This is a genomic window from Polynucleobacter sp. MG-Unter2-18 (assembly GCF_018687675.1).
Taxonomy (GTDB): domain Bacteria; phylum Pseudomonadota; class Gammaproteobacteria; order Burkholderiales; family Burkholderiaceae; genus Polynucleobacter.
In genome coordinates, this window is sequence record NZ_CP061302.1 from 1,834,374 (window position 1) to 2,009,228 (window position 174,855).

199 protein-coding genes, 3 tRNA genes, 1 pseudogene and 1 riboswitch (1 of these 204 cut by a window edge) are annotated in these 174,855 nt (G+C 44.9%); of the genes and pseudogenes, 73 read left to right on the forward strand and 130 right to left on the reverse strand.

The features are described 5' to 3' along the window. The 6 genes from lptA to rapZ form a co-directional block, all read left to right on the forward strand. Positions 1–153: the 3' portion of a lipopolysaccharide transport periplasmic protein LptA gene (gene lptA, locus C2759_RS09540; protein WP_215355025.1), read on the forward strand. 399 nt of this gene lie to the left of the window's left edge; the window shows 153 of its 552 coding nt (coding positions 400–552); the start codon falls outside the window, past its left edge; its stop codon occupies positions 151–153. Next, positions 150–917 carry an LPS export ABC transporter ATP-binding protein gene (gene lptB / locus C2759_RS09545; RefSeq protein WP_215355027.1) on the forward strand — a complete coding sequence of 256 codons (768 nt, stop codon included), beginning with the start codon at positions 150–152 and terminating at the stop codon, positions 915–917. Before lptA ends, lptB begins: the two co-directional genes overlap by 4 nt. 191 nt (positions 918–1,108) lie before the next feature. Beyond that, on the forward strand, positions 1,109–1,432 hold the full coding sequence (gene hpf, locus C2759_RS09550; RefSeq protein ID WP_046330878.1) for a ribosome hibernation-promoting factor, HPF/YfiA family: 324 nt from the start codon (positions 1,109–1,111) through the stop codon (positions 1,430–1,432). A gap of 33 nt (positions 1,433–1,465) precedes the next feature. Then, positions 1,466–1,924, forward strand: coding sequence for a PTS sugar transporter subunit IIA (locus C2759_RS09555; protein WP_215355029.1), 459 nt, complete (start codon positions 1,466–1,468; stop codon positions 1,922–1,924). Further along, positions 1,921–2,910 carry an HPr(Ser) kinase/phosphatase gene (gene hprK, locus C2759_RS09560; protein WP_215355031.1) on the forward strand — a complete coding sequence of 330 codons (990 nt, stop codon included), beginning with the start codon at positions 1,921–1,923 and terminating at the stop codon, positions 2,908–2,910. Before C2759_RS09555 ends, hprK begins: the two co-directional genes overlap by 4 nt. Position 2,911: 1 nt before the next feature. After that, positions 2,912–3,802, forward strand: a complete 891-nt coding sequence (rapZ, locus tag C2759_RS09565) for an RNase adapter RapZ (protein ID WP_215355033.1) — start codon at positions 2,912–2,914, stop codon at positions 3,800–3,802. Here the strand turns inward: rapZ and mutY are convergent. Both mutY and mutM read right to left on the reverse strand, forming a co-directional pair. Then, on the reverse strand, positions 3,747–4,904 hold the full coding sequence (mutY, locus tag C2759_RS09570; protein WP_215355035.1) for an A/G-specific adenine glycosylase: 1,158 nt from the start codon (positions 4,902–4,904) through the stop codon (positions 3,747–3,749). The two genes, rapZ and mutY, sit on opposite strands and share 56 nt — an antisense overlap. Next, the gene (gene mutM, locus C2759_RS09575; protein ID WP_215355036.1) at positions 4,889–5,725 is read right to left on the reverse strand and encodes a bifunctional DNA-formamidopyrimidine glycosylase/DNA-(apurinic or apyrimidinic site) lyase; all 837 of its coding nucleotides are present in this window, start codon (positions 5,723–5,725) and stop codon (positions 4,889–4,891) included. The genes mutY and mutM overlap by 16 nt, the downstream gene beginning before the upstream one ends. Before the next feature lie 35 nt (positions 5,726–5,760). On the opposite strand from mutM, the gene C2759_RS09580 reads away from it, so the two are divergent. The 6 genes from C2759_RS09580 (at position 5,761) to pth (ending at position 10,705) form a co-directional block, all read left to right on the forward strand. Then, the gene (locus C2759_RS09580; protein ID WP_215355037.1) at positions 5,761–7,248 is read left to right on the forward strand and encodes a lipoprotein insertase outer membrane protein LolB; all 1,488 of its coding nucleotides are present in this window, start codon (positions 5,761–5,763) and stop codon (positions 7,246–7,248) included. A gap of 10 nt (positions 7,249–7,258) precedes the next feature. Beyond that, positions 7,259–8,131, forward strand: a complete 873-nt coding sequence (gene ispE / locus C2759_RS09585; RefSeq protein WP_215355038.1) for a 4-(cytidine 5'-diphospho)-2-C-methyl-D-erythritol kinase — start codon at positions 7,259–7,261, stop codon at positions 8,129–8,131. Between the two features lie 5 nt (positions 8,132–8,136). Next, positions 8,137–8,213 (forward strand) — tRNA-Gln (locus tag C2759_RS09590). Between the two features lie 73 nt (positions 8,214–8,286). Beyond that, positions 8,287–9,243, forward strand: a complete 957-nt coding sequence (locus C2759_RS09595) for a ribose-phosphate pyrophosphokinase (protein WP_215356757.1) — start codon at positions 8,287–8,289, stop codon at positions 9,241–9,243. A 136-nt stretch (positions 9,244–9,379) separates the two neighbouring features. Continuing rightward, positions 9,380–10,018 carry a 50S ribosomal protein L25/general stress protein Ctc gene (locus tag C2759_RS09600; RefSeq protein WP_215355039.1) on the forward strand — a complete coding sequence of 213 codons (639 nt, stop codon included), beginning with the start codon at positions 9,380–9,382 and terminating at the stop codon, positions 10,016–10,018. Positions 10,019–10,108: 90 nt separating this feature from the next. Further along, positions 10,109–10,705: an aminoacyl-tRNA hydrolase gene (gene pth, locus C2759_RS09605; RefSeq protein WP_215355040.1), complete on the forward strand. Its 597-nt coding sequence runs from the start codon at positions 10,109–10,111 to the stop codon at positions 10,703–10,705. A gap of 14 nt (positions 10,706–10,719) precedes the next feature. On the opposite strand, the gene C2759_RS09610 is transcribed toward pth, so the two are convergent. Genes C2759_RS09610 through C2759_RS09630 form a run of 5 tightly spaced genes read right to left on the reverse strand, consistent with a single transcriptional unit; the run spans position 10,720 to position 14,876 of the window. Then, complete coding sequence (locus C2759_RS09610; protein ID WP_215355041.1) at positions 10,720–10,986, reverse strand: YfhL family 4Fe-4S dicluster ferredoxin; 267 nt, start codon at positions 10,984–10,986, stop codon at positions 10,720–10,722. Positions 10,987–10,994: 8 nt separating this feature from the next. Further along, positions 10,995–11,498 carry a pantetheine-phosphate adenylyltransferase gene (gene coaD / locus C2759_RS09615; protein WP_215355042.1) on the reverse strand — a complete coding sequence of 168 codons (504 nt, stop codon included), beginning with the start codon at positions 11,496–11,498 and terminating at the stop codon, positions 10,995–10,997. Positions 11,499–11,534: 36 nt separating this feature from the next. Further along, positions 11,535–12,164 carry a 16S rRNA (guanine(966)-N(2))-methyltransferase RsmD gene (gene rsmD, locus C2759_RS09620; protein ID WP_215356758.1) on the reverse strand — a complete coding sequence of 210 codons (630 nt, stop codon included), beginning with the start codon at positions 12,162–12,164 and terminating at the stop codon, positions 11,535–11,537. Next, positions 12,161–13,501: a pitrilysin family protein gene (locus C2759_RS09625; RefSeq protein ID WP_215356759.1), complete on the reverse strand. Its 1,341-nt coding sequence runs from the start codon at positions 13,499–13,501 to the stop codon at positions 12,161–12,163. Before C2759_RS09625 ends, rsmD begins: the two co-directional genes overlap by 4 nt. Further along, positions 13,491–14,876 carry a pitrilysin family protein gene (locus C2759_RS09630; RefSeq protein WP_215355043.1) on the reverse strand — a complete coding sequence of 462 codons (1,386 nt, stop codon included), beginning with the start codon at positions 14,874–14,876 and terminating at the stop codon, positions 13,491–13,493. Before C2759_RS09630 ends, C2759_RS09625 begins: the two co-directional genes overlap by 11 nt. Positions 14,877–14,938: 62 nt before the next feature. Between C2759_RS09630 and ftsY the strand changes: the two genes are divergently transcribed. Together ftsY and rpoH are read left to right on the forward strand one after the other, a co-directional pair. Continuing rightward, positions 14,939–15,829, forward strand: a complete 891-nt coding sequence (gene ftsY / locus C2759_RS09635) for a signal recognition particle-docking protein FtsY (RefSeq protein WP_215355044.1) — start codon at positions 14,939–14,941, stop codon at positions 15,827–15,829. Between the two features lie 93 nt (positions 15,830–15,922). Beyond that, entirely contained in the window at positions 15,923–16,864 is a 942-nt protein-coding gene (gene rpoH, locus C2759_RS09640; RefSeq protein ID WP_215355045.1) for an RNA polymerase sigma factor RpoH, read from the forward strand. 21 nt (positions 16,865–16,885) lie between these two features. Here rpoH and C2759_RS09645 read toward each other — a convergent pair whose 3' ends face one another. From C2759_RS09645 to C2759_RS09665, 5 genes are read right to left on the reverse strand one after another with little or no spacing between them, the layout of a single operon-like run. Next, a complete protein-coding gene (locus C2759_RS09645; protein WP_371816906.1) occupies positions 16,886–17,491 on the reverse strand; it encodes an SCO family protein in 606 nt (201 codons plus the stop codon). Positions 17,492–17,498: 7 nt separating this feature from the next. Then, the gene (gene cyoE, locus C2759_RS09650; RefSeq protein ID WP_215355047.1) at positions 17,499–18,392 is read right to left on the reverse strand and encodes a heme o synthase; all 894 of its coding nucleotides are present in this window, start codon (positions 18,390–18,392) and stop codon (positions 17,499–17,501) included. After that, positions 18,389–19,519 carry a heme A synthase gene (locus C2759_RS09655; protein ID WP_215355049.1) on the reverse strand — a complete coding sequence of 377 codons (1,131 nt, stop codon included), beginning with the start codon at positions 19,517–19,519 and terminating at the stop codon, positions 18,389–18,391. The genes cyoE and C2759_RS09655 overlap by 4 nt, the downstream gene beginning before the upstream one ends. Further along, positions 19,516–20,175: a hypothetical protein gene (locus C2759_RS09660; protein ID WP_215355051.1), complete on the reverse strand. Its 660-nt coding sequence runs from the start codon at positions 20,173–20,175 to the stop codon at positions 19,516–19,518. The genes C2759_RS09655 and C2759_RS09660 overlap by 4 nt, the downstream gene beginning before the upstream one ends. Beyond that, positions 20,172–20,954, reverse strand: a complete 783-nt coding sequence (locus C2759_RS09665; RefSeq protein WP_251366961.1) for an SURF1 family protein — start codon at positions 20,952–20,954, stop codon at positions 20,172–20,174. Before C2759_RS09665 ends, C2759_RS09660 begins: the two co-directional genes overlap by 4 nt. A gap of 14 nt (positions 20,955–20,968) precedes the next feature. Here C2759_RS09665 and C2759_RS09670 point away from each other — a divergent pair, with 14 nt between their 5' ends. Beyond that, positions 20,969–21,181, forward strand: coding sequence for a twin transmembrane helix small protein (locus C2759_RS09670; protein WP_215355053.1), 213 nt, complete (start codon positions 20,969–20,971; stop codon positions 21,179–21,181). A gap of 64 nt (positions 21,182–21,245) precedes the next feature. Here C2759_RS09670 and C2759_RS09675 read toward each other — a convergent pair whose 3' ends face one another. From C2759_RS09675 to C2759_RS09705, 7 genes are all read right to left on the reverse strand, one after another. Further along, positions 21,246–22,100: a cytochrome c oxidase subunit 3 gene (locus C2759_RS09675; RefSeq protein ID WP_215355054.1), complete on the reverse strand. Its 855-nt coding sequence runs from the start codon at positions 22,098–22,100 to the stop codon at positions 21,246–21,248. 29 nt (positions 22,101–22,129) lie between these two features. Further along, complete coding sequence (locus C2759_RS09680) at positions 22,130–22,324, reverse strand: DUF2970 domain-containing protein (RefSeq protein WP_371816907.1); 195 nt, start codon at positions 22,322–22,324, stop codon at positions 22,130–22,132. Next, on the reverse strand, positions 22,321–22,914 hold the full coding sequence (locus C2759_RS09685; protein ID WP_215355056.1) for a cytochrome c oxidase assembly protein: 594 nt from the start codon (positions 22,912–22,914) through the stop codon (positions 22,321–22,323). Before C2759_RS09685 ends, C2759_RS09680 begins: the two co-directional genes overlap by 4 nt. Positions 22,915–22,929: 15 nt before the next feature. Continuing rightward, complete coding sequence (locus C2759_RS09690) at positions 22,930–23,061, reverse strand: cytochrome oxidase small assembly protein (protein ID WP_215355058.1); 132 nt, start codon at positions 23,059–23,061, stop codon at positions 22,930–22,932. After that, positions 23,045–24,664 carry a cytochrome c oxidase subunit I gene (gene ctaD / locus C2759_RS09695; RefSeq protein ID WP_215355060.1) on the reverse strand — a complete coding sequence of 540 codons (1,620 nt, stop codon included), beginning with the start codon at positions 24,662–24,664 and terminating at the stop codon, positions 23,045–23,047. Before ctaD ends, C2759_RS09690 begins: the two co-directional genes overlap by 17 nt. 42 nt (positions 24,665–24,706) lie before the next feature. After that, on the reverse strand, positions 24,707–25,864 hold the full coding sequence (gene coxB / locus C2759_RS09700; protein ID WP_215355062.1) for a cytochrome c oxidase subunit II: 1,158 nt from the start codon (positions 25,862–25,864) through the stop codon (positions 24,707–24,709). A 181-nt stretch (positions 25,865–26,045) separates the two neighbouring features. Further along, positions 26,046–26,849: a class I SAM-dependent methyltransferase gene (locus C2759_RS09705; protein WP_251366962.1), complete on the reverse strand. Its 804-nt coding sequence runs from the start codon at positions 26,847–26,849 to the stop codon at positions 26,046–26,048. A 23-nt stretch (positions 26,850–26,872) separates the two neighbouring features. Here C2759_RS09705 and C2759_RS09710 point away from each other — a divergent pair, with 23 nt between their 5' ends. Together C2759_RS09710 and trmL are read left to right on the forward strand one after the other, a co-directional pair. Beyond that, a complete protein-coding gene (locus C2759_RS09710; RefSeq protein WP_215355066.1) occupies positions 26,873–27,625 on the forward strand; it encodes a ComF family protein in 753 nt (250 codons plus the stop codon). A gap of 15 nt (positions 27,626–27,640) precedes the next feature. Beyond that, a complete protein-coding gene (trmL, locus tag C2759_RS09715; RefSeq protein WP_215355067.1) occupies positions 27,641–28,111 on the forward strand; it encodes a tRNA (uridine(34)/cytosine(34)/5-carboxymethylaminomethyluridine(34)-2'-O)-methyltransferase TrmL in 471 nt (156 codons plus the stop codon). Positions 28,112–28,115: 4 nt separating this feature from the next. Here the strand turns inward: trmL and C2759_RS09720 are convergent, their stop codons facing one another. From C2759_RS09720 to C2759_RS09735, 4 genes are read right to left on the reverse strand one after another with little or no spacing between them, the layout of a single operon-like run. Then, positions 28,116–29,138 carry an NAD(P)H-dependent glycerol-3-phosphate dehydrogenase gene (locus C2759_RS09720; RefSeq protein WP_215355069.1) on the reverse strand — a complete coding sequence of 341 codons (1,023 nt, stop codon included), beginning with the start codon at positions 29,136–29,138 and terminating at the stop codon, positions 28,116–28,118. A gap of 24 nt (positions 29,139–29,162) precedes the next feature. After that, positions 29,163–29,684, reverse strand: a complete 522-nt coding sequence (secB, locus tag C2759_RS09725) for a protein-export chaperone SecB (protein ID WP_215355071.1) — start codon at positions 29,682–29,684, stop codon at positions 29,163–29,165. 21 nt (positions 29,685–29,705) lie between these two features. Next, positions 29,706–29,960: a glutaredoxin 3 gene (gene grxC / locus C2759_RS09730; RefSeq protein ID WP_215355073.1), complete on the reverse strand. Its 255-nt coding sequence runs from the start codon at positions 29,958–29,960 to the stop codon at positions 29,706–29,708. 17 nt (positions 29,961–29,977) lie between these two features. Then, a complete protein-coding gene (locus C2759_RS09735; RefSeq protein ID WP_215355075.1) occupies positions 29,978–30,391 on the reverse strand; it encodes a rhodanese-like domain-containing protein in 414 nt (137 codons plus the stop codon). A 22-nt stretch (positions 30,392–30,413) separates the two neighbouring features. Here C2759_RS09735 and gpmA point away from each other — a divergent pair, with 22 nt between their 5' ends. The 3 genes from gpmA to C2759_RS09750 are packed head-to-tail and all read left to right on the forward strand — an operon-like array spanning position 30,414 to position 33,325. Beyond that, entirely contained in the window at positions 30,414–31,103 is a 690-nt protein-coding gene (gene gpmA, locus C2759_RS09740) for a 2,3-diphosphoglycerate-dependent phosphoglycerate mutase (RefSeq protein WP_215355077.1), read from the forward strand. 14 nt (positions 31,104–31,117) lie between these two features. Next, positions 31,118–32,551: a S41 family peptidase gene (locus C2759_RS09745; RefSeq protein WP_215355079.1), complete on the forward strand. Its 1,434-nt coding sequence runs from the start codon at positions 31,118–31,120 to the stop codon at positions 32,549–32,551. A gap of 21 nt (positions 32,552–32,572) precedes the next feature. After that, entirely contained in the window at positions 32,573–33,325 is a 753-nt protein-coding gene (locus tag C2759_RS09750; protein WP_215355081.1) for a molybdopterin-synthase adenylyltransferase MoeB, read from the forward strand. 4 nt (positions 33,326–33,329) lie between these two features. Here the strand turns inward: C2759_RS09750 and ptsP are convergent, their stop codons facing one another. The 8 genes from ptsP to C2759_RS09790 all read right to left on the reverse strand — a co-directional run bounded on the left by ptsP (position 33,330) and on the right by C2759_RS09790 (position 40,906). Then, positions 33,330–35,081, reverse strand: coding sequence for a phosphoenolpyruvate--protein phosphotransferase (gene ptsP / locus C2759_RS09755; RefSeq protein WP_215355082.1), 1,752 nt, complete (start codon positions 35,079–35,081; stop codon positions 33,330–33,332). A gap of 2 nt (positions 35,082–35,083) precedes the next feature. After that, positions 35,084–35,353: an HPr family phosphocarrier protein gene (locus tag C2759_RS09760; protein ID WP_046330913.1), complete on the reverse strand. Its 270-nt coding sequence runs from the start codon at positions 35,351–35,353 to the stop codon at positions 35,084–35,086. Positions 35,354–35,361: 8 nt separating this feature from the next. Next, positions 35,362–35,796: a PTS sugar transporter subunit IIA gene (locus C2759_RS09765; RefSeq protein WP_215355084.1), complete on the reverse strand. Its 435-nt coding sequence runs from the start codon at positions 35,794–35,796 to the stop codon at positions 35,362–35,364. Between the two features lie 2 nt (positions 35,797–35,798). Next, a complete protein-coding gene (gshB, locus tag C2759_RS09770; RefSeq protein ID WP_215355086.1) occupies positions 35,799–36,740 on the reverse strand; it encodes a glutathione synthase in 942 nt (313 codons plus the stop codon). 17 nt (positions 36,741–36,757) lie between these two features. Continuing rightward, positions 36,758–38,056, reverse strand: a complete 1,299-nt coding sequence (gshA, locus tag C2759_RS09775) for a glutamate--cysteine ligase (RefSeq protein ID WP_215355088.1) — start codon at positions 38,054–38,056, stop codon at positions 36,758–36,760. A 106-nt stretch (positions 38,057–38,162) separates the two neighbouring features. Next, positions 38,163–39,626 carry an ammonium transporter gene (locus tag C2759_RS09780; RefSeq protein WP_215355089.1) on the reverse strand — a complete coding sequence of 488 codons (1,464 nt, stop codon included), beginning with the start codon at positions 39,624–39,626 and terminating at the stop codon, positions 38,163–38,165. Between the two features lie 13 nt (positions 39,627–39,639). After that, complete coding sequence (locus C2759_RS09785) at positions 39,640–39,978, reverse strand: P-II family nitrogen regulator (protein ID WP_215355091.1); 339 nt, start codon at positions 39,976–39,978, stop codon at positions 39,640–39,642. Positions 39,979–40,003: 25 nt separating this feature from the next. Beyond that, positions 40,004–40,906, reverse strand: coding sequence for a TorF family putative porin (locus C2759_RS09790; protein WP_215355093.1), 903 nt, complete (start codon positions 40,904–40,906; stop codon positions 40,004–40,006). Between the two features lie 263 nt (positions 40,907–41,169). On the opposite strand from C2759_RS09790, the gene C2759_RS09795 reads away from it, so the two are divergent. Continuing rightward, on the forward strand, positions 41,170–41,424 hold the full coding sequence (locus C2759_RS09795) for an accessory factor UbiK family protein (protein WP_215325890.1): 255 nt from the start codon (positions 41,170–41,172) through the stop codon (positions 41,422–41,424). 25 nt (positions 41,425–41,449) lie between these two features. Here C2759_RS09795 and C2759_RS09800 read toward each other — a convergent pair whose 3' ends face one another. The 7 genes from C2759_RS09800 to C2759_RS09830 are packed head-to-tail and all read right to left on the reverse strand — an operon-like array spanning position 41,450 to position 46,145. Then, complete coding sequence (locus C2759_RS09800; protein WP_215355095.1) at positions 41,450–42,025, reverse strand: hypothetical protein; 576 nt, start codon at positions 42,023–42,025, stop codon at positions 41,450–41,452. Positions 42,026–42,029: 4 nt separating this feature from the next. Continuing rightward, a complete protein-coding gene (gene lipA, locus C2759_RS09805) occupies positions 42,030–43,046 on the reverse strand; it encodes a lipoyl synthase (RefSeq protein WP_251366963.1) in 1,017 nt (338 codons plus the stop codon). After that, the gene (lipB, locus tag C2759_RS09810) at positions 43,043–43,687 is read right to left on the reverse strand and encodes a lipoyl(octanoyl) transferase LipB (protein WP_215355097.1); all 645 of its coding nucleotides are present in this window, start codon (positions 43,685–43,687) and stop codon (positions 43,043–43,045) included. Before lipB ends, lipA begins: the two co-directional genes overlap by 4 nt. A 9-nt stretch (positions 43,688–43,696) precedes the next feature. After that, the gene (locus C2759_RS09815; RefSeq protein WP_046330922.1) at positions 43,697–43,966 is read right to left on the reverse strand and encodes a YbeD family protein; all 270 of its coding nucleotides are present in this window, start codon (positions 43,964–43,966) and stop codon (positions 43,697–43,699) included. 24 nt (positions 43,967–43,990) lie between these two features. Continuing rightward, positions 43,991–44,707, reverse strand: a complete 717-nt coding sequence (locus C2759_RS09820) for an alpha/beta hydrolase (RefSeq protein WP_215355099.1) — start codon at positions 44,705–44,707, stop codon at positions 43,991–43,993. A gap of 23 nt (positions 44,708–44,730) precedes the next feature. Further along, positions 44,731–45,039, reverse strand: a complete 309-nt coding sequence (locus C2759_RS09825) for a ferredoxin (protein WP_215355101.1) — start codon at positions 45,037–45,039, stop codon at positions 44,731–44,733. 11 nt (positions 45,040–45,050) lie between these two features. Continuing rightward, a complete protein-coding gene (locus tag C2759_RS09830; protein WP_215355102.1) occupies positions 45,051–46,145 on the reverse strand; it encodes a VanZ family protein in 1,095 nt (364 codons plus the stop codon). A gap of 46 nt (positions 46,146–46,191) precedes the next feature. Between C2759_RS09830 and C2759_RS09835 the strand changes: the two genes are divergently transcribed. Together C2759_RS09835 and C2759_RS09840 are read left to right on the forward strand one after the other, a co-directional pair. Next, positions 46,192–46,992, forward strand: a complete 801-nt coding sequence (locus tag C2759_RS09835; RefSeq protein WP_215355104.1) for a biotin--[acetyl-CoA-carboxylase] ligase — start codon at positions 46,192–46,194, stop codon at positions 46,990–46,992. After that, the gene (locus tag C2759_RS09840; RefSeq protein ID WP_215355106.1) at positions 46,989–47,810 is read left to right on the forward strand and encodes a type III pantothenate kinase; all 822 of its coding nucleotides are present in this window, start codon (positions 46,989–46,991) and stop codon (positions 47,808–47,810) included. Before C2759_RS09835 ends, C2759_RS09840 begins: the two co-directional genes overlap by 4 nt. A 10-nt stretch (positions 47,811–47,820) precedes the next feature. Here the strand turns inward: C2759_RS09840 and rfaE2 are convergent, their stop codons facing one another. After that, entirely contained in the window at positions 47,821–48,312 is a 492-nt protein-coding gene (gene rfaE2, locus C2759_RS09845) for a D-glycero-beta-D-manno-heptose 1-phosphate adenylyltransferase (RefSeq protein WP_215355108.1), read from the reverse strand. 102 nt (positions 48,313–48,414) lie between these two features. Here rfaE2 and C2759_RS09850 point away from each other — a divergent pair, with 102 nt between their 5' ends. Genes C2759_RS09850 through C2759_RS09870 form a run of 5 tightly spaced genes read left to right on the forward strand, consistent with a single transcriptional unit; the run spans position 48,415 to position 53,214 of the window. Then, positions 48,415–48,975 (forward strand): glutathione peroxidase, encoded by a 561-nt coding sequence (locus tag C2759_RS09850; protein ID WP_371816923.1) that lies wholly within the window; start codon positions 48,415–48,417, stop codon positions 48,973–48,975. Continuing rightward, positions 48,975–50,363 (forward strand): NAD(P)/FAD-dependent oxidoreductase, encoded by a 1,389-nt coding sequence (locus C2759_RS09855; protein ID WP_215355112.1) that lies wholly within the window; start codon positions 48,975–48,977, stop codon positions 50,361–50,363. Before C2759_RS09850 ends, C2759_RS09855 begins: the two co-directional genes overlap by 1 nt. Further along, positions 50,364–51,149 (forward strand): DUF1365 domain-containing protein, encoded by a 786-nt coding sequence (locus C2759_RS09860; RefSeq protein WP_215355114.1) that lies wholly within the window; start codon positions 50,364–50,366, stop codon positions 51,147–51,149. It abuts the gene before it with no gap. Next, positions 51,146–52,441 carry a cyclopropane-fatty-acyl-phospholipid synthase family protein gene (locus C2759_RS09865; RefSeq protein ID WP_215355115.1) on the forward strand — a complete coding sequence of 432 codons (1,296 nt, stop codon included), beginning with the start codon at positions 51,146–51,148 and terminating at the stop codon, positions 52,439–52,441. Before C2759_RS09860 ends, C2759_RS09865 begins: the two co-directional genes overlap by 4 nt. After that, positions 52,438–53,214: an SDR family oxidoreductase gene (locus tag C2759_RS09870; protein ID WP_215355117.1), complete on the forward strand. Its 777-nt coding sequence runs from the start codon at positions 52,438–52,440 to the stop codon at positions 53,212–53,214. Before C2759_RS09865 ends, C2759_RS09870 begins: the two co-directional genes overlap by 4 nt. Positions 53,215–53,223: 9 nt before the next feature. On the opposite strand, the gene C2759_RS09875 is transcribed toward C2759_RS09870, so the two are convergent. From C2759_RS09875 to argS, 3 genes are read right to left on the reverse strand one after another with little or no spacing between them, the layout of a single operon-like run. Next, complete coding sequence (locus C2759_RS09875; RefSeq protein ID WP_215355118.1) at positions 53,224–53,886, reverse strand: thiol:disulfide interchange protein DsbA/DsbL; 663 nt, start codon at positions 53,884–53,886, stop codon at positions 53,224–53,226. Next, positions 53,883–54,491, reverse strand: coding sequence for an SPOR domain-containing protein (locus tag C2759_RS09880; RefSeq protein WP_215355120.1), 609 nt, complete (start codon positions 54,489–54,491; stop codon positions 53,883–53,885). Before C2759_RS09880 ends, C2759_RS09875 begins: the two co-directional genes overlap by 4 nt. A 50-nt stretch (positions 54,492–54,541) precedes the next feature. Further along, positions 54,542–56,269, reverse strand: a complete 1,728-nt coding sequence (gene argS, locus C2759_RS09885; protein ID WP_215355122.1) for an arginine--tRNA ligase — start codon at positions 56,267–56,269, stop codon at positions 54,542–54,544. A gap of 35 nt (positions 56,270–56,304) precedes the next feature. On the opposite strand from argS, the gene C2759_RS09890 reads away from it, so the two are divergent. Next, positions 56,305–56,622 carry a DUF1840 domain-containing protein gene (locus tag C2759_RS09890; protein ID WP_215355124.1) on the forward strand — a complete coding sequence of 106 codons (318 nt, stop codon included), beginning with the start codon at positions 56,305–56,307 and terminating at the stop codon, positions 56,620–56,622. A 30-nt stretch (positions 56,623–56,652) separates the two neighbouring features. Here C2759_RS09890 and metH read toward each other — a convergent pair whose 3' ends face one another. After that, positions 56,653–59,400 (reverse strand): methionine synthase, encoded by a 2,748-nt coding sequence (gene metH / locus C2759_RS09895; RefSeq protein WP_215355126.1) that lies wholly within the window; start codon positions 59,398–59,400, stop codon positions 56,653–56,655. After that, positions 59,397–60,461 (reverse strand): homocysteine S-methyltransferase family protein, encoded by a 1,065-nt coding sequence (locus C2759_RS09900; RefSeq protein ID WP_215355127.1) that lies wholly within the window; start codon positions 60,459–60,461, stop codon positions 59,397–59,399. Before C2759_RS09900 ends, metH begins: the two co-directional genes overlap by 4 nt. A gap of 78 nt (positions 60,462–60,539) precedes the next feature. Here C2759_RS09900 and C2759_RS09905 point away from each other — a divergent pair, with 78 nt between their 5' ends. Next, on the forward strand, positions 60,540–60,989 hold the full coding sequence (locus tag C2759_RS09905; RefSeq protein WP_215355129.1) for a PhaM family polyhydroxyalkanoate granule multifunctional regulatory protein: 450 nt from the start codon (positions 60,540–60,542) through the stop codon (positions 60,987–60,989). Here C2759_RS09905 and C2759_RS09910 read toward each other — a convergent pair. Continuing rightward, entirely contained in the window at positions 60,901–61,986 is a 1,086-nt protein-coding gene (locus tag C2759_RS09910; protein WP_215355130.1) for an MBL fold metallo-hydrolase, read from the reverse strand. The genes C2759_RS09905 and C2759_RS09910 overlap by 89 nt on opposite strands. A 22-nt stretch (positions 61,987–62,008) precedes the next feature. Here C2759_RS09910 and C2759_RS09915 point away from each other — a divergent pair, with 22 nt between their 5' ends. Beyond that, the gene (locus C2759_RS09915; RefSeq protein ID WP_215355132.1) at positions 62,009–62,185 is read left to right on the forward strand and encodes a DUF1289 domain-containing protein; all 177 of its coding nucleotides are present in this window, start codon (positions 62,009–62,011) and stop codon (positions 62,183–62,185) included. Between the two features lie 21 nt (positions 62,186–62,206). Here C2759_RS09915 and C2759_RS09920 read toward each other — a convergent pair whose 3' ends face one another. Beyond that, positions 62,207–63,190 (reverse strand): MDR family oxidoreductase, encoded by a 984-nt coding sequence (locus C2759_RS09920; protein WP_215355134.1) that lies wholly within the window; start codon positions 63,188–63,190, stop codon positions 62,207–62,209. A gap of 87 nt (positions 63,191–63,277) precedes the next feature. Between C2759_RS09920 and C2759_RS09925 the strand changes: the two genes are divergently transcribed. The 3 genes from C2759_RS09925 to C2759_RS09935 are packed head-to-tail and all read left to right on the forward strand — an operon-like array spanning position 63,278 to position 64,757. Next, positions 63,278–63,562 (forward strand): hypothetical protein, encoded by a 285-nt coding sequence (locus C2759_RS09925; protein ID WP_215355135.1) that lies wholly within the window; start codon positions 63,278–63,280, stop codon positions 63,560–63,562. A 21-nt stretch (positions 63,563–63,583) separates the two neighbouring features. After that, positions 63,584–64,072, forward strand: a complete 489-nt coding sequence (locus C2759_RS09930; RefSeq protein ID WP_215355137.1) for a flavin reductase family protein — start codon at positions 63,584–63,586, stop codon at positions 64,070–64,072. Between the two features lie 22 nt (positions 64,073–64,094). Next, positions 64,095–64,757: a glutathione S-transferase family protein gene (locus C2759_RS09935; RefSeq protein WP_215355139.1), complete on the forward strand. Its 663-nt coding sequence runs from the start codon at positions 64,095–64,097 to the stop codon at positions 64,755–64,757. A gap of 87 nt (positions 64,758–64,844) precedes the next feature. On the opposite strand, the gene C2759_RS09940 is transcribed toward C2759_RS09935, so the two are convergent. The 11 genes from C2759_RS09940 to C2759_RS09990 all read right to left on the reverse strand — a co-directional run bounded on the left by C2759_RS09940 (position 64,845) and on the right by C2759_RS09990 (position 78,335). Further along, entirely contained in the window at positions 64,845–67,880 is a 3,036-nt protein-coding gene (locus C2759_RS09940) for an efflux RND transporter permease subunit (protein WP_215355141.1), read from the reverse strand. Between the two features lie 7 nt (positions 67,881–67,887). Continuing rightward, positions 67,888–69,027, reverse strand: coding sequence for an efflux RND transporter periplasmic adaptor subunit (locus C2759_RS09945; RefSeq protein ID WP_215356763.1), 1,140 nt, complete (start codon positions 69,025–69,027; stop codon positions 67,888–67,890). 169 nt (positions 69,028–69,196) lie between these two features. Next, complete coding sequence (locus tag C2759_RS09950; protein ID WP_215355143.1) at positions 69,197–70,732, reverse strand: efflux transporter outer membrane subunit; 1,536 nt, start codon at positions 70,730–70,732, stop codon at positions 69,197–69,199. Between the two features lie 145 nt (positions 70,733–70,877). Next, the gene (locus tag C2759_RS09955; RefSeq protein WP_215356764.1) at positions 70,878–71,741 is read right to left on the reverse strand and encodes a pirin family protein; all 864 of its coding nucleotides are present in this window, start codon (positions 71,739–71,741) and stop codon (positions 70,878–70,880) included. Between the two features lie 30 nt (positions 71,742–71,771). Further along, positions 71,772–72,329, reverse strand: a complete 558-nt coding sequence (locus C2759_RS09960) for a flavodoxin family protein (RefSeq protein WP_215355144.1) — start codon at positions 72,327–72,329, stop codon at positions 71,772–71,774. Further along, positions 72,322–72,753, reverse strand: a complete 432-nt coding sequence (locus tag C2759_RS09965; RefSeq protein ID WP_215355146.1) for a MarR family winged helix-turn-helix transcriptional regulator — start codon at positions 72,751–72,753, stop codon at positions 72,322–72,324. Before C2759_RS09965 ends, C2759_RS09960 begins: the two co-directional genes overlap by 8 nt. A 100-nt stretch (positions 72,754–72,853) precedes the next feature. Further along, complete coding sequence (gene glmS / locus C2759_RS09970; protein ID WP_215355148.1) at positions 72,854–74,686, reverse strand: glutamine--fructose-6-phosphate transaminase (isomerizing); 1,833 nt, start codon at positions 74,684–74,686, stop codon at positions 72,854–72,856. After that, positions 74,686–76,146, reverse strand: a complete 1,461-nt coding sequence (gene glmU, locus C2759_RS09975) for a bifunctional UDP-N-acetylglucosamine diphosphorylase/glucosamine-1-phosphate N-acetyltransferase GlmU (RefSeq protein ID WP_215355150.1) — start codon at positions 76,144–76,146, stop codon at positions 74,686–74,688. The genes glmS and glmU overlap by 1 nt, the downstream gene beginning before the upstream one ends. Continuing rightward, the gene (gene ttcA / locus C2759_RS09980; RefSeq protein WP_215355152.1) at positions 76,143–77,051 is read right to left on the reverse strand and encodes a tRNA 2-thiocytidine(32) synthetase TtcA; all 909 of its coding nucleotides are present in this window, start codon (positions 77,049–77,051) and stop codon (positions 76,143–76,145) included. The genes glmU and ttcA overlap by 4 nt, the downstream gene beginning before the upstream one ends. A 28-nt stretch (positions 77,052–77,079) precedes the next feature. Continuing rightward, positions 77,080–77,475, reverse strand: a complete 396-nt coding sequence (locus C2759_RS09985) for a dihydroneopterin aldolase (protein ID WP_215355154.1) — start codon at positions 77,473–77,475, stop codon at positions 77,080–77,082. 44 nt (positions 77,476–77,519) lie between these two features. Next, positions 77,520–78,335, reverse strand: coding sequence for an SDR family oxidoreductase (locus C2759_RS09990; RefSeq protein WP_215355156.1), 816 nt, complete (start codon positions 78,333–78,335; stop codon positions 77,520–77,522). A gap of 90 nt (positions 78,336–78,425) precedes the next feature. On the opposite strand from C2759_RS09990, the gene C2759_RS09995 reads away from it, so the two are divergent. After that, a complete protein-coding gene (locus C2759_RS09995; RefSeq protein ID WP_251366964.1) occupies positions 78,426–79,553 on the forward strand; it encodes a class I SAM-dependent methyltransferase in 1,128 nt (375 codons plus the stop codon). Here C2759_RS09995 and C2759_RS10000 read toward each other — a convergent pair. The 3 genes from C2759_RS10000 to C2759_RS10010 are packed head-to-tail and all read right to left on the reverse strand — an operon-like array spanning position 79,550 to position 83,590. Continuing rightward, entirely contained in the window at positions 79,550–80,689 is a 1,140-nt protein-coding gene (locus C2759_RS10000) for a polynucleotide adenylyltransferase (RefSeq protein WP_215355160.1), read from the reverse strand. The genes C2759_RS09995 and C2759_RS10000 overlap by 4 nt on opposite strands. A 4-nt stretch (positions 80,690–80,693) precedes the next feature. After that, a complete protein-coding gene (locus C2759_RS10005; protein WP_215355162.1) occupies positions 80,694–81,602 on the reverse strand; it encodes a complex I NDUFA9 subunit family protein in 909 nt (302 codons plus the stop codon). 23 nt (positions 81,603–81,625) lie between these two features. Beyond that, a complete protein-coding gene (locus tag C2759_RS10010; RefSeq protein ID WP_215355164.1) occupies positions 81,626–83,590 on the reverse strand; it encodes a lytic transglycosylase domain-containing protein in 1,965 nt (654 codons plus the stop codon). Between the two features lie 49 nt (positions 83,591–83,639). Here C2759_RS10010 and C2759_RS10015 point away from each other — a divergent pair, with 49 nt between their 5' ends. After that, positions 83,640–84,263 carry a 5-formyltetrahydrofolate cyclo-ligase gene (locus C2759_RS10015; protein ID WP_251366965.1) on the forward strand — a complete coding sequence of 208 codons (624 nt, stop codon included), beginning with the start codon at positions 83,640–83,642 and terminating at the stop codon, positions 84,261–84,263. On the opposite strand, the gene metF is transcribed toward C2759_RS10015, so the two are convergent. From metF to metK, 3 genes are all read right to left on the reverse strand, one after another. After that, a complete protein-coding gene (metF, locus tag C2759_RS10020) occupies positions 84,253–85,083 on the reverse strand; it encodes a methylenetetrahydrofolate reductase [NAD(P)H] (RefSeq protein ID WP_215355168.1) in 831 nt (276 codons plus the stop codon). The genes C2759_RS10015 and metF overlap by 11 nt on opposite strands. 55 nt (positions 85,084–85,138) lie before the next feature. Continuing rightward, the gene (ahcY, locus tag C2759_RS10025) at positions 85,139–86,584 is read right to left on the reverse strand and encodes an adenosylhomocysteinase (protein WP_215355170.1); all 1,446 of its coding nucleotides are present in this window, start codon (positions 86,582–86,584) and stop codon (positions 85,139–85,141) included. A gap of 61 nt (positions 86,585–86,645) precedes the next feature. Then, a riboswitch (S-adenosyl-L-homocysteine riboswitch) is annotated at positions 86,646–86,757 on the reverse strand. 78 nt (positions 86,758–86,835) lie between these two features. Further along, positions 86,836–88,002 (reverse strand): methionine adenosyltransferase, encoded by a 1,167-nt coding sequence (metK, locus tag C2759_RS10030; protein ID WP_046330959.1) that lies wholly within the window; start codon positions 88,000–88,002, stop codon positions 86,836–86,838. 203 nt (positions 88,003–88,205) lie between these two features. Between metK and C2759_RS10035 the strand changes: the two genes are divergently transcribed. The 3 genes from C2759_RS10035 to dapF are packed head-to-tail and all read left to right on the forward strand — an operon-like array spanning position 88,206 to position 90,904. Continuing rightward, entirely contained in the window at positions 88,206–89,066 is an 861-nt protein-coding gene (locus C2759_RS10035) for a lysophospholipid acyltransferase family protein (protein WP_215355172.1), read from the forward strand. 24 nt (positions 89,067–89,090) lie between these two features. Beyond that, positions 89,091–89,990, forward strand: coding sequence for a lipid A biosynthesis acyltransferase (locus tag C2759_RS10040; protein ID WP_215355174.1), 900 nt, complete (start codon positions 89,091–89,093; stop codon positions 89,988–89,990). Positions 89,991–90,049: 59 nt separating this feature from the next. After that, positions 90,050–90,904: a diaminopimelate epimerase gene (dapF, locus tag C2759_RS10045; RefSeq protein WP_215356765.1), complete on the forward strand. Its 855-nt coding sequence runs from the start codon at positions 90,050–90,052 to the stop codon at positions 90,902–90,904. 36 nt (positions 90,905–90,940) lie between these two features. Here dapF and pyrE read toward each other — a convergent pair whose 3' ends face one another. Next, the gene (gene pyrE / locus C2759_RS10050) at positions 90,941–91,609 is read right to left on the reverse strand and encodes an orotate phosphoribosyltransferase (protein ID WP_215355175.1); all 669 of its coding nucleotides are present in this window, start codon (positions 91,607–91,609) and stop codon (positions 90,941–90,943) included. Between the two features lie 8 nt (positions 91,610–91,617). Here pyrE and C2759_RS10055 point away from each other — a divergent pair, with 8 nt between their 5' ends. Continuing rightward, a complete protein-coding gene (locus tag C2759_RS10055) occupies positions 91,618–92,400 on the forward strand; it encodes an exodeoxyribonuclease III (protein ID WP_215355177.1) in 783 nt (260 codons plus the stop codon). On the opposite strand, the gene C2759_RS10060 is transcribed toward C2759_RS10055, so the two are convergent. From C2759_RS10060 to gatC, 12 genes are all read right to left on the reverse strand, one after another. After that, positions 92,393–93,727 (reverse strand): AmpG family muropeptide MFS transporter, encoded by a 1,335-nt coding sequence (locus C2759_RS10060; protein ID WP_305849430.1) that lies wholly within the window; start codon positions 93,725–93,727, stop codon positions 92,393–92,395. The genes C2759_RS10055 and C2759_RS10060 overlap by 8 nt on opposite strands. Further along, complete coding sequence (metW, locus tag C2759_RS10065; protein ID WP_215302215.1) at positions 93,720–94,301, reverse strand: methionine biosynthesis protein MetW; 582 nt, start codon at positions 94,299–94,301, stop codon at positions 93,720–93,722. The genes C2759_RS10060 and metW overlap by 8 nt, the downstream gene beginning before the upstream one ends. Next, entirely contained in the window at positions 94,298–95,437 is a 1,140-nt protein-coding gene (locus C2759_RS10070; protein ID WP_215355180.1) for a homoserine O-acetyltransferase, read from the reverse strand. Before C2759_RS10070 ends, metW begins: the two co-directional genes overlap by 4 nt. Beyond that, positions 95,434–96,090 carry a nucleoid occlusion factor SlmA gene (gene slmA, locus C2759_RS10075; protein WP_215355182.1) on the reverse strand — a complete coding sequence of 219 codons (657 nt, stop codon included), beginning with the start codon at positions 96,088–96,090 and terminating at the stop codon, positions 95,434–95,436. The genes C2759_RS10070 and slmA overlap by 4 nt, the downstream gene beginning before the upstream one ends. A gap of 22 nt (positions 96,091–96,112) precedes the next feature. Next, entirely contained in the window at positions 96,113–97,015 is a 903-nt protein-coding gene (gene argB / locus C2759_RS10080) for an acetylglutamate kinase (RefSeq protein ID WP_046330968.1), read from the reverse strand. Between the two features lie 26 nt (positions 97,016–97,041). Then, entirely contained in the window at positions 97,042–97,419 is a 378-nt protein-coding gene (dksA, locus tag C2759_RS10085) for an RNA polymerase-binding protein DksA (RefSeq protein ID WP_046331310.1), read from the reverse strand. A 225-nt stretch (positions 97,420–97,644) separates the two neighbouring features. After that, positions 97,645–98,706 carry a GTP-binding protein gene (locus C2759_RS10090; RefSeq protein WP_215355184.1) on the reverse strand — a complete coding sequence of 354 codons (1,062 nt, stop codon included), beginning with the start codon at positions 98,704–98,706 and terminating at the stop codon, positions 97,645–97,647. A gap of 66 nt (positions 98,707–98,772) precedes the next feature. Next, on the reverse strand, positions 98,773–99,774 hold the full coding sequence (locus tag C2759_RS10095) for a tyrosine recombinase XerC (RefSeq protein WP_215355185.1): 1,002 nt from the start codon (positions 99,772–99,774) through the stop codon (positions 98,773–98,775). Beyond that, positions 99,755–100,429 carry a DUF484 family protein gene (locus C2759_RS10100; RefSeq protein WP_215355187.1) on the reverse strand — a complete coding sequence of 225 codons (675 nt, stop codon included), beginning with the start codon at positions 100,427–100,429 and terminating at the stop codon, positions 99,755–99,757. The genes C2759_RS10095 and C2759_RS10100 overlap by 20 nt, the downstream gene beginning before the upstream one ends. A 35-nt stretch (positions 100,430–100,464) precedes the next feature. Then, positions 100,465–101,937 carry an Asp-tRNA(Asn)/Glu-tRNA(Gln) amidotransferase subunit GatB gene (gene gatB / locus C2759_RS10105; RefSeq protein ID WP_371816908.1) on the reverse strand — a complete coding sequence of 491 codons (1,473 nt, stop codon included), beginning with the start codon at positions 101,935–101,937 and terminating at the stop codon, positions 100,465–100,467. Then, positions 101,934–103,451: an Asp-tRNA(Asn)/Glu-tRNA(Gln) amidotransferase subunit GatA gene (gatA, locus tag C2759_RS10110; protein WP_215355189.1), complete on the reverse strand. Its 1,518-nt coding sequence runs from the start codon at positions 103,449–103,451 to the stop codon at positions 101,934–101,936. Before gatA ends, gatB begins: the two co-directional genes overlap by 4 nt. Further along, complete coding sequence (gatC, locus tag C2759_RS10115) at positions 103,448–103,741, reverse strand: Asp-tRNA(Asn)/Glu-tRNA(Gln) amidotransferase subunit GatC (protein WP_215355191.1); 294 nt, start codon at positions 103,739–103,741, stop codon at positions 103,448–103,450. The genes gatA and gatC overlap by 4 nt, the downstream gene beginning before the upstream one ends. A 62-nt stretch (positions 103,742–103,803) precedes the next feature. Here gatC and C2759_RS10120 point away from each other — a divergent pair, with 62 nt between their 5' ends. Genes C2759_RS10120 through rodA form a run of 5 tightly spaced genes read left to right on the forward strand, consistent with a single transcriptional unit; the run spans position 103,804 to position 109,371 of the window. Beyond that, positions 103,804–104,847: a rod shape-determining protein gene (locus tag C2759_RS10120; RefSeq protein WP_215355193.1), complete on the forward strand. Its 1,044-nt coding sequence runs from the start codon at positions 103,804–103,806 to the stop codon at positions 104,845–104,847. A gap of 24 nt (positions 104,848–104,871) precedes the next feature. Beyond that, positions 104,872–105,801 (forward strand): rod shape-determining protein MreC, encoded by a 930-nt coding sequence (gene mreC / locus C2759_RS10125; protein ID WP_215355194.1) that lies wholly within the window; start codon positions 104,872–104,874, stop codon positions 105,799–105,801. Next, entirely contained in the window at positions 105,798–106,322 is a 525-nt protein-coding gene (gene mreD / locus C2759_RS10130) for a rod shape-determining protein MreD (protein WP_215355196.1), read from the forward strand. Before mreC ends, mreD begins: the two co-directional genes overlap by 4 nt. 8 nt (positions 106,323–106,330) lie before the next feature. Then, complete coding sequence (mrdA, locus tag C2759_RS10135) at positions 106,331–108,238, forward strand: penicillin-binding protein 2 (protein ID WP_046330977.1); 1,908 nt, start codon at positions 106,331–106,333, stop codon at positions 108,236–108,238. Further along, entirely contained in the window at positions 108,220–109,371 is a 1,152-nt protein-coding gene (rodA, locus tag C2759_RS10140; RefSeq protein WP_215355198.1) for a rod shape-determining protein RodA, read from the forward strand. The genes mrdA and rodA overlap by 19 nt, the downstream gene beginning before the upstream one ends. A 93-nt stretch (positions 109,372–109,464) precedes the next feature. Here the strand turns inward: rodA and C2759_RS10145 are convergent, their stop codons facing one another. Both C2759_RS10145 and C2759_RS10150 read right to left on the reverse strand, forming a co-directional pair. Next, on the reverse strand, positions 109,465–109,767 hold the full coding sequence (locus tag C2759_RS10145) for an HU family DNA-binding protein (protein WP_256442663.1): 303 nt from the start codon (positions 109,765–109,767) through the stop codon (positions 109,465–109,467). A gap of 95 nt (positions 109,768–109,862) precedes the next feature. Further along, on the reverse strand, positions 109,863–110,228 hold the full coding sequence (locus C2759_RS10150) for a hypothetical protein (RefSeq protein ID WP_215355200.1): 366 nt from the start codon (positions 110,226–110,228) through the stop codon (positions 109,863–109,865). Positions 110,229–110,389: 161 nt separating this feature from the next. On the opposite strand from C2759_RS10150, the gene C2759_RS10155 reads away from it, so the two are divergent. Beyond that, positions 110,390–111,292 (forward strand): aspartyl/asparaginyl beta-hydroxylase domain-containing protein, encoded by a 903-nt coding sequence (locus tag C2759_RS10155; RefSeq protein ID WP_215355202.1) that lies wholly within the window; start codon positions 110,390–110,392, stop codon positions 111,290–111,292. Positions 111,293–111,295: 3 nt separating this feature from the next. Here C2759_RS10155 and C2759_RS10160 read toward each other — a convergent pair whose 3' ends face one another. Beyond that, positions 111,296–111,589 (reverse strand): DUF167 domain-containing protein, encoded by a 294-nt coding sequence (locus C2759_RS10160; RefSeq protein ID WP_215355204.1) that lies wholly within the window; start codon positions 111,587–111,589, stop codon positions 111,296–111,298. A 25-nt stretch (positions 111,590–111,614) separates the two neighbouring features. Between C2759_RS10160 and can the strand changes: the two genes are divergently transcribed. From can to C2759_RS10190, 6 genes are read left to right on the forward strand one after another with little or no spacing between them, the layout of a single operon-like run. Beyond that, positions 111,615–112,280, forward strand: coding sequence for a carbonate dehydratase (gene can / locus C2759_RS10165; protein ID WP_215355206.1), 666 nt, complete (start codon positions 111,615–111,617; stop codon positions 112,278–112,280). A gap of 8 nt (positions 112,281–112,288) precedes the next feature. Next, complete coding sequence (locus C2759_RS10170; protein WP_215355208.1) at positions 112,289–113,176, forward strand: lipid A biosynthesis acyltransferase; 888 nt, start codon at positions 112,289–112,291, stop codon at positions 113,174–113,176. A gap of 38 nt (positions 113,177–113,214) precedes the next feature. Then, the gene (locus tag C2759_RS10175) at positions 113,215–113,967 is read left to right on the forward strand and encodes a metallophosphoesterase (RefSeq protein ID WP_215355210.1); all 753 of its coding nucleotides are present in this window, start codon (positions 113,215–113,217) and stop codon (positions 113,965–113,967) included. A gap of 7 nt (positions 113,968–113,974) precedes the next feature. Then, positions 113,975–115,393, forward strand: coding sequence for a protein kinase (locus C2759_RS10180; RefSeq protein WP_215355211.1), 1,419 nt, complete (start codon positions 113,975–113,977; stop codon positions 115,391–115,393). A 33-nt stretch (positions 115,394–115,426) separates the two neighbouring features. Continuing rightward, on the forward strand, positions 115,427–116,164 hold the full coding sequence (locus C2759_RS10185; RefSeq protein ID WP_215355213.1) for a pseudouridine synthase: 738 nt from the start codon (positions 115,427–115,429) through the stop codon (positions 116,162–116,164). A 60-nt stretch (positions 116,165–116,224) separates the two neighbouring features. Then, on the forward strand, positions 116,225–117,844 hold the full coding sequence (locus C2759_RS10190) for a peptide chain release factor 3 (protein WP_371816924.1): 1,620 nt from the start codon (positions 116,225–116,227) through the stop codon (positions 117,842–117,844). A gap of 2 nt (positions 117,845–117,846) precedes the next feature. On the opposite strand, the gene C2759_RS10195 is transcribed toward C2759_RS10190, so the two are convergent. Together C2759_RS10195 and C2759_RS10200 are read right to left on the reverse strand one after the other, a co-directional pair. Continuing rightward, entirely contained in the window at positions 117,847–118,095 is a 249-nt protein-coding gene (locus tag C2759_RS10195; RefSeq protein WP_215355215.1) for a hypothetical protein, read from the reverse strand. Between the two features lie 35 nt (positions 118,096–118,130). Further along, positions 118,131–118,355, reverse strand: a complete 225-nt coding sequence (locus C2759_RS10200; protein WP_371816909.1) for a DUF2798 domain-containing protein — start codon at positions 118,353–118,355, stop codon at positions 118,131–118,133. Positions 118,356–118,484: 129 nt separating this feature from the next. Here C2759_RS10200 and C2759_RS10205 point away from each other — a divergent pair, with 129 nt between their 5' ends. The 4 genes from C2759_RS10205 to C2759_RS10220 are packed head-to-tail and all read left to right on the forward strand — an operon-like array spanning position 118,485 to position 120,309. Further along, a complete protein-coding gene (locus C2759_RS10205; protein WP_215355216.1) occupies positions 118,485–118,691 on the forward strand; it encodes a hypothetical protein in 207 nt (68 codons plus the stop codon). 52 nt (positions 118,692–118,743) lie between these two features. After that, positions 118,744–119,250: an MOSC domain-containing protein gene (locus C2759_RS10210; RefSeq protein ID WP_251366967.1), complete on the forward strand. Its 507-nt coding sequence runs from the start codon at positions 118,744–118,746 to the stop codon at positions 119,248–119,250. Further along, positions 119,247–119,642 (forward strand): GNAT family N-acetyltransferase, encoded by a 396-nt coding sequence (locus C2759_RS10215; RefSeq protein ID WP_215355218.1) that lies wholly within the window; start codon positions 119,247–119,249, stop codon positions 119,640–119,642. The genes C2759_RS10210 and C2759_RS10215 overlap by 4 nt, the downstream gene beginning before the upstream one ends. A 19-nt stretch (positions 119,643–119,661) precedes the next feature. Next, positions 119,662–120,309, forward strand: coding sequence for a histidine phosphatase family protein (locus C2759_RS10220; protein ID WP_215355220.1), 648 nt, complete (start codon positions 119,662–119,664; stop codon positions 120,307–120,309). Positions 120,310–120,354: 45 nt separating this feature from the next. On the opposite strand, the gene C2759_RS10225 is transcribed toward C2759_RS10220, so the two are convergent. The 11 genes from C2759_RS10225 to C2759_RS10275 form a co-directional block, all read right to left on the reverse strand. Continuing rightward, on the reverse strand, positions 120,355–120,594 hold the full coding sequence (locus tag C2759_RS10225) for a hypothetical protein (RefSeq protein WP_215308617.1): 240 nt from the start codon (positions 120,592–120,594) through the stop codon (positions 120,355–120,357). A 73-nt stretch (positions 120,595–120,667) separates the two neighbouring features. Further along, complete coding sequence (locus tag C2759_RS10230) at positions 120,668–121,420, reverse strand: transporter substrate-binding domain-containing protein (RefSeq protein WP_215355222.1); 753 nt, start codon at positions 121,418–121,420, stop codon at positions 120,668–120,670. A 167-nt stretch (positions 121,421–121,587) separates the two neighbouring features. After that, positions 121,588–122,145, reverse strand: coding sequence for a phasin family protein (locus tag C2759_RS10235; RefSeq protein WP_215355225.1), 558 nt, complete (start codon positions 122,143–122,145; stop codon positions 121,588–121,590). A gap of 194 nt (positions 122,146–122,339) precedes the next feature. Further along, a complete protein-coding gene (locus C2759_RS10240) occupies positions 122,340–122,900 on the reverse strand; it encodes a peroxiredoxin (protein WP_215355227.1) in 561 nt (186 codons plus the stop codon). A gap of 30 nt (positions 122,901–122,930) precedes the next feature. Further along, complete coding sequence (locus C2759_RS10245; RefSeq protein WP_215355229.1) at positions 122,931–123,497, reverse strand: SRPBCC family protein; 567 nt, start codon at positions 123,495–123,497, stop codon at positions 122,931–122,933. A 75-nt stretch (positions 123,498–123,572) separates the two neighbouring features. Further along, positions 123,573–124,256: a haloacid dehalogenase type II gene (locus C2759_RS10250; protein WP_215355231.1), complete on the reverse strand. Its 684-nt coding sequence runs from the start codon at positions 124,254–124,256 to the stop codon at positions 123,573–123,575. A 155-nt stretch (positions 124,257–124,411) separates the two neighbouring features. Continuing rightward, positions 124,412–124,807, reverse strand: a complete 396-nt coding sequence (locus C2759_RS10255) for a hypothetical protein (protein ID WP_215355233.1) — start codon at positions 124,805–124,807, stop codon at positions 124,412–124,414. 203 nt (positions 124,808–125,010) lie between these two features. Further along, complete coding sequence (locus C2759_RS10260; protein ID WP_215355235.1) at positions 125,011–125,853, reverse strand: alpha/beta fold hydrolase; 843 nt, start codon at positions 125,851–125,853, stop codon at positions 125,011–125,013. A gap of 146 nt (positions 125,854–125,999) precedes the next feature. After that, on the reverse strand, positions 126,000–127,106 hold the full coding sequence (locus C2759_RS10265) for a patatin-like phospholipase family protein (protein ID WP_215356770.1): 1,107 nt from the start codon (positions 127,104–127,106) through the stop codon (positions 126,000–126,002). Between the two features lie 132 nt (positions 127,107–127,238). Continuing rightward, entirely contained in the window at positions 127,239–127,844 is a 606-nt protein-coding gene (locus C2759_RS10270) for a DUF6803 family protein (protein WP_215355237.1), read from the reverse strand. A gap of 68 nt (positions 127,845–127,912) precedes the next feature. Then, positions 127,913–128,251 (reverse strand): hypothetical protein, encoded by a 339-nt coding sequence (locus tag C2759_RS10275; RefSeq protein WP_215355239.1) that lies wholly within the window; start codon positions 128,249–128,251, stop codon positions 127,913–127,915. Positions 128,252–128,334: 83 nt separating this feature from the next. On the opposite strand from C2759_RS10275, the gene C2759_RS10280 reads away from it, so the two are divergent. Continuing rightward, positions 128,335–128,685, forward strand: a complete 351-nt coding sequence (locus C2759_RS10280; protein WP_215355241.1) for a DUF3147 family protein — start codon at positions 128,335–128,337, stop codon at positions 128,683–128,685. A 229-nt stretch (positions 128,686–128,914) separates the two neighbouring features. Beyond that, positions 128,915–129,391, forward strand: coding sequence for a Dps family protein (locus C2759_RS10285; RefSeq protein ID WP_215355243.1), 477 nt, complete (start codon positions 128,915–128,917; stop codon positions 129,389–129,391). A 562-nt stretch (positions 129,392–129,953) separates the two neighbouring features. Here the strand turns inward: C2759_RS10285 and C2759_RS10290 are convergent. The 4 genes from C2759_RS10290 to C2759_RS10305 form a co-directional block, all read right to left on the reverse strand. Beyond that, positions 129,954–130,448 carry a DM13 domain-containing protein gene (locus C2759_RS10290; RefSeq protein ID WP_215355245.1) on the reverse strand — a complete coding sequence of 165 codons (495 nt, stop codon included), beginning with the start codon at positions 130,446–130,448 and terminating at the stop codon, positions 129,954–129,956. 246 nt (positions 130,449–130,694) lie between these two features. After that, complete coding sequence (locus C2759_RS10295) at positions 130,695–131,219, reverse strand: superoxide dismutase family protein (RefSeq protein ID WP_215355247.1); 525 nt, start codon at positions 131,217–131,219, stop codon at positions 130,695–130,697. A 369-nt stretch (positions 131,220–131,588) separates the two neighbouring features. After that, a complete protein-coding gene (locus C2759_RS10650) occupies positions 131,589–131,768 on the reverse strand; it encodes a DUF5522 domain-containing protein (protein ID WP_215355249.1) in 180 nt (59 codons plus the stop codon). Positions 131,769–131,862: 94 nt separating this feature from the next. Further along, positions 131,863–132,078: a hypothetical protein gene (locus tag C2759_RS10305; protein WP_215355251.1), complete on the reverse strand. Its 216-nt coding sequence runs from the start codon at positions 132,076–132,078 to the stop codon at positions 131,863–131,865. 590 nt (positions 132,079–132,668) lie between these two features. Between C2759_RS10305 and C2759_RS10310 the strand changes: the two genes are divergently transcribed. After that, a tRNA-Cys gene (locus tag C2759_RS10310) sits at positions 132,669–132,743 on the forward strand. 5 nt (positions 132,744–132,748) lie between these two features. On the opposite strand, the gene C2759_RS10315 is transcribed toward C2759_RS10310, so the two are convergent. Continuing rightward, entirely contained in the window at positions 132,749–132,925 is a 177-nt protein-coding gene (locus C2759_RS10315) for a hypothetical protein (protein ID WP_215355253.1), read from the reverse strand. 252 nt (positions 132,926–133,177) lie between these two features. Between C2759_RS10315 and C2759_RS10320 the strand changes: the two genes are divergently transcribed. The 3 genes from C2759_RS10320 (at position 133,178) to C2759_RS10330 (ending at position 134,316) form a co-directional block, all read left to right on the forward strand. Beyond that, positions 133,178–133,339, forward strand: coding sequence for a hypothetical protein (locus C2759_RS10320; protein WP_215307275.1), 162 nt, complete (start codon positions 133,178–133,180; stop codon positions 133,337–133,339). A 123-nt stretch (positions 133,340–133,462) separates the two neighbouring features. Then, positions 133,463–134,032, forward strand: a complete 570-nt coding sequence (locus tag C2759_RS10325; protein ID WP_215355255.1) for a GNAT family N-acetyltransferase — start codon at positions 133,463–133,465, stop codon at positions 134,030–134,032. An 89-nt stretch (positions 134,033–134,121) separates the two neighbouring features. Beyond that, positions 134,122–134,316, forward strand: a complete 195-nt coding sequence (locus C2759_RS10330) for a hypothetical protein (protein WP_215282798.1) — start codon at positions 134,122–134,124, stop codon at positions 134,314–134,316. A gap of 43 nt (positions 134,317–134,359) precedes the next feature. Here the strand turns inward: C2759_RS10330 and C2759_RS10335 are convergent, their stop codons facing one another. From C2759_RS10335 to C2759_RS10355, 5 genes are all read right to left on the reverse strand, one after another. Further along, positions 134,360–134,515, reverse strand: coding sequence for a hypothetical protein (locus C2759_RS10335; protein ID WP_215355257.1), 156 nt, complete (start codon positions 134,513–134,515; stop codon positions 134,360–134,362). A 54-nt stretch (positions 134,516–134,569) separates the two neighbouring features. Continuing rightward, positions 134,570–134,746, reverse strand: a complete 177-nt coding sequence (locus tag C2759_RS10340; protein ID WP_215355259.1) for a hypothetical protein — start codon at positions 134,744–134,746, stop codon at positions 134,570–134,572. Further along, positions 134,743–136,020: a polyhydroxyalkanoate depolymerase gene (gene phaZ / locus C2759_RS10345; protein ID WP_215282801.1), complete on the reverse strand. Its 1,278-nt coding sequence runs from the start codon at positions 136,018–136,020 to the stop codon at positions 134,743–134,745. Before phaZ ends, C2759_RS10340 begins: the two co-directional genes overlap by 4 nt. 179 nt (positions 136,021–136,199) lie before the next feature. Further along, the gene (locus C2759_RS10350) at positions 136,200–136,409 is read right to left on the reverse strand and encodes a hypothetical protein (RefSeq protein ID WP_215355261.1); all 210 of its coding nucleotides are present in this window, start codon (positions 136,407–136,409) and stop codon (positions 136,200–136,202) included. Positions 136,410–136,441: 32 nt separating this feature from the next. After that, a complete protein-coding gene (locus C2759_RS10355; RefSeq protein WP_215345464.1) occupies positions 136,442–136,678 on the reverse strand; it encodes a CDGSH iron-sulfur domain-containing protein in 237 nt (78 codons plus the stop codon). Positions 136,679–136,981: 303 nt separating this feature from the next. Here C2759_RS10355 and C2759_RS10360 point away from each other — a divergent pair, with 303 nt between their 5' ends. Beyond that, positions 136,982–137,155, forward strand: a complete 174-nt coding sequence (locus C2759_RS10360) for a hypothetical protein (protein ID WP_215355262.1) — start codon at positions 136,982–136,984, stop codon at positions 137,153–137,155. Continuing rightward, positions 137,145–137,381: a hypothetical protein gene (locus tag C2759_RS10365; RefSeq protein ID WP_215355264.1), complete on the forward strand. Its 237-nt coding sequence runs from the start codon at positions 137,145–137,147 to the stop codon at positions 137,379–137,381. The genes C2759_RS10360 and C2759_RS10365 overlap by 11 nt, the downstream gene beginning before the upstream one ends. Positions 137,382–138,038: 657 nt before the next feature. On the opposite strand, the gene C2759_RS10370 is transcribed toward C2759_RS10365, so the two are convergent. Beyond that, positions 138,039–138,467: a polymer-forming cytoskeletal protein gene (locus C2759_RS10370; protein WP_215355266.1), complete on the reverse strand. Its 429-nt coding sequence runs from the start codon at positions 138,465–138,467 to the stop codon at positions 138,039–138,041. Positions 138,468–138,578: 111 nt separating this feature from the next. Then, complete coding sequence (locus C2759_RS10655; protein WP_215355268.1) at positions 138,579–138,839, reverse strand: RodZ family helix-turn-helix domain-containing protein; 261 nt, start codon at positions 138,837–138,839, stop codon at positions 138,579–138,581. A 144-nt stretch (positions 138,840–138,983) separates the two neighbouring features. Between C2759_RS10655 and C2759_RS10380 the strand changes: the two genes are divergently transcribed. Beyond that, a complete protein-coding gene (locus C2759_RS10380; RefSeq protein WP_215355270.1) occupies positions 138,984–139,334 on the forward strand; it encodes a polymer-forming cytoskeletal protein in 351 nt (116 codons plus the stop codon). A 214-nt stretch (positions 139,335–139,548) separates the two neighbouring features. Beyond that, on the forward strand, positions 139,549–139,995 hold the full coding sequence (locus C2759_RS10385; protein ID WP_088525549.1) for a hypothetical protein: 447 nt from the start codon (positions 139,549–139,551) through the stop codon (positions 139,993–139,995). A gap of 162 nt (positions 139,996–140,157) precedes the next feature. On the opposite strand, the gene C2759_RS10390 is transcribed toward C2759_RS10385, so the two are convergent. The 6 genes from C2759_RS10390 to C2759_RS10415 form a co-directional block, all read right to left on the reverse strand. Continuing rightward, positions 140,158–140,481 (reverse strand): hypothetical protein, encoded by a 324-nt coding sequence (locus C2759_RS10390; RefSeq protein ID WP_215355271.1) that lies wholly within the window; start codon positions 140,479–140,481, stop codon positions 140,158–140,160. A gap of 185 nt (positions 140,482–140,666) precedes the next feature. Further along, positions 140,667–141,215 carry a DUF4410 domain-containing protein gene (locus tag C2759_RS10395; RefSeq protein WP_215355273.1) on the reverse strand — a complete coding sequence of 183 codons (549 nt, stop codon included), beginning with the start codon at positions 141,213–141,215 and terminating at the stop codon, positions 140,667–140,669. Positions 141,216–141,750: 535 nt separating this feature from the next. Beyond that, positions 141,751–142,731, reverse strand: coding sequence for a hypothetical protein (locus C2759_RS10400; RefSeq protein ID WP_215355275.1), 981 nt, complete (start codon positions 142,729–142,731; stop codon positions 141,751–141,753). A gap of 10 nt (positions 142,732–142,741) precedes the next feature. Continuing rightward, the gene (locus tag C2759_RS10405; protein WP_215355277.1) at positions 142,742–143,908 is read right to left on the reverse strand and encodes a tetratricopeptide repeat protein; all 1,167 of its coding nucleotides are present in this window, start codon (positions 143,906–143,908) and stop codon (positions 142,742–142,744) included. 23 nt (positions 143,909–143,931) lie between these two features. Next, entirely contained in the window at positions 143,932–144,681 is a 750-nt protein-coding gene (locus tag C2759_RS10410) for a hypothetical protein (RefSeq protein ID WP_215355279.1), read from the reverse strand. Further along, positions 144,674–145,753, reverse strand: a complete 1,080-nt coding sequence (locus C2759_RS10415; protein ID WP_215355280.1) for an SPFH domain-containing protein — start codon at positions 145,751–145,753, stop codon at positions 144,674–144,676. The genes C2759_RS10410 and C2759_RS10415 overlap by 8 nt, the downstream gene beginning before the upstream one ends. Before the next feature lie 225 nt (positions 145,754–145,978). Here C2759_RS10415 and C2759_RS10420 point away from each other — a divergent pair, with 225 nt between their 5' ends. Beyond that, complete coding sequence (locus tag C2759_RS10420; RefSeq protein WP_215355283.1) at positions 145,979–146,401, forward strand: DUF2628 domain-containing protein; 423 nt, start codon at positions 145,979–145,981, stop codon at positions 146,399–146,401. Between the two features lie 38 nt (positions 146,402–146,439). Further along, complete coding sequence (locus C2759_RS10425) at positions 146,440–146,757, forward strand: hypothetical protein (RefSeq protein ID WP_215355285.1); 318 nt, start codon at positions 146,440–146,442, stop codon at positions 146,755–146,757. A gap of 341 nt (positions 146,758–147,098) precedes the next feature. Here the strand turns inward: C2759_RS10425 and C2759_RS10430 are convergent, their stop codons facing one another. Further along, complete coding sequence (locus tag C2759_RS10430) at positions 147,099–147,833, reverse strand: serine aminopeptidase domain-containing protein (protein WP_215355286.1); 735 nt, start codon at positions 147,831–147,833, stop codon at positions 147,099–147,101. A 525-nt stretch (positions 147,834–148,358) separates the two neighbouring features. Further along, complete coding sequence (locus tag C2759_RS10435; RefSeq protein ID WP_215355288.1) at positions 148,359–149,861, reverse strand: hypothetical protein; 1,503 nt, start codon at positions 149,859–149,861, stop codon at positions 148,359–148,361. A gap of 144 nt (positions 149,862–150,005) precedes the next feature. Here C2759_RS10435 and C2759_RS10440 point away from each other — a divergent pair, with 144 nt between their 5' ends. Both C2759_RS10440 and C2759_RS10445 read left to right on the forward strand, forming a co-directional pair. Then, positions 150,006–150,650 (forward strand): hypothetical protein, encoded by a 645-nt coding sequence (locus tag C2759_RS10440; protein WP_215355290.1) that lies wholly within the window; start codon positions 150,006–150,008, stop codon positions 150,648–150,650. 2 nt (positions 150,651–150,652) lie between these two features. Then, entirely contained in the window at positions 150,653–151,804 is a 1,152-nt protein-coding gene (locus C2759_RS10445) for a hypothetical protein (protein ID WP_215355292.1), read from the forward strand. Between the two features lie 183 nt (positions 151,805–151,987). Here C2759_RS10445 and C2759_RS10450 read toward each other — a convergent pair whose 3' ends face one another. Continuing rightward, positions 151,988–153,082, reverse strand: a complete 1,095-nt coding sequence (locus C2759_RS10450; protein ID WP_215355294.1) for a hypothetical protein — start codon at positions 153,080–153,082, stop codon at positions 151,988–151,990. A 227-nt stretch (positions 153,083–153,309) separates the two neighbouring features. Between C2759_RS10450 and C2759_RS10455 the strand changes: the two genes are divergently transcribed. Next, the gene (locus C2759_RS10455; RefSeq protein WP_215355296.1) at positions 153,310–153,504 is read left to right on the forward strand and encodes a hypothetical protein; all 195 of its coding nucleotides are present in this window, start codon (positions 153,310–153,312) and stop codon (positions 153,502–153,504) included. Positions 153,505–153,536: 32 nt separating this feature from the next. Here the strand turns inward: C2759_RS10455 and C2759_RS10460 are convergent. The 10 genes from C2759_RS10460 to def all read right to left on the reverse strand — a co-directional run bounded on the left by C2759_RS10460 (position 153,537) and on the right by def (position 164,102). Next, positions 153,537–153,612 (reverse strand) — tRNA-Phe (locus C2759_RS10460). Between the two features lie 161 nt (positions 153,613–153,773). After that, a complete protein-coding gene (locus tag C2759_RS10465; RefSeq protein ID WP_215355298.1) occupies positions 153,774–155,105 on the reverse strand; it encodes an FAD/NAD(P)-binding protein in 1,332 nt (443 codons plus the stop codon). Between the two features lie 89 nt (positions 155,106–155,194). Continuing rightward, entirely contained in the window at positions 155,195–155,380 is a 186-nt protein-coding gene (locus C2759_RS10470) for a hypothetical protein (protein WP_215355300.1), read from the reverse strand. A gap of 9 nt (positions 155,381–155,389) precedes the next feature. Beyond that, positions 155,390–157,594 (reverse strand): OsmC domain/YcaO domain-containing protein, encoded by a 2,205-nt coding sequence (locus C2759_RS10475; RefSeq protein ID WP_215355301.1) that lies wholly within the window; start codon positions 157,592–157,594, stop codon positions 155,390–155,392. A gap of 107 nt (positions 157,595–157,701) precedes the next feature. Further along, a complete protein-coding gene (locus C2759_RS10480) occupies positions 157,702–158,382 on the reverse strand; it encodes a response regulator (protein WP_215355303.1) in 681 nt (226 codons plus the stop codon). A 2-nt stretch (positions 158,383–158,384) separates the two neighbouring features. Continuing rightward, positions 158,385–160,694: an ATP-binding protein gene (locus C2759_RS10485; RefSeq protein ID WP_215355305.1), complete on the reverse strand. Its 2,310-nt coding sequence runs from the start codon at positions 160,692–160,694 to the stop codon at positions 158,385–158,387. Beyond that, the gene (locus C2759_RS10490) at positions 160,691–161,272 is read right to left on the reverse strand and encodes a DUF4390 domain-containing protein (RefSeq protein WP_251366968.1); all 582 of its coding nucleotides are present in this window, start codon (positions 161,270–161,272) and stop codon (positions 160,691–160,693) included. The genes C2759_RS10485 and C2759_RS10490 overlap by 4 nt, the downstream gene beginning before the upstream one ends. Continuing rightward, positions 161,269–162,582: a 16S rRNA (cytosine(967)-C(5))-methyltransferase RsmB gene (gene rsmB / locus C2759_RS10495; protein ID WP_215355307.1), complete on the reverse strand. Its 1,314-nt coding sequence runs from the start codon at positions 162,580–162,582 to the stop codon at positions 161,269–161,271. The genes C2759_RS10490 and rsmB overlap by 4 nt, the downstream gene beginning before the upstream one ends. Position 162,583: 1 nt before the next feature. After that, the gene (fmt, locus tag C2759_RS10500; protein ID WP_215355309.1) at positions 162,584–163,579 is read right to left on the reverse strand and encodes a methionyl-tRNA formyltransferase; all 996 of its coding nucleotides are present in this window, start codon (positions 163,577–163,579) and stop codon (positions 162,584–162,586) included. Between the two features lie 7 nt (positions 163,580–163,586). Continuing rightward, positions 163,587–164,102, reverse strand: coding sequence for a peptide deformylase (gene def / locus C2759_RS10505; protein ID WP_215355311.1), 516 nt, complete (start codon positions 164,100–164,102; stop codon positions 163,587–163,589). A 71-nt stretch (positions 164,103–164,173) separates the two neighbouring features. Here def and dprA point away from each other — a divergent pair, with 71 nt between their 5' ends. Then, positions 164,174–164,872 carry a DNA-processing protein DprA gene (dprA, locus tag C2759_RS10510; protein ID WP_215355313.1) on the forward strand — a complete coding sequence of 233 codons (699 nt, stop codon included), beginning with the start codon at positions 164,174–164,176 and terminating at the stop codon, positions 164,870–164,872. 197 nt (positions 164,873–165,069) lie between these two features. Beyond that, positions 165,070–167,748, forward strand: a complete 2,679-nt coding sequence (locus C2759_RS10515; protein WP_215355315.1) for a DNA topoisomerase III — start codon at positions 165,070–165,072, stop codon at positions 167,746–167,748. A gap of 59 nt (positions 167,749–167,807) precedes the next feature. On the opposite strand, the pseudogene C2759_RS10600 reads toward C2759_RS10515, so the two are convergent. The 7 genes and pseudogenes from C2759_RS10600 to rpmH all read right to left on the reverse strand — a co-directional run. Next, positions 167,808–168,809 (reverse strand): annotated as a pseudogene (locus C2759_RS10600) (FAD-dependent oxidoreductase); the annotation flags it as partial. Positions 168,810–168,855: 46 nt separating this feature from the next. Continuing rightward, positions 168,856–170,703, reverse strand: coding sequence for a phosphoenolpyruvate carboxykinase (GTP) (locus tag C2759_RS10520; RefSeq protein WP_215355317.1), 1,848 nt, complete (start codon positions 170,701–170,703; stop codon positions 168,856–168,858). 90 nt (positions 170,704–170,793) lie between these two features. Continuing rightward, complete coding sequence (gene mnmE / locus C2759_RS10525) at positions 170,794–172,173, reverse strand: tRNA uridine-5-carboxymethylaminomethyl(34) synthesis GTPase MnmE (RefSeq protein ID WP_215356772.1); 1,380 nt, start codon at positions 172,171–172,173, stop codon at positions 170,794–170,796. A 41-nt stretch (positions 172,174–172,214) separates the two neighbouring features. Then, the gene (yidC, locus tag C2759_RS10530) at positions 172,215–173,921 is read right to left on the reverse strand and encodes a membrane protein insertase YidC (protein ID WP_215355319.1); all 1,707 of its coding nucleotides are present in this window, start codon (positions 173,919–173,921) and stop codon (positions 172,215–172,217) included. Between the two features lie 10 nt (positions 173,922–173,931). Beyond that, complete coding sequence (gene yidD, locus C2759_RS10535; RefSeq protein ID WP_215355321.1) at positions 173,932–174,171, reverse strand: membrane protein insertion efficiency factor YidD; 240 nt, start codon at positions 174,169–174,171, stop codon at positions 173,932–173,934. A gap of 1 nt (position 174,172) precedes the next feature. Continuing rightward, entirely contained in the window at positions 174,173–174,421 is a 249-nt protein-coding gene (locus tag C2759_RS10540) for a ribonuclease P protein component (protein WP_251366969.1), read from the reverse strand. 77 nt (positions 174,422–174,498) lie between these two features. Continuing rightward, on the reverse strand, positions 174,499–174,633 hold the full coding sequence (rpmH, locus tag C2759_RS10545; RefSeq protein WP_011903922.1) for a 50S ribosomal protein L34: 135 nt from the start codon (positions 174,631–174,633) through the stop codon (positions 174,499–174,501). Between the last annotated feature and the right edge of the window lie 222 nt (positions 174,634–174,855).

Sequence of the window (174,855 nt, forward strand, 5' to 3'; positions counted from 1 at the left end):
CAAATGCTAGATCAATTACACGGCTGGAAAATTGACTACGATGATGTTCAGCAGCGCTATCAAGTCTCGCCACCTGCTAATGCCAAAGCTGAAGACCTGCCACTAGCCAGAGCCATCCTTTCACCAAGAAGAAAAGCTACACTAGAGAAATGACCACGAATTCCAGTAGCACTCAAAAACCAGCAACCTTAAGCGCTCAGCACCTTCAAAAGCGCTATGGATCTCGCACAGTTGTGAGGGATGTATCGGTAGAGGTGAAATGCGGAGAAGTGGTGGGGCTTCTGGGACCAAATGGTGCTGGCAAAACAACCTCTTTCTACATGATTGTCGGCCTGGTTCCATTGGATGGTGGGAGCATTGTTTTAGATGGCGTCGATATTACGCGCCTACCCATTCACGAACGAGCTCGCATGGGCCTATCGTACCTCCCACAAGAGGCTTCTGTTTTCAGAAAGCTAAATGTGGCTGAAAATATTCAAGCCGTACTAGAGCTGCAAGTACAAGGTGGAAAACCATTAAGTAAGGCCGATATTGCGCATCGATTAGATGAGCTCTTAGGTGAGCTCCAAATCAGCCATCTACGCGATAACCCCGCGCTTTCCCTATCTGGTGGCGAGCGTCGTCGTGTTGAGATTGCTAGAGCGCTAGCCTCCCAACCCAAGTTCATCTTGCTAGATGAGCCATTTGCTGGCGTTGACCCAATTGCGGTTGGAGAAATCCAGCGGATTGTGCGCTTCTTAAGAGACCGCCAAATTGGCGTGCTCATCACTGACCATAACGTTCGAGAAACCTTGGGGATTTGTGATCATGCCTACATCATCAGCGAAGGTAGCGTCCTGGCAGAAGGCAAGCCAGACCAAATTATCGAAAACGATGCTGTCAGACGAGTCTACCTAGGCGAAAACTTCCGCATGTAAATATCAGGGCTTTTTGGGTATTTATTAAATAAACATGATCTACCCTCTTGGTTTTCAGCAAAATCGCTGATACGCTGGAGGTTCATGAAGTTCATTTCCGTATAAACAAGAAAAGCATTACAGGGGCCTGCTGCGCACCCCGAGTAATTATTTGTGCACGTATTTTGTTTTTCTATGAATAGGAGCTGCTGATGAATCTGAAAATTAATAGCCGTCATGTTGAAGTTACTCCAGCCATGCGTTCCCACCTCGAAGCCGGTTTAGAAAAAATTCGTAAGCACTTTGACCACGTTTTAGATGCCACCGCATTTTTGATTGTCGATAACGCCAAAGAAAAAAATCTTCGTCAAGCAGCCGAAATTACTATTCACCTAAAAGGTAAAGAGCTCTTTGCCGAAGCGCATAACGCGGACCTCTATCACGCTATGGATGCAGTAGTAGATAAACTTGAACGTCAAGTTGTAAAGCACAAAGAAAAAATTCAAGATCATCACCACGAAAAACATTTTGAGTAATCTTTAGCATCAGGACACCTATAATCTATTGATATGAATGCCCTGACCGATCTTTTCGCTTTAGACCGTATTGCCTTAAATAATCTTTCCAAGAATAGGGCCGAGGCATTTGCGGCCGTAGGGCAGCTGTTCGCCAAACACGCAGATCTAGAAGCCGAAGCAATTGTTGGCTTCTTAAATGCGCGCGAGGACTTAGGCTCTACTGCACTAGGCGCTGGAGTTGCCATCCCACACGGTCGTGTAAAGGGACTTAAACAGCCGATTGCTGCATTCGTCAAACTACAAGAACCGATCGACTTTTCTGCGCCTGATGGTGAGGCTGTATCTATACTCATTTTTTTGCTTGTCCCTGAAAAAGCAACTCAGCAACATTTAGAAATTTTGTCTTCAATTGCACAGCTCTTATCCGATCAGGGTACCCGCAAGCTACTTGCTTCGGAGGGCAGCCCAGAGAAGGTATGTGAAATCCTACAAACGTGGGGCTCTGCTTGACTACTCAACCTCTACTCCTAGAGGGAGTTACTGCCCAGCAGATCTTTGATGACAATGTCTCTGAGCTCAAGCTATCCTGGATTGGCGGTCTAGAAGGCGCGGACAGACGATTTCCGCCAGAGGCTGTTAAAGCTGCTGCAGCCAGCTCAGACTTAGTTGGCCACTTAAATCTCATTCACCCTAGCCGTATTCAGATTTTTGGTGAGCAGGAGATTAACTATCATGCCCAACTTGAAACACAACAGCGAGAAGAGCAGATCTTCGACTTAATTTCTAAAATGCCGCCTTGCGTTATTGTGGCTGACGGCAAAGCAGCTGATGCCGCCCTCCAACTCTTTTGCCAACGATCCTCTACTCCACTATTTACAACAGCCATCTCAGCAGCTGAGGTGATTGATCACCTGCGTACCTACCTCACTAAGATTGGTGCACCCCAGATTACGATGCACGGTGTATTCATGGACATTCTGGGCTTAGGGGTTTTAATCATGGGTGAGTCTGGTTTAGGAAAAAGTGAATTAGGCTTAGAGCTCATTTCTCGTGGCCACGGTTTAGTAGCTGATGATGCGGTAGACTTTGCTCGACTCGGACCAGACTATATCGAGGGTCGCTGCCCTGTGATTCTGCGCAACCTCTTGGAAGTTCGTGGGCTTGGCTTATTGGATATCCGCACTATCTTTGGTGAAACAGCCGTACGTCGGAAATTAAAATTGCGCCTGATAGTCCAACTGGTGCGCCGCAACGATGGTGAGTTTGAGCGCCTACCTTTAGAAGCCCAGCATATTGATGTATTGGGTGTCGCCATTAGAACTGTCAAAATTCAGGTTGCTGCAGGTCGTAACTTAGCTGTGCTTGTAGAGGCTGCTGTACGCAATACTATCTTGCAACTACGAGGCATCGATACCTTAAAAGAATTTATGGAGCGCCAGCGTTTGCAAATGAACGCTGAAGCAGAATTCTCAAAGTCACAAGGCCGGCTCATTTAATATGCAAATTAATCTGATTACCGGCATCTCTGGCTCAGGTAAATCAGTTGCGCTGAGAGCCTTTGAGGATGCAGGTTATGACTGCGTTGATAACCTTCCAGTCACCCTTCTAGAAAGCCTCATTACTACGCTAGAAGGTGAAAAAAGCGAACGTGTTGCGGTTGCTATTGATGCACGTCGCGGTCAGTCAATTGCAGAGCTCCCTCAGATTTTAGAAAACCTGAGGCGCAACCATCAAGTACGAATTGTTTTTCTCAATGCTGATACCAATACGCTGATCCAGCGCTTCTCCGAAACCCGCAGGCGCCATCCGCTCTCTGGAAAAACTCAACAAACCCAAGCTGCCACCCTCATCGAGGCTATTGATAAAGAGCGTAATCTCTTAGAGCCTCTGCGCAATCATGCCCACAGTATTGATACTAGCAATCTACCCGCTCATGCCTTGCGCTCTTGGATTCAAGATCTTCTGAAAGATAAGCCCCAAGGACTTACCGTTATTTTTGAATCTTTTGGTTTTAAAAAAGGCTTACCTAGTGAAGCGGATCTCGTGTTTGATGTTCGCTGCCTGCCCAATCCACACTACGACAAAGTGTTACGCCCCATGTCTGGAAAAGATCAGCCGGTTCGTGAGTTTTTAGAAAAAATTCCTGAAGTAGTCAGCATGGAAAATGACATTATTCAATTTATTGAAAAATGGTTGCCTCACTACATCGCAGATGGTCGCAGCTATCTTACTGTCGCTATCGGCTGTACTGGCGGACAACATCGCTCGGTTTATCTTGTAAGTCGCATCATTGCGCATTTTCTACCGCAAAAAGATTTGGCCGCACTTCAAATTAATTTCTTAAGTCGTCACCGCGAGTTAGATTCAATCCCTGCAGTAGCAATTTGATCGGTTGAGGCAATCCGTATCGTCCTAGCTGACGCAAAGGAACCCACTTCAAGTCATCGCTAGCGAATTTCACGGCAGAGCCTGAGTCCACATGCCAAATCTGCATCCACAAACGACGATGCGTAAAGACATGTTTAATATCAAGTCCTCGCTTAATTGAGTGACAAGCATTTAAAGCGCTAGAGTTTCTTTCATCTGGCAGCACAAGCTTAAACAATTCTTTCGCAGTCAAATTAACAGCATTGTCTGTAGCTGGGGAGCTTTTTTCTTTAGCTCTCCATATAGATTCGGGCAAAGACCAAAGCCCGCCCCAGATGGATTTTTCAGAGCGTCTTTGTAATAGTACTGAATCGCCATGCCGGAGTAACAACATGTCGCAATTAAATTCGGGCGATTTTGCTTTGATGACTTTGCGAGGTAATACTAAGACCTGATTACTGAGATTAGCTTGGCATTCTTTTTCAAAGGGGCATTTTCTTTCCCCACTTAAACATATAGGTTTACGAGAAGTGCACCAAGTTGCTCCAAAATCCATTAGAGCTTGCGTGTATACCGGCATATCCGGAGCTTTTTTAGGGAGCAGTGTTTTAGCCAATAGCCATAACTCATCGTTCACTGCTTTTTCTTGGATGGCACCCTCTATACCAAATAATCGTGCCAGTATTCGCTTGACGTTCGCATCCAGAATCGGTGCCCGTTCATGAAATGCAAATGCTGCAATAGCGCCCGCAGTCGATCTACCAATACCCTTGAGCTGTTTGAGTAATACTGGGTCTTTGGGAAACTCACCACCAAACTCTTCCATCACTTGCTTGGCACAAGCGTGGAGATTGCGAGCGCGCGTGTAATAGCCTAGCCCCGCCCATTCTGCTAAGACATCATCTAATGGTGCGGCTGCCAATTTCTTAACCGTCGGGAAACGTTTCATAAAGCGGGGGTAGCGCTCTAGAACAGTAGCTACCTGAGTTTGTTGCAGCATGATTTCAGAAACCCATACCGCATAGGGATCTCGAATACTCTGCCATGGAAGGCCTTGGCGTCCGTCCTTGCCATGCCAAGCTATTAGGTTAGTAGCAAAGTGCTTGATCAGCGCTTCTGACATTGGGGGCAAAAGTATGTCGAGCGCTGGCCTTGCACTATTTGTTTAATCGGCGTCTTGCACACCTTGCAAGGCTGATCTTTACGATCATAGACTTTGGTTTGCACCATGAAGTGCCCTGGATCGCCTTCGCTGTTCACAAAGTCTTTTAAAGAGCTACCTCCCGCAGCAATCGCTTTTTTCAAAATCAATCTCACCGCAGTCGCCAGCCTAGAGCATTGTGGACGTGTGAGTTTTCCAGCAGCCTTTGCTGGATGAATACCAGCCTCGAATAAACTTTCAGAACAATAGATATTTCCGACACCCACTACTGCTTGCCCTGCCAGTAAAAATTGCTTCACAGCAACACTACGTTTACGTGAGCACTGATACAGAACCTCAGTACCAAGCTCACCCGCAAACTCTGCTGAAAAAGGCTCGACTCCCAGTTTTTGCAAAAGGGCATTGCCCTCAATCGGCCCCTTAGACTTTGGGTGCCATAAAACAGCGCCAAACTTTCGGGGGTCGTGCAAACGCAAACTCAGCTTGCCAAACTCGAAAGTCACTCGATCGTGTAACTTAAGGGGGTCGCCACTCGGAAGGACTCTCAATGTTCCAGTCATGCCTAGGTGAAGCAATAGGTAACCCGCATCAAACTCCATTAGAAGATACTTGCCGCGGCGTTCTATTCCCAAGACTTTCTGACCAGAAATCAAAGTATTCAAATTACTTGGTACCGGCCAGCGCAAGCGACCATCGATAATTTTGACTGCGCTCACCCTCAGCCCCTCTAAATGGGGTTGGATACCCAATCGGGTAACTTCGACTTCTGGGAGTTCTGGCATAAATGAATTGTAGATTCGCGGATTAGAATGTGCTTATGACCAAATTTTCATTGCAGCCCTCTTTGAGGGTCTTACTGCTTGCTACTGGGCTGGGCTTAAGCCTCCTTTCCAGCAATACCATCGCCAAATCCAGTAGCCTGGATAGTGGTCAAGCTGTATTTGAGGTCCTGGCTTCTGAAATCGCCCTTCAGCGCGGTGAAGCTGGCTTGGCATACACAACCTATTTGGAGCTCGCGCGCCAGCTAGATGACCCTCGCTTAGCGCAAAGGGCTATGGAAATTGCGATTACTGCAGGCGCCCCAGATCTTGCACTCCAAGCAGCTCAAACTTGGGATAGCTTAGCTGGGCCAAAACAAACTAAACCCAAAGAGGTGCTTGTCACCCTCTTAATTCTGAATCAACGCTGGTCAGATGCAGTCAAACCCGCCATCTCACTCTTGAATCAGCAAACACCGGCGCAGCGTGAAAATACTTTGCTACAGATTCAGGCGCTATTAGCTAAAGCAACCAATGAATCAGAAGCATTAAGAGCTTTTTATGAAATTGTTTCAACCTTAAAGCCGGAACCAAAAGATCCGGGACTACTTTACACCTATGCCATGTCTGCTGAAAAATCAGGGCATATCGATGTGATGGAGAAAACTCTGCGCGAAATCTTGCGCAAAAATCCGAATGATGCAAATAGCCTAAATGCACTTGGTTACTCCCTGGCCGATCGTAATCAGAAATTACCAGAAGCATTTAAGCTCATTAGTAAAGCTCATCAACTCTCACCTAAAGATGGTTTTATATTAGATAGCCTTGGCTGGGTAAACTTTCGCATGGGCAAAAATGACCTTGCCTTAGAGCAACTGCAACAAGCATTTAGCATGAAACCTGAAGCGGATATTGCTGCACATATTGGTGAAGTCCTGTGGGTAATGAATCGCCCCGTCGAAGCAGAAGATATGTGGCGCAAAGGGCAGCAATTAGATGCCAATAACCCGACCCTCAAAGAAACTTTGAAGCGCTTGAAACCCGATTGGTCATTAGCAGATACCGCCCTAAAAGGCACATGGGACGGTCGTTTTGCGGTAAAAATTACTGGACTCACCGAAAGTAAAAATCAAGGCGGCTCTGGTGGATTTACATTAACTCAAGACACGTTGATCGATGTATTGGAAATTCGTAATCCAGTTGGTGGATCCATTGCAAAAATTACGATTAAACCTGGTGAAGCAATCTTAGAGCGCGATGGCCAATTAACTACGGCTATCGATGCTGACTCTCTGATTCAAAATACATTAGGACTTCCGCTACCTGCTCGCGGTCTATCAGACTGGTTGCGTGGAAAAACTCGTCCCGGCGGTAATGCCAGTGTTGAGCGAAATGTAAAAGGGCAAGTGAGCAAAATCACACAAGATGGTTGGACCTTAAATTACAACTGGAACAATGCGCAGCGTTTAGAAAAACTCATGATGACTCGTAGCTCTAACATTGGCTCCATAGATATCCGCCTGGTGTTTGATAATCCGAATGAGTGAAGCGTGAATCATGAGTAAGACGCTAGAAATCCACTGTCCAGCAAAGCTCAATTTATTTCTTCATATTGTTGGGCGCCGCGAAGATGGCTATCACCAACTCCAATCAGTTTTCCAGTTGATTGATTGGTGCGACGTCCTTACCTTAAAGCGTATTTCTGAAGATGAGGTTCGTCGTATTGGTCTCATTCCAGGCGTACCCCCAGAACAGGATTTAGTAGTTCGCGCCGCCCAAGTCTTAAAAGATTTTTGCAAGATTAATCAGGGTGTTGAAATCAGCTTAGAAAAAATGATCCCAATGGGTGCTGGCCTAGGCGGCGGATCATCTGATGCTGCATCCACGCTCATTGGCCTCAATACCCTCTGGGACCTCCATCTTGATATTGCGACGCTGTGTCAGCTCGGCCTAAAACTAGGGGCAGATGTGCCATTTTTCATCTTTGGCCAAAATGCATTTGTTGAGGGCATTGGGGAGAAATTACAGGCAATTTCCCTAAAAACTCAAGACTTTGTGGTGATCTTCCCCAATCAGGGAATTGCCACTGCACAGATTTTTCAAGACCCTCAATTGACCCGCGATCATGCTCCGATTACAATAGATGGCTTTCTTGCATCGCCAAGCTCATATCAGTCGAATGATTGTCAGGCAGTAGCGGTGCAGAAATGTCCTGAAGTGAAGCAAGCTTTAGATTGGATTTACAGGGCAGTGCCTAACTCGGCGCCTTGCATGTCCGGCTCTGGAAGTAGCGTTTTTGCCGCCTTAGACCCTAAGACGGACACCGCAAATCTGGAAAATCTTCTGCAAAATCTTCCAAAAGGATGGATAGGTCGAATTGTTCGGGGGCTAAATAAAAATCCCGCTTACAATTTGATTTCTTCAGATTGACCTGTAGGGGAATCGCCAAGCTGGTTAAGGCACTGGATTTTGATTCCAGCATGCGAAGGTTCGAATCCTTCTTCCCCTGCCAAACTCTGTAGATACGACCTAAAGACATCCATTCGACCTCTACCAAAACTCCAAAATCACCTATGTCCGCCCCAATGAACGCTGATTTACTGACTCTTTTCACAGGCAACGCAAATCCGGTTTTGGCCCATGCGGTAGCCAAAGAGCTCAATCTCCAAATGGGAAAAGCATTCGTAGGTCGATTCTCTGATGGGGAAATCCAGGTAGAAATTCAAGAAAACGTTCGCGGTAAGAATGTGGTCGTTATCCAATCGACTTGCGCTCCAACGAACGACAGTTTGATGGAGCTTATGATCATGATTGATGCTCTTAAACGCGCATCAGCAAGCCGCATAACCGCTGTAATCCCTTACTTCGGTTACGCCAGACAAGATCGTCGTCCGCGCTCAGCACGGGTTGCCATCTCCGCTAGAATCGTTGCAAACATGCTTCAATCTGTTGCTGGCATTGAGCGTGTTTTGACTATGGATCTTCATGCCGACCAAATTCAAGGCTTTTTTGATATCCCAGTAGATAACATTTACGCCTCTCCGGTTCTCTTGGCAGATTTAGAGGCTCAGAAAACTAAAAAAGATCTCATCATTGTTTCGCCGGATATTGGCGGCGTGGTTCGCGCCCGTGCAATGGCCAAGCAATTAGGTACAGATTTAGCGATTATTGATAAACGACGTCCTAAGGCTAACGTATCAGAAGTAATGCATTTAATCGGCGAAGTAGAAGGTCGTCACTGCGTCATCATGGATGACATTATTGACACCGGTGGAACTCTCTGCAAAGCTGCAGAGGCACTGAAAGAGCGTGGTGCCAAGGGCGTTACAGCTTACTGTACTCATGCAGTTCTCTCTGGTGGTGCCATCGCCCGTATTGCCGCCTCAGAGCTAGATGAATTGGTTGTTACTGACACCATTCCATTGACCGCTGAAGCCTTGAAAGTGGGCAAAATCCGTCAATTGAGCGTTGCCCCCATCCTGGCTGAAACCCTTTCCCACATCAGCAAGGGTGATTCAGTGATGTCAATGTTCGCCGAATAAGCTAAAAATAGCGTTTACACCCCGGTTTTTGGCGATTTTGAGCCTTTTCTAGGCAAAAAGAACGATTCCCAAGATATAATCAAAGGCTTTTCTGTTTGGTCGCGAACGGAAATTAACCTTAATTTAGGAATTAAATATGAAAGTAGTAGCCTTTGAAAGAAGCGTACAGGGAACGGGTGCGAGCCGCCGTCTGCGCAACTCCGGTAAAACTCCGGGCATCATCTACGGTGGTAAAGACGCCGCAACTGTAATTGAGTTGGATCACAACGCACTGTTCCATGCTCTCCGTAAGGAAGCATTCCACTCTTCCATCCTCGATCTCGAAATCGGCGGCAAAGCACAAAAAGTGTTGTTGCGCGATTACCAGATGCATCCATTTAAGCCTTTGGTTCTGCACATCGACTTCCAACGCGTTTCCGCGACTGAGAAAGTTCATATGCGCGTTCCATTGCATTTCATTAATGCTGACACTTCAGCTGCAGTGAAGTTGCAAGGCGCTGTCATCAGCCACATCTCCACTGAATTGGAAATATCTTGCTTGCCTGCCGACTTGCCTGAGTTCATTGAAGTGGACCTAAGCAAGATTGAAGTTGGTCATGGTATCCATGCTAAAGATATCGCATTACCAAAAGGCGTTACCTTGGTATTGCATATTGAGCAAGAAAACCCAGTACTGGCTAACGCACGTATCCCAGCAGTGAAATCTGCCGATACAGAAGCTGCTCCTGCAGCTGCTGCGGCCCCTGCCGCTGAAGCTCCAAAGGATAAAGCTTAATCATTTAAGCCCTATCTTTGCGACAGAGGAAGCCCGCTTACAAGCGGGTTTTCTTTTTTGCAGAAAAGCTTTTATCCTTAAGCACTCATCATGACTAAATTAATTATTGGCCTAGGCAACCCAGGTGAAGAACATGCTGAAGATCGGCATAATGCTGGCTTCTGGTTTGTGGATGCACTCGCCAAACAATTAAACGTTCGCTTTGAAACTGAAAAACGCTTTCTTGGAAAAGTAGCTAAGGCTAAATGGGAAGATGAAGACCTCTTCTTACTCAAGCCAAACACTTACATGAACCTGAGCGGCCAGGCCGTTGGAGCTTTATGCCGCTTTCATAAAATTACACCTAAAGATGTGTTGGTAGTGCAAGATGAGCTCGACCTCAAGCCCGGCACTGCACGCATCAAGCTTGGTGGCGGCACTGGTGGACACAACGGCTTAAAAGATATCCAAGCTCACTTAGGAACTCCTGATTACTGGCGCTTGCGTCTGGGTATTGGCCACCCACGCGATCTTGCTGCAGAAGGTGCGCGAGTAATGGACGTGGCTGACTTTGTCTTGAGAAGGCCGCTACAAGCAGAACAAAAGCAGATTGATGCAAGCATTGAAAATGGCTTACACATTCTGTCCTTGTTTCTAAAGGGTGATACTCAGGCAGCCATGCTCGAATTGCACTCTAAAACTAATTAAAGAGTATCAACGACTTATTTAACGAGTGCTTTTTTAGCGGCAGTTAAGGCCTGATACTTTGCCATTAACTGGGTTTGATTTTCAGAAAACGCAGGGTTCATCGGTATGCAATCTACCGGACAGACTTGCTGACACTGAGGCGCATCGTAATGGCCTACACATTCTGTGCATTTATTGGGATCGATCTCGTAGATCTCTAAACCCATGTAGATTGCATCGTTTGGGCATTCAGGCTCACACACATCACAATTGATGCATTCGTCTGTAATCATTAATGCCATATTTGCGCCTAAGGGCCCCACTCTTTGCTCTTATTAGCTTGAATCTTTGTGATCAACCACTTTTCTACCGATGGGAATACAAACTTACTCACATCGCCACCCATAGAGGCAATCTCACGCACAAAGGTACCAGAAATAAATTGGTATTGGTCTGATGGCGTCAGGAATAGTGTTTCAACATCGGGTAATAAATAGCGATTCATACCAGCCATTTGGAACTCGTATTCAAAATCAGATACTGCGCGTAAGCCGCGCACAATCACGCGCGCGTTATGTTCGCGAGCAAAATCTTTTAACAGGCCGGTAAATCCAACAATCTTTACATTGGAGTAGTGGCCAAGAACTTCTTTAGCAATCTCAATGCGCTCATCCAGCGTAAAGAAAGGGCGTTTGCTACGACTATCAGCAACACCAACAATGAGCTCACCAAAAATGCTTGAGGCGCGACGCACTAGGTCCTCGTGACCACGAGTAAAGGGATCAAATGTTCCAGGGTATACGGCAACAGTCATAACGCTCCTAAGGCTTTTTCAGCTACAGGCAAGAGTTTAGTCCCTCTTGAAGCGAAATAGACAAGCTTTTACTTGTCCGGCCTCTAAGTATTTCCCACAATGCCAATCAGGCACTAAAGCCTCAAGCTGCTCCCGGGGGCGACCGGAAGGAAACTCTACATAAATTCCCCCGCCAGCACTGTCGTCACAAACACGAGCAGCCTCTATAAGCGCTTGATTTAATAAGCCCTCCTCCTGAAAGGGTGGGTCTATGAAGATCAGATTGCTGGAGCGGTCAGCTTGTTGCTTTAAGAACTCCAAACTATCTCTATGAAGAATCTGCACTTCTCCAGGAGCCGGAGATGACTTTAACAAAGCAAAATTAGCTAGAAGTTTGGCATGGGCCTGTTTATCTTTTTCTAATAAGGTTACTGAATGGGCATGTCGTGATGCGGCCTCAAAACCTAAAGCACCAGTACCAGCAAATAAATCTAAACAACGCAAACCGACTAAATCCTGTCCGAGCCAATTAAATAAAGTCTCACGAACACGATCGGTAGTAGGGCGAAGACCGGGTAAATCCAGTACACCTAGCAAACGACTGCGCCAAACCCCACCAATAATGCGAATTTTCTGCAGAGGTTCAGAGCGTCTGCCTAATGAAGCTGACTTAACCGGCTTATTTATTTCTTCGCCCCTAAGACGACAATTTTCATTCGATCCATAGCTAAGTGTTTTTGGAACGACGCTTTGACCTGCTCAAGGTTAACCGCCTCCACTTGCTTAGTCCAAATCTCCATCGTATCAAGAGGCAAATTATTCCAAGCAATACTAGACACGTTATCTAGTAACTTACGGTTGTTATCAATTCGTAAAGGATAGCCATTGATCAAATTTGCTTTGGCTGCATCGAGCTCCGCTTGCGTTGGGCCATCAGCAATAAATTGGGCAATAGTGGAACTCATTACTTCTAGAGCCAAAGTAGCTTGATCATTCTTCGTTTGTACGCCCGCCTGAAATATTCCTGCATCCTTACCGGGGGCAAAGTAACTAAACACGCTATAGGCAAGGCCACGTTTCTCGCGCACTTCCGACATGAGCCGAGATACAAAACCACCGCCACCCAAAATGTAGTTACCCACCAGCAATGGGAAGAAATCGGGGTTATTACGAGTTACTGCAGTCATTCCCATAGCAATATGCGCTTGCTGTGAGTCAAATGGAATAGCAACTTCGCGCTGACTTAAAGGCTCAACTGGTGAACGCTCAAACTCTGGCAACTTCGCTACAGGAGGTCCAGACTGAGGCACTCTTTGTAATAAGCTCTGAACAATCTCAGCAGCCTCGGCTTTGCTCACATCACCCACAATGCTGACAATCATTCGATCGCCACGGTAAAGCTGTTTATGAAACTGCTGTAGGTCGCTTGCGCTGATATTGGCAATACTTTTCACCGTTGGTGAATTGGCCAGCGGATAATCTCCATAAACTGATTTTCTAAAGCGACGATCCAAGACTGACTCCGGTTTAGTCTCCGACTCTAGCAATGCAGTAGTCATCCTTTGCTTCTCACGCGCTAAGATCTTTGCATCATATGTGGGCGCACTCAACATCGCTGAGGCCAATTGAACAGCCCGATCGCGTAAATCTTTGCGACTCAAAGTCCGAATACGCATGACAGCGCGCTCACCGCCAACAGAAATACCAAGGTTTGCACCAAGGTCTGCAATCTCATCAGCAATCTGCGCCTCATTTAACAGGCCCTTATCAGATTTGGCGCCATAGTTCATGAGCCGCCCAGCCATAGTAGCTAAGCCACTCTTCACCCCTGGGTCATAACGATCGCCTGCATCAATGCTGATCTCAATATCTACCATGGGCAACGCTTTGGTTTGCACTAAATAGGCTTGCGCGCCCTTGAAGGAGTCTAGCTTTTCAATAGGTAATATCGCGTGTGCTGATGTGCTTACTCCAACTATCAGCACAATTGCAAAACTGATTTGCGAGATGAATTTATTTGGCATCACGATTGCCTCCTTGCTTAGCCTCACCCGACTGGCGTGGCTGTGGATCTAGTACTGCTATGGTGAGCCCCTCATCTACTAAATATTTTTTTGCAACGGCTTGAACTTGTGCGGGAGTAATGGTTTGCATCTTCTCCAACATCACATCAATATCTTTCCATGAGAATCCAGCCATCTCTGTACTACCGATTTCCATGGCTTGCCCAAAAATTGAGTCGCGCTTATATATCTGATCAGACAGAATACGTACCTTCACCCGCTTAAGCTCTGATTCTAAAATTCCTTTGTCAACAACTTCTTTCAAGGCTTTACGAATACTGCTCTCCGCCTGCTGCACTGTCTTGCCTTTAGCCATACTGCTGCTAATGAAAAATAGTTCAGGTCCTCTAGAGATCATGTCATAACCGACGCCCACATCATTTACTACTCGCTCTTGCTTTACTAGAGTACGATTCAAGCGTGCGTTGTCATAACCATCTAGTACAGCAGATAAAAGCTCTAGCGCATAAGGCTCATCATCATCCAATCTCCCCACTTCTAGCTTGGGGACTTTCCATGCCATCGCTAGCTGTGCGCTGTCAGCAGGCGCTTTTACTTGCACTCGCTTAGTACCTTTTTGCACGGGTTCAATCTGGGGCTTACGCTCTGGTAACTCTCTTGCGGAAGCAACTCCATAGTATTTTTCTACTGCTCGTAAAATCACTTTAGGATCAACATCACCTGCAATGACGACAGTTGCGTTATTCGGTTTGTACCAACTGCGATACCAATCGCGTGCATCTATTGCTTTCATATTGACTAAATCATTCATCCACCCAACTACCGGGTGACGATAAGGGGAGCTCATATATGCGGTGGCAGTGAGTGATTCATTGAGCAAGCTACTAGGGTTATCTTCCGTACGCAGGCGACGCTCTTCCATGACCACCTGAATTTCTTTCAGAAATTCCGCATCATCAAAATTGAGGTTAGACATACGATCAGCCTCTAACCTCATCACCTCATCTAACTTAGACTTTTCAACTTGCTGAAAGTAAGCCGTGTAATCACGAGAAGTGAAAGCATTTTCTCGACCACCCACTGCTGCAACTAAGCGGGAGAATTCCCCTGACTTTACTTTATGGGTGCCCTTAAACATCATGTGCTCCAACACATGAGCCACTCCAGTCTTGCCATTCACCTCATCCATGGAGCCAGCACGGTACCAAACCATGTGCGCAACTGTAGGTGCGCGATGATCTTCCCGCACGATCAACTTGAGGCCATTGTAGAGTTGAAACTCGTGGGTATTTGCTTGGCCCACTTCTGGTGTTGCCATAGCAATAGAAGAGCCGAGCAATAAATAGAGAGAAAAACTTAATAATGTGGAACGCATCTGCAAGATCACCTATTCCTAGAATTTAATTGATAAGATGCAAGGATTAAATTGTATCGATTATGTTCGGCCTACGTAAAACCCTCGGATCCCTATTCACATCCAATCAGACTGATCAAGCCTGGTTTGATGCCCTAGAAGAATCTCTCATTCTGAGCGATGTGGGTTTGCCCACGACCGAACAACTGATTAGTAAGCTCCGTAAAGCCGCCAAATCGGAAAAGGCCAGTAGCGCGGAGGAACTCAAGCAACTGCTGATCGAAGAAGTGGCGATACTCCTGAAATCTATGGAGCCCAATCCTAATCCCTTGTATGCCCATGAGCAAAAGACCACACCAGAGGTATGGCTAGTAATTGGGGTCAATGGCGCTGGCAAGACCACCACGATCGGTAAACTCTGCAAACTGTTTCAGTCTCAAGGCAAATCCGTCTTACTCGCAGCCGGTGACACTTTCCGAGCCGCAGCACGCAACCAGCTCCTTGAATGGGGTGGTCGCAATCAGGTCGATGTCATCATGCAAGAAAGTGGTGATGCGGCGGCAGTGGCACACGATGCCATTCATGCGGCGATTTCTCGCAAAAGCGATATCCTCATTATTGACACTGCTGGCAGACTGGCCACTCAAGACCATCTGATGGAAGAATTAAAGAAGGTGAAAAGAGTGATCGGTAAGGCCCTTCCTGGGGCACCTCACCAGACTTTACTGGTTCTAGATGGCAATACTGGTCAAAACGGTTTAAACCAAGTCAGGGCCTTTCATGCTGCTTTAGAGCTTTCCGCCTTAATCGTGACTAAATTAGATGGCACTGCTAAGGGCGGGGTAATCTGTGCACTTGCCCACACCCTCAGCGATGGGCCAAAACCAGCGGTTTTAGCCTTAGGTAAAGGCGAGGGAATTGATGATTTAGCACCCTTCACGGCCGCACAGTATTCTTCTGAATTATTCAATTAAATCATACACTTATAGAAGTAAAAAACCATTAGCACTCTCTTGACAAGAGTGCTAAAATAGAAATCTATTAATACCAAAAGTGTACAAAAGAAAATGATTCTAAAGAAAGCATACAAACCGCAATTGCAAGCAAGGCAAACACTGCCAGCAGCGCAGACTGCCGCGGCTTCGCTTGCCTTTCCGATGCTGCCTTCCTTGGGGGTTGGCACACTCGACTCTTATATCTCCTATGTGAATCGAGTACCGATGCTCAGCGCTGCAGAGGAGCTGCACCTTGCGCAAGAATTTCGTCGCACTGAAAATGTCGATGCTGCGAAGACTTTAGTGCTCTCGCACCTTCGTTTAGTAGTTTCCGTTGCTCGTCAGTATTTAGGCTATGGCATTCCCCATGCTGACTTAATTCAAGAAGGCAATATTGGCTTGATGAAGGCGGTTAAACGCTATGACCCTAACCAAGGTGCACGCTTAGTCTCTTACGCCATCCATTGGATTAAGGCAGAGATTCATGAGTACATCCTTAAAAATTGGCGCTTGGTCAAAGTTGCTACAACGAAAGCACAACGTAAGTTGTTCTTTAATCTGCGTAGTAACAAGCCTACTCTAGCCGCCCTAACACCTAATGAAGTTGAGGCTTTAGCGAAAGCACTTGATGTCAAAGGGTCAGACGTAAAAGAAATGGAGATGCGCCTTGCTGGTGGTGATGTTGCCTTAGAGGGTGATGACACCGATGACGAATCAGTCTATGCACCAATTCAGTGGTTAGCTGATAACAGTCAAGAGCCTACCGAAATGATGGCTGCTGCTGCAACTGATGCATTACATGGTCCTCAGCTTGATCAAGCACTGATGGCATTAGACGAGCGTAGTCGAAATATTGTGCAGTCACGTTGGCTGGCTATGGATGCAGATGGCAATGGAACAAAAACATTACATGATCTCGCCAGTGAATATGGTATTTCTGCAGAGCGCGTTCGTCAGATTGAAACTGCTGCGCTCAAAAAGATGCGTAGTCTCTTACAAACCGAAGCTGCCTAAACAGCCTTCCCCTTCAAGCCTTTATTTCAGAAGTTCCTTCAAGTCTTGCGCCAAGGTCTCAGCACCTTGCGCATGCTTGATGTAAAGGCGTAAACGCCCCTCTGGATCAAAGACATAACTTCCCGCCATATGATCCATGGTGTATGAACCAGCACTCGCGCCGGGCACCTTCTGGTAGTAAACCTTAAAATCCTTAGTCACTTTTTCTAAGGCTACTTCATCGGCTGGACGCAAGCCCAAGAAGCGCGAATCAAATGCCGGCACATACTGTTTTAAGATTGCTGCGGTATCTCTTTGTGGGTCCACAGTTACAAACAGCACTTGCACCTTGTCTGCCTGAGGACCCAATAAAGTCATGACCTGCTGCATCTCAGTCAACGTCGTAGGACAAACATCCGGGCACTGCGTATAACCAAAGAACATCAAAACTGCTTTGCCTTTAAAGTCAGCGAGTGTTCTCACCTTTCCGTCAGGATCGAGCAAACTAAAGTCAGTACCAAATGCCTTGCTACCCGTAATATCCACGTTCTTAAAGCTCTGTTGCGGACTACAAGCTAGCAGAGTTAATCCGATCAGCGAGAGTACCAATAGGCGTGGGATACAAAAGTATGATTTTTGTAAATGCATCTTCATCTCAAATGAAATAGTGATCAATTAATAGCGCTGCAAAAAGTAGAGATAAATACGTAATTGAAAAACGAAAAGTTTTCTTTGCTAACGCATCGCTGTAAGAAACAAATAAAGCAATGACATATGCAAGGAAGATCAAACCCAGAATGATTGCTGAGATCAAATAGATCATGCCACTCATGCCATAAATGTATGGCAATAAAGTAGCCGCAATTAAGATCAATGTATATAACAAAATATTGAGTAGCGTAAAGCGCTCTCCGTGCGTCACGGGCAGCATTGGTAAACCACTTTGCACATAATCATCACGACGGTATAAGGCAAGAGCCCAAAAGTGTGGCGGAGTCCAAACAAAAATGATCAACACCAAGAGCCAAGCTTCTGCTGACACAGTGTTGGTAACTGCCGCCCAACCTAAGGCAGGTGGCATAGCACCCGAGAGGCCACCAATGACAATATTCTGTGGTGTAGCAGGCTTTAGCAACCAGGTATAAATTACAGCGTAACCGACAAAAGTAGCCACGGTGAGCCACATGGTTAATGGATTGCAGAAGATCCACAAGATGACCATCCCCAAACCACCGAGAATGATCGAGAAAATAGTAATGTGAAAAGGCGTTACTTCACCAGTTGCAGACGGCCTCCAAGCAGTTCGCTTCATCTTGGCATCGACGGCTTGCTCGATTAAACAATTCATTGCAAAAGCGGCTCCTGCCAACAACCAAATCCCAACAATGCCGCCAATTAGAACTGGATAAGGCACCATACCGGGAGTAGCTAAGAACATGCCAATAATTGCACAAAATACTGCTAACTGCGTGACGCGGGGCTTAGTGAGAACCCAATATTGACGCCAACGTGGCATCGCTACAGGATTAGGGGAAGTTGGACTACTCATAATGATTTAGACATCTTCATGTGAATGGGGGTACTCCAAGAGGACCATTGGACTAAACGAACCAAACAGAATACCAACGCAGCAGAACCTGCGGTGTGCATTAAGGCAGCAAGCAGGGGCCACTGAAAGACCACGTTAGAAATACCAGTCAGAGCCTGCAGAATGAGTAAACCTAGTAATAGCTTTGCAATTCTTGCCATTCCTAATGATTTGGAATTACTCAGACCGAGAGCGCTTAGTCCCAAGGCGCCAAGAACCACTACAGCAACTATGGCAAATACGCGATGTGCCCAATGGATTGTTTGCAAAGCGACAGGGGTAATAGATTCGCCTTGAGCATTCAAGCCTAAGCCGCGCCACAGGGTGAAGCCTTCCTGCCAAGCTGTTTCTGGCCAAAGACGATCCATGCAAGTCGGAAAATCAGGGCAAGCTAATACAGCGTAATTCGTACTCACCCATGCACCTAAAAAGATTTGCGTACTTAAAATTACTGCTGCAAGTAAAAGTAACTTTGCAGAAAGGGGCTTACTCTGTAGGCGAGTAGTTACTGGGGATTGATCTATCCACTCTTGTTGTGCATAAGTCGTTAGACATGCCAACAAAACCAAAGCCAACATCAAATGAATTGTCACAATAATAGGCTGCAATTTCAGTGTGACCGTCCAAGCACCAAATGCCCCTTGAATACATACCAAAATCAGCAAACCAAGACTTCCTAATAGAGGCTTCTTGCCCAGGCTACGGAGCTTGCTCCAAGCAACTGCCACCTGAATCAAAATCAACGCTCCGACTGTCATTGCTAAATAGCGATGAATCATTTCAATCCAAGCTTTGATAACAGTCACAGGACCCGTAGGCATATTAGCTTCAGCTTGCTGAATCTCACTAATGGCGTGCCATGGATTTGATGTGCCATAACAACCAGGCCAATCAGGGCATCCCAGACCAGAGTCCGTTAAGCGAGTAAAAGCACCAAACACAATCAAATCAAAAGTCATGAAAACCAAGACCCAATTGAGCTTTTGGAAAAAGTTATAAGCCGGCCTAGTCCAGAGATAGGCCAGAGGTAGACCTGCAAAAACAATTGCAATTGCAGCTAACTCTGCAAGCAATAGCAAGCTACTCATTGCAATTTTTCACCCTTACGATTGAGGCGCAATAGCTTCTCTAGATCCTTTTTAATACTACCGAATTCTTTAGGCGAATTGGTCACCGGAAAAATCATCATCTTGGCTGGGCTTGGATCAATCAACTGGATCTTCTGACCTGCTCCATCACGATTAAGCCACGCATCAAATTCAGATCTTAATTTAGGATCTACTGGCAAATCTACAATCTGAAATCCCGCTGTCTTTTGATCGTATGCCAGCAACACCTCTGGATCCACTGATTTGCCATCTGTATTGACCCACACTAGTTGAACTCGACTACTTTCACGACCAACAGCAATGCGTAGTTGACGCATTAAAAATAGAGCCTCGAGACAAGTCTCATTTTTAATGGTGCATTCTCCAGCTGGCCTAGCGACTAGTAAAGTCCACTTGCCATTGAAAGGAATATCAAACCAAGCGGGATTCATATCTTGTACTGGCTGAACTAGGGTTCCAAAGTTCGTCTTTCCACCCTCTGGCTTAAAAACGTAATACGCCAAATAAGAGGCGATCACTGGTGCCGCGCAAGCAAGCAACAATAGCAACATCTGAATACGCCCACGTCGAGTTTGCGTGTTAATTACAGATGCATCCGTTTGTGATGCTGGAATCAATAATTCTTTATCACTCACCCTCTATCTCCATTCACAGCAAGCTCTCGCCGATATTTCATGAACCCATTAATGAGCCAAAATAAAAATCCAGTTAATGCCAAAGCAAACCACTGGAATGCATAAGCATAATGGCGATCGACTCCGTTTGTTGGGGAGGGCCAATTTCTTAACAAACCATCCTCTTTCGAAGAGCCAGACTCTCGAACAATGAATGGAAGTTGCCTCCATTCATGGCCTCGGGCCTCAAAAGCCAAATCAAAGTTCTGCTCAATCCGAGGACTTGATTGCGTAGCGTCCTTTTTTCCCAACTCATAAACCCTTCCAGGATGAGGGAAAGCAATTCCCTCAATAGTCACCACTTCACCTATTGTTTTAATTGGAGGTAACTCAATGCGATTTTCGTTATTACGAGGAGCCCAACCCCGATTAACCCAAAGTACAAGCTCTTGGCCATCTAATTTCAAAGGCATCATCACATAAAAACCAGATTGCCCTGCAACGCCAGTACTACCCTCAGGAATAGGGCGAGGACGGTTATCTAGCCAAATAGCCTCATCTTGAATAAAACGTCCACGAGCTGAAATTCGGCGCTCTGTTGCCTGCTCTAGGGTCAAGCTATCGGCATTGGCATTCAGAATCGGCATTTGCAGTCTTGCACTTAAAGATTCACCCAAGCGAATCTTTTGCTCTGCTCGATTTAACTGCCAAATACCAGCGCCGCAGCCAACTACAATCACCAGAAGAGCTGATAATGTAGCGACTATACGACTAGTAATTAAGCTAGAAAAAATATTCACAAGGGTACTTTGAGATGAAATGGATTATTCCAATTGCACTACTAATTATTGTTGGAAGCTTGGGCTCAGCACTCTATTTCATGATGAAAGATAAGGGTCGTAGCTCAAGAATGGTTCAATCGCTTATGTTACGTATTGGACTTTCAATCGTACTCTTCTTGGGAATTCTGATTGCCCACTACTTTGGCTATATCGAAGCTACTGGCGTTCGAGTGGGAACAAACTAAGCTTCCTCCACCACCCATAAAGACTCAAAACAAATCGGGGCTCTACGCCCCGATTTTTACTTCTTTACATCCAGTAAACAGCGATGTACAGGCCAAGCCAAACTACGTCAACGAAGTGCCAATACCAAGCAGCGCCCTCAAAGGCGAAGTGATTTTCAGCAGTAAAGTCGCCGCGTATCATGCGACGCAATACGATCGCCAACATCAAGCCACCAAGGAATACGTGGAAACCATGGAAACCAGTCAACATAAAGAAGGTTGATCCATAGATACCTGACGTTAACTTCAAATTCAGATCAGAGTAAGCATGATAGTACTCATAAACCTGGAAGCCCAAGAAGATAATGCCTAGAAAAACTGTAGCAGCCAAGCCATTAATGGCTTTCTTCATGTGGTTTTCACGAATCGCATGATGAGCGTAAGTCACCGTCACACCAGAAGACAAGAGCAATAAAGTATTAATCGTTGGAATGGGCCATGGACCCATCGTCGTAAATTTCTCTATTAAGCCGGCGGGACCATCATTAGGCCAAACAGCCTGAAAATCTGGCCAGAGTAATTTGCTTTCTACATCACCCATCCAAGGCATCGTAATATTGCGCGCATAGAACAATGCGGCAAAGAATGCGCCAAAGAACATAATCTCCGAGAAGATGAACCAAGCCATGGACCAACGGTAAGAAATATCTACGTTGATACCATTCTTACCAGAGTTAGACTCAGCAATCGTGTCCCCGAACCAGTTATACAAAACAAATATCACCCAGAGCACACCAACTGCAGTTACTGGGCCGCCCCAAGCTGCATGGTTTACCCAACCAGACATACCAGCGCCAAAAGCAAGCAAACCTAATGCTGCCGAAGCTGGATGACTAGATAGTCCAGGAACGAAATAGTAAGGGGTTGAATTGGATGACATCTTATTCTCTCTATTCAATCAAAAAATAATCAATGGGACACAACTGCTTTAACTATCAAAAGGAGGATGCCCATAAAAATCAAGGCACCTAAAACTCCCGCAATGACAATGTGGACAAAACTTAATGAAGCTACATCTTCCTGCAAACCTGATTTTTTACGCACACCTAAAAAGGCCCATAAAACCGCAATGATGGATTGCGTAAATGAACTTTTCTTACTCATGATGCTACTTTTGATTTCGGTGTTGTTGAGCCTGCTGGCTGTTGACCAACACCCAACTCAAAGAAGGTATAGGACAAAGTAATTGTTTTCACATCAGCAGGCAATCCAGCATCAATAACAAACACTACTGGCATCTTCTTCATCTCATGAGGAGCCAAAGTTTGCTGCTGAAAACAAAAACACTCTAATTTGGTGAAAAACTCCATGGCGCTTTTAGGCGCATAACTTGGAATAGCTTGAGCCTCAACAGGGCGACTTAAATTATTGGTAACCTCGTAAACAATCTCGGTCATTTCTCCTGGATGCACTTCCAAGAAGTTCTTTACTGGGCGAAACGTAAAGGAACCGCGGCTATTGGAGTCAAACTCAATAGTCACCTTACGGGAGTAGTCAACCTGAGTATTGCCAACCTTATTTGCGCTATAGGCACGAATCCCATAGTCGTTCTTGCTGGTGACCACATTAATGCCAGTCACCTCACACAAGGCTTTATACATTGGCACTAGTGCATAACCAAAACCAAACATCATGACTGAAGCTATCAAAAGCTTGAGCAAGATTTGGCGGTTAATGGAGGCAATAGCAGACATAAGTATTCGGCTGGCTTAACCTAATAAGCCCCGTTTAATCAGGATGCCTAGAAAGAACACTAGAACGACACTGAAAAGAATAAACCCCAATCTGCGATTACTGGCAGATTGGGATTTGTGTGCGGCTACTTTAGATTCCTGCAGCATTTAACTCTGCAGTAGTTGGAGGAGTTTCAAATGTATGGTGTGGTGCTGGTGATGGCACTGTCCACTCCAAACCTTTGGCACCATCCCATGGCTTCATTGAAGCTTTTACACCCTTACCGTTATAAGCAGGCAGAACAACGAACAGCAAGAAGTAAACCTGAGATAAACCAAATCCGAGTGCTCCAATAGATGCGATCGTATTAAAGTCAGCAAATTGCGTTGGGTAGTCAGCATAACGACGTGGCATACCTGCTAAGCCCAGGAAGTGCATTGGGAAGAAAGTAATGTTGAAGAAAATCATGGAAGTCCAAAAGTGGATATTGCCGCGAGTTTCGTTAGCCATGTAGCCAGTCCACTTTGGACACCAGTAGTAGAAACCAGCAAACATCGCAAACAAGGAACCAGCTACTAAAACATAGTGGAAGTGCGCAACAACGTAATACGTATCTTGCAAACCAATATCAATTGGGGCCATCGCCAGAATCAATCCAGTGAAGCCACCCATTGTGAAAACGAAAATAAATCCGACTGACCACAACATTGGAGTTTCAAAGGTCATGGAACCTTTCCACATAGTTGCAACCCAGTTGAAAATCTTTACGCCGGTTGGAACTGCAATCAACATCGTGGCATACATAAAGAACAGCTGGCCAGTAACTGGCATGCCAGTTGCAAACATATGGTGAGCCCAAACAATGAAGGACAAGATCGCAATGGATGCTGTCGCATAAACCATGGAGCTATAGCCAAACAAAGTTTTTCTTGAGAAAGCAGGAATAATTTCACTCACGATTCCGAAAGCCGGAAGAATCATGATGTAAACCTCTGGATGACCAAAGAACCAGAAAATATGCTGGAACATAATTGGATCACCACCGCCAGCTGCATTGAAGAAAGAAGTACCGAAGTGACGATCCGTCAAAACCATGGTGATCGCACCTGCCAACACTGGCATAACTGCGATTAACAAGTAAGCAGTAATCAACCATGTCCAGCAGAACATGGGCATCTTCATCAAAGTCAAGCCAGGAGCACGCATGTTCAAGATGGTCACGATGATATTAATCGAGCCCATGATTGAAGAAGCGCCCAACAAGTGGAGTGCAAAGATGGCCATATCTAAACCTGGGCCCATTTGTGATGTCAGTGGAGCATATAAAGTCCAACCGCCAGCAGGAGCACCGCCAGGAGCTAAGAATGAACCAAACAATAAACAAGCAGCTACTGGCAAAATCCAAAAACTAAAGTTGTTCATGCGAGCAAAAGCCATATCGGATGCGCCTATTTGTAAAGGAATCATCCAGTTCGCAAATCCAACGAAGGCCGGCATGATGGCGCCGAACACCATTACCAGACCATGCATAGTGGTTAACTGATTGAAAAACTCTGGACGTAAAAACTGCAGACCCGGCTGGAACAACTCCAAACGAATACCCAAAGCCATCACGCCACCAGCCAGTAAGCTGATAAACGAGAAAATCAGGTACATCGTACCGATATCTTTATGGTTAGTTGCAAACAACCAACGGCGCCAGCCATGTGGCGTATGGTCATCATGCGCATGGTCATGTGCGTGATCGTGGGTAGTTGAAATGGTGCTCATGGATTACTCCGGTTTAGTTTGATCTGTATAAATTCTTAAAAATTACTTGCCAGCACGCGCAGAAACAATATCTTGGGTCTGAATCACTTCACCCGTTTTATTGCCCCATGCATTGCGGGTGTAGGTCATTACTGCGGCAATGTCACCGTCAGAGATCACGCCCGCCCACTTTGGCATTGCACCCTTGCCGTTAATCAGGATGTCGTATTGAGCCGCTTTTGGTCCAAGCACCATTTTGCTTCCATCAAGTGCTGGGAAAGCGCCCGCGCCCTTGCCATTTGGCTGATGGCATGCTGCGCAATTAGCTGCGTAAACCTTGGCACCACGGTCCTTTTGCTCATCCATGGTGTAAACCTTGGTTGGGTCATCAGAAGCCGAGCCCATTTCTTTTTTCTTCTCGTCTACCCATTTGGTGTAGTCCTCTTGGGAAACCACTCTCACTACGATCGGCATAAACGCATGTTGTGCTCCGCATAGCTCCGAGCATTGACCACGGTAAGTACCAATTGTTTCTGCACGAAACCAAGTGTCACGAACGAAACCAGGAATTGCATCTTGCTTTACGCCAAATGCTGGAACTGCCCAGGCATGGATCACATCATTTGCAGTGGTAATAATGCGAATCTTTTTACCGACTGGCACAACCATCTCGTTGTCCACTTCCATCAAATAGGTATTTGATTTTGGGGCAAGATTGTTAATAGATTCACGGGAAGTAGCTAAAGTAGATAAGAAACTAATTCCTTCGCCTTCACCTTTGATGTAATCGTAACCCCACTTCCACTGATAGCCAGTAGTCTTAATAGTGATGTCAGAGTTAGTGGTGTCTTTCATTGCTACCACTGTCTTGGTTGCTGGCAAAGCCATACCAATAACAATCAACAGTGGAATCACTGTCCAAATAATCTCAACAGTAGTGCTCTCGTGAAATGACGCGGATTTAGCACCCAAAGATTTACGGTGCTTCAGAATGGAATAAAACATCACGCCAAATACGCCCACAAAAATAAGCGCACAGATGATCAACATCATCCAATGTAACCAGTGAATCTCTGCCATGATTTTTGTGGCTGGGGCAGTAAAATTGAGCTGGTTTACAGCTGGACCACCCTGCATATCTTCTGCTGCACGTGCAAATGCAGTGCCAAAGGCTGCTACCAAATAGAGCGAAGCCCTAGTGACTTTTCCAAATAAATTCATCTTATTCTCTGTTTATTGTCATGAGTTCCTGCAGAAATACACCCTCAGGAAGCTCAAAAAAAACGGTATCAAGCAATTCAACTAGCACCAATTATAGGGTTAATTAGGCTCAAGAACAAACGGGACTAACTATGCCACTCCCAATCTTGGCAATGGTTTTAAAGATAGTGAACACTTACACTTAATCAGAATCACTCCTAGTCTTGCGCCCTATTTGATTTAAATCAATATAAGCGACATCATCTTGCACCTTAGCGAGGTTCTTACCCAAAGCCCAGGCATGCCCATAAATCACCTCTAAAGTCAGTTTTTGAGGCAAATGAGTAGCTGGGATGGTGTTTTGATAGTCAGAACCAATTAAATTGAGAGCCCTTGCGTCTGACAGTAGGACCTTGTCAGAGTCGTAATCCAAACCCAAAAACTCCATATCCATTACGGGATCAGAAAAACGCTCACTGAGTAGGGCATCACCCATATCGTGCATATCCCAAGGGCTAACCAAATTTTGAATAGGTAATTGCTGTGCCAAGTGCTCTGATCTGAGCTCTTTTGCAGTATCTGGGCCCAGATAGCTAAAGCTTAGTAATCCACCTTCCTTGAGTACTCGCCGGCACTCCTGCAAAAAATGCTTAGGGTCAGCTAAATCCTGAATTAAGAGAACGCTCACCACTAAATCTACAGAATTACTAGGAAGCTTAAGGTGGCCTGTTTTCTTGTAATCATTGAGAGAAACCATAGATGCCGACTTCATTCTTGAATTCCAAAAACGAGTCACTCTTAATTTAAATAAATTGAAACCCGATAGCTCGCATTCGGGTGCACTGTGAAAACGAATTCCTGGAAAGCGTTTTGTCAGAAAAGAACTATGTACCCCAGTGAAATCTGGAATCAGCAAAATGTCTTTTGGTTCTAATTTCACGATGTCTAATTTTTGCAACATGCGCGTTGCAATTTCATCCTGAAGCCATCTGATTGATTGGGTCATTGGCTCAGTATACTCAGCGACCCATGCATCCAATAGAGAATATTTTCCAAGTAATTTGTTCTCACATACTACCGAGCGCTTGTATTGTTTGCGGTACATTTCAGCGACACACTCTCTGCCTTGATTGCCTCATCCAATTAGAATCAGATCAGCTATTCAATTACGAATGCTGTCAGCAATGCGGTCGCACTCTTGAAGTTGGTGAGCTAACAGAAAATAAATGCAAAGAGTGCATTGCTAACCCGCCCTACTTTGATGAAACTTATTGTCTTGATCGATACGAGGGTAGATTACAGTCTGCCTTGCATCTATTTAAATATCAGCGACGACTTGCTTGCGCACAGGGATTGGTATCAGCATGGAATCAGCTGATGACTCGAAGCTTAAATAATTTTGAAGCAGACTATTTACTACCAGTGCCGCTGAGTCCAGAAAAATTGTGTTCTCGCGGCTTTAATCAAAGCTGGGAATTAGCTAGGCGGATTGATTGTGGCAAAAATATCCATAAGAACCCACACATCTTAAGACGCTATCACCATACCCAGCATCAGGCCAAAGAGAATCGTGCAAATCGTCAAATGGCTATTCGAGACATGTTCTATATCAACCCTCAATTTCAAGGCCAACTAGAATCCGCAAGCGTCATTGTGTTTGACGATGTCATGACTAGTGGTGCAACCTTAAATGAAATCGCTCGCGTATTGAAGGACAATGGGGTATCTCGTGTTACCAATTGGGTTCTTTTACGAACGTTGTACCCAGCCTCAAGAATGTAATATAAAGCTCAGCACATGTTTAATATCGTTTTATTCGAACCAGAAATTCCACCCAACACGGGCAATATTATTCGCCTGTGTGCAAATACGGGCGCAAGGCTGCATCTCATCGAGCCACTCGGCTTTCCGATGGAAGATGCCAAACTCCGTAGAGCTGGCCTGGACTATCACGAGTTTGCTAAAGTAAAAGTTCATCAAAACTGGGCACAATTTTTGGCTGATGAACAACCTCAGCCGGAACATATTTTTGCCTTAACCACCAAGGGATCTGGCAAGTTTCATGATGGCAAATATTTACCGGAAGATTATTTTGTTTTTGGTTCAGAAACCAAAGGTATTACTGAAGAAGTGAGAAGTTCGATTCCAACACCCAATCAAATGCGCCTAGCAATGCAAGATAGCAGTCGTAGTTTAAATCTCTCGAATACAGTGGCGATCGTAGTTTATGAAGCTTGGCGCCAAAATGGCCTACTGGGCGGAAGTTAAGAGCTTAGACTTCCAGCTTAGGGTCGCGCCCCATCAGTTTTTTTACTGCTTCATGTGGTGAAAGCTTTCCAGATAAGACTTCACCCATCATGGCAGTAATTGGCATCTCGACACCCAAACGCGCAGCGAGTTTACCAACAGCTGAGGCACATAAGACGCCCTCAGCAACATGCCCTAAGTTATCCAAAATTTCAGGCAACGGTTTTCCTGCTGCAAGCGCTAAGCCAACACGACGATTACGAGAGAGATCGCCAGTAGCCGTCAAGATCAAATCGCCTACACCGGTTAGGCCCATACAGGTCTCTGGTCTACCACCAGCCGCTTTTACTAAACGCATCATTTCTGCAAGGCCACGAGTTAATACTGCAGCACGTGCATTTAAGCCAAGATCCAAGCCATCACCAATACCCGCTGCAATCGCTAAAACGTTTTTAACAGCGCCACCTAATTCGACACCCACTAAATCATCGCTTGCATAGATGCGCATATTGCCATGGTGGAAGGCGCTTTGAACAATGTCACACAAGGTATTGGATTGACTAGCGACGGTTAATGCGCAAGGCATACCATTAGCAACTTCTTGCGCAAAACTAGGTCCTGATAGAGCGCCATAAGAATGAGGAATGCCATGACTGTGTAGTTGATCTTCGCGTTCCACTACTTGGTGCGGCAATAAGGTAGTGCTAGGCTCTAAACCCTTGCAAAGCCAAACGATATTGAGCGGATGTTTTGCGAGGCGCAATACCTGCGCTACTGTTTCTGATAAACCGGACATCGGGGTAGCAATTATCAAAAGATCATTTTCAGAAAGGCGTTCGATGGCCCGCTCAAAACTCACCTCCAATTGCAAACCCTTAGGCAGGACGACACCAGGCAAATAGGCTGTGTTTACACCTGAGTGCTGCATACCTTCAATTTGCTCAACGCTTCGAGACCATAGACAAACGTCGCCCGGTTGAAGATGGCGTGCAGCTTGCGCTGCCATAGCCGTACCCCATGAACCAGCTCCAAGCAGCGTCACTTTCATGATCTGTGGGCTTTAAAAGCCAGCTTAGTGAGGAAGAATGATTTTGCTTTCATCGGCTGAGCTACTATCCGCTGCTGCCGCTTGCGCAGCCTGCATCAGGCGATGCTCGTACATACCGTGGAAATTAATTTCATTCAAATGAATTGGCTGGAAACCCGCGCGGCTAATGATGTCAGCAATATTTGAGCGCAGATACGGATACAAAATTGTTGGGCAAGCAATACCTAACATTGGATCAATTTGCTCTGCAGGAATATTACTAAATTCAAAAACACCCGCTTGTTTTGCTTCAACCAAGAAGAGCACTTTGCTCTCCACCTTAGCGGTTACTGTTGCAATTAAGGCAACCTCAAAAATTTCATCACTCAAGCGAGTAACTGCAACATCAACTTCAACCTCAATTTGAGGCTCTGCCGCAACCAATAAAATTTGGGGGGCATTTGGTTGCTCTAAAGATAAATCTTTGAGATAGATCCGTTGAATACGAAAACCAGGCTCTTTTGAATTATCAACTGCATCTGGAGCGGAAGTAGTTTGTTCGGTCATGGAAACTTTCTGTGTAAATTTTTAAACTAATAATGGATCAAGTTGGCCAGCGCGGTCTAAGGCAACCAGGTCGTCATAACCGCCAACATGGGTCTCACCAATGTAAATTTGTGGCACTGTGCGTCGACCAGTGCGAGTCATCATGATCTCGCGCTGTGCAGGGTCCCGATCAATCAAAATCTTCTCTAAATTGGCAACGCCCTTCTTATGCAGAAGCTTCTCTGCCATAACGCAATACGGACAAACTTGAGTGCTATACATCGTGACTGGTGGCATATCTGAGACTCGCTAAATTATTTAACTAATGGCAAGGCTGAGGCTTGCCAAGCTTGAACGCCGCCATCTAGGACTGCAACTTCTGGGAACCCTAGCTTATTCAGCTCTGGGACAAGCTTGCGAGCATTCGCACCAGACTGACAGACCAAAATAATGGGATTGTTACGATCCAGTTTGAGCTTGTCGATCCCAGATGGAATTTGCTCAGCCAAAATGTGCTTTGATCCTGGTAGATGGCCAATCTTAAAATCGGATGCTGGACGCAAGTCCAAAACGGCTGCTTTGCGACGGTTTATCCAAATAGTCGCTTCTGTAGGAGATAAGCCTTTTCCGCTAATAAGCGTAGATAATGTAGGAAAGAAGAGTGCTGAGCCCGTAACCAGTAGGAGGGCAATCAGCGCTAAATTATCAATTTGTGTAAGAAAGTTCATCACCGGATTATAGAATGGCTCTATGAAACAACTTGTCCTTATTCGTCATGGCGAATCCGCCTGGAACCTTGAAAACCGCTTTACTGGCTGGGCGGACGTTGACTTAACCCCCAAGGGCACCGAACAGGCCCTTGCTGCAGGTGAAAACCTCCGCAAAGCTGGCTATGAATTTGATGTAGCGTACACCTCAGTACTCAGAAGAGCGATTCGTACCCTATGGCATGTTCAAGATACTATGGATCTTATGTGGCTACCAGTAGTGCACAGCTGGAGACTGAACGAGCGTCACTATGGCGCCCTCACAGGACTAAATAAAGCGGAAACTGCCCAACAGTATGGGGACGCACAAGTTCATATTTGGCGCCGCTCCTACGATGTACGCCCACCGCTCCTAGAAAAAGATGATGAGCGTAATCCGCAAAATGATCCGCGTTATGCAAAACTCAATGATTCTGATGTTCCCTTGGGGGAGTGCCTTAAGGACAATGTCGAGCGTGTATTACCACTGTGGAATGAATCGATCGCTCCCGCCCTCAAAGCAGGTAAGCGCGTATTGCTCGTCGCACACGGTAATAGCATTCGCTCTTTAATTAAGTATCTCGACCAGGTTTCCGATACAGACATTATGGAAATCAATGTCCCCAATGGCATCCCGCTGGTTTATGAGCTCGATGACAATCTCAAACCTATTCAGCATTTTTATTTGGATTAAGGTAAAACAGAAATATGCGCGTATTTTTCAAGAACTTTGCCCTAGTCTCTGTCGGCCTCATCGCCGGGGTTGCAGCCACCATCCAGCTTTCAGCTACAGCTCAACAGGGTACGACACTGCCTTTAGATGAGTTGCGCACACTGTCGAATGTCTTTGCGCAAATCAAGCGTGAGTATGTTGAGCCAATCGAAGATAAACAATTACTAACTGATGCAGTCAAGGGCATGGTGAGCAGTCTTGATCCTCACTCCACCTATCTTGATAAAAAAGACTTCTCTGAAATGCAAGAGCAAACCAGCGGTAAGTTTGCTGGCCTTGGTATTGAAATCACCTCAGAAGATGGCGTTGTTAAGGTACTTAATCCGATTGAAGATAGTCCTGCTGCACGTGCTGGCTTGCAAGCTGGTGATCTCATTACTCGCTTAGATGACAAACCAGTTCGTGGGATGTCACTAGATAAAGCAGTGCGCACTATGCGCGGTACACCAGGCACAAAAATTACCTTGACCGTCTTCCGTAAGAGCGAAGAGCGCAGTTTTCCAGTGACCATTACCCGCGCTGAAATTAAAGTGCAATCGGTCAAAGCCAAAATTTTGGATAACAATATCGCTTGGGTAAGAGTAACGAGTTTTCAAGAGCGCACCATTCCTGATCTTGCCAAGAAATTAACTGAGCTTGCAAATCAAGATCCTAAAATGAAGGGCATCATTCTTGATCTCAGAAACAATGGCGGCGGCTTACTACAAGGTGCAGTTGGTGTTGCCGCTGCTTTCTTGCCAGCAGATGCTGTCATCGTCTCTACTAAAGGTCAGACAGTCGACTCTAAGCAGGTATTTAATGCGACACCGGCGATGTACCGTCTCAGTGAGCCTGGTGATCCTTTAGCTGGCGTTCCAGCAATGTATAAAAAATTACCAATGGTAGTTTTAGTGAATGCCTATTCAGCATCAGCTTCTGAAATTGTGGCTGGCGCATTACAAGATTACAAACGTGCAACCATTATTGGTAAAACGACTTTCGGTAAGGGCTCCGTACAAACAGTTCGCCCGTTGACCAATGACTCAGCATTGAAAATCACTACGGCGTACTACTACACACCAAGTGGTAAATCTATTCAAGCTTATGGCATCAAACCCGATATCGCAGTAGATCAAAACAAAGATGGTGATCCTGATGATGTATTGATCACTCGTGAGATCGATAGCGAGAAGCATTTGCGCAACAAGCAATCTTCAGAAGAAAAACTAGCCTCTGAACGAGAAAAACGTCGGTTAGAAGAGTTGCAGCGCATTGAAGAAAAAAATGCCAAGAAGACTCCTGAAGAGAAAGAAAAAGAAAAGTCGAAGAAGCCTGTCGAGCTGGGTGGTGCAGATGACTTCATGCTGACTCAGGCAGTCGCATTCATCAATGGTGAGCCTGTAAAACGCTCGGCCTCCAAGCTAGAGTAAGTTCCAGCATTAGGCATATATATGAATGATGAGCAGCTGCTTCGCTACTCGCGGCATTTGCTACTAGAAGAAATTGATGTTGCTGGCCAAGAAAAGCTTCTTGGCTCGCACGTCTTTATCATTGGTGCTGGTGGACTAGGAAGCGCTGCTGCTCCTTATTTAGCTGCAGCTGGAGTCGGAAAAATCACACTAGTTGATCATGACCAAGTTGAGCTCACTAATTTGCAGCGACAAATCATGCATACTCAGAACTCAATTGGTAAAACCAAGGTGGAGTCCGGAAAACAATTTTTACAAAGCCTGAACCCTGCCCTTACGATTAACGCAATCGCAGAAAAGGCTTCGGAAGACTTACTAGATAGACTATTACCGACAGCTCATCTCGTTTTAGATTGCACGGATAACTTTGCTGCTCGCCAACTGATCAATAAAGCCTGTTTTATTCACCAGATTCCGCTCGTCTCTGGATCTGCCCTTAAATTTGATGGTCAACTCAGTGTCTTTGATTTTCGTAGCAAAGCATCGCCCTGCTACGCCTGCCTTTTTTCTCCAGATGAACAGTTTGAAGAAGTCAGCTGTGCCAGTATGGGCATCTTCTCCCCTCTCGTTGGCATTATTGGTGCGATGCAAGCAGCCCAAGCACTTCAAGTATTGATTGGCTTTGGCCAGCCTCTAGTTGGAAGAATGTTGCTGTGGAATGCCATGAATACTCAGATTGATGAGATTCGTGTGGCTCGAAATGCCGCATGTAAGGTTTGCGGCCCCCAAAACTAAAGAGTTAAGAAAGTAAATACTCCAAGGCTTTGGCCTGCTCTTCGGGTTCATAGGCACGAAGAACTCGAGGGGCGCGAGTCTTTAATAGTCCTACATTTGCTTTTAATATCTCGCGCTTGACTAACAATAGTTGACTGAAGTGCATAGAGAAATCAGTCAGTCCAAAGGCGAGCAATAGTTTTGTTAAAGCAGGATCGCCAGCCATCTCGCCGCAAATAGCAACTGGCACATCGGCGCGCTTGGCTTGATCGATGATGCTGGACAGTAAATTCAGAATGGCCGGATGCAAAGGATCGTATAAGTGCGCTACAGCATGATCTGCGCGATCAATTGCCAAGGTGTACTGAATTAAATCATTCGTACCAATAGAAAGAAAATCAAATCTATTGATAAATAACGGTAGCATCAGGGCAGCCGCCGGAATTTCAATCATTGCGCCAACTTGAATATTCGGATTGAATGCCTTGCCACGCTGATGCAATTGCTGCTTTGCTTTTTCAATCAATCTAAATGTTTCATCGATTTCCTTAGCATGAGCCAGCATCGGAATCATGATACGCGCTTGACCATGGGCCGATGCTCGCAAAATCGCTCTGAGTTGTGTTAAAAATATTTCAGGCTCTGTCAAAGACCAGCGAATCGCTCGCAATCCAAGTGGTGATGCACCAGTTTGAGAAACATCACCGCCTCCACCTAAGGCCTTGTCAGCGCCAACATCAATGGTTCTAATATTGACAGGTAGACCATGCATTAAATCGACAACGCGACGATATTCTTGGTACTGCTGCTCTTCATCAGGTAGGGCTTGCTTGCGATCCATAAATAAAAATTCGGAGCGGAATAAACCAACGCCCACTGCACCCAACTTCACTGCCTGAATTGCATCTTCGGGCAATTCAATATTGGCAAATAACTCAATCTCGACACGATCAGTTGTTTCTGTTTTTGAATGCTTTAACTGCCTTAGCTTGCGAGCCTCTTTTAAAGCTTGAGCCTGTAGCTTCCGATACTCAGCAAGCAGTTGTTCATCGGGCGCAACAACGACAACCCCATGCTCTCCATCCAATATCAGCCAATCACCATGACGAATCATTTCACTGGCATGTCGCACACCGACGACTGCCGGAATTTCCATGCTGCGCGCAACAATAGCCGTATGAGAGGTCTTACCGCCAAGATCGGTTACAAACCCTGTAAAGGCATGGTCTTTGAAACGCAGCATGTCATGAGGGGCAATATCGTGGGCAACAATAATTGACTCAACGCCGATATCGCTTGCAGGCAAAAAATCATCATCATTTAAAGAGTCTTTTTTCTGGGCATTCAAGGCCTTGATTACACGCTCTGCTACCTGACGAATATCGTTAGCACGCTCTTTTAAATAGGCATCCTCAATATCTGCAAACTGTTCTAAAAGATCATTTAGCTCTGTTGTTAAAGCCCAAGCGGCGTTTAACCTCTGAGTACGAATTAATTTGATAGGTTTCTCGGCTAGAGCGGGATCAGCCAAGATCATGCCGTGAACATCTAAAAACGCGGCCATTTCTTGTGGCGCATCTTTAGGTAAGCCTTGACGTAATTGCTCTAATTCCTGACGCACCTGCTCAAAAGCATCTAATAATTTTTGAGCCTCGTCCTCTTCTTTGCCTGCTTCAATCAAATAATGACTAACCTCTAATGCAGCACGTGATATCAGTACAGCCTTCCCAATGGCAATGCCCTTAGAGACTGCTATTCCGTGCAAAGCAAAAGTCATCCTTATTCGCCCTCGCCAAATCGATCATTGATTAGCGCAGTTAAAGCCTGCATTGCCTCATCTTCCTTTTCCCCAACAGTTTCTAGGGTGACCGTACTTCCAATCCCAGCGGCCAGCATCATGACACCCATAATACTTTTAGCGTTGATTTGACGACCATTACGGGACAAGAATATTTCGCAAGGAAACTCAGCGGCAAGCTGAGATAGCTTGGCTGATGCTCGTGCGTGTAAGCCCAACTTATTAATAATTTCGATTTCAGTAACTGGCATATCGAATCCTATTTTTCTGAAGTAGTTTGCGGGGTTTTGGAACCTAAACGCAGAATGCCATTTTGGCCACCTTGAAGTGCCTTATGAGCCAATTCTTCCAAGCCCTCGCCACGATGGGAGATGCATCGCATTAACATGGGTAAATTGAGGCCCGCCAAAACAACTACGGGGGCATTCAAACCCGAAAGTGGGCCCAAAGCTTCAAGCTTAGAGGCTACATTAGCTGGGGTGGCACCCATCACATCAGTCAAAATTAAAACACCCTGACCTGAATTTACTCCATAGGCCGCTTTTAGGACCCGATCGAAACTGACTTTGATATCTTCGTAGGGCGGAACATCGACAGCCCTCACTCTCTCTGGTACCACACCGAAAGCATGCTCAGCAAAACCAAGCATTGCACTTGCAACCGGGGTGTGGGCAACTATGACAATTCCAACCATGTTTATGCCAATGCCTTTTCAAGCGCGGTTAACCAAAATTTTGGGACATCAAATCCACTTTGCTCAGTAATTTCTACAAAACAGGTCGGACTAGTCACATTAATTTCTGTGACGTATGCGCCAATTAAATCCAATCCTACCAAGAATAAGCCCCGAGCATTCAAAATAGGGGCTAAGCGCTCCGCAACTTTGATCTCAGCATCCGTTAGTGGCATTGCCACTCCCTTACCTCCAGCAGCCAAATTGCCACGGATTTCACTACCCTGAGGAATGCGCGCTAATGAGAAGGGCACTACTTCACCGTCAATCAGCAACACCCGTTTATCGCCTTGCATAATCTCCGGTAAGAATCTTTGCACCATCAAAGTACGTGCGCCATTCTCACCTAGCGTCTCAACAATACTGGCCAGATTTAAAGCATCTGGCCCAACGCGGAATACACCCATACCACCCATACCGTCCAAGGGCTTAATCACAATGTCTTGATGCTCTTGATGAAACACCTCAATCGCGCTGAGTTCACGCGTTACTAAAGTTGGTGGAATGAGTTCGGGAAACTCGGTGATGGATATCTTTTCAGAGTGATCCCGAATAGCGGTTGGATTATTAAATACTTTTGCACCCTGTCGAACCGCTGCAGATAGTAACCAGGTGGTATTAAGATATTCAATATCAAATGGCGGATCAGTACGCATCATGACTGCGCTGAAGGTATTTAGTGGGCGATCTTCTACAGAGCCCAATTCAAACCATGTAGTGCCGCTTGGTTTGATGTCGAGAGACTGGCAATCTGCCACTACAAAATTATTTCTCCAGAGGATATTGCGACTTTCGCAAAACCAAAGTTGATGACCCGCTTCTTGCGCAACTCGCATCATTGCTAAAGTGGAATCTTTACTAATCTTGAAAGACTCCAAAGGATCCGCAATGAAAAGCAGGTTCATGTCAGTATCCGAATAAATTAAGCAGCTTCAGCATTAGGATCAGAGCGCTCTAGCTCCAGAGAGGCTGCCAGCAAGGCTAGACGAGCGACAACGCCATATAGATAAAAACGATTTGGCGGTGCGCTACCAGGCTTTGCGCCTAAATCTGGGATGGAATTTTGCTCAAATGCCAAAGGTACAAAATGCATACCTGGAGCGTTCAAATTCTCATCAGGGCCGCGGTCAGTATGCACTCGATAGAAGCCACCAATCACATAGCGATCGATCATATACACCACTGGCTCAGCAACAGCTTCATTGACCTTCTCAAAGGTATACACGCCTTCTTGAATCAAGACATCACTGACCTCAAGACCCTCTTTTACAACACTCATCTTGTTGCGGTCTTTTCGATTCAGGTCTTTGAGCTGAGCAGGATCATTCACTACCATCACACCCATACCGTATGTTCCAGCATCCGCTTTAACTACAACGTATGGTTTTTCTTTAATACCGTACTCACGGTATTTCTTGGCAGTCTTCTTTAAAACTTTCTCGACTGCAGCTTGTAATTCTTCTTCACCCCTACGCTCATGAAAGTTCACATCAGAGCAGCTTGCAAAGTAAGGATTGATCATCCAAGGATCAATATCGACGACCTTCGCAAACTTCTTAGCGACCTCATCGTAAGCCGCAAAGTGTTTCGACTTTCGGCGGACGTGCCAGCCAGCATGCAGACCCGGCAAGAGATACTGCTCATGCAGATTTTCTAAGATCGGAGGAATGCCTGCTGATAAATCATTGTTCAGCAAAATTGAGCAAGGGTCGAAATCTTTTAAACCAAGACGCTGCTTTTTCAAACCCAAACGAGACAAAGGCTCCATCAAGAGGCGGTTGCCATCGGGCAAGTCAATCCAAGTCGGCTTTTTAATTTCATCAGACAAAGTGCCTAAGCGGACATTAAGACCTGATTGACGCAAGATCGAAGATAAACGTGCAATGTTCTGTAAGTAGAAGGTATTACGAGTGTGTCGCTCAGGTATCAATAGTAAATTTTTTGCCTCAGGACAAATCTTCTCGATTGCTGCCATTGCTGCCTGAACTGCTAAAGGCAACATTTGAGGTGAGAGGTTGTTAAAACCACCTGGGAAGAGATTGGTATCAACTGGTGCAAGCTTAAAGCCCGCGTTACGTAAGTCAACTGAACAGTAAAACGGCGGAGTGTGCTCTTGCCATTCAAGCCTGAACCAGCGCTCAATCGTTGGAGTTGCTTCTAATACCTTCGACTCAAGATCGAGAAGAGGGCCGCTAAGGGCAGTGATGAGATGTGGAACCATTTCACCATTGTAAGATTTTTTAAAAGAAAGACGCGGAATCCGAGGATCCCGCGCTTAAAAACCGGGCAGCTAACAAAAGCCACCCGGTGAGGGGTAAAACAGCTGATTAAGACTCGTAAGCAGACTCACCGTGAGAGCTGATATCCAAACCTTCGCGCTCTTCATCTTCTTTAACGCGCAGGCCAACCACGATATCAACCAATTTGAAGGCGATATAAGAAACTATGCCAGACCAAATTAAGGTCACGATTACGCCCTGACTCTGAATCCACAACTGGCTAGCGATGGAGTAATCAGGGGCTGCAGCATTCGCTACATAATCCCAAATACCTGTTCCACCTAAAGCTGGGTCTGCGAACACACCGGTTAACAAAGCGCCCAAGATACCGCCAACGCCGTGCACACCAAATACGTCCAAGCTGTCATCTGAACCCAACATCTTCTTGAGACCAGAGACACCCCACAAGCAAACTACACCGGCAAGAACGCCGATAACGAGTGCACCCATCGGGCCAACAAAACCAGCAGCTGGAGTAATTGCAACTAAACCGGCTACGCAACCAGATGCAGCGCCCAACATAGAAGGCTTACCTTTGGTAATCCACTCAGCAAATGACCAACCCAATACTGCGGCAGCTGTTGCCAACAATGTGTTTACGAATGCTAAGACTGCACTACCGTTTGCTTCGAGAGCAGAACCCGCATTGAAACCAAACCAACCGAACCACAGGAGTGAGGCACCAATCATTACAAACACTAGGTTGTGTGGCTTCATTGCTTCTTTGCCATAACCCAAACGTTTGCCGACTACGAATGAACCTACCAAACCTGCAATCGCAGCGTTGATGTGAACAACGGTACCGCCAGCAAAGTCAAGAACACCTTTCTGCCACAACCAACCAGCACGAGCTGTGATTGCCTCAAGTGATGCTGCATCTTTGATGTCATCAGGACCAGGCCAGAACCAAACCATGTGAGCGATTGGCAAGTAGCTGAAAGTGAACCAAAGAATTACAAACAACACGATTGCAGAAAACTTAGCACGCTCAGCAAATGCGCCTACGATCAAGCAGCAGGTAATGGTAGCGAATGCAGCTTGGAAAGCCATAAATACAAACTCAGGAATAACAACACCCTTACTAAAGGTAGCTGCAACTGAGTCTGGAGTCATGCCTTGCAAGAACAAGCGATCTAACCCGCCAATGAATGCACCGCCTTCACTAAATGCAAAGCTATATCCATAAAGAGACCATAAAACAGTCACCAATGAAAAGATAAACATACACTGTACAAGTACAGAAAGAATGTTTTTGCTACGTGTTAAACCACCGTAGAACAAAGCCAAACCAGGCAATGTCATCAAGATTACCAATGCAGTACACACTAGTAACCAAGCTGTATCAGCCTTATTAGGAATCAAGGCAGGAGCGGCTGCAACTGCCGCCGCTGCTGCTGCAGCTACTGGCTTTGCTTCATCAGCAAAAGCTGGTGAAGCTACCATCACGCTAGTTGCGCCAATAGCCAAGGCCATTGCGCTTCCAGCTAGGAGTCGTTTCATCCAAGTTAACATTTTGAACCTCTCTTTAAAGTGCTGACGCGCCGGTTTCACCGGTGCGAATGCGAATGACGTGTTCAACTAGGGAGACAAAAATCTTGCCATCGCCAATTTTTCCAGTACGAGCAGATTTTTCAATTGCTTCAATCGCTCGCTCCAAGATGCCATCTTCAACAGCAGCTTCAATTTTTACTTTCGGCAAAAAGTCGACTACATACTCAGCACCGCGATACAACTCAGTGTGACCTTTTTGACGGCCAAAGCCTTTAACTTCAGTGACAGTAATGCCCGAAACTCCTACTTCCGAGAGAGCTTCGCGTACTTCGTCAAGCTTGAAGGGCTTGATGATTGCGGTAATTAATTTCATATGTTTCTCCGTTTAGAGGAAGGAATTAGAAAGTTTTTGTAAGAGTGACTAGGCCAGTTGAACCGCCCAAATTTTTTCCAGTCGGACTAACATATGAATATGCTCCCTTATAAGTTGGTGCATTAGTTCCGAGATAAGCAACGGAGCCAGACAAGCCGCCACCGAAATCCTTAGTTAAACCAAGTTTCCAATCTGTATAAGAAAATAGAGTGTCATTACTTACACCGCTAACTGATGTTCCAAGATAGTTTGTTGCACCTGTTTTTTGATTTCCAGCAACATATTGATAACCTACGTGACTGTTAACAGTTAAACCCCAAAAACCTGTGTCGTAATTCATGGTCAAGTCTGGATAATAAGATCCAGCAGAGTTCACTGTTCCAAATAATGTTGACAAAGCATATGAAACTTTTGCAAATCCAGTTAAAGCTCCAAAAGTAAAGTTTTGGGCCGCATAAAGCTCTGTTGTGTTTGGATTAGCAGTAAGTCCACCAGTATTAGGGATTCCTGAAGTAGGGTAGTAATACTGCAAAACACCCAAATCTGATGCAAATCCTTCGCCGATTAACTCTTTTTTTATACCCGCATAAAAATCCATCTCGATCGATGAGGATACTGGTGTGCTGCTAGCGTTTCCCCTGCCTGTATAGCCACCACTTGGACCATACATATCGCTAATCCAGCTAATTGAACTGTTCCAGTTTCCGACATAGAGACCACTTTCGTGCGCATAGTCAAAGCCACCTTGAATTGCTGGCTTGAAGTTCGACTGATTGATACCTCGGTAAATATAACTACTCGCCACCGTTACGTTCGCCGTAATTGGACTCACTTCTGGGGCAGCTGCAGGAGCTGTCTGTGCAAGTGCTGCAGTTGCGAATAAGCCAGATGCTGCGAGAGCGATGGCTGTCTTTTGAATAGTTTTCATGTATTGCTCCTTGCTGTGTGAAATGAAAAAGGGGGAGATGCTTTATTGCATGGAGTGATAATGAATCTTGGACCCCCTCTGAATTTGCTGAAATTCCCCTAAATAAGGCTTATGCACAATTTTGGTGCTTGGATGTGCCCCATTTTCGTTCATTTTGGTGCACATGCAGCATTTTTTAGCGAGGTTCGCCTGTTTTTGGCCCAACAACTTAAAATACTCTCTGTATCTTTTAAGCAAATTCCAATAGAACGGCGGGCAGCATTATGCAAAAACCAGGCGAAATCCTAGAACAAATCCAGCGTATTGCTAGTGATATGCAAAACAAGGTTGGGGATGCTATTCGTAATTCACCAGCGCAAGAGATTGAAAAGAATGTGCGCGCCATGATGAATCAAGGTTTTCAGAAAATGGACTTAGTGACTCGCGAAGAGTTTGAGTTGCAATCTAAAGTGCTGGCCAAGACTAGAGAAAAGTTAGAAGCACTTGAGGCTAAAGTAGCCGCCCTAGAAAAGTCTTAATCAGATTTTTTGTTTCATCTGGAAATTATTCCGGATGAAACTCATCAAAGAAGTTTGAATACGCCTCTTCAGAGAAAAATATTTTGGCATCCACTCGGGCTGGTGCAGTATGTAAAACCGAGATCTGATAAATCCAAACACCATTATCTGGTGCCATTCTGGTAATCCAACGAACGCGCATTGACTGCTCTACTCTGCCAGATGATGGAAACTCTAAAAAATAATCTTTAGTAGCTACGCGCTGTTTATTTGCGGTCCGATATAGAGCATCAACACCAACAGCGGTTTCCTGGTTTACATTTGCACGACCAAATAAATTACCTTGCACCTGCTCTAATAAATTAGGCGCCAAGCTAGCCTGTTCTTTGCTCAAACGAATCGCGCTCACCGAATAAATATCATCCTCAATTTTGACCGCTTCCAAGGTTTGTGGAATTTCTTGATTTTGATAAGGCAGTCGTCGATCAATCTTTTCAGGCTTACCTGGAAAGAGAGCGCTATAACCCTCTTGTGGAGACTGCACGGTCCGCCAATCTAATTTAGGACTACAAGCAGAAAGTAGAAATACAAATGCCAAAACTATGCCAAATTTTTGAAGCATAGTTTTAGACAACACCAGCACTGTGTGCTTGCTCGTCAGCATGATAACTAGAGCGCACCATTGCGCCCACAGCAGCATGTGAGAAGCCCATAGCATAAGCCTCTGCTTCGAATTGCTTAAACACATCTGGATGGACGTAGCGTTGGACTGGAAGGTGGTGACCTGAGGGCGCTAGGTACTGACCAATTGTCAGCATGTCAATATTGTGCTCACGCATATCGCGCATCACCGCCAAGATCTCTTCATCCGTCTCACCCAATCCCACCATCAAACCACTCTTAGTTGGAATGTGGGGAAAGCGCTCTTTAAAGTCCTTCAACAACTTCAATGAGTGTGAGTAATCTGCGCCAGGACGTGCTTGCTTATATAAACGCGGTACGGTTTCTAGATTGTGGTTCATGACGTCTGGCAGACCTTTTGGCGCGTACTCAGAAAAAATATCTAAAGCCTTGTCTAAGCGACCACGAAAATCCGGTACCAACACTTCAATACGTGTATTAGGGGAGAGATCGCGTGACTGAGAAATGCAGTCAACATAGTGCATTGCGCCACCGTCACGTAAATCATCGCGATCTACACTAGTAATCACCACATAATTTAATTTCAGAGCAGCAATCGTGCGCGCTAAATTACCCGGCTCTTTTGTATCCAAGGGATCTGGTCTGCCATGGCCCACGTCACAAAATGGGCAACGACGTGTACATTTATCGCCCATGATCATGAAGGTTGCCGTGCCTTTACCAAAACACTCGCCAATATTAGGGCAGCTTGCCTCTTCGCAAACTGTGACCAACTCATTTTCACGAAGAATCTTTTTAATCTCAGAAAAGCGGGAATTTCCAGAAGCGGCTTTTACTCGAATCCAGTCGGGCTTTTTTAGCACTTGCTCCAAAGGAATGATTTTGATCGGAATGCGTGCAGTTTTCTCGCTCGACTTCTGCTTACGTGAAGCATCATAGTTAAGATCCTGGCGACTATTAATAGTGGCGGTGGTATCGAGGTCCGGCTTATTGGTGGTCATGATGAAATCAGTTGCTTTTGCAAATGCCCCAAAAGGGTTTGGCTAATAATGTCTATATTGTCCTTGATCCCAAGGGTTTGCATGTCCACCGTCCTTAAGCCCTCATACCCGCATGGGTGAATACGGGCAAAAGCAGCTAAATCGGTAGATACATTTAGGGCAAGCCCATGATATGAGCACCCCTTGGAGACCTTAAGACCCAAGGCGGCAATCTTGGCACCTTGATACTCTGCTTGCACTGAACTCTCGTGAGTAATGTAAATACCAGGCGCGCCAGCATGTCTTTCTGCCCGAATACCAAAATCTGCCAAGGTATTTATCAAAGCTTGCTCGATTCGAGAGACAAGCTCTTTTACAAAAATACCCAAACGTCTCAGATCAAGCAGTAAATACACCACAATTTGCCCAGGCCCGTGATACGTGATCTCACCACCACGATCAACCTGCACTAATGGAATTTGATTACTAGGGGAATGTAAGTTACTCGCATCTCCCGCTAAACCTAAAGTAAAAACTGGGGGATGCTCAAGAATCCAAATTTCATCTGAGGTGTCACTACCTCGTTGCTGCGTAAAATCCCGCATCGCTTGATACGTTGACTCGTATTCAGCTACCCCCAAATGTTTTACTAAAAAACTCATGCAAATAATTTAGAGGACAACACTAACTAAGGGATGGGTGGATAAGGTGCGATACAACTCATCTAACTGCTCTCGACTAGTGGCAGTAATTGGTAATGTAATGCCTAGATAATTTCCATCTTTTGAGGGTCGCTGCTCAACCTTACTCTCATCAAATGTAGGATCAAATTGACGGGCAATGTGCAAGATTGCAGGTAGGTATTCTGGATTGGACTTACCCATTACCTTGATTGGAAACTCTGATGGGTATTCAATGAGGGATTTTTTATCTTCAGTCATATTCTTTTAACTTTTCTATTAACTCTATTGATTGCGATGATCAGGCATACCTAACCAAGCGCTAGTAATGATGTTGCGAATGCAATGTAAACGTCGATGGAAAAAATGATCGGCACCTGGCACTACTTGCACTGTTAATTCTTGAGGACGCGCCCAATCTAAGACATCGATCAAGGGAATGGTTTCATCCAACTCGCCATGAATCAAAATCGTATCAGCAGGCACAGGTGCTAAGACCCATTTACCAGCCGCACTACCCACCATGACGAACCGCTCAGCTGGGCGTCCTAGCTCTGCCAAGCGCTGAACCAAATGGGTGCCAACAAAACTACCAAATGAAAAACCGGAAATCACCAAAGGCAAAGTATTGGCGGTCTGTACCCATGCCTGTTGTGAAGTCGCCTCAAATGGATTCCAACTAGAAGGGGTACGCATCCAATCAGTGACGTGTAGCAAGTCTTCCATCTCGCCAACACCGTCATCATGTACGCCGGCAGTAGCCCCTACTCCGCGAAAATTAGGGCGCACACTAATGTAACCCAATTGATTAAAGGCGCGTGCCATGGTTTGTGCCACTTTGTTATCCATCGTTCCACCCATTAGTGGGTGTGGATGCGCAACCAAAGCTAAACCTCTCACCGAAAAATCAGGATTATTTTTTAATTCATCTGGCAGATCAATCGACATTTCGATTTGACCCACAACACCATCAATATGAATTATTTTTGTACGGCTATTCATGAGAAAACTTTCTGAAATCTTTTTTAAGCCAATTGCAGGCGCTCTACTGGACGCCCTTGTATTAAGTGCGACTGAATAATTTCTTCAACATCTTCAGTATCAATAAATGTGTACCAAATGCCCTCTGGATAAATTACTGCTACTGGGCCATCAGCACAACGATCTAAGCATCCTGCTTTGTTAATGCGGATTTTTCCCGGGCCAGATAAGCCCAATTCTTTGACACGCTTTTTTGCATAATCAAAAAGAGCAAAAGCGTTGTGACGATCACAACAATCTTCGCCATTACTGCGCTGGTTTAGGCAGAAAAAAACATGGTGTTTAAAACTCATATATCATCTCATCAAGGTTTTAAATTAAAAGTGGCTCTATTTCGAAGTACCCAAAATAATGCTAGTGGCAACCATACTACTGAAACCCATTGCATTAGTTCATTAAAGTGTAATAGCCGACCTTGATACCAATGTCGTAATGTCAGAATGAAATACGGGTTGTCCGGCAGGAGATTAATTACCAAGGTGGCAGTGACTAAACAGGCGATTGCAAGCCAAGCTTTACTAGCCAAGGAAAACTGGAGGGTCCATCTCAGTAATAGACTGCCCAGTACCATTCCCCAAATAGCCCCTGCGGTGAGCCACAACAAACCAGATTCTGCACCGAACTGCAATGCAGTAAAAGCAATCTTCACTAAAACAGTGAAGCAAAGCAGGCTATTTAGGATGTTCCACTGGGGTGCTTTTGCACGCATCCCCAAAGATAGCAAGAGTCCAGTACCGAGCCAACAAACCGCTGTAATGATGGATTCTTGAATGACATGATTGACCACCATGGTGCCCCAGTCGATGGAGGCAAAAATGGCATGCCCCCATACCCCTGTACCCAACCATGAGCTTTGGGGATAAATTTGAGCCCAGGGGAAAAGTAAAAATAAAGCGGAAGCAGCCCAATTCGAACCAAACCATTGATCAAAGCGACGACGTATTGCACTCCCAGAGAGCCATTGGGGACCCAAGGGGATGGCCAATAAACCGCCCATCAAACCGCCCAACACATTGGCCCACCAATCCATTTGGCTAGGAATGCGGGTGGGCAGCCAAGTTTGTAGCGACTCAACACTAAAAGCCAATGCCGCACTAAAGCTCAAGGCGACGCTTAAGGCAACAAAATTACGCCAACGTGGGTAGCAGGCAAAGACCAGCAGAAACCCCAAGGGAATGTAGGCCAAGACATTGACTGACACATCAAAGAGCGTAATAAAGCGGGGTAAAGGGGCATCTATCCATGCCCATGGGGCGATCCCATTATCAAAACTGAAATCAAAGGGATTTAGGCTGACATAAATGATTAAAAGCGCATAGCTCAAGCTAATGGCCCGAGCCAAAGGCATTGCCTGGAGAGGCCAAACAAACTTGCGAGGACGCTGATCTTCGTGATGCATCCCCTTATTCTAGGTCAGCTAGCCTAGATCTTTCTACAATAGAAAAATGTGCCCGAATTGCATTCTTGAACGCGTTGCCACCACCAAATCAACTAATGATGATTTATTAGCTCGCTGGCGTGCCGGTGAATTAATTGATCCCGTTGCACGTATCGCCCACGATCAGACCTCCGGCAAGGGCAGAGCTGGAAGAGTTTGGCTTTCTAATCCTGGAGATACGCTGTGCTTCTCCTTGGCTTACCCATTCAATAAACGCCCCCATGAACTGAGCGGACTTAGTCTAGTCATTGGGCTAGCGGTTATTGCAGGCATTGCTGGAGCATTAGGGATCAACGAAGCTGCTCTTCATCAACAAGGCCTAAGATTAAAGTGGCCTAATGATTTACTGCTGAACAATGCCAAGCTTGGTGGCATCCTTATTGAAGGGGGGCAGAGCAACCCAAGCTCACCCACTTGGATGGTGATCGGGCTGGGCCTGAACTTACGTAATTCAGAATTCATTGCACAGTACTTAGAAAATCAAGCCTCTTTTGCAGCTACTGCTTTGGATCAACTGATGCCTCATCACGCACCGGTTCCAGATGCGGAGTTCATTTGGCTAAAGTTGATTGAGACATTTGAAAGCCACTTAATCCAATTTGAACAGCATGGGTTTAGCTATTTTAAAGATTCCTGGTCACATTGGGATGCCTTTAATGGTCAGTCTGTTTGCATATCAGGCGCCGGTAAAGAACCTATCATCGGAGTCTCTTCTGGAGTGGATAACTCTGGTGCGCTTATTCTTCATCAGCATGACAAATCTATCGCCATTCATGCGGGCGATGTTTCTTTGCGAGTTCAATCATGAGTCTGTATTTGGTATTTGATCTTGGTAACACTCGGCTCAAGTGGGCCGCAGTCGAATCCACACAAAACATTGCAGACCGTAATAAAAAACTGTGGGCATACTCTGGGTCGATCAGCACCAAATCTTTCCAGTCACCTGAACTACGGGCTGAACTGTCTGACTATATTTCCAAAACCTTACCTAAACCCGATGCCATTGGCTTTTGCTGCGTAGCAGGCGATGCTGCGATTGAAAATCTACGTAGCCTCTTTCCGCAATGGCAAGATCTTGAGTGGAAACAATTTACAGGTAGCAGTCCTTACCAAGGCTTACGAACACTCTATCAAGACCCCAGTAAATTAGGCGCAGATCGGTGGGCAGCACTGATTGGTGCAAGAGCCCTCTCCAGCACCAACACACTAGTAATCAACGCTGGAACGGCCACTACCATTGACTTGCTGGGTGGCAATGGCGTCCATTACGGTGGCTGGATCTTGCCAGGCTTAAGTCTGATGCAAGAAAGTCTTCAACAAAATACAGCCCAACTTCCATTAGCAGTTCGTACCAACAATCCTGAAGCTCAAGCGAGCTTTGGCAGCACTACTGATGAGGCGATTACGGGCGGTTGTGATGCAGCGCAAATAGGGGCAATACTGCGCGCAGCCTACTTGGCTAAAACCATGAATCATCCAGTTGAGCGAATTTGGCTCGATGGGGGCAATGCCAAAATTTTGGCACAGGAGATTAAACAGTTTCCAGAGTTAGCAGTACTGCCAGTAGAGCCCATTGAAGGTTTAGTGCTACGTGGACTTTGGGCTTGGCTCTTACAGAACCTGTAAGCCATGCAAGTCAACTTGTGCGGATCTTGTCCAACAGGGTTGTTGTGGAGCGCTCGTATAAAAAGGGGATAGCAACTGCCACACCATCCCAAGTTTTCACGAGGCGAGTCTCCTCCAAGGAGTCGATTTCATAATCTCCGCCCTTAACGTAAATATCTGGATGAATTTTGGCAATCAGATTCACCGGGGTCTGCTCTGTAAATAAGACCACCAAATCGACACTCTCCAGCGCTGCCAATAAAGCTTGGCGATCAGCCTCGGCATTGATTGGCCTGTCGTCACCCTTACCCAGCATCTTGACTGAGGCATCTGAATTCACTCCCACTACAAGGCTCGCGCCAAGCTCCTTAGCTTGGGCTAGGTAGCTAGCGTGCCCCCTGTGTAGGATGTCGAAGACGCCATTCGTAAATACTAAGGGCCTCGGAAGCGCCGCAATACGGGCTTCCAGCTCAGTGAAAACGCAGACTTTAGACTCAAAAGAAGGTGGGGGTAAAGAGCTCATAGCGCCATATTAATGGCATTAGGCTAATTTCAACGATATTTGCCAGAATGTCTTAGACTTGGACATCCCCGTCCCACCCAAAGGCTCAAGATGATTCGCTACATGCCGCGGTACTTACTGGCATTATTTTTCTTGCTTACAGCAATGCCGTTTGCAAAGGCTGCTCCCGCCGCCAGTTGTAGCCCCCTTTTGTCCCACACTTTTCCAAGGTTGCAGGATGAGGCACCTCAAAGCCTTTGCCAATACCAAGGCAAAGTCATCCTCGTTGTTAATACAGCTAGTTTTTGTGGCTTTACGAGTCAATATGAGGGTCTTGAGAAGTTGTATGCCAAATATAAAGACCGTGGTTTGGTTGTATTAGGATTTCCATCAAATGACTTTGGCAAACAAGAGCCAGGTAGCAATAAAGATATCGCTGAATTCTGTAAAAATACCTATGATGTGAAATTCCCCATGTTTGCTAAGAGCTCAGTAAGTGGAAGCAATCCAAACCCACTATTTAAAATGCTCATTGCTAAAACTGGGACAACGCCTAAATGGAATTTTTATAAGTACCTCATTGATCGGAACGGTAATGTCGTTGATTCGTTTGGCAGCATGACAAAACCCGCAAGCAGCAGTATTACAGGTGAAATAGAGAAACTTCTTGGAGAAAAAATTTAGTGGGTAAGAAAAAAGTTGCCATCATTGGCGCTGGTATATCTGGCTTAGGATGTGCATACGCATTAAGGCTGCACCCAGATTTAGAGATCACCTTATTCGAAGGTGGCAATCATATTGGCGGCCATAGCAATACCGTAGATCTCACACTAGAAACTCCTGACGGTCAGATAACTTATGGAGTTGACACTGGATTTTTAGTATTTAATCGCAAAACCTATCCTCGCTTAGTTCGACTATTTGAGGAAATTCAGGTTCCGATTGCACCATCAGAAATGTCCTTTTCAGTATCCATTGATGCAGGAAGAAAAACAGGGCGCAATAAAAAAATTGAGTGGGCTGGTAACGATCTCAACTCCTTCTTTGGCCAAAGATCTAATGTGTTCTCACTGTCATTCTGGAGAATGGCTTACGACATCTTGCGCTTCAATCGACTCGCCACTCGACTGGCTGAAGAGCAAATCACTACCAAACTTGAATACTCAGAGCCAGATGAGCGCATTAAAGATTTTTTAGATCGCAATCGTTTTAGCACCAGCTTTAAAGAAAATTATTTCCTACCAATGATTGGCGCTATTTGGTCATGCTCTGTTGAGCAGATGCTAGAGTTTCCGATTCAAACTATGGTCCGCTTTTGTCATAACCATGGTCTTTTACAAATCCAAAATCGCCCGCAATGGCTTACGGTTAAAGGCGGATCTCGAGAATACGTGAAACTTTTAGTGGCGACTCTAGAGAAACATCAAGTCCAATTTGTACATGAAGCTGTTACTCGAGTTAACGCAAAAAAAACAGAAGACTCTTCAGTCGAAGTGCTTACATCCTCTGGGGTGTACCAGTTTGATGAAGTGGTAATGGCATGTCATAGCGATCAAGCCTTAGAGTTAGTGCATGGTATTGGGCAAGACGCGCGCAATATTTTGGCTTCGGTCCCTTACCAAAAAAATCGTGCAATTTTGCATACAGATATCAATTTCTTACCGGCTACTGAACGCTGCTGGGCGGCTTGGAACTACACCGCAAAATCTGGTGCAAGACCGACTGCACAACAACATGTGAGTGTGAATTATTTAATCAACCGTTTACAACCGCTACCCAAATCATTTGAGGGCACGCAAATTATTGTGAGCCTGAACCCACTGACGGATCCCAATCCAAAATTAGTGCATGAAGAAATTCATTACTCGCACCCTGTCTTTGATATGCGCGCCGTGCAGGCACAAAAAGAGCTGCCTTTAATTCAGGGCCATTCCTCAATCTGGTATTGCGGAGCATGGACAGGATTCGGTTTTCATGAAGATGGTTTGCGCTCAGGCGAATTGGTGGCAATGGATCTCATGGAGAGCATTTCTCATCACGTTAAATCTAGCCCCATTAAAGATTCTCAGTAAATGAATTTGCCAACGATTAATTTTGGAGCCGTAAAGCATCGACGCTTTCGTCCCGCTATCAATGCGTTTGGCTATGGTGTATTTACTTTATCTATTCCAATGCGTGCACGCAGGAATGATCCAACATTGCTCAGCAAACATGGACTCAAAGATAAGCAATTTGGGCTTTTTTCTTTTTTTGACCAAGACCATGGATTAGGCAGTGAAAACAGTCTGTCCTGGATCGAATCGATCCTTAAAGACAATCAGGTTCATCATGATGATGGTGAGATTTGGCTACACACTTTTCCGCGAGTTCTCGGTTATGTCTTTAATCCGGTCAGTTTTTGGATCTGCACCCAAACCAATGGTCAAGTTCAAGCGGTGCTAGCTGAAGTAAATAATACCTTTGGCGAACGACACTGCTATTTACTCCATCATGACTCTGGTAAGGCCCTGCAATCCGGAGAGACGCTTGTAAGCAATAAAGTATTCCATGTCTCACCCTTTTGTGACGTCCGTGGAGAGTACCACTTCCGCTTTTTATTTCCCCAAGATAGCAATTCAAAGCGAAATATTGTTTGTCGGATTGAGCTGCACGAGGATGGCTCCCCATTAATCAATACTAGTATCAGCGGCCTATCTCAACCGTTAACTAAAAGCGCCCTCTATCTTGCCTTTCTGCGCTACCCCCTCATGAGTTTGGGTGTCATTGGTAGAATTCACTGGCAGGCATTGAAATTATGGCTAAAAGGTGTACCCTTTCATTCAAAACCTAAACCACCAGAACTTGAAGTTACCCGATGAATCGCCCCGGTCAAACACTGCTGTCCCGCCTCACCTTCTCTCGCCCTGAAAGGCGAAAATCTAAACTGCAGCAAGGTAATGCAAGCACAGTGGCTCTATTGGGTCTTTTAGATCAATTGCGCAGTGGACATCTAGTACTCACTCTTCCTAATAGTGAAGTAAGGGAGTTTGGCAACAGCTCAGACCAACTACATGCAGAAATTCAAGTCTTAGACTGGTCTGTATTTAAGCGGGTTTTATCTCATGGTGATATCGGCTTTGCCGAAAGCTATATCCGAGGCGAATGGAATACGCCCGATCTCAAAGCGGTTCTAGAGCTAGTCATTCGAAATCGCACCATCCTTGAGAAGGCAATTTATGGCAGTTGGTTTGGATCTATAGCCTATCGCCTGAGGCATTGGTTTAGAGATAACTCTAAATCCGGAAGCCGAAAAAATATTCATGCGCACTATGATCTAGGCAATGCCTTTTACACTCTCTGGCTAGACCCCACAATGAGCTACTCGAGTGCATGGTTCTCTGGTGGTGATAAGCAGTCACTCATGGATGCCCAGCGTGCAAAAATTAAACGTATCTTAGATTCCATTCACGCTAAAGAGGGTGATCAACTCTTAGAAATAGGCTGTGGTTGGGGTGGCTTCATGGAAGAAGCCTTACGCAATGGCAACCAAGTTACTGGCCTGACATTGTCGACAGAACAAAAGGCGTTTGCAGACTCTAGACTTCAAAAAATCTCTGCAGAAACCAGCAATCCAAAACAATTTGAGGTTCGCCTGCAAGACTATCGAGATTGTAAAGAGCAATTTGATGGTATCGCCTCTATTGAAATGTTTGAAGCAGTTGGTGAAAACCATTGGACTGAATACTTTCAAACAGTTGCAAAACGACTCAAAGCCGGTGGCAGAGCATGCATCCAAACTATCGTGATCGCAGACGATTTATTTGATCGCTATCGCCAAAGCACCGACTTTATTCAGCAGTATGTTTTTCCAGGGGGCATGCTTCCCTCTCCAGCAAAATTTAAGGCAGCTGCAGCTAATGCGGGTTTAGAGCTTGAGGCAGAGTTTGCCTTTGGCGCTGACTATGCCAAAACCTTATGCCTATGGCGCGATAGTTTTAATCAAAAGATTGAAGAAATTTATCGCCTTGGTTTCGATGAGGCATTTATTCGACTCTGGAATTTTTATCTCATGTATTGCGCCGCTGGATTCTCTGAAAAGAGTATTGATGTAGTGCAGTACACCCTTAAACATAAAAATGTTATTCACTCAAGTGATGCACTACGCCCATGAAACAAAAAGGAATAGATTCTTTTGTCAATCAACGGATTTGGGTCATTGGGGCTTCCAGCGGTATTGGTGAGGCCTGCACAAAAGCATTTATCAAGGCGGGTGCAAAAGTTGCGCTTTCTAGCCGCCGTGCCGAGCGACTAGATACTCTCGCACAATCTGCAAAACCTGGACAGGCCTTGGTTTTCCCACTAGATGTCACCCGTCAAGAACAGCTGGACTCCACTTACCGAGGCATCCTAGAAACCTGGGGTGGCCTAGATCTACTGTTGTTTGTCTCAGGCGTATATACCCCCTTACGTGCTGATAACTTCGAATTTGATGTTGCCCAGAAAACAATTGATGCCAATCTGCTCGGCCCCATGCGGGCAGTCAGTATTGTCATGCCTGATATGCTCAAAGCGCATAGCGGACATATTGCGATCGTTGGTAGCGTAGCGGGATATAGCGGATTACCTAAAGCCTTAGCGTATGGGCCAAGTAAAGCGGGGATTATTAATTTCTGTGAAACTCTCTATTACGACTTACTACCCCAGGGTGTGAGTGTGCATATGATCTCACCGGGATTTGTTGCAACCGAGGCTACCGCACAAAATGATTTTGAGATGCCAGCACTCATTACTGCCGATGAGGCCGCACAAGAAATTCTCGCTGGACTTCAAGCTGGAGAATTTGATATTCACTTCCCTAAGCGGTTTTCAGGATTCTTAAAGTTCCTCAGAATCCTGCCTTACCCGCTTTACTTCTGGATTATTCGACGCTTCGTCAAAATATAAGAATCTGAATTACTTGTACTTATCCTTACGGATTTTTTGCTCTAAGTGATCCATTACAGCAATCGCTTTTGCCTTAGTACCAGCAATAGATGGGGATGTTACGTAGCGACCCTGCATCACAATCGTTGGCACACCATCAATTCGATAAGTATCGGCCATCTGTCTTGCGGCACGTACTTTTGATATAACGGCAAATGAGCGATAGGTGGCTAAGAAAGTATTGCGATCAATACCTTGTGAGGCGACCCAGTCGGCGATCTCATTTTCTGTCATAAGGCGCTTGTTTTCTTTATGCATGGCGTACATGACTTTGTCATTCATTGCCTCACCCTTGCCCATGGACTCTAAGGCATAGAACAATTGGCTGTGCGGCATGAAGTCGTCTCGGAAAGCAACGGGCACCTTACGGAATGTCACATCCCTTGCTTGGCGCTTAAGCCACGTATTGAGCTCTGGTTCAAAGTCATAGCAATGCGGGCAACCATACCAAAAGAATTCGATAACCTCGACCTTTCCTTTGGCCTCAACTGGCTGAGGGGTAGGCAAAATACGATAATCAAACCCCTCCTCAATCTTAGGACTTTGCGCAGTAGCAAGCCCTGAAAAAGAAAATGCCAAGCCAAGAATGGCAGCGGATAAAAGGGCTCTTTTAGATTTAGATAATGTAATCATGATTTGCTAGATTTAATGACGCTCGGTTTAATACCCATGCCATTAAGCTTATCACGCACGGGATTGCTTTCTTCAACACTGTTATAAGGACCAACACGCACACGCCAAAGCGTATTGCCATCACTACTAATCTCACTTAATTGAGATTGAATCCCTTGAATCGCTAAACTTGCTTTTTGTGCATCTGCATCGGCACGCTTATTAAAGGCGCCTACTTGTAAGAAATAAATTGCATCTGATTTAGCGGTGGAAGTCCCATCTGCTAGCTTCTTACCATTAGCCACATCAGCAATTGGATCTGGCGCATTAGCGGCAGGTGCTGCAGACTTACCTTGTAAAGGCTTATTCAGATCTAAAGCCTCTGCTGGGGCAGCAACTTCGCCTTCAGCAGGGGCTGATCCTGGTTTAATAGTTAAGGGAAGATTAGGGGCTCTGACCCCAGGGCGCTCTTGCGGCGTATTTTTGGAAAGATAGAAGGCAATCACAAAAGCAACGCCAAGCCCAACACCCAATCCTAAGATAAAGCCAAGAATAGTGCCCCCATACTCCGAGCTCGAAGACTGGGTCTTTGGCATATAGCTGGTGTGTTGATCATTTTTTTTCATCGTATCCCCATCCTTCTTTTTACTTCTTAAGCGCTGGCAATTACTACAGCTTACATCTTAGCGGGTGCTGATACACCTAATACTTTTAATCCATTTTCAAGCACTTGACGCGTTGCTAGAAGCAATGCAAGGCGCGCCAATTTCAATGCGGGATCATCCACTAAGACGCGATCTGCGTTATAGAAAGTATGAAAGTCTCCTGCTAAATCACGCAAGTAAAAAGCTAAAGCATGTGGCGCTAAGTCTGCAGCAGCATCAGTAAGCATTTCTGGATATTCAGCTAAACGACGCAACAAATGATCCGAGGCTTTGCTTTGCAATAGAGAAAGATCTGCCCCCTTAAGGTCAGATACTTGTCCACCCCATTGAGTCAAGATTGAGCAAATACGCGCATGGGCATATTGCACATAGAACACGGGATTCTCATCATTCTGCTGTAATGCCAAATCAATATCAAAGACGAACTCTGTATCAGCCTTGCGGGAGATAAGGAAGAAACGTACGGCATCTCTTCCACGCTGAAGCGCTAGTTCGCGCTCATCAGCAGTCATCTCTGGTGTAATGCCACCTGACCACTCAACCAAGTCACGCACAGTCACATAGGAGCCAGCGCGTTTAGAAATTTTGACTTCTTCGCCATGACGCATCACCGTCACCATCTTGTGTAATACGTAGTCAGGGTAGGTTTTCGGAATATCCCAACCACGCTTCTGTGCCACACCCTGCAAGCCCGAGCGAACACGGGCGATAGTGCCGTGGTGATCACTACCTTGGACATTAATTACTTTTTCAAAGCCCCGATTCCATTTGCTGGTGTGATAGGCGACATCAGGCACAAAGTAGGTAAAGCTGCCATCAGACTTACGCATGACGCGATCTTTGTCATCACCATCATCTGTTGTCTTGAGCCAAAGCGCGCCCTCAGACTCGTAGGTTTTACCAATACTCTGCAACTCTTCGACAATTTTTGCAACACTGCCATCGGTATACAAGGAAGACTCTAGGTAATAGTAATCAAACTTCACGCCAAATGTTTTTAAATCAATATCTTGTTCGTTGCGTAAATACGCGACAGCAAATTGGCGGATCGCTTCAAGCTCATCTTTGTATTCAGGTGAATCCTTAAAAGCAGTTGCAATCTCTGCAATATATTCACCGTTATAGGCACTCTCTGGCCAAGCAGCATCCCCTGGCTTAAGTCCGTTCAATCGAGCTTGTACTGAGAGCGCCAAGTTTGCGATCTGGACTCCAGCATCGTTGTAATAAAACTCACGATGCACCTTGATACCCTGAGTTGCCAATAGATTTGCTAGGGCATCGCCTAACGCAGCTTGACGACCATGACCCACATGCAGTGGGCCAGTTGGATTAGCGGAGACAAACTCAATCATGGCACTAGAAACGGGGGCTGCCTCTGGTGCTAGCTGACCAAACTGAGATCCTGCTGTGAGGACTTCTTGCACCACTGCAGTTTTAGCAGTGTTGCTCAGACGAAAATTAATAAATCCAGGTCCCGCAATTTCGCAGGAGGCAATGAGCTCACTATAGCCAGACTGCTGCTCAAGGTGCTCGACCAGTGCTTGCGCTAATTCCCTGGGATTTAACTTCCAAGCCTTGGATAGCTGGAGCGCAATATTACAAGCGACATCCCCATGGTCTACCGCTTTAGGGCGCTCTAAGCGCGGCGCGGGGGCATCCCCCAAGCCACGGTCCTGGGCGAGACCCTGAAGGGCTGCACTTAGCATTTCAATTAAACGATTTTTATTAGTTAACAACATAGATAAGTGAGTTTATCAGGTGGTAAGCTATTGAAATGATCTATCAATTTCGCTCCAAAGCGGGCCCTGACGTCATCATGCTGGCTGACCTCACCCAACGAATCTTTGAAATTTTGGGTCGCTCATTAGAACCTAGGGGAATTTTGACGGTGGAGCAACTTCCAAGCTTCATCATCGCCCTAGAAACTGCTATTTTGAAAGACTTGGAAGAGCGCTCTAAAAGTAATACAGCGGATCAAGAAAGTACTGAAAAACCAAAACTTGCCGACAGGCTGGGGCAGCGCGCCTATCCTTTCTTAGAGCTGATGAAACAAGCCAAAGCCAAAGATGAACCGGTGATGTGGGGCGTTTAAAAACTGCACCCCACTTCACCCAAGTCAAATTTAGTCTATCGAGCTTGCCAACTGGCGACGAATGTCTTCAACGGACTCATTACGACGCTTAGCAAGATCTTCAATCTGGTCTGCTGACAACTTACCCACATTGAAATAACGTGCATCCGGATGTGCCAGATAAAAACCGCTGACACTGGAAGCGGGATTCATAGCCAATGATTCGGTCAATGTCATACCAATATCTTCCGAACCAATGACGCGCAATAAATCTTTTTTCACTTCATGCGCAGGGCACGCTGGATATCCTGGCGCTGGACGAATACCACGATACTCTTCATTAATCATTTGATCGTTCGTCAACATCTCATCAGTCGCATAAGCCCAAAGATCGGTACGAACACGATGATGCATCAACTCTGCAAATGCCTCTGCCAGACGATCGGCCAAAGATTGCAACATAATTGCACTGTAGTCATCATGCTTGGCATGGAACTCAGCCACTTTTTTCTCAACCCCATGGCCAGTTGTGACAGCAAAGCAGCCCAGATAATCAGCCACATGTGAATCTTTAGGCGCCACATAGTCAGCCAAGCAACGATTAGGTCGACGAATACCATCGACAACTGGACGCTCAGCCTGCTGACGCAAGTTATGCCAAACGAATAATGGATGCTCGCGGGATTCATCGCTGTACAAAGCAATGTCATCACCTATCGTATTTGCTGGGTAGAAAGCTACTACGGCATCGGCTTGCAACCACTGGCCTTTAATCAACTTGTCCAATAGCGCTTGGCCATCTTCAAATACTTTACGAGCCTCTATACCAACAACTTCATCATCCAAGATTGCTGGAAACTTACCAGCCAAATCCCAAGTCTGAAAAAACGGTGTCCAGTCAATATATTTGGCGATGTCACTTAAAGCAAAATTCTTGAAAACACGACGGCCAATGAACTTAGGCTTCTCAGGCACGTAGTGAGCCCAATCAATCAGCTCCCGATTCTTACGCGCGGCTTCTAATGAAATAGTTGGGGACGCTTTTTTATTGGCATGCTGCTCACGAATACGTACGTAGTCATCGCGCAAATCTTGAATAAATTTCTTGGCGCTTTCATCTGACAGAAGGCTTGATGCTACAGACACAGAGCGGGAGGCATCAGGTACATAGACTACCGGTCCATCGTAATGCGGTGCAATCTTGACTGCAGTGTGCACACGAGAAGTTGTGGCACCACCAATCATCAGTGGGATTTGACGCTCACGGAAATAATCGTCACGTTGCATCTCTTGAGCAACGTAGGTCATCTCCTCTAGAGATGGCGTAATCAAACCAGACAAGCCAACAATATCCGCTTTTTCCTCTTTGGCACGCTTCAAAATTTCTGAGCAAGGCACCATCACACCCATATTGGCAACTTCAAAGTTATTACATTGCAGCACCACCGTCACAATGTTTTTGCCAATATCGTGGACGTCTCCCTTAACAGTCGCCATCACAATCTTGCCCTTAGCTTTTGCTTCGCCACCAGAGGCAATGTGTTGACGCTTCTCTTCCTCAATGTAAGGAATCAAAATGGCTACCGCTTGCTTCATTACGCGTGCGCTCTTGACCACTTGAGGTAGAAACATCTTGCCAGCGCCAAATAGGTCGCCAACGACATTCATACCATCCATTAAAGGACCTTCAATTACCTCGATCGGACGACCACCTGCACCCATAATTTGAGCGCGCAGCTCTTCAGTGTCACCCTCAATAAAGGTTGTAATTCCATGCACTAAGGCATGGGTTAAACGCTCTCGTACTGGGGCTTCACGCCACACCAAGTTTTCTACTTGCTTTGCCCCACCGCCCTTAAATTGATCAGCAATATCGAGTAAGCGCTCAGTTGGCGTCTTACCATCTTTTTCTTTATAGCGGTTCAGCACTACATCTTCAACGCGCTCACGCAATTCAGGATCTAGGTCTGCATAGACGCCGAGCTGCCCCGCATTAACAATGCCCATATCCATACCAGCTTGGATGGCGTGATACAGGAACACAGTATGAATAGCTTCTCGAACACGATCATTACCGCGGAATGAAAAGCTGACATTCGAAACGCCGCCACTGACTTTCGCGCCCGGCAGGTTTTCTTTAATCCAGCGTGTAGCATTAATAAAATCTACCGCATAGTTATCATGCTCTTCAATGCCGGTGGCAATTGCAAAGATATTGGGATCAAAAATAATATCTTCTGCTGGAAAGCCGATCTCATTAACGAGAATTTGATAGCAGCGCTGACAAATTTCTGTCTTGCGCTTAAAAGTGTCTGCTTGACCGACTTCATCAAATGCCATCACTACAGAAGCCGCACCGTAACGACGAATCAAGCGCGCTTGTTTTCTAAAAGGCTCTTCGCCCTCTTTGAGTGAAATCGAATTCACAATCGGCTTACCCTGAATACACTTCAGACCAGCCTCAATTACGCTCCATTTAGAGGAGTCAATCATGATCGGTACACGAGCGATGTCTGGCTCTGAAGCAATCAAATTCAAGAAGCGCGTCATTGCCGCTTCAGAATCCAACATCGCCTCATCCATATTGATGTCAATCACTTGAGCACCATTCTCAACTTGCTGTCTTGCAACTACCAAGGCCTCATCAAATTGATTATTTAAAATCATGCGGGCAAATGCTTTGGAGCCTGTTACGTTAGTGCGCTCTCCAATGTTCACAAAGCGGATATCGGCTGTAACGTTAAAAGGCTCTAGGCCTGAAAGCTTCATCGGCGGCATTACCTTTACAGTCTTACTCATGCTGACAGCTCCGCACTTTCACGGTAGAAAGGTCGCGGCTTACGCTGTGAAACAGCATTAGCAATTGCACGAATATGATCTGGTGTAGTTCCACAGCAGCCACCTACTAGATTTACCAAACCATCTTTTGCAAAACCGTCAACCAAACTAGAAGTAATATCCGGAGTCTCATCAAAGCCTGTATCACTCATGGGGTTGGGCAAACCGGCATTGGGATAGCAAGATACTGCAACATCGCAGATACGGGATAGCTCAGCAATATAAGGGCGCATTAGTGCTGCACCTAAGGCGCAGTTCAGGCCAAAGGTGAGTGGTTTAATGTGGCGCAAGCTATTCCAAAATGCTTCCACTGTTTGGCCAGATAGAATTCGACCAGAGGCATCCGTGACCGTACCTGAAATCATTACCGGCAAACGCTCACCGGTTTCCTCAAAGAACTCATCTAAAGCAAACAATGCAGCCTTGGCATTGAGTGTGTCGAAAATAGTTTCCACTAAAAATAAATCAACACCGCCCTCAAAGAGGCCTTCTATCTGCTCTCGATAGGAAGCTCGAAGTGCATCAAACGTCACATTACGCGCACCGGGATCATTTACATCAGGAGAAATACTTGCAGTCTTTGGAGTTGGTCCAATTGCGCCTGCCGCAAAACGTGGCTTATCTGGCGTAGAGTATTTTTCACAGGCAGCGCGAGCCAATTGAGCGGAGATCACATTCATCTCACGAGCTAAATCAGCCATCTTGTAATCCTCTTGCGCAACTGAGGTAGCGCCAAAGGTATTAGTCTCAATAATATCTGCACCCGCATCCAAATACTGCTCATGAATCTTGCTGATAATCTGTGGCTGGGTCAGTACTAAGAGTTCGTTATTGCCTTTAATATCGCCTGGGTGACTCTCAAAGCGTTTGCTGACTGGTAATCCACGGTAATCCGCCTCACTCAGCTTGTATTGCTGAATCATGGTGCCCATGGCGCCATCCAAAATCAGAATACGCTGCTTTAGTAGCTCGGGAAGTGCCTGACCGCGGGTGTAAGGCTGGGATAAACCATTAGATTGCATTGCGTAACCGGGATTAATCTCTAGAATCCTCTATTGTATTGGCAATAAGCCACTTTTATCTGACCCGGAGCAACCCCTATGTTTGGAACTATCCCAGAATTCAATCAAAGCCTTGAAATGATGAAAACCATGTGGGGTCAGGGAGCGGGCGGGCAAACGCCAGGCCAATTTCCCTTCACCACGGACGCCTCCAAGGCGGCGGGGGGTTTTGGCTCAGCTTTTCCAGGGCTAGATACCGACGAACTTGAAAAGCGCATCAAAGATCTGAAAAGTGTTGAAAACTGGCTGAACCTCAACCTCAATATTTTGAAGTCCACCATTCAGGGGCTAGAAGTGCAGCACGCCACCATGATGGCACTCAAATCCTTTGGGGATGCCGTTTCGGCGAGCGCCACTGCTGCGACTGTTGAAACTCCTAAAGACTCCGGAACAAAAGCTTCTAAACCACGCAAAACCGCAACACGCCGTCGTCGCAAAGCTGGCGACTCAACTTTCCTCGACGAAGTAGGTAATTCAGATGGGCAATAGCCTCGCCCATAGCAAATGTCATTTGGTGAATATCTAATTCACGTCTAAACAAAACCGGCACTATCTCACGAGCAGTTGCTGGTTTTTCACATGCTCCCAGTGTTTCCGTTAAGCGCTCATCGTGATGCGCTTTTAGCTGACCAACCCGGGGCTTCATTCCTGTAAAAGGCTTGCCATGAGATGGCAGTACCAGAGTGTTATCGGGTAAGGGCAGATATCGATCTAAAGAGCTCAAATACAGGCCCAATGGATCTGCATCCGGATCTGCATCGTAAACGCTAACATTGGTTGAAATGCGTGGCAACAACATATCTCCAGAAATCAACACTTCCAAATCTTTGCAAAATAATGAAGCATGTTCAGGCGCATGACCAAACCCCATAATCACTTGCCACTCATGTCCACCAATCAAAATCATTTCACCATCAATGATGCGACGATATTGTCGTGGCACACCCGGAACCATATTGCTATAGTAATTCGAGCGAGCACGAATTTTTTCTAAATCTTCTGGTGCATTGAGTCCATGTTTTTGAAAGTGGTCTGCAGAGCCCCCGCCACCAGCGCGTGCACCAACCGCAGCCCCGCCCTCTTTATGACTAAGCCATTGCGCAGTTAAATAATCTGTCATGGAGATCCAGAGTGGTGCTTGCCACTTCTCACAGAGCCACTGAGAGAGTCCCACATGATCTGGATGCATATGGGTCACTATCACCCTCAACACCGGCAATCCCTCTAACTGTGAAGCAAAGATCTGATCCCAGGCTGCCCTTGTCTCATCATTAGCAATGCCACAATCTACAATGGTCCAGCCTTGAAGCCCCTCAAACTCATCCCGTAGCAGCCATAGATTGATGTGATCCAAAGCAAACGGTAAGCGCATCCGTAGCCAGCGTACACCAGGCGCGACCTCGATTGAACTGCCCGCTTCCGGTAAAGCATCCGCTAGGGGATAATGAATGGCACTCAGATCGCTAGATTGGTTTTTAGTATTCATCTATTTCTATTTTAGGTTTGCTTTGACAACAGTTCCATCACCTTGCATCAACTGGTGTGACATCAACCCCGACAATGGTTTTTGCCGTGGCTGCTATCGCACGCTCCCTGAGATTGCAGACTGGTCTGAACTTTCTAACTCAGACAAGCTTGAGGTTTTAGAAAAACTAAAAGCACGAAAACCTCAAGCTTCAGAGTAAGCACTATCCATTAACCAATACTTATTTGTTTACATCCACAATTAAACGACCGCGTACATTGCCAGCCATCAGCTCTGCGGCGTACTTTATAGAATCTTCTAAATTAATTTCGTGAGAGATCTCTTCCAAAGTTTTAAGATCTACCAGCTTACTTAACTGCTCGTAAGCAGCAATACGTTTTGCTTTTGCTACTGTCACACTATTAATGCCATACAAAGTTACGCCACGTAAAATGAATGGCGCAACAGTCGATGGAAAATCCATTCCTTGAGCTAATCCGCAAGCAGCAACTGCACCATCACTTTTGGTTTGTGCGCAAGCGTTAGCCAAAGTATGACTACCAACACTATCAACTACCGCCGCCCAACGCTCTTTTGCCAAAGGCTTACCAGGGGCTGACAGTACCGCACGATCAATCACCTCACTAGCACCCAATTTCTTTAAATAATCAGCTTCGGACATCCTTCCCGTGCTGGCGACAACTGTGAACCCTAGTTTGCTCAAAAGCGTAATCGCAAAGCTTCCAACTCCACCTGCAGCACCAGTCACCAGCACTTCGCCATCGCTAGGCTTTAGGCCGTGCTTTTGTAAAGCCATTACGCATAGCATGGCGGTATAGCCAGCAGTACCAATAGCTAAAGCTTGCTTAGCAGTAAAACCCTTTGGCAAAGGAATAAGCCACTCTGACTTCACACGTGCTTGCTGCGCTAAACCACCCCAATGACCCTCGCCAACACCCCAGCCGTTGAGCAGCACCATGTCACCAACTTTAAATTCTGGGCTAGCGCTCTCTAAGACTTCGCCTGCAAAATCAATCCCAGGCACCATCGGAAAGCTACGCACTACCGGACCCTTGCCAGTAATTGCCAAACCATCTTTGTAGTTCAGCGTGGAATAGAGCACCTTAACCCTGACATCGCCCTCAGGCAAGCTAGCCTCATCGACTTGAGCAAGCTCAGCCCGATAACCTTGATCATCTTTATTTACCAAAATAGCCTTAAACATGTCTCTTCCTTTTAAAAGCGCTGCATTCTCCACAGCAAATACGTAATAGGTTTATCCTAACGAGCATTGCTGATTATGGAGGTTTCCATGAAAAAAATTCTACTATTAACTTCAACTTGTGGTCTAGCACTCATTGGGTGCTCATCGAGCCAGATTAATATGTCTATGGGCAATATGCGCTTGATCACCTCCAGCGCCGCACCACAAGAGGTAATGGATTTTGCCAGCACAACTTGTAAAAATGATTTTTACCAAGGCGCTAGCTTCCTTTCTAAGGCCGGCAAGGAATACCGTTTCAAATGTGTCAAAGCTGAAGAGAACGAAATTCTGACCCCCATTCCAGGCACTAACATTCCGGCTGCAACGAAGTAAGCCACTAAACAAGTAAGCAAAATGACCCCATTTACCTCCCAAGAGCTCCGCAAGGGCTTCTCTTCCTTTGCAACCGGGGTCACAGTAATTACTTGCCTAGATGCTGACCAGCAAGCTCATGGCATCACTATCAGCTCTTTCAATACTGTTTCCTTGGAGCCGCCTCTCATTTTATGGAGTCTTAAGAAGCATTCGCGCTTGATGCCCAATTTTGAAGTAGGTCATAAACAATTAATTCATGTGCTAGAGCGCTCGCAAGAGGCAATGGCGATGCATTTTGCTACCGTAAAAGAAAATCAATTCACGAGCATCCCCCATAAAATTGCGGCAAGTGGGCTTACCCAAATTGAAGGATGCTGCGCTTACTTTGAATGTGAGACAGCATCAGTTCATACGGGTGGCGACCATAACATCATTGTTGCTAAAGTCCTCAACCTAAAGCACGATCCAGAAAGCCATCCACTGATATTTGCACACAGCAAATTTATGGGTTTAGATTCATCACTTTAAAAATATTCGAATAGGAATTGAAATGATGCGCTTATGGGGAAGAAAAAGTTCCATCAATGTACAAAAAGTATTGTGGTGTCTTGCAGAGCTGGGGCTAGAAGAAGGTAAAGACTTTGAACGCATTGATGCTGGCCTTCATTTTGGGAAAAATCGTACGCCTGAATTTCTAGCACTCAATCCCAATGGCTTAGTACCAACCTTAGAAGACGGTAACCTTGTACTATGGGAATCTAATACGATCTTGCGATACCTTGTTCGTCAGTACGATCAATCGAAGCGCTTAACAAGCGATACCGCCTCTCAATATCAGTCTGAAAAGTGGATGGACTGGCAACTTGGAACTATGTGGCCAGCATTACGTACCGCCTTTTTGGGCCTCACTCGTACACCTGAAAACGAGCGAAATAACGAAGCAATTCGCAAGGCTTATCAAGATAGCAATGCACTATTCACCTTACTAGATCAGCAGCTGGCAAGCCAGCACTATTGCTCTGGAAATGCATTTAGTATTGGGGATATTCCACTAGCACTTTGCGTAAGTCGTTGGATTTTATTAAATCAAACCTACCCAGACCAAACTGGCCCGCGTCCTTCTTTACACAATATAGATGCATGGATGAAGCGCATAGAAGCGGAAACCAAATACAGCGTAGTTGCAGAAAAAGAACTTAATGTTGTGAAGTAAGGCAGGATTCCAACAGTATAAGAATTGGGTATCTCAACTAAAAAGGTGAACTTAGTTCACCTTTTTCTTTTTTACGATACTAGTGAGTTATTGTTGCTTGAATTTTTTCTGATGGTGATCTGCGCCAATAAATAAGTACATTGCTGGCACTACAAAAAGTGTAAACAAGGTACCAATTGATAAACCAGTAAAGATCACAATACCCATTGATTGACGGCCAGCAGCACCTGCTCCAGAAGCAATCACTAGAGGTACTACACCTAATACCATTGCAGCAGTCGTCATTAAGATCGGACGTAAACGTACGCTACTAGCTTCTACGATAGCGTCCAACTTACTACGACCAGCCTCTTGAAGCTCATTAGCAAATTCCACAATCAAAATACCGTGCTTACTAATCAGCCCCATCAACGTAACTAGTCCAACCTGGGTATACACATTTAAAGTTGTGAAGCCCAAATTAATAAAGATCAGCGCCCCAAACAAAGCGAGTGGTACTGAAACTAAAATCACGATTGGGTCACGGAAGCTTTCAAACTGGGCAGCCAAGACCAAGAACACAATTAAGATCGCAAAGAACATGGTCACCAAGAAACCGCCAGACTCTGCCATGAACTGACGGGACGGGCCAGCGTAATCCATGGTGTAACCATTAGGGGCAACCTCTTTTAAAGTTTGACGCATAAACTCCAATAAATCTGCTTGAGAAATAAATGGGGTACTCACACCAAATATCGTTGCCGAGTTGAGTTGCTGAAAGTGATTAATTGACTGCGGCACTACTCTTTGCTTAATTGTTGCGATGGTACGAGCCTGAATCATCTGTCCGCTCGGAGTACGTATGTAGTAGTCGAGTATTTGGTCTGGATTTAAACGGTCTACTTGCTTCACCTGCGGAATGACGCGATAAGAGCGGCCAGCAACAGAGAAGTAATTGACATAGCCGCCGCCCAGTGCAGCAGATAGCGCACTACCCACTTGCTGTTGGGTCATGCCCAGTGCAGCCACTTTTTCCCGATCAATTTCCAAAACATCTTGTGGTTTATCAATCTTCAAATCAGAGTCTACGAAAAAGAAATTGCCACTGCGACGCGCTTTATCCAAAACTGCTTGGGATACCTCATTTAACAATTCATAAGACTCGGTGGTGTTAATCACTACCTGAACAGGTAAGCCCTGTGCGCCAGGTAAGGCCGGAAACTGGAAAGCTGCTACGCGAGCGCCAGCAATCGAATTCCACTTACTCTGCATATCCTCTTGGAACTTAGTAGCGTTACGACTACGTTGATCCCAATCCTTAAGCAACACACCGCCAAAACTACTCGTAGGACTGGTGATCTGAAACATTTGCTCGTACTCAGGCTCTGCTGCTGATATTTGATAAATCTGATCAGCATAAGTCTGCATCTGATTGACCGTACTATTAGGTGGGCCTGAAGCCTGCATCAACACAATACCCTGATCTTCTGTTGGCGCTAATTCAGAACGTGCAGTGGAGTAAAGATAGGCTACCCCACCTAGCAAAATCGCACCCATCACAATAATGACCTGCCAAGTGCTTAAGAGTTCACGCAAAGTAGTTTGATAGCTGTGGTGAACTTTTTCAAAAATATGGTCAATCTTTTGAACAAACGGCGAAGCCTCTTGCGCTTCGGTAAAGATACGGGAACACATCATCGGAGATAGCGTTAAAGCAATCAACCCCGATACCGCAACTGCGCTGGCCAAGGTAAAAGCAAATTCTGTAAAAAGCGCGCCCGTTAAACCGCCCTGAAAGCCAATCGGAATATACACTGCGATCAGCACAATCGTCATGGCCAAAATAGGGCCGCCCAACTCACGCGCTGCAATTAGAGAAGCTTCTAATGGAGACTTACCTTCCTTCATGTGGCGGTCCACGTTCTCAACCACAATAATGGCATCGTCGACCACCAAACCAATTGCCAAGACTAGAGCAAGTAGTGTCAGTAAATTAATGGAGTAACCCAAGACCTGCATTAAAAAGAATGTGCCAATCAAAGAGAGTGGCATTGCAATCACTGGCACCGCAACAGCGCGTGCGCTTCCCAAGAAAAGATAGATCACGACTGTCACAATCAATAGCGCCTCTAACAATGTGGCCACTACTTCATCAATCGAGGTAGTAATGAACTTAGTAGAGTCATACACCACCTTTCCAGACATACCGGTTGGCAACTGCTTCTGAATATCTGGCACTGCAGCACGAACCCGTTCGGCTACATCGAGTAAGTTCGCCTGTGGAGCTACCTTGATCGCAATAAATACCGACCGCTTGCCACTAAATGCGACATTGGTGTTGTAGTCCTCGGAGCCCATAGTCACACTAGCTACTTGATCCAAATACACAATGTTGATGCCGTCTTTTTTGATGACTAGCTTGCGGAACTCATCAAGCGTATGCAAATCAGTGCCTGCCACCAAGTCCACTGCAACCATGTCGCCTTTAGTACTACCAACTGCAGATAAGTAGTTATTGGCTGCCATGGCGCTGTAGACATCATCCGCACCCACACCAAGCCCAGCCATCTTCTCGCGATCGAGCCAGGCACGCAAAGCAAACTTTCTGCCCCCGGTAATTTCAGCGTTCTGGACGCCGTCTATAGAATCCAGTTTTGGTTTCACTACCCGCAATAAGTAATCAGTAATCGCATTGTTTGGAATATCATCACTATAAAAACCCATGTACATGGCCGCAGTCGATTGACCAATTTGTACAGTCAAGACAGGTTGCTGAGCTTGCGGTGGTAGTTGATTCTTGACTGAGCTTATTTGAGTCTGGATCTGCGTCAATGCCGCATTCGAATCGTAATTCAGCTTAAGAGTAGCCGTAATGGTTGAGAGACCACTCACGCTCATCGATGACAAATAATCAATACCCTGAGACTGAGCAATCGCTGTCTCTAAGGGCTGAGTAATAAATCCAGCAATCGTCTCTGGATCAGCTCCATAGTAGGCCGTTGTAATCGTAACAATGGCATTTTGGGTTTGGGGATATTGATTAACCGGCAAGGATCCTACTGCCTTCAAACCAAATACCAGGACGAGTGCACTCACTACCAGTGAGAGTACCGGCCTACGAATAAATATGTCAGTCCAATTCATCTAGGACTTATTCCTGTGGCTGTGGGTTGGGTGAATTAGCTGGCAACACCTTGTTATTCACAATCAGCGGAGTTCCATTCTTCAACTTGAGTTGACCGCTTGTAACAACCGTGGCACCCTCTTCAACCCCCTTGAGGATTGCCACCTGATCTCCACGTGTTAGCCCAGTAGTCACGAAGACTTGTTGAGCCTCCAGCGCAGGTTTGCCCTGCTTATCTTTTTTACCAGTTGGCTTAGCAATAAAGACTGTTGAGCCATACGGGTTATAAGTTACAGCCGTCTGAGGCAAAGTCAGCAACTTCACCTGATCACCTAACTTGATATTCACATTAGCAAACATGCCCGGTAAGATCTTTTTATCTGGGTTAGCTAACTGAGCCTCAATCTGGATATTACGGGTATTCGTATCGACCTTCGGACTGACCGCAGTAATCTTTCCAGTAAAGCTTGCACCCTTGAATGCATCCGTCGTCACCACAATTTCTTGCCCAACCTGTATTTGTTCAGCATTGCTTTGCGGGAGATTGAAGTCCACAAAAATCGGATCCAAGGTTTGAAGAGTAAGTAACTTATCACCTGGATTCACAAACTGACCAGGGTTGATCATCACAATACCAACACGTCCACTAAAAGGAGCCTTTAAATTTTTCTTAGCAACTAAGGCAGTTTGCTGCTCTACCTGAGCTTGCTTTGACTTAGCATCTGCTTTACTAGTATCGAACACGTTCTTACTAATCGCCTGAATCTCTAGTTGCTGTCTATCGCGCTCATTAATTACTTGGGCCAAATCTGCTAATGCTTTTAAAGAGTTGAGTTGGGCAACATCAGAGGCATCATTCAATTTAATGAGTAACTCGCCTTCTTTAACATCCATGCCTGATTTAATGGATACGTTTTGTACCAAGCCACCAATTTCAGTGCTGAGTTCTACACCCCTAAATGCACGCACATTACCAACGCTAGATAATTTAGGTTGCCATGCTGAAGTTTCCACAACCATCGTAGAAACTGTTGCTGGCGGCAAACCCATACCAGCAATGAAGTACTTAATCATGAAAGTCTTGAGTTGATTAAATCCAAATATCAAGCCCAATAACAAAAATACACCGCATAACATAATGGTCATACGTCGACCCAAAGGAGTCATGGATTGTAATTTTGCATTGATCTTGCTACGCATGAATCGCTCGCGTAAACGCACCCAAAATCCTTTTATCTTTTCCCAAAGAGCAATGAGCCTGTCGCGAAGTTTCCACTCGATCGCCTTCGCAGGCATCCATGCCCACAAGGCGACTGCAATAGCAGTTACTTTGGTTTTAATTTTTTCCAGAAGTTTCATTTTGATCTTTGTTCGCTATGGCTTTTGGTTGAAAGGCTGGGCCGGTACGATTCCACCAACCGCCGCCCAATGCTGCAAATAATGCTGCCGTGTCAGAGAATCGGGTTGCTTGCGCAGAAACCGATTTGACTTTAGCAATTTGATATTGATTTTGGTAATACAGGACAGCCAAATAGCTGGCAGTACCTAACTTGTATTGCTGCTGCACCAAATCTAAAGTTTCATAAGCGTAGCGCTCAGCATCTGATGCAGACTTTAATGCTTGTGATCCAGTTTCTAAAGCACGCAAAGAATCGGCCACTTCTTGAAAGGCCTTCAGCACAGTAGCTTGATATTGAAAAACCGCCTGTTCGTAATTGGCCATTGCACCACGACGTTGTGCTAATAACTGCCCACCCTGAAAGAGTGGCTGAAAGATACCGCCAGCAATGGACCATAGAGTAGCGTTCGGCCCAAATAAGGCTGAGCTTGTTAATGCTGCGGAACCAATAGCTCCAGTGATATTCAATTGTGGCAATAGATTAGCAGTAGCAACACCTACTAAAGCATTGGTAGCCTTAAGCTGCGCCTCCGCTGCGCGTACATCTGGACGCTGACGCACCAAGCTTGATGGCACTGAGAGTGGCAACTTCTCGGGCAAATACAAAGACTTCAAGTCAAACTTGGTGATATTGGCATTACTAGGTAGCTCGCCCACCAATACTGCCAACTGATTACGTGCAAATGAAAGATTGCGTTCGTAAGTAAATAAATCTACTTGCGAGTTAGAGACCAAGGTTCTTTGCGATGTCACATCTACTCGAGAGACTGTACCAATTGCTAATTGCTTTTCTGTAACTTCAGCTAAATTCGTTTGTGCTTTCAGAATTTCTTCTGTAGCTTGCATCTGTGCACGCAAAGCAGCTTCACGTACTGCACTAGTAACAATGTTGGCCGTCAAAGAAAGGTAGGCGCCTTCAAGCTGAAACTGTGCAATCTCTGCTTGCGCTCTCGCACCTTCAACTGCGCGGCGTGCTCCACCAAAGACGTCTAGCTTATATGTAACATTTACAGAAGCGTTATAGAGGTTGTAGGTATCAGAGCCGTAAGGCAGGCCATAAATTGCAGAAGGCTGCAGCTGCCGTGTGGCGCCGCCATTTAAACCAATCGCCGGGAAATACTGTCCACCAATTTGTGCGCTGACATTTTCTTGGCTCGCACGTAACGCAGCATCAGCAGCACCTAAATTAGGATTTTGCTGCAGGGCCTTTTTGATTAGAGCGTCTAATTCAGGAGACTTAAATAACTCCCACCATTGAGCCTCAATATCGGCGCCTTCAATAAACTCTTGATTAGTTCCGCCGGGTACTCCAGGTGCAGTGGCTAATTTCTGAGAAAGGGTAGCTTCAGTATATTTAGATGTATTCGGAGCATCAGGCTGCTTAAAGTCTGGGCCTACGGCGCATGCAGAAAGAAATCCCGCAAAAACAAGCGGAAGCAAACGCAAGGCATAGAAATCTTTTGAGTCAAACATGAGGTGGAGCAAATATCCTTTTCTACAACAGATATTTGAACACACTTTTCTAAACCAGTCTGTGTAACATCTTGATTTAAATAATAATTTTTGTACACAGGTCAGCATAGAAGTCAAACGGATTTTTTATACCCCAGCCATGATTTTAGTTGGCAATGCTTCCAAAACTGCCGCTATTGAAATCCTTCATTGCCTGAGCAATCTCATCCTTGGTATTCATGACAAATGGTCCATAGCCAACTATAGGCTCATCAATAGGTTCACCACTCAGCAGCAAGGCAATCGAATCTTCAAGTATATTAATTTCAATATCTTGACCTTCTATACTAAACATCAACATTTGAGCATCTTTTGCTACTACGCCCTCACCTGCCTCAACCTTACCCTTAAGCACAATCAAGGATGTATTCCAACCCTCAGGTACGGGAATGCATACTAAACCCCTCTTCAATTTCAGATCAATCACATGCATAGGGGTGAAGGTTTTAGCAGGACCTTGATGACCATTAAAGTCCCCGGCGATAATACGAGCTTGCCCCGCACCATTCATTAAGTTAATGGTGGGGATCTGTTTATCCAAAATAGCTTGATAGCCCGGCTTAGTCATTTTCAATCTTGACGGTAGATTTACCCATAACTGCACCATATTCAGAGTTCCACCACTTTTGGCAAATTCTTCGGAATGAAACTCTTCATGCAAGATGCCAGAGCCGGCAGTCATCCACTGCACATCGCCTGGACCAATAATGCCGCCCTGACCCGTAGAATCTTTGTGCGCTACTTCGCCCTCATACACAATCGTGACTGTTTCAAAACCACGATGGGGATGTGAACCCACTCCCTTACGTTCAGCTGTTTGAGTGAACTCAGCTGGACCTGCATAATCCAGCATCAAGAATGGGCTCATCTGCTTTCCTAAGTCTTGATAGAAAAACAGGGTGCGCACAGGAAAGCCATCACCAACCCAGTGGCCCTGATCATTACCCCGCATACCAATGAGTTTTTTCATCATTCCCCCAATTTTTACTATTACTGATTCTTACTTTGTCTTTAATTGGCCAGCAATCTTCGCAATACGCTCGCCATAGAGACGTGCGGTTTCTAAGTCGCCCACATTCACTTCATCAGCACTGGCATCTGAAGGTGTTTGCATCATGGCTCCCGCGGATGAGCCTACATAGTTCACATCATCACGCTTCGCAGCTTTAGAGTTCGACGGCATTAAACCAGTACCCACCCAAATGCCAGAGTGTTGCATAGCGAGTGTGAAGAAGTAATGCAAAGTGGAATGCTTGTCACCATTCATCGTGGCTGAGTTGGTAAAGCCACCAAAAATCTTATCTTTCCACTGCTGTGAAAACCATTGTTTAGAACTTGCGTCAGCAAACTTCTTGAATTGCCAACTCACTGTACCCATATAGGTTGGCGATCCAAATACAATGGCATTAGCAGTATTCAAGGTCTCCCACTGTGCATCAGTAATATTACCTTCAGCATCAATAGCTACTAAGGTGGCATTTGCACCTTTAGCTAAAGCTTCAGCTTGTTTAACAGTATGGCCATAACCACTATGAAATACAACAGCTACTTTAGTCATTATCTTTCCTTTGAAAAATTGTTTTAACTTCTTTTAAAACTGTTACCGCTTGTTCTAATTCTTTCTTTGTGAGCTTTCGGAAGGCCTTACCAAGATACTCAACATGCTCCGGAAATACCTTCTGAAATAACTTGTCGCCCGCTTTGGAAAGGCCAATCTTGTAGCTTCGGCCATCATCAGTATTCATCAACTTTTCTATGAGGCCTTTAGCTTCTAGTCGCTCAAGAACCCCTGTCATCGTGCCTTTGGAAACTAAGGTCTTATCACCCAACTCCTTACAGGTCATCGGCGGCTGATTGCCTAGGGTCGCAACAATGTCGAACTGAGTCATTGTTAAACCCATTTCTTTGATGTGTGCAGCCGAATACACCTCAAATGCCTGATATGCCTGAACCAACTCCTTAACAAGCGATAGGTGATTCATCGGTTTACCTCGATTTAGTCAATATGCGTACTATTTTAGTACTAGTTCGTACTAATTGCAAGAAATCAATAATTGGGGGATGCGCTACCCCTGAGATGAATTACTCGACCGTAACACTCTTTGCAAGGTTGCGAGGCTTATCGACATCAGTGCCTAGGGCACAAGCAGTGTGATACGCCAGGAGCTGAAGGGGAACCACATGCAAAATTGGTGAAAGATTGCCGTAGTGCTCGGGCAAACGAATCACATTAATACCTTCACTGCAAGTAATCTCGGTATCTTGATCAGCAAAGACATAGAGCTTTCCACCGCGGGCTTTAACTTCCTGCATATTGGATTTGAGCTTTTCCAGCAAGTCATCCTTAGGAGCCACTGTAACTACTGGCATCTTTTCAGTAACCAAAGCGAGCGGTCCATGCTTTAACTCACCCGCTGGATAGGCTTCAGCATGAATATAGGAAATCTCTTTTAGCTTGAGAGCGCCTTCAAGAGCAATCGGATAGTGCATGCCGCGCCCTAAAAATAAGGCGTTCTCGCACTTAGCAAATGCTGTACTCCAAGCAATGATCTGTGGCTCAAGCGCTAATACCGCATGCAAAGCTTTTGGCAAATGGCGCAAGTCACGCAAGAGCTCTTTCTCTCTTTCGGGACTTAGTTTTCCTGCTCGCTTAGCTAGTGCAACAGCCAGTAGATAAAGAGCAAGCAATTGAGTTGTAAATGCTTTAGTAGAAGCTACCCCGATCTCAGTACCAGCCTTAGTTAAGAAATTCCAATGAGTTTCGCGAACCATGGCACTACTCGCTACGTTACAAATCGCTAAGGTGTATTGATGTCCCAAAGCCTGTGCATGGCGCAAGGCTGCTAAAGTATCAGCAGTCTCACCAGACTGGGAGACCACCACAATTAATGTGTTGGGATTGGGGACAGTTGTGCGATAGCGATATTCGCTAGCAATCTCAACTTGAGTCGGAATACCTGCCAAGTCCTCAAGCCAGTACTTAGCAACACAGGCAGAGTAGTAACTAGTACCACAGGCTAAGATCAGAATTTGATCGAACTTTTTCCACTGCTCAGGATCAGCGTTAAAGAGTTCTGGGCCAAAGCTGGCAATATTGGCAAGCGTATCGCCGATTGCCCTGGGCTGCTCAAAAATCTCTTTTTGCATATAGTGCTGATAAGGCCCCAGATCCACCGAGTCAGCCTGAGCGGGCATGGGCTTTTGCTCTCGCTGCGCCATCTTTCCTGCCTGATCGATGATCTCAACGCTCTCTGCCTTCAGAATGGCAACATCACCTTCCTCCAAATACATCATGGAGTGCGCACGACCAGCAAGTGCTAAAGCATCGGAAGCAAGGAAGTTTTCATTTTCGCCAAGAGCAACAACTAATGGCGAGCCAACACGCGCGCCCACCAAAATATTTGGTCGATCTTGTGCAATCACGCCAATCGCATAAGCACCATGAAGTCGCGGCAATACAGAACGGACTGAAGCAACTAAATCTAATTGCTTACTGGATACATAGGCTTGATGAATTAGATGCGCAATGACTTCAGTATCAGTTTCCGAGGTAAATACATAACCTGCTGATTTCAACTCAGTGCGTAGTGCTTCGTAGTTTTCAATAATGCCGTTGTGAACAACAGCAATGAGACCGCCTGAAATATGCGGATGTGCATTTTGTGTATCTGGCTTACCGTGCGTCGCCCAGCGAGTGTGCGCAATACCTAAGGTGCCATGAAAATCCTTACCCTGCTCTGCCAACTCAGAAACACGAGCAGTAGTGCGTGCGCGCTCAATCGGATGTTTGGCATCATCACCATTAATTACAGCAAAGCCACAAGAATCATAGCCGCGGTACTCAAGGCGACGTAGGCCTTCAATTAAGACTTCAACAATATTCTTACGCGAAGCTGCGCCAACAATTCCGCACATTATTTTTTAGCCTTCACGGATTTTTTGGTGGCTGCCTTCTTGGTGACTATTTTCTTTTCTTTCTTTACTGGGCGCTGCCACTGCAAAGAGATTTGCTTAGCTCGTGATACGGTCAACTGATTGGGGGGTGCATCTTTAGTTAAGGTAGTTCCCGCGCCCAAAGTAGCGCCACGGCCAACACGCACTGGAGCAACTAACTGAGTATCAGAACCAATGAAAACGTCATCCTCAATAATGGTTTGGTGTTTATTCACGCCATCGTAGTTACAAGTAATCGTACCTGCACCGATATTGACTCTAGAACCCACGATGGAGTCACCCACATAAGCCAAGTGATTAGCCTTACTATTTGCAGCGATCTTGCTATTCTTCACTTCTACAAAGTTGCCAATATGCACATCGTTAGACAAATCTGCACCAGGACGCAAGCGAGCATAAGGTCCGATCAGTGAACTGGCGCCAACTTTTGCGCCGTCTAAATGGCTGTATGGGTGAATGGTGACATTCTTTCCAATCACGCTATTACGAATAATGCAGTACGGACCCACTGTTGTACCCGCAGCCAAACTTACGCAACCCTCGAATACACAACCGACATCAATAAAGACATCCGTACCGCACTCTAGAGTTCCACGAATATCAATCCGCGCCGGATCAGCTAAAGAAACACCAGCATCCATTAATATATTTGCTTGATTAAGTTGATGTACTCGCTCTAATACAGCCAACTGATCGCGACTGTTAACGCCAACAGTCTCATATTCAGCATCTGCTTGTGCAGTGCGAACAGGCGCTCCATCTTTGACTGCCATTGCAATTACATCAGTTAAATAGTATTCGCCTTGGGCATTGCTTGCACGCAAAGACTTCAACCACTTTTTGAGTGAGTTGGTTGGCAGAACCATGATGCCGGTATTGATCTCTTCAATACGCTTTTGCTCTGGTGATGCATCTTTTTCTTCAACAATCTCTTTTACTGACCCATCAATATCGCGCACGATACGGCCATAGCCCGCTGGATTATTGAGGTTTTGAGTTAAAAGCGCTAATGCAGAATCTTGACCACGCACACCATCAGCTAATTTAGTTAATTTAGCCAGCGTCTTTTTGCTTGTTAGGGGGACGTCGCCATACAGAACTAAAGTAGGCTCATTCATATCAAGCTTAGGCAAAGCTTGTAATAAGGCGTGGCCCGTTCCTTTTTGCTCCGCCTGCAATGCAGTACCCACTTTGCCATAGCGAGAATCTTGCTCACTGGTGATCTGAAGAAATTCCTTAACATCAGCAGCGCCATGCCCCACAACGACGATGGGGCCAGTTTTAGCGCTTTTACCTTGTAAGTCTAAGGCCGTATTCAAAACGTGCTGGAGAAGGGGTTTCCCAGCCAAGGTTTGAAGAACCTTGGGTAAGGCGGACTTCATCCGCTTTCCCTGACCAGCAGCCAAAATAACGATGTTCATAGAGAGGGATTATAAGACCCCTGAATGAGCGTTCCACAGGCTATTTCATCGATTTCTGTCTCGTCAATTGCCTTATCGCCGGCCGATCTTGCGGCAATCCCCGATAGTTCTGTGGAAATCTCCAGATTCTTAAAATCAAAGGCCTCACCATCCATTAAATGGGATGGCACGATGTGGTGCATTGAGCGAAAAAGATTCTCCACGCGCCCTGGGTGCTTTTTCTCCCACTCGCGCAACATTTCTTTCATAGCGCCACGCTGAAGATTGGGCTGACTACCGCACAGATTGCACGGAATAATCGGGAAGTTCATATCTACAGCGTAACGCTCAAGTAACTTTTCAGGAACGTAGGCTAGAGGGCGGATGACGATGTGCTTTCCGTCATCAGATCGCAACTTTGGCGGCATACCTTTGAGCTTGCCAGCAAAGAACATATTGAGCATTAATGTCTCTAAGATGTCATCACGGTGGTGGCCTAAGGCAATCTTAGTGGCGCCTAACTCATCTGCTACGCGATATAAAATGCCGCGACGTAATCGAGAGCAAAGTCCACAAGTGGTTTTCCCTTCTGGGATTACACGCTTGACGATGCTGTAAGTATCTTGATTTTCAATATGGAACTGAACACCTAAAGCTTTTAAATAATTCGGCAAAATCTCTGCTGGAAATCCTGGCTGCTTTTGATCTAGGTTGACAGCCACAATTTCAAAATCAATTGGGGCACGCTCGCGTAACTTTAAAAGGATATCGAGCATGGCGTAACTATCTTTACCGCCTGACAGGCAAACCATCACCTTGTCACCATTTTCGATCATGCCAAAGTCACCAATAGCTTGGCCAACTAAACGGCACAACTTTTTCTCTAGCTTGTTTTCTTCTAAGACAACTTTACGGATATCACTCATGGCTGCTAAATTCTTTTCTGGAGTTTCTTTAAGCCTGCTTCATCCGAAACACCTCAACACCAACCGAGTGACAGTCTGGATAAACATCAGGTTTAGCAGTACTAACGCGCGCAGCGATGACCTTGGGGTGCAATAGCATTGCGGTCACAATGTCATCACAAAACGTTTCCTGTAAATGGATATGGCCCTGACAAGATAGCGTCTTAATGGTTTCACGCATGAAGTCGTAATCCACCACCTCTTCCAATAAATCTTTAGAAGGCGTATTCATATTCAGCGGGATATAGAGGTCTACATTGAGAATAACGCGCTGTTCAGCTTTTTTCTCAAAATCATGGACACCAATATTGATATAGATTTCATAGTCACGTAGAAATAAGCGACGGCAATCAGCAAGTGCTGGATGAGAAAGAATGGCATGCATAATTTTTATTAACTCTTTTTAACTTTTTATTCTGTATTCAACTCTTAGCTTGTTTTAAACATCACATCGCGTGATGATGGTAAGAGATGTTGTCCGCCGTCCACATATAAGGTTGTACCCGTGATCGCATTCGAGCCAGCTAAAAATACGGCTGCTTTTGCAATATCACTGGGTGTTGATGACTTTCCTAGTGGCGTCATCTGATGCGCCTTAGTAAAACCAGCTTCGGTTTGATCGCCTGAGGTCAGCGTAATACCGGGGGCCAAACCAATCACTCGTAAGTGCGGAGCAAAATCTACCGCTAGGACCTCAACCGAAGTGAGGAGCGCAGCCTTCGATAATGTGTAAGACAAATAATCGGGATTGAGATTAATTAATTTTTGATCGAGTAACTGGATTACTGAGGGGATACTTAAATCACCCTCTCCTGCTTTCTTTTTTTGGCTCTTTTGATGTTCAAACATCAACTGGGATAACAAGATAGGTGCAGCTAAATTGACCTGCATGTGGTCTCGCAAAATCTGACTATTGAGCGGGGTATCTGAGTTAGCACGATCATATTCAAAGATCGAGGCGCTATTGATCAGGCACTGCAAATTACTGAACTCAGCCAACACTGCTTTAAACAGAGAATTGATTTCTGCTTCGCTAGCGAGATCAGCCTTAATTGCCACAGCGTTACGCCCTAGCCTCTGAATCTCAGCTACGGTTGATTGAGCCTCGGACTCTGACTGGCCATAGTGAACCGCCACATCCCAGCCTTGACGAGCAAACTCTACGGCAATTTCTCGACCAAGGCGCTTAGCAGCGCCGGTCACTAAAACCGCTTTATTTTCTTGGGGTTGTGGGTTTGAACTCAAGTTACCTAAATTCTCTTAGACTAGCGAGCTATGGATATTACCTTGACCAGCCTTGAAACGGCTCATACCGAGCTTCTTAGGCAGAAAATAATGGCCGAAATCGCTTCAAACAGCGGCTGGATACCCTTTTCAAGATATATGGAAATGGCTCTTTATGAGCCAGGAATGGGTTATTACAGTGCTGGGGCCCATAAATTGGGGTCTGGCGGTGATTTCACGACTGCACCTGAGCTCTCACCACTATTCGGCGCTGCCATTGTGGAGACGCTTCTGCCTATTTTGGAGGGTCTTCAGGCTCAAGGACTCCCTACCCAAATTCTAGAGTTTGGTGCCGGCACAGGTAAGTTGGCTCAATCCATTCTCACGCGACTACACGAGCTTGATTTCACGCTGGATCACTATGACATCATCGAAATCTCGCCTGACCTAGCCCAAAGGCAAGAAGTGCGACTTCAACATCTCTTTAAAGAACTCAATTTATCAACTCAATGCCGCTGGCTTAACGCTTTACCCAAAAACTTCAAAGGCATCATCCTAGCAAATGAGGTAATCGACGCCATTCCTTGTGATGCCATCATTTTCCAAAATGGCTTCTGGTATTGGCAGGGCGTTTCCATTGCTGATGGCAGACTTACTTGGGCAATAGGAAAGCCCGTTGAACAAGACCTACTTCCAGAAGTATTGGTGAGTGGAAGTTTTTCTGAAGGCTATGTCACAGAGCTACATACACCAGCCAATGCTTGGATGGGTCAAGTAGCCAATCATCTTGATACTGGCCTCTTCCTCACTTTTGATTATGGGTTTCCAGAGGGTGAGTACTATCACGCTCAACGACTCGAGGGGACCTTAATGGCGCACCATCGCCATCATGCGATTCAAGATCCGTTTTATCTTCCAGGTCTATCTGATGTGACTACCCATGTAGAGTGGTCACAGATTGCGCGTAGTGCGCTAGAAGAAAAAGTTGATGATGTCTATCTCAGCAATCAAGCATCTTATTTGTTAGACGCGGGTATTGGCGATATTGCATTAGAGATTGGCGACCCCAGCAATCCAGAAACTTTTTTACCCATTTCAAACTCTCTGCAAAAACTGCTTTCTGAAGCCGAGATGGGTGAGCTCTTTAAGGTCTTCGCATTCTCAAAGAAACTATCTGACATATTGCCAGACCATACATTAGAGGACTTGCCTGGCCTGCGAGGCAGAAATCGACTTTAAATTGATTGGCTAGTTAATGCTGCAGTAATGGCCAAGAGTCTTGCAGCATCTACAGCACGGCGAATAACTTCACCATGATATCGCTCTTGTGCAGGAATGCCCTCAATCACTTCAGCCGTGTTGAGCGCCTGAGCATTTTGCATTGCCAAAATTAAAGTGTCGACGTTCAGGCCGATGCGTTTAGCTAAGTTCAATAAGGCCTGACCACGATCCGGTTTTCGCCAAACATCCGCACGATTGAACCATGCCAATACATCGGAAGATTGATATGCATCTCCTACCATCTGCTCATTTAATAAATTGAGCTCGCTAAATATTTCACTGAAGTCACGCACCTCATTAGGCATTTTGACGCACGCTGCCCATGAGCGAATGTCACTTGCAGACAAATTCATCAGGATGACAGCGCAACGATCTTCTAGGCGGTTATCTGCAGCATGTAAATGAGCAATAAGCTGCTCGCAGAATTCTTCTTTAGCAAAATTACTTACCAGCTTCAATGGCAGCAGTACTCTAGCGGCATTTGTATCAAGCAAGATTTGCAACATTCGCATTGGCTGGCTGGCAGTAAAGCCTCTAGCTAACTCCTGCCAAATTCTTTCGGCTGAGAGTGCTGATAACTCATTGGATCGAACAATGGTCTGCAATGCATTCATTGTTTCTGGCGCAACCATGAAGTCAGGAAAGCGAGCAGCAAAACGAGCGATACGCAATAGGCGCAGAGGATCTTCTGCAAACGCATCAGATACATGTCGGAAAATTTTTGACGCCAAATCGTCTTGCCCGTTGTAGGGATCTAGAATAGGCCCCACCCATTTGCCATCAGCCCCCACCTCTTGAGCCATTGCATTAATCGTCAGATCACGGCGCTCTAAGTCTTGTTCTAGGGTGACAGTGGGGTCGGCATAAAACAGAAATCCTTTGTAGCCCTTACCGGTCTTACGCTCCGTACGAGCCAAGGCATATTCAGCTTGAGTCTGTGGATGTAGAAAGACGGGGAAATCTTTACCGACTGGACGATATCCCTGAGCAACCATCTCCTCTACGCTAGAACCTACCACTACGTAATCAATATCGTGCACTGGCAGACCCATCAGGGTATCCCGAATAGCACCACCGACTGCATAGATCTTCATCGACTTATTTCATGCCTTCTAGCGTGCGACGACTGATACCAAATACTTTACTTAGGGCATCCACTCCATGGATCGGCAGGATGTTGGGCACTTGCATTGAGGCAATATTGTCGCGCGACATTAACGTTGGGACAGGCAGAAACTCAAAAGCCAAAGCCTGAAGGTAGCCAACAAAATCGGGCACGGGAATGATCGCGCATTTTGTATCGACTTTGCGCGCAGCAAATTCCACAATCTCTTTCATGGTGTAAACCGTAGGCCCCACTAAATCATAAGACTGATGGATCGTCGATGGCATTTTTAAAGATCTTGTAAATGCAGTAGCCACATCATCCACGCTCACCGGCTGAAACTGCGCGCCTGAGTTTGCCAAAGGCATCACCGGAAATAATTTCGTTAACTTGGCAAACAAGTTAATAAATTGATCGTGTGCACCAAAAATGACTGAAGGTCTGAAAATAGTCCAATCGAGATTGCTAGCTCTTACTGCGGCCTCCCCATCACCCTTACTGCGCTGATACATTGATGGCCCATGGGAGTCTCCGCCCAATGCACTCATGTGTAGGTAGCGCTTAAGACCATTCATCTGCATAGCAGTAATGATGCTTTTTGGGAGATCAACATGTGCCGCTTGGAATACTTTTCCATAAGGCTCTGCTGGCTTGTCATGCAATACACCCACCAAATTAATGACGGCACCGCCAGGCTGAATTCGTGAACAAAGCTCTTGTAAAGAATCAAACTCATGCACATCAGCATCTTCTAAATGTATCTTTGGCAACATACGTAATTCACGTGCAGATGCTAAGTGTCTAGTAGGCAGCAAAACGGAATAGCCCTCTGCTTGCAATTGAGCAGCCAAGACTCTGCCTACAAAGCCATTACCACCGATTAGCAGAATGTCATATTTCATAAAGATCCTATCTAGTTAAATTACTAAGGCAACTCAGAGGCATTTGCCACTTTAGGAGTGATCACTCCTAAACGCTGCTTTAAAGATTGCGTTTGTCCATGCATTACTGATGAATAGTACGTTGCATTAGCCAAAACGTTTTTTACATAAGTTCGTGTTTCATTAAACGGAATTGTTTCTGCAAAAATTGCACCCTCTGTTGGGCTAGTCAGTTTTTCCCGCCAGGTTTTAGAACGCGATGGACCAGCGTTATAAGCTGCAGATGCTAGTACCCAAGAGCCATCTAGATCTACTAAGACCATGTTCAAATAATTACTACCTAAGGTCAGGTTGGTATTGGTATCGGTGAGCTTGTCATTGGTGTAAGAAGTCATACCAATCTTCTTGGCTACATACTTTGCTGTGTTTGGCATTACCTGCATCAATCCTGAAGCGCCGACCGAAGAGGAGGCATTCATGATGAAGCGTGACTCTTGGCGAATCAACCCATAGGTCCAGGCCAAGTTCAAATCAATTTGTTTTGCAATCGGAGATAGCTCATCACGATAGGGCGTGGGGTAGCGCAAACTGAAGTCATGCTCTTGCTTTGTACGGTCAGCAGTATTGACAACGCGGTCATATAGACCAATACGCTTGGCATACTCAGCAGATGCTAAGAGTTGCTTATCAGTCATGTTGCGCAACTCCCAATTCCACTCACGATTGCCTTCAAAGCGCAAATTCATGGCATAGAAACGCTCACCTCTGATAAAGCCTTTGCGCTGAGACATCGCTTCGATTTCCGATTCACCAACCTTAGTACGCGAGGGCACGTGATTGGATTTACCAAGATCTTCTCGCGCAAGCTGCCCATAAAAATTGTATTGATCGGCAACAAGCTCAAGATTCTCGCGTGCCTTTTCATTTTGTCCATCGACTTTTAATGCACGCGCATACCAATAAGTCCAAGCAGGATCTTTACTACGTACTGCTGGATTCATGCCTTCAATCGCATTTTTGACTAGCGTCCAATCCTTGGCGCGCAAGCCTGCACGCACCTTCCACTCCTGACCTTCAGTAGAGAGTAGTTCGTTATAACCGAGCTCTTGTTGAAAACGATAGGCATCGTCTGCATTGGGGTCTAATTTCTTTGCAAGGAACTGACCAATGATACCCCAAGCTACAGCTTGATTCTCTTTGCTGTAGCGTGATGCATTTTGTGAAAAATCTTTAAATGCTTTTGCAGGATCCGCTTTGGCAGCTTTCACGATCTCGGCAATAGGATCTTCACCACCTAAGCGACGTGACATCGTGTCAAAACCCATCTCACTGGCAGCACGACCAAGCGCTTTTGCTTCGCTCGGTGTCATACCACCAGAACCAACCAAAATAGGCGCCAACTCTTGGCAGGCCTGACCGAAATAACGCGGATCCAAGAGTATTGCGCGTGCATCAATCGCTACTTTTGTTGGGTTCTCACCTTGCGCCAACTTCGACTGTAGTGAATAGCACTTCACCTGAGTGTCATCATCCAAAACAAACTTGGGATATTCAGCATCAAAACGCGACCAGTCTTTTCGCTTACCTAAGACGAGTAGCCAATCATTACGCATCCGATCGGCTAGAGCCGTACCTTGATATTGATTTAGAAAAGCCATCACCTGAGAATCAGCATTACTATCGGCGCGTGCAGCACCAGCACTGTCAAATAGCTGAGGTTTTATGCGGAAATAAGCTACATAGTCTTCATAGGGATAATTAGAGAGGCTGGCTGCTAATGTCTGTGCTCGGGCAACATCATTTCTTTTAGCAGCTTCGCGTAACTCGATAAAAGTGCGATCGCCTTCAGTGATTTCAAAAGCTGAAATTCTGCTTTCTTTATTCGAAGAAGTTTTCTTAACTTTCTCTGCAGAAATGCTGGGCGTAGAAACTGTCAGGGCCAAAAGCAATATTCCGCCCACGATTTTTTGCCAGCCACCAGAAAGATCAAAACTCTTTTTCACCGTCATACCTTATCGATTTACTATATCCCTTAATTTTCGCCTGATAATGGTCGATATGCACGGCAATTCTCCAAAATCGCTACGGCAGGACTTGTTAGCCCAAAGGAAACAGTTTGCGGCTAGCGCAAGCTATTCCACAATTCAAGAGTCCGTTTTAGCCGGACTAGCTAGTTTTTTGGCTGACCATGACGCCCAGATTCAATCTATTGCCTTATATTGCCCTATACAAGATGAGCTTGATTTACGACCTGCATTATTAGCATGGGCTAAGAATAATCCAGGTAAAACGCTGGCACTCCCCTTTGCTCGCCCCGATAAACATTTGGATTTCTTTGCCTGGGAAGAGGATGATCTACTAATTCCTAGTCGCCACAACGTACCAGAGCCAGACCCCAATAACCCCCGCAGACCTCAAATTACTCCAGACTGTATTTTGATTCCCTGCGTTGGCTGGTCACAATCTAAGGCAGGGGATAAAGCCCATTATTGGCGGCTGGGCTATGGGGGCGGCTACTTTGACCGCACTTTAGCGCAATTACGTAAAGCCAAGCCAAACCTACTCTGCATAGGAATTGGCTTTGATTGGCAAAAGCTAGATGATGCGCAGTGGCAAGCTCAAACACATGATGAGCCTTTAGACGCCATGCTGACTGAGTCAGGCCTAGTAATTACTTGTTGAGACTTAAATTATCTGCAATAGCTAAAACGGCGTCAGCCTGATTTAACGAATAGAAATGCAATCCAGGTGCACCTGCTACTAAAAGCTGGTCGCAAAGATCGGTAACTACCTCTTCACCAAACGCACGAATAGAAGCAGTGTCATCGCCATAGGACTGAAGACGCAAACGAATCCAACGCGGGATCTCTGCACCGCAAGCATCCGAGAAGCGGAGCAACTGAGTGCTATTGGTAATCGGCATGATTCCCGCAATCACCGGCTGAGTGACGCCTAATTCATATGCCTCATCGACAAAACGGAAATAGGCATCGCTGTTATAGAAGTATTGTGTGACTGCGGAGTTTGCTCCAGCCTTCATCTTCTGTACAAAGAAATCAATATCTGTTGCTGGTGACTTAGCCTGAGGATGACATTCCGGATAGGCAGCGACATCAATGTGAAACCAGTCGCCAGTTTCTGTACGAATAAATTCAACTAATTCATTCGCATGATGGAACTCACCATACTGACCCATGCCAGATGGTAAGTCACCACGTAAAGCTACGATACGCTTAATACCTAAAGCTTGATATTGCTTCAACATTTCGCGCACACTCTCGCGTGAGCTACCAACACAAGATAAGTGGGGAGCAACCGCTGCACCCGCAGCGTGAATATCGCTCACCACTTTTAATGTGCCAGATTGAGTAGAGCCACCAGCACCAAAGGTCACAGAATAAAAAGCGGGCTTAAGCATTTCACTGAAACGCTCACGCACGAGATGTAACTTACTCTCACCTTCAGGTGTTTTTGGAGGGAAGAATTCAACGCTTAATTCCATAATCTTGGGCCTGTGTCTCTATTTCTCTATTGAACAATATCTAGCAAGGAGTGGATTAATAACGATAGTGATCGGTCTTATAAGGACCTTCTTTCGTCACACCAATGTAAGAAGCTTGCTGATCTGACAATACGGTTAACTGAGCATTCAATGTCTTGAGCTGCAAACGTGCAACCTTTTCATCCAAATGCTTAGGCAATGTATAAACACCGACTGGGTATTTATCTGTGCCAACCGCATTCCACAATTCGATCTGTGCAATCACTTGGTTTGCAAATGAAGAGCTCATTACGTATGAAGGATGTCCGGTACCACAACCGAGATTAACCAAACGACCTTTGGCCAAGATGATGATGCGCTTCTCGGGATTGCCGTTAGCTGCCGGGAAAATCACGTGATCTACTTGTGGCTTAATTTCTTCCCACTTGTATTTCTCAATACCAGCAACATCAATCTCATTATCGAAGTGGCCAATGTTACAAACGATCGCTTGATTCTTCATCTTAACCATATGGTCGTGTGTGATCACATGATAGTTACCAGTTGCTGAAACAAAGATATCCGCTTTATCTGCAGCGTAATCCATTGTGACAACGCGGTAACCTTCCATCGCAGCTTGCAATGCACAAATTGGATCCACTTCAGTAACCCAAACTTGAGCAGACAAAGCACGCAGAGCTTGTGCTGAACCCTTACCTACGTCGCCATAACCACAAATAACGGCAACCTTACCGGCAACCATCACATCGGTAGCACGCTTGATCGCGTCAACCAAAGACTCGCGGCAACCATAGAGGTTGTCGAACTTGCTCTTGGTAACAGAGTCATTGACGTTAATAGCCGGGAACTTTAATTCGCCCTTAGCAAACATCTGATAGAGGCGATGTACACCAGTAGTAGTCTCTTCTGTAACGCCTTTAACTTTTTCTAAACGGGTGGAATACCAAGTTGAGTCTTGCGCCAATTTCTTTTTGATGGCCGCAAACAAAATGGTTTCTTCTTCGCTAGTTGGGTGATTCAAGCAAGCCTGATCTTTCTCAGCGCGTGCACCGAGGTGAAGCAACAAAGTCGCATCACCACCGTCATCCAAAATCATATTAGTGAAGCCGCCATCAGCCCACTCAAAAATACGGTGGGTGTAATCCCAGTATTGCTCAAGCGTTTCACCCTTAATCGCAAACACCGGTGTGCCGTTAGCAGCAATCGCTGCAGCAGCGTGGTCTTGTGTAGAGAAAATATTGCAAGATGCCCACTGCACTTCAGCGCCAAGCGCTTCCAGCGTCTCGATCAAGACTGCAGTTTGAATAGTCATATGCAATGAGCCGGTGATGCGCGCACCACGCAATGGCTGCTGCGCTGCGAACTCATCGCGAATGGCGATCAGGCCTGGCATTTCAGTTTCAGCAATGGCGATTTCTTTACGGCCAAAGTCAGCCAAAGAAATATCAGCAATAGCGCAACGGGTTGCTACAAAGTTATTTAAATCGGAAACGGTACTCATGAATGCTCCAGCTAAATACGATCCAATGCTGGAGTAGAAACTCGCTAGCCATTGAATCATGGGTTAGCGAGCGCAGTTGCAATTAGCAAACTCTGGGGTTACCTAGGAGTTCACTCCCTTCAAGCCTGGGGAAACACTGGTTCTCAGTATTCCTTGCAACGCTCCTTGAAGGTATGGCGAAATTGTAATCAATTTCGCCATATTTCGCCTCAAAACAAAACATACTGCCAATTTACTACTTAGAAAGCAGGTTACAGGCCAGCGGCTGCGCGTAATGCCGGCGCCTTATCGCACTGCTCCCAAGTAAATTCTGGCTCTTCACGACCAAAGTGGCCATATGCAGCAGTCTTGCGATAAATCGGACGCAAGAGGTTCAACATCTTGACGATGCCTTTTGGACGCAAGTCAAAATGCTCAGATACCAGTTGCGCAATCTTTTCATCAGAGATCTTGCCAGTGCCAAAGGTGCTAACCATCACTGAAGTTGGCTTCGCCACACCAATTGCGTAAGAGATCTGAATCAAGCACTTACTTGCCAAACCAGCAGCAACTACGTTCTTCGCTACATAACGACCAGCATAGGCAGCAGAACGATCTACCTTAGAGGGATCCTTACCTGAGAATGCGCCACCACCATGTGGGGCCGCACCGCCGTAAGTGTCCACAATGATCTTACGACCTGTCAGACCACAATCGCCTTGCGGACCACCGATCACAAATCGACCTGTTGGGTTCACCAAGAAGTTAATTGCACCTTTGATCAAGTGCTTTGGTAATACTGGTTTGATGATTTCTTCGATCACTGCTTCACGCAATTTCTCAAGAGAAATATCTTCATCATGCTGCGTGGAGAGAACCACGGTATCGATTGAGTCAGGCTTGCCATCCACGTAACGCAAGGTCACTTGAGACTTGGCATCCGGACGCAGCCAGTTCAAACGGCCATCACGGCGCAATTGAGATTGACGCTCTACCAAGCGGTGTGACAAATGAATTGGTAAAGGCATGAGCTCTGTCGTTTCATCACAGGCATAACCAAACATCAAGCCTTGATCACCAGCGCCTTGATCTAAGCCATCGTCATGCGCCTTATCAACGCCTTGAGCGATATCAGGGCTTTGCTTGTCATAGGCAACCAAAACTGCACAACCTTTGTAGTCAATGCCGTAGTCAGTGTTGTCGTAACCAATTTCACGCAAAGTGTTACGGGCTACTTGGATATAGTCCACGTTGGCATTTGTAGTAATCTCACCAGCCAACACTACCAAGCCGGTATTACACAAAGTTTCTGCAGCAACGCGCGCAGTAGGGTCCTGAGCTAGGATCGAATCCAAGATCGCATCAGAGATTTGGTCTGCTACTTTGTCGGGGTGACCTTCAGAAACCGATTCTGAGGTGAAGAAGTAATCATTTGCCATTGCATATTCCTTTAAAAATTAACACGATCTATAGGACAACTCGACGTGCCAGGAATTTCAACGGCGACGCTTTAGCAGAATTTATGAATCGCCCTGCAAGTTGCCTTAACTCAGCGATGGCACAATTCTATCCGAAAAACACCATATTCATCAAGCGAAGCTGGAAATTTGGCCCTATCGCCCGCATTGAATATCATTAGAGGGTGTACAAAATCCTTCTCAAGCTAACCCTCGCTGCAATTGCAGTCTTGCCCTTATTCGTAGTTCAGGTGATTGGGGCTGCCTTAGGGATCTTAGCCTACCTAGGATCCAAACAATATCGATCACTTTTTCGCCCTCAATATGAGGCGGTTACTAAAAGCCATCATCTACCACTTCAAATCTGGAGTGCAGCGGCAGCCTCAGGGCAGCTCTTCTCAGACAGTTTGTGGATTTGGCGAAATCCCAAAAAAGCACTTTCCCTAGTTGAAATACAAGACTGGGATCTAGTTGAGGCAGCCATTAATGAAGGTCATGGCTTAGTCATGCTCACACCACACCTAGGCGGCTTTGAAATCATTCCCCGAGTATTGGCTCAACACTTCCCTGCCACCATCCTCTATCGCCCTTCTCGCCAAGAATGGCTCAATGAACTAGTGGAAGAGGGTCGCGCCTATCCCAATATGCACTTCGTACCAACCAACCTGCATGGCGTTCGTCAAATGACACGCGCCCTAACCCGCGGGGAAGCCATTGGGATTCTTCCAGATCAAGTACCGAGTGGCGGTGAAGGAGTATGGGTACCGTTCTTTGGGCGCTTAGCTTATACAACGCCACTGCCAGCACGCTTAGCCAATCGCAACAAAACACCTGTTGTCATGTTTACTGCTAAACGTAAAGGGCTAGGCAAAGGCTGGCTCATGCAAGCCAAGAGGCTAGAGCCACTTTCTGAAGATTCCACACTGGCAGCGGCTGAACTGAACGTTGCCATTGAGAATGCCATCTTAGTTGCACCCAATCAATTTATCTGGGCGTATAACCGCTACAAACATCCAAGCGGAGCAGAATTGCCACCAAGTAATTAGTTAGTAAATTTATAATTTGTTCTCATGACCTGGTTACAAAATGTTTTTAATTTTCTAGCGCTGAGCTTACTGCGCCTGTTTGCATTTTTACCCTATAGCCTCACTATTCAGATTGGCTATGGTCTTGGCTGGTTAGCAGCACATATACCCAATGAGCGTGCCAAGGTTGTTAAAACGAACTTGCGCCTGTGCTTTCCCAATCTAAGCGAAGAGGAAATTCATTTCCTTTCGCTAGAGCACTGGAAATTATTTGGTCGTAGCGTGATGGAGAGAAGTCGCATCTGGCTTGGTAGTGGAAAACAGATTACTGATATCGTCACCATCAACTCTGCTATTACTCTAGGCGATCGTAAGCCACGACTCCTGATTAACCCCCACTTTATTGGACTTGAAGGTGGCTTTATGGCCCTCTCCGTCTTAGCAAGCGAGCATGACTGGCCTCGCGGTGCTGGCCTCTATCAAAACATGAAAAACCCCTTCTTCAATCAAAAAATGATTGAATGGAGAAATCGTTTCGGAGGGAAATCGATTGAGAGACAAAGCCGCTTACGTGATTTGATTCGGGAAATTCAGACGGGGAACTTTATTTTTATTGCACCCGATATTGATCTCGGTCCACGTGACTCTATTTTTGTACCCTTCTTTGGTATTCAGACAAATACGATCACCTCTGTGTCACGTTTAGCTAGGCTTAGTGGCGCAGAAGTTTGCCTCATGACTACCACCCTGAATCCTGATCGCAAAGCTTATACCTGCAATATCAGCGCCCCACTTCCCAACTTCCCAACAGATGATGTGGAAGCCGATACTACGCGCCTGAATAAATACATCGAAGAGCTTGTTCGAGAAAGGCCGGCAGAGTACTATTGGGTACACAAACGCTTTAAGCATAGGCCACCCGGCGAGCCTAGCCTTTATAACTAATTGGAATTCTTGTGAGCACGAATTTAAACAGGTCTGCACGCACATTGCGCTTTACCAAAATGCATGGTGCAGGCAATGACTTCATTGTGCTCAATGGGATTGATCAAGATCTCACCAACATCACCCGCGAGCAATGGCAACAACTAGCACATCGTCAGCTTGGCATTGGCGCCGATCAAATTCTTCTGGTTGAAAAAGCTACGCGCCCGGATGCTGACTTTCGTTATCGCATTTTTAATTCTGATGGTGGCGAGGTTGAGCAATGCGGCAATGGCTCACGCTGCTTTGTTCGCTTTGTACTCGACCAAGGCCTTTCCAGAAAAAATCCTTTGCGTGTAGAAGTGGCACATACCATCCTCACCCTGAAATCTCATGATGATGGCCAAGTGGAAGTGGATATGGGCGCGCCGATTTTTGAGCATAGTCAAATTCCTTTTAATGCGAGCGACTTAGCAAGTAAGCAAGAGTTTCATGAAATGCTGTATGCACTACCCATTAAAACTCCTGCTGCACACGACAGTTGGATCGGCGTTGTCTCGATGGGCAATCCTCATGCAGTTCAAGTGGTGGGCGATATCAATAGCGCGCCTGTACTCGAAGAGGGTCCATCAATTGAAAAAAATCCTGTATTTCCAAAACGTGTAAATGCAGGCTATATGCAAATCCTGAATCGCCATGAAATCCAATTGCGCGTCTATGAGCGCGGCGCTGGCGAGACCCTCGCTTGCGGCACTGGCGCATGCGCTGCTGTGGTTTCAGGCATTCGTCGTGGCTTGCTCGACTCACCGGTGAAGGTGCATACCCGTGGGGGCGATTTACAAATTGCCTGGGGCGGCCTCATCAATGGAGTGATTCAACCTGTGATCATGACCGGCCCAGCCATTACCGTATTCGAAGGCGAAGTAACAATCTAAGACTGAAGCTATGCAGTTTCTGCAACTGCAATCTAATTAAATGCCGTACTTCTCACGATAGGCTTTGACTGCCGGCAGGTAACTTGTTAGCTCCGCATTGCTTGAGGCGGTTAAGAAAGCCATCAAGTCTGCTAGGTTCGCAATTGCTACCACTGGCAAGCCAAATTCTTGCTCTACAGCTTGAACTGCTGACTTGTCACCAACTTCAGTAGCAGTCCCTGACTTCTCCATACGATCCAAGGCAATTAATACTGCTGCAGGCTCAGCACCCGCCTCACGAATGAGCTTGACGGACTCTCGTACAGATGTACCTGCAGAAATCACATCATCAATGATGACCACCTTGCCTTTTACTGGGGCGCCGACCAATGAACCGCCCTCGCCATGGTCTTTTGCTTCTTTCCGGTTGTAAGCATAAGGCACATTAAGACCAGTGTCAGCCAATGCAATTGCTGTTGCGGCAGCCAAAGTAATTCCCTTATAAGCAGGGCCATACAGCATGTCGTACTGGAGACCAGACTCTTGCAGGGCTTTGGCGTAATAGCGACCTAGCGCACTTAAGCGAGCGCCATCGTTAAACCCACCGGCATTAAAGAAATAAGGTGAAAGGCGCCCCGCTTTAGTTTTAAACTCCCCAAATGACAAAACATTTGCTTCTAGGGCAAATTGAATAAAGTTATCTTGATTTGAATTTTTTGAGCTCATAGGCCTATATGTTACGCATCATTTCTGCCAACCTCAACGGTATCCGCTCGGCGGTCAAAAAAGGCTTCTTGCCCTGGGCCATAAAGCAAAAAGCCGACTTTATCTGCATGCAGGAGCTTAAGGCTCAACAAGACGATTTGGAAGATGCCATCCTCAACCCAGATGGCCTGCACGGCTTCTTTCATCATGCCGAAAAAAAGGGCTATAGCGGTTGTGGCATCTACACCCCACATCAGCCTGACAAGGTGCTGTATGGCTATGGTAATGAAGAGTTTGATGCTGAGGGACGTTATGTCGAAGCTCGGTTCAAAAAGCTTTCAGTAATTTCCGTGTACATGCCCTCAGGCTCAAGCTCACCAGAAAGGCAGGAAGCTAAGTATCGTTATCTCGACTCTTTCTTAACGCATCTAGTAGAGCTTAAGAAATCAGGTCGTGAGATTGTGCTGTGCGGGGATGTCAATATTGCCCATAATGAGATTGACCTCAAGAACTGGAAAGGCAATCTCAAGAACTCCGGATTTTTACCAGAAGAGCGCGCTTGGTTGACAAACCTATTTAGTAAAGTTGGTTTTGTAGATGTCTACAGAAAACTAGAGCCCGAGACCACGGATACCTGTTACACCTGGTGGAGTAATCGTGGGCAAGCGTATGCAAAAAATGTTGGTTGGCGCATCGACTATCACATCACCACTCCCGGGATTGCAGCAAGCGCCAAAAATACTACTGTGTATAAAGATGAGCGCTTTTCAGATCACGCGCCACTGACAGTAGATTACGACTGGTTTATTTAAAAACCTGTGAGTCATGCTTTTTAAATTCCACCACTTTGAAGTGAATAGTGAGCCAAATCAGAATTAATACTGGCGCACCAATAACTGCAGTGCTAATAAAAAAGTTTGAGTAGCCAAAGTGATTTACAAAGACGCCTGAGAACCCAGCCAACCACTTTGGCAATAAGAGCATCATTGAACTAAACAAGGCGTACTGCGTTGCGGAGTACTGAATATTCGTTAGTGCTGATAAGAATGCAATGAAAGCAGCTGTGGCAATTCCAGAACTCAGATTGTCAGCCGAGATAACCCAGATCAAGCCATGCAAGTCATGACCCTGCTTGGCAAGCCAAGCAAATAACAGGTTACTGACAGCCGACAAAATCGCACCCAAAAACAAAATCCGCATCACGCCAAAACGTAAGGTAAGGACGCCTCCAACGAAGGCGCCGACCAATGTCATCACTACCCCAAAGACTTTGCTCACTGCTGCCACTTCATCTTTGGTGTAACCCATGTCCACATAAAATGGGTTGGCCATAATTCCCATCACCACATCACTAATGCGATAGATGGCAATTAAGGACAAAATTAAAATAGCGTGCCAACCGTAACGCTGAATAAAATCTGTAAATGGCTCAATCAAAGTTTGATATAGCCACGCTTTTGCATTTCGGGCTTTTACTAGCTCAATGCGAACGGGCTCTTTACTAAACAAGGTAGTAAGCACGCCAACAATGATAGAGAGCGCCATACAAAGATAAGCAAATTGCCAGGCGGCTGGATCATAGCCAGTGGCACCTGCTTCAGCGCGGGCGGCTAACCAGAGAACACCAGCACCAGACCAAATTAAAGCTAATCGATAGCCTGTTTGATAAGTAGCTGCCAGAGCCGCCTGGTGATCACTATCAGCAGACTCAATTCGGAAAGCATCCAAAGCAATATCTTGAGTTGCAGAACCAAATGCAACTAAGAGCGCACACCACACAATCGGCGTCAGCTGCACTTTAGGATCAATACTGGCCATACCAACTAGGCCAATAATAATGAGGAATTGCGCAAAAAGTAGCCAGCTACGCCTTCTGCCAAAAAATCTTGACAATAAGGGAATAGATAATCGATCTACCAAGGGAGCCCACATCCACTTAAAGGCATAAATCAAGCCAACCCAAGTGAGGTACCCAATCGTACTACGATCAATGCCAGCCTCTCGCAACCAAAAGCTGAGTGTTCCTAAAATCAGCAGCAGGGGTAGACCAGCGGAGAAGCCCAAGAAGAGCATTCGAAGACATGGCCATTCGAGATAAACCCGAAAATCTTTCAGCCAGGACTGAGCACTACTAAGCACGTCGAACGCGGAACAGCGCTAAGCTTCCAAAAAGATTGGGCATCAAGGTAACTTGCCGCCCCTCATGCAGGATGCATTGATCCAGAATCTGTAAGCCTAGGCTCGAAGCTAATTTTTCAAAATCAGCCACTGTGAGAACGCGTACATTGGGTGTGTTGTACCACTGATATGGGAGGCTTTTAGAAACTGGCATGCGGCCAAAGCCAACGGCTAAGCGGTGCGACCAGTGGCCAAAGTTCGGAAAAGAAACAACCGACTCTTTGCCAACCCGGACGACTTCACGCAAGATCTTTTCAGTTTCATGAATAGTTTGCAGTGTTTGCGACAGCACTACCGTATCAAAACTATTGTTCTCAAAGAGCGCCAAGCCCCCTTCCAGATTTTGCTGAATAACGTTTAAACCTTTTTGCACACAAGAAAGTACGCGCGCATCATCAATCTCAACTCCATAAGCGTGCACAGGTTTCTGTTTTTGCAAATATTCTAAGAAGCTGCCATCACCGCAACCGAGATCAAGCACTTCACTATTAGGTGCAATCCAATTTGCTATTGCGGCAAAGTCTGCGCGCTTCATGATTTAGCCTCTAGCATTTTTTCGAAGTAGGCGCGAATCAAGTTGTGATAACGCGGGTCATCCAACAAGAAAGCATCATGTCCATGCGGAGCATCAATTTCTGCATAACTGACTTCACTCTTATTGCTAAGTAAAGACTCCACAATCTCACGACTACGATTGGGTGGGAAACGCCAATCAGTAGAAAAACTCACAACTAAAAACTTAGCCTGTACTTCGGCTAGAGCGCGATTCAAGCTGCCTTCATAACGACGAGAAGGATCAAAATAATCTAGCGCCCTAGTAATTAGCAAATATGTGTTGGCATCAAAGTAAACAGAGAACTTGTCACCTTGATGGCGCAAATAGCTTTCAACCTCAAACTCCACATCAAAGCTAAAGCGATAGTCTTGAGACTCGCCGCCAGGTCTTTGCAGCTCGCGCCCAAATTTTTCAGCCATATCATCGTCAGATAAATAGGTGATGTGTCCGACCATACGAGCCAACTTGAGGCCACGCTTTGGCACTACGCCATGTTCGTAGTAATTACCACCATAAAAATCTGGGTCAGACAAAATTGCATTGCGAGCTACTTCATTAAATGCAATGTTCTGTGCACTCAATTTTGGCGTCGACGCAATGACTAAACAATGTGCAAGACGTTTTGGGAACTGGATAGACCAGGCTAATGCCTGCATGCCACCTAAGCTTCCACCCATGACTGCAGCAAAACGGCGAATGCCCAACTTATCGGCCAAGCGCGCTTGGGTGTTTACCCAATCTTCCACCGTAATTACCGGGAAGTCTGCACCATAGGGCTTCTTGGTGGCAGGATTGATGCTCATAGGACCAGTAGATCCAAAGCAAGATCCTAAATTATTAACGCCAATCACAAAAAAGTGATTGGTATCTACAGGCTTGCCCGGCCCAATCATGTTGTCCCACCATCCGATATCTTTTGCATCATCAGGATTGGGTCCAGCCACATGATGTGATGCATTGAGTGCGTGACAAACTAGGACAGCATTACTTTTATCGGCATTAAGCTTGCCGTACGTTTCAATAACTAAATCGTAGCCCGATAAAATGGCGCCACTTTGCAAAGGCAAGGGCTCGGCAAAGTGGATAGTATTTCTAGAGAGATGTAGCTCGCTCATTCGGATAAAAGAATGCGAAGACTGATGTCAGACGCTTCAGTGGGAAGCTTTTTAAAGCCGCTACGAGCAAAACGATGCCAACGGCCCAAAACATAACTCATCAACATCGCCGCACGGATGCTGACTTCATCTTGAGATACATTTGCCCACGTACCGCCTTGAGTTTGGGCAATACGCAGTGCCTGCTTTAAAGATGTCTCAACACGATCAAGCACTTGTGTAATGCGCTCTTGCAAGCGATCGTCTTCTTGCAATAGAGCGTCGCCCAAAAGTACGCGAGTCATGCCGGGATTTTTTTCTGCAAAGAATAAGAGCATCTGCAAAATTCCACGTGCTTGTGCAAGCCCAGACTCTTCTTTTTGATTGATCTGGTTAATCAGACCAAAAACCGTTTGCTCAATAAATGAAATCAGACCCTCAAACATCTGCGCCTTACTGGCGAAATGTCGATAGAGTGCTGCCTCTGAGACTTGAATTTTTGCTGCCAATGCTGCAGTCGTTACTCGCTCACCCTTGGGGTTTTGCAACATCTCTGCTAATACTTGCAAAATCTGGAGGCGACGCTCACCTGGACGTGGGCGCTTACGTGTCTTGCCCTCTTCGGCAGTTGTCTTCTCAATCTCTGAGGCGCTAGGATCAAAAGAATCACGCATATTTATATCTCTTGTTCAACTCTTAGCGGGAACGAATCATCGTACCGAATGCTTGCTCTGTCAGAATCTCCAGCAATAAGGAGTGCTCAATTCGTCCATCAATGATGTGCACTGAATTTACGCCACTCTTTGCCGCATCTAATGCTGAAGAAATCTTTGGCAACATGCCACCAGAAATGGTGCCGTCAGCAAATAAACCATCAATTTCACGTGCAGTCAGGTCGGTTAAAAGCGTACCGCTCTTATCCATTACACCCGGAATATTGGTCATCATGACTAATTTCTCTGCATGCAAAATTTCTGCCATCTTGCCGGCCACCAAGTCAGCATTAATATTGTAGGCCTGACCCTCTTCGCTAAATCCGATTGGAGAGATCACCGGAATGAAGGCGTCATCTTGCAATGCTTTTACAACTGCAGGGTTAATCGTATCAATCTCACCAACAAAACCTAAATCAATAGTTCCGCCAGGCTTCTTTTCGTCGGCAACCAGCATCTTCTTTGCACGAATCAAGCCACCATCTTTGCCAGTCAAACCAACTGCTTGACCACCAAAGTGATTAATCAACATCACAATATCTTGCTGCACTTCACCGCCCAGAACCCACTCAACTACTTCCATGGTCTCTTCATCGGTCACGCGCATGCCTTGAATAAAGGTGCCAGTCTTACCAATCTTTTTCAGAGCTTCATCAATTTGTGGGCCGCCGCCATGCACCACTACTGGGTTCATACCAACCAGCTTCAGCAAAATGACATCGCGTGCAAAGCTTTCCTTCAGGCGCTCTTCAACCATGGCGTTTCCACCGTACTTAATCACAATGGTCTTACCGTGATAAGCGCGAATGTAAGGCAAGGCCTCGGCCAAAATCTCCGCCTTTAATAAAGGGGAGATGTCACTAATAGTTGGGGATTGCTTTGTCATTGCTACTTTTATATTCGGTCTACTGATTAATCGCCAAACAACTTTTGACGCAGCTCACGACGTTCTTGCGCCTCTAGCGAGAGATTGGCTGTTGGGCGTGCAATGAGACGGTTCAAGCCAATCGGCTCGCCAGTCTCTTCACACCAACCATAATCACCAGACTCAATACGGGCTAAAGCCTGCTCTACTTTTTTCAATAACTTGCGCTCACGATCACGCGTGCGCAACTCAAGAGCATGCTCTTCTTCAATCGTTGCGCGATCCGCAGGGTCAGGAACCAAAATGTTTTCGCGCAAATGCTCTGTTGTTTCCGAGGCATTTTTCAGAATGTCGCCCTTTAAGGTCAATAACTTCTGACGGAAAAAATCTAACTGGCCGGCATTCATATAGTCCTTTTCGGACATCTTGAGTAATTCAGCTTCTGTTAAAGGGGCACCTTTGGCAGCTTTTGTGCTTGCCGCTTTACTAGGGGCTTTTGCTGCAGCCGTAGATTTCGTTGGTGTTTTTACCGTCATTTCATTCTTTCCATGGATCTAAATCATTATTACTTCATTCTGCCAAATTTTTACTACCCTTTTAGCCAATATTTATTAATGTTGGCCGTGGCGCGGGATTGTACTTTAAATTTCCTAGACCAAACAGCCCTCAAGCCCAGCCAGCAGGGTGTCTTTGGGCAAATCTATTCCAATAAAGACCATGCGGGTTTGCTTGGGCTCTGCACCCCATAAACCAGCCATATCACTGCCCATCATCTGATGGACGCCCTGGAACACGACTTTTCGGTTACTCCCCTTCACATAGAGGACGCCTTTGTAGCGCAACATCTTCTCACCGAAGACCTCCAAAATGCCTCCCAGGAAGTCTTCTAATTTTTTATGGTCAAAGGGTTTATCACTACGAAAAACGAAGGATTTGATCCGGTCTGTATGGCCTGCATGATCATGGTGATCGTGGCTATGATCATGATCACAGGTGCTGTGATCGTGATGGTCATGACTGTGATCGTGGCCACAAGTAGCGTGATCATGATCATCTTGTCCTAAAAAGTGAGGGTCAATATCGAGCTTCGCGTTCAAATTAAAGCCCTTGAGATCCAAAACAGCATCCAGAGGAACGATCCCTTTAGAGATTCCCTGAATTGGGGCTCGGGGATTCATGTGCATTAGGCGATTGCGCAAGGCATCTACTTGGGCAGGCGTCACCAAATCAGTCTTAGTAATAAAGATTTGATCAGCAAAGCCCACTTGGCGTTGCGCCTCTTCATGTTCAGTTAGTTGTTGCGGGCCATGCTTGGCATCCACCAAAGTGACTACGGCATCTAGAACATAGTGGTCTGCTACGTCGTCATCCATAAAGAAGGTTTGAGCTACCGGGCCTGGATTAGCCACACCAGTGGTTTCAATGACCACGCGCTCAAAGCTAATTTTTTTGTCCTTACGTTGCTCCCAAAGCTCATTCAGAGCTTCAACCAGATCTCCACGGATGGTGCAACAAATACAACCATTGCTCATTTGCACAATGTTCTCTTGATTATCTTGAACCAAGATGTCGTTGTCGATATTCTCTTCACCAAACTCGTTCTCAATCACAGCAATTTTTTTGCCATGCTCTGCAGTCAGTATGTGTTTGAGCAAGGTGGTTTTGCCGCTACCCAAAAAGCCCGTGAGAATTGTTACCGGAATTAACGCCATCTTTGATCCTATCAAAATCTATAAATGCATTCCCCAAACGGGAAACCTTCTATCTTACCGAGTTCTTCAAGCTTTGCCAGCTTTCGCACGAGGATGCGCCTTGTCATATGCCTGTGCTAGATGTTGGAAGTCTAAAGAGGTGTAAATCTGGGTACTGGCGATGCTGGCGTGCCCCAACATCTCCTGCACCGCCCTCAAATCCTGAGAAGACTGCAATATATGGCTAGCGAAGCTATGGCGCATCATATGCGGGTGTACATGGGTAGGAAGACCTGCCCGCATGGCTAAGGTGCGTAAGCGCGCTTGAACGGTACGGGGAGACAAACGCGCTCCTGTAGCGGAAATAAATAAAGCCATTGATGCATCTGCCTGTTCAAGCAAGTCTCGAGCTGCACGCCAAACTTTGAGAGACTGCATTGCTGGTCCACCAATTGGAACTGAGCGACGTTTGCCGCCCTTACCCAAAACCGTCACCTCTGCAGCATCCCAGTCCAGCCAGCCAGCAGACTCATGTTGACGATCCTTGCTTTGCATCACATCAATTCCCAATAGTTCTGATAAACGCAGGCCAGAGGAATAAAGTAAATCAATGATCGCCGCATCACGCACCGTCTCTAGATCCTTTTTTTCCTCAGCTTCTTTGACGGCCTGATTGACTAAGGAGAGTGCTTGCTCAACCGAAAGCGCCTTTGGCAAAGACTTCAAACGTTTGGGTGCCTTTACATCATCAACAGGATTGGCAACTAGGTTTGCAGTAATCCTGTCTGTCTGCGCATCACGGCGCGCATCTTTCTCAGTCAACCAGTCATACCAGCCACGCCAAGCAGAAAGCGCTCTTGCAATCGTGCGAGATGACTTTCCTTTAGAGTGCAGGCGACCAGCCCAGCGACGTACGTGAGCGTTGCTTACCTTTAACAAGTCAATAGCATCGTCTGCGGCCAGCGTTTGTAACTCGCTTAGATCCATGCGGTACGCTTTCAGCGTATGCGGTGAGAGCTGCCTTAATACATGCAGCTCGTGCAGATACTCTTGCACCAGGGGATACAGATTAGCTGGTACTCGGCTCATAAGCCTGGATGCGATCCAAAGCTGCAGCGGTAAGTTCAGCAATCTGACGCAAATAGAACGCGCCCATATCCGCAGTAAAACGGGACTCGTCTTTGCTTGCCAGTAAAAGCACTGCGGGTGATTGCGCCATACCGATACTTTTGCCCAATGGCAGGCCAATAGCCACCATGCTTTGCCACGCAGGATCGATACTCACTTGAGTTGCCAACAAATCGACACTCGCTGCAGCCAGCTCTTTGGCAGAGCCGCAAAGCGGTGTATCAATCCAAGGTCCGAATGCTGTATTGGGCGACAAGAGTTGGGCCGACTCGACTTCAAATACCTCTGCCAAACCCGAAGTCACCGCAGACTCTACTTCCGCCTTTGTATTAGCGCTCATCAGACGCAACAGCCAAGCGACTAAACTTTGCTGAGTCTTATCATTCCGACTTCCAAAGTGAAGCATCTCACTCAGACGACGATTGAGCTCTTGGTTTTGTGTGCGCAACAAAGTCATCTGGCGCTCTTGCAAGGAGATTGCACGATCCTCATGGGGATGCTTCAAGCGAATTTCATTTAAAAGATTGGCGTAACGCTCAAAGAAGCCGGGGGTTGCGCGCAACCACTCTGCTACCAATTCTTCTTGCTCGGCTTGCTTAGGATCGATTGCGCTCATCTATCTCTTTCTTGCTTATGTTCTGATTTCATTTTTTAACTCAGCTTTTTACGTAGCAGCTCATTCACTTGACCTGGATTCGCCTTGCCTTGCGAAGCTTTCATAATCTGGCCTACCAAAGCATTGAATGCCTTTTCTTTGCCAGAACGGAATTCTTCAACCGACTTCTCGTTGGCTGCCAACACCTGATCAATCATGACCTCAAGCTCACCACTATCGCTAATCTGCTTCAAGCCTTTAGCATCAATCACTTGATCAACGGTACTGATGGCTTTACCTGCTACAGCCTCTTCCCACAAGATTGCAAAGATATCTTTTGCAATCTTGTTAGAGATCGTGCCATCTGCTACACGAGTTAATAGCGGTGCTAAATGTTTAGCTTTTAATGGTGCATCCGCAGTAGCAATTCCTGCGCGATTCAGTGATGAAGCAAACTCACCTGCAATGAGGTTAGCCGCAGCTTTTGCCAAAGTATTACCAACAATCGCTAGTAGCTCTACAAATATCTTTGCAGTGTCGCGATCTTGCGTGAGTAGTTGTGTGTCGTAGACACTTAAGCCAAATTCACTTTGCCATTGCTCACGAAGCTGTGCTGGTAAAGCTGGCATTTGGCTACGCACATCGGCAATCCAGGCATCATCAATTACTACCGGCAACAAATCTGGATCTGGGAAATAGCGATAGTCATTAGCGTCCTCTTTACTGCGCATACTTCGAGTTTCTTGACGATCGGGATCGTATAGCCGAGTTTCTTGGACAACTTTGCCACCATCCTCAATTAATTCAATTTGTCTACGCACTTCGTATTGAATTGCCTCTTCTAAAAAGCGGAAGGAATTTAAGTTCTTAATTTCGCAGCGGGTACCAAATTCTTTTTGGCCTACAGGTCGAACAGATACGTTAGCATCGCAACGGAAAGAGCCCTCTTGCATATTGCCATCGCACACACCCAACCACACTACCAATGAATGTAATGCTTTTGCATATGCCACAGCTTCAGCTGCACTGCGCATCACTGGCTCGGTCACAATTTCCAATAATGGTGTACCAGCACGATTTAAGTCGATGCCGCTCGATGCCTCGCCATGTGGACCTAAGAATCCTTCTTCATGAACTGACTTACCAGCATCCTCTTCCATGTGGGCGCGCGTGAGCTCTACCACTTTGACTTGATCACCAACCAATATTTCGAGATGGCCGCCAACCACTATGGGGAGGTCCATCTGGCTAATCTGGTAACCCTTTGGTAAGTCAGGATAGAAATAATTCTTACGAGCAAAAATACTTGCTGGCGAAATCTTGGCATTGACCGCCAAACCAAAACGAATGGCGTGCTCAACCGCTTGACGATTTAATACTGGCAGTACCCCAGGTAAAGCCAAGTCAACAGCACAGGCTTGGGTATTTGGGTCAGCACCAAAACGCGTACTAGCACCGCTAAAAATTTTAGACTGCGTTTGTAACTGTGCGTGGGTCTCAAGACCAATAACGATTTCCCATTGCATCATGCCCCCTCGCTTGCTTGACGCAAATGCCAATCACTGTTTTGCTGATATTGATGCGCCACTTGAAGTAAGCGCGCCTCAGAGAAATAATTACCAATTAACTGCATGCCGATCGGCAAATTACTTGTATTGAAGCCGCAAGGCACGCTCATCGCAGGCAGCCCCGCCAGGTTTGTGGAGAGTGTATAAATATCTTCTAAGTACATTTGTACTGGGTCTTTTGATTTTTCACCTAAGCGCCATGCAACATCTGGGGCAACTGGCCCTAAGATGACATCGCATTTCTCAAATGCCGCCTGGAAGTCCGCTGCAATAATGCGACGAATTTTTTGAGCCTGCAAGTAGTAAGCATCGTAATAGCCATGACAAAGTACATAAGTGCCAACCAAGATGCGGCGCTTTACTTCTGCGCCAAATCCTTCTGTACGTGATTTCTTATACATGTCAGATAAATCACGATATTCATTTGCGCGGTGTCCGTAACGAACACCATCAAAGCGACTCAAATTACTTGAGGCTTCTGCTGGAGCTAAAACGTAATACACCGGAATTGATAGCTTAGTTTTTGGCAAACTCACTTCTATTAACTCTGCGCCTAATTCTTGTAAAGCTTTTGCTGCAGCATTTACTGCATTGGCTACTTCCAGCGCAAGGCCTTCAGCAAAGAATTCCTTCGGCAAGCCCACTATCAAACCCTCCAAGGGCTTTGCTGAGTTAGCGCTATCTTTTATCCAAGACTGAGTGAGGTAGCGCCCATAATCTTCCCCAGAATCCGCCAGGGAGGTTGAGTCTCGGGGATCATGTGAAGACATCGCTGAAAGCAATAAAGCACAATCTTCGGCTGTTTTTCCCATTGGGCCCGCCTGATCCAGTGAAGAGGCATAAGCAATCATCCCGTAACGAGATACACGCCCATAACTGGGCTTGATGCCGGTCAGCCCGCAAAAAGCTGCTGGCTGACGTATTGAGCCTCCAGTATCAGTACCTGTTGCAATGGGGGCTAATCCTGCTGCCACTGCCGCTGCAGATCCTCCGGATGAACCGCCAGCAACATATTCTGAATTCCAAGGATTTAAAACTGGTCCGTAGGCTGAATTTTCATTAGAGGAGCCCATTGCAAACTCATCCATATTGGTCTTGCCAAGACAAACCATGCCAGCACCATTTGGGTTCAGCTCGTCTGGAATTCCGAGATTAGATACCACTGTTGCATCAAATGGGCTCTGGTAACCCTCGAGCATTTTAGAGGCGGCTGTCGACTTCCAACCGCGCGTTACAAACACATCTTTGTGGGCGACCGGGATACCGGTCAGCTTTCCAGATTTTCGAGAGGCTATAATTTTATCCGCTTTAGAAGCTTGCTCTAAACTTAAGTGAGCACTTACATCAAGGTAAGCATTCCAGCGCTTTCCGGCCTCAATTCGATCCAAAAAGTACTGCGTCAGCTCAACGCTGGAGACCTCTTTAGCAGCCAGTGCTTTGGCCATCAATGCAATAGGGAGTTGATGCCAGCTCATTCGATCACCCGTGGAACTAAGAAGTAACCATCCTGCTCAGCAGGGGCAGATTGCATGTTTTCGGCTCGATGATCAACTTCAGTCACTGCGTCACTTCGCAAGGGTTGAGCCAAATCGCGCAAAAAGAGGATGGGGTGCGCCAAGGGGGCGAGACCGCTCGTGTCGACAGCCTGCATCTCCTCAACTAAAGCAAAAACGGCCTGTAGTTGAGGTAAGACCGCCTCGGCTTCTGCCTGACTTAAGTCAAGGCTGGAAAGGTGCGCAATGCGCTGGAAATCATTCAGTTTCATGGGGCGCTAGAGTATCATTCATAAATATATTTTTTAACACTTACTTATTTTCTCACTACATCATGTTTGGTTTTTTTCGCAGCTACTTTTCAAATGACCTGGCCATCGACCTAGGTACCGCCAACACCTTAATTTACATGCGTGAACGGGGTATTGTGCTTGATGAACCTTCAGTTGTGGCAATTCGTACTGAAGGTGGTCCAAACGGCAAAAAAACCATTTTGGCCGTTGGACAAGAAGCGAAAGCGATGCTAGGGCGGGTTCCAGGAAATATTGAGGCTATTCGCCCAATGAAAGACGGCGTTATTGCCGACTTCACGATTACCGAGCAAATGCTCAAGCAATTTATCAAAATGGTGCATGAGAGTAAGCTGCTCAAGCCAAGCCCACGCATCATTATTTGCGTTCCTTGCGGCTCCACCCAAGTTGAGCGTCGCGCTATTCGCGAATCCGCATTAGGTGCGGGGGCATCACAAGTATTTTTAATCGAAGAACCCATGGCTGCTGCGATTGGCGCAGGCCTGCCAGTCTCCGAGGCGGCTGGTTCTATGGTCGTTGATATTGGCGGCGGCACAACTGAGGTTGGCGTGATGTCACTCGGCGGCATGGTTTACAAGGGTTCGGTTCGTGTTGGCGGCGATAAATTTGATGAAGCCATCACAAACTACATTCGTCGTAACTACGGCATGTTGATCGGGGAACAAACCGCTGAGTTAATTAAAAAAACGATTGGCTCTGCTTTCCCTGGGGCTGAAGTACGCGAGATGGAAGTGAAAGGTCGTAACCTTTCTGAAGGTATTCCCCGTAGCTTCACTGTTACTAGTAATGAGATTTTAGAAGCCTTAACCGATCCATTGAATCAAATCGTTACTGCTGTAAAAGCAGCTCTCGAACAGATTCCACCAGAGCTAGCATCAGATATCGCCGAGCGCGGCATGATGCTGACTGGTGGTGGTGCACTATTGCGGGATCTCGATCGGCTATTGCTAGAAGAAACTGGTCTGCCAATTCATGTTGCTGAAGATCCTCTCACTTGCGTCGCTCGTGGTTGCGGTATTGCATTAGAGCGCATGGACAAGCTGGGCGGCGTGTTCTCACAAGAGTAATTGACTTAAGCGTCGATTAGGGAATTGCAACATAGCGCTCCACCTCTTTTTAGACAAGGCGTTCCGGCTTTAGTCAAACTGATTGTCTGTCTTTCGATTAGCATCGCATTGATGTTGATCGACTTTCGCTACAAAGCACTCGATCCCATTCGCAATAACGTCAATTGGTTATTGCGTCCGCTAGAGTATGTGATGATGATGCCGCGCAATCTATTTGAGGCGACATCAGAATACTTCACCAGCCGCGGAACTCTAGAAAAAGAAAATCGAGAAATGAAGGTGCGGCAAGCGGAGCTCTCTTTGCTTGCAAATCAATCCGAGTTTCTGCTGATAGAGAACCAAAATCTACGTCAGCTAATGGATTTGCAAAAGCAAGTTCCATTCGAAACATTACCAGTTGAAATTCTGTTCAATCCACCCAATCCAATTTCTCAACGCATTGTGATTAATCGTGGACGTAATGACGGTCTTAAGCTGGGCAATCCCATTGCAAGTGATTCAGGTATCTTAGGTCAAGTAATCCGTGTCTACGATCACTCCGCAGAAGTCTCTCTATTAGAAGATCGTGACTTTGCGGTACCCGTACAAGTTGCACGTAACGGCTTAAGAGCGGCTGTTTTTGGAACTGGGCGCGCTAACCCGCTTGAGCTGCGCTACCTTCCTGTGGCTAGCGACTTAGAAGTAGGCGATGTGTTGATTACCTCAGGTATTGATGGCGTTTATCCGCCTGGCTTTGCAGTTGCTGTGATTAGTCGCATTGAACGAAATGCTGATAAAAATTCTTCTAACGTCTTTTGTGTGCCAGTTGCACCGGCAAACCGCTACCGACAAGCTCTAGCGTTACTTTACGATCCGCAATGGGATGCCAAAGCATCTACCGCAAACAGTAAGCCTGACGCGTCGCTGACGAATACTCCAGGGCGTCGCCAAACCCGTGCGCGAGGCATGCAATGATCGACTTTCAAAGCGGCTATATTCTTCGCCCGGTAAGTGCAGTCTTTATTTACTTCAGCTTGTTTTGCGCACTACTACTCAATCTTTTACCAATTGGTAATTACGGCTGGGTACCAGACTGGCTAATTATTTGCATCATATTTTGGAACATCCACCAGCATCGCTACGTTGGCGTAATCATCGCATTTATTCTTGGCTTGTTGATGGATGTTCATAACTCTGACTTGTTAGGTCTCAACGCTTTTAGCTACTCATTGGTGGCTTATCTCGCCATCTCCTGGCATCGACGGATCGTCGCTTTAACTGCTTTCACCCAAGCGATGCATTTACTGCCAATCTTCTTACTCGTTTCATTATTCCCAGTACTCGCCCATTGGTTCTTAAGTGGTGAAGTCTATTGGTGGGCGCTTACTGGCGCCATTCAAGCGCTAATTGAGGCAATGCTGTGGCCCTTAGCAACACGCATCTTGCTATCGCCTCAACGTCGTCCTATTGATGTTGATCATAATCGTCCGCTTTAAAACGCCATATGGTTTCTTTTAAAAAACCAGATCTAGACTCGTTTCAAGAGCGCATTCATATTGCGACCCTGTTTGTCACCGTCTGTTTCTTATTATTAGTGACGAGATTGGTGTGGCTGCAAATAGTAAGTCATACCAAATACGCTCTACTAGCAGAAAGCAATAGAATCGCTTTAGTTCCCGCACCAGCCAATCGCGGCCTCTTAATAGACCGCAATGGAATCGTGATTGGCAGAAACTATTCGGCACTGACCTTAGATGTCAATGCCGAAGAAGTTAAAGGCAATGTTGATGAGTTGATCGACGAGCTCTCTCAAATTGTGTTGATTTCCCCCAGAGATCGAAGAAATTTCAAGCGCTCACTTGAAGATTCTCGCAAAATGGGCACCTTTCCCCTCCGATCGATGCTCACCGAAGTCGAAACAGCCCGCTTTATGGTTAATCGCTACCGCTTTCCGGGTGTCGAGATACGCGCCCGAAGCTTTCGAGAGTACCCCTACAACGAGCTTGCCTCGCATCTGATTGGCTATATTGGACGAGCTTCTAAGCAAGACATCGAGCGCATGCAAACTGAAATTGATAACTCCAAAGCGAGTGATCCTGATGCGCTACAAACTTCATTTTTACCGGGCATTCAGTATGTGGGAAAAATTGGTATAGAGCAAAGTTACGAAACGGTATTACGTGGCAGACCAGGATATGATGAAGTGGAGATTACTGCAGGCGGCAAACCCGTGCGCACACTTTCTAGCTCACCATCGGTACCAGGGAAAAATGTGGTCCTTTCGGTTGATATCAAGCTGCAATACTTAGTTGAGCAGCTCTATGGAAATTTTAGAGGTGCATTTGTTGCGATTGAGCCTGAGACTGGCGATATCTTGGCATTTGTTTCTAAGCCCAACTTTAATCCCAATGACTTTGTTGAAGGTATCGACTCAGTAACGTGGAAAGAGCTGAATGAGTCGCCACAAAAGCCGCTGTATAACCGGCCGCTTAAAGGTATTTATCCGCCGGGCTCCACCTACAAACCATTTATGGCGCTAGCAGCTTTAGAAACTAAAAAGCGGACACCATCACAAACCATATCTGATCCAGGTTATTTTGATTTTGGCAACCATACCTTCCGTGACGATAAAAAAGGTGGGCACGGCATTGTTGATATGCAAAAGTCGATCGTTGAGTCTTGTGATACCTACTACTACCATTTGGCGCGCGATATGGGAGTCAACATGATGCATGACTTCATGAAGCCATTTGGCTTTGGTCAAATTACTGGCATTGACCTACAAGGTGAATCAAAAGGTGTGCTGCCATCCACCGAGTGGAAGAAAAATACCTTCAAAAAGCCAGAGCAGCAAAAATGGTATGAAGGCGAAACCATTTCCCTGGGAATTGGTCAGGGCTATAACGCGTTTACTATTTTGCAGCTAGCACATGGCATGGCCAATTTAGCCAATAACGGCATTGTGATGAAGCCGCATTTAGTCAAGGCGATTGAAGATCCCTTCACGAGAAATCGCACCCTGACTACGCCTAAAGAAAGTTATCGAATCGATCTCGTACCCGAGAATATTGAGATGATTAAGAAAGCAATGGTCGAAGTAAATAATTCTGGAACGTCTGCATCTGTTTTCAAAGGTACCGGATACCAAGTTGGTGGTAAGACTGGAACAGCGCAGGTATTCAGCTTGAATTCGAAAGAATATCACCACGGATCTACAGCAGAATTTTTACGTGATCATGCTTTATATGTTGCTTTTGCCCCTGCAGAAAAGCCGACAATCGTCCTTGCGATGGTTGTAGAGAATGCAGGATTTGGTGCACAGCATGCTGCACCGATTGCGCGTAAAGCACTAGATTTTTATCTTGAAGGTAAATGGCCAAAGGAGATTCCTGAATGGAAAAGAGCGCCATAAATAAAGCAAAGAAAATATTCTTCAGTATTTTCAGCGGACTCGATCGCCAGCTTGGCCTTATTCTACTTGGCTTGGCGGGTATTGGATTTATTACCTTCTTATCTGCAAGTCAAAATACGCCAGTCCGTTTTGAAGATGAACTACGCAATTTAGCGCTTTCTTTTGCAGTCATGTGGATTGTTTCTCGCATTCCACCAAAGTGGTTAGAGATGGCTGCAGTATGGATTTATGGAATCGGCGTTGCACTGCTGATTGCAGTCGCCATATTTGGGTTAATAAAAAAAGGTGCAAGACGTTGGCTCAATATTGGTTTTGTAATTCAACCATCTGAGCTCATGAAGATTGCTATGCCACTTATGCTGGCTTGGTACTTCCAAAAACGCGAAGGCATACAAAAATCCTGGGACTATGGGGTGGCAGCAGTCATTCTTGGGATTCCAGTGCTGCTCATTGCGCGTCAACCTGACTTGGGCACCGCGCTCTTGGTGTTTGCTGCAGGTATGTATGCAATTATTCTGGCCGGATTGCCGTGGAAATGGATCCTACCGTTTGTAGGTATTGGCGCCCTTGGCATCATCTTGATCATTATTTTTGGCAGCACGATTTGTGCGCATGATGTTGTCTGGCCATTAGTTCATAACTACCAAAAAAATCGAGTGTGCACGTTGCTCGACCCGAGTAGCGACCCCCTTGGAAAAGGCTTTCATACAATTCAATCGATGATCGCAATTGGCTCAGGTGGATTTTTTGGTAAAGGCTGGTTCCAGGGCACGCAAGCGCATCTCGAATTTATTCCTGAAAAGCATACCGACTTTGTCTTTGCTGTTTTCTCAGAAGAGTTTGGCTTGCTGGGCAACTTAGTTATGTTGGCGCTTTTCTTCGCTTTAATTAAACGAGGTTTAGCTATCTCTGCCAGTGCACCCAATCTATTCACTCGCCTACTAGGCGGATCTGTCACGCTGATTTTCTTCACCTACGCCTTTGTCAATATCGGCATGGTAAGCGGTTTATTGCCTGTAGTTGGAGTCCCGCTACCCTTTATCAGCTATGGAGGAACTGCTTTGGTGACTCTGGGGTTTGGTGCCGGTATTTTGATGAGCATTCATCGCCATCGACGCCTGGTTCAAAGTTAAGTATTTAGCTTGGGCATGCGTATGAAACTTTTTTACAGCGCCTGAAAACAAAAAAGCCCGGCATGCCGGGCTTTTTCATCAACAAAGCAAGAATTACTTCTTACGCTTGTTAACTGAATCTTTAAATGCTTTACCAGCAGAAAACTTAACAGTTTTAGCAGCAGCAATTTTGAGTGGCTCACCAGTTTTTGGGTTACGACCCATACGTGCAGCGCGCTTACCAGAAGAGAAAGTACCAAAACCGATCAGCTGAACTGAGTCGCCTTTAGTAACAGCTTTAATGATTTGCTCAATAGCAGAATTCAATGCAAATTCAGCTTTGGCTTTTGAGATCTCAGCGTCGTCAGCAATCGCTGCGATTAGTTCTGCTTTGTTCAAGTGAAGCTCCTTATAGATATTGATATCGGCGCACCTTGCGCTTACATGATTTTAACCACAAAAAATTACAAAAATAAAGCTGTGGCACAGCAAATTTTGTTATTGCCTATTTTTTACTCTACTATAACTATCACATCGGACACAAAATACTCAGTATCGCCAAAACAGCTTGTAGGCAATCCGATATGCTGTTCATATTTAAGGGCAACTTTTTTACCTAGATTAGCGTTAATTTTTTGTGCCACAGCATCTTCACGGACCGTAAAGAGGAATTTTTCTGACATGGTTCCAGGCATTGAAACCATAGCTAGCTCACCTTCCCAGGTTTTACATACATAACCTCGGTTAGAAAACTTTTGCACATAGCCAGCACGCTCACCGCTCCCGTAGCTCCAATTAAGCATAATCCAGGTATAAGCCACTAAGCCAATTAAGCCAATTAATATCAGGCTTGAAAGCCATTTAACGAATCTATTCATGTGAATTTCCTTAACAAATCATCTTTGCAGCACTGATTAGGTGCGTTTTTGTGGCCTATTAGGCCTTAATTAACATTGGAGCATACTCATTGCAAAAATAGGGATGAAATGGTGCTCCGTACAAATTAAAATGTAAGTGTTAACGCTTATTGGTACATTTAATGGAACTACGTCACGTCATTTTTCTGATCTTTGCTGTATCAGCCATCTATGTTTACTTTAGGGGTACGGTTCGATTTGGCTTAGTTCGCTCTCTAACAGACTACCAAGTACTTTTAGCGCCGATTAACAGCCTGCTCTACTTGTTTTCAAAAACCAAGGCTGTGGCATTTATTCCAGTATCAGACTTTCCTGAAATGAAGCCCCTGCAAGATCATTGGCAGATCATCCGTGATGAAGCACTCGCTTTGAACGCAGATGGCGCCATAGCAGCTGCTACGGGATACAACGATATTGGATTTAACTCCTTTTTTCGGACCGGCTGGAAACGTTTTCACCTCTATTGGTATGGCAAAGAAATGCCGTCAGCGCAACTGCAATGCCCAAAAACTGTTGCCCTCCTCAAATCAATCCCCTCGATCAAGGCAGCGATGTTTGCCTCACTACCCCCCGGAGCAACGCTGGTAAGGCACCGAGACCCTTATGCAGGCTCTTTACGCTATCACATCGGCCTTGTGACCCCAAATGATCCCAAGTGCTTTATTAATGTGGATGGAGAGCGGTATTACTGGAAAGATGGTGAGCCAGTGATGTTTGATGAAACCTACATCCACTATGCAGCCAACGAAACAGATCACCAACGAATTGTCTTATTTTGCGATGTAGAGCGGCCGGTTCACACTAAAGTGGTGCAACTGCTAAATCACTGGTTTGGGCGTTACGTCATGAGCGCAGCCTCTTCCCAGAACGTTGAAGGAGAGAAAGTGGGATTTGTAAACGTTCTCTTTAAGTATTTTTACCACCTCCGGGCCCAGGCCAAAAAGCTCAAAGCAAAACATCGCAGCGTGTATTACATCGGAAAATGGGTTTTGATTTTAGGGATTTTGTACGCACTATTTTGGTAAGTCCTAAGGGCTTAATGCTTGAGTAATCTGCTCTGGGGTGATTGAGCCCCAGATTTCCACTCGCTTTATGCGGCTGCTTTGTCCCGATAAAAGTTGAATTTGTTTTTGTGGCACCCTCAATTGCTTAGAAAGCCAAGACAGCAGCATTTCATTTGCTTTATTTTCCAGAGCAGGAGCCTGCAGAGATATCTTGAGACAGCCGTCATGCAGACCAACCACCTTAGTCAGCTTGGCGCCAGGCTGGCAATGTAGATGAAGAACAATGCCGGTAGGGGTTTGCTTTAACCAAATAGGCATCAATAAAGTACTTTAAACTTAAACCATGATTATGAAGAACTCCAACGCCTTAGACCAGCTATTTGCCAATAATCGCGAATGGGCAGAAGCCATGGTCGCCAAAGATGCTAATTTTTTTAAGCGCCTAGTTTCACAGCAGGCGCCCGAATATTTATGGATTGGCTGCTCAGACAGTCGCGTACCCGCAAATGACATTGTGAATCTTCTGCCCGGCGAACTTTTTGTACATCGCAATGTTGCCAACGTGGTGGTTCATACTGACCTGAACTGCTTATCCGTGATTCAGTTTGCCATCGACCTATTGAAGGTCAAGCATATTCTAGTAGTAGGGCATTACGGTTGCTCAGGCGTACATGCCGCCCTAACCGATAAACGGGTTGGCCTTGCTGACAATTGGCTGCGTCATGTGAAGGATGTACATCAAAAACATGAGCGCTATCTCGGTGAAATGATTCCATCTCCAAAACGTCAAGATCGCTTATGCGAGCTCAATGTTATTGAGCAAGTAGTCAATGTTTGTGAAACTACTATTGTTCAGGATGCATGGGCTAGAGGACAAGAGCTCACAGTACATGGATGGACTTACCGTCTGGAGACCGGCCTAGTCAATGATTTAGGCATGTCCATTAGCTCTACCGAAGAAATGAATCTTCGCTACGCTAAATCTTTATCTCGCTATGACACTGAATAAATTGAGTTTTGTTTAAAAACTTTTCAAACTATTCTGGGGTAGCACTTCTAAGATTTCTGGTTTCGCTTCCCTATAAGACTTTGGTCTCTATTGGCTATGGCTTAGGCTATCTGGCAGCTAACATTCCCAATGATCGTAATCGCGTAGTTCAAAAAAACTTGGAACTCTGTTTCCCCGAGCTAAGCGCAACAGAAGTTGACCAACTTAGAAGGCAACATTGGCGACTACTGGGTCGTAGCTTGGTTGAAAAAAGCATTATTTGGCTGGGCAGCAAAAAACAGCTTGCCGACATGATTGAGGTTCGCTCGGAGGTTGATCTAAATGATAGGCAGCCTCGTATTTTAGTAAATATGCATTTTATTGGTATTGAAGGCAGCATTATTTTGAGTGCACTTGCCAAGGAAAAGGGTTGGCCACGCACCTCTGGCTTTTTTCAAAGAATGAAAAGCCCTTTCTTCAACAAAAAAATTGTTGAATGGCGCAATCGTTTCGGTGGAAATTCAATTGATCGCCAAGGAAACTCGCTTGAGCTCATTCGAGAAATCCGCAAAGGAAGCTTCATCATTATTGCTCCCGATATTGATTTAGGACTTAAAGACTCCGCCTTCGTACCCTTCTTTAATATTCAAACCAATACGATCACAGCTGTATCGCGTCTAGCCAAAATCACAGGGGCACAAGTCTGCATGATGGTTACTACTCTGAAAAAAGATGAGGCTGGCTATATTTGCACTATTAGCAAACCCCTTGAAAATTTCCCAACCGAAAATCCTGAAGCTGATACAGCCCGGCTCAACACCATTTTTGAAAAAGAAATTAGGCTCAGACCAGCCGAATACTATTGGGTTCATAAGCGCTTCAAAAACAGGCCGCATAATGAAGCGAGCCCCTATTAGCGCTTCTGCTAGAACTACTTTTGTCCTATCATTACCAAATGACTGAACGCATTGGCTTATTCGCTGATCTACATAGCAATTTAGAGGCTTTTGAGGCCTGCATGGAGCGAGCTGAAGAACTAGGTGTTACTCGCATGGTTTTCTTGGGTGATATTGTTGGTTATAACGCCGACCCCGGTATTGTGATTGATCGTATTGGTGAAATGGTCGCCAATAAAAAAGCAATTGCTGTTTTGGGAAATCATGATCAGGCAATCTTTGAAGACCGCAGCAGGCAAATGAATGCAAGCGCAAATGCAGCAATAGAATGGACTAAGGCTCAGCTCAGCTCTCAGCAAATTCGATTTCTAAAAGAATTACCGCTAATAGTTCAAGAGGAAGCGATGTGTTTTGTTCACGCATCAGCCCACAATCCTGCTGACTGGAATTACATTACCGACAGCATGAGTGCCTGGCGTTGTCTACAAAGCTCAGGAAAGACATATACCTTTGTCGGCCATGCTCATGAGCAAGCACTTTTCTATCAAAGCGCTGTTGGTAAGTTGATTCGTTTTACGCCACATCCTGGAGATGGCATTCCAGTAATGCATCATCGTCAGTGGGTTAGCGTGGTTGGATCACTTGGTCAGCCACGAGATGGAAATCCAGAAGCCTGCTTTGCTGTGTTTGAACCAGCATTAGAAGTGCTTACCTTTCATCGGACTCCATACGATCAATTTACGGCAGCTGAAAAAGTGCGTCGTGCAGGGTTGCCAGAAGACCTAGCCAATCGCCTCATCACCGGTAAATAATTTAACCATGTCGATTAATACTGACATTAAAGCAGTTGATGAGATTTTCCAAGAAGGCAAAGTAGTTGATGGATTTCGATTGGGAGCAGAGGTACATCGCGGCGGTATGGCCAGCCTTTATTCCGCCAGCAAAGAAGGAATCGATGTCCCCATTCTCTTGAAGATTCCTCGGGTAGGTCGTGATCAACCTGTTGAAAGCCTCATTGGCTTTGAGACTGAGCTCACTATCCTGCGCTCACTGAAGAGCCCTTACGTCCCCAAGTATCTCGGCTCCGGGAACATGGCAACACGACCTTATATTGCAATGGAGCGCGTGACAGGAAGACCGCTTGAGGACTTTATTAAAGAAGGTAAAGTTTTTACCATCGATGAGGTGGTGAAGATTGGCGCTGATTTAGCGCAAGCGGTGCAATCGCTACATGCACAAGATGCTATTCATTTAGATATCAAGCCCGATAATATTCTGATTGATGATCATGGCAAGATCACATTAATTGACTTTGGCTTATCGCATCATGCGCGCTTTCCAGACTTGCTCGCAGAAGAGATGCGCAAGGGGGTTGGCTCGGCACCCTACATTGCTCCGGAGCAAGTGATCGGCATTCGCTCAGACTACCGTAGCGATATTTTTTCTATCGGCGTCATCTTGTATGAGTTACTCACGGGTGAACTTCCCTTTGGTAACCCTCAGTCGCTGAGCGGCTTACGGAACAGAATGTGGGCGCAAGCATTTCCTCCGCGTGCCATTCGAAAAGAAATCCCCCGCTGGCTACAAGAAGTTGTTTTGCGCTGTCTAGAGCCTCGTGCAGCAGATCGCTATCAGAGCGCTACTCGTTTACGTCAAGTCTTACGCGATCATGAGAGCGTCACCCTAACTGAGCGCGCTGATCGAGTGGATCCCCTGAGCTTTTGGGAGAACCTCAAGCGCATGTTCCGCGCGGCGGGTTACGAGCCATCACTTAGTCCTCGCCCCAGCATTGGCAATGATGATGCGCCTCTAATGATTGCGGCGATTGATACACGCCAATCTGATGAGGACTTGCGTGTACGCATGCAAACAACTGCAAAGAACTTACTTCAGGCCTACCCCGAAAGTAGACTTGTTTGTATTAGTACGATTGCGAGCACTCCAACTTTTGAGGGTAATCAAGAAAGTGAGACTGCGAGCGGTATTGTGCGAGGACACCTTGTACAGCTGATGGAATGGGCAAAGCCTTTGAAATTACCGCCAGAGCGAATTTCGTATCACGTCCTAGAAGCGCTTGATCCAGCAAGTCGGATCGTAGAGTTTGCCAAAGACAACGATGCCTCGCTAATCCTGATTGGAGCATCCCATAAGCCAGCAAACAAAATAACGCCTTGGCGAACCTCGATGACAAAGATTGTTGAAGAGGCCCCTTGCAGCGTTCATATTGTCAGAACCTAGTCTTTACTGGGGCAATTGCCCGATAATATAATCATGGAAGAAAAAATACGTGTATCTAAGCTACTATCTGAACTAGGTCTTTGCTCACGACGTGAGGCAGACTCCTATATTGAGCAAGGCTTGGTTACTGTTGATGGTGAAGTGGTCAATGAGTTAGGCTCTCGAGCTTTTCGCCATCAGAAGATTGAGCTCCAGTCTGGCGCCAAAGCACAACAGGCATCGCGTATTACAGTTATTTTGAATAAGCCAGTCGGCTTCATCTCTCACTACGATGACGAGCAAGAGTATCAACCCGCAGCCTCGCTCATCACTCCCGAGAATTACTTTGCAAGCCCCTTAGACAAGGGTCGTAATCCACGCTTTAATACCCGCGGCTTAGCGCCTGCCGGTCGCCTTGATATTGACTCCACTGGCATGCTGGTCTTAACTCAAGATGGTCGCGTCGCAAAACTCCTCATTGGCGAAAATAGCCCCATCGAAAAAGAGTACTTAGTCCGAGTTGAAGGCGCACTCTCTTTTGAAGATTTAGATCGCCTAAAACATGGCCTGGAATTGGATGGTGTCGTTTTGAAGCCAGCTCAAGTCAGCTGGCAGAACGAAGATCAACTACGCTTTGTTCTACGCGAGGGCCGCAAGCGTCAAATTCGTCGTATGTGTGAATTGGTTGGCCTCAGGGTTTTAGGTCTCAAGCGCGTGCGTATGGGTCGAATTTCTCTGGGCGCCCTACCCCCTGGGAAATGGCGCTTTGTAAGGCCCGAAGAGCAATTCTAAGAAGCTCTGCCCGTCTATAATTCTGTCAATTAGATTAAGCGCAGAATTACCATCGATACCATCACCTCCAGCACTCCCGGCGCAGAAGTTTTAAGGCGCCGTAGCTTTGCCATCATCTCCCACCCAGATGCTGGCAAGACCACGCTTACTGAAAAACTCTTGCTATACGCGGGGGCGATTCAGATTGCGGGTAGCGTAAAAGCCCGCAAGGCTAGCCGACATGCGACCTCAGACTGGATGGAAATTGAGAAACAGCGCGGCATTTCTGTGGCCAGCTCTGTAATGCAAATGGAATATCGTGATTGCATTATTAATCTTCTCGATACCCCGGGTCACCAAGACTTCTCTGAAGACACTTATCGCGTATTGACTGCAGTAGATTCTGCACTCATGGTGATTGATGCCGCAAATGGTGTTGAATCACAGACCTTACGTTTGCTTGAAGTCTGTCGTGCGCGCAATACGCCCATTGTGACTTTCATCAATAAAATGGATCGCGAAGTAAAGCCACCCATGGAACTCATGGATGAGATTGAAACTGCACTAGGTATTGAAGTAGTTCCTTTTACTTGGCCAGTAGGCATGGGTAAATCCTTCGCCGGCGTGATTGATATTGCTAACTCTCAAATGCGCATGTTCAAGGCGGGCGAGGATCGCGTTACCGAGGATTCTCATGCAATCGTTGATATTAATGATCCCGCCCTAAAAGAGCGCCTCGGCACTGATCTTGAAAATGCGCTTGCTGAAGTAGATTTAATTAAAAATGCGATGCCTGCCTTTGATCGAGAAGCCTTTTTAGCAGGTCGTCAGTCACCGGTATTCTTTGGTTCAGCAATTAATAATTTTGGTGTACGTGAAATTCTCAACACCCTAGTTGAACTTGCACCATCACCGGGATCACGCAAAGCATTACAACGCGAAGTTAGTCCAGCAGAGAATAAATTCTCTGCAGTGGTGTTTAAGATTCAAGCAAACATGGATCCAGCACATCGAGATCGCGTTGCATTCTTGCGTATTTGCTCGGGGCATTTTCAGCGTGGCATGAAATTGAAGATTTGTCGTAACGGTAAAGAAGTGCGTACTAATAATGCGCTATCTTTCTTATCGCAACGACGCGATATCTTGGATGAAGCTTTCCCCGGAGATATTATTGGATTGCCAAATCATGGCCTACTTCGATTGGGCGATACGCTCACCGAGGGCGAGCAATTGCAATTTACAGGCTTACCATTTTTCGCCCCAGAAATTTTCCGTATGGTCGAGTCTGCAGATCCATTGCGCTCCAAGCAATTACGCACGGGCCTAATGCAGCTTGGCGAAGAGGGCGCGATTCAAGTATTTCGCCCTATGACTGGTGGCACCATGTTGCTTGGGGCATTTGGACAGCTGCAGTTCGAAGTAGTAAGCCATCGCCTACAAACGGAATACGGGGCGGAAGTGCGCCTACTACCGGCACGCTATAACCTGGCTCGCTGGGTAAGCTCAGAAGATCCTATAGCACTCAAGAAATTCATACTAGAAAATATTCACCGTATGGCAGAGGATGTAGTGGGTGCTTCCGTATTTTTAGCTAGCCATAAATCTGAACTAGATGTTGCTCAACAGCGCTGGGAATCTATTCAGTTCCATGCCCTAAGAGAACATGCAGGTCTGATCTATCAATCAGACCTCGCTGGCTAAATCTAGCGTGGGCTCGATTGCGGCCAATTGCAATCAAATACCGCAAGTAACTGAGTATCGTTTTTTCTAAACGATGCAGTCTTGCCATATTGTGCGCAATACGCATTGGCCTTTGGTGTAAGTGAGGCAATAGATTCGCCGTCACTAATTAGAAAGGTCACATGATTCGAATCTGATGCGTCGGTATAAACCGCGGCGCAAGCACTTAAGCCAACTATGCTGAGCAATACAATATATTTGAAATGGGTCATAAAAATTCTCTTTTTCAATAAAGACATTCGCCTACTCATCGCTCCAGCATCTTGACCAAACTGGCAGTGAGCTTGCTAGCAAATGGGCGATAGATCAAAATACAAATCATCGCCACTGGGTAAGCAACCGCCCAAACCTCCAGCCACACCCAAAAGAAATCCTGTGCAAAACCTACCCGTACCAAAGTGGTGGCCAAAGTAATGCTTATTGACATGAGCCCACCCATAATGGCGGCAAAAATAAGATTAGGAATATTCATCAGGATCTAATCATAGCGCCTTGACTGCTTAGCTGTTATTCTGATTTGTGATCACTATTCTGCGCCCTACTTAGGGGAGTCTGCTGAGCAAGCTCAGAGGTTCATCATTCCAAGACTCTAGGAAAATATATGGCTGTTGGCCAAAATCAAAGAAATAGAAAAAACGACCCCATGGTGAGCAAAACTGGCAAGGCTAAATTGGGGCCACTTACTGTTACTCAACTCAATAAATTGCTCGAATCCAGCACCAAGCCTAAAGAAAAGGCAAAGATACAGAGGGCTCTTAATAAGCGCCCTCCGGTCGCGGCGCCCACTGCAACAGCAGTCGCAGTATAAGTACTAAGCCCCGAAATTACCGGGGCTTTTTCTTATGTAATATGCTGTCACTATGAAAGCATTTCCCCAAATTCACTCCATTTATATTGCAGCTAGAGCAGGTGATTTGATGATGCAGCTTGCGCGAGCTGAAATTATTGCCGAAGAGGGAATTGTGGGAGATCGCTATGCACTAGGTCTAGGTGCATTCTCTAAAACTAAGCCAAAAATACGCCATGTTTCCCTCATTGCCCTCTCAGCCATAGAAAACGCTAATGACCAATTGCGCACTAAACAGCAAGCTTTATTTGGCGAGGGCGATACCAGAAGAAATCTTGTGATTCAGGGAATTTCTGAGAGTGAGCTAAATGATCTAGTTGGACAGATTTTCTATTTAGGAGGTCTCGCATTTAAAGGCACTGAATTATGCGAGCCTTGTCAGCGACCGGCCAATTTACTGAAAAGACCAAACTTCATGAACGCTTTTGAGAATAGGGGCGGTCTCAGAGCGGAAGCGCTAGACTCTGGGACTATTAGCAATGGGGATTCGCTCACATACTCATCAGACCAAAAAAAATGATTACCTATACCGAGCACGCAAGTATTAGTCCTGAACAGGCGATTGACCTCTATATCCGATCCAATCTCGGTGAGCGCCGCCCAATCGATAGTATTGAAACCTTTGCGGCGATGCTTGCCAATGCAAATCTCACCATTTCCGCATGGGATAGTGAAAAACTAATTGGGATCAGCCGTAGCCTGACAGACTTCGCCTATGTGGCATATTTGGCTGACCTTGCAGTAGATGAACATTACCAGCGACAGGGAATAGGAAAGCGACTCATTGAAGAAACTCAGGAGCGCTTAAAGCCTGGCTGCATGATTGTGTTGCTTGCAGCTCCAAAAGCAAATACCTACTATGAGCATTTGGGCTTTGAGCACAATCCTCGTGCTTGGATCATGAAAAAATAATTAAACTAAATATTGCAATATGTCGACCACAAAACTCTGCCTCATTCGCCATGGTGAAACCAACTGGAATGCTGAAAGACGCCTTCAAGGACATACCGACATCCCCCTGAATGAAAAAGGCGTCCTGCAGGCTCGCCAAATGGCGCAGGGCATTAAAAACTCAAAACTCTTGTTCGATGTTTTATATACCAGCGACCTTAAAAGAGCAGCCGACACTGCAAATGCTATTGTTGAGTTGTTTGGCGTAGAGGCAAGGGTGGATAGCGCTTTACGAGAGCGCCACTTTGGCGCACTTCAGGGGCTCACGATTCAAGAGGCTCCATTACTACAGCCTATGATTTGGCAAGCGCATATTACTCGTGACTTAGAGCATGAGCTCGAAGGCGGTGAGAGTATTCAGCAATTTGCATTGCGCGTTCATGCTACTTTAGACAAAATACAAGAACAGCATTCAGGCAAAACAATTTTGCTTGTTAGTCATGGCGGCACTCTCGATATGATGTATCGAATTGCTAGCAAGCAAGATTTGAGTACTGAGCGGGTTGCCTCAGTGCCAAATGCCTCGTTAAATTGGATTACACATCAGCCAGATGATGGCTGGTCAATCGAGAAATGGGCCGATACTCGCCACCTTGAAGGTATTAGCCTGGATGGCGTTGATCTCTAAGCAAAAAGTCACCCATAGGTGGCTTTTTGTATTTTTAAAGAAGATTTACTTTCTAATATGGGCGTGGCGAGCAGCATCTTGTGACATGCCCTCACCCTTTGGCTTTCCTTCAAGGGCTTCTTTCTCGGCGGTAATTTCTTTACGGCGCTCTTTACACGAACCAGCTATCTCTTGCAAAGCTTTACGGGCTCTCGCTGCAGAAGCTTTAACCCCTTTTCCGTGAAACTTTTCATTCTCTGACTGGTACACCTCAAAAGCAGCCATTAGCTTGTCATGATGGGACATGTTTTTCCTTATAAATTATTGAAATAATCGACCTCAGAAACACTTTAACCTAATCTATGCGAACCACTTCAATTTATTGTGTCCAGCGATTAATAATGGCTTTTAACTTTTCTGGTCCGAGCTCAGCAAGGTACAGGTTAAAGTCATCGCGCAGCTTAGAATCTTTTTTGAAAGCAAACCCGAGATTATCAAACCCAACAACTTGGTAGCTACTACTAACCGGGAGATTTAGGGTTTTTTGGTAATTAACCAGCATCACGTTATCAACAAATACCAAATCTACGCTTCCATTTTGTAATGCAATCAAGGCTTCGGTTGGCGATGGGAATAGCTTTATCTGCTCAAGTGAGTAATAGCCTTTTGGCTGTAATACATTTTTCACATAATCATCAAATACGCTTCCTGTTGGATAGGCAATAGTGTATTTACTTAGCTGTGATAAGTCCGTTATTTTGATGTCACGGTTTTTTAAACCAATCAACTGCCAAGTGCTTGTGAAATATGGATTGGAAAAATCCATTACTTCTTTGCGCTTGTCTGTAATAGAGATTCCTGAAAATGCGACATCAGCCTGGCCACTAGTCACCGCCCCCAGCATTCCAAGCCAGTCATAGGCAGTTACCTTAAATGTACAGCCTCGTGACTTGCAGTAGCCCTCAAATATTTCTAAATCTATGCCTGAATATTTCCCATCTTTTTCAAAGAGCATTGGCGGGATCGCGGGCGATACGGCAACCTTAATGAGATTAGATGGCTCTTCTTTAGAGCATCCACCTAGAAGAAGTAGGCCAATCAAGAGGATAGAAAGGATGCGTTCAAGTCTCATAGTGTTTTCAAGTTTTATTTGATTGAATGATCTTATCAAGAATTGAATCTAACAATACCATCAGGGTAATACTTTTTAACCCCGGCATTTTTCTCATCCAGCTGGGCAATGATGCCAATAAAAAACCCCGCTTATACGGGGCTTTTTATCTGACTGCGATATACCAATTACTTAGTACGACTTTTTGCCGCTTTAGGAGTCTGACTAAATTGACCCTGCGCACCCTTCATTGCAGTTTCTACACTTTTTTCAAAGTTGGCAAAAGCATCTTGAGTGCTTGAACGTACTTGGTCAAAGTTTTGCATTGTCGTATTGAATGCAGATGTAAAGGCGCTGACATAAGCCTCTGACCCAGCAGGCGCCTTTGATGTAGCAGCAGCAACAAAGCTCTTTAGGTCATCCTGCGATTGATCGATAGCAGCCTCTACAGCCTCAACTAATTCTTGATTACCGCGGCGCAATACTGCAGCAACTTTTTTCTGATAATCAGCAACTTCAGCAACAGCCTCTTGTACTTCTGGGCTTTGCAGAAGGTCTAATGCTGCTTTTGCATCTTTGCCTTTCATTAACTCAGCTGCCTTAGCTTGTGCATTTGCAACAGCCTGTTGAGCAGCTTGGTAATTGATTTCCGCTAACTCTTGAGCATTTTCAAGTGCCGTTTGGCCCAGGGCACGTGCACTTTCTACGGATTTAGTTTGGTTTTCTGCAAATTGATTTTTGAACATGATTTTTCCATTAATTGGTTATTTGTTGCACTGCACCATATTAATGGCATATTTGAGGCTTAGCAAGGAAATTTTGCTGCAAAGCAACATTTTATTTCTGAGAGCGCTCTCTATGGCCTCAATTGACCGTAAGAATCTGCGTTTTCAGGCTGCATGTTTGTCTAGCGGGTAAAAATGCATTTACCCAAAAACAATTAAGCAGCTTTATTTTTTAAATAGTCAATCACCCAAGCCGGATCACTGTCGCTTGGAAAGATGGGGTAGTGAACAGCCTCGATCACACCATCATTTGCTATCAGGGTGATGCGCTTTAATAAGGTCATTCCAGCCGCAACAAAGGTGGGCAAGCGCAAAGCTTGCTGAAATCGATAATCTGCATCACTTAGCACTGGGAATGGCAAATGCAAACGATCCGCCATTTCTTGTTGATATTCAGTAGATTGCACACTCAGTCCTACAACATCGGCACCAAGTAACCGAAGATCTTGATAGTAATCCCTAAATGAGCAGCTTTGTGGGGTACATCCCCTTGCTCCCGGAATTTGGTCCCATCCATCTGGCAATGGAACATTGGGCTGACCTGTCATTGGGTAACAGTAAATCACGATACGCCCCTGAGTCTGACCGAGATTAAATTGGCTATGGGTCGTTGTTTCTAGTGAGATGGCTGGCAAGCGCATGCCCACTAAGTGATCGGCGGCTCCATCATCTTGAGGGATAGGTAGGTCACCAGGTAATTGATTGAGATTTGTCATAAATGTAATCTTAGCCTACTAAGTCAGGATCTATCTACAAGTCTTTGGCGGCACCGACCTCTTAAGTAATGCGGCCTCGGCCATTGACTCAAACTGTCGACGTAATATATTTTTAATGAAGAATTCAATCACTACTGATGGCACTAAAGAATTCGGCTCAATTTTGGCGTCGTACTTAAAGGCAGTAAACTCCTTTTCAGAAAATAGTCGCCAACTTCCCTTGTAATACTTTGTATCTCCACTTAATTGCTCAAAAAGTAATGCTCTGTTGGGGATCTCTACATACTCCAACTCAGAACGCATCTCAAATGGAATGAATAGAATTCTTTCCTCAAGTGAACGAGCGACCTTCACTTTATTGCCAGATCTAGAAAGCACTTTTGAGTCGACCACTCCGGGTAGATTTTTAGCGCCCTCATAGTCAGTAATGAAAGCAAAAGCTTCACATATAGTGATCGGTACCTCATAACTTGCATTCACCTGAAAGCGATCGCCGGCTCTCGTGACCGCTACTTTTAAGTCATATGCATTGGATGACTCTTGCGCCAAGGCAATGCCGCACGATGCAATCAGAAAAAAGTAAAGGAGCTGCTTCATGCTGGTAATTTAGCAGTATTAAAGTGATCCGCTTACGAATGCCATCGCAAAAGATTATGGCTCGGCATCCGAAGATTAAATTACTTCCAAGACTTTGGTTAAGTAGCTACCTTCATAATTTGGTCTCTCACCAATTTCTTCAAAGGGGTGACCTAGGCGATTGACCCAAAATACATCAAAACCGAACCACTTGGCAGCTAGCGCATCCCAAGCATTACTCGATACAAAAAGAACCTCTTCTTTTTTAATTGGAAATGCTTTTAAAAGAAGCTCATAGGCTTGCGGAGCAGTTTTAAATAAATGGATGTCTTCTACTGTCACCACTTTATCTAAATAAGGCTTCAGGCCGTTACTGTCCACTACAGTAGCGAGCATATCTTTGCTGCCGTTAGACAATATAGCCGTAGAAATAGCTTTTTCTTTAATGGTCTTAAGAACACTCAAGCTATCTTCAAAACCAGTTAGCTTGGCATATTGATCCATCAGTTGCTTTTCATATTCTGGTGTGAGATTCAAATTCATCCGCTTGCAAACATAACGCAATGAACGAATGGTTAGCTCCCAAAATGGGAGATAGTACTTGCTCCCATTTGGGTTGGGGTCGCTCATCGTCACTAAGCGGGTGTACTCAATTTGACGATCGCGCCACATCAAAGCAAGTGCTTGGCCATGCCCTGGAAATAATTCTTCAGCCAACTGACCCATGGAGTAAACGTCGAACAATGTTCCATAGGCGTCAAAGGCAATTAACTTGTACATAATTTGTCCTATATTTTTTATTATGAATTTCTATTGTCGTTTAAAAAAATATCTTCAGTCCGCAGATAAGAAAACCACCCGAAGGTGGTTTTCTTATCTCTTAGTGGCCCATGGCGGAATCGACCAAAGGGCCTAAGATGTCAAATCCTTATTAATCACATCTTGATAATCTGCCACGCACCTTCTGAGCGACCATCACCAATCTTATCACCGGGCTTGGCATCTTTAGCATAGAAATACAATGGCATGCCATTGAAGGCTAACTGCTTTTTGCCATCATCACGGGTAATAACTGAATAGCCGCTAGAGACTGCAGGGCTTCCTTCAACTAATAGTGGCGGCCAGTTCGTTGCGCACATACCATTACAAACCGACTTACCCGAACCTCGCGCATCCTTGCTGTAGGTATATAGGGTCATATTATTATTGCCGGCCATTACGCCATCGTTAGCTTTAGTAAATGGTGCTAATGCCACGCCAGTCATTGAAGCACAAGCGGCAAGAGTAGCTGTGGCGACTAAGGCAGCCAATAGACTTTTGATTCGATTCATGTTTACCCCTTTGTTAGTTGATTTTGTACTTTAACTCTAATTTATGTCTTTTGCTTTACACGAAATCTATTAATAAGGGCGCCATCCTAATTAACGGAGTCTCATTCGCTGGCCCAAATGAAAAAGCCATTCGAAGGTCGTTTTAGTGCTTCTTGGTGACCCGAGGTGGAATTGAAAAGGGCCGAGGATGCCGGATCTGGAACCTATTCCCCAACAATGAATTGAATTTGACCCGTTTTTATCCACTGAATGACCGCCCTTGAGGTAGCCTCTTCCCTGCCGCCCATTGAATGCAGGTGAGTTCCACCACAAACATCTCCCGTACCTTCACCACCTTTTACTGTTACTAGATTATTCTTTGAATATGCTGCCACTGTTGCGTAAGGAGTATGAACGCATTGGTCATCTTGGTGATGAACATTTAGTGCGGATGCCTTTAATGCACCCATATCAAATGACTCTACAGAGTATCCATATGCTCGATTTCGAGAATTTGCATGCGTCATGGCTGCTGAATGAATGCTTCCCTGAATTTCATTTCCTAAATTTTTAGCGAGCCATTTTGATGAGATAGTTCCATAGCTATGGCCCATGACAAAAAACTTAGTAATTCCATATTTTTCCTTTAAGACGGCCATTATTTTTCTAACATCGTCGGCATGCTTTGTGGAAGATCGATAATCATCATTACAAGCTAGTGGAGTGTTGCCTGGGGCTATTTTATTTTCATCGCTTGGGCAATCCATCACAACAATGGCTATACCTGCTTGAGCAAACAGATCAGTATTATTTTGTAAGTAATTTAAGTTTCTTTTCCAATCATGTTCTGTCTTGATATTGGCAATACCAGACCAGCCGCGATAAAAAAGTAATGCTGTATCTGATGGTATTGAGGGTTTCAGAAGAATTGCTCTTTGAACAACCGGAGATTTTGAAAAAACTCCAGACTCCCTACCAACATCGGCCTCTATGAGAATAGGGGTTATTGTTTGGGCTGTCGCAAAGTTAAAACAAGCTAAGGCACAAATACTAAATAGCCATTTCATTTCATAACCCCAGAGTTATATAGGTGAGCAGATTTGCTGACTATGAAACTCTACTCTATTAGTAAAACATTCAAGGAAACCCGCACATGAAAAAGCCACCCGAAGGTGGCGCAAGCCGGCAATGACTAAAACCAAAGATCCTAACTCTATGCCCAGAATTCTTTTATTTTTGGCGCCTCAATTTTTGATCGATCGTAGCCGTTACGCAAAGCACCAGCAATTTGTTTTGGGTCAAGCAAGTCAACACCCTTAGGGGTGCCGGCAACTATCCACTTTACTTTTGTACCGGTCGCCTTAATGTCTTCAATATTTTGAGCAACGGGATGAGGAATGGTAGTGAGAATTGCACCCGTCACCCCATCAGTCAAGGTAATGACCAGAGCTCTTTTTGAGCCAGCAACCAAATCCACATGGGCTGGATTTGAGCAAATTCCCCCATCCATAACGTAACGTTGGCCCAATAATGTTGGTCCTGCTACCCCTGGCAAGGAGCTACTTGCTGCTGCACCATGCGCCAAGGGAATGCCATTTTTTCTAGCAACTTGTTGCCCTACAACAATGCGTTCGCCTGTATAGCAATCAATACCTGTTGTGAACATCCGACCTGTAGGCCAATCTTTTTTACTATCGCCTGTTAATAATGCAACTAGTCTTTCAACGTGATCGCCGTTTAATTTATTGTTAGCCGCTAAAGCCGCATTGCCGATTATTTTGCGCGTCTCTATGCTCCCATCGGTTGCACTCATATTAATTAGGTCAGCCCTCATCTGACTTATATTGGGCTTAGTTAAAGGTGCAATCTTGGCAAAAATATCGGGGAACTTCCCAAAGAAATCAAACTCGGTTCGTAGGCGTGTAAATTCGCCCGAGAGTAGTGATGAGCCCATATAAGATCCAGCAGAGGTGCCCACTACCATTTCAGGAAGTTGGGTCATATCTAGCCCGGCCTCAATAAGGCCATGAAAGAATCCGCAATACCAAGCAATGTAATATTCTCCGCCGCCACCGAGCACCATTGTTCGATCGAGGCCTTTTGCTAATTTTGAAACCGTTGGTTTGGTCGCTATTGGCAATGACAAGCCATCATCGGCAAATAATTTATTAGATATTTCATCGGCCTTAATTTGAATATTTGACTTTGGGTGCGTTGACTGCGCTTTAGCTGCATCAGCCATGACTCCTGAAGCACTACTAATGGCCACAGCACCAACAGCGGAAGTTTTTAAAAAATTACGGCGTGAAGATTGCGTCATATCGGCTCCATTGATAATTAATCAATTTATAGCAGATCCGCAAATGAGAAAACCACCCGAAGGTGGTTTTGGTATTTCTTCGTGGCCCGAGGTGGAATCAACTAGGGCTGAGGATGCCTGATCTTTAAGGCATTAGTGATTATGGCCCTTATTATTCATTGGCATCTGACCGTCGATCATTTTCTGATGTTGTTTCATCATGTCGCCATGCCCATCAGGATGGCAAAACTCATGATCCGAGTTGCCACCCATTTGATGAGGGTTAGCGCTTTTGTATCCCAGAATACTTGGATCAAGCATGCCGGCGATCATGGCGATGTGTCCAAATACCAAGAACAAGGCAACGCATATCGCATGAATCTTTAACTTACCCATTTGATCTAGCGCTCGATTAACTAAACCAAACTCTTGTAGGGCAATCCAGATCAGCGGCAATCCTGCGATGACATAAGTACTAACAGCGATTACATCAATCACTGTTCTCCACTCGCCTGCCTGTGTAATGGGAATAATGGCGTTAGTCACAATGTAGTAAATGATTCCAACAAAATAAACGCCCACAGCAATCCCAGAAAAGCGATTGAGGTAATAAACAGCACCATCGAACTTGCGAGTAAAGAGTAGATATAGCTCAGTGATAGCTAAAGTCTCTGCCAAGATGATTGGGATGGCCATAAAGATAATTAAATTCCAAGGCTGATTAACAGCCAATAACTCCATGTAGTGGGTCATGTTCATTGTGTTTCTCCAAAATAAAGGCGTGACTGAGTGTCACAAATCAAACTAACTTGCATTACAAAATTAGCTTAGGCTTTTGGAGGTTTATAGATAAAGTTGATCATTGGCTGGAGAACCAATAATGAGCCTGTTGAAGGCGGAGCTTGGGTTGAGGCTATCGATAACTCAATACTCAATATTGGAATAACGACTAAACCTAAACAGCACTGATAACTGTCGGCATGGCAAGGTTGATTGGTATTTGTATCTTGAGAGTTGCTCACCAGCTCATCACAATGATGGTCTGAGTTATCAGTAACGGCAACTTGATGCTGAGGCTGATGTGCCGATAAATCAATGGGCATCACTGCCGCATGAATCAAGCTGGCGAACAGACTAAAGCAAAGAGCGACACATATCCTTCTCATAATTCCATTTTATGCCCATTTGCTAGATTTGTCGTTTTAAACGACATTCCTATAATGGGGCAAGCAAAAAATTTAAGGCATCTATGGCTTGGATTATTACTAAGTATCTCCTAACAGCAGGAATGGTTGTGTTCATCTCTGAGGCAGCTAAACGCAGTGATAGGTTAGGCGGCTTTATTGCGGCATTGCCATTAATGACTCTTCTAACACTTGTATGGCTGTATGTAGAAAACCAACCCGAAGAGAAGATAGCTAATCACGCTTATTACACCTTCTGGTATGTGATTCCAACATTGCCAATGTTTCTGCTGTTCCCATATTTACTTCCAAGGCTGGGGTTTTGGATGGCTATGGGGACATGCGTAATGGCGACAGTTATCTTTTTTGGCTTATTCGCTTTGCTGATGAAAAACTTTGGAATTGATTTGCTCTAAGAATTGTCGTTTTAAACAATATCGACTTACGCAGGGGTGAATAATTGACTCGTCTTTTTAAGGGACATTTTATGCCGGGGATAGCCAAGACTAATGGCTTATATCCCTGTAAAGCTAAAAAAAATAGCATAACAAGCAGCTTAACAACATCATATCTTTTGGACACAAAATGGCGCATGATAGTCAGATAAGTTCACAAAAAAATGCAACTAAAAAGCAGAGGTATCAAATGAGCACAAAAATAGATATTGGCATTAACGAAAAAGATCGAAAAGCCATTGCCAAAGGACTATCAGAGCTTTTAGCTGACAGCTACTCCTTATATTTGATGACACATAACTTCCATTGGAATGTGAAGGGCCAGATGTTCAACACCCTTCACACGATGTTCATGGCTCAATATACGGAGCAGTGGGCGGCGCTCGATTTAATCGCAGAGCGCATCAGAGCACTCGGGGAGCCAGCACCTGGCACTTATAAAGAGTTCTCAAAACTGACCTCAATCAAAGAAGTTGAAGGGGTGCCAAAGGCAATGGATATGGTGAGGCATCTTGTTAAGGCTCAAGAAGCTACAGCAAAAACTGCTCGTAAACTTTTTCCCTTGGTTGATAAAGCAAATGATCAACCCTCAGCAGATCTTCTGACTCAACGACAAGATATCCATGAGAAAACTGCCTGGATGCTAAGAAGTCTATTGGAGGAGTAAATCCCGTATAAATGAAAAAACCACCCAAGGTGGTTTTGGTATTTCTTGGTTGCCCGGGGCGGAATCGGCCAGGACCGAGGACATGAATCCCTCAAGAGTATGCCGTCTATCTATAACCCAGAACATCGTCCTGAGTTCTTTTTTGACCCTCTAAGAATCTTTTACTACATATTCCCGAACCACTTTGATTTGCGAGCTTTTTTGCGTCTACCTGCATTTGATACATTGTTTCAAAACAATCTCTTCTATTCACAAACTCAAATGCTTTTGTATGGGTTTGCTTACCCTTATGAAAATAGAAAAAATCTAAAGTCCAGTACTTATCGCCTGTAATGCTAACGCTCATAGGCGCTGAGTCTAGTGGCGGAGGTTGACTCGCACAGGAAATCAAAAACACCACAATGCAAAGAATAGAAAACTTGTTCACGTTTGGCTTACTGTCTATAAATCCTCAATTTCCAAGAATTCTATACTTTTTTAACAAGTAAATTCCTGACATCCCAAAATAAAAAAAACACCCGAAGGTGGTTTTGGTGTTTCTTGGTGGCCGGGTCAAATTTACTTACTTTGCTGGGCGTAAATCAGCCGATCCGATGTACTCTTTAAATTGTTTACACCAAATCAGCATGCTGTTTATATCTTCTGAATTTTGTGTTTTTAAAAGATAGAATGCGGCGCCATTGGGCTTTTTAATGCGACTGACTTCAATCTGTTGAGAGCTAAACTCATCATTATCTTTAATGGCAGGCTTGCTACTGATATAGATGTGATAGTCCGGCCCAGGACTAGACTTAAAGTCATCACTGGATTGTAAAAACAATTGATTACCAACTTTAACTAACGACCACTCACCAGAAGAGTTGTGGATCAAATCTTGTCCCTTAGCGTTTTTATCAATTTGTCCTCGCTTGAGGATTTCGCCTTCAACTTTTTGATTGTCTTCAAAACGTGACTTAATATCTTGTGCGTGACCACGGATTGCGTCGAGAAGCTGGGCGCTTGCTGAAATTGGAAGTAGCAAGAAAACGCTTAAAAAGAGGATATTTAATTTATTCATCCAAAGCCTCATAAAGTAACTAGCATCAATATAGATCCTTTCACAATATTTGTCGTTTTAAACGACATCGACTGACGCAGGGATGAATAATTGACGTGTCCTTTTAAAGGACAGTTCTTGATGGGGATATCCGAGACTAATGGCGTCAAACCCTGCCAAGCCATAAAAGAAAATAGCCCAACAAGTGGGCTATTGAGATTCTTGGTGGCCCGGGGCGGAATCGAACCAAGGCCGAGGATGTCAATCCTACTTAATCAAGCCACATGCGATTCTTGGTCCTGAATTTCCAGCTGGTTGAGATTTATAGTCATCAGGATCGCGATGAACAACAACGGATCTTCCTAATATTCCAGTCGGTCCATTATTAACAGCAAATCCACTTAACTTTGCCGAATAAACCGCATTACCATTCGCATCTGATTTTATATTTGGCATATCGCCAGCATGACTTGAGCCACTTCCTGGCATACCATGTGATTTTGTGTCTGGGTTGAAATGCCCGCCTGCGCTAGTGGCATCTGGCGAGGAACAATCCCCTTTTTCATGAACATGAAACCCTTGTTCAGCATTTGGTTTCAAACCAGAAAAATTTCCTGTAACCAGCACATCATGGCCTTGCCATACAAAATTAACCGTTCCTTTTGTATTTGAGCCTGAACGGGAATCCAGGGTAGCCGATGCTTTTTGACCAGTACCATGTTCCATGGACTGACAAGCCACCAACGACAAAATGGATACAGTGCCAATTAATAGAGCAGCTTTTTTAATCATTATTCATCTCCTGTCTTTATGTCGGATCAGAATAGACCTTTTGTTAATATTCTTCAATAAAAATAGGGGCCTTGCTCTAGGCAGCCTTATTGAAAGGCCTAAAACTGCATGGCAAATGAAAAAACCACCCTCGAGTGGTTTTGGTGATGCTTGGTGATAAAGAATCTAATGGTTCACCAGCCCAAAATGGTTATCCGCAGACCCACAAGCATTGGCAGCCTCTAGACGGGAGCGTTTCCAATCAAGTAATCTCTGCAAACTGAAATTTAGTTTGCTACTAGATTTTTTGATTGTCGAGAAATAGTTGATAGGGGTTTACCTTTATGTAAGTTGCTTGGGTAAACGCTGGGTTTAAAGCCTGTTAGCTTATCAATCCCCCTTTGGTACATTGATGTATTCAAAGGGACAATGACGACAGCGGTTACCACAGCATGTACCCCGCTTTAAATGGGCTTGACTAGTAAGAACCAAATATCCTGAAGCTGGATCAATATAGGTATCTTGTCTATTTTCACAGGCAAGGCGATGGAGCTCTTCTATGCTTAACATGATCTTATTTTATCTAGTCCTACCCTAAGACTGTCGTTTTAAACGACATCGACTGTCGCAGGGATGAATAATTGATTCGTCCTTTTAAAGGACATTACTCATTAATAATGACAGCGGCTTTGGACTTGATGATTTGCTCTAATTCATGACTTGTGAGATGGCAAACTGTCACGCTAGATTTAGCAACCTCATATTGTTCATCTTCAATTGCCCTAATTGGGTATTGACCCACCTTTAGTGGCGTAAGTCCAATTACATCATCGTCAAGAACTGTTTTAGCTAGGAAGATATCAATTACTTTTAATTGCATACCCTCCATTCTATAAAAAGCAATATGTCAGTCTCTTTAGATGAATAAATTATTAAGCACTGGGAATTTCTGTCTTGTAAATTATTACTCACCCGCCAAGCTAATTAACCGATAGCTTTTATGGCGTTGCACCAAATTAAAGCTAATTTTTGTCACAAAAGTGCCATTGAAAGTTCATGTGGCAGCTGTTAAATGAATCCCCCAAGGACAGTTTCCTTGGAACTCAACACTTTCAATCATTCACCAAGGAGATTGACCATGCCACTTAACGAAAACAATGCTGAGCCGTATGAGCTCAAAAAATTCAGTAGAAAATTAGACCCAGTGAATCACTTAAAAGATCGACTTATCATCAGACATCTGCGGAGACGTAAAAATAATTTCTTATTGGATTTTGATGAGCCTATAAAAGCCCATAAGCAATTTAGGGGAAGCGATGAGTAGAAACATTATTTTGTATGCTCCAGGTGTAGGCATGTATCTCACCCTATCGTGCGCCGCTTTAATAGCTTCCACCTTCATTATTTGCCTTAATACGTAAAACCTGATCTTCTGTTACAGAGCCATCCAAGAGGTGGCTTTTTCTTTGTGGCGGAATGGCAGAGTGGTAATGTATGAGATTGCAAATCTCAACACCCTAGTTCGATTCTAGGTTTCCGCCTCCAAGCTCTTAATGCTCTTTATGTTTCTTACCCAACTTCTCGGGTTTGCCGTTGCCATAAAGACACCACTGTTTGATTTCCTCAGTGAGCACTTCAAGATCTTTCATCTTCAAACTTCTAAAATCTTCCAAGCCAACAACGCCAGTCTGTCTTAATTTCCCTAGAACTTCTTTTAATACGCTCATCGTGATGTCTTTTTTGTTGAATTGAGTAGTTATTTTAATTTATGACTCATTTTTATCGCCGATTGATCTAACTTTGCTCCTTTCTGAGGTGATATTGGAGTTTTATGACCAATTGACGACAAATAGTTATTTTAGTCATTAACTTACGATCTTTTAATCTAAATAGTTATTTTGCTGTCATGCAATATTCATTAAGAAGGCTCATACTGTGTAGGTAGTAACCCTAGTATTTTTTAACTAAAGGAGCCTTAAATGACAAAATTATTGAGTCTCTTAAATCAAGTCTTTGGTAACCAGACCAAATGCAACGATTTAGAGCAGTACATCAATAGCCGCAACCCTAATAGCCATCAGCAAGTAGAGGAGCTTACTCGTGACTACCTCTACAGCTTCAACACTTCTAGGGGGCTATAAATCATGGGAAAACTAAAACGACTGTTCATTAAAGCGGCTTTAGCGTGGGTTGAGACTCGCCAAGCCTACGCCAACCGTTATAACAATCACCGTCTGGGTTCATGAGCTCTTTTGAGTGAATAAATGCTAACGACCGAGTTTCTCTCTAGTGATCAGTATTCAAAATATGGATCTTGGTTAAAAGCCCAAGATCCACAAACTCTTCATGACTACTTTGGTCATTCAATGCGTAAGAAATCCATTGATAACCTAGTCAAACAGTTTGCAGGCGATCCTAAAAATAACCATTTTTTAGTCGCAAAGATCGATGGCAAGTGGGCGGGTACCATTCATATTGCTTCGCGCGGGACTGAAGTTGAGTTTGGTGTCATTGTGAGCCCCAAATATCGCAAGCAAGGTATTGCCGATACTATGATGGATGAAGCTATCACATGGGCTCGCAATCGCTACTATCAAGATCTTTTCATGCATTGCATCAGTTGGAATAGGCCCATTAAGAAACTATGCCAAAAACATGGCTTAGTACCTCGCAATATGATGGGTGATTCAGAGGCGAACTTACAACTAGAGCCGCCCACACCGGCGACATTTTTCAAAGAACAAATGATTGTTGCCAAGCGCAATTGGCTATCGATGTTTCCATTTCAGCAGTTTGGCCTAGCTTTGAGGGGATGGCGGTATGGACCGTCCTGATTGCTCAAACAAGTGGCCAATGCTTTTGCAAGTCACCGCACAGATTATCACCTTAGATTATTCGCTTAATTAATTTAGGACTACATTAAATGAAGTTAACCGTCTTTCGTTACAAAGTTTGGGATCATCAAGATGATAATCATGTTCATATCGCCCCTTATTACGCGATTAGAGAATACATAGAGCACCTGGAGGGTGCAACAGTCATTGAAGATGATCGCTTAGAAGTTGATGAGACCGATCTTGATACTCATGGACGAATTGCTGTAAGAGATGAGTTTTAGTATGTCGTACCCCATAAGAACTAAAACTGTCCTGACAACTTTTTTATATCTGACTGGCATCTTTATAAATCTGCTGATGCCCTTTATCCATTAGCTGAAAGAAGCTGTCCATAAATTGATGATGTTGCTCAGCCATGGCGTTATAAATTGTTAGATTCGTTTGTCCAAATGCTTGACAGGCAATAGTCATGGCCGCCATAAATTCATTAGGCTTACTATGATCAACCGCTTCAACTACTCTATCAGTAACCCGCTAATTGGCTTCTTGCATTAACTCAATTAATTCTACGTGTAATTTTTTATGATTTTCAATAGAATTACTCGTCACAGCCCAAATAGGCATCAGCAAACTATAAAATCCCTCCATAGTTTTCATGGGGTTCATTTGTCCTGATGTCTGTCCTGATCCACCAAAATGGTTTAAGGTCATGATTGGTCTCCTGTTGTAGTTACTTGGGAAGGTGAAACTGTTACTTCATGGTGCTGATCAGCATCTTGAATAAATTGGGTAATCATTGGGGCAATCGTGCGACGAAACACTGCGCCATTAAAGGTTCCGTAATGCCCTACTCCTTGAATCAACTCGTAGCGTTTGTGTTTTTCAGGTAGGTTTGGCGTGATATCAAATGCCGCTTTCGTTTGACCAACACCACAAATATCATCCTCTTCACCTTCTATGACCATCAAATAGCTTTTGCGAATATGTTTAGTATCTACCTGATGCCAACGGCTCATCATCTTTCCTTGTGGTAAGGAATGTTCTTGAAAGACTTCTTTGATGGTTTGAAGATAAAACTCTTCGGTTAAATCCATCACTGAAAGATATTCATCATAAAAAGCTTTGCGCCGATGGGCTTCTTCTTCATTTCCCCGAACCAATGCCTCGTGCATGGCATCAATTGAGATGGCATGACGATCAGAATTCATAGCCATAAAACTGTTTAGCTGTAAAAAACCTGGATAAACCCTTCTGCCCATGCCTAAAAATGGTGGTGGCACAGGTTGAATCAAATTTTTCTCAAACCACTCTAGATCGTGAGATTTTGCAAACTCATTAACCTTGGTTGGATTTACTCGAGTATCAATCGGTCCAGCGATCAGCGTTAATGAGCATGGCTGACATCGATCACCCCAATCTGACATGATGGCAGTAGTTGCAAGGGCGGCTACGGTAGGCTGACACACTGCCAACACATGGGTCTTAGGGCCTAAGAAATGCAAGAAATCAATTAAGTAGTCTATGAAATCATTAAGATTAAAGCGATCTTGATTGGTGGGAATGTTCTTGCAATCTAACCAATCAGTAATGTAAACATCATGCTCCGGTAGCATTGCCTCAACGGTACCTCGCAAAAGGGTGGCAAAGTGCCCCGAATAGGGAGCAACAATGAGTAGTTTTGGTTGATGTAATTTTGTGGCTACTTTTTTGAAATGCACTAATTGGCAATAAGTTCGCTTGAGAACTATTTCATCTTGAATCTCAACTGCCCCTCCATTAACCTCAGTCTCATGAATACCCCACTCCGGCTTGAGATGAGCGCCTGACAATTGCTCTATGACATCTAGCCAAGCAAGATTAGATTTATGGAGTTCCGTATTAATAAATGGGTTGGCCGCACTATTTAAAGTAGCCCGCACAATCCTGAGAGATTGACGCATTGGTCGAATACTGGAAGCAATTGTGTTTTGCAAAAGGTATAGCATGCCCATCCCTTAGCTAAGAGTTTGAACCCTGATAGTTATCCTTAGATATGACAACTTGATTACAAGCTGTTTAATCTCGTTTTAAACGACATTACGAGCAGTGATGGTAAATAAGCGTCGCTTAAATCGACGGTTAACCAACGCAGGGATGACCATCATCTGATTCACCTATAGAGGTCCTACTCATGTGACCATTCATAGTCTATATCGATAATCTCTAAAACATAGCCATATTTGTTTAGACAATGCTGATTCCAGGCAATCACGAAGTCTTTGGTATTGACATCACAATGGTAACGATTTAACAAATGAATCAAGCCATGGTCCTTCATTTCTATTTGTCCGTTAGTGGTCTTTACGATCACTGCTTTGGCATGCTTAAAGCTCATCCTGACCTCCGATAGATTTAGATTGTCAATACCTAGAGGGAGAAGTGGGTGCCATCACATAGCGGCGCATTAGCTGATTGCTTGCATCCACAGAAATAGACAGTCATGGTCTCTGTGGCAATAAATTCCAACGGCGTCATATCCGTTCTTTGGTGTGATGCATCACAAAAGGGTTGGTTCTCACTCAGTCCACAAGTACACCAATAGTAAATCTGATCTTTGATGACTTCTACGGGATATGGCTCGTTCTTGGCAGTTTTTATTTCCATAGCAATTCCTCCAGCATTTAACTCACCTAGATTTAATTTAATCTCTATTCACCCCTTTAGCAATTGTTAACAATAAATTCATTTAAAAAGTAAGTAATTACTCATTACATTAAATTTTGGATGCAATGCAATAGATTTTCACCAGATAAAAAATTTAAAAATTTATTAGACAGCCCCTTCATTTTGGAGCAGACTAAATTTCTGCTGATGAGTTGTTTGGGCACCCCATGGTCCTGTCTCGATACAGCGTGACCCAAGCAATTTATTGGCAACCAATTTTGATTTTGTCGAAAGGAGTAAGCTATGAACCATCAACAACTAGAGATCGAAGAAGATAGTCTTCCGGACAAATACTTTGAACTGCAAAGCAATGAATTGGTGCAAGAGCGATTAATCTGGCAACACTTAACCAAACGAAAAATTAATGAAATGAATCATATTCCAGATGAAGACTATGCAGACTGGGGTGATGATTAATTCGTTTGATATGAAGCTATTGGTCTATCGTTATCGGTATGGGAGTGATCAAGCGGCTAACCACGCTCATATGCCCCCTTACTATGCAACTTTAGAATATATCGAGCATTTAATAGGTGCTAACGCTATTAAAGATCAAAGTATAGAAGTCGATGAGTCAGACTTAGATAGCCTAGGTCGAATCGCCATTGACGAAAAAGTTAATAGCCGACCGTGCGCAGATTAATGCGGCTAAAAATCCAGCTTAAGCGGCAAAAAGTACCAGTCTAATTTGCCTGTATCGCTAGAGCAAAACAGCACAGTATTAAAAATAGCCATAAAGAATCGGTATTTGACATAAGCGCTCCTCTAAAGGATTGACTCATTTATTACTATGCATAATCTGTGCCATTTTGAATCCTAAAACTTGCCACTGTTACAGACCATTTTTATCCCGATAGTCTTTGACCATTTTGTTGGTGACATTAGAGGGATAGCAAAGAAGAGCGAGCCTGCCGGTTTTTGAGTAAGCGCTATTGAGGCCGCACTGACCACCGCTGGGCGATATACTATAGGGGCATGGGCAGGACTTTCCATACTCTTGGATCGACTGTTGGATCAAGCTCGTTTTAATTTCCTTATCTGAGATCCTGTCATCGGCCATGGACCATGTTGCGCCCAATATAAAGGTCATGAATATCAGAAATTTCATAGGATCCTCCTGAGTTTTTACTCTACTATGAATTAACCTATCCAAGCATTTAAATTGGTCGTTTAAAACGACACGCCAAGCACTGACCCTAGGTAAGCGTCGCTTAAATGGACGCAGGACCAGCACAAAGATCTTTAATTGATCCGTCCTTTTAAGGGACAGTTCTTGAAATATTTAATTCATTGGAAGTGATTATCTAGCCAACTTTTTAGTAAGCCCAAAGTTGATTACATCCGAACTGTTGATTTGAGCCTCATCTAAACCCTCACAAGACAACAATCCATTAACTCTAGCATCCGGATGAATATCTAAAGTTTTATAGCGAATATTTCCCTCAATGATCGCTGTGGGATAAACCGTCATTTTTTCAGTAACAGTGATTGATCCTTTTACTGTTCCAGCAACAATTAAATTGCTGTAGTTCAGGTCACCCGTTAATACTCCAATCTTATCAATATAAAGCGTAGCATGACTATCAGCCGCCTCAGTAATATCGCCAATAAGGTGCCCAGCTAAACAAACGTTACCATTACCCTCAAGACTGCCATGGACAGTAGAGCCCGCACCGATCTCATTGGTAAAGGTAAGATGATGATTGGTTGATTTATAAGATTCAAACATCTTTGTCTCCTGCTTACGATCACAATCTAAATGCAACTATATGCCTGATTGAAGACTATTTAGATATTGGGGGCTTGTTTTGGTGCAGAAAATAGTAAAGTAAGCGAACACTTAGCTTGGTAAGGTCTTTGTTTCTAGATAGTCAGACTCTTCTAAATTTAAATACTTCCCAACTCTTTTGGCCGCGTGTATCTTAATTACCATTGTGTAAAAGGTAAAAAAAGTGTCTGACTCTTCTAACTCTTTGATATGCCACTTTCTAAGACAGACAACCTCTGCAAGTTCTTCATGGCTCAAACCCCGCCCCTCTCGGGCAGTTCTTAACACCCCTCCTATGATGCGTTGATCTATCTTCAGTTTTTTCTTTAGCATTATTTATTACTAAGGCTGTAATTTATATATGTTATGTTGAATTTGTGAATCATTTATTACCTAGGAACAAATTTAGTGTTTTTTAAAGACCCCTCCCCCACTCAACCAACAGAGACAGAAAATAAGCTGTTACAAAACATACCTATGGCTACATTACCAATCACTCAAAATCAAGCCTCCTTTAACAGCAATGACCTAGTCGTTGGGGAGGGCGTGGTTCTAAACGGAACCCTGGAAGTTCCCAAAACAGCTTTGGTCTCAGGAGTCATTAATGGGGATTTGAAAGTTCGATCATTAATTGTCGGAAGCACAGGCAAAATTGAGGGCAAGGTCGATTGTCAGATAGCGGATATAGCTGGGCATGTAAAGGATGATCTTCTCGTTCATGAATTGCTCGTTGTTAGAGCAAGCTCGACCATTTCTGGCAATATCTTTTATAAAGATATTGACATTGAAAGAGGCGCCAAAATTACTGGTCAACTATCTATGTTGTAAGTTTTGTCGTTTTAAACGACATTACAATCATCGACCCTGGATGAGCGTCGATTTAAGCGACACTTGACCGCTACAGGGATGAGAGATCCCTGTCACGCAATTGTCCTTTTAAAGGACAACGCTTTCAGCAACATCTTCCCAAATCGTCACTTCATTGCCATATTAAAGATGTAACTTGTGTTTGTAGCATCCATTCAATAGTTAAGGGGGCAATATGAATCTCAAAGATCTACATACAACCGCTACAAATGTAACTTCCCTAACTGGACACTATGCTGTTTTGCAAGAAATTTTTAGTGAATTTCATTCCCATCTTGAAACTCAATTAGAGACCGAGCAGTATCAAGATTGGAATATTGAAGTTTCTGACTTAACCGAGCTAAATGAATTTATTATCTTGATAGCCGGGCAAGAAATCATCTTTAGTTTTGACATAGAGTCTGATGATGCAGGATCCTACTTGGGGTTGGTAACAGCTTTTGTAACAGATGATTATTTTGATGATCTTCCAAAAGTAATAGCGTCATTTACATTTGATGGAAGTGGTATTGCTAAGGATCTAACTGGTCTTGAAGATCCTGCAAATCTTAAAGTAGCCGAGCATTGCCTCAACATAGCCTTACAAATCTGTCTTGGTGCTTTTGATGAAATTGAGGAGTAGTCCGAGCAGTCAATCAGGATTTGGCATCCTGAACCTAGATTTAGAGCTCTCAGAAAGATAGCCACGCTGGGCTATGGTGGTGTCACCGTCCGCTACTTTGGTGCCACTATAGATTCTTGGTGGCCCGGGGCGGAATCGAACCAGGGTCGAGGATGTCTTACTCTATTTACAGTTTTTCTTGTCCATCAAGTCGGTTAGCCTTACCATTCTTGTATCAGCAGCCGCTATAGCTTCATTGGCATTGCTATAGGTAGCAATGATGCCTGGGAGCCAAAAAAGTGCGGCCAACGTATTTGTGCCAGTAACACCTTTTACATCCTCTGCGTCTTTTTTAGCTTTCTCGGCCTGCTTAAATTCATCCTTTAAAGATTCACAGGACAAATCTCGATCTGAAAGCTTTGTAGCATCAATCACTTTAGGTGTGGAGCAAGCACTTATGAGAGCCAGCATAAAAGCAATCAATGTAATGCGGCCAGCAGTATTCATGTAATTCTCCAATGTAAATTTCAGACTAAGCCGCATCACAACTTAAGTTAATGAGTGATTACCCTCGAATGGCCAAGCCCTAAAAGAAAATAGCCCAACAAGTGGGCTATTGTGATTCTTGGTGGCCCGGGGCGGAATCGAACCAGGGCCTAGGATGTCTAAATCCTTAACCCACCAATAATGATTTATTTTTTTACAACAGCCTCGTTTTTAAGTTCTTTACGGATATCGTCCGCAAATGTTTCGTATATCCAGCTTAAAACATTGGTTGTGCCGACTGTATAACTTTCATAATGGTCCGTGGAAATTTGGAAGGCGTCCAAGGTTTTTCCTGACACATCTTTTACAGTAACATTGCCCATTACATAATCTGCACCCGACATGAAGCCTAAAAACATCCTATTAGCTATTGATCTTACGCGTATGTTAGTCACTTCAACATAAAGAGTAGGTTTTTTAGGGTCTGTATTATCGGAAATTAATTTTGCGGCAGATAATGTTTTTTGAATCTGAAGTTTAAGATCTCTGTCGCTGAAGGCCGTGTTATCTGAAAGCTTTTTTCTAGCCTCTTCAGAATACGTAACAACAATATTGCCAAGGGGATTACTTGGGGTAATTATGGTCTGGGCTGGCCTACTTTGACCATCTTGGCGACTCACTGTTGAAGAGCACCCGTTGATCACAAGTATCGCTGTGAAGCAAAGGCAAATTAACTTTAAAGAATTTTTTATCATGATGTTCGCTTATTTAAAATAAAAAATAATTTAGCATATTTTGAATATTTGGTTTCGGCACAAAGTTGAGGAATAGATCTATTCGACTTAATTTCCTCAAGTAACGCACCAAATGTGTGCCATACAATTCCTGTTATAGAGCCGCTTTTATAAAGGGCAGCTTATGATGAGGATATATGGTCCATTGGATTCATACGATCTCTTTCATCTGGCTTTGCTGGGTTTTAGATTAACTGCCAAATTTTTTTTTAACATACTATTTTGAAATTTATATGTATTGTTACTTGTCCCGTAGCAAATTATTCAAATGGGGCGTTTTTAGGGGGATATTTTTGATGATGACTTCAGAGCAACGCCATCCAACCAAAGGAGTCTCATCTGCCAAGCCCGAAAAGAAAATAGCCCAGCAAGTGGGCTATTGACATTCTTGGTGGCCCGGGGCGGAATCGAACCAGGGCCGAGGATGCCTAATCCACCGCCACTACAAAATCAATTTCTACTGGGGCATTCCTTCCGCCTAAACTGTCGACTCTACTTATAAAGCTCCTGAAACTATTAACAAACTAAAGCCAATAAAGAAAGATGTCATCGTAATGAAGGAAACCCTATCTAATTTAACGCTACTAAATGAAATAGACTCTTTTTGACTTAGAAATCTAGAAATAGATGTCAGGATCAAAAGAATCATAATTGTGAGCATTCCCAACATATGCAGCATATCAATTAGAGTTACTGCGGTTGTATCTCCTTGCTTTGCATCCACGAACTGCTGATTCACCACTACAGCAAGAAGCGTTCCCCCTAATAGCCCCATACGACCGCTAAATATATCCTCGCTAATCGTTGGCATAAAGCATGAGCATAGTGCCACAAAAACGGCAAGAAATAAGCCCATGGTTAATTTAAAAAAAATAAATGGGGCGTCCCTCTCGATAAGAATATCTAGTACCAATCGGGAATAGGATTCTTTGCTTGGAGCAGTAAAATTACCAAAATTAGAATCGTAAGTCTTTAGGTCCTTCCTCAAATTAACTGATTTAATTTTCCATCCATCAATAGAGATCGCGCTATCGAAGCCGCTAGTATTGTCAGGCTGGTATTCTAGAAGGGATGAATTAAGCAACCCGTCCTCAAAAGATATTTGCAAATTTTGTGTATCAAATGGAAACTTCTCTAAGTTGAAGTCATGCAAAAAAACACTCTGAACCTTTTTTTGTTGAAGGGTAATTTTTTGATTCAATATTTCAGTATTTTGATTAGAGAAAATTCTCGGAAATTCGCTACTTGAGTAATTAATCTCTAAAGAATCATTCATTTTATATTTGGCATGTTGGGAAGACAAAGTCCAAACCCAAAAATCAGCGCTAAAGGTTCCCTTATCGGCATTAATGTTATGTAAAGAAGTTACAAATGCGCCAAGTTTAATTTGCTCTGGCTGCGCTTTCTCCCCAGCAGCAAATGCCGAAGTTGATACTGTAAGCAGAAAAACTAGAAGGTGTCTAACGACAAATTTCATTTTTGACCTACTAGTTACTTAATTGATTTAATGCTTTAGTTATAGCGAATCGCAAATTTTCATTCGGATCATCGCTTGCTGTATTTTTTAAGAATTGAAGTGCTTTTTCTTTATTTCCAGAAAACTGGAAGCCCACCAAGAAAGCGGCGGCGGCTGCATCCATTCGTAAGGTATAGGCATAAAGCTCGCCTAAATTGGCCCAGGCACTAGTTCTGCTTGGTGCATATGACAGCACAAGCCCTAATGCCTGTTCAGCCTGAGGGTAATTCCCAGATTTTAATAATGCATATGCGTAATTATTAATGATTTCAACGTCCGCAGGATTTGCTTTACTAGCCTCATAAAATACTCTTGCCGCCTCAATATAATTCGCTTGCCTAAAAGCAACTAAGCCATTTTCATTTAATGTTCTCGCTACTTTTACATCTCCCTTTTCTTGTTTCGGAAATTCTTCAATTTTTGATTTGGCGTCTGCCAATTTTATAAAGCTGGAGTTATTTAATAACATCTCAGTCAATAACCCAGCAGTTTGGGTTGGTGCAATTACAGTCTTAATGTTATCAAGGCTGATAGCTGTAGATACTGTTTCTGCTATTGGTGCTGGCTGTGGAGCCACTTCTACAGCACTCTGTGGTACGGCGGGCAGGGTGGTTTGACCGGCGTTGAAGTCGGCATGTTTATTAATAATTGGCAATACAAAATACGCCACTGTAGCTAATGTAATTAAGCCTGCGCCACTAATCGCAAAGCGCACTAATTTTTTATTCTGCGCCGCACCTTCTACAGTTTTTTTTCCATACAAAATATCTTGGGGGTCACTTAATACCGATGAGGTTGGGCCCAAATTTTGTAATGCCTTAACAGCATTGTGTGTACCCAATTCACCGCTAATAATTTCACGGCAAATTCGTGCATCAGAGTCTTTAGGCTTAGCTAAAATACACCGATGAGCATATTCACTTGCGCTTTGAATATTGCGACTAACGCCCACGCCAATAAAGTAGATCAGCGCCGAAGCAAGCATGGCCTTTATGCATCCCAAGTCTGCAGCATCCAATAGTTTAGCGGCTGCCATGCCATCATCTTTTGGTTTGCCAATACCGGTATAAAAGGCCATACCATCCACAAATAACTCCTCTCCAGGAGAGCCCTGACTAGAGCTTGATTCATTTGCCATTTCAGTCTTTCATTAATTGAAAATTAGTTTTTGGTTAAAGCTATTTTGTCTTTCATTACCTTTGTTTGTCTCTTGAAGTCATCCAAGACGAGTTTCTTCTGTTCTACATTTAAATATTGGTAATCTTTAATTAAGTCTTTTTGAGACTGAGCCCAGCTATTAGCAGCCTCAACCAATTTCTTGAATTGACTCTGCCCAGAATATACGGGGAGGTATCTTGCTTCTTCAATAAGCAAGTCAATGTGCTTTTTAGCATCCGCATCAAACTCAACCGTCCTCAACAAACCTTGAGATTGATTTTGTAGCAATTCTATAAGGTTTTCTTTTCTTGCAGACCCCACCTCAGCTATAGCGTTGAATGTAGTATTTGATGCGCTGACTTGTTTCGCACTCGCCCAAATAATCAGCATGATTACATGCTGAGCAGCGATTAGACTCCAGTAGATTTTATATTCTGTAGATTTCCAAGCTAGTTGATAAAAATACAGTGTGACTAATAGTGAATTTAAAAATAAGAATACGATTAGATTAGCCCTAAAAAAACTTTCATTTTTTAGTGACTTCACAACATTTTTAGCCAACACCAAAAACACCCATAGTGGACTTAATATCCAAGGCAGCATCGCAAGCGAATAATAAACACTTTCTTGCGAGGGTGCGACATCCAAAAAAACAGGTCTCCACAGTATCCCTAGTAACGCAAATAACAATGAGACGCTAAAACCGACAGCAATTAACAAATATGGTGTCATATCTTCCTTAAGGTTAGCCACCTAGAATTTTGGCTTTTTCTAAATTAAATTCTTCCTCACTCAGAATTCCACTGGTTCTCAGCTCTCCTAATTCCTTTAGTAGCTTCATCTTTTGGCTTGGATCGGCAGCTACCGAGCCAATTGCACCCGATACTTGTTGCCCAAAGACTTGTCCCACCGGTATTCCTACGCCCAATCCAAGCCCCATATTTAGAGCGCCCCCGCCTTCAGCAGGCATATTTTGAAACCGATTATCAGCATTTCCTTTTGCTCCCGTAAATCCAGCAACTCCCTCCATCGCATTAAAACTTCTTTCTTGCTGGTAATTAAATCCAACAATATCCATTTGCGCTTTTTTTGCTAAAGCTTCTCTAAGGGTCCTAATTGAAGGATCATCCTCTTTAACATCGATGTGATTCACAAAAAAATTCACAAGCTTTAACCCAAACTCTTCAAGTTGTGATTGCAGCTCTTGTTTTATTGCGTCTGAAATTTCTGTTAATTGGGTGGCAATTTCTAAAACGGAAACCCCCTCAGATCCTGCCATTTTTTTCGCAATAGTAGTTTTTGCTATTGTTAAGATCAACCCTCTAAAGTAATCCTTTAGCTTATCCTGAGTAAACTCGGTCATTGTCCCAACAAGCTTTACCAAAAACTTTCGCGAGTTTTCAATTTGCACCGCATATTGACCATGCGCTTGTATAGGAATGACAATTCGGTATTTTGAATCTTGAAGTCTGATAGGCTCACTTGTTCCCCAACGAACATCTAGCGGTATAGCCCTATTTAGGAACCAGACTTCAGCTGTAAAAGGTGATCTCCCAAAGGGTAGATTAAGAATTTTTCCAATGACGGGTAAATTCTCTGTTTTTAGAACATGTCTACCGGGCCCAAAAGGGCCGTCCATCGCACCACCACGAAATAAAACGGCCTCTTGCGATTCATGAACAATTAACTGTGTCCAGGTTGATAGTTCAGTACTCCCGAACTTCCAAGCATAAACTTGATCTATCGGCACGGCAATCTTGCCTGACCCTTGCTGGGAGTTTTTATTGGTTTCCTCGTCCCACTTAACGACATCAATAATTGCCATAAATTCATCCTTAATTTAGATTTAAAGCAAAAGGAAGGGGCTTATGCTGTAATTTGCGCCATTTGTGTAAGAATCGTTACAATTTTTAATGGTTAAAGTGATTATACTAATCGAAACTAGATTTATCAGACTCTTTGAGCGAAAGACATATTATCTATGCAATGCATTACATGTGGCGGCCAAAACCAGGTTGAAACTAAAAAATGTGGGTATTGTGGGTCTGATATGCGCTCGTCTGATCAGACTCATCAGCCTAAAAATTCTGGCGCTTTATTGGGCATCTCTATAAACACGCCCAATACCGCAGCTGATGAAAAGTGGAGTGGCTTGACCATTAAGCCAGAACATGGGGAAAGCGAAGGCAGGGATATTACTGCTGGCCTAGACCAATATTACAAAGATGCTTTCAAGGTATTTGAAAGCACTTCTCCGCCTAAATTTGCGCCCAAATTTAACTGGGCGGCATTTCTTTTTGGTCCATTTTGGTATTTTTATCATGGCATGTGGGCAAAGGGTCTTCTTTATTTAGTCTTCAATATTGTAGTAATTGAAGCTCCTTTTTTGTGGGTTATCCCTTGGATTTATGCGTCCCTGTTTGGAACGTATGATTTTTTTATTTTAAGAAAGTTTGATAAGCAGCTCTGGTAGTGGGTATGTTTTTTATAATTAAACAAAAGGAATTAATTATGGCATTCGATACATTAGTACTAAAAAATCCAAATACAGGTGAAATTAAAAATGCTCCTGTAGGCTTCTCTTGGACTACGTTCTTTTTTGGCTTCTTCCCCGCAATTTTTAGGGGCGACTGGAAGTGGGCGGCAATAATTTTCGTTGTCGCGTTCTTCACCATCGGAGTAGGCAACATTGTTTTTGCCTTTATTTACAATAAATTTTATATAAAAGAACAAATTTACAGCAATGGATTTAAGGTAGTTAGTAGCGCAAAAGGGAATTTGCAAAGAGTCTCTTCTAATCTTGGAATTGAACTCCCCGTCCTTCAGTAAAGTTGCTGATATTTTAGTTCTGCTACGCGGAAGTTATTAAAGCTTTGAAGTAAGTCTCTAATATCTAGATACTTACTCCCATTCCGCGTTTGATTTGGAAGGCCCCACCCATGATTCGTCCTTTTAAAGGACACTTCATATGTGGGGTACCCCTAGCATGACCAATTGAATAGTCCGAGCGGTCAATCAGGATTTGGCATCCTGAAACTAGATTTAGAGTTCTCAGAAAGATAGCCACGCTGGGCTAAGGTAGTCGCACCATCTGCTACTTTGGCGCCACTATGGATTCTTGGTGGCCCGGGGCGGAATCTACCAGGGCCGAGGATGTCTGATCCACCCAGCTAATTTGCCAAAATAAATTTGGCGGCGGCATTGACCATCTGGTCTTCTACCTTATTGAACCCATGGTATGCCAATCCCATACATGGCAAGCCTACGTCTTCTCCCCCATCAATCATGACTAATTCTGATTTAGTTTCTTTACTTCGCCCCTTAATGATTGATTCTGATGCGCTTATTGGTGTAGCGGCGCACGCTTCTTTTTGATGGTGGATTGCCATTACCGGCTTACTAAAGTTATTGCCTAAAGTTTCCCCAATATGTGTCCCGGCAATAATGATCCCAGCTACTGCCCCAGACTTCTCGCTCTGATTCGCAAATTGAACTGCTGTTACCGTTCCCATGCTGTGTCCAAAAATCCAGACGGGTACATTGAATTTATTTCTGTAATATTTAACGACACTTTCAACTCGTGCTATGTGTTCAGATTTGCCGCGTACATTCCCACGCCTTGCGTCACCCAAATCATAGGGCGAATCCACCAATACTGAATTAATTCCATACTGCTGCCATAATCCTGCCGAACGATTTAGCGGATTTTGCTTGGTGGTTGACCCGTCAGACTTTAAATCTAATACCCCATCGCCACCAATGAATAGAAGAACAACTGCTTTTGGCTTGGCAGTCTCAATTAGAAATGTTTTTGTAGGTGTCTCACCAGTCTGTGGAACCTCTAGCAACTGTCCATAGACAAAAGCCGGCACGAAAAGCGATATCAGACAAATAATTATTTTCATTGAGCGTGTCTCCATTAGCTTTAAATATTAGCATCATCTACGTTGTCGTTTTAAACGACATCAACTGACGCAAGGATGTCTAATTGACGTGTCCTTTTAAAGGACGGTTCATACTGGGGGTATCCGAAAGTAATGGTGGCTAACCATGCCAAGCCCTAAATGAAAATAGCCCAACTAGTGGGCTATTGAGATTCTTGGTGGCCCGGGGCGGAATCGAACCACCGACACAAGGATTTTCAACTCTGCCCCCCCAGACTAAACTCCCGCTAGATCTCAAAAGGTTCACCCCACCCGAGTCTAACTTTGTGCACAAAACTTTGATGGAGTGATCTAAGAGACTGAATTGGTTGAGTTATTTTGACCCACGCAAGGAGTGAGGGAAAGTTTGGTGGCGTGATGGGGATTCGACTGACGCAGGGGAGATAACTCCTTGTTGTGATCGGGGATACCTCACACATGAAGTGTCCTTTAAAAGGACAAAATAAAACCACCCCGAAGGGTGGTTTTATCCAGAACAAGGGCCAACTAATTTAGTTTGTACACATAACATGCTGTACGAACATTATTTTTGTATTTATTTTGTTCACAATTTTGCAATGCATTTTGAGTTGCTTGTTGCGGTGTTGGGCTGTTATAGCTCATAGTGCAATAACTATTTGTACCGTCATAAGCTACAGCATAGGCCTTATTGTTTCCATAACCAGGCTTGTTATAATTTGCATTGAAGTGATTCGTGCACTGAGAAGGCAATACCTGAGGATTTGCTAGGGCACGTTTTCTCTCCTCCTCTTCCCTTGCCGCCTCTTGCTTCGCAAATTCCTGACGTTGAGCCTCTTCAGCTTTTGCAAGCTCCTCCTGTCTTAATGTTTCTTGCTTAGTCTCTTCTTGACGTTTTGCCTCTTCAGCTTTTGCAATTTCCTCTTGCTGGGTAATTTCAGCCTTACGATCAAGCTCTAGCTTATATTGCCAACCACCATATCCGATGCCGCCAATCACGGATGCCGCAACCAATCCAATCACAATTTTTTTTGCTACCTGGGGGTCAATTGAAATTGGGTTCTTAAAAACATCTGGGTTGCCCTGACTAGAGCCTAAAGCCCCTGCCTGAAAAGGTTGCTGGTGAGGTGCTGAGTTATTTGTACCTGTTGAGCCGCCATGAATAACTCCACCCGATGAGATCGAGAGTATTGCTTTCATTAAGTCAATGGCTAAGTAAAAAATTACAAAAAATACATATGCTAAAAATGGGTAGGCTAGGCCTCCCAGTACCTGGGCTACGCCTTCTATAGACTCTAACCCACCGGCATATATTTCAAAACCACTGCCTTTAATTAATCTGAATAATCCAAATATTAAATTTATAGTTCCAAAAATAGTAGCGGCACCAAAAATTATTCCAGCCATTCTTACTGATGATTTGTAGCCAAAAGCCAAAATTGCTATTGCATCCTCACCTGCTGATGTATTTTTATCAACATTAGTAGAGACCAGGCTGGGGTGGAGACTAAAGCACACTGAAAATACCAGTGCCACCAGAATTAGCACAGTCCATTTAAGAATATCTGGAGAGCTCATCTTAATCGCTAAAACCATACCTCCAAGAGCCACGAAAATTATGCCGAGCACTCCTATGAGGCCAATAACATCTATATATTCTTTGCTACTGATTTTTGTTGGATTGTTATGAACAACCGTCTTGCAACTAACCAAAAATTTTGAGCCAATGTAGTAACCCACTGCAATAGCAATCACCCACCCAATACCCGCTAAAAATGCAATGAAGGAATCTGTCTTAATGGCCGCTGTTAAACCCATTAAGAGTCCCACTATTGCCGCAAGAGGAGCCGCATAAGATGCCGCCTGCTCTAGTCTTTGCTCACTTTTTACAAAAAACTCGACGCTAATTGCTTTTCTAAAAAATTTAATCAGATTATCAATAATCTGATTGCTGTGGTCCATCGGGTTCATTTTGTCTCCATTTTGGCTTTTTGGGATTTGTGAAATTTTTATTCGATTCGAATATATCAAACTATTCTGAAATTTTATGTATTTTTACTTTACCTTTAGGAAATTATTCAATAAGAGGTGCTTTTGCAGGGCATTTCAATTAATTCGGTTGTAAATTCATCTAATTATGTTAAAAATTAGAGTAATTAATTTTTATCTACATTTATGAAAATCCTATTTTTAGCCCTCTCCGCATCTTTCATTCTTGGGGCATGCTCCACTACCCCTAATAAATCTGCCGAAAGCGCTAATCTTAAAGATCGGGCTATTGCTACAGACTTTACGGATGAGGGCATCAAAATCACCTATACCTTTACTGGAAAACTCGATTCCATCGAGGTGTATGGGCAAGCCGAAGCATGGAGAGGAAACGTAGAGGCTATCGCTGAAGCAGATGCCATGGCTAAATTAACTAAGTTTGTTAATGGCAGGAATGTGTCTACAGAGCGCCGCGTCAAGGTCATTGGTCGCTCAATTGAAGAGGCGCAAGACAACAAACTGGACAAATATAAGAGTCAGGATGGTACGATTAATGTCACAGACAAACAGGTAGATTACGAGCCCTATGTTGATAAAAATCAACAGTCATCCCAAGATACCAGCGCCATGCGTAACGCTAAGGTCATTAACGAGACAATCGTCACTACAGTAACCAATATCACCTCCAAGGGTCGCCTTACTGGCGTTCGTAAAATTCGCGACTTCCAGCGCAATGATGGAAAAACTTATGTTGCTGTCTATGTATGGAGCGATAAAGACCAGGCTACCTCTGAATACATCCGTAATCGGATGCAAGGCAAATCACAGTAATCATGCGTTTTAAAGTAATTGCATTAGCTATTTGTCTATGCTGTGCAGTTACGGCTAAAGGCCAAATACTTGGGGCCTTAGCCCCCAGCCCCCTGACTATTGCCCTAACTGTTGGGCAGTGGTTAGTAAAAGACTCTCAAAAAGCCTATTACGTTCAGGTTGAGTCTACTGCGGCTACACCCGCCCAAGCGAGAGCTGAAGGCTTTAAATTAGCGGTTGGCCAAGCAGTTGGAACATTGGTAGTGGCTGAGAGTGAAGTGAAAAATCAACAACTTGTTCGTAATGAAATCATTCAATACTCATCTGGCTATATTCAGGATTTTAAAATCTTAGGCGAGACTCACGTAGGCTCCATGACGAGAGTTGTGATGGATGTCTGGGTGACTGAGAGCAAAATTGCTGACAGACTACTTAATGTAAGTAAAGCTGATGGTGCGGTGGATGGTGAAAAGTCTGCGGCTCAATATCGCTCTAACTTAAATCAAATGCAATCGGGTGATCGTTTGCTAGAGTTGATTTTGAATGACTTTCCTAGCAAATCATTTGATATCAAGGCTGGTAAGTCTATTGTGACAATGCCCGCCAGAAGCATTCAAATTCAAATACCCATCAATATTTCTTGGAATAAGGAATACATCTCTAGCCTAACTGAGGTACTAGATAAAGTACGCCAAGGCAGAACTGCAAATTACTATGGGGGACCAAACTGGGCCGCAGTTATCCGCTACAAAAATAAGTCGGATTGGAGTATGTCTACAGCCTCGTTTAGAGACACAATTAAATTAGAGCTCATAGAATCCAATCTGATTAAATCTGAACCACTTATTAAGTTAATCATCAAGGATGAAGCCGGATATCACCTTTTTGGGCAATGCTTTCGTTATCCCGGATTATCAGGGGCTTATTTGGGCGAGCCCGTTCCTCTCATTGGTTACGTTAAAGATCGTTATGGGAATACTGCGGGTCAATTTTTCAGCTATGGGGGCGAATTTGGCGAAAGAACCAATTTGAAATCTGCTGACTTAAGTATTTTTGGGGACTTTAAAGATGAACCGGTCCTAATAATTGATTTGCCGCCCAATATTGCGCTAGAGCGGCTAGGGGGGATGAGTAAAACTGAGATAACTGTAGTTCGTGGAAGTAGTTGCAGATAACTACAGTGCCAAGCCCAAAAGAAAATAGCCCAACAAGTGGGCTATTGAGATTCTTGGTGGCCCGGGGCGGAATCGAACTAGGGCCGAGGATGACTGACTCTATCTCTGGACTGTCTCTTTAAACAACATATCAATCTAATCAAATAAATGATTTTACTTCGACTGGTCTGAAAAATAATTTAGCTAAATTTTATTTTTTCTAAGTTGATCATCAATTGTTTTTTGTTTTAGCTCTTCTACTTTCTTTTTTTCAAGCTCAACCGCCTCAGAGAATTCTTTTTTATATTTTTTATTACTATCTATAATTGATTCATAATTTTGTGGCTCTGCGAATTTACAGATAAAACTTGTTTTTCTAAGACAAGAATAAGGCCTAAAATTCGTTCCCCCAAAACATGTTGAGTATCTCACTACTGAAACAGTTAGCGTATCTCTTTCAACTCTAATTGATTCAATTGTATCTTCATATTTGTCATCCAAGGGATATGATTCAACAACCTTAAATTGATGATAATTATCAGGCTTATCACTTACATCTTTAATTAATTCATATTCTTTAAACGATGAATCCAATTTTGACTTTGCTGCTTCATATGAAGTGAACCTAGCAATATCGTATCCGCTCTTAGAAAAGGATAAAAAATTAGCCGTGGCATTATTTGACTCCCCCGAACATGTCAAAGCATATTCAACTTTATCTGCCATTCTTTTTTCTTCATACCTTTCTTGCTCCCTATTCAAAGCAGAATTTACGAAGCTATGTGACTTGAGTGTTAATGCCTGTGCCTCCACGTTTGTGACAACTTTAATGAAATCTGCTTGATTTACGTCAGGATGAATTATATTTAAGGGGCCAGCGACGCCTCTAAAAAGAAAAATGTTACCCGTTTTCAACTTTGAATTTTCAAAAGACCTCCACTGTATGTCTACCTTCTTGCCTCCCTCATACAGCCTGACTCTTTTACTATCTCCCTCATAAAATGCCAGCCATAGTATTTGTTTATTCTGACAATTTTTACGATAGAAATCTCCTCCGTTTTCCCTTTTAAATTCTCCAGCTGAAAAACAGTAGTTTGGGCCTCTGTATGCTACGTCTTCGAAATCTTTTTTTGTATCAAAATTACCATAACTTTTTATTTCAGCCATTTCTTTGGCATCGGCAAATCCCAGCGATACCGCTAATTTATCTTCATTCTTTAGTATTTTTTCCGATTCATTGCCACAACCAGTCGCCAAGATTGTCGAAATTATGACTACATAAAATTTCAATATTTTCATAATTATTTTGTTTGGGTGTTGGATTAAATGAAAAAATATTAATTGAATATTTAAAGAATATCAATTACCTATCAATTTATACTAGACCCCTATATTTTTCTATATACAATTTTTAATCTGGATTTCGACTACCCTCTTCATTCCCACAATAATCAAGCCAATAATTACATAGAAACACCGAGGGGTCGCAGGATAGCTGGCCCTGCGGTGGTGGCGATAATTGGACTATGAGGAATTATGAAGTTATCTCCATTGATCCTACCGACCAAATGAACCACTGGGTTATTACCTATCGAACAGCTAATGGCCTCACCGACAAGCAATCTGTCGTGGCAATTGACTCCAACGATGCTTTTATTGTGTTTCGTAACCAAATGATTAAAGAAGCTAAGGCTAAAGTTAAGTTTATTAAACCTAAATGAAAAAACCACCCGAAGGTGGTTTTAGTGTTTCTTGGTGGCCCGGGGCGGAATCGAACCACCGACACAAGGATTTTCAATCCTCTGCTCTACCGACTGAGCTACCAGGCCAAGAGATGGAATTATAAATGAAACTGTGTTTTAGCTCGGAAAACGTTCAAACTGCGCTTATCCTGCTTCACTAGCAGAGAAATCCTATGGGGGCGTCCCCCTACGGCGGGTGAATGGGGATAAGGCAGGAGACTGAAGTTGCTCTTTATGGTGTCCGTCTATTACTTAGATGTTATTTGAATCGATAACTGCTCGGCCTGTTTGGCAATTGAGCTTGCAGCTATCACGTCGCCTAGGCTGCCCATAGTTGCCGGCCCAATCATCCATAAATCATCCCATTCCCCACCCGATAACTTGGAAACCTTATAGTCGCTAGTTACCGCAATCGATTTTCCAAGGGCATCCGGTCTTGCAATTTGATCTGCAATTAACTTACTAAGCAAAGGATCGCGCCCAACCCCAGTGCAATTGAATATCCGATCTCCCGACACCTTAGACCCATCGCCCAAAACTACCGTTACTGTTTGTGCAACCTCAATTCGTTTGGCGCGCCCCAATACAAATTGAATCTGCTTATTAGCCTCCAGCTTTCTATAGGCCTTAATTGTTTGGGGTGATGCCCTAAAGCGATATAAAGACCAAAGCCAGCCGAGCCGCTTAAAAAGAATTCGACGCTGGAAATAAGAAAATTGCTGCCAAATCATATTTATATTTGGTCTGAGCTCTTCCCATGCGCTTTGCCACACCACGCTATCCGTTGGTGCGGAAGGAAGGTAGTTACGAATAAAGCGAACTAACTTAGCCGGAGTTAAGTTTTTTGGCCAATCGGGTTGACCCTCTCTCTTCCAGCCCGCTTGCATCGGCGGGAAGACTGCTCTTGGACCTATCACTTTAATCAAGCCTTGATGCCCTTGACCAACAAGCGCATTAATTGCATCTAGTGCAGTTAAGCCTCCGCCAAGCAAAATAATTTCTTCATGAGAATGAATATTGCCGAGGTCCTGACCCACCCAAGGCCTCTCAATAAGCTGCGAAGGGCTCATAGCAGTCTGAATACTTTGAACGGCGCAGGGCCAAATAGGTGGCGGATTACCGGTTGCAATAATCACCCGCTGCGCAACAATCTTCTTGAGCGTATCTGTCTCAAGATACCAATACTCATTAGTCTTATATAGATTGCTTATTTTTGCATAAATTTGATCGATCTGATCTGAGCCAAGTTCTTTGCTTACAAGCTCAGAAATATAGCGACCAAAATCATGGCGTCGATAAAAGTAGCCCGCATCCGTTTGTGCTTCAGGGTCATCTATATGCACCTCAGCCCACCTTGCAAAATGCAATGGGTCCTCAGAAAAAACAGATGGAAGATCCTCGCGAACATTGAGGCGAAAAAAAGGGCTAATGCAGTTATATGCATTCCCTTTACCCAATAATCCAGGGCCAATTAATACAATCTTTGACCAATGTATTCCCCTGCGCAAGAGATGAATCAACGCAGCTGCGGCAGCAAAGCCATCCCCAATAATTGCAATTTCTTTTATATCTTGGGTCATCAGGAAATTATTAGAATGGAAATCAAAACCCGCATTTTTTCTTTGTCAGCCCCACTACGACATAAGTGCTTGCGCACTGAATAATGGGCTTACTCCTCCCACGGGAATCTTGCACGACTTAATTCTTCCATCATTTCGCGCTTGCTTGGGGCCCTTCTTCTAGTGGTGCTATTGTCACTTTTAGGTGCATTTTGAAAATCATTAGCGCATCCTAGCTCTGAAAGTTCGCAAGGCGCCATAGATTCTTGATCGATTGGTTTTAGAGGTGTTGTCAATGCCCAATCCTAATTAGTCACAATTGCCATTTTTGCTCTAGCGGCATGTATTTTTCTATAGCTATCTATCAAACGGTGATGCCTATCGAGGCCCTCGAGTTTCATGCTTGTGGGGGTTAAACCATAGAAGCGAATAGTTCCATCTACGGACCCCACTACAGCATCCATTCTCTCGCTACCAAACATTCTACGAAAGTTAACTAGGTAGTCATCAAGCTCTAAGTCGTCATCTAGCACCGTCTCTAACACTGCATTTAAGGCCTGATAAAACAATTTACGCTCGACTGTATTGTCGTTATATTGAAGGAAAGAGCCGACAAGCTCATGGGCCTCTTCATGCTGCTTCAAAGCAAGATGAATGAGTAGCTTTAACTCCAACACTGTTAACTGACCCCAGGGCGTATTTTCATCAAACTCGATACCAATCAGTGTGGCGATATCACCGTACTCATCTAGCTCATTATTTTCTAAGCGCTCAAGCAGCGCGTATAAGCTGGCATCATCTAAATTGGATATACTCAAAATATCGGCGCGGAATAACAACGCTTTATTGGTGTTGTCCCAAACAAGGTCTTCAATTGGATAAACCTCAGAATAGCCAGGCACTAAGATTCGACACGCGATTGCTCCTAGCTGATCATAGGTCGCAACGTAAGCTTCTTTGCCAATAGACTGAAGAATGCCGAACAAGGTGGCTACCTCTTCTTCATTCGAGTTTTCACCTTTGCCAGAAAAATCCCACTCAACAAAATCGTAGTCTGATCTTGCACTGAAGAAACGCCAAGAGACGATGCCGCTTGAATCAATAAAGTGTTCAACAAAGTTATTTGGCTCGGTGACCGCTTCACTTATAAAGGTAGGCGGGGGCAAATCATTGAGGCCCTCCAAGCTTCGCCCCTGAAGTAGCTCTGTCAAACTCCGCTCCAATGCCACCTCTAAACTTGGATGCGCGCCGAATGAAGCAAACACGCCACCTGTTCTTGGGTTCATTAGAGTAACGCACATAACTGGATATACACCACCCAGTGAAGCGTCCTTTACCAATACTGGAAAGCCCTGCTCCTCAAGACTCTGAATGCCTGCCAAGATGCTAGGGTACTTTGCAAGCACTTCCTGCGGAACATCTGGCAAAGCAATTTCACGTTCAAGAATTTCACGCTTCAATGCTCGCTCAAATATCTCAGATAAGCATTGCACCTGAGCTTCAGCCAGCGTATTGCCAGCGCTCATACCATTGCTGACATAGAGATTTTCAATCAGGTTAGAAGGAAAATACACAGTCTCACCATCGGACTGGCGCATATAGGGCAATGAACAAATACCGCGCTCGCCATTACCAGAATTAGTGTCAATCAAATGTGACCCGCGCAACTCGCCATCAGCATTAAAAATATTGAGGCAGTACTCATCCAGTATTTCTTTAGGCAGGGTATCTTTAGGGCCCGGCTTAAACCAGAGCTCAGCGGGGTAATGAACAAAGGAAGCATTAGCGATCTCTTCACCCCAGAATGCGCCCGCATAGAAATGGTTGTTACTCAGTCGCTCGATATACTCACCCAAGGCTGAAGCAAGTGCACTCTCTTTCGTAGATCCCTTGCCATTAGTAAAGCACATTGGTGAGTGTGCATCGCGAATATGCAAAGACCATACATTCGGGATTAAATTGCGCCACGAAGCGATTTCAATCTTAATTCCTAGATTAGCCAACACACCAGACATATTGGCAATAGTTTGTTCTAGCGGTAAATCTTTGCCGGCAATGTAAGTGCTCAAATTTGAATCTGGCCTTAAAGCCAATAAAGTTTGGGCATCCGCATCTAAGTTTTTAACTTCTTCAATAACAAACTCTGGGCCTTCTTGCACCACTTTCTTCACCGTACAACGCTCAATGGAGCGCAAAATACCCTGGCGATCGTTGGCAGAAATGTCTTCCGGAAGCTCTACTTGAATTTTGAAAATTTGTTGATACCGGTTTTCTGGATCGACAATATTATTTTGAGAAAGGCGAATATGCTCGGTTGAGATATTGCGTGCATCACAATACAACTTCACAAAATAGGCAGCGCATAGGGCTGACGAGGCTAAGAAGTAATCAAAAGGCCCCGGGGCTGAACCGTCACCCTTATAGCGGATAGGCTGATCAGCAATCACCGTGAAGTCGTCAAACTTAGCTTCAAGGCGTAGCTTATCGAGAAAATTAACCTTTATTTCCATGGGAATAATTCCGGAATGATATAGGCGCTATTATCCGTCGCAACGTTGATGCTGTGTGCCTTATTAAAAACCTCAGAATTAATAACAAGGACTAATGGCAAGGCGTCTTATTGCTCAGCTTTATTGCGTGAAGTATCGATTCCCAAAGCTTTAAGCTTGCGATAGAGGTGAGTCCGCTCTAAGCCCGTGTATTCAGAAATTTTGGTCATGCTACCACCCATGATGATCATTTGATGCTCAAAGTAGGCCTTTTCGAACAAGTCTCTAGCCTCACGAAGCGGCAAATCAAAATAGGTTTTTGCAATCCCGCTGATGTACTCCCCACTCTGAACTTGCGAGGCCGGCTCGCTGACTACCGCTTTCGGGCTTGGACTTGATGAAGGCGCCACCGACAATTTTTCTTCAGCTAACTCAACATGCCTAGGCGAACTTTCTAAGGCCTTGGTAACCGTCTTGAGTAACTTTTGGAGTGCAATCGGTTTTTCCAAGAAATTGAGTGCGCCTATGCGAGTGGCTTCAACGGCCGTATCAATGGTGGCATGCCCTGACATCATCACCACGGGCATAGTGAGTTGCCCTGTTTTAGACCATTCTTTTAATAAGCTAATACCGTCAACATCGGGCATCCAAATATCCAGCAAAACTAGGTCTGGGCGCATTTGTTCGCGAATTGTACGCGCCTGCATAGCGCTCTCAGCCGCATACACGGTGTGGCCCTCATCCGTCAGAATCTCATTGAGAAGCTCACGAATTCCCATCTCATCATCGACCACCAAAATACTTGCCATTCTTATGCTGCCTCTTTTGCCAGATTCATAAACAAAATTGATACTTGCGCACCGATCACCTCATCCGCCTGCATACGATTCCGGATTTCGATTTTGGCGCCGTGATCGTCTACTATTTTCTTCACCACCGCCAATCCCAATCCAGTGCCTTTACTTTTCGTTGTTACATAGGGCTCAAAGGCTCTTGCCAATATCTTAGCTGGAAAACCTGAACCACTATCACTTATTGTTAAACGCACCGCATTTTGTGGCACACCATGTGATTCTCCGTAAGGCACTAATTCTGTTTTTATCTCAACTGGCTCAGATTGATGGGTGCCCTCGAGAGTAGCATCTTGCGCATTTTGCAAAAGATTATGAATAATCTGTCTGAGTTGAGTTGAGTCTCCCATAATATTTGGGCAACGAGAATCCAACCGGGTTTTTATAGGGCTTCCTTCGTATAGCCCGAGGATCTCTTGTGTCAAAGTATTAATAGAGACCGCTTTTAGTTGCGGGCTTGGTGTCTTTGCGAAATCCCTGAAATCATTCACCATTTCTTTCATGGCCTGAACTTGGCCGATGATCGTTTCTGTGCTGCGATTCATCATCTCCTCTTGCTCGGGACTCAGTTTGCCGGCTAACTTGTGCTGCAGTCTCTCTGCTGAGAGCTGTATGGGGGTTAGCGGATTCTTAATCTCATGCGCCAAGCGTCTTGCCACCTCACTCCAAGCAATGGAGCGCTGTGCACTAACTACATCGGTAATATCATCAAAAACCACCATACGTAAATCGGCAGTTAGCTCGGTTCCACGAATAAATAAAGTAACACCGGGCTCATTCTCAAACTCATTTGTGCTGTGAAGCTGAATCTGTTTTTGCCAGACTGGCGCTAATTTATTTTTAGCTAACGGGGGCTGACTATCGTCTTCTCCAACCGACAACTTTAACGTAGCAAAGCCCTCTTTGATAGCCTTATCAAACTCAATGAGACTTGGGCTATCGCCTAAAGGACGTCCATCCATTTTGGTTAAGTCTTGACTAAAGATACGGTCAGCACCAGCATTACTAGAGACCATATTGAAATTTTTATCAAAGATACAAACACCAGCAGTTAAATTGCCCAAGACTGTTTCAAGAAATGCTTTAGATTCTTGAAGAGAGGTTCTTGTATCTGCAAGCTGACGAGTCATCACATTAAATTGACGCGTCAACATTCCCAATTCATCGCCAGTATCTAACTCCGGCTTTGGAGATAAGTCACCCTGAGCAACGGCTTGGGTACCCTTTAATAACATCAATAAAGGCCTGGCCAACTGACGACCCAGAATCAAAGCTAAAGTCACCGCCACAAATAATGCGAAAAATAACGTGAGCGTGAGCGTACCAACAAACATTTTTCTTAGGCCAGTTCTACCTAATGATTTCTCCTGATAGTCGCTGTAGGCAGACTCAACCGCAACGATATTTTTGGCCAATGGGCTAGGAATGAAGCGCACTAGTTGCAAAAAATATTTATCCTCTACCTCTGAGCTAGCGCCCGATTTTCCCGAGATCTGTTTCTTTCGCACAATCGGCACAATCGCTCTAACCCGATAAGCACGCTGCCCCCCATCCACCTCTATTTGCTCAATAGAGGTGATGCCCTTCTTTTTAAATGCCTCAGTAACGACATCGGGAGTAGGTGCGGGTAGGTATTTTTTTGGCCTAGACTCGCTAGTTAAGATTAGGTTGCGCTGGGCATTAAACAGGCTCACCTCCTGGATACCAAATTGATTACGGATCTTCATTACCATGGCGCCAACCTGTTCAGAAGTCGCGCCCGAGGGGACCTGAACAATTTGCTCAGCAATGTAATTGCCCTCCGCCAAAATCTCTTCTTGTGCAACGCGCAAGGTAACACGTCCCAGCTCAAGCCCAGCGTCTAGCGCAGACTCTACCTGAACGTCAAACCAAGTCTCAATACTGCGAGATACGAACTGCAAAGAAACGCCATATAAAATTAATCCTGGAACGACGCCAACCAAAGCAAAAATCATGGCTAATTTAGCAACTAAGCGCGTACCAAATCGGCCCTTACGCCAACGAATGGCAATTACGATGACTAAAGTCAGAATGACTAAAGTTAAACAAATTCCAACAATGACATTGGCCGCATAAAGCCAAATAAAATAGTTATCAAAAAGCTCAGTATTGGATGTTGCAACCGATAGCAGCGCTAACAACAATAGCGCAAAAGCACCAGTTACTACCATGGCTAATGGTAGCGCTCGTCTTTTCCAAGCGTCTTTCTCAAACGCATTTGACCCAATGAAGTCTAAAGATATCTTCATCGCTTAATGAGGTTGGGGCCGTTTTGTAAGAAAGGAAAGCGCACCCAATCACTGGTGACATTCCAGTCACGATTGTTAAGGGCATTTACCTGAAATGGTTTGGGTAGCCTGCTTAAATCCAGGGTCATTCTGAGTGCAGCAGTGTACGACTTGTTTGCGTCAATTTGGTCGCTATCAATAACCCGCCAACCTCCAACACTGCCCACGGTCTGCAAAGCCTCAAATAGTGTTTTTGCAGAAAAGGTAAAACCCTCAGAAGCTATACGGTATTGCTGAGTCATTGGCTGATAAGAAAGGCGGGTCGATCTTTGAGCAATTGCAGGCTTTTCATCAAACCAATACCAACGCGAACGCGTTAAGTCAAACTCAGTTTGAAAATATAAAACAACCCCTTTTTGAACGGCATCTTCTAAGCCAGGCGTTAACTCAATCTTAAATGTTGCATTCAGAAGCCAATCGTTATCCACCCGCTCCAGATCAGCAGTTTTGAGCTTGATTCCCTCTGCACTTGCAGCTACTGAAAATAGGCTCAAGGACATCAAAACACAAAGAGTGAATTGTCTAACGCCTTGGTTCATGGCCCATTTTTCTTAAACAAAGCATAGTAAAAACCGTCGTTTAGCTCAGCAGGCAAAATTTGCCCAGGTGCGCTTAATCGTAATGCATCAGCATGCTTTGCAGCAAACCATGCCGCCTGCTCCTCACCCTCCTCTGGGAACACAGAACAAGTTACATACAAAAGTGTGCCGCCGATCTTCAGGATCTTCCAAGCTTGCTCCAAAATGGCGCGCTGCCTAGTTTGCAAGGCCTTAATATCAGCCTCACGCCGCAAAAAAGGTATGTCCGGGTGCCTTGCAACAATGCCCGATGCAGAGCAAGGCGCATCCAAAAGAATTTTGTCAAATAACTTGCCATCCCACCATGCAGTCTTTGAGGCATCCCCGCGCACTATGCGAACAGCATCAGACTGCAGGCGTAAACGGTCTAAATTGCCGCCAATTTTTCCAAGGCGCTCACCATCCAACTCCAAAGCAGTCATCTCGCACTGCGCCAACTCTAGTAGGTGCGCTGTTTTTCCACCAGGTGCAGCACAGGCATCCAAGATGCGCTCACCCGGTTTTGGATCCAGCAATATAGCTGCAATTTGTGCCCCCGCATCTTGAACAGAAACTGCACCACTATAAAAACCTGGTAAATCTGAGACTGGCACCGCCTCTTGTAATAACAAAGCAGAATTTAATATGACCCCAGCAACACTATCAATTGGTTCAGCTGCAATACCAGCTTGATGTAATAGCTCTTGATATTCCTTGCGCGTATGTTGTTTCACATTCACACGCAAAATTAAGGGTGCCCGTTGAGCCTGCTGAATCAACATAGCTTGCCAAGCCTTGGAGTAATTTCTCTTTAAGCTAGCTCGCCACCAGGGTGGGAAAAACATGGGGATAGGATCTGGAGGGTAAGGCTTTTCATTCTCAGCCTGAACCGCAAGGCTCACCTTACGAAGTACAGCATTTACAAGGCCCTTGGCATACGTTGTCGGCTCATATTCACTACAAGCTTTTACAGCTTGGTCAACGATTGTATGCACTGCATAACCCTTGCCGTCGGATCCACCCTGCAAAAACAAAGCAATCGCAACACTTAATAAGTACTCTACTTCTGGTGGAGGCGTCTTTGGAATAAATTGTTGAATGAATTCATGTGATCTCACCCATTTACGCAAAGCATCAAACGTGAGACTTTGAACAATCGGTCGCTCATGGGCATCTAGTTGATCTAACACTTCGGTTAGCGATCGGCCTACCATCACCTCACCAATTGCTTGCGCAGAAATGGTAATTGCCTCTGATAGCGGAAGACTGCGCGGTGTTTTTTGATCGGTCAAATTAATCTTTCTTGAACTGCATTATTTTTTCCTGCGCACGATAGCTTTGTAAACAAGCGCTGGCTGCAATTTTTTTTCCGCCGGGCTTTTGCATTTCCAAAATTTCAATGATGCCTTCTCCGCACTGAACATACACGCCACCTCCACTAAAGTCTAAGACCTGTCCTGGGATCGCATCTAGATGTATTTGCTCCTTGCTAGGCAAACAAGAATTCCAAAACTTCAATTGCTCGCCATTCAAACTGCTGGTTGATCCAGGAAATGGATTGAACGCTCGAATGCGTCGATCAATTTCTCTAGCACTTAAATGCCAATCAATTTCTGCCTCACTCTTTAATATTTTTTCTGCATAAGTAACTCCCTCTTTAGGTTGTGGAGTTCTTGAGATGGCGATACCTTCATCTAAATCATTGAGAGTCTTGACGATCAACTTGGCCCCTAGGGTTGCCAAATGCTCATGAAGTGATGCGCTAGTTTCTTGGGGTGTAATTTTTAGATCACCCACCAGAACGGTGTCACCGGTATCGAGGCCTGCATCCATTTGCATGATGCTTACACCTGTATCAGCGTCACCGCTTTCTATGGCACGCTGTATCGGCGCTGCACCGCGCCACCTTGGCAGCACAGAGGCGTGAATATTAAAGCAACCATGCCTCCCGCTCTGGGAAGCAAGATCAAGAATAGCCTGGGGAAGAATTAATCCATAAGCAACAACTACCATTGCATCAAATTCAATATCGGATAAATATTGAAAGGCCTCTTGCGCTGCTATTTTTTTCTGTAAGTCTGTATGGTTCTGCTTGAGCGTTTCAGGTTGCAGAACCGGAATACCTTTCTCTTGTGCAAATTCTTTTACAGGGCTCGCTTGAAGATGCATGCCTCGACCTGCACGACGATCTGGCTGTGTCAGCACTAAAACAATTTGATGGCCAGCCTTTTCTATTGCACGCATTGCTTGCGCAGCAAACTCTGGGGTACCAGCAAAGACAATTCTCATTGGGCGCTTAGCGCTCGCCTACTAATTCTTTTGCGCGCTTTTTCATTTTGAGAGAAATACGATTACGCTTCAACATAGATAGATACTCAACAAACACCTTGCCTTGCAAGTGATCCATCTCGTGCTGCAAACAAACTGACAGTAAGCCGTCTGCCTCTATTTCAAATTCTTTACCGTTGATATCGAGCGCCTTTACTCGTATGACTGCTGGGCGGTCTACTTCGTCATAATATTCAGGCACAGAAAGGCAACCTTCGCGCCATGATTTTTTTTCAGGGCTTGCCCAAACCAGCTCAGGATTAATGAATACCATTAGCTCGTCTTGATTATCTGAAACATCAATAACAACAATTCGCTCATGAATGTCTACCTGCGTTGCAGCTAAACCAACGCCTGGCGCGTCATACATAGTCTGGGCCATATCAGCCACAATTTTTTTAATGCGCGCATCTACCTGCGCTACCGGTTTGGCAACCTTATGTAGGCGTGGATCTGGATAACAAAGGACGGTTAATAAAGCCATATGGGAATTATCCAACAGAGTAATCAGACTGTCCCGATAGTTCTTTACAGCCCTATGCCGAAAATTGCCTTATGCGCATATCTAAAAACTCTAACATTGTCCAAATTCAACGAAATTCCCCTGACTATCCAGCTCGTCTGCTAGATTTATACGATCCACCCAGCTCACTCTATATATATGGTGATATTCGCCTACTAAATATTCCGACGATTGCCATCGTGGGCTCAAGAATTGCCAGCCCAGAAGGGGTCAAGAACGCTCACTATTTTGCACAAGCCCTGTCAGCCGAGGGTTATCTCATTATTTCTGGGCTGGCCCGAGGCATTGATGGGGCCGCCCATTTAGGTGCCCTTGGGTCAAATCAGGATCATCCAACCATAGCAGTATGTGGAACAGGGCTTGATATCGTGTATCCAAGAGAACATCTTGGGTTGGCCCAGGCCATTGGTGGGGTAGGCCTCTTGGTGTCTGAACTAGTCCCAGGATCAGGGCCAAAAGCATGGCATTTCCCTCGCAGAAACCGCATCATTGCAGCCCTGTCCCTTGGAATACTCGTGATAGAGGCGGCCGAGCGCTCTGGCTCGCTCATTACGGCTAGGTTGGGCTGTGAACTTGGCCGCGAGATTTTTGCGATTCCGGGGTCAATACACAACCCACTCTCTAGGGGCTGCCACCAACTACTTAGGCAAGGAGCCAAACTGGTTCAATCCCCGAAAGATATTCTTGAGGAGCTGCCAAAATGGTCAAAAACCGAATTTAAAGGTGTTTAAAGCACCATTTTAAGAAAAATAGGGTCTTAACTGGGGTTTTACCAAGCCCCAAAAATGAGGTTTTTGGACTTTTGTCAATTTATCGGTTAATAATAAAAAAGGGGCATGAAAGAGGTCTGACCAGAATCTGGTTTAAATTGGTCACCCGTTTTCACCCATTAAAAACATCATTTCAAGCTCAAATTTAGGCAAAACGCGTGGCAACTAAAGCAACTACCAAAAAAAGCAGTTCAAAGACTTCAACTGTTGATCAGCCAAAGGCGCTGATCATTGCGGAGAAACCTTCCGTTGCGAATGACATTGCCAAAGCTTTAGGTGGCTTTACTAAATACGAGGATTATTTTGAGAGCGATGACTTTGTTATCTCCTCTGCAGTTGGCCATCTATTAGAAATCGCCGCCCCCGAAGAATTTGATGTCAAGCGTGGCAAATGGTCTTTTGCAAATCTGCCGGTTGTACCCCCCTATTTTGATTTACGCCCAATCGCCAAAACTGAATCTCGACTGAAGGTTTTGCAAAAGCTCATTAAGCGTAAAGATATTAACGAACTCATTAATGCATGTGACGCGGGTCGAGAAGGTGAGCTGATCTTTCGTTTGATTGCGCAACATGCAAAAGCACCTCAGGCTATTAAACGGCTCTGGTTGCAATCCATGACACCGGCAGCAATCAGAGATGGCTTTGCCTCCCTGCGCAGCGATACGGATATGCAGCCTCTCGCCGATGCGGCACGCTGCCGCTCTGAAGCGGATTGGCTAGTCGGAATTAACGGCACTCGCGCTATGACGGCATTCAATAGCAAGAGCGGTGGATTCTTTCTGACAACAGTGGGCCGAGTACAAACACCAACGCTATCAATCGTTGTTGAGCGTGAAGAACTAATTCGGAAATTTATCTCCAAAGACTATTGGGAAGTGAAAGCAGAATTTATTGCTGCAGCTGGCGTATATGAGGGGCGCTGGTTTGATCCTAAGTTTAAGAAAGATGCTGCCGCTCCAGACGCTCGAGAGAACCGCCTTTGGAGTGAAGCCGCAGCACAAAGTATTGTTGCTGCGTGTCGCGATAAAAAAGCGAGCGTTAAAGAAGAAGCAAAACCAGCAACACAATTAGCGCCTCAACTGTTTGATTTAACGAGCCTACAGCGCGAAGCAAATGCACGCTTTGGTTTCTCTGCAAAAAATACTCTTGGCTTGGCCCAAGCGCTTTACGAGCGACATAAAGTACTGACCTATCCACGTACCGATGCTAAGGCTCTGCCTGAAGATTACTTGGATACCGTGAAGCAGACGATGGAAAACCTGGCTGAGAACTCACAAGAATATCGTTCCTTTGCCAAACAAATCTTACAAGGCGATCCAAAGGATCCAAAAGCCAAGGCAGGGTATGGCTGGATCAAACCAAACAAACGTATTTTTGATAACTCAAAAATATCTGATCACTTTGCGATCATCCCTACCTTAGAGTCTCCAAAGAGTCTGAGCGAGCCGGAACAAAAACTGTATGACTTAGTTGTTCGTCGCTTCTTGGCAGTGTTTTATCCTGCTGCCGAATTCCGCGTCACCACTCGCATCACCGAAGCATCGGGACATCACTTTAAAACTGAAGGTCGCGTCCTAGTCTCACCGGGTTGGCTAACGGTATACGGCAGATCCAATCAAGCAGATGATGAGTTGGTGGCGGTACAAGAAGGCGAAACTGTTCAAAATGAATCTATTGCAGCCGTTCCATTAAAAACCAAACCGCCAGCTCGATATACCGAGGCAACTTTATTATCAGCAATGGAGAGCGCTGGCAAATGGGTCGATGATGATGAGATGCGTGAAGCAATGGCCGAAAAAGGCTTGGGCACACCTGCAACTCGAGCTGCCATCATTGAAGGCCTACTAGCAGAGAAATATATGGTCCGGGAAGCGCGTGAGCTCATTCCTACTGCTAAGGCATTTCAGTTGATGACGCTCTTGCGCGGCTTAGATGTTGAAGAATTAACACGACCCGATCTCACTGGTAGTTGGGAAAATAAACTCTCTCTGATTGAGCGCGGTGAGATGAATCGCGATACCTTCATGCAAGAAATTGCACAGATGACGCAACGCATTGTTAAGCGCGCCAAAGAATATGACAGCGACACCATTCCCGGTGACTATGCGACCATGTCTACGCCATGCCCTCACTGCAAAGGTTCCGTTAAAGAAAACTATCGTCGGTTTGCCTGTGAGAAGTGTGGCTTTACGATTAGCAAAACTCCGGGTGGACGAGCATTTGAGTATCCAGAGGTTGAAGAATTACTACGCGAGAAAACCATTGGGCCACTGCAGGGTTTCCGCAGCAAAATGGGCAGACCATTTGCAGCAATTATTAAGTTAAGCGAAATCCCAGAAGATGATGCTGATTATCCAAATGCGGGCTTCAAGCTCGAATTTGATTTTGGCAATACTCAAGAAGATGAATCCGAAGCAATCGACTTTACTGGCCGTCAGGCTTTGGGTGTTTGTCCAAAATGTTCTGGTGCTGTTTACGAAGATGGCATGCGCTACTTGTGCGAACGAAATACTGGACCTGATAAATCATGTGACTTCAAAACCGGTAAGGTCGTTTTGCAACAAGAAATTTCTGCTGAGCAGGTTCAAAAATTGCTTACCGAGGGTAAAACCGATTTGCTAACCAATTTCAAATCTAACCGTACCGGCCGAGGCTTTAAAGCTTATCTTGCCTTGGGTGCAGACGGCAAAATTGGTTTTGAGTTTGAGGCAAAGGCGCCTAAGGCAGGTGCTGCTGCTAAAGCGCCAGCAAAAAAACGTGCAGGCGCCAGTGCGGCCACTAAGTCAGCATCAAAACCTAAGCGCGCCAGCAAAGCAAAGTCATCTTCAAGCACTTGAGCAGTTATGAGCTTAGCTGCTAAAGCTGACCATAACGCGCCTCTTGACCCCAGGGCTGTTGCTAAAAATATCCCGGGGCGTTGAGTTAACGTACCAATGATAGGTAGGCGGTCGCCAGCGACACAGCGCACCCCGACAAAACTTCCTACCTTGTGGAGTTGCTCTGTATCGCCCTCTGGATAATTCAACAAGCCCTTGGCTAATTCGCGATTAAAGTCATCGCTTGAATTCCAATCTTGAAGATCCGATTCGCCCTCATCAAAACTTGAGCCCACTATCCACTGATAATTTCCATCGGGTAAATTCTTGGCTGGCAAACAATAGCCGTCGCCTGATACAGCGGTGCGAGGTAATTTTGGCGCCCACAAGCTATTTTTATCAACAGAAAAAATACTCAACTGTCCGCGTACTGGCCGCAAGGGAAGTCGCACGTCTATGCTTTCAACTAAGCTTTTGGTTTCTAGCGCTGCTGCAATGATGACTTTGCCAGCAGTCATGATGGGCTTATCTTGAGAGTTGACTAGCCTCCAACCCACATCGACTTTTTCCAACCGGGCTACTGAGATATTCCAGCAACAAGTCAGTTTTGGATGGGGCCTTAGTGCATCCTGCGTTGCCTCAGATAAGTTTAGTGACGCGCCCCGTGGGAGCCAAATACCGTCTTGATTAATACCGCAGACTTGCAATGCCTCATCCGCATAAAGTGCTTGAGCCATGTCCTCATCGAGATTAAGTGACTGTAGATAGCTTGCAACATCATCCTGATTAAAGGCTTTGTCTTTTTTATTTGGCTGGGAGATGCCGTGCTGATTCCAGTCTTTGCCCCAGCGAGCTTCAGCCATCAAAAATGCAATACGAGTTAAGCGCAATAAACGGGGAGCACCACGGCCAACATGTGGATGAGCAATAGCGTAGGCATGGCTTGAGCATCCTGATGCAGGGTGAGGCGCTGAGTCAACAATACAAACTGCTTGACCGCGCTCGAGCAACTCACTGGCGATGCTCGATCCAGCAATGCCTGCCCCAATCACCACGATGTCATGGTGTTGGGGTGAGGTCATTAAATAAAGGGTTTTTAAAGAGGCTTCTTAAATTTCTAGGGAATGCCTAGGCGTTTAAGCGCTTCTCAATTTTGCTGCGCGCTTCGATTAACTCTTTTGGCAAGCGCTCGCCCAAATGTTCAAACAATTCTGAATGAAGCTTGAGCTCGCTCTTCCAATCATCAACAGCAACCGTAATGGCTTTTTCAAACTTGTCTGCTGAGTAATCGAGACCATTCCAATGCATATCAGCATGCTCTGGGCAAATACCAAATACAGTTTCCTTGCCTTTGGCTGTACCTTCAGCGCGGCCCAAGATCCAAGAAAGCACGCGCATGTTTTCACCAAAACCAGGCCATACAAACTTGCCGTTTTCATCTTTACGGAACCAGTTGACGCAATAGATCTTTGGCAATACAGCACCTTCAGCAGCAAGCTTGCTACCGATATTTAACCAGTGCTGGAAGTAGTCGCTCATGTTGTAGCCAGCAAATGCAATCATTGCAAATGGATCACGACGCACAACCCCTACTTGGCCAGTAATCGCAGCAGTGGTTTCAGAGCCCATTGTTGCGGCCATGTAAACACCTTCTACCCAATCACGTGCTTCGCTTACCAATGGAACGGTATTTGAGCGACGACCGCCGAACAAGAATGCATCAATCGCTACTCCCTCAGGATTATCCCAATTAGGATCGACTGCAGGGTTGTTTGTAGCGGCTACAGTAAAGCGTGAGTTTGGATGTGCGGCTTTGCGGCCAGCAGCGCCATCAGCAGGAGTCCAGTCTTTGCCTTGCCAATCAATTAGGTGTGCTGGGGGCGTGTCAGTTAAGCCTTCCCACCAAACATCGCCATCATCAGTTAAACCAACGTTAGTAAAGATTACATCTTGGTTTAATGAATCTAAGCAGTTTGGATTAGTTTGACGATTTGTTCCAGGGGCAACGCCGAAGTAACCAGACTCTGGATTGATCGCAAACAAACGTGTCTTGCCTGTAACGCTGTCTTTACGTGGCTTGATCCATGCAATGTCATCACCAACCGTAGTGACCTTCCAACCCTCAAATCCCTTTGGAGGAATCATCATAGAGAAGTTGGTTTTTCCGCAGGCGGATGGGAACGCAGCAGCAATATGGTATTTCTTGCCCTCAGGTGAAGTGACACCTAAGATCAACATGTGCTCAGCCAACCAACCTTGGTCGCGACCCATATTGGAGGCAATGCGCAATGCAAAACATTTTTTACCTAACAAAGCGTTACCGCCGTAACCGGATCCGAAAGACCAAATCTCGCGAGTTTCTGGATAGTGAACGATGTACTTGGTTTTGTTATTGGGCCAAGCGACGTCTTTTTCACCGACAGCCAGAGGCTTACCAACAGTGTGGATACAAGGAACGAACTCACCAGTAGCGCCAAGCTGATCAATCACTGCCTTACCCATGCGAGTCATTAAACGCATGTTGATAGCAACATATGGGCTATCAGAAAGTTCAACGCCAATGTGCGCAATTGGGGAACCGATTGGGCCCATTGAGAATGGCACCACATACATTGTTCTGCCACGCATACAACCATCAAACAATGGCTGGAGAGTGGCACGCATTTCACTTGGCTCTACCCAATTATTGGTTGGGCCTGCATCTTCTTTATTTGCAGAGCAGATAAAGGTGCGATCTTCTACGCGAGCTACGTCATCTGGGTCTGATAGTGCTAAGAAAGCATTTTTGCGCTTCGCAGGGTTGAGGCGCTTGAACACGCCTGCACTTACCAACAACTCACAAAATTCATCATATTCAGTCTGGGAGCCATCACACCAGCGAATTTTGTCAGGCTTGGTTAAGGCGGCTATATCTGCGACCCATTGAATCAATTTTTGATTTTTTACGTACTCAGGCGCATTGGTATTGATGGTCATGTGAATCCTATGAAATGTAATATTTTTGATCGCATTATTTTAACATTTTGGGCGTCTTTTTTATGCGTGAGCCCACTAAGAGTGAATCCTTTATTTACCAATACAAAATTGGCTAAATATTTTGCCCAAAAGATCGTCTGGGAGCAGTTTCCCGGTAATTTGCCCAAGTTGGTCTTGTGCTAAACGGAGCTCTTCTGCAAATAACTCCAGCGATATATTGCCATTAGCAGCAAATTGTTGGGATTGATCTAGGTGGTTAGCAGCCCTATCTAGGCAGTCTAAGTGCCGCCTACGCGCCACAATGACACCCTCTTGAGAACCACCCCAACCTACGAGCTCCAAGATTTTCTGTTTTAAGGCCTCGATACCCTGGCCCGTCTTGGCGGAAATGAATAAGGTTTGATTTTCATCTTGGGCAGAAATAGGGTTGCCCAATAAGTCCGACTTGTTATTGACTTCCAGCACAGGGCACTTTGGGGGGAGTGCTTTCAATATTTGGCCTTTTAACTCCAAAACTTCAGTGGCAGCAGTTGTTTCTGAAGCGCTTGAATCTTGGAGAAAAATAACTAGGTCTGCCGCCCCAATAGCCTCCCACGATCTTTCGATACCTTTTGCCTCAACTAGATCACTGGTCGCGCGTAAGCCTGCGGTATCAATAATATGCATAGGAACACCGCCGATGGTAATGCTCTCTTTCACACGATCTCTTGTGGTCCCGGCGATAGGGGTAACAATAGCGACCTCCTCACCGGCCAGTCGATTAAGAAGAGAGCTTTTGCCAACGTTAGGCGCGCCAGCCAAAACCAGCTGAATGCCGTCACGCAAAATCTTGCCCTGTTTCGCCCCCTCCCTTAGTGCAGACAACTTTCGCATCACAGCGCTTAGGCGTTCACGAGCTTGGGCATTCTCCAAGAACTCAATCTCCTCCTCGGGAAAGTCTAGGGTGGACTCCACCAAAATGCGCAGTTGGGTAATTTCTTCAATCAGGCTGTTGATGTCATTTGAGAAAGCTCCTTGCAGTGAGCGTGCTGCGCCGCGAACTGCCGCTGCACTTTGAGCATCAATTAAATCTGCAATCGCCTCAGCTTGGGCTAAATCGATTTTGTTATTAAGGTAGGCTCGTAAAGAAAATTCGCCAGGCTCAGCAATTACTAAGCCTTGATCTTTTCCCAGCTCAAGACATCGCTTCATGACCAACTCTAAAAGCTGTGGTCCGCCATGGCATTGCAGCTCTAGGACATCTTCACCCGTAAAAGAGGCGGGGGCTGCGAAATAAATTGCCAGGAGTTGGTCGATCGATTCACCCTGTGCATCTCGTAGAGTGAGTAGGTTGGCTTGCCGGGGTGTAAGCGCCCTATTGAATAAGGCTTTAGCCATAGGCAAAAGTTGGGGCCCGCTAATACGAATGACGCCGATACCAGCTTTGCCCGGCGCAGTGGCAAGCGCAATGATGGGCAGCTTTCTCGTCATCATTGCGGGCACTCCCTATTTATTCTTCAGTAGCTAAAAATTTATTTAGCCAACTTCTTTCCAAATATTTGATTGATCTGCCACTGTTGAGCAATCGACAGCAAGTTGTTCACCACCCAATACAAAACTAAACCTGCAGGAAAGAAGAAGAACATAACTGAAAATACCAAAGGCATATACATCATCACCTTCGCCTGAATTGGATCTGGTGGCGTTGGGTTAAGTTTGGTTTGCACAAACATAGAAGCTGCCATGATGATTGGCAAAATTCCAATTGGGATTGACTTTAAGCCAATCAGGTCACTAATGGATGTGTCAGGTAACGAGAGATCGTGAACCCACAAAATCCAAGGGGCGCCACGCAACTCAACTGATGACAATAACACCCAGTACAAAGCGATAAATACTGGAATCTGAATCACCACCGGCAAACAACCACCTAGTGGGTTAATTTTTTCTTTGCGATACATCTCCATCATCGCCTGATTCATTTTTTGTGGCTCGCCTTTGAACTGCTCTTTCATGGCTACTAGGCGTGGCTGCACTTCCTTCATACGCGCCATAGATTTATAGCTTGCAGCTGAAAGTGGGAAGAACACCAACTTAATTAAAATGGTTAATAGGATGATTGACCAACCCCAGTTACCAACATAAGAGTGGATGTTGTCTAATAACCAGAAAATAGGTTTCGCCAAAATAGTTAGGTAGCCATAGTCTTTCAGCAACTCAAAGCCTGGGGCAATTGTTTCTAACATGCGCTCTTCTTGCGGGCCGACAAATAGTTTTGCTTTTTCTACAACAGTAGAGCCCGCAGGAACAATCCCAAGCGGTGTTTGCATGCCAATTCGGTACAAATTGTTATCAATTTTGTTGGCATAGATATCGCGAGTTGCCTTATCGCCTGGAATCCATGCGCTTGCAAAATAATGCTGAACCATGGCAATCCATGCAGGCTCACCTGCAGCTACCTGAGTGGGAATGGTAATTTTGTTCTTGTCTATTGCTGTGAACTCAAGCTTATTAAACTTTTCTTTATCTGTGTAAGCTGCTGGCCCAGTAAATGTACTTGCTGAGAAGGCACCATCAAAGGGGCCAATTTTTTGTTCTTGGGAAGCGTCGCGAACAATCTCTGTATATAGAACTAGAGGGTTAGGATTATTGCCTGCTTGAGTAACGCGATGACCCACATCCACAACATAGCTTCCTGGGCCAAGGATGAAGGTTTTTTCAAGCTTAACCCCATTGCGCTCACTAACCAAAACAATAAATGGTCTACCTGACCCATCTTTTCCAGACTGGACTAGCTTGAAGTTACTAGTGTGGTTTGGAAGATCGCTATTTAAAGAAATCAAGCCTGAGCGTGCAAAATATTTGTGTGTGGGTGTGTATTGAAACAACTCAATAGGTTTGTTTTCTGGTGTGAAAGATTTTAATAATCTGGCATCAACGACATTTGCACCGCTTGAGCTAATTTTCAGCACGAGAACATCGTTCTCTAGTGTGAACTTTTCAGCGCCCGCCATCGAGTCGCCATTGATAATTGGTGTTGTTTCTATGACTGGTGCGCTAGACATTTGGGCAGGTACATCGGCCTTGCTCGCGGCAGTGGGCTTATCAGTATTGGCTGGGGCGCTTACTAATGGCCCACCAAACATCGATGGCTTTCCCTCGTGAACTTGCCAGTTGTTATATAACAATAGGCCTGACATGGAGAAAACTGCCCAAAGAATTGTTTTTTTAAAGTCCATTTGCATTCACTTAATAATGATGAGATGTTGGTTTTACTGCGGGGTCATGTCCACCTTGTGACCATGGATTGCAACGCAAAATACGCCACACCGACAGCCGAAAGCTTTTTAAAAGTCCGTAATTAGCAAAGCAGTCACAAGCATATTGTGAGCATGAGGGCATGAATTTACAGTGCATACCAACAAAAGGGCTGAGTGTGATTTGATAGAGTCTCACAACCTTAATAGCCAGCTTATTAAGTGGGCGCACCTTAAATTAGCCCCGCAATTTGCGCTCGTAGGCCCTCTTTTTCCTTAACGCGGAGTCTGCCACGCGTTTCGCGCCCAATTGGTTTTTTTAACTTCACCACAACATCACTATTCAGGTTTGTTGCTTGAGCACTTCTAACCAACTCGCGGATCATGCGCTTTAACTGATTGCGGTCTACCGCACGTTTAGCTAGTTTTTTGGCTACCGCGATACCCAAATCTGGTTTCGCCCCCTGATTCGGAGATGCCAAATACAAACCCCAACACAAACTTGTCTTGGGGCGTGTTTTTAGTAATTCAGAAATCCTGGCGCTATTCAACTGCTAAATTAAACGGCCAGACGTTTGCGACCTTTGGCGCGACGGGCATTTAATACCGCGCGTCCACTCTTGGTTTTCATACGAATACGAAATCCGTGTGTGCGTTTGCGACGTGTTACTGAGGGTTGGTATGTTCTTTTCATGATTCATCCTGCAAAACCCAGTATTTTCCTTGTTGCTCGGCAAAAGGTCAACCGCTGAAGGAGAATATATAGGTATTTTTCTCTATTTATTTAGTTAAAAATTAATAAACCCTTAATTTATATAGGTTTTTTTGTTTTATTCACAAGTTATCCACAGGTTTTCCACGTTTTTCAAGCTTGTGGATAACTTTATGGGATCGCTACAATGAATCCTCCAAAAAT

Bases quoted from the DNA above. Each gene is read 5' to 3' on its own strand.
- lptB (WP_215355027.1), top strand. From the start codon at position 150: ATGACCACGAATTCCAGTAGCACTCAAAAACCAGCAACCTTAAGCGCT.
- hpf (WP_046330878.1), top strand. From the start codon at position 1,109: ATGAATCTGAAAATTAATAGCCGTCATGTTGAAGTTACTCCAGCCATG.
- C2759_RS09555 (WP_215355029.1), top strand. From the start codon at position 1,466: ATGAATGCCCTGACCGATCTTTTCGCTTTAGACCGTATTGCCTTAAAT.
- rapZ (WP_215355033.1), top strand. From the start codon at position 2,912: ATGCAAATTAATCTGATTACCGGCATCTCTGGCTCAGGTAAATCAGTT.
- mutY (WP_215355035.1), bottom strand. From the start codon at position 4,904: ATGTCAGAAGCGCTGATCAAGCACTTTGCTACTAACCTAATAGCTTGG.
- mutM (WP_215355036.1), bottom strand. From the start codon at position 5,725: ATGCCAGAACTCCCAGAAGTCGAAGTTACCCGATTGGGTATCCAACCC.
- C2759_RS09580 (WP_215355037.1), top strand. From the start codon at position 5,761: ATGACCAAATTTTCATTGCAGCCCTCTTTGAGGGTCTTACTGCTTGCT.
- ispE (WP_215355038.1), top strand. From the start codon at position 7,259: ATGAGTAAGACGCTAGAAATCCACTGTCCAGCAAAGCTCAATTTATTT.
- C2759_RS09595 (WP_215356757.1), top strand. From the start codon at position 8,287: ATGAACGCTGATTTACTGACTCTTTTCACAGGCAACGCAAATCCGGTT.
- C2759_RS09600 (WP_215355039.1), top strand. From the start codon at position 9,380: ATGAAAGTAGTAGCCTTTGAAAGAAGCGTACAGGGAACGGGTGCGAGC.
- pth (WP_215355040.1), top strand. From the start codon at position 10,109: ATGACTAAATTAATTATTGGCCTAGGCAACCCAGGTGAAGAACATGCT.
- C2759_RS09610 (WP_215355041.1), bottom strand. From the start codon at position 10,986: ATGGCATTAATGATTACAGACGAATGCATCAATTGTGATGTGTGTGAG.
- coaD (WP_215355042.1), bottom strand. From the start codon at position 11,498: ATGACTGTTGCCGTATACCCTGGAACATTTGATCCCTTTACTCGTGGT.
- C2759_RS09625 (WP_215356759.1), bottom strand. From the start codon at position 13,501: ATGCCAAATAAATTCATCTCGCAAATCAGTTTTGCAATTGTGCTGATA.
- C2759_RS09630 (WP_215355043.1), bottom strand. From the start codon at position 14,876: ATGCGTTCCACATTATTAAGTTTTTCTCTCTATTTATTGCTCGGCTCT.
- ftsY (WP_215355044.1), top strand. From the start codon at position 14,939: ATGTTCGGCCTACGTAAAACCCTCGGATCCCTATTCACATCCAATCAG.
- rpoH (WP_215355045.1), top strand. From the start codon at position 15,923: ATGATTCTAAAGAAAGCATACAAACCGCAATTGCAAGCAAGGCAAACA.
- C2759_RS09645 (WP_371816906.1), bottom strand. From the start codon at position 17,491: ATGCATTTACAAAAATCATACTTTTGTATCCCACGCCTATTGGTACTC.
- cyoE (WP_215355047.1), bottom strand. From the start codon at position 18,392: ATGAGTAGTCCAACTTCCCCTAATCCTGTAGCGATGCCACGTTGGCGT.
- C2759_RS09655 (WP_215355049.1), bottom strand. From the start codon at position 19,519: ATGAGTAGCTTGCTATTGCTTGCAGAGTTAGCTGCAATTGCAATTGTT.
- C2759_RS09670 (WP_215355053.1), top strand. From the start codon at position 20,969: ATGAAATGGATTATTCCAATTGCACTACTAATTATTGTTGGAAGCTTG.
- C2759_RS09675 (WP_215355054.1), bottom strand. From the start codon at position 22,100: ATGTCATCCAATTCAACCCCTTACTATTTCGTTCCTGGACTATCTAGT.
- C2759_RS09680 (WP_371816907.1), bottom strand. From the start codon at position 22,324: ATGAGTAAGAAAAGTTCATTTACGCAATCCATCATTGCGGTTTTATGG.
- C2759_RS09685 (WP_215355056.1), bottom strand. From the start codon at position 22,914: ATGTCTGCTATTGCCTCCATTAACCGCCAAATCTTGCTCAAGCTTTTG.
- C2759_RS09690 (WP_215355058.1), bottom strand. From the start codon at position 23,061: ATGCTGCAGGAATCTAAAGTAGCCGCACACAAATCCCAATCTGCCAGT.
- ctaD (WP_215355060.1), bottom strand. From the start codon at position 24,664: ATGAGCACCATTTCAACTACCCACGATCACGCACATGACCATGCGCAT.
- coxB (WP_215355062.1), bottom strand. From the start codon at position 25,864: ATGAATTTATTTGGAAAAGTCACTAGGGCTTCGCTCTATTTGGTAGCA.
- C2759_RS09705 (WP_251366962.1), bottom strand. From the start codon at position 26,849: ATGACCCAATCAATCAGATGGCTTCAGGATGAAATTGCAACGCGCATG.
- C2759_RS09710 (WP_215355066.1), top strand. From the start codon at position 26,873: ATGCATCCAATAGAGAATATTTTCCAAGTAATTTGTTCTCACATACTA.
- trmL (WP_215355067.1), top strand. From the start codon at position 27,641: ATGTTTAATATCGTTTTATTCGAACCAGAAATTCCACCCAACACGGGC.
- C2759_RS09720 (WP_215355069.1), bottom strand. From the start codon at position 29,138: ATGAAAGTGACGCTGCTTGGAGCTGGTTCATGGGGTACGGCTATGGCA.
- secB (WP_215355071.1), bottom strand. From the start codon at position 29,684: ATGACCGAACAAACTACTTCCGCTCCAGATGCAGTTGATAATTCAAAA.
- grxC (WP_215355073.1), bottom strand. From the start codon at position 29,960: ATGCCACCAGTCACGATGTATAGCACTCAAGTTTGTCCGTATTGCGTT.
- C2759_RS09735 (WP_215355075.1), bottom strand. From the start codon at position 30,391: ATGAACTTTCTTACACAAATTGATAATTTAGCGCTGATTGCCCTCCTA.
- gpmA (WP_215355077.1), top strand. From the start codon at position 30,414: ATGAAACAACTTGTCCTTATTCGTCATGGCGAATCCGCCTGGAACCTT.
- C2759_RS09745 (WP_215355079.1), top strand. From the start codon at position 31,118: ATGCGCGTATTTTTCAAGAACTTTGCCCTAGTCTCTGTCGGCCTCATC.
- C2759_RS09750 (WP_215355081.1), top strand. From the start codon at position 32,573: ATGAATGATGAGCAGCTGCTTCGCTACTCGCGGCATTTGCTACTAGAA.
- ptsP (WP_215355082.1), bottom strand. From the start codon at position 35,081: ATGACTTTTGCTTTGCACGGAATAGCAGTCTCTAAGGGCATTGCCATT.
- C2759_RS09760 (WP_046330913.1), bottom strand. From the start codon at position 35,353: ATGCCAGTTACTGAAATCGAAATTATTAATAAGTTGGGCTTACACGCA.
- C2759_RS09765 (WP_215355084.1), bottom strand. From the start codon at position 35,796: ATGGTTGGAATTGTCATAGTTGCCCACACCCCGGTTGCAAGTGCAATG.
- gshB (WP_215355086.1), bottom strand. From the start codon at position 36,740: ATGAACCTGCTTTTCATTGCGGATCCTTTGGAGTCTTTCAAGATTAGT.
- gshA (WP_215355088.1), bottom strand. From the start codon at position 38,056: ATGGTTCCACATCTCATCACTGCCCTTAGCGGCCCTCTTCTCGATCTT.
- C2759_RS09780 (WP_215355089.1), bottom strand. From the start codon at position 39,626: ATGTTAACTTGGATGAAACGACTCCTAGCTGGAAGCGCAATGGCCTTG.
- C2759_RS09785 (WP_215355091.1), bottom strand. From the start codon at position 39,978: ATGAAATTAATTACCGCAATCATCAAGCCCTTCAAGCTTGACGAAGTA.
- C2759_RS09790 (WP_215355093.1), bottom strand. From the start codon at position 40,906: ATGAAAACTATTCAAAAGACAGCCATCGCTCTCGCAGCATCTGGCTTA.
- C2759_RS09795 (WP_215325890.1), top strand. From the start codon at position 41,170: ATGCAAAAACCAGGCGAAATCCTAGAACAAATCCAGCGTATTGCTAGT.
- C2759_RS09800 (WP_215355095.1), bottom strand. From the start codon at position 42,025: ATGCTTCAAAAATTTGGCATAGTTTTGGCATTTGTATTTCTACTTTCT.
- lipA (WP_251366963.1), bottom strand. From the start codon at position 43,046: ATGACCACCAATAAGCCGGACCTCGATACCACCGCCACTATTAATAGT.
- lipB (WP_215355097.1), bottom strand. From the start codon at position 43,687: ATGAGTTTTTTAGTAAAACATTTGGGGGTAGCTGAATACGAGTCAACG.
- C2759_RS09815 (WP_046330922.1), bottom strand. From the start codon at position 43,966: ATGACTGAAGATAAAAAATCCCTCATTGAATACCCATCAGAGTTTCCA.
- C2759_RS09820 (WP_215355099.1), bottom strand. From the start codon at position 44,707: ATGAATAGCCGTACAAAAATAATTCATATTGATGGTGTTGTGGGTCAA.
- C2759_RS09825 (WP_215355101.1), bottom strand. From the start codon at position 45,039: ATGAGTTTTAAACACCATGTTTTTTTCTGCCTAAACCAGCGCAGTAAT.
- C2759_RS09830 (WP_215355102.1), bottom strand. From the start codon at position 46,145: ATGCATCACGAAGATCAGCGTCCTCGCAAGTTTGTTTGGCCTCTCCAG.
- C2759_RS09835 (WP_215355104.1), top strand. From the start codon at position 46,192: ATGTGCCCGAATTGCATTCTTGAACGCGTTGCCACCACCAAATCAACT.
- C2759_RS09840 (WP_215355106.1), top strand. From the start codon at position 46,989: ATGAGTCTGTATTTGGTATTTGATCTTGGTAACACTCGGCTCAAGTGG.
- rfaE2 (WP_215355108.1), bottom strand. From the start codon at position 48,312: ATGAGCTCTTTACCCCCACCTTCTTTTGAGTCTAAAGTCTGCGTTTTC.
- C2759_RS09850 (WP_371816923.1), top strand. From the start codon at position 48,415: ATGCCGCGGTACTTACTGGCATTATTTTTCTTGCTTACAGCAATGCCG.
- C2759_RS09860 (WP_215355114.1), top strand. From the start codon at position 50,364: ATGAATTTGCCAACGATTAATTTTGGAGCCGTAAAGCATCGACGCTTT.
- C2759_RS09865 (WP_215355115.1), top strand. From the start codon at position 51,146: ATGAATCGCCCCGGTCAAACACTGCTGTCCCGCCTCACCTTCTCTCGC.
- C2759_RS09870 (WP_215355117.1), top strand. From the start codon at position 52,438: ATGAAACAAAAAGGAATAGATTCTTTTGTCAATCAACGGATTTGGGTC.
- C2759_RS09875 (WP_215355118.1), bottom strand. From the start codon at position 53,886: ATGATTACATTATCTAAATCTAAAAGAGCCCTTTTATCCGCTGCCATT.
- C2759_RS09880 (WP_215355120.1), bottom strand. From the start codon at position 54,491: ATGAAAAAAAATGATCAACACACCAGCTATATGCCAAAGACCCAGTCT.
- argS (WP_215355122.1), bottom strand. From the start codon at position 56,269: ATGTTGTTAACTAATAAAAATCGTTTAATTGAAATGCTAAGTGCAGCC.
- C2759_RS09890 (WP_215355124.1), top strand. From the start codon at position 56,305: ATGATCTATCAATTTCGCTCCAAAGCGGGCCCTGACGTCATCATGCTG.
- metH (WP_215355126.1), bottom strand. From the start codon at position 59,400: ATGAGTAAGACTGTAAAGGTAATGCCGCCGATGAAGCTTTCAGGCCTA.
- C2759_RS09900 (WP_215355127.1), bottom strand. From the start codon at position 60,461: ATGCAATCTAATGGTTTATCCCAGCCTTACACCCGCGGTCAGGCACTT.
- C2759_RS09905 (WP_215355129.1), top strand. From the start codon at position 60,540: ATGTTTGGAACTATCCCAGAATTCAATCAAAGCCTTGAAATGATGAAA.
- C2759_RS09910 (WP_215355130.1), bottom strand. From the start codon at position 61,986: ATGAATACTAAAAACCAATCTAGCGATCTGAGTGCCATTCATTATCCC.
- C2759_RS09920 (WP_215355134.1), bottom strand. From the start codon at position 63,190: ATGTTTAAGGCTATTTTGGTAAATAAAGATGATCAAGGTTATCGGGCT.
- C2759_RS09925 (WP_215355135.1), top strand. From the start codon at position 63,278: ATGAAAAAAATTCTACTATTAACTTCAACTTGTGGTCTAGCACTCATT.
- C2759_RS09930 (WP_215355137.1), top strand. From the start codon at position 63,584: ATGACCCCATTTACCTCCCAAGAGCTCCGCAAGGGCTTCTCTTCCTTT.
- C2759_RS09935 (WP_215355139.1), top strand. From the start codon at position 64,095: ATGATGCGCTTATGGGGAAGAAAAAGTTCCATCAATGTACAAAAAGTA.
- C2759_RS09940 (WP_215355141.1), bottom strand. From the start codon at position 67,880: ATGAATTGGACTGACATATTTATTCGTAGGCCGGTACTCTCACTGGTA.
- C2759_RS09945 (WP_215356763.1), bottom strand. From the start codon at position 69,027: ATGACTCCTTTGGGTCGACGTATGACCATTATGTTATGCGGTGTATTT.
- C2759_RS09950 (WP_215355143.1), bottom strand. From the start codon at position 70,732: ATGTTTGACTCAAAAGATTTCTATGCCTTGCGTTTGCTTCCGCTTGTT.
- C2759_RS09955 (WP_215356764.1), bottom strand. From the start codon at position 71,741: ATGAAAAAACTCATTGGTATGCGGGGTAATGATCAGGGCCACTGGGTT.
- C2759_RS09960 (WP_215355144.1), bottom strand. From the start codon at position 72,329: ATGACTAAAGTAGCTGTTGTATTTCATAGTGGTTATGGCCATACTGTT.
- C2759_RS09965 (WP_215355146.1), bottom strand. From the start codon at position 72,753: ATGAATCACCTATCGCTTGTTAAGGAGTTGGTTCAGGCATATCAGGCA.
- glmS (WP_215355148.1), bottom strand. From the start codon at position 74,686: ATGTGCGGAATTGTTGGCGCAGCTTCGCGTAAGAATATTGTTGAAGTC.
- glmU (WP_215355150.1), bottom strand. From the start codon at position 76,146: ATGAACATCGTTATTTTGGCTGCTGGTCAGGGAAAGCGGATGAAGTCC.
- ttcA (WP_215355152.1), bottom strand. From the start codon at position 77,051: ATGAGTGATATCCGTAAAGTTGTCTTAGAAGAAAACAAGCTAGAGAAA.
- C2759_RS09985 (WP_215355154.1), bottom strand. From the start codon at position 77,475: ATGCATGCCATTCTTTCTCATCCAGCACTTGCTGATTGCCGTCGCTTA.
- C2759_RS09995 (WP_251366964.1), top strand. From the start codon at position 78,426: ATGGCCGAAATCGCTTCAAACAGCGGCTGGATACCCTTTTCAAGATAT.
- C2759_RS10000 (WP_215355160.1), bottom strand. From the start codon at position 80,689: ATGAAGATCTATGCAGTCGGTGGTGCTATTCGGGATACCCTGATGGGT.
- C2759_RS10005 (WP_215355162.1), bottom strand. From the start codon at position 81,602: ATGAAATATGACATTCTGCTAATCGGTGGTAATGGCTTTGTAGGCAGA.
- C2759_RS10010 (WP_215355164.1), bottom strand. From the start codon at position 83,590: ATGACGGTGAAAAAGAGTTTTGATCTTTCTGGTGGCTGGCAAAAAATC.
- C2759_RS10015 (WP_251366965.1), top strand. From the start codon at position 83,640: ATGCACGGCAATTCTCCAAAATCGCTACGGCAGGACTTGTTAGCCCAA.
- metF (WP_215355168.1), bottom strand. From the start codon at position 85,083: ATGGAATTAAGCGTTGAATTCTTCCCTCCAAAAACACCTGAAGGTGAG.
- ahcY (WP_215355170.1), bottom strand. From the start codon at position 86,584: ATGAGTACCGTTTCCGATTTAAATAACTTTGTAGCAACCCGTTGCGCT.
- metK (WP_046330959.1), bottom strand. From the start codon at position 88,002: ATGGCAAATGATTACTTCTTCACCTCAGAATCGGTTTCTGAAGGTCAC.
- C2759_RS10040 (WP_215355174.1), top strand. From the start codon at position 89,091: ATGACCTGGTTACAAAATGTTTTTAATTTTCTAGCGCTGAGCTTACTG.
- dapF (WP_215356765.1), top strand. From the start codon at position 90,050: ATGCATGGTGCAGGCAATGACTTCATTGTGCTCAATGGGATTGATCAA.
- pyrE (WP_215355175.1), bottom strand. From the start codon at position 91,609: ATGAGCTCAAAAAATTCAAATCAAGATAACTTTATTCAATTTGCCCTA.
- C2759_RS10055 (WP_215355177.1), top strand. From the start codon at position 91,618: ATGTTACGCATCATTTCTGCCAACCTCAACGGTATCCGCTCGGCGGTC.
- metW (WP_215302215.1), bottom strand. From the start codon at position 94,301: ATGAAGCGCGCAGACTTTGCCGCAATAGCAAATTGGATTGCACCTAAT.
- C2759_RS10070 (WP_215355180.1), bottom strand. From the start codon at position 95,437: ATGAGCGAGCTACATCTCTCTAGAAATACTATCCACTTTGCCGAGCCC.
- slmA (WP_215355182.1), bottom strand. From the start codon at position 96,090: ATGCGTGATTCTTTTGATCCTAGCGCCTCAGAGATTGAGAAGACAACT.
- argB (WP_046330968.1), bottom strand. From the start codon at position 97,015: ATGACAAAGCAATCCCCAACTATTAGTGACATCTCCCCTTTATTAAAG.
- dksA (WP_046331310.1), bottom strand. From the start codon at position 97,419: ATGTCCGAAAAGGACTATATGAATGCCGGCCAGTTAGATTTTTTCCGT.
- C2759_RS10090 (WP_215355184.1), bottom strand. From the start codon at position 98,706: ATGGCGTTAATTCCGGTAACAATTCTCACGGGCTTTTTGGGTAGCGGC.
- C2759_RS10095 (WP_215355185.1), bottom strand. From the start codon at position 99,774: ATGAGCCGAGTACCAGCTAATCTGTATCCCCTGGTGCAAGAGTATCTG.
- C2759_RS10100 (WP_215355187.1), bottom strand. From the start codon at position 100,429: ATGAGCGCAATCGATCCTAAGCAAGCCGAGCAAGAAGAATTGGTAGCA.
- gatB (WP_371816908.1), bottom strand. From the start codon at position 101,937: ATGATGCAATGGGAAATCGTTATTGGTCTTGAGACCCACGCACAGTTA.
- gatA (WP_215355189.1), bottom strand. From the start codon at position 103,451: ATGAGCTGGCATCAACTCCCTATTGCATTGATGGCCAAAGCACTGGCT.
- gatC (WP_215355191.1), bottom strand. From the start codon at position 103,741: ATGAAACTGAATGATTTCCAGCGCATTGCGCACCTTTCCAGCCTTGAC.
- C2759_RS10120 (WP_215355193.1), top strand. From the start codon at position 103,804: ATGTTTGGTTTTTTTCGCAGCTACTTTTCAAATGACCTGGCCATCGAC.
- mreD (WP_215355196.1), top strand. From the start codon at position 105,798: ATGATCGACTTTCAAAGCGGCTATATTCTTCGCCCGGTAAGTGCAGTC.
- mrdA (WP_046330977.1), top strand. From the start codon at position 106,331: ATGGTTTCTTTTAAAAAACCAGATCTAGACTCGTTTCAAGAGCGCATT.
- rodA (WP_215355198.1), top strand. From the start codon at position 108,220: ATGGAAAAGAGCGCCATAAATAAAGCAAAGAAAATATTCTTCAGTATT.
- C2759_RS10150 (WP_215355200.1), bottom strand. From the start codon at position 110,228: ATGAATAGATTCGTTAAATGGCTTTCAAGCCTGATATTAATTGGCTTA.
- C2759_RS10155 (WP_215355202.1), top strand. From the start codon at position 110,390: ATGGAACTACGTCACGTCATTTTTCTGATCTTTGCTGTATCAGCCATC.
- C2759_RS10160 (WP_215355204.1), bottom strand. From the start codon at position 111,589: ATGCCTATTTGGTTAAAGCAAACCCCTACCGGCATTGTTCTTCATCTA.
- can (WP_215355206.1), top strand. From the start codon at position 111,615: ATGATTATGAAGAACTCCAACGCCTTAGACCAGCTATTTGCCAATAAT.
- C2759_RS10175 (WP_215355210.1), top strand. From the start codon at position 113,215: ATGACTGAACGCATTGGCTTATTCGCTGATCTACATAGCAATTTAGAG.
- C2759_RS10180 (WP_215355211.1), top strand. From the start codon at position 113,975: ATGTCGATTAATACTGACATTAAAGCAGTTGATGAGATTTTCCAAGAA.
- C2759_RS10185 (WP_215355213.1), top strand. From the start codon at position 115,427: ATGGAAGAAAAAATACGTGTATCTAAGCTACTATCTGAACTAGGTCTT.
- C2759_RS10195 (WP_215355215.1), bottom strand. From the start codon at position 118,095: ATGACCCATTTCAAATATATTGTATTGCTCAGCATAGTTGGCTTAAGT.
- C2759_RS10200 (WP_371816909.1), bottom strand. From the start codon at position 118,355: ATGAATATTCCTAATCTTATTTTTGCCGCCATTATGGGTGGGCTCATG.
- C2759_RS10205 (WP_215355216.1), top strand. From the start codon at position 118,485: ATGGCTGTTGGCCAAAATCAAAGAAATAGAAAAAACGACCCCATGGTG.
- C2759_RS10210 (WP_251366967.1), top strand. From the start codon at position 118,744: ATGAAAGCATTTCCCCAAATTCACTCCATTTATATTGCAGCTAGAGCA.
- C2759_RS10215 (WP_215355218.1), top strand. From the start codon at position 119,247: ATGATTACCTATACCGAGCACGCAAGTATTAGTCCTGAACAGGCGATT.
- C2759_RS10220 (WP_215355220.1), top strand. From the start codon at position 119,662: ATGTCGACCACAAAACTCTGCCTCATTCGCCATGGTGAAACCAACTGG.
- C2759_RS10225 (WP_215308617.1), bottom strand. From the start codon at position 120,594: ATGTCCCATCATGACAAGCTAATGGCTGCTTTTGAGGTGTACCAGTCA.
- C2759_RS10230 (WP_215355222.1), bottom strand. From the start codon at position 121,420: ATGAGACTTGAACGCATCCTTTCTATCCTCTTGATTGGCCTACTTCTT.
- C2759_RS10235 (WP_215355225.1), bottom strand. From the start codon at position 122,145: ATGTTCAAAAATCAATTTGCAGAAAACCAAACTAAATCCGTAGAAAGT.
- C2759_RS10240 (WP_215355227.1), bottom strand. From the start codon at position 122,900: ATGACAAATCTCAATCAATTACCTGGTGACCTACCTATCCCTCAAGAT.
- C2759_RS10245 (WP_215355229.1), bottom strand. From the start codon at position 123,497: ATGAAGCAGCTCCTTTACTTTTTTCTGATTGCATCGTGCGGCATTGCC.
- C2759_RS10250 (WP_215355231.1), bottom strand. From the start codon at position 124,256: ATGTACAAGTTAATTGCCTTTGACGCCTATGGAACATTGTTCGACGTT.
- C2759_RS10255 (WP_215355233.1), bottom strand. From the start codon at position 124,807: ATGAATCGAATCAAAAGTCTATTGGCTGCCTTAGTCGCCACAGCTACT.
- C2759_RS10260 (WP_215355235.1), bottom strand. From the start codon at position 125,853: ATGAAATGGCTATTTAGTATTTGTGCCTTAGCTTGTTTTAACTTTGCG.
- C2759_RS10265 (WP_215356770.1), bottom strand. From the start codon at position 127,106: ATGACGCAATCTTCACGCCGTAATTTTTTAAAAACTTCCGCTGTTGGT.
- C2759_RS10270 (WP_215355237.1), bottom strand. From the start codon at position 127,844: ATGAACATGACCCACTACATGGAGTTATTGGCTGTTAATCAGCCTTGG.
- C2759_RS10275 (WP_215355239.1), bottom strand. From the start codon at position 128,251: ATGAGAAGGATATGTGTCGCTCTTTGCTTTAGTCTGTTCGCCAGCTTG.
- C2759_RS10280 (WP_215355241.1), top strand. From the start codon at position 128,335: ATGGCTTGGATTATTACTAAGTATCTCCTAACAGCAGGAATGGTTGTG.
- C2759_RS10285 (WP_215355243.1), top strand. From the start codon at position 128,915: ATGAGCACAAAAATAGATATTGGCATTAACGAAAAAGATCGAAAAGCC.
- C2759_RS10290 (WP_215355245.1), bottom strand. From the start codon at position 130,448: ATGAATAAATTAAATATCCTCTTTTTAAGCGTTTTCTTGCTACTTCCA.
- C2759_RS10295 (WP_215355247.1), bottom strand. From the start codon at position 131,219: ATGATTAAAAAAGCTGCTCTATTAATTGGCACTGTATCCATTTTGTCG.
- C2759_RS10650 (WP_215355249.1), bottom strand. From the start codon at position 131,768: ATGTTAAGCATAGAAGAGCTCCATCGCCTTGCCTGTGAAAATAGACAA.
- C2759_RS10305 (WP_215355251.1), bottom strand. From the start codon at position 132,078: ATGCAATTAAAAGTAATTGATATCTTCCTAGCTAAAACAGTTCTTGAC.
- C2759_RS10315 (WP_215355253.1), bottom strand. From the start codon at position 132,925: ATGAGCGTATTAAAAGAAGTTCTAGGGAAATTAAGACAGACTGGCGTT.
- C2759_RS10320 (WP_215307275.1), top strand. From the start codon at position 133,178: ATGACAAAATTATTGAGTCTCTTAAATCAAGTCTTTGGTAACCAGACC.
- C2759_RS10325 (WP_215355255.1), top strand. From the start codon at position 133,463: ATGCTAACGACCGAGTTTCTCTCTAGTGATCAGTATTCAAAATATGGA.
- C2759_RS10330 (WP_215282798.1), top strand. From the start codon at position 134,122: ATGAAGTTAACCGTCTTTCGTTACAAAGTTTGGGATCATCAAGATGAT.
- C2759_RS10335 (WP_215355257.1), bottom strand. From the start codon at position 134,515: ATGGCGGCCATGACTATTGCCTGTCAAGCATTTGGACAAACGAATCTA.
- C2759_RS10340 (WP_215355259.1), bottom strand. From the start codon at position 134,746: ATGACCTTAAACCATTTTGGTGGATCAGGACAGACATCAGGACAAATG.
- phaZ (WP_215282801.1), bottom strand. From the start codon at position 136,020: ATGCTATACCTTTTGCAAAACACAATTGCTTCCAGTATTCGACCAATG.
- C2759_RS10350 (WP_215355261.1), bottom strand. From the start codon at position 136,409: ATGAGCTTTAAGCATGCCAAAGCAGTGATCGTAAAGACCACTAACGGA.
- C2759_RS10355 (WP_215345464.1), bottom strand. From the start codon at position 136,678: ATGGAAATAAAAACTGCCAAGAACGAGCCATATCCCGTAGAAGTCATC.
- C2759_RS10360 (WP_215355262.1), top strand. From the start codon at position 136,982: ATGAACCATCAACAACTAGAGATCGAAGAAGATAGTCTTCCGGACAAA.
- C2759_RS10370 (WP_215355266.1), bottom strand. From the start codon at position 138,467: ATGTTTGAATCTTATAAATCAACCAATCATCATCTTACCTTTACCAAT.
- C2759_RS10655 (WP_215355268.1), bottom strand. From the start codon at position 138,839: ATGCTAAAGAAAAAACTGAAGATAGATCAACGCATCATAGGAGGGGTG.
- C2759_RS10380 (WP_215355270.1), top strand. From the start codon at position 138,984: ATGGCTACATTACCAATCACTCAAAATCAAGCCTCCTTTAACAGCAAT.
- C2759_RS10385 (WP_088525549.1), top strand. From the start codon at position 139,549: ATGAATCTCAAAGATCTACATACAACCGCTACAAATGTAACTTCCCTA.
- C2759_RS10390 (WP_215355271.1), bottom strand. From the start codon at position 140,481: ATGAATACTGCTGGCCGCATTACATTGATTGCTTTTATGCTGGCTCTC.
- C2759_RS10395 (WP_215355273.1), bottom strand. From the start codon at position 141,215: ATGATAAAAAATTCTTTAAAGTTAATTTGCCTTTGCTTCACAGCGATA.
- C2759_RS10400 (WP_215355275.1), bottom strand. From the start codon at position 142,731: ATGAAATTTGTCGTTAGACACCTTCTAGTTTTTCTGCTTACAGTATCA.
- C2759_RS10405 (WP_215355277.1), bottom strand. From the start codon at position 143,908: ATGGCAAATGAATCAAGCTCTAGTCAGGGCTCTCCTGGAGAGGAGTTA.
- C2759_RS10415 (WP_215355280.1), bottom strand. From the start codon at position 145,753: ATGGCAATTATTGATGTCGTTAAGTGGGACGAGGAAACCAATAAAAAC.
- C2759_RS10420 (WP_215355283.1), top strand. From the start codon at position 145,979: ATGCGCTCGTCTGATCAGACTCATCAGCCTAAAAATTCTGGCGCTTTA.
- C2759_RS10425 (WP_215355285.1), top strand. From the start codon at position 146,440: ATGGCATTCGATACATTAGTACTAAAAAATCCAAATACAGGTGAAATT.
- C2759_RS10430 (WP_215355286.1), bottom strand. From the start codon at position 147,833: ATGAAAATAATTATTTGTCTGATATCGCTTTTCGTGCCGGCTTTTGTC.
- C2759_RS10440 (WP_215355290.1), top strand. From the start codon at position 150,006: ATGAAAATCCTATTTTTAGCCCTCTCCGCATCTTTCATTCTTGGGGCA.
- C2759_RS10445 (WP_215355292.1), top strand. From the start codon at position 150,653: ATGCGTTTTAAAGTAATTGCATTAGCTATTTGTCTATGCTGTGCAGTT.
- C2759_RS10450 (WP_215355294.1), bottom strand. From the start codon at position 153,082: ATGAAAATATTGAAATTTTATGTAGTCATAATTTCGACAATCTTGGCG.
- C2759_RS10455 (WP_215355296.1), top strand. From the start codon at position 153,310: ATGAGGAATTATGAAGTTATCTCCATTGATCCTACCGACCAAATGAAC.
- C2759_RS10465 (WP_215355298.1), bottom strand. From the start codon at position 155,105: ATGACCCAAGATATAAAAGAAATTGCAATTATTGGGGATGGCTTTGCT.
- C2759_RS10475 (WP_215355301.1), bottom strand. From the start codon at position 157,594: ATGGAAATAAAGGTTAATTTTCTCGATAAGCTACGCCTTGAAGCTAAG.
- C2759_RS10480 (WP_215355303.1), bottom strand. From the start codon at position 158,382: ATGGCAAGTATTTTGGTGGTCGATGATGAGATGGGAATTCGTGAGCTT.
- C2759_RS10485 (WP_215355305.1), bottom strand. From the start codon at position 160,694: ATGAAGATATCTTTAGACTTCATTGGGTCAAATGCGTTTGAGAAAGAC.
- C2759_RS10490 (WP_251366968.1), bottom strand. From the start codon at position 161,272: ATGAACCAAGGCGTTAGACAATTCACTCTTTGTGTTTTGATGTCCTTG.
- fmt (WP_215355309.1), bottom strand. From the start codon at position 163,579: ATGAGAATTGTCTTTGCTGGTACCCCAGAGTTTGCTGCGCAAGCAATG.
- def (WP_215355311.1), bottom strand. From the start codon at position 164,102: ATGGCTTTATTAACCGTCCTTTGTTATCCAGATCCACGCCTACATAAG.
- dprA (WP_215355313.1), top strand. From the start codon at position 164,174: ATGCGCATATCTAAAAACTCTAACATTGTCCAAATTCAACGAAATTCC.
- C2759_RS10520 (WP_215355317.1), bottom strand. From the start codon at position 170,703: ATGACCATCAATACCAATGCGCCTGAGTACGTAAAAAATCAAAAATTG.
- mnmE (WP_215356772.1), bottom strand. From the start codon at position 172,173: ATGACGAGAAAGCTGCCCATCATTGCGCTTGCCACTGCGCCGGGCAAA.
- yidC (WP_215355319.1), bottom strand. From the start codon at position 173,921: ATGGACTTTAAAAAAACAATTCTTTGGGCAGTTTTCTCCATGTCAGGC.
- rpmH (WP_011903922.1), bottom strand. From the start codon at position 174,633: ATGAAAAGAACATACCAACCCTCAGTAACACGTCGCAAACGCACACAC.